Origin of the sequence: Rhizobium laguerreae (assembly GCF_002008165.1) — a bacterium.
Lineage (GTDB): Bacteria > Pseudomonadota > Alphaproteobacteria > Rhizobiales > Rhizobiaceae > Rhizobium > Rhizobium laguerreae.
On record NZ_MRDM01000014.1, the window covers coordinates 281,387 to 505,939 of the forward strand.

At 61.6% G+C, this 224,553-nt stretch carries 220 protein-coding genes, 11 pseudogenes and 2 riboswitches (2 of these 233 only partly in view); of the genes and pseudogenes, 115 read left to right on the top strand and 116 right to left on the bottom strand.

Going from position 1 to position 224,553, the window contains the following annotated elements; translation table 11 throughout:
* The 4 genes from BS630_RS17100 to BS630_RS17115 form a co-directional block, all read right to left on the bottom strand.
* Positions 1 to 378 carry the 5' end (the start) of a sugar-binding transcriptional regulator gene (locus BS630_RS17100; protein ID WP_077978344.1) on the bottom strand. It extends 573 nt beyond the left edge of the window, so the window shows 378 of its 951 coding nt (coding positions 1–378); it begins with the start codon at positions 376 to 378; the stop codon falls past the left edge of the window.
* A 21-nt stretch (positions 379 to 399) separates the two neighbouring features.
* On the bottom strand, positions 400 to 1,866 hold the full coding sequence (locus tag BS630_RS17105) for an FGGY family carbohydrate kinase (protein ID WP_077978345.1): 1,467 nt from the start codon (positions 1,864 to 1,866) through the stop codon (positions 400 to 402).
* Positions 1,867 to 1,934: 68 nt separating this feature from the next.
* The gene (locus BS630_RS17110) at positions 1,935 to 2,891 is read right to left on the bottom strand and encodes a transketolase family protein (RefSeq protein ID WP_077978346.1); all 957 of its coding nucleotides are present in this window, start codon (positions 2,889 to 2,891) and stop codon (positions 1,935 to 1,937) included.
* On the bottom strand, positions 2,891 to 3,700 hold the full coding sequence (locus BS630_RS17115) for a transketolase (RefSeq protein WP_077978347.1): 810 nt from the start codon (positions 3,698 to 3,700) through the stop codon (positions 2,891 to 2,893). The genes BS630_RS17110 and BS630_RS17115 overlap by 1 nt, the downstream gene beginning before the upstream one ends.
* A 205-nt stretch (positions 3,701 to 3,905) precedes the next feature.
* Here BS630_RS17115 and BS630_RS17120 point away from each other — a divergent pair, with 205 nt between their 5' ends.
* From BS630_RS17120 to ribB, 7 genes are all read left to right on the top strand, one after another.
* On the top strand, positions 3,906 to 4,886 hold the full coding sequence (locus BS630_RS17120) for an ABC transporter permease (RefSeq protein ID WP_077978348.1): 981 nt from the start codon (positions 3,906 to 3,908) through the stop codon (positions 4,884 to 4,886).
* Between the two features lie 117 nt (positions 4,887 to 5,003).
* A complete protein-coding gene (locus tag BS630_RS17125) occupies positions 5,004 to 5,933 on the top strand; it encodes a sugar ABC transporter substrate-binding protein (RefSeq protein WP_077978349.1) in 930 nt (309 codons plus the stop codon).
* Between the two features lie 27 nt (positions 5,934 to 5,960).
* Positions 5,961 to 7,439 carry a sugar ABC transporter ATP-binding protein gene (locus BS630_RS17130; RefSeq protein ID WP_077978350.1) on the top strand — a complete coding sequence of 493 codons (1,479 nt, stop codon included), beginning with the start codon at positions 5,961 to 5,963 and terminating at the stop codon, positions 7,437 to 7,439.
* A gap of 22 nt (positions 7,440 to 7,461) precedes the next feature.
* Positions 7,462 to 8,250, top strand: a complete 789-nt coding sequence (locus BS630_RS17135) for an SDR family oxidoreductase (protein ID WP_003540277.1) — start codon at positions 7,462 to 7,464, stop codon at positions 8,248 to 8,250.
* 28 nt (positions 8,251 to 8,278) lie between these two features.
* Positions 8,279 to 8,419 carry a hypothetical protein gene (locus BS630_RS37380; RefSeq protein ID WP_165940254.1) on the top strand — a complete coding sequence of 47 codons (141 nt, stop codon included), beginning with the start codon at positions 8,279 to 8,281 and terminating at the stop codon, positions 8,417 to 8,419.
* 98 nt (positions 8,420 to 8,517) lie between these two features.
* On the top strand, positions 8,518 to 9,300 hold the full coding sequence (locus tag BS630_RS17140) for a glucose 1-dehydrogenase (RefSeq protein WP_077978351.1): 783 nt from the start codon (positions 8,518 to 8,520) through the stop codon (positions 9,298 to 9,300).
* Between the two features lie 177 nt (positions 9,301 to 9,477).
* Positions 9,478 to 9,627, top strand: a riboswitch (FMN riboswitch).
* A 126-nt stretch (positions 9,628 to 9,753) separates the two neighbouring features.
* Positions 9,754 to 10,389, top strand: a complete 636-nt coding sequence (gene ribB, locus BS630_RS17145) for a 3,4-dihydroxy-2-butanone-4-phosphate synthase (protein ID WP_077978352.1) — start codon at positions 9,754 to 9,756, stop codon at positions 10,387 to 10,389.
* Between the two features lie 86 nt (positions 10,390 to 10,475).
* Here the strand turns inward: ribB and BS630_RS17150 are convergent, their stop codons facing one another.
* On the bottom strand, positions 10,476 to 11,243 hold the full coding sequence (locus BS630_RS17150) for an SDR family oxidoreductase (RefSeq protein ID WP_025394827.1): 768 nt from the start codon (positions 11,241 to 11,243) through the stop codon (positions 10,476 to 10,478).
* A 338-nt stretch (positions 11,244 to 11,581) separates the two neighbouring features.
* Between BS630_RS17150 and BS630_RS17155 the strand changes: the two genes are divergently transcribed.
* From BS630_RS17155 to mobB, 3 genes are read left to right on the top strand one after another with little or no spacing between them, the layout of a single operon-like run.
* A complete protein-coding gene (locus BS630_RS17155; protein ID WP_077978353.1) occupies positions 11,582 to 12,490 on the top strand; it encodes a DMT family transporter in 909 nt (302 codons plus the stop codon).
* A gap of 26 nt (positions 12,491 to 12,516) precedes the next feature.
* The gene (gene mobA, locus BS630_RS17160; RefSeq protein ID WP_077978354.1) at positions 12,517 to 13,146 is read left to right on the top strand and encodes a molybdenum cofactor guanylyltransferase MobA; all 630 of its coding nucleotides are present in this window, start codon (positions 12,517 to 12,519) and stop codon (positions 13,144 to 13,146) included.
* Positions 13,143 to 13,664, top strand: coding sequence for a molybdopterin-guanine dinucleotide biosynthesis protein B (gene mobB, locus BS630_RS17165; RefSeq protein WP_077978355.1), 522 nt, complete (start codon positions 13,143 to 13,145; stop codon positions 13,662 to 13,664). The genes mobA and mobB overlap by 4 nt, the downstream gene beginning before the upstream one ends.
* Here the strand turns inward: mobB and BS630_RS17170 are convergent.
* The 3 genes from BS630_RS17170 to BS630_RS17180 form a co-directional block, all read right to left on the bottom strand.
* Entirely contained in the window at positions 13,596 to 15,761 is a 2,166-nt protein-coding gene (locus tag BS630_RS17170) for a hybrid sensor histidine kinase/response regulator (RefSeq protein ID WP_077978356.1), read from the bottom strand. The two genes, mobB and BS630_RS17170, sit on opposite strands and share 69 nt — an antisense overlap.
* Positions 15,736 to 17,247 carry an ATPase domain-containing protein gene (locus BS630_RS17175; RefSeq protein ID WP_077978357.1) on the bottom strand — a complete coding sequence of 504 codons (1,512 nt, stop codon included), beginning with the start codon at positions 17,245 to 17,247 and terminating at the stop codon, positions 15,736 to 15,738. The genes BS630_RS17170 and BS630_RS17175 overlap by 26 nt, the downstream gene beginning before the upstream one ends.
* Before the next feature lie 103 nt (positions 17,248 to 17,350).
* Positions 17,351 to 18,244 carry a LysR family transcriptional regulator gene (locus tag BS630_RS17180; RefSeq protein WP_077978358.1) on the bottom strand — a complete coding sequence of 298 codons (894 nt, stop codon included), beginning with the start codon at positions 18,242 to 18,244 and terminating at the stop codon, positions 17,351 to 17,353.
* 177 nt (positions 18,245 to 18,421) lie between these two features.
* On the opposite strand from BS630_RS17180, the gene BS630_RS17185 reads away from it, so the two are divergent.
* Positions 18,422 to 18,817: a (R)-mandelonitrile lyase gene (locus tag BS630_RS17185; RefSeq protein WP_077978359.1), complete on the top strand. Its 396-nt coding sequence runs from the start codon at positions 18,422 to 18,424 to the stop codon at positions 18,815 to 18,817.
* 14 nt (positions 18,818 to 18,831) lie between these two features.
* Positions 18,832 to 19,822 (top strand): annotated as a pseudogene (locus BS630_RS17190) (aldo/keto reductase).
* Positions 19,823 to 19,910: 88 nt separating this feature from the next.
* Here the strand turns inward: BS630_RS17190 and maiA are convergent.
* From maiA to BS630_RS17220, 6 genes are all read right to left on the bottom strand, one after another.
* Complete coding sequence (gene maiA, locus BS630_RS17195) at positions 19,911 to 20,546, bottom strand: maleylacetoacetate isomerase (RefSeq protein WP_077978360.1); 636 nt, start codon at positions 20,544 to 20,546, stop codon at positions 19,911 to 19,913.
* Between the two features lie 19 nt (positions 20,547 to 20,565).
* Positions 20,566 to 20,727: a hypothetical protein gene (locus BS630_RS37385; protein WP_020050250.1), complete on the bottom strand. Its 162-nt coding sequence runs from the start codon at positions 20,725 to 20,727 to the stop codon at positions 20,566 to 20,568.
* 66 nt (positions 20,728 to 20,793) lie between these two features.
* A complete protein-coding gene (locus BS630_RS17205) occupies positions 20,794 to 21,210 on the bottom strand; it encodes an organic hydroperoxide resistance protein (protein WP_077978361.1) in 417 nt (138 codons plus the stop codon).
* A gap of 209 nt (positions 21,211 to 21,419) precedes the next feature.
* The gene (locus tag BS630_RS17210; protein WP_077978362.1) at positions 21,420 to 22,742 is read right to left on the bottom strand and encodes a sensor histidine kinase; all 1,323 of its coding nucleotides are present in this window, start codon (positions 22,740 to 22,742) and stop codon (positions 21,420 to 21,422) included.
* The gene (locus tag BS630_RS17215; RefSeq protein ID WP_077978363.1) at positions 22,739 to 23,479 is read right to left on the bottom strand and encodes a response regulator; all 741 of its coding nucleotides are present in this window, start codon (positions 23,477 to 23,479) and stop codon (positions 22,739 to 22,741) included. The genes BS630_RS17210 and BS630_RS17215 overlap by 4 nt, the downstream gene beginning before the upstream one ends.
* Before the next feature lie 126 nt (positions 23,480 to 23,605).
* Positions 23,606 to 24,655 (bottom strand): alpha/beta fold hydrolase, encoded by a 1,050-nt coding sequence (locus BS630_RS17220; protein ID WP_025394839.1) that lies wholly within the window; start codon positions 24,653 to 24,655, stop codon positions 23,606 to 23,608.
* A gap of 359 nt (positions 24,656 to 25,014) precedes the next feature.
* Between BS630_RS17220 and BS630_RS17225 the strand changes: the two genes are divergently transcribed.
* The 11 genes from BS630_RS17225 to BS630_RS17275 all read left to right on the top strand — a co-directional run bounded on the left by BS630_RS17225 (position 25,015) and on the right by BS630_RS17275 (position 38,561).
* Entirely contained in the window at positions 25,015 to 26,790 is a 1,776-nt protein-coding gene (locus BS630_RS17225) for a cytochrome c biogenesis protein DipZ (RefSeq protein WP_077978364.1), read from the top strand.
* Positions 26,791 to 26,844: 54 nt separating this feature from the next.
* Entirely contained in the window at positions 26,845 to 27,603 is a 759-nt protein-coding gene (locus BS630_RS17230; RefSeq protein WP_077978365.1) for an alpha/beta fold hydrolase, read from the top strand.
* Positions 27,604 to 27,979: 376 nt separating this feature from the next.
* Positions 27,980 to 28,702: a DeoR family transcriptional regulator gene (locus tag BS630_RS17235; protein WP_025394842.1), complete on the top strand. Its 723-nt coding sequence runs from the start codon at positions 27,980 to 27,982 to the stop codon at positions 28,700 to 28,702.
* A 174-nt stretch (positions 28,703 to 28,876) separates the two neighbouring features.
* Positions 28,877 to 29,905, top strand: a complete 1,029-nt coding sequence (gene deoC, locus BS630_RS17240; RefSeq protein ID WP_077978366.1) for a deoxyribose-phosphate aldolase — start codon at positions 28,877 to 28,879, stop codon at positions 29,903 to 29,905.
* Between the two features lie 5 nt (positions 29,906 to 29,910).
* Positions 29,911 to 32,298 carry an aldehyde dehydrogenase family protein gene (locus BS630_RS17245; RefSeq protein ID WP_077978367.1) on the top strand — a complete coding sequence of 796 codons (2,388 nt, stop codon included), beginning with the start codon at positions 29,911 to 29,913 and terminating at the stop codon, positions 32,296 to 32,298.
* Between the two features lie 158 nt (positions 32,299 to 32,456).
* Positions 32,457 to 32,912, top strand: coding sequence for an RbsD/FucU family protein (locus tag BS630_RS17250; RefSeq protein ID WP_025394845.1), 456 nt, complete (start codon positions 32,457 to 32,459; stop codon positions 32,910 to 32,912).
* Positions 32,913 to 32,924: 12 nt separating this feature from the next.
* Positions 32,925 to 33,857, top strand: coding sequence for a ribokinase (gene rbsK / locus BS630_RS17255; RefSeq protein ID WP_077978368.1), 933 nt, complete (start codon positions 32,925 to 32,927; stop codon positions 33,855 to 33,857).
* Complete coding sequence (locus tag BS630_RS17260) at positions 33,854 to 34,729, top strand: carbohydrate ABC transporter permease (RefSeq protein WP_077978369.1); 876 nt, start codon at positions 33,854 to 33,856, stop codon at positions 34,727 to 34,729. The genes rbsK and BS630_RS17260 overlap by 4 nt, the downstream gene beginning before the upstream one ends.
* On the top strand, positions 34,726 to 35,754 hold the full coding sequence (locus BS630_RS17265) for a carbohydrate ABC transporter permease (protein WP_077978370.1): 1,029 nt from the start codon (positions 34,726 to 34,728) through the stop codon (positions 35,752 to 35,754). Before BS630_RS17260 ends, BS630_RS17265 begins: the two co-directional genes overlap by 4 nt.
* 44 nt (positions 35,755 to 35,798) lie before the next feature.
* A complete protein-coding gene (locus BS630_RS17270) occupies positions 35,799 to 37,253 on the top strand; it encodes an ABC transporter substrate-binding protein (protein WP_077978371.1) in 1,455 nt (484 codons plus the stop codon).
* Between the two features lie 219 nt (positions 37,254 to 37,472).
* Positions 37,473 to 38,561 (top strand): ABC transporter ATP-binding protein, encoded by a 1,089-nt coding sequence (locus tag BS630_RS17275; protein WP_077978372.1) that lies wholly within the window; start codon positions 37,473 to 37,475, stop codon positions 38,559 to 38,561.
* Positions 38,562 to 38,832: 271 nt separating this feature from the next.
* On the opposite strand, the gene BS630_RS17280 is transcribed toward BS630_RS17275, so the two are convergent.
* Entirely contained in the window at positions 38,833 to 40,995 is a 2,163-nt protein-coding gene (locus tag BS630_RS17280) for an OmpA family protein (protein ID WP_077978373.1), read from the bottom strand.
* Between the two features lie 331 nt (positions 40,996 to 41,326).
* Between BS630_RS17280 and BS630_RS17285 the strand changes: the two genes are divergently transcribed.
* The 4 genes from BS630_RS17285 to BS630_RS17300 all read left to right on the top strand — a co-directional run bounded on the left by BS630_RS17285 (position 41,327) and on the right by BS630_RS17300 (position 44,335).
* The gene (locus BS630_RS17285) at positions 41,327 to 42,100 is read left to right on the top strand and encodes a transporter substrate-binding domain-containing protein (RefSeq protein ID WP_077978374.1); all 774 of its coding nucleotides are present in this window, start codon (positions 41,327 to 41,329) and stop codon (positions 42,098 to 42,100) included.
* 113 nt (positions 42,101 to 42,213) lie between these two features.
* Positions 42,214 to 43,020 carry an ABC transporter permease gene (locus BS630_RS17290; protein WP_025394853.1) on the top strand — a complete coding sequence of 269 codons (807 nt, stop codon included), beginning with the start codon at positions 42,214 to 42,216 and terminating at the stop codon, positions 43,018 to 43,020.
* Complete coding sequence (locus BS630_RS17295) at positions 43,017 to 43,847, top strand: ABC transporter permease (protein ID WP_025394854.1); 831 nt, start codon at positions 43,017 to 43,019, stop codon at positions 43,845 to 43,847. The genes BS630_RS17290 and BS630_RS17295 overlap by 4 nt, the downstream gene beginning before the upstream one ends.
* Positions 43,848 to 44,068: 221 nt before the next feature.
* Positions 44,069 to 44,335: an usg protein gene (locus BS630_RS17300; RefSeq protein ID WP_003540344.1), complete on the top strand. Its 267-nt coding sequence runs from the start codon at positions 44,069 to 44,071 to the stop codon at positions 44,333 to 44,335.
* Positions 44,336 to 44,395: 60 nt separating this feature from the next.
* On the opposite strand, the gene BS630_RS17305 is transcribed toward BS630_RS17300, so the two are convergent.
* Positions 44,396 to 45,121 (bottom strand): DUF2270 domain-containing protein, encoded by a 726-nt coding sequence (locus BS630_RS17305; protein WP_077978375.1) that lies wholly within the window; start codon positions 45,119 to 45,121, stop codon positions 44,396 to 44,398.
* Between the two features lie 132 nt (positions 45,122 to 45,253).
* Between BS630_RS17305 and BS630_RS17310 the strand changes: the two genes are divergently transcribed.
* From BS630_RS17310 to BS630_RS17325, 4 genes are all read left to right on the top strand, one after another.
* Complete coding sequence (locus tag BS630_RS17310; protein ID WP_077978376.1) at positions 45,254 to 46,072, top strand: class I SAM-dependent DNA methyltransferase; 819 nt, start codon at positions 45,254 to 45,256, stop codon at positions 46,070 to 46,072.
* A gap of 128 nt (positions 46,073 to 46,200) precedes the next feature.
* Positions 46,201 to 46,887, top strand: a complete 687-nt coding sequence (locus BS630_RS17315) for a glutathione S-transferase family protein (RefSeq protein WP_077978377.1) — start codon at positions 46,201 to 46,203, stop codon at positions 46,885 to 46,887.
* Positions 46,884 to 47,225 (top strand): ArsR/SmtB family transcription factor, encoded by a 342-nt coding sequence (locus BS630_RS17320; protein ID WP_017960774.1) that lies wholly within the window; start codon positions 46,884 to 46,886, stop codon positions 47,223 to 47,225. Before BS630_RS17315 ends, BS630_RS17320 begins: the two co-directional genes overlap by 4 nt.
* Positions 47,222 to 47,698 (top strand): SRPBCC family protein, encoded by a 477-nt coding sequence (locus BS630_RS17325; RefSeq protein ID WP_077978378.1) that lies wholly within the window; start codon positions 47,222 to 47,224, stop codon positions 47,696 to 47,698. Before BS630_RS17320 ends, BS630_RS17325 begins: the two co-directional genes overlap by 4 nt.
* Positions 47,699 to 47,776: 78 nt before the next feature.
* Here BS630_RS17325 and BS630_RS17330 read toward each other — a convergent pair whose 3' ends face one another.
* The 10 genes and pseudogenes from BS630_RS17330 to BS630_RS17375 form a co-directional block, all read right to left on the bottom strand.
* Positions 47,777 to 48,244: a DUF1801 domain-containing protein gene (locus tag BS630_RS17330; RefSeq protein WP_077978379.1), complete on the bottom strand. Its 468-nt coding sequence runs from the start codon at positions 48,242 to 48,244 to the stop codon at positions 47,777 to 47,779.
* Between the two features lie 100 nt (positions 48,245 to 48,344).
* A complete protein-coding gene (locus tag BS630_RS17335; protein WP_077978380.1) occupies positions 48,345 to 48,815 on the bottom strand; it encodes a DUF1801 domain-containing protein in 471 nt (156 codons plus the stop codon).
* A gap of 11 nt (positions 48,816 to 48,826) precedes the next feature.
* On the bottom strand, positions 48,827 to 49,048 hold the full coding sequence (locus tag BS630_RS17340) for a hypothetical protein (protein WP_003560044.1): 222 nt from the start codon (positions 49,046 to 49,048) through the stop codon (positions 48,827 to 48,829).
* A 57-nt stretch (positions 49,049 to 49,105) separates the two neighbouring features.
* The gene (locus BS630_RS17345) at positions 49,106 to 49,516 is read right to left on the bottom strand and encodes an SRPBCC family protein (RefSeq protein ID WP_077979210.1); all 411 of its coding nucleotides are present in this window, start codon (positions 49,514 to 49,516) and stop codon (positions 49,106 to 49,108) included.
* Positions 49,516 to 49,836, bottom strand: a pseudogene (locus BS630_RS17350) (ArsR/SmtB family transcription factor); the annotation flags it as partial. The pseudogene BS630_RS17350 and the gene BS630_RS17345, both read right to left, overlap by 1 nt.
* A gap of 232 nt (positions 49,837 to 50,068) precedes the next feature.
* Positions 50,069 to 50,896 (bottom strand): ABC transporter ATP-binding protein, encoded by an 828-nt coding sequence (locus BS630_RS17355; protein WP_077978381.1) that lies wholly within the window; start codon positions 50,894 to 50,896, stop codon positions 50,069 to 50,071.
* A gap of 10 nt (positions 50,897 to 50,906) precedes the next feature.
* The gene (locus BS630_RS17360; RefSeq protein ID WP_077978382.1) at positions 50,907 to 51,743 is read right to left on the bottom strand and encodes an ABC transporter permease subunit; all 837 of its coding nucleotides are present in this window, start codon (positions 51,741 to 51,743) and stop codon (positions 50,907 to 50,909) included.
* Between the two features lie 77 nt (positions 51,744 to 51,820).
* Complete coding sequence (gene ssuD, locus BS630_RS17365; RefSeq protein WP_077978383.1) at positions 51,821 to 53,011, bottom strand: FMNH2-dependent alkanesulfonate monooxygenase; 1,191 nt, start codon at positions 53,009 to 53,011, stop codon at positions 51,821 to 51,823.
* Between the two features lie 356 nt (positions 53,012 to 53,367).
* Positions 53,368 to 54,333, bottom strand: a complete 966-nt coding sequence (locus BS630_RS17370; RefSeq protein WP_077978384.1) for an aliphatic sulfonate ABC transporter substrate-binding protein — start codon at positions 54,331 to 54,333, stop codon at positions 53,368 to 53,370.
* A 179-nt stretch (positions 54,334 to 54,512) separates the two neighbouring features.
* A complete protein-coding gene (locus BS630_RS17375; RefSeq protein WP_026265288.1) occupies positions 54,513 to 54,881 on the bottom strand; it encodes a hypothetical protein in 369 nt (122 codons plus the stop codon).
* Between the two features lie 163 nt (positions 54,882 to 55,044).
* Here BS630_RS17375 and BS630_RS17380 point away from each other — a divergent pair, with 163 nt between their 5' ends.
* Both BS630_RS17380 and BS630_RS17385 read left to right on the top strand, forming a co-directional pair.
* Positions 55,045 to 55,914 (top strand): NAD(P)-dependent oxidoreductase, encoded by an 870-nt coding sequence (locus BS630_RS17380; protein ID WP_077978385.1) that lies wholly within the window; start codon positions 55,045 to 55,047, stop codon positions 55,912 to 55,914.
* Positions 55,911 to 56,594, top strand: coding sequence for a DNA alkylation repair protein (locus BS630_RS17385; RefSeq protein WP_077978386.1), 684 nt, complete (start codon positions 55,911 to 55,913; stop codon positions 56,592 to 56,594). The genes BS630_RS17380 and BS630_RS17385 overlap by 4 nt, the downstream gene beginning before the upstream one ends.
* A 39-nt stretch (positions 56,595 to 56,633) precedes the next feature.
* On the opposite strand, the gene BS630_RS17390 is transcribed toward BS630_RS17385, so the two are convergent.
* The 5 genes from BS630_RS17390 to BS630_RS17415 all read right to left on the bottom strand — a co-directional run bounded on the left by BS630_RS17390 (position 56,634) and on the right by BS630_RS17415 (position 61,481).
* Positions 56,634 to 57,530 carry a LysR substrate-binding domain-containing protein gene (locus BS630_RS17390; RefSeq protein ID WP_077978387.1) on the bottom strand — a complete coding sequence of 299 codons (897 nt, stop codon included), beginning with the start codon at positions 57,528 to 57,530 and terminating at the stop codon, positions 56,634 to 56,636.
* Between the two features lie 449 nt (positions 57,531 to 57,979).
* Positions 57,980 to 59,008, bottom strand: a complete 1,029-nt coding sequence (locus BS630_RS17395) for a porin (protein WP_077978388.1) — start codon at positions 59,006 to 59,008, stop codon at positions 57,980 to 57,982.
* A 720-nt stretch (positions 59,009 to 59,728) separates the two neighbouring features.
* Positions 59,729 to 60,217: an Lrp/AsnC family transcriptional regulator gene (locus BS630_RS17405; protein WP_003540387.1), complete on the bottom strand. Its 489-nt coding sequence runs from the start codon at positions 60,215 to 60,217 to the stop codon at positions 59,729 to 59,731.
* A gap of 69 nt (positions 60,218 to 60,286) precedes the next feature.
* Entirely contained in the window at positions 60,287 to 60,919 is a 633-nt protein-coding gene (locus BS630_RS17410; RefSeq protein WP_025394873.1) for a uracil-DNA glycosylase family protein, read from the bottom strand.
* 4 nt (positions 60,920 to 60,923) lie between these two features.
* Entirely contained in the window at positions 60,924 to 61,481 is a 558-nt protein-coding gene (locus BS630_RS17415) for a thermonuclease family protein (protein WP_077978390.1), read from the bottom strand.
* A gap of 107 nt (positions 61,482 to 61,588) precedes the next feature.
* On the opposite strand from BS630_RS17415, the gene BS630_RS17420 reads away from it, so the two are divergent.
* Complete coding sequence (locus tag BS630_RS17420) at positions 61,589 to 63,124, top strand: sensor histidine kinase (protein ID WP_077978391.1); 1,536 nt, start codon at positions 61,589 to 61,591, stop codon at positions 63,122 to 63,124.
* Positions 63,125 to 63,229: 105 nt separating this feature from the next.
* Here BS630_RS17420 and BS630_RS17425 read toward each other — a convergent pair whose 3' ends face one another.
* Both BS630_RS17425 and cobT read right to left on the bottom strand, forming a co-directional pair.
* On the bottom strand, positions 63,230 to 63,619 hold the full coding sequence (locus BS630_RS17425; RefSeq protein WP_077978392.1) for a diacylglycerol kinase: 390 nt from the start codon (positions 63,617 to 63,619) through the stop codon (positions 63,230 to 63,232).
* Positions 63,620 to 63,758: 139 nt separating this feature from the next.
* The gene (cobT, locus tag BS630_RS17430; protein ID WP_077978393.1) at positions 63,759 to 64,775 is read right to left on the bottom strand and encodes a nicotinate-nucleotide--dimethylbenzimidazole phosphoribosyltransferase; all 1,017 of its coding nucleotides are present in this window, start codon (positions 64,773 to 64,775) and stop codon (positions 63,759 to 63,761) included.
* Positions 64,776 to 64,931: 156 nt separating this feature from the next.
* On the opposite strand from cobT, the gene BS630_RS17435 reads away from it, so the two are divergent.
* The 5 genes from BS630_RS17435 to BS630_RS17460 all read left to right on the top strand — a co-directional run bounded on the left by BS630_RS17435 (position 64,932) and on the right by BS630_RS17460 (position 68,311).
* Positions 64,932 to 65,714: an adenosylcobinamide-GDP ribazoletransferase gene (locus tag BS630_RS17435; RefSeq protein ID WP_077978394.1), complete on the top strand. Its 783-nt coding sequence runs from the start codon at positions 64,932 to 64,934 to the stop codon at positions 65,712 to 65,714.
* Between the two features lie 18 nt (positions 65,715 to 65,732).
* Positions 65,733 to 65,951, top strand: a complete 219-nt coding sequence (locus BS630_RS17440) for a DUF1289 domain-containing protein (RefSeq protein WP_077978395.1) — start codon at positions 65,733 to 65,735, stop codon at positions 65,949 to 65,951.
* A complete protein-coding gene (locus BS630_RS17445) occupies positions 65,948 to 66,649 on the top strand; it encodes a TIGR02281 family clan AA aspartic protease (protein WP_077978396.1) in 702 nt (233 codons plus the stop codon). Before BS630_RS17440 ends, BS630_RS17445 begins: the two co-directional genes overlap by 4 nt.
* A gap of 178 nt (positions 66,650 to 66,827) precedes the next feature.
* Positions 66,828 to 67,265 carry an EamA family transporter gene (locus BS630_RS17455; protein WP_025394880.1) on the top strand — a complete coding sequence of 146 codons (438 nt, stop codon included), beginning with the start codon at positions 66,828 to 66,830 and terminating at the stop codon, positions 67,263 to 67,265.
* 122 nt (positions 67,266 to 67,387) lie between these two features.
* Positions 67,388 to 68,311 (top strand): LysR family transcriptional regulator, encoded by a 924-nt coding sequence (locus BS630_RS17460; protein ID WP_077979211.1) that lies wholly within the window; start codon positions 67,388 to 67,390, stop codon positions 68,309 to 68,311.
* On the opposite strand, the gene BS630_RS17465 is transcribed toward BS630_RS17460, so the two are convergent.
* The 3 genes from BS630_RS17465 to BS630_RS17475 all read right to left on the bottom strand — a co-directional run bounded on the left by BS630_RS17465 (position 68,274) and on the right by BS630_RS17475 (position 70,809).
* Positions 68,274 to 69,011 (bottom strand): SDR family oxidoreductase, encoded by a 738-nt coding sequence (locus BS630_RS17465; RefSeq protein WP_077978398.1) that lies wholly within the window; start codon positions 69,009 to 69,011, stop codon positions 68,274 to 68,276. The genes BS630_RS17460 and BS630_RS17465 overlap by 38 nt on opposite strands.
* A gap of 113 nt (positions 69,012 to 69,124) precedes the next feature.
* Positions 69,125 to 69,886 (bottom strand): ABC transporter permease, encoded by a 762-nt coding sequence (locus BS630_RS17470; RefSeq protein WP_020050299.1) that lies wholly within the window; start codon positions 69,884 to 69,886, stop codon positions 69,125 to 69,127.
* Positions 69,883 to 70,809, bottom strand: coding sequence for an ABC transporter ATP-binding protein (locus BS630_RS17475; RefSeq protein WP_077978399.1), 927 nt, complete (start codon positions 70,807 to 70,809; stop codon positions 69,883 to 69,885). Before BS630_RS17475 ends, BS630_RS17470 begins: the two co-directional genes overlap by 4 nt.
* A gap of 553 nt (positions 70,810 to 71,362) precedes the next feature.
* Here BS630_RS17475 and BS630_RS17480 point away from each other — a divergent pair.
* Positions 71,363 to 72,552 (top strand): IS3-like element ISRle4 family transposase gene (locus tag BS630_RS17480; RefSeq protein WP_143529453.1). Its coding sequence is split into 2 segments (ribosomal slippage): positions 71,363 to 71,612 and positions 71,612 to 72,552, totalling 1,191 coding nucleotides; the frame shifts between segments, so codons are not numbered across the junction.
* Between the two features lie 35 nt (positions 72,553 to 72,587).
* Here BS630_RS17480 and BS630_RS17485 read toward each other — a convergent pair.
* From BS630_RS17485 to BS630_RS17530, 9 genes are all read right to left on the bottom strand, one after another.
* A complete protein-coding gene (locus BS630_RS17485; protein WP_077978400.1) occupies positions 72,588 to 74,201 on the bottom strand; it encodes a glycoside hydrolase family 43 protein in 1,614 nt (537 codons plus the stop codon).
* A gap of 94 nt (positions 74,202 to 74,295) precedes the next feature.
* Positions 74,296 to 75,327 carry an L-glyceraldehyde 3-phosphate reductase gene (gene mgrA / locus BS630_RS17490; RefSeq protein ID WP_025394883.1) on the bottom strand — a complete coding sequence of 344 codons (1,032 nt, stop codon included), beginning with the start codon at positions 75,325 to 75,327 and terminating at the stop codon, positions 74,296 to 74,298.
* Positions 75,328 to 75,644: 317 nt separating this feature from the next.
* Positions 75,645 to 76,778 (bottom strand): Gfo/Idh/MocA family protein, encoded by a 1,134-nt coding sequence (locus tag BS630_RS17500; RefSeq protein ID WP_077978401.1) that lies wholly within the window; start codon positions 76,776 to 76,778, stop codon positions 75,645 to 75,647.
* 9 nt (positions 76,779 to 76,787) lie between these two features.
* Positions 76,788 to 77,549, bottom strand: coding sequence for a sugar phosphate isomerase/epimerase family protein (locus BS630_RS17505; protein ID WP_077978402.1), 762 nt, complete (start codon positions 77,547 to 77,549; stop codon positions 76,788 to 76,790).
* A 37-nt stretch (positions 77,550 to 77,586) separates the two neighbouring features.
* Positions 77,587 to 80,046, bottom strand: a complete 2,460-nt coding sequence (locus tag BS630_RS17510; RefSeq protein ID WP_077978403.1) for a beta-mannosidase — start codon at positions 80,044 to 80,046, stop codon at positions 77,587 to 77,589.
* Positions 80,047 to 80,398: 352 nt separating this feature from the next.
* Positions 80,399 to 81,490: an ABC transporter ATP-binding protein gene (locus BS630_RS17515; RefSeq protein ID WP_183594399.1), complete on the bottom strand. Its 1,092-nt coding sequence runs from the start codon at positions 81,488 to 81,490 to the stop codon at positions 80,399 to 80,401.
* Between the two features lie 4 nt (positions 81,491 to 81,494).
* Positions 81,495 to 82,439, bottom strand: coding sequence for a carbohydrate ABC transporter permease (locus tag BS630_RS17520; RefSeq protein WP_017960808.1), 945 nt, complete (start codon positions 82,437 to 82,439; stop codon positions 81,495 to 81,497).
* On the bottom strand, positions 82,432 to 83,337 hold the full coding sequence (locus BS630_RS17525; RefSeq protein WP_012757807.1) for a carbohydrate ABC transporter permease: 906 nt from the start codon (positions 83,335 to 83,337) through the stop codon (positions 82,432 to 82,434). The genes BS630_RS17520 and BS630_RS17525 overlap by 8 nt, the downstream gene beginning before the upstream one ends.
* 179 nt (positions 83,338 to 83,516) lie before the next feature.
* Positions 83,517 to 84,752 (bottom strand): ABC transporter substrate-binding protein, encoded by a 1,236-nt coding sequence (locus BS630_RS17530; RefSeq protein WP_025394888.1) that lies wholly within the window; start codon positions 84,750 to 84,752, stop codon positions 83,517 to 83,519.
* A gap of 456 nt (positions 84,753 to 85,208) precedes the next feature.
* On the opposite strand from BS630_RS17530, the gene BS630_RS17535 reads away from it, so the two are divergent.
* The 6 genes from BS630_RS17535 (at position 85,209) to BS630_RS17560 (ending at position 91,779) form a co-directional block, all read left to right on the top strand.
* A complete protein-coding gene (locus tag BS630_RS17535) occupies positions 85,209 to 86,252 on the top strand; it encodes a LacI family transcriptional regulator (RefSeq protein ID WP_077978404.1) in 1,044 nt (347 codons plus the stop codon).
* Between the two features lie 86 nt (positions 86,253 to 86,338).
* The gene (gene mctS / locus BS630_RS17540) at positions 86,339 to 87,727 is read left to right on the top strand and encodes a two-component system sensor histidine kinase MctS (protein WP_077978405.1); all 1,389 of its coding nucleotides are present in this window, start codon (positions 86,339 to 86,341) and stop codon (positions 87,725 to 87,727) included.
* Complete coding sequence (mctR, locus tag BS630_RS17545) at positions 87,724 to 88,386, top strand: two-component system response regulator MctR (protein ID WP_020050312.1); 663 nt, start codon at positions 87,724 to 87,726, stop codon at positions 88,384 to 88,386. Before mctS ends, mctR begins: the two co-directional genes overlap by 4 nt.
* Before the next feature lie 101 nt (positions 88,387 to 88,487).
* Complete coding sequence (locus BS630_RS17550) at positions 88,488 to 89,036, top strand: TRAP transporter small permease subunit (protein ID WP_077978406.1); 549 nt, start codon at positions 88,488 to 88,490, stop codon at positions 89,034 to 89,036.
* A 16-nt stretch (positions 89,037 to 89,052) separates the two neighbouring features.
* Positions 89,053 to 90,633, top strand: a complete 1,581-nt coding sequence (locus tag BS630_RS17555) for a TRAP transporter large permease (RefSeq protein WP_077978407.1) — start codon at positions 89,053 to 89,055, stop codon at positions 90,631 to 90,633.
* A 30-nt stretch (positions 90,634 to 90,663) separates the two neighbouring features.
* Positions 90,664 to 91,779: a TRAP transporter substrate-binding protein gene (locus tag BS630_RS17560; RefSeq protein ID WP_077978408.1), complete on the top strand. Its 1,116-nt coding sequence runs from the start codon at positions 90,664 to 90,666 to the stop codon at positions 91,777 to 91,779.
* 154 nt (positions 91,780 to 91,933) lie between these two features.
* Here BS630_RS17560 and leuS read toward each other — a convergent pair whose 3' ends face one another.
* Both leuS and BS630_RS17570 read right to left on the bottom strand, forming a co-directional pair.
* Complete coding sequence (gene leuS, locus BS630_RS17565; protein ID WP_077978409.1) at positions 91,934 to 94,450, bottom strand: leucine--tRNA ligase; 2,517 nt, start codon at positions 94,448 to 94,450, stop codon at positions 91,934 to 91,936.
* A 395-nt stretch (positions 94,451 to 94,845) separates the two neighbouring features.
* Positions 94,846 to 95,754 carry a LysR family transcriptional regulator gene (locus tag BS630_RS17570; RefSeq protein ID WP_077978410.1) on the bottom strand — a complete coding sequence of 303 codons (909 nt, stop codon included), beginning with the start codon at positions 95,752 to 95,754 and terminating at the stop codon, positions 94,846 to 94,848.
* 175 nt (positions 95,755 to 95,929) lie between these two features.
* On the opposite strand from BS630_RS17570, the gene BS630_RS17575 reads away from it, so the two are divergent.
* From BS630_RS17575 to BS630_RS17585, 3 genes are read left to right on the top strand one after another with little or no spacing between them, the layout of a single operon-like run.
* A complete protein-coding gene (locus tag BS630_RS17575; protein WP_077978411.1) occupies positions 95,930 to 96,544 on the top strand; it encodes a C39 family peptidase in 615 nt (204 codons plus the stop codon).
* Positions 96,545 to 96,577: 33 nt separating this feature from the next.
* The gene (locus tag BS630_RS17580; RefSeq protein WP_025394897.1) at positions 96,578 to 97,654 is read left to right on the top strand and encodes a D-alanine--D-alanine ligase family protein; all 1,077 of its coding nucleotides are present in this window, start codon (positions 96,578 to 96,580) and stop codon (positions 97,652 to 97,654) included.
* Between the two features lie 15 nt (positions 97,655 to 97,669).
* A complete protein-coding gene (locus BS630_RS17585; protein ID WP_077979214.1) occupies positions 97,670 to 98,215 on the top strand; it encodes an AAA family ATPase in 546 nt (181 codons plus the stop codon).
* Between the two features lie 9 nt (positions 98,216 to 98,224).
* On the opposite strand, the gene BS630_RS17590 is transcribed toward BS630_RS17585, so the two are convergent.
* The 5 genes from BS630_RS17590 to gndA all read right to left on the bottom strand — a co-directional run bounded on the left by BS630_RS17590 (position 98,225) and on the right by gndA (position 102,312).
* A complete protein-coding gene (locus BS630_RS17590) occupies positions 98,225 to 98,842 on the bottom strand; it encodes a class I SAM-dependent methyltransferase (protein WP_077978412.1) in 618 nt (205 codons plus the stop codon).
* Between the two features lie 104 nt (positions 98,843 to 98,946).
* A complete protein-coding gene (locus BS630_RS17595; RefSeq protein ID WP_077978413.1) occupies positions 98,947 to 99,456 on the bottom strand; it encodes a GNAT family N-acetyltransferase in 510 nt (169 codons plus the stop codon).
* A gap of 53 nt (positions 99,457 to 99,509) precedes the next feature.
* Positions 99,510 to 100,004: a GNAT family N-acetyltransferase gene (locus BS630_RS17600; protein WP_077978414.1), complete on the bottom strand. Its 495-nt coding sequence runs from the start codon at positions 100,002 to 100,004 to the stop codon at positions 99,510 to 99,512.
* A 13-nt stretch (positions 100,005 to 100,017) separates the two neighbouring features.
* Positions 100,018 to 100,776: a carbon-nitrogen hydrolase family protein gene (locus BS630_RS17605; protein ID WP_077978415.1), complete on the bottom strand. Its 759-nt coding sequence runs from the start codon at positions 100,774 to 100,776 to the stop codon at positions 100,018 to 100,020.
* An 84-nt stretch (positions 100,777 to 100,860) separates the two neighbouring features.
* Positions 100,861 to 102,312 carry an NADP-dependent phosphogluconate dehydrogenase gene (gene gndA / locus BS630_RS17610; RefSeq protein WP_018493030.1) on the bottom strand — a complete coding sequence of 484 codons (1,452 nt, stop codon included), beginning with the start codon at positions 102,310 to 102,312 and terminating at the stop codon, positions 100,861 to 100,863.
* 209 nt (positions 102,313 to 102,521) lie between these two features.
* Between gndA and BS630_RS17615 the strand changes: the two genes are divergently transcribed.
* The 3 genes from BS630_RS17615 (at position 102,522) to BS630_RS17625 (ending at position 104,145) form a co-directional block, all read left to right on the top strand.
* Complete coding sequence (locus BS630_RS17615; protein WP_077978416.1) at positions 102,522 to 103,313, top strand: helix-turn-helix domain-containing protein; 792 nt, start codon at positions 102,522 to 102,524, stop codon at positions 103,311 to 103,313.
* 70 nt (positions 103,314 to 103,383) lie between these two features.
* Positions 103,384 to 103,782: a polyketide cyclase gene (locus BS630_RS17620; protein WP_077978417.1), complete on the top strand. Its 399-nt coding sequence runs from the start codon at positions 103,384 to 103,386 to the stop codon at positions 103,780 to 103,782.
* Positions 103,783 to 104,145, top strand: a complete 363-nt coding sequence (locus tag BS630_RS17625) for a VOC family protein (protein ID WP_025394906.1) — start codon at positions 103,783 to 103,785, stop codon at positions 104,143 to 104,145.
* A 22-nt stretch (positions 104,146 to 104,167) separates the two neighbouring features.
* Here the strand turns inward: BS630_RS17625 and BS630_RS17630 are convergent, their stop codons facing one another.
* The 7 genes from BS630_RS17630 to BS630_RS17660 form a co-directional block, all read right to left on the bottom strand.
* Positions 104,168 to 104,884: a PAS domain-containing protein gene (locus tag BS630_RS17630; RefSeq protein WP_017960823.1), complete on the bottom strand. Its 717-nt coding sequence runs from the start codon at positions 104,882 to 104,884 to the stop codon at positions 104,168 to 104,170.
* A gap of 262 nt (positions 104,885 to 105,146) precedes the next feature.
* Positions 105,147 to 106,082 (bottom strand): lipid A biosynthesis lauroyl acyltransferase, encoded by a 936-nt coding sequence (locus tag BS630_RS17635; protein ID WP_017988604.1) that lies wholly within the window; start codon positions 106,080 to 106,082, stop codon positions 105,147 to 105,149.
* A gap of 4 nt (positions 106,083 to 106,086) precedes the next feature.
* Entirely contained in the window at positions 106,087 to 107,115 is a 1,029-nt protein-coding gene (locus BS630_RS17640; protein WP_077979215.1) for a zinc-binding dehydrogenase, read from the bottom strand.
* Between the two features lie 56 nt (positions 107,116 to 107,171).
* Complete coding sequence (locus BS630_RS17645; RefSeq protein WP_003540471.1) at positions 107,172 to 108,458, bottom strand: beta-ketoacyl-ACP synthase; 1,287 nt, start codon at positions 108,456 to 108,458, stop codon at positions 107,172 to 107,174.
* Positions 108,459 to 108,470: 12 nt separating this feature from the next.
* On the bottom strand, positions 108,471 to 109,676 hold the full coding sequence (locus BS630_RS17650; protein WP_077978418.1) for a beta-ketoacyl-ACP synthase: 1,206 nt from the start codon (positions 109,674 to 109,676) through the stop codon (positions 108,471 to 108,473).
* Positions 109,673 to 110,155 carry an ApeI family dehydratase gene (locus BS630_RS17655; RefSeq protein WP_077978419.1) on the bottom strand — a complete coding sequence of 161 codons (483 nt, stop codon included), beginning with the start codon at positions 110,153 to 110,155 and terminating at the stop codon, positions 109,673 to 109,675. Before BS630_RS17655 ends, BS630_RS17650 begins: the two co-directional genes overlap by 4 nt.
* 204 nt (positions 110,156 to 110,359) lie before the next feature.
* Positions 110,360 to 110,638 (bottom strand): acyl carrier protein, encoded by a 279-nt coding sequence (locus BS630_RS17660; protein WP_003540486.1) that lies wholly within the window; start codon positions 110,636 to 110,638, stop codon positions 110,360 to 110,362.
* Positions 110,639 to 111,079: 441 nt separating this feature from the next.
* Between BS630_RS17660 and BS630_RS17670 the strand changes: the two genes are divergently transcribed.
* Positions 111,080 to 111,802 (top strand): Crp/Fnr family transcriptional regulator, encoded by a 723-nt coding sequence (locus tag BS630_RS17670; RefSeq protein WP_077978421.1) that lies wholly within the window; start codon positions 111,080 to 111,082, stop codon positions 111,800 to 111,802.
* Between the two features lie 32 nt (positions 111,803 to 111,834).
* Here the strand turns inward: BS630_RS17670 and BS630_RS17675 are convergent, their stop codons facing one another.
* The 8 genes from BS630_RS17675 to BS630_RS17710 form a co-directional block, all read right to left on the bottom strand.
* On the bottom strand, positions 111,835 to 112,266 hold the full coding sequence (locus BS630_RS17675; RefSeq protein WP_027668416.1) for a L,D-transpeptidase: 432 nt from the start codon (positions 112,264 to 112,266) through the stop codon (positions 111,835 to 111,837).
* Positions 112,267 to 112,402: 136 nt separating this feature from the next.
* Positions 112,403 to 112,603, bottom strand: a complete 201-nt coding sequence (locus tag BS630_RS17680; RefSeq protein ID WP_027668415.1) for an ECs_2282 family putative zinc-binding protein — start codon at positions 112,601 to 112,603, stop codon at positions 112,403 to 112,405.
* A 93-nt stretch (positions 112,604 to 112,696) separates the two neighbouring features.
* Positions 112,697 to 113,677, bottom strand: a complete 981-nt coding sequence (gene cbiB / locus BS630_RS17685; protein ID WP_077978422.1) for an adenosylcobinamide-phosphate synthase CbiB — start codon at positions 113,675 to 113,677, stop codon at positions 112,697 to 112,699.
* Positions 113,674 to 114,738 carry a threonine-phosphate decarboxylase gene (locus BS630_RS17690; RefSeq protein ID WP_077978423.1) on the bottom strand — a complete coding sequence of 355 codons (1,065 nt, stop codon included), beginning with the start codon at positions 114,736 to 114,738 and terminating at the stop codon, positions 113,674 to 113,676. The genes cbiB and BS630_RS17690 overlap by 4 nt, the downstream gene beginning before the upstream one ends.
* The gene (locus BS630_RS17695) at positions 114,735 to 116,045 is read right to left on the bottom strand and encodes a cobyrinic acid a,c-diamide synthase CobB (RefSeq protein ID WP_077978424.1); all 1,311 of its coding nucleotides are present in this window, start codon (positions 116,043 to 116,045) and stop codon (positions 114,735 to 114,737) included. The genes BS630_RS17690 and BS630_RS17695 overlap by 4 nt, the downstream gene beginning before the upstream one ends.
* Complete coding sequence (gene cobA, locus BS630_RS17700) at positions 116,042 to 116,881, bottom strand: uroporphyrinogen-III C-methyltransferase (protein ID WP_077978425.1); 840 nt, start codon at positions 116,879 to 116,881, stop codon at positions 116,042 to 116,044. The genes BS630_RS17695 and cobA overlap by 4 nt, the downstream gene beginning before the upstream one ends.
* 190 nt (positions 116,882 to 117,071) lie before the next feature.
* On the bottom strand, positions 117,072 to 118,025 hold the full coding sequence (locus BS630_RS17705; protein ID WP_077978426.1) for a nucleoside hydrolase: 954 nt from the start codon (positions 118,023 to 118,025) through the stop codon (positions 117,072 to 117,074).
* A 70-nt stretch (positions 118,026 to 118,095) separates the two neighbouring features.
* Positions 118,096 to 118,515 (bottom strand): cobalamin biosynthesis protein, encoded by a 420-nt coding sequence (locus tag BS630_RS17710; protein ID WP_077978427.1) that lies wholly within the window; start codon positions 118,513 to 118,515, stop codon positions 118,096 to 118,098.
* Between the two features lie 100 nt (positions 118,516 to 118,615).
* On the opposite strand from BS630_RS17710, the gene BS630_RS17715 reads away from it, so the two are divergent.
* The 3 genes from BS630_RS17715 (at position 118,616) to BS630_RS17725 (ending at position 120,672) form a co-directional block, all read left to right on the top strand.
* Positions 118,616 to 119,401 carry a TSUP family transporter gene (locus BS630_RS17715; protein WP_077979216.1) on the top strand — a complete coding sequence of 262 codons (786 nt, stop codon included), beginning with the start codon at positions 118,616 to 118,618 and terminating at the stop codon, positions 119,399 to 119,401.
* Positions 119,402 to 119,464: 63 nt separating this feature from the next.
* A complete protein-coding gene (locus BS630_RS17720) occupies positions 119,465 to 119,878 on the top strand; it encodes a nuclear transport factor 2 family protein (protein ID WP_170268574.1) in 414 nt (137 codons plus the stop codon).
* Positions 119,878 to 120,672, top strand: a complete 795-nt coding sequence (locus BS630_RS17725) for a helix-turn-helix domain-containing protein (RefSeq protein ID WP_077978429.1) — start codon at positions 119,878 to 119,880, stop codon at positions 120,670 to 120,672. Before BS630_RS17720 ends, BS630_RS17725 begins: the two co-directional genes overlap by 1 nt.
* A gap of 5 nt (positions 120,673 to 120,677) precedes the next feature.
* Here the strand turns inward: BS630_RS17725 and cobO are convergent, their stop codons facing one another.
* From cobO to cobU, 4 genes are read right to left on the bottom strand one after another with little or no spacing between them, the layout of a single operon-like run.
* A complete protein-coding gene (cobO, locus tag BS630_RS17730; RefSeq protein ID WP_077978430.1) occupies positions 120,678 to 121,313 on the bottom strand; it encodes a cob(I)yrinic acid a,c-diamide adenosyltransferase in 636 nt (211 codons plus the stop codon).
* A 3-nt stretch (positions 121,314 to 121,316) separates the two neighbouring features.
* The gene (cobN, locus tag BS630_RS17735; protein ID WP_077978432.1) at positions 121,317 to 125,492 is read right to left on the bottom strand and encodes a cobaltochelatase subunit CobN; all 4,176 of its coding nucleotides are present in this window, start codon (positions 125,490 to 125,492) and stop codon (positions 121,317 to 121,319) included.
* 4 nt (positions 125,493 to 125,496) lie between these two features.
* Positions 125,497 to 126,546, bottom strand: coding sequence for a cobalamin biosynthesis protein CobW (cobW, locus tag BS630_RS17740; RefSeq protein WP_077978434.1), 1,050 nt, complete (start codon positions 126,544 to 126,546; stop codon positions 125,497 to 125,499).
* A 4-nt stretch (positions 126,547 to 126,550) separates the two neighbouring features.
* Positions 126,551 to 127,075: a bifunctional adenosylcobinamide kinase/adenosylcobinamide-phosphate guanylyltransferase gene (gene cobU / locus BS630_RS17745; RefSeq protein WP_077978435.1), complete on the bottom strand. Its 525-nt coding sequence runs from the start codon at positions 127,073 to 127,075 to the stop codon at positions 126,551 to 126,553.
* Between the two features lie 332 nt (positions 127,076 to 127,407).
* A riboswitch (cobalamin riboswitch) is annotated at positions 127,408 to 127,804 on the bottom strand.
* A gap of 254 nt (positions 127,805 to 128,058) precedes the next feature.
* On the opposite strand from cobU, the gene BS630_RS17755 reads away from it, so the two are divergent.
* Positions 128,059 to 129,849: a chloride channel protein gene (locus BS630_RS17755; RefSeq protein WP_077978436.1), complete on the top strand. Its 1,791-nt coding sequence runs from the start codon at positions 128,059 to 128,061 to the stop codon at positions 129,847 to 129,849.
* A gap of 28 nt (positions 129,850 to 129,877) precedes the next feature.
* On the opposite strand, the gene BS630_RS17760 is transcribed toward BS630_RS17755, so the two are convergent.
* The 3 genes and pseudogenes from BS630_RS17760 to BS630_RS17770 all read right to left on the bottom strand — a co-directional run bounded on the left by BS630_RS17760 (position 129,878) and on the right by BS630_RS17770 (position 133,633).
* Positions 129,878 to 131,137 carry an adenylate/guanylate cyclase domain-containing protein gene (locus BS630_RS17760; protein ID WP_077978439.1) on the bottom strand — a complete coding sequence of 420 codons (1,260 nt, stop codon included), beginning with the start codon at positions 131,135 to 131,137 and terminating at the stop codon, positions 129,878 to 129,880.
* Between the two features lie 171 nt (positions 131,138 to 131,308).
* Positions 131,309 to 132,076: pseudogene (locus BS630_RS17765) on the bottom strand (SDR family oxidoreductase).
* Between the two features lie 102 nt (positions 132,077 to 132,178).
* Positions 132,179 to 133,633: a cobyric acid synthase gene (locus BS630_RS17770; protein ID WP_077979217.1), complete on the bottom strand. Its 1,455-nt coding sequence runs from the start codon at positions 133,631 to 133,633 to the stop codon at positions 132,179 to 132,181.
* A gap of 620 nt (positions 133,634 to 134,253) precedes the next feature.
* Here BS630_RS17770 and BS630_RS17775 point away from each other — a divergent pair.
* Positions 134,254 to 135,255, top strand: a complete 1,002-nt coding sequence (locus BS630_RS17775; protein ID WP_183594401.1) for a glycine betaine ABC transporter substrate-binding protein — start codon at positions 134,254 to 134,256, stop codon at positions 135,253 to 135,255.
* A 20-nt stretch (positions 135,256 to 135,275) separates the two neighbouring features.
* Positions 135,276 to 135,638: a hypothetical protein gene (locus tag BS630_RS17780; protein WP_183594403.1), complete on the top strand. Its 363-nt coding sequence runs from the start codon at positions 135,276 to 135,278 to the stop codon at positions 135,636 to 135,638.
* Positions 135,639 to 135,675: 37 nt separating this feature from the next.
* Here BS630_RS17780 and BS630_RS17785 read toward each other — a convergent pair whose 3' ends face one another.
* Positions 135,676 to 135,831, bottom strand: coding sequence for an entericidin domain-containing protein (locus BS630_RS17785; RefSeq protein ID WP_003540537.1), 156 nt, complete (start codon positions 135,829 to 135,831; stop codon positions 135,676 to 135,678).
* Between the two features lie 185 nt (positions 135,832 to 136,016).
* Complete coding sequence (locus BS630_RS17790) at positions 136,017 to 136,958, bottom strand: LysR family transcriptional regulator (protein WP_017960848.1); 942 nt, start codon at positions 136,956 to 136,958, stop codon at positions 136,017 to 136,019.
* Positions 136,959 to 137,031: 73 nt separating this feature from the next.
* Here BS630_RS17790 and BS630_RS38540 point away from each other — a divergent pair, with 73 nt between their 5' ends.
* Positions 137,032 to 137,220: a hypothetical protein gene (locus BS630_RS38540; RefSeq protein WP_017960849.1), complete on the top strand. Its 189-nt coding sequence runs from the start codon at positions 137,032 to 137,034 to the stop codon at positions 137,218 to 137,220.
* 110 nt (positions 137,221 to 137,330) lie between these two features.
* On the opposite strand, the gene BS630_RS17800 is transcribed toward BS630_RS38540, so the two are convergent.
* Positions 137,331 to 137,939, bottom strand: a complete 609-nt coding sequence (locus tag BS630_RS17800) for a LysE/ArgO family amino acid transporter (RefSeq protein ID WP_020050356.1) — start codon at positions 137,937 to 137,939, stop codon at positions 137,331 to 137,333.
* Positions 137,940 to 138,039: 100 nt separating this feature from the next.
* Between BS630_RS17800 and BS630_RS17805 the strand changes: the two genes are divergently transcribed.
* Positions 138,040 to 138,933: a LysR family transcriptional regulator ArgP gene (locus BS630_RS17805; protein ID WP_077978440.1), complete on the top strand. Its 894-nt coding sequence runs from the start codon at positions 138,040 to 138,042 to the stop codon at positions 138,931 to 138,933.
* Positions 138,934 to 138,981: 48 nt separating this feature from the next.
* Here BS630_RS17805 and BS630_RS17810 read toward each other — a convergent pair.
* Positions 138,982 to 139,213: pseudogene (locus tag BS630_RS17810) on the bottom strand (hypothetical protein); the annotation flags it as partial.
* A gap of 7 nt (positions 139,214 to 139,220) precedes the next feature.
* Entirely contained in the window at positions 139,221 to 139,703 is a 483-nt protein-coding gene (gene greA, locus BS630_RS17815) for a transcription elongation factor GreA (RefSeq protein WP_025394936.1), read from the bottom strand.
* Between the two features lie 238 nt (positions 139,704 to 139,941).
* Between greA and BS630_RS17820 the strand changes: the two genes are divergently transcribed.
* A complete protein-coding gene (locus BS630_RS17820; protein WP_077978442.1) occupies positions 139,942 to 140,661 on the top strand; it encodes an MgtC/SapB family protein in 720 nt (239 codons plus the stop codon).
* Positions 140,662 to 140,686: 25 nt separating this feature from the next.
* Here BS630_RS17820 and BS630_RS17825 read toward each other — a convergent pair.
* From BS630_RS17825 to BS630_RS17860, 8 genes and pseudogenes are all read right to left on the bottom strand, one after another.
* Positions 140,687 to 140,871 (bottom strand): annotated as a pseudogene (locus BS630_RS17825) (DUF3008 family protein).
* Positions 140,872 to 140,910: 39 nt separating this feature from the next.
* Positions 140,911 to 141,120, bottom strand: a complete 210-nt coding sequence (locus BS630_RS17830; RefSeq protein WP_077979220.1) for a hypervirulence associated TUDOR domain-containing protein — start codon at positions 141,118 to 141,120, stop codon at positions 140,911 to 140,913.
* Positions 141,121 to 141,236: 116 nt separating this feature from the next.
* Entirely contained in the window at positions 141,237 to 141,470 is a 234-nt protein-coding gene (locus BS630_RS17835; RefSeq protein ID WP_017960856.1) for a DUF2171 domain-containing protein, read from the bottom strand.
* Between the two features lie 81 nt (positions 141,471 to 141,551).
* Positions 141,552 to 142,508 (bottom strand): DUF2950 domain-containing protein, encoded by a 957-nt coding sequence (locus BS630_RS17840; protein ID WP_077978443.1) that lies wholly within the window; start codon positions 142,506 to 142,508, stop codon positions 141,552 to 141,554.
* A gap of 20 nt (positions 142,509 to 142,528) precedes the next feature.
* Positions 142,529 to 143,896, bottom strand: coding sequence for a DUF3300 domain-containing protein (locus tag BS630_RS17845; protein WP_077978445.1), 1,368 nt, complete (start codon positions 143,894 to 143,896; stop codon positions 142,529 to 142,531).
* Positions 143,897 to 143,988: 92 nt separating this feature from the next.
* Positions 143,989 to 145,017 (bottom strand): DUF2955 domain-containing protein, encoded by a 1,029-nt coding sequence (locus BS630_RS17850; RefSeq protein ID WP_077978446.1) that lies wholly within the window; start codon positions 145,015 to 145,017, stop codon positions 143,989 to 143,991.
* Positions 145,007 to 146,113, bottom strand: coding sequence for an HlyD family secretion protein (locus BS630_RS17855; protein WP_077978447.1), 1,107 nt, complete (start codon positions 146,111 to 146,113; stop codon positions 145,007 to 145,009). The genes BS630_RS17850 and BS630_RS17855 overlap by 11 nt, the downstream gene beginning before the upstream one ends.
* Positions 146,114 to 146,268: 155 nt before the next feature.
* A complete protein-coding gene (locus BS630_RS17860) occupies positions 146,269 to 146,529 on the bottom strand; it encodes a hypothetical protein (protein WP_077978449.1) in 261 nt (86 codons plus the stop codon).
* Positions 146,530 to 146,675: 146 nt separating this feature from the next.
* On the opposite strand from BS630_RS17860, the gene BS630_RS37670 reads away from it, so the two are divergent.
* The 5 genes from BS630_RS37670 (at position 146,676) to BS630_RS17885 (ending at position 153,381) form a co-directional block, all read left to right on the top strand.
* Positions 146,676 to 148,496, top strand: a complete 1,821-nt coding sequence (locus tag BS630_RS37670) for an adenylate cyclase (RefSeq protein WP_077978450.1) — start codon at positions 146,676 to 146,678, stop codon at positions 148,494 to 148,496.
* 143 nt (positions 148,497 to 148,639) lie between these two features.
* Positions 148,640 to 149,953: an alpha/beta hydrolase gene (locus BS630_RS17870; RefSeq protein ID WP_077978452.1), complete on the top strand. Its 1,314-nt coding sequence runs from the start codon at positions 148,640 to 148,642 to the stop codon at positions 149,951 to 149,953.
* 50 nt (positions 149,954 to 150,003) lie between these two features.
* Positions 150,004 to 152,160: a mechanosensitive ion channel family protein gene (locus tag BS630_RS17875; RefSeq protein WP_077978453.1), complete on the top strand. Its 2,157-nt coding sequence runs from the start codon at positions 150,004 to 150,006 to the stop codon at positions 152,158 to 152,160.
* A 52-nt stretch (positions 152,161 to 152,212) separates the two neighbouring features.
* A complete protein-coding gene (locus BS630_RS17880; protein ID WP_077978454.1) occupies positions 152,213 to 152,626 on the top strand; it encodes a hypothetical protein in 414 nt (137 codons plus the stop codon).
* A 107-nt stretch (positions 152,627 to 152,733) separates the two neighbouring features.
* Positions 152,734 to 153,381 (top strand): MarC family protein, encoded by a 648-nt coding sequence (locus tag BS630_RS17885; RefSeq protein ID WP_077978455.1) that lies wholly within the window; start codon positions 152,734 to 152,736, stop codon positions 153,379 to 153,381.
* Positions 153,382 to 153,866: 485 nt separating this feature from the next.
* Here BS630_RS17885 and BS630_RS17890 read toward each other — a convergent pair whose 3' ends face one another.
* The 3 genes from BS630_RS17890 to BS630_RS17900 all read right to left on the bottom strand — a co-directional run bounded on the left by BS630_RS17890 (position 153,867) and on the right by BS630_RS17900 (position 156,713).
* On the bottom strand, positions 153,867 to 155,384 hold the full coding sequence (locus BS630_RS17890; RefSeq protein ID WP_077978456.1) for a DUF1254 domain-containing protein: 1,518 nt from the start codon (positions 155,382 to 155,384) through the stop codon (positions 153,867 to 153,869).
* Between the two features lie 134 nt (positions 155,385 to 155,518).
* Complete coding sequence (locus tag BS630_RS17895; RefSeq protein ID WP_077978457.1) at positions 155,519 to 156,295, bottom strand: hypothetical protein; 777 nt, start codon at positions 156,293 to 156,295, stop codon at positions 155,519 to 155,521.
* Positions 156,296 to 156,410: 115 nt separating this feature from the next.
* Positions 156,411 to 156,713: a DUF2147 domain-containing protein gene (locus BS630_RS17900; RefSeq protein WP_051077434.1), complete on the bottom strand. Its 303-nt coding sequence runs from the start codon at positions 156,711 to 156,713 to the stop codon at positions 156,411 to 156,413.
* A 73-nt stretch (positions 156,714 to 156,786) separates the two neighbouring features.
* Between BS630_RS17900 and BS630_RS38675 the strand changes: the two genes are divergently transcribed.
* The 6 genes from BS630_RS38675 (at position 156,787) to BS630_RS38005 (ending at position 163,113) form a co-directional block, all read left to right on the top strand.
* A complete protein-coding gene (locus BS630_RS38675; RefSeq protein ID WP_376766872.1) occupies positions 156,787 to 157,206 on the top strand; it encodes a hypothetical protein in 420 nt (139 codons plus the stop codon).
* A 53-nt stretch (positions 157,207 to 157,259) separates the two neighbouring features.
* Positions 157,260 to 158,270, top strand: coding sequence for an Lnb N-terminal periplasmic domain-containing protein (locus tag BS630_RS17910; RefSeq protein WP_077978458.1), 1,011 nt, complete (start codon positions 157,260 to 157,262; stop codon positions 158,268 to 158,270).
* A gap of 106 nt (positions 158,271 to 158,376) precedes the next feature.
* The gene (locus BS630_RS17915) at positions 158,377 to 158,751 is read left to right on the top strand and encodes a hypothetical protein (protein WP_077979222.1); all 375 of its coding nucleotides are present in this window, start codon (positions 158,377 to 158,379) and stop codon (positions 158,749 to 158,751) included.
* Positions 158,752 to 158,825: 74 nt separating this feature from the next.
* Positions 158,826 to 160,130, top strand: a complete 1,305-nt coding sequence (locus BS630_RS17920; RefSeq protein ID WP_167383831.1) for an alpha/beta hydrolase — start codon at positions 158,826 to 158,828, stop codon at positions 160,128 to 160,130.
* 234 nt (positions 160,131 to 160,364) lie between these two features.
* Positions 160,365 to 162,167 carry an adenylate cyclase gene (locus BS630_RS17925; protein ID WP_077978459.1) on the top strand — a complete coding sequence of 601 codons (1,803 nt, stop codon included), beginning with the start codon at positions 160,365 to 160,367 and terminating at the stop codon, positions 162,165 to 162,167.
* A gap of 115 nt (positions 162,168 to 162,282) precedes the next feature.
* A complete protein-coding gene (locus tag BS630_RS38005) occupies positions 162,283 to 163,113 on the top strand; it encodes a hypothetical protein (RefSeq protein WP_077978460.1) in 831 nt (276 codons plus the stop codon).
* 25 nt (positions 163,114 to 163,138) lie between these two features.
* Here BS630_RS38005 and BS630_RS38680 read toward each other — a convergent pair.
* A pseudogene (locus tag BS630_RS38680) lies at positions 163,139 to 163,198 on the bottom strand (hypothetical protein); the annotation flags it as partial.
* Positions 163,199 to 163,242: 44 nt separating this feature from the next.
* On the opposite strand from BS630_RS38680, the gene BS630_RS17935 reads away from it, so the two are divergent.
* From BS630_RS17935 to BS630_RS17950, 4 genes are all read left to right on the top strand, one after another.
* The gene (locus BS630_RS17935) at positions 163,243 to 164,685 is read left to right on the top strand and encodes a DUF1254 domain-containing protein (protein ID WP_077978461.1); all 1,443 of its coding nucleotides are present in this window, start codon (positions 163,243 to 163,245) and stop codon (positions 164,683 to 164,685) included.
* A 117-nt stretch (positions 164,686 to 164,802) separates the two neighbouring features.
* Complete coding sequence (locus BS630_RS17940) at positions 164,803 to 165,384, top strand: hypothetical protein (RefSeq protein WP_244735365.1); 582 nt, start codon at positions 164,803 to 164,805, stop codon at positions 165,382 to 165,384.
* Between the two features lie 244 nt (positions 165,385 to 165,628).
* A complete protein-coding gene (locus BS630_RS17945; protein ID WP_026157393.1) occupies positions 165,629 to 165,829 on the top strand; it encodes a hypothetical protein in 201 nt (66 codons plus the stop codon).
* 294 nt (positions 165,830 to 166,123) lie between these two features.
* A complete protein-coding gene (locus BS630_RS17950) occupies positions 166,124 to 167,143 on the top strand; it encodes a GlxA family transcriptional regulator (protein ID WP_003540607.1) in 1,020 nt (339 codons plus the stop codon).
* A gap of 661 nt (positions 167,144 to 167,804) precedes the next feature.
* On the opposite strand, the pseudogene BS630_RS38685 reads toward BS630_RS17950, so the two are convergent.
* The 3 genes and pseudogenes from BS630_RS38685 to BS630_RS17965 all read right to left on the bottom strand — a co-directional run.
* Positions 167,805 to 167,925 (bottom strand): annotated as a pseudogene (locus BS630_RS38685) (glutaredoxin); the annotation flags it as partial.
* 31 nt (positions 167,926 to 167,956) lie between these two features.
* Entirely contained in the window at positions 167,957 to 169,288 is a 1,332-nt protein-coding gene (locus BS630_RS17960) for a diguanylate cyclase (RefSeq protein WP_017960878.1), read from the bottom strand.
* A 186-nt stretch (positions 169,289 to 169,474) separates the two neighbouring features.
* Positions 169,475 to 170,305, bottom strand: a complete 831-nt coding sequence (locus tag BS630_RS17965) for a response regulator (RefSeq protein ID WP_025394961.1) — start codon at positions 170,303 to 170,305, stop codon at positions 169,475 to 169,477.
* Positions 170,306 to 170,713: 408 nt separating this feature from the next.
* On the opposite strand from BS630_RS17965, the gene BS630_RS17975 reads away from it, so the two are divergent.
* From BS630_RS17975 to BS630_RS38010, 6 genes and pseudogenes are all read left to right on the top strand, one after another.
* Positions 170,714 to 171,718, top strand: a complete 1,005-nt coding sequence (locus tag BS630_RS17975; protein ID WP_077978464.1) for a squalene cyclase — start codon at positions 170,714 to 170,716, stop codon at positions 171,716 to 171,718.
* 42 nt (positions 171,719 to 171,760) lie between these two features.
* Positions 171,761 to 172,144: a hypothetical protein gene (locus tag BS630_RS17980; protein WP_077978465.1), complete on the top strand. Its 384-nt coding sequence runs from the start codon at positions 171,761 to 171,763 to the stop codon at positions 172,142 to 172,144.
* Positions 172,145 to 172,257: 113 nt separating this feature from the next.
* The gene (locus BS630_RS17985) at positions 172,258 to 172,677 is read left to right on the top strand and encodes a FixH family protein (RefSeq protein ID WP_183594405.1); all 420 of its coding nucleotides are present in this window, start codon (positions 172,258 to 172,260) and stop codon (positions 172,675 to 172,677) included.
* A complete protein-coding gene (locus BS630_RS17990; RefSeq protein WP_245310411.1) occupies positions 172,674 to 174,119 on the top strand; it encodes an efflux RND transporter periplasmic adaptor subunit in 1,446 nt (481 codons plus the stop codon). Before BS630_RS17985 ends, BS630_RS17990 begins: the two co-directional genes overlap by 4 nt.
* A complete protein-coding gene (locus BS630_RS17995) occupies positions 174,116 to 177,286 on the top strand; it encodes an efflux RND transporter permease subunit (RefSeq protein WP_077978466.1) in 3,171 nt (1,056 codons plus the stop codon). The genes BS630_RS17990 and BS630_RS17995 overlap by 4 nt, the downstream gene beginning before the upstream one ends.
* Before the next feature lie 16 nt (positions 177,287 to 177,302).
* Positions 177,303 to 177,440, top strand: a pseudogene (locus BS630_RS38010) (squalene cyclase); the annotation flags it as partial.
* Positions 177,441 to 177,577: 137 nt separating this feature from the next.
* On the opposite strand, the gene BS630_RS18005 reads toward BS630_RS38010, so the two are convergent.
* Positions 177,578 to 178,102 carry a DUF6428 family protein gene (locus BS630_RS18005; protein ID WP_077978467.1) on the bottom strand — a complete coding sequence of 175 codons (525 nt, stop codon included), beginning with the start codon at positions 178,100 to 178,102 and terminating at the stop codon, positions 177,578 to 177,580.
* A 42-nt stretch (positions 178,103 to 178,144) separates the two neighbouring features.
* Here BS630_RS18005 and BS630_RS18010 point away from each other — a divergent pair, with 42 nt between their 5' ends.
* From BS630_RS18010 to arsK, 7 genes are read left to right on the top strand one after another with little or no spacing between them, the layout of a single operon-like run.
* A complete protein-coding gene (locus BS630_RS18010; protein ID WP_077978468.1) occupies positions 178,145 to 178,501 on the top strand; it encodes an ArsR/SmtB family transcription factor in 357 nt (118 codons plus the stop codon).
* Entirely contained in the window at positions 178,498 to 179,028 is a 531-nt protein-coding gene (locus BS630_RS18015; RefSeq protein ID WP_077978469.1) for an arsenate reductase ArsC, read from the top strand. The genes BS630_RS18010 and BS630_RS18015 overlap by 4 nt, the downstream gene beginning before the upstream one ends.
* Positions 179,028 to 179,471 carry an arsenic resistance N-acetyltransferase ArsN2 gene (arsN2, locus tag BS630_RS18020; protein WP_077978470.1) on the top strand — a complete coding sequence of 148 codons (444 nt, stop codon included), beginning with the start codon at positions 179,028 to 179,030 and terminating at the stop codon, positions 179,469 to 179,471. The genes BS630_RS18015 and arsN2 overlap by 1 nt, the downstream gene beginning before the upstream one ends.
* The gene (locus BS630_RS18025; protein ID WP_077978471.1) at positions 179,468 to 180,175 is read left to right on the top strand and encodes an aquaporin; all 708 of its coding nucleotides are present in this window, start codon (positions 179,468 to 179,470) and stop codon (positions 180,173 to 180,175) included. The genes arsN2 and BS630_RS18025 overlap by 4 nt, the downstream gene beginning before the upstream one ends.
* Entirely contained in the window at positions 180,172 to 180,600 is a 429-nt protein-coding gene (arsC, locus tag BS630_RS18030; protein WP_025394969.1) for an arsenate reductase (glutaredoxin), read from the top strand. Before BS630_RS18025 ends, arsC begins: the two co-directional genes overlap by 4 nt.
* Positions 180,575 to 181,300 carry an arsenical resistance protein ArsH gene (arsH, locus tag BS630_RS18035; protein WP_077978472.1) on the top strand — a complete coding sequence of 242 codons (726 nt, stop codon included), beginning with the start codon at positions 180,575 to 180,577 and terminating at the stop codon, positions 181,298 to 181,300. Before arsC ends, arsH begins: the two co-directional genes overlap by 26 nt.
* On the top strand, positions 181,297 to 182,532 hold the full coding sequence (arsK, locus tag BS630_RS18040) for an arsenite efflux MFS transporter ArsK (protein WP_025394971.1): 1,236 nt from the start codon (positions 181,297 to 181,299) through the stop codon (positions 182,530 to 182,532). Before arsH ends, arsK begins: the two co-directional genes overlap by 4 nt.
* Positions 182,533 to 182,553: 21 nt before the next feature.
* Here the strand turns inward: arsK and BS630_RS18045 are convergent, their stop codons facing one another.
* The 3 genes from BS630_RS18045 to BS630_RS18055 all read right to left on the bottom strand — a co-directional run bounded on the left by BS630_RS18045 (position 182,554) and on the right by BS630_RS18055 (position 186,111).
* The gene (locus BS630_RS18045; RefSeq protein ID WP_025394972.1) at positions 182,554 to 182,820 is read right to left on the bottom strand and encodes a hypothetical protein; all 267 of its coding nucleotides are present in this window, start codon (positions 182,818 to 182,820) and stop codon (positions 182,554 to 182,556) included.
* A 112-nt stretch (positions 182,821 to 182,932) separates the two neighbouring features.
* Positions 182,933 to 185,467 carry a mechanosensitive ion channel family protein gene (locus tag BS630_RS18050; RefSeq protein WP_077978473.1) on the bottom strand — a complete coding sequence of 845 codons (2,535 nt, stop codon included), beginning with the start codon at positions 185,465 to 185,467 and terminating at the stop codon, positions 182,933 to 182,935.
* 92 nt (positions 185,468 to 185,559) lie between these two features.
* A complete protein-coding gene (locus BS630_RS18055) occupies positions 185,560 to 186,111 on the bottom strand; it encodes a DUF924 family protein (RefSeq protein WP_077978474.1) in 552 nt (183 codons plus the stop codon).
* Between the two features lie 71 nt (positions 186,112 to 186,182).
* Here BS630_RS18055 and BS630_RS38690 point away from each other — a divergent pair.
* Positions 186,183 to 186,315 (top strand): annotated as a pseudogene (locus BS630_RS38690) (endonuclease domain-containing protein); the annotation flags it as partial.
* Positions 186,316 to 186,334: 19 nt separating this feature from the next.
* On the opposite strand, the gene BS630_RS18060 reads toward BS630_RS38690, so the two are convergent.
* A complete protein-coding gene (locus BS630_RS18060; RefSeq protein WP_077978475.1) occupies positions 186,335 to 187,399 on the bottom strand; it encodes a sensor histidine kinase in 1,065 nt (354 codons plus the stop codon).
* Positions 187,400 to 187,678: 279 nt separating this feature from the next.
* Positions 187,679 to 189,124, bottom strand: coding sequence for an MFS transporter (locus tag BS630_RS18065; RefSeq protein ID WP_077978476.1), 1,446 nt, complete (start codon positions 189,122 to 189,124; stop codon positions 187,679 to 187,681).
* An 85-nt stretch (positions 189,125 to 189,209) separates the two neighbouring features.
* On the opposite strand from BS630_RS18065, the gene BS630_RS37055 reads away from it, so the two are divergent.
* The 14 genes from BS630_RS37055 (at position 189,210) to BS630_RS18135 (ending at position 201,541) form a co-directional block, all read left to right on the top strand.
* Positions 189,210 to 189,608 carry a hypothetical protein gene (locus BS630_RS37055; protein ID WP_158081417.1) on the top strand — a complete coding sequence of 133 codons (399 nt, stop codon included), beginning with the start codon at positions 189,210 to 189,212 and terminating at the stop codon, positions 189,606 to 189,608.
* An 80-nt stretch (positions 189,609 to 189,688) separates the two neighbouring features.
* Positions 189,689 to 191,014, top strand: a complete 1,326-nt coding sequence (locus tag BS630_RS18075) for an ABC transporter substrate-binding protein (RefSeq protein ID WP_077978477.1) — start codon at positions 189,689 to 189,691, stop codon at positions 191,012 to 191,014.
* Positions 191,015 to 191,137: 123 nt separating this feature from the next.
* Positions 191,138 to 192,106, top strand: coding sequence for a carbohydrate ABC transporter permease (locus BS630_RS18080; RefSeq protein ID WP_077978478.1), 969 nt, complete (start codon positions 191,138 to 191,140; stop codon positions 192,104 to 192,106).
* Positions 192,103 to 193,056 carry a carbohydrate ABC transporter permease gene (locus tag BS630_RS18085; protein WP_017960896.1) on the top strand — a complete coding sequence of 318 codons (954 nt, stop codon included), beginning with the start codon at positions 192,103 to 192,105 and terminating at the stop codon, positions 193,054 to 193,056. The genes BS630_RS18080 and BS630_RS18085 overlap by 4 nt, the downstream gene beginning before the upstream one ends.
* On the top strand, positions 193,053 to 193,265 hold the full coding sequence (locus BS630_RS18090; protein ID WP_077978479.1) for a hypothetical protein: 213 nt from the start codon (positions 193,053 to 193,055) through the stop codon (positions 193,263 to 193,265). The genes BS630_RS18085 and BS630_RS18090 overlap by 4 nt, the downstream gene beginning before the upstream one ends.
* A 3-nt stretch (positions 193,266 to 193,268) precedes the next feature.
* A complete protein-coding gene (locus tag BS630_RS18095; RefSeq protein ID WP_077978480.1) occupies positions 193,269 to 194,366 on the top strand; it encodes an ABC transporter ATP-binding protein in 1,098 nt (365 codons plus the stop codon).
* Positions 194,359 to 195,387, top strand: a complete 1,029-nt coding sequence (locus BS630_RS18100; protein ID WP_077978481.1) for an ABC transporter ATP-binding protein — start codon at positions 194,359 to 194,361, stop codon at positions 195,385 to 195,387. Before BS630_RS18095 ends, BS630_RS18100 begins: the two co-directional genes overlap by 8 nt.
* A 53-nt stretch (positions 195,388 to 195,440) precedes the next feature.
* A complete protein-coding gene (locus BS630_RS18105; protein WP_077978482.1) occupies positions 195,441 to 197,081 on the top strand; it encodes a dihydroxyacetone kinase subunit DhaK in 1,641 nt (546 codons plus the stop codon).
* A 52-nt stretch (positions 197,082 to 197,133) separates the two neighbouring features.
* Entirely contained in the window at positions 197,134 to 197,748 is a 615-nt protein-coding gene (gene dhaL, locus BS630_RS18110) for a dihydroxyacetone kinase subunit DhaL (protein ID WP_077978483.1), read from the top strand.
* Entirely contained in the window at positions 197,745 to 198,143 is a 399-nt protein-coding gene (gene dhaM, locus BS630_RS18115) for a dihydroxyacetone kinase phosphoryl donor subunit DhaM (protein ID WP_077978484.1), read from the top strand. Before dhaL ends, dhaM begins: the two co-directional genes overlap by 4 nt.
* Positions 198,143 to 198,499: an HPr family phosphocarrier protein gene (locus tag BS630_RS18120; protein ID WP_077978485.1), complete on the top strand. Its 357-nt coding sequence runs from the start codon at positions 198,143 to 198,145 to the stop codon at positions 198,497 to 198,499. The genes dhaM and BS630_RS18120 overlap by 1 nt, the downstream gene beginning before the upstream one ends.
* The gene (locus BS630_RS18125; protein ID WP_077978486.1) at positions 198,483 to 200,087 is read left to right on the top strand and encodes a putative PEP-binding protein; all 1,605 of its coding nucleotides are present in this window, start codon (positions 198,483 to 198,485) and stop codon (positions 200,085 to 200,087) included. The genes BS630_RS18120 and BS630_RS18125 overlap by 17 nt, the downstream gene beginning before the upstream one ends.
* A gap of 1 nt (position 200,088) precedes the next feature.
* On the top strand, positions 200,089 to 200,496 hold the full coding sequence (locus tag BS630_RS18130) for a hypothetical protein (RefSeq protein ID WP_020050423.1): 408 nt from the start codon (positions 200,089 to 200,091) through the stop codon (positions 200,494 to 200,496).
* Between the two features lie 52 nt (positions 200,497 to 200,548).
* Entirely contained in the window at positions 200,549 to 201,541 is a 993-nt protein-coding gene (locus BS630_RS18135) for a dihydroxyacetone kinase subunit DhaK (protein WP_077978487.1), read from the top strand.
* 19 nt (positions 201,542 to 201,560) lie between these two features.
* On the opposite strand, the pseudogene BS630_RS18140 reads toward BS630_RS18135, so the two are convergent.
* The 3 genes and pseudogenes from BS630_RS18140 to BS630_RS18150 all read right to left on the bottom strand — a co-directional run bounded on the left by BS630_RS18140 (position 201,561) and on the right by BS630_RS18150 (position 203,948).
* Positions 201,561 to 202,288 (bottom strand): annotated as a pseudogene (locus BS630_RS18140) (esterase family protein).
* Entirely contained in the window at positions 202,285 to 203,244 is a 960-nt protein-coding gene (locus BS630_RS18145) for an acetylxylan esterase (protein WP_077978488.1), read from the bottom strand. The pseudogene BS630_RS18140 and the gene BS630_RS18145 overlap by 4 nt, the downstream one beginning before the upstream one ends.
* An 83-nt stretch (positions 203,245 to 203,327) precedes the next feature.
* The gene (locus BS630_RS18150; protein ID WP_077978489.1) at positions 203,328 to 203,948 is read right to left on the bottom strand and encodes an NAD(P)H-dependent oxidoreductase; all 621 of its coding nucleotides are present in this window, start codon (positions 203,946 to 203,948) and stop codon (positions 203,328 to 203,330) included.
* A 93-nt stretch (positions 203,949 to 204,041) separates the two neighbouring features.
* Here BS630_RS18150 and BS630_RS18155 point away from each other — a divergent pair, with 93 nt between their 5' ends.
* Together BS630_RS18155 and BS630_RS18160 are read left to right on the top strand one after the other, a co-directional pair.
* Positions 204,042 to 204,713: a TetR/AcrR family transcriptional regulator gene (locus BS630_RS18155; protein WP_077978490.1), complete on the top strand. Its 672-nt coding sequence runs from the start codon at positions 204,042 to 204,044 to the stop codon at positions 204,711 to 204,713.
* A 42-nt stretch (positions 204,714 to 204,755) separates the two neighbouring features.
* A complete protein-coding gene (locus tag BS630_RS18160; protein ID WP_183594407.1) occupies positions 204,756 to 206,273 on the top strand; it encodes an epoxide hydrolase family protein in 1,518 nt (505 codons plus the stop codon).
* 92 nt (positions 206,274 to 206,365) lie between these two features.
* Here the strand turns inward: BS630_RS18160 and BS630_RS18165 are convergent, their stop codons facing one another.
* Entirely contained in the window at positions 206,366 to 206,758 is a 393-nt protein-coding gene (locus BS630_RS18165) for a VOC family protein (protein WP_077978491.1), read from the bottom strand.
* A gap of 219 nt (positions 206,759 to 206,977) precedes the next feature.
* Between BS630_RS18165 and BS630_RS18170 the strand changes: the two genes are divergently transcribed.
* Entirely contained in the window at positions 206,978 to 207,460 is a 483-nt protein-coding gene (locus BS630_RS18170; protein WP_077978492.1) for a methyltransferase family protein, read from the top strand.
* A 129-nt stretch (positions 207,461 to 207,589) separates the two neighbouring features.
* Here BS630_RS18170 and BS630_RS18175 read toward each other — a convergent pair whose 3' ends face one another.
* Complete coding sequence (locus tag BS630_RS18175) at positions 207,590 to 208,372, bottom strand: alpha/beta fold hydrolase (protein ID WP_077978493.1); 783 nt, start codon at positions 208,370 to 208,372, stop codon at positions 207,590 to 207,592.
* Positions 208,373 to 208,742: 370 nt separating this feature from the next.
* Between BS630_RS18175 and BS630_RS18180 the strand changes: the two genes are divergently transcribed.
* The gene (locus tag BS630_RS18180) at positions 208,743 to 209,435 is read left to right on the top strand and encodes a GntR family transcriptional regulator (RefSeq protein ID WP_077978494.1); all 693 of its coding nucleotides are present in this window, start codon (positions 208,743 to 208,745) and stop codon (positions 209,433 to 209,435) included.
* A gap of 5 nt (positions 209,436 to 209,440) precedes the next feature.
* Here the strand turns inward: BS630_RS18180 and BS630_RS18185 are convergent, their stop codons facing one another.
* The gene (locus tag BS630_RS18185; protein WP_077978495.1) at positions 209,441 to 209,836 is read right to left on the bottom strand and encodes a hypothetical protein; all 396 of its coding nucleotides are present in this window, start codon (positions 209,834 to 209,836) and stop codon (positions 209,441 to 209,443) included.
* A 121-nt stretch (positions 209,837 to 209,957) separates the two neighbouring features.
* Positions 209,958 to 210,188 (bottom strand): annotated as a pseudogene (locus tag BS630_RS38015) (O-methyltransferase); the annotation flags it as partial.
* 312 nt (positions 210,189 to 210,500) lie between these two features.
* On the opposite strand from BS630_RS38015, the gene BS630_RS18195 reads away from it, so the two are divergent.
* The 3 genes from BS630_RS18195 (at position 210,501) to BS630_RS18205 (ending at position 212,390) form a co-directional block, all read left to right on the top strand.
* Positions 210,501 to 211,271 carry a siderophore-interacting protein gene (locus BS630_RS18195; RefSeq protein WP_077978496.1) on the top strand — a complete coding sequence of 257 codons (771 nt, stop codon included), beginning with the start codon at positions 210,501 to 210,503 and terminating at the stop codon, positions 211,269 to 211,271.
* Positions 211,272 to 211,421: 150 nt separating this feature from the next.
* Positions 211,422 to 211,928, top strand: coding sequence for a MarR family winged helix-turn-helix transcriptional regulator (locus BS630_RS18200; protein WP_077978497.1), 507 nt, complete (start codon positions 211,422 to 211,424; stop codon positions 211,926 to 211,928).
* Between the two features lie 45 nt (positions 211,929 to 211,973).
* The gene (locus tag BS630_RS18205; RefSeq protein ID WP_077978498.1) at positions 211,974 to 212,390 is read left to right on the top strand and encodes an NUDIX hydrolase; all 417 of its coding nucleotides are present in this window, start codon (positions 211,974 to 211,976) and stop codon (positions 212,388 to 212,390) included.
* Here BS630_RS18205 and BS630_RS18210 read toward each other — a convergent pair.
* Together BS630_RS18210 and BS630_RS18215 are read right to left on the bottom strand one after the other, a co-directional pair.
* Positions 212,387 to 213,478 (bottom strand): DUF3095 family protein, encoded by a 1,092-nt coding sequence (locus BS630_RS18210; RefSeq protein WP_077978499.1) that lies wholly within the window; start codon positions 213,476 to 213,478, stop codon positions 212,387 to 212,389. The genes BS630_RS18205 and BS630_RS18210 overlap by 4 nt on opposite strands.
* Positions 213,479 to 213,596: 118 nt before the next feature.
* Positions 213,597 to 213,992 (bottom strand): Ohr family peroxiredoxin, encoded by a 396-nt coding sequence (locus BS630_RS18215; RefSeq protein ID WP_025394996.1) that lies wholly within the window; start codon positions 213,990 to 213,992, stop codon positions 213,597 to 213,599.
* 216 nt (positions 213,993 to 214,208) lie between these two features.
* On the opposite strand from BS630_RS18215, the gene BS630_RS18220 reads away from it, so the two are divergent.
* Positions 214,209 to 215,603: a M20 family metallopeptidase gene (locus BS630_RS18220; RefSeq protein ID WP_244735362.1), complete on the top strand. Its 1,395-nt coding sequence runs from the start codon at positions 214,209 to 214,211 to the stop codon at positions 215,601 to 215,603.
* A gap of 14 nt (positions 215,604 to 215,617) precedes the next feature.
* Here BS630_RS18220 and BS630_RS18225 read toward each other — a convergent pair whose 3' ends face one another.
* The 4 genes from BS630_RS18225 to BS630_RS18240 all read right to left on the bottom strand — a co-directional run bounded on the left by BS630_RS18225 (position 215,618) and on the right by BS630_RS18240 (position 219,892).
* Positions 215,618 to 215,983 carry an FAD-dependent oxidoreductase gene (locus tag BS630_RS18225; RefSeq protein WP_245310412.1) on the bottom strand — a complete coding sequence of 122 codons (366 nt, stop codon included), beginning with the start codon at positions 215,981 to 215,983 and terminating at the stop codon, positions 215,618 to 215,620.
* A gap of 143 nt (positions 215,984 to 216,126) precedes the next feature.
* A complete protein-coding gene (locus tag BS630_RS18230) occupies positions 216,127 to 216,474 on the bottom strand; it encodes a CAP-Gly domain-containing protein (RefSeq protein ID WP_077978501.1) in 348 nt (115 codons plus the stop codon).
* Between the two features lie 135 nt (positions 216,475 to 216,609).
* On the bottom strand, positions 216,610 to 217,920 hold the full coding sequence (locus BS630_RS18235) for an extensin-like domain-containing protein (protein WP_077978502.1): 1,311 nt from the start codon (positions 217,918 to 217,920) through the stop codon (positions 216,610 to 216,612).
* Positions 217,921 to 218,071: 151 nt separating this feature from the next.
* Positions 218,072 to 219,892 carry a methyl-accepting chemotaxis protein gene (locus BS630_RS18240; protein WP_077978503.1) on the bottom strand — a complete coding sequence of 607 codons (1,821 nt, stop codon included), beginning with the start codon at positions 219,890 to 219,892 and terminating at the stop codon, positions 218,072 to 218,074.
* 290 nt (positions 219,893 to 220,182) lie between these two features.
* Between BS630_RS18240 and BS630_RS18245 the strand changes: the two genes are divergently transcribed.
* Both BS630_RS18245 and BS630_RS18250 read left to right on the top strand, forming a co-directional pair.
* Complete coding sequence (locus BS630_RS18245; RefSeq protein ID WP_077978504.1) at positions 220,183 to 220,569, top strand: acyl-CoA thioesterase; 387 nt, start codon at positions 220,183 to 220,185, stop codon at positions 220,567 to 220,569.
* A gap of 19 nt (positions 220,570 to 220,588) precedes the next feature.
* The gene (locus BS630_RS18250; RefSeq protein ID WP_077978505.1) at positions 220,589 to 221,176 is read left to right on the top strand and encodes a hypothetical protein; all 588 of its coding nucleotides are present in this window, start codon (positions 220,589 to 220,591) and stop codon (positions 221,174 to 221,176) included.
* A gap of 164 nt (positions 221,177 to 221,340) precedes the next feature.
* Here BS630_RS18250 and BS630_RS18255 read toward each other — a convergent pair whose 3' ends face one another.
* From BS630_RS18255 to BS630_RS18265, 3 genes are all read right to left on the bottom strand, one after another.
* Positions 221,341 to 222,513: a DUF1501 domain-containing protein gene (locus BS630_RS18255; protein WP_077978506.1), complete on the bottom strand. Its 1,173-nt coding sequence runs from the start codon at positions 222,511 to 222,513 to the stop codon at positions 221,341 to 221,343.
* Positions 222,514 to 222,524: 11 nt separating this feature from the next.
* Positions 222,525 to 224,036: a DUF1800 domain-containing protein gene (locus BS630_RS18260; RefSeq protein ID WP_077978507.1), complete on the bottom strand. Its 1,512-nt coding sequence runs from the start codon at positions 224,034 to 224,036 to the stop codon at positions 222,525 to 222,527.
* A gap of 219 nt (positions 224,037 to 224,255) precedes the next feature.
* Positions 224,256 to 224,553 carry the 3' portion of a DMT family protein gene (locus BS630_RS18265; protein WP_017960930.1) on the bottom strand. Its footprint extends 50 nt past the window's final position, so only the last 298 of its 348 coding nucleotides appear in the window; the start codon falls outside the window, past its right edge — the gene reads right to left on this strand; the stop codon is at positions 224,256 to 224,258.

Sequence of the window (224,553 nt, forward strand, 5' to 3'; positions counted from 1 at the left end):
GACCATCTTGGAGATGGTCTGGCTCCAACTCGAAACGCCGATGATCTCCCCTGGCGCAAGCGTCACCTCCAAGAGATGAGCCGCTGCCTCTCCGATACGGGCCATGATGGCGCCGTCCCGATCTTCCGTACACTCAACGACGATCGCCTCCGGTAGATCGTATCTTTCGCGAAGCGTGCTCTCAAGCTCGCTGTAGGTGCCAACGGGAGGGGTCACGCTGGTTCGCACAATATCTTCGGCCTCGGCACGCTTGAGCATGCGCGACACTGTCGCCTGCGACAGGCGAAGGTGCTGTGCGATCTCCGCCTGTCGCCGCCCCTCCAAGTGGTACATCTGGGCGACCCTTGAGATGAGGCGGAGTTCATTGAGGCGAGTCATCGCTAATCCTAGGGTGAATTTTTATTCATCATTAGCCGTTGTTTCGCGTGCCGTCGAGCGGGCAAGTGCATCATTCCAGGTATTCAGAAGCACCGCTCGATCCACGGGTTCCGGGTCAATGATATGTGAGCTCCGGGGCAGCTCCGCGATAACCTGAAGATCTCTCCACAAGCCAAGTGAGAGACCCGCGAGATATGCGGCTCCCAAAGCCGACGCCTCGGGTGCTTCGCATTGGATGACGGGATGCTCGATGAGGTTCGAGACACACTGCATCAGGAAGCGGTTTTGGCTCGGTCCGCCGTCCACATAGAGCGCCCCGAGCTCGCCGCCGCTTTGTGCTCGCATGGCGGCGATCACGTCGTGCACCTGGAAAGCGATCGAGTCGGTTACCGAGCGCGCCATTTGCGCACGTGTCGTATTGAAGTTGATCTGGGAGAACAGGGCACGGGCGTCGGAGTTCCAATAAGGTGCGCTCAGTCCCACGAATGCCGGCACGAAGCCCGGTCCGCCCGGTTCGGCGCTCGCCGCAAGTTCGACAAGGGCCGCCACGTCCGAAAGGCCGAGAATGCCTGCCATCCAGGGGAGACTGGCGGCGCAGACGAGAATATTGCCTTCGAAAGCGAAAGTCGGCTTTCCATGGAGACGCCATGCGACGGTCGTTGTGACGCCGTTGCGTGGGGGAATAAATCGCGGAAGCGTCGTCATCACCGAAGAGCCGGTTCCGAAGGTTACCTTGCCATCACCCGGCTTGAATGCTCCATGACCGAACAGCGCAGCATGACTGTCTCCGATCACGGCCATTATCGGAGTTCCATCCGGCACGCCTGGCAACCCTTGCGTCCTGCCGAAGTCGGCAGAGCTGTCGAGTACCTCGGGGAGGAGCGCGATATCCACGTCGAAAATCTCGCCAAGTTCCTCGCTCCATCTCTGCTCCCGGAGATCGAACAACTGGCTCCTGGCGGCATTGGAAGCGTCGCAAACATGCCGGCGCCCGCCCGTCAGGCAGTGGACGAGCCAACTGTCGACCGTTCCCAGCCGCACCGATCGCCCGGCCGGAATACGGTCGAGCAGCCATCGGAATTTCGAACCCGGGAACATCGGATCCAGTGGCAGGCCTGTGAGCGCCTGCACACGGTGAAGGTGGCCTTCGACAGTAAGACGTTCGCAATCCTGTGCCGTGCGACGGCACTGCCAGCTTACCACCGGCCCAAGTGCTTCTCCCGTTTCGGCGTCCCAAGCAGTGACTGACTCGCGCTGATTGGAAATCGCCACGGCCTCGACAGCTACGTCGGGGGCGGCGTTCAGGCAGGCGTCGATCGCCTCGCAGACGGATGCGTAGAGCCGGCGTGGGTCTTGTTCGACCCAGCCTGGTTTCGGATAGGTGATGCCGACTGGAGCCGAACCTCTGCCAACAATTTCTCCCTTTTCGGAAACCAGAACTGCCTTTGAATTGGTGGTTCCCTGGTCAATTGCCAGAATTGCCCGCATTCTATCCTCCCCAGATCAGACGGCAGCCGGGACGACAAAAAGCGTCCGGGCTGGTCACGTGATCCCAGTTACTTGCGCCTGATCAGCGACTGCGCCGCGTCGGCGATTGCGGTCGGCGCCATCCCGAATTCGTCGAGCAGGAACTCTGCCGAACCGGTCGGAGCGTAGACGCCGGGAACTCCGAGACGTTTCATCGGGACTGGAGCATTGTCGACCACCACTTCGGCTACCGCGGAACCGAGCCCGCCAAAGATCGAATGCTCTTCGGCTGTGACGATAGCTCCGGTTTCCTTCGCCGCGGCGATGATGGCGTCCTCGTCGATCGGACGAACCGTTGCAAGGTTGAGCACTCTGGCGTTGATACCGCGTTCTGCGAGGATCTCGGCAGCCTTTAAGATTCGATGAGTCAAAGTGCCGTTTGCGATAAGGGTGACGTCGGAACCCTGGCGAAGGAGGTTTGCCTTGCCAAGTTCGAATTTGTGACCCTCCGGAAGCAGATCAGGCACACCTACGCGAGACAGACGCAGGAAACAGGGGCCGTTGTAGGCCGCGGCCCACTCAACCGCAGCAGCTGTTTCGATGCGGTCACAAGGCGCAATGACCGGAAGATTAGGCAGAACCCGCGTCCAGGCAAAATCCTCGATCGAGTGATGGGTCGGGCCGAGTTCGCCATACGCCATTCCAGAAGAAATGCCGACCAGCTTGACGTTGGCATTCGAATACGAAATATCGGCCTTGATCTGCTCCAGCGACCGTCCCGTTAGAAACGGAGCGGCGGCGCACACGAACGGAAGGCGTCCGCCATTGGCGAGGCCTGCTGCAACCCCCACCATGTTCTGCTCAGCGATACCGACATTGACGAGGCGCTCTCCAAACTTCGCCTTGAAGCCGCCGAGCTTGGAGGAGCCCACGGAGTCGTTGCAGACGGCAACGATCGTTTCGTTTTCGGCTGCCAGCCGCTCAAGCGTAGTGGCGAATGCGTCGCGGCAATCGTAGAGCTTGGGTGCGTTTATTGGCGCGTTCATTACAGTGCCTCCGACAATTCTGCCAATGCGATTTCGTATTGTTCCTTGCTCGGTACCTTGTGATGCCAGTCGACTCGGTCTTGCATGAACGAGATTCCATGCCCCTTGTTGGTGTGGGCCACGATGCAATGCGGTCTCGATACCCGGTGTTCGAGGGCTGACACGACTTCGCTCATATTGTTCCCGTTGATCTCGGTGACGTCCCAATCGAAAGCTTCAAGTTTCGGACGAAGCGGGGCGAGGTCGTTGGTTTCCGCCAGGGCGGCGCCCTGCTGGAACCTGTTGTGGTCGATGACCAGCGTCAAGTTATCGAGCTTGAACTGCGCGGCCGCCATGATCGCTTCCCAGTTGGAGCCCTCCTGCATCTCACCGTCGCCGGTGACGACATAGGTGTGATATTTCGCGCCTGAAAGCTTGGCGGCTTTTGCCATTCCTATTGCGACTGGAAGGCCGTGGCCGAGCGGCCCGGTATTCGTTTCGACGCCAGGAACCTTGTTGCAATTTGGATGCCCGTTCAGCCTCGAATGCGGCTGCAAAAAGGTGGAAATCTCTTCCTCCGGGATGAAGCCGCGTTTTGCGAGCGTCACATACAGAGCGCATGCAGTATGTCCCTTCGAAAGAACGAACCTGTCGCGGTCGGGGTGCTTCGGCTGATCGGGCCAAACATTCAGCACACGAAAATAGAGGGCAGTCAAAATGTCGATGACCGACATCTCTCCGCCAATATGGCCGGCGCCCGCTTCAAAGACCGCCTGGAGATCGCGCAATCGGATCTCGCGAGCGACCCGCTCGAGTTCTGTCGTATTCATGGATTCCTCTCATGCATAAATATTCAGTCGTCAATATTTTTGCACAAGTCACCGATTAGTCAAGCCCTTTAAGTGGAACACCGACAGTTGCAAGTCTAGAAATCCTGTTGACAGCCGGAAAGCAACTTGTTAATGCATTTTCCAGCATCAGTGAATATTTATTCGTAGAGTGAATTAGCTATTAGCCTAGGCATAGGGAGGAACAATGGTGGCGCTCGATATCAATGAACACGGGCTTTCGTCCGGGGCCTGGTTGAGCAAACTCAAGGGCGCCACCGGCCCGCTCGTGGGGCTGCTCGCGCTTTGCGTCTTTCTGAGCCTCAGCACCGACACGTTTCTTTCGGTTCGGAACGGTCTCAACATCCTCGATCAGATCACTGTCCTCGGCATCATGGCCGTCGGAATGACCTTTGTCATTCTGATCGGCGGCATCGATCTTTCCGTCGGGTCGGCGCTCGCTCTTGCGATGATGGTGATGGGCTGGACTGCGAATGTCGCCGGCCTACCGCTGCCGGTCGGGGTCGTTTTTGCTCTGGTCGCATCGGGCATTTCGGGCCTGATCGTCGGACTTCTGGTGACGCAGTTCAGGGTTCCAGCGTTTATTGCCACTCTTGCGATGATGTCTGCGGCTCGCGGCGTCGCAAATATGATCACGGACGGCCAGCAGATCGTCGGATTCCCCGACTGGTTCATGATGCTGGCAATCGATCGCCATTTCGGCGTGTTGACAGCCACTGTGTTTCTCATGCTTGCGGTTGTTCTTGCCGCGTGGCTTTTCCTGCACTTCCGGTCCGAAGGTCGCATGCTCTACGCGGTGGGAGGAAATCCGGAAGTCGCACGCCTGGCCGGTATCAACGTCCCGCTCGTGACGATAGCCGTCTATATCGTGAGTGCCGTCCTTGCGGGGCTCGCCGGCATCGTGCTCGCCGCCAGGCTCGATTCCGTCCAGCCGTCCAGTGGTCTGGGCTATGAATTGGACACCATTGCCGCGGTCGTCATCGGCGGGACTTCGCTCTCCGGCGGCGCGGGCGGCATCGGTGGAACGCTGATCGGTGTTCTTATCATCGGCGTCCTTCGCAACGGGCTCAATCTTCTCAACGTCTCACCGTTCCTGCAGCAAGTGATCATCGGCATCGTCATCGTGCTCGCGGTCGGCGCGGAGACTATTCGTCGGCGTCGCGCCTAACGAACGAGGTCCGCCGCGTTGGCGGACCAGGAATTCCGCTCCACGGGTTTGGGGCGGATCAATACCCCGAGGGGGAGGACATACCCGAGGGTTCCATCAAACAACGGAGGAAATACAATGAAAATTGCGCGCACCATGCTCGCGTCTGCTGCCCTGCTCGGTCTCATGCTTGGCCCCGTACATGCGGCGGAATTGAAGAAGCTCGGCCTGGCCGTTGCCAACCTTCAGGCAAACTTCTTCAACCAGATCAAACAATCCGTCGAAGCCGAAGCCAAAAAGCGCGGCATCGAAGTCATCACGGTCGACGCAAAGGGCGACGGGCCGACACAGGTCAACCAGATCCAGGATCTTCTAACCCAGAAAATCGACGCGCTGATCTACATTCCGGCCGGCGCGGCGGCTGCGACCGTTCCGGTCAAGCTCGCGAAGAGCGCTGGTATCCCGGTCGTGAACGTTGACCGCAACGCCGAGGGAGCACCCGGCGATACCTTCCTTGCAACGGATTCCGTCGCGTCTGCCAAGGCCGTATGCGACTACATCCTGAAGGAAGCCGGCGGCAAGGGGAAGATGGTCATCATCCACGGCCAGAAAGGCACAACGCCGGAAGTCGATCGTTCGAAGGGCTGCGCTGAATCTCTCAAGGCATATCCGGACATCAAGGTTGTCGCCGAGCAATTCTCAAACATCTGGAGCCAGGACGAAGGCTTCCAGATCATGCAGAATATGCTGCAGGCAAATCCGGACGTTTCGATCGTGTTCGCCCAGGCCGACGGCCTCGCCCTCGGCGCCGCGCAGGCGATCAAGGTCGCCAATCCGTCGCAGAAGATCGTGGTTGGCGGCTTCGATGGCGACACCGCAGCTCTCGAAGCGCTGAGCAAGGGCGTCTTCAACGTAACGGCGACACAGCAGACGCAGAAGATGGGCCGCGACGCGGTTGAAAACGCCGCCAAGCTTGTTGCCGGGGAGAAAGTGCCGCCGGTCCAACTCCTGGATGCCACGCTGACAACCAAGGAAAACGTCGCAGGCTTCATCGCCAACCATCCGTAATGAAGTCGATTCTAGAGGAGGTGTGCCGTGACTGATCCAGTTCTTTCCCTGAGGGGCATATCCAAATGGTATGGGCCGCTCCAGGTTCTGAAGAATGTCAGCTTGGACGTCTATCCGGGCGAGGTAGTTGCACTTCTCGGTGAAAACGGAGCAGGCAAGTCAACGCTATCGGGCATCATCGCCGGGTCCCGCACACCATCCGAAGGATCAATGACGTGGCTGGGGCAGCCTTATGCCCCGGCCACACCAAGGGAAGCGATCGATAAGGGCGTTGTCCTGATCCACCAAGAGCTGCAGCTTCTGCCGCAGCTGTCGATCGCGGAAAACGTGTTCATCGGACGTTGGCCGATGAAGAACGGCGTCGTCGACCGCGCTCAGATGGTTCGCCGGGCCCAGGACCAGCTCGCTCGCTTGAACCTTCACATACCCGCAACGCGGACGGTCGCCGGCCTTTCCACGGCAAATCAGCAACTTATCGAGATCGCCAAGGCGCTGGCTCTCAACGCAAAGCTCCTGATTCTCGATGAGCCGACAGCCGCCCTTGGCGGCGCGGAGACGGAAGCTCTCTTCGAACAGGTTCGGAAGCTTCGCTCACAAGGTGTCGGCATCGTTTACATTTCCCACCGCATGGAAGAGATCAAGCGAATAACCGACCGGATCGTCGTTCTTCGCGATGGCGAGCGCGTGCAGGAATTCTCAGACAGCGCGACCCCGGTGCGAACGATTGTCGAGAGCATGGTCGGGCGCCCGCTTGACCGCTTGTTCCCTACCCTGCCGGTTCCGACAGATCGTCCCGTACTCCAGGTGTCCGGGCTGAGCTCGCCGGACAACTCGTTCCGTGACGTTACCTTCGAGGTCCGGGCCGGGGAAATTCTGGGGATCGCCGGATTGGTCGGCGCCGGCCGCACCGAACTGGTGCGTGCGATTTCGGGAGCAGACCCAATCAGTGCTGGTTCGATCAAGCTGGAAGGCGAGGAACTCAGGCTGCGCGATCCGGCGGACGCAATCGCCAAGGGTATCGTGATGGTTCCGGAAGACCGCAAGGAGCAAGGCCTGATCGTCGGGCACCGGATCAGCGAGAACATTATCTATGCCAATCTTGACAAACTCGGCGGCGGTTGGATCACGCCGCGCGTCAAGCGCTCCTTTGCAGAAAAAGCAGTTGCCAAGTTCGGGGTAAAGGGCCGTGCTGAACAGCACGCCTCGGACCTATCCGGCGGCAACCAGCAGAAGGTCGTGATCGCGAAGTGGCTCATGCGCGATCCCAAGGTCGTCGTGCTCGACGAGCCTACGAGAGGCATCGACGTCGGCGCCAGAGCGGGCATCTACGACATCATCGTCAATCTTGCCAAACAGGGCGTCGCGGTCATCGTCGTAAGCTCGGACCTCGAAGAAGTTCTCGGAGTCTCCAATCGCATTCTCGTGCTTGCGCAAGGCAAGCAGGCGGGGATTCTCAATCGTGACCAGGCAAATGACGTTGCGGTCATGGAGCTAGCTACCATCTAAACAGACAGAGAAAGGAAGAGCGGTGTCCGACATCACTCTGAACGCCCCGAAGCTTTTCGATCTCAGCGGCCAGGTTGCCATCGTTACCGGAGCCGGCAGCGGTATTGGTCAGCGCATTGCCATCGGCCTTGCGCAATGCGGCGCCGACGTGGCGCTGCTCGACCGCCGAACCGACGACGGACTGGCCAAGACGGCTGAACATATTCGCGCCGCCGGCCGCCGCTCGATCCAGATCGCGGCGGATGTCACGAGCAAGTCTTCCCTTGGAGAGGCAATAGCACGTACTGAGGCAGACCTCGGCCCATTGACACTTGCAGTCAACGCGGCGGGCATCGCGAACGCGAACGCAGCGGAAGAAATGGAGGAGGACCAATATCAGACGTTGATGGATATCAACCTCAAAGGCGTCTTTCTTTCCTGCCAGGCAGAGGCTCGCGCCATGCTGAAAAATGGGCGCGGCTCCATCGTCAATATCGCCTCCATGTCCGGCGTGATCGTGAACCGGGGGCTGAGCCAAGCGCACTATAACGCCTCCAAGGCGGGCGTGATCCATATGTCGAAGTCTATGGCCATGGAATGGGTCGACCGCGGCATTCGCGTCAACACCATCTCCCCCGGATACACGGCAACGCCCATGAACACCCGTCCGGAGATGGTCCACCAGACCAAACTCTTCGAAGAGCAGACGCCGATGCAGCGCATGGCAGCGGTGGACGAGATGGTAGGTCCGGCGGTGTTCCTGCTGTCGAATGCAGCGAGTTTCGTGACCGGCGTCGATCTTCTCGTTGACGGCGGTTTCTGCTGCTGGTGATGGGAAAGCTCATTGCCGCCGCGGGAAAGTGACCGATCTCGCTTCCTCCCTAGCTGAGATCGAGGCGCTGAAGGGAATAACGGGCACGACGGCGTGCGATATCGTCGTCTGCCCGCCCTTCGCGCTGATTGAACGGACGGAGAGCTCAGGCGTCGTCATCAGCGCTTAGGACTGCCTGAATTCACGACAACCAGTTGAGCTTCCCAATGATGATCGCATGGTAGTTCGCATCCAGATTTGCTGTTTATCGATGGACAAGGAAAGAGCATGAAACGCTTTGAGCAGAAGACCGTCGTCATTACCGGGGGTAGCCGCGGCATCGGAGCGGCGATCGCCAAACGCTTTGCGAAAGAAGGCGCCAATCTCGTCGTCTCGGCCAACGAGGAGCTGGTTCACGGCGTTGCCGAACAGATCCGGGCCGAAGGCGGCAAGGCGATCTCCTTCATCGGCGACGTCACCGACAAGGCGAGCGTCACCGCCCTCTATGATGCCGCCGAGAAGGAATTCGGCTCGGTCGACGTCTCGATCCAGAACGCCGGCGTCATCACCATTGCCCGCGTCGAGGACCTGACCGAAAACGAGTGGGACAAGGTCATGGCCGTCAACACCAAGGGCGTCTTCCTCTGCGCCCAGGAGGCGATATCGAGAATGCGCAAGCACAAGCGCGGCGGCCGCATCATCAACACCGCTTCCGGCCAGGCCCGTGACGGCTTTATCTACACGCCGCATTATGCCGCCTCGAAAATGGGCGTCGTCGGCATCACCCAGAGCCTGGCCAAGGAAGTCGCGACTGAGAAGATCACCGTCAACGCCTTCTGCCCCGGCATCATCGAGACCGACATGTGGGCCTATAACGACCAGGCCTGGGGCAAGCTGCTCGGCAACTACGCCCCCGGCGAGTTGATGAAGGAATGGGTCGAGGGCATCCCGATGAAACGGGCCGGCTCCGGCGAAGACGTCGCCGGCCTGGTGACCTTCCTCGCCAGCGAGGATGCCGCCTATATCACCGGCCAGACGATCAATGTCGACGGCGGCCTGATCATGTCCTGATACATTTCGCCCAAAAGTGTGCAGCGGTTTTGGGACAAAGATCAAACCACCAACGATGCACTGGGGCGACACGGTCGTCGCCTCCTGTGAACAGTGTGTCCATCGGCGTTAGGGCAGCTTTGCATTTTTGCCCGGTCGTGTGACCTTGCCATCCGCCTGTTTTTGATCCTATCTTTGAAATGTTCTCAGGGCGGGGTGTAATTCCCCACCGGCGGTATCAGGAGCAATCCTGGAGCCCGCGAGCGCTTCCGGCACCTCCTGTCGGAAGGTCAGCAGATCCGGTGAATGCCGGAGCCGACGGTATAGTCCGGATGGAAGAGGACAACACGGGCAGTCGCACTCCATCCCGGAGTCGGCCGACGTTTGTTCGCCCAAGGGCAGAAGGCTCGCTCACGGATTGAGCCGAGCAGACCATGTCAGTCCGCTGACATAACCCTTGAAAGGCCAGACAGCATGACTATCGCAACAATTGAAGATGCCATATCAGCCATTGCCAGCGGCAAGATGGTCGTCGTCGTCGATGACCAGAACCGGGAAAACGAAGGCGATATCGTGGTCGCGGCCGATGCCGTCACCCCGGAAACAATCGCCTTCATGATGACCCACGCCCGTGGCCTCGTCTGCATCGCCATGGAAGGCGAGCGCCTCGATGCGCTCGATATTCCGCTGATGGTGCCCAACAATACGGAATCGCACAAAACCGCCTTCACGGTCTCGGTCGATTATCTCAAGGGCACGACGACGGGCATCTCTGCGGCGGACCGCGCCGCGACCATCAGCGCCCTCGTCGACGATCGCACAAAGCCTGACGAATTCGCCCGCCCCGGCCACATCTTTCCGCTGCGCGCCAACCCCCGCGGCGTGCTCGGTCGCCCCGGCCACACCGAAGCCGCCGTCGATCTCGCCCGCCTCGCCGGAAGGACCCCGGCCGGCGTCATCTGCGAAGTCGCCAATGACGACGGAACCATGTCGCGCCTGCCCGAACTCACCCTTTTTGCCAAACGCCACAACCTCCTCCTCGTCACCATCGAGGATCTGGTCGCCTATCTCGAACGCCAGGCGGCAAAAGACGTACGCGAGGTCGCCTGATCGATGCCTTTGTTGCGGCGGCATAGCCCGCCGCAACAAAGAACATGCCGCAGTGATGACCCTGACGGCACCTTCGCTTGTCCGCCTTAAGTCCGGCTGATCGAAACGCCCCCGTCAGCCAGCATCGCCGTGCCGGTCACGAAGCTCGACATGTCGGAGGCGAGGAAAAGCGCCGCATTGGCGATCTCTTCGGGTTGGGCCATGCGTTTCAGCGCATGCAGTCCCTCGACGAAGGCAAGGACTTCTGGCGTGGCGTCCGGCGCGTTGGTGATGCTGGCGGGTGTGTCGGTGCCGCCGGGAAGTAGGGCGTTGACGCGGATGTTCTGCCTCCCGAGTTCAGCGGCGAGCACCTGCACGAAACCGATCAGCCCCGCCTTGCTCGCCGCATAAGCGGCCATACCAGGCATGCCGGCGGTGTGGCCGACGAAAGTCGAGGTGAAGATCAGCGATCCGCCGCGGTTTCCGATCGCCGCCGACTGGTGCTTAGCGCCGAGAAAGGCGGCGGTAAGATTGGTCTCGATCGTCTCGCGCCAACCTTCCAGCGCCAGTCCAGCCACAGGCGCCATGTCGCCGATGATGCCGGCATTGTTGAAGGCGATATCGAGCCCGCCGAAGCGCGAAACAGCGGTTTCCACGAGGCTTGCCTGCAACGCCTCGTCCCTGACATCGCCTGATATGGCGATGGCCTGACCGCCCTCCGCCTCGATTTCGGCTACGACGACCTCCAGCGCGTCCTGCCGCCGGCCGTTGACCACGAGCTTGGCGCCTTCCCGCGCAAAAAGTTTCGCCGCCGCGCGGCCGATGCCGGAGCTTGCGCCGGTGATGATGGCGATCTTGTCGTTCAGAAGAGTCATATCGGTTTCTCCTGCGTTGTTGCGGCATCTGAGATCTCAAACATCAGGCGATGCAGCCACCCGTTTCCCGCGCGGGAAAGGAAAAACCCGCCTATGGCCGCTGATTTCGGTCACAGCGACGCGCCACCGGGTCAGGTTCGAACCTTGATCGCCGCGTCGGAAGGATCGGTATTAAACCATGTAAATGGCGGTTTGCGGCGACCTCCACGCACACGCCTGCGTTGACGTAGACGCCATTGTGCACCGCATCATCGATTTATGCTTTGTGTGACATTCATCCGATTCCCTTCATGCATCTTCGCGACTAAAAGGAGCGCACAGGTAACGGGAATCTCTTCATGCCGCGGTCACGCAATACTGAGGGCGCAATCTATATGAGCTTGGCGATGGCCGGCTTTTCCGCAAGCGACGCTCTGTCCAAATCGGTGATCGCCTATATGAACGCCGGCGAGATCATGTTCCTCCGCGGCCTCTTCACCAGCCTGCTCGTCTATCTGATCGCCTGGAGAATGGGCGCGCTGCGTTCCTGGCGCATCGTGCTGGAGCCGATGATCATCTTCAGGATCATCTGCGAGGCGCTCGCCGCCGTCACCTATATCACCGCGCTCGGCATGATGCCGATCGCCAATGCCTCGGCGATCCTGCAGTCGCTGCCGTTGGTCGTCACCTTCGGTGCGGCGCTCTTCTTTGGCGAGCCGGTTGGTTGGCGGCGCTGGTCGGCGATCCTCGTCGGCCTCGTCGGCGTGATGATCATCATCCGCCCCGGCCCTGAGGGATTCACCGCCGCCGCCCTCCTCTGCGTTGCCGCGGTGCTGACGACGGCTGGCCGCGATCTCGCCACCCGGAGCATCAGTCCCGAGATTCCCTCGCTGATGATAACCGTCATCACCGCCATATCAGCCTCCTTCTTCGGCGCGCTCCTCATCCCGGTGCTCGGCGGCTGGCAGCCGGTCAGCGCTAACGCGCTTGGGCATCTCGTGTTCGCATCGGTGCTGGTGCTCGTCGGCTACCAGTCGGTCATCCTCGCCATGCGCACCGGCGAAATTTCTTTCGTCGCGCCGTTCCGCTATACCAGCCTGATCTTCTCCTCTCTGCTCGGCTTCCTCTTCTTCGCCGAAGTGCCTGACAGCTGGACGCTCGTCGGGGCTGCGATCGTCATCGCCTCCGGCCTCTATACGTTCTATCGTGAGGCCAAGCGCCGTGTGTCGCCGATCGCGCAGAAATCTGCTCCGCGCGCGCCCGTCTGAAGCAAGATGATGGCTGAGGAAGGATGATGGCTGAATTCTCGTTGGATAAATCTCATATAGCGGGCGTCGTGCTGGCCGGCGGACGTTCGCAGCGCATGGGCCGCGACAAGGCGGGCGTAATGCTCGGGGCCGAGAACCTGCTCCACCATGTGCTGACCCGCCTCTCGCAACAGGCCTTGCTCGTTGCCGTCAATGCCGAAACCGCCCCCGAGGACGTGCCTGTCGTTCCCGACCGTTTTCCCGGCAAGGCCGGACCAATGGCCGGCATCCATGCGGCTATGGTTTATGCTGCCGGCCTTCCCTCAATCACCCACGTCGTCACGGTCTCGGTGGATTGCCCGTTCTTCCCGGCCGATCTCGTCGCCCGGCTGGCGGCGGCGATCGAGCACTCGTCGCAGATCGCCATTGCCGCCTCCGAGGGCCGCAGCCATCCCGTCTTCGGGCTCTGGCCAGTGACGCTGGCCGCCGATCTCGAAGCCTGGATCGCCGCCGACGAGAAGCGCCGCGTACGCGACTTCCTGTTAAGGCATGACGTTACGGAAGTGGCGTTCCCGCTGCATCCGACCCGCGCCAGCCTGCTCGATCCCTTCTTCAACATCAACACGCCTGATGATCTCGTCGAGGCGGAACGCTGGCTGGAGGCCCTCCGCGCATGACCGCACCGAAAATCTTCGGCATCGCCGGCTGGAAGAACTCAGGCAAGACGGGGCTCGCCGTCCGACTGGTGACGGAGTTCACCCGCCGCGGCTATAGGATCTCGACGATCAAGCATGCCCATCATGATTTCGACATCGACAAGGTCGGGGCCGACAGCTACCGCCACCGCCAGGCCGGCGCCCACGAGGTCACCATCGTCTCTGGCACCCGCTACGCCATCATGCACGAGCTGCGCGGTGCGCCGGAACCTGAGTTCGAGGAGATCCTCGCCCGCCTCGCCCCCTGCGACCTCGTGCTGATCGAAGGTTACAAGCGCGAGCCGATCCCGAAGATCGAGGCCCGCCGCCTGGAAGCTGCAAATCGTGAACCATTGGCGCCGAGCGATCCCCATATCTGCGCTATCGCCGCCGATCATGCCGTCACGGATACGGCCCTGCCGGTCTTCGATCTAGACGACACAGGCGCCATCGCCGATTTCATCGCTGACATCGTCGGCCTTGAACAGCCGAGGCTTTGAACCACCTGCGTCGCCGCCGGATCTAAGAAGCGGAGCCGTTTCGCTTGCCATTGCTTTGGCGATTTCCTTGGCGAGCTGAGCCTGATCATAGGGCTTTGCCAATCTCGGAAGATCGATATCGGTCCCGGCAGGAAGATCGGCGTAACCTGTCGCCAGCACGATCGGCAATGCCGGATAAATATCCCGCGCGGCCTGGGCAAGCTGTGCTCCAGTCATACCGGGCATTGAATAGTCGGTGATGACAAGGTCGAAATGCTGACCGCTACTGATCAGTTCCAGCGCCTGCGAGCCGGAGTTTGCTTCGACGACCTCGTGGCCGAGATCTTCAAGCATGTCGACCGAACTCATGGCGATCAAGGCGTCGTCATCGACCAGGAGGATCTTCAGTTTGGATGCGGCTTGCTCAACAACCACCTCCGACTCGGCCGGCACCTCGGTTCGCCAGGCCGTCGCCGGAAGCCACAATTCCGCGGTCGTCCCCACCCCAAGCTCGCTTGTCAGACGAAGTGCGCCATTGAGCTGAACGGCAAGTCCATGGATCATCGACAAGCCTAGGCCCGTGCCCTTTCCGAGTTCCTTGGTCGAGAAAAACGGATCGACTGCCTTCTTCAGGGTCTCCGCGTCCATGCCGGTGCCGCAGTCGGCCACCGCCAAGACAAGATAAGGCCCTTCGCCGAGACCACCCTTATCGCCGGCAACATTTTCCTCGCGTAGCGAGATGGACAGCGCGCCTCCGTCCGGCATAGCATCGCGGGCATTGACTGCAAGGTTGAGCAGCGCCAATTCGAGCTGGTTCGCATCAACCAGGGCCGGCGGCAGGCTTGTCGGCAGATTGGTTTCGATGCCGATCGAGGATCCGACCGAGCGCCGCAGCAGATCTTTCATGCCGGAGACCAGCTCGGTCAGATCGACGGGCTTGACCTGCAGATCCTGCTGTCTGGCGAAAGCCAGCAGCCGCTGCGTCAAGGCCGCCCCTCGCTGCGCACCCTGAATCGCCCCGTCGACCAGACGCGTCGCCTTGGCATCTCCGGCAACGTGCTTGCCGAGCAATTCAAGATTTCCAAGAACGACCATCAGCAAATTGTTGAAATCGTGGGCGACGCCGCCGGTCAACTGGCCGATTGCCTCCATCTTCTGCGATTGGCGTAGCTGCTCCTCGGCTTTTTCACGCTGGGCGACTTCTTCCAGCAGCGTCTGGTGAGCGGCGTTGACCTCCCTCGTCCGTTCCCGCACACGCTCTTCGAGGTTTTCATTGAGGCGTCTCAGATTTTCCTCGATGGTCTTGCGGGCGGTGGTATCGGAACAGACCCCGACGAGTTTCCTGGCGGAACCATATCTGTCGGAATAAAGCTGCGCATGGACCTCCGTCCAATGGAGTGAACCATCCGGCCAGATTGTCCTGTGCTCGATCGAATAGTCGCGTCCGGTATCGATCGTCTCGCGCAGGCGTGCCAGCACAAGATCCCGGTCGTCGGGATGGATGCTTGCGATCAGATCGTCGCGTGTGACATCATCGTCCGGCTTTCGGCCGAAGACTGCCTTGCAGGTGGCCGAGGCAGACAGGGCCATCGAGGATAGCTCCAGCTCCCACGCCCCAAGACGACCGGCTGCAAGCGCCGTCTGCAACCGTCGCTCGCCCTCGCCCAAAGCCTCGAGCTGAGCTTGAGCCTCATATTGGCGCAGGCGCCCTTTTAACGCGGTCCGCGCAATACTGATGAAGGAGGTCGCATGGAACGGCCTTTCCAGGAAAGTGACGTTGCCCAGAACCTCGGAAAGCCTGGCAGCGGCCGGATTTCGTTCAGGCCCGCCGCCGCGCGTGGTGAGCACGATGAACGGTAGATCGGACCAGCTTGGCTGGGCGGAGACCCAGGCAGCAATCGGCTTCAAATCGCTCCAGCGAACGGCCTCTTCGGTCAGCACGCCAAGCGCGATCTCATCGTTCAGTAAAGAGGCAAAGACATTCAGGTCGGCAGCCGTAATCGATGATAGGCCGGCTTCGTCGATTAGCGATACCGCCACCTGGGCATCGCGTCCGGCGGGAGTATAGATCAATGCTTTCGGTTTGCCGGAATTAGGAATTGCCGCGATCCCCGCCATCAGTCGACAGGAGCGGCTCTGCGCCGGTGACAAATTCGGGAACGCCGCGAAGCACACCTTGGAACCCGACTAGAGGATCCCCGAACGTCAGCCCGGAACTGTCGATACGATACTCTCGGATTGTATCCTCATGCAGCCCAGTTCTTTTCTTGATCACGGAGACCGCTCGCCGCACCCTTCCCGCAGCCTCGAAGTAGCGCAGCAGTATGACTGTGTCCGCGAGGTAGGTCACGTCGACAGGCGCCTTCATGTCGCCGACAAGCCCATGCTGTGCAACGGTAAGGAAGGTATTGGCGCCTTGCCTGTTCAAATATTGAAGCAACTCATGCATGTGAAGGATCAGCGAATTTTCATCGGGCATAGACGCTTGATAGCCGTTGATGCTATCGATGATGACAGTCTTGGCGTGCGACTTGTCCACGCATTCGCGCACGCGATGCGCGAATTCACCTGGTGACAGTTCAGCCGCGTCGAGCTGTTCGATGTGAATTAGACCGCTGCTCCTGAGCGTCTCGAGATCGATTCCGAGCGCCTTGAGCCGCGTAAAAAGCAGGCCAAGCTCTTCGTCGAAGATGAAGGCCGCCGCTCTCTCGCCACGCGCAACCGCCGCGACCAGGAATTGAAACGAGAATGTACTCTTGCCGGTACCGGATGGACCGAGGATAAGCGTACTGGAACCTCTCTCCACCCCCCCGCCCAATAGGAGGTCCAGTTCCGGAATATTTGAGGATAACTCGTCGCGGACGTAACTCGACCGATGTTCGGCGGCGACGAGACGTGGAAAAACAATGACGCCGCCGGTTTGAATGGTGAAATCGTGGAAACCGCCCCGGAAGGCTTGCCCACGGTACTTTGTGATCCTGAGCCGCCGGCGCTCAGCGCCGTAGCTCGGCGCCATCTCCTCGAGATGGATGACCCCGTGCACGACGCTATGCACCGTTTTATCAAGCACGTCGGACGTCAGATCATCGAGCAAAAGGACTGTCGCCCCCTGCCGGGCAAAATAGTGTTTGAGCGCAAGGATCTGGCGGCGGTAGCGCAGCGAGCTTTGAGCTAGAAGCCTTATCTCCGACAGGCTGTCGAGAACCACGCGACTTGGCTTAATCCGCTCGAAAGCGGCAAAGATCTCCTTTGTCGTCTCTCCGAGTTCCAGATCTGATGAATAGAGCAGGCTCTGCTGCTGGTCGGCATCCAGCAGGCTTTCCGGAGGCACGACCTCGAAGACCTCGATATTGCCGTCGATCACCATGCCGTGCGATGCGGCACCGGCACGGAGTTCACTCTCGGTTTCCGAAAGGGTGATGTAGAGCCCCTGCTCGCCGAGCCGCGCACCTTCGATCAGGAACTGCAGGGCAATCGTTGTCTTGCCCGCCCCCGGATTTCCCTCCAGGAGAAACACGTGCCCTGGCGAAAGGCCCCCTGCCAGAATTGTGTCCAAACCGGACACTCCGGTCCGCGCTTTCATGGCAGGCACAGCAGTATTCATTCATTGTTTCCTTCAGTTTATACTGTGAATTAGTGGCGGTCGAAGGAATGTCAAATGGTCAAGCGCGTATGGTCCCAATGTGCTGATCCGAGGGGTCGGCGATTTAACTCCGATGGCGAAGCGCATCGACGACGAGGGCGAATGCCGGCGACGTATGCCGGCGGCTCGGGTAGTAGAGATGGTAGCCGGAAAATGGTGGGCACCAATCTTCGAGGACTCGCACCAGCCGCCCGTTGGCAAGATGTGCCTCGACCAAGTCCTCCGGCATGTAGGCGAGACCCATGCCCGCCAACACTGCGTTCAGCCGGAGCGCGATATTGTTGAAGACCAACTGTCCTTCGACGCGAACCCTGAGCTCGTGCCCGTTCTTTTCGAACTCCCATGCATAAACGCTGCCATAAGTCGGCAGGCGCAGATTGATGCAACTGTGGTCGGTTAGATCCTGCGGCGTTAGCGGCGTCGGCTTGCTGTCGAAATAGGTGGGAGCGCCGACCACGGCCATGCGCATGTCGGGGCCGATGCGCACCGCGATCATGTCTTTCGCCACCTGTTCTCCAAGCCGCACCCCCGCATCGTAACGCTCGGCGACGATGTCAGTCAGACCGTAGTCGACGATGATCTCGACATTGACATCAGGATAATGGGGCAAGAGCTGTTCCAAGGCGGGCCAGAGGACGGCATCGGCCGCATGCTCGCCGGCATTGATGCGGACAGTGCCTGCCGGCTTCTCCCGGAATGCGCTTAAGGCAGCCAGTTCGCTCTCGATCTCGTCGAGCCGCGGCCCGATGGAGACGAGCAGACGTTCGCCGGCCTCCGTCGGCGAGACGCTGCGCGTCGTGCGTGTCAGCAATCGCAGTCCAAGCCGCTCCTCGAGCCCTCGGATGGTGTGGCTCAGCGCCGATTGTGAGACACCGAGCTTGCCCGCCGCTTTGGTGAAGCTTTGAGCGCGCGCGACGGCGAGGAAGGCGATGAGGTCATTGACGACGGGGCGCGGCATTTATGAAACTTTCTCATGGGTTCTTGCCGTTTATACCAACTAATCGCGGCCAAGCGCACGCGCTAAATATCCTGTCATCTCAGGCGGACCTGTCCTGCCCAGGCGGACCTGTCCCGCCCAGGCGGACGCGCCCGGCTGGACTGACCGGGCCACCCCGACATTGGAAGGAAGATAAAAATGGAGATCAAGCGAAGTGGTTCGCAGCCTTCGGCCAAAGGACCGGCCGATTGGTTTACCGGCAGCGTGCGTGTCGACCCGCTGTTTGCCGCTACCAACCCCGCACGAGCGGCTGGCGCCAGCGTTACCTTCGAGCCCGGAGCCCGCACCGCCTGGCACACCCATCCGCTCGGCCAGACGCTGATCGTCACATCGGGTTGCGGTCGCGTGCAGCGCGAAGGCGGTCCCGTCGAGAAAATCCGCGCCGGCGACGTCGTCTCGTTCGCTCCGGCTGAACGCCATTGGCACGGCGCATCGCCGACGACGGCAATGACCCATATCGCCATCCAGGAACAGCTCGATGGCAAGGTCGTCGACTGGATGGAGCATGTCACCGATACGCAATACCAAGGTTAGAAAAGGAAACGTCTATGCGGAAGCGTGAACTTGGAAAGAGCGGACTTCAAGTCTCAGCCATCGGTCTCGGCTGCATGGGGCTGAGCTATGGCTATGGACCGGCGACGGACATTTCGGAGGCCATCGCGCTGATCCGGCGGGCATTTGAACGCGGCGTGACCTTCTTCGACACGGCCGAGGCCTACGGCCCCTATAAGAACGAAGAGCTTCTGGGAGAGGCCCTCGCCCCCTTCCGCGAAGAGGTGGTGATCGCCACGAAAATCGGTTTCAACTTCGATGCCAATGGCGGCCAGAGCGGCATGAACAGCCGGCCGGAACAGATCCGCGCGGTGGCCGACCAGGCGCTGAAGCGTTTGAAGACCGATGTCATCGATCTCTTCTACCAGCACCGCGTCGACACCGATGTTCCGATCGAGGATGTCGCCGGAACGGTCAAGGCACTGATCGCGGAAGGCAAAGTCAGGCATTTAGGCCTCTCGGAAGCGGGCGCCCAGACGATCCGCCGCGCCCATACCGTCCAGCCGGTGGCGGCACTCCAGAGCGAATATTCGCTGTGGTGGCGCGAACCCGAGCAGGAAATCCTGCCGACGCTCGAAGAACTCGGCATCGGTTTCGTGCCCTTCAGCCCGCTTGGCAAGGGCTTCCTCACCGGCGCGATCAGCGAGACGACCACCTTCGACAGCAAAGACTTTCGCAACATCGTGCCGCGCTTTTCTCAGGAGGCGCGAAAGGCCAACCAGGTACTCGTCGATCTCCTCGCGGAGATTGCCACGCGCAAGAAGGCAACCTCTGCCCAGGTGGCTCTCGCATGGCTGCTGGCGCAGAAGCGCTGGATCGTGCCGATCCCCGGCACCACCAAGCTGCATCGCCTCGAGGAGAACATCCAGGCCGCTGAGGTGGAACTGACGGCCGAGGATCTCGCCAGTATCGAAAGCGCGCTCGCCACGATCAAGGTAGAGGGTGATCGTTACCGCCGCCCATCTGCAGGCAAGGGTCAATCGCTGAGAAGCGGCCAAACGGGTAGCGACGTCTCATTCGAACACCAGAAGAAATGCAGCCGCAGTCGCTTGCGGTCGCTTCTTCATCAATCGCATCATTTCCTTGGCGTCGGCGCGTTCTCGCGAAAAGCCGGTATCGCCTCGAGCTTTGCGACGATCTCCGCGATATTAGGCCATTGCGTGAAATCGAACCCCAAGCGCCTCGCGCTGATCGCCTGCGGGAAGAGGAAGATATCGGCAATACTCGGGCGGCCTCCGACAACGAAAGCTCCTTGCCTGCGGCCGGCGATCATCGTCTCGACCGCACCCATGCCCTCACCGATCCAGTGACGGCTCCAGGCGGCGATGGCATCGGCGTCGGCTTGGAAGGCTGTTTTGAGATGCAGGCCGATCCGCGGCGGCAACAGCGCATGGATCTCGGCTGTGATCGCAAGCGCGATCGACCGTGCCTGCGCCCGGCCCTCCGCCGTGTCGGGCAGCAGCGGCGGTTCAGGCTGCAGCTCATCGAGATACTCGACGATCGCCAGCGACTGGGTGAGGAGAACGCCGCTATCCGTCAACAAGGCGGGCACAAGTCCCTGCGGATTGACGCTGCGATATCCAGCCTGTCGGCTCTCGGAATCTTCGCCGAGGATGGTGACCGGCAGCGCTTCGGCCGTCAGGCCTTTCAGGGCGAGTGCAATGCGGACTCGAGATGTCGCCGAGGAAATTTCGTTCTGATAGAGTTTCACTGTCTTTCTCCCTGGTGATCTAAAAGAGCAGCTGGAGCGGCGGCCGCTCCCCTGAGGATGAAGCTGCGGATGCCGCCGTCACGAGGCCGGCAAGCGGCGACGGCTCCTGTGAACTTACATCGTAGATGCAGGGCGCTGCGAAAATCGCCGCTCCCAGAAAGCAGATGATCATCAGTCTCATTGGTTCCTCCATCGACGAGGCCCGATCGGCCTCGTCATGTTTCCTTTTGGCGATCGATCCCATCTGTCAGGCAATGCTCAATTCGACATTGATATTGCCGCGGGTTGCTTTCGAATAGGGGCAGGTGCGGTGCGCTTCATCCACAAGCGCCCTTGCCAGATCCGCTTCGATACCTGGCAGGCTGACCTTGAGGCGAGCCTGCAGGAAATAGTCGCCGTCGGTCGCCCCGAGATCGACCTCGGTGTCGACGGCAAGATTTGCGGGAAGCCGGATCTTCTGTTTAGCCGCAGCAATGCCGATCGCGCCGATGAAGCAGGCAGACCAGCCGGCGGCGAAAAGCTGTTCGGGATTGGTGCCGGCACGGTTGCTGCCTGGAGGCGAAAGCTTGATGTCCAATTCGCCGCCGTCGCTTTGCGAAGCGCCGTCGCGCCCGCCTGTCGTGTGGGTCTTGCCGGTATAGAGAACCTTGTCGATCTTTATCATGGAACACTCCTTTGTTGCGTCGCTAAAGGCGACTGGGTCGCTCAGCGCGACTGGTCGCGTTGCGCGACCGGGGTTGACGGAGTGTGGTTTGGCCGATGGATATATCCGCCATGTTTCCAAAAATGCCCGAAATGTCACAAAGCGTAGCAGCAGATATCGAGGACATGTTCGCATACAAAACGTCTCGAAATTTTGCAGCGCCCCTGATGTCAACGGATAGTGATTTCCGCGGCAAGCCCACCGCCGGCGCGATTGTAGAGCCGGAGCGACCCACCGATCTTGGCCGTCAGCTGCTGGGCGATCGCAAGACCGAGACCGGTGCCGCCGGTTTCCCGGTTGCGGGATTGCTCCAGCCGGAAGAAAGGCTGCATGGCAGCCTCGAGCATATCGTCGGGAATTCCAGGCCCGCGGTCCATGACAGTGATGATGATATCGTTTTCTGGGCTGCGCTCGACGCTGATCTCGGCGGAGCCGGCAAACTTCAGCGCATTGTCGATGAAGTTCGACAGGATGCGGCGAAGGGCATGCGGCTTGGTGAAAGCGGCACCCTGAACCAGGCCGATGACGGTGACCGCCTTTCCGATGTCCTGGTAGTCGTAGGCTATGCTGTCGATGAACGAGGCAAGGTCAATGCGGGCATTTTTCTCCCCACTGCCGTGCGCACTGCGCGCATAGGCTATGCCGTCCTGGACGAGGCGCTGGATTTCGCTGAGATCGTGCACCAACTTGTCCTTCTCCGGTGACTCCTCCGCCATGTCGGCGCGCAGCCGCATGCGGGTGATCGGCGTCTGCAGGTCATGCGAGATTGCCGCCAATATCTGGACGCGCTCTTCGAGATAATGGGCAATCCTCTCCCGCATCGCGTTGAACGCCCTTGCCGCATGCGCGACCTCGCTCGGCCCGACCTCGCTCAAAGCCGGACCGTCCTTGTTCGGATCGAGAGCATCGGCGGCGGCGGCAAGCTCGCCAAGCGGCCGGATCGCCTGGCGAACCGCAAACCAGGTACAGAGGATGAGCAGCACCATCTGGACGACGAAGACATAAGGCAGCCAAGCGGCGATCGGCATGACGCCCTTCGGTGTGACGTCGATTGTCAAAGGGCTTCCGTCGCTCAGGGTCAAATGCGCCTGCAATCGGTTCACATCGCCAGGAATCCGTTCGATCCGGATCGGAAAGCGATGCCCGATAGCCTCCTCGATCTTTCCTGAGATTTCTGAGCCTTTGCTTGACGTGTCAGGCACGCCGGGAAGGCCGGGCCCGAGCACGAAACGATAGTTGCCGCGGCTCAGCCGGTCGAGCAGATCGCCACGCTCACCGGGCGGAAGCCGATCGAGAACGGCAATCGAGGTTGCGACGTCATTTTCCAGCGTGCCGAGCATCACCGCCTTGGCCGACATGTACCGCTCCATATAGAGCACACTGAAGGACAGACCGTAGGCTAAGGCCAGTCCGATCAGCAGGATCAGGAAGATCCGCGACCGCAACGTACTCGGCCACGTCAGGCCCGAATGTAAGGGGATTGCCGCCTTCATTGGCGCGGCTCCGATATTTCGACTGGAACCGAAAACACATAACCTTCGCTGCGCACCGTCTTGATATAGGTCGGTTCGCGCGCATCGTCGCCCAGCCGCTGACGCAGGCGACTGACCAGAAGATCGATCGAGCGATCGAAGAGATCGGCGTCGCGGCCCTGCGTCAGGCTCAGAAGCTGGTCGCGATTGAGCACCCGCTGCGGATGGTCGATGAAGACGCGGAGCAGACGGTATTCGGCGCCGCTCAGCGCAATCGCGGTCCCTTCCCTGTCGAGAAGATGCCGGGCGACCGTATCGAGCCGCCAGTCGCCGAAGGTCAACAATTGCCCGGCTTCGCTGATCTGAAGGTTGGGCGGCAACATCCGCGTGCGCCGCAGCACCGCCTTGATGCGGGCAAGAAGCTCACGCGCAGCAAAGGGCTTGGGAAGATAGTCGTCGGCGCCCATTTCCAGCCCGAGGATCCTGTCCATCTCGTCGGTGCGGGCCGTCAGCATCAGGATCGGGATCGTCTTGTGCCGGCCGGCGCGCAGTTCGCGGCAGAGCACCAGCCCGTCGTCTCCGGGCATCATCACGTCGAGCACGATCAGGTCGACCGCATTGGCTTCGACAAAACTGCGCATCTGCCGTCCGTCGGCGGCAACGCTCGTGCGCAGGCCGTTCTTCTGCAGATAGCCCGAGACCAGCTCGCGGATTTCGCGATCGTCATCGACGATCAGGATGTGATCGACATGATCCATATTTCCCTGTTCCTTATCGATAGAAGCGGCCGCGCCGGTCGCTTCGTTCCTGACCGAAGCGACAGACGCGACCTACGCATATTCCGCTGGCCAGAGCAACGAGGCGCTGCAACCGGCATCGTCGACCTAGAAACGATCGACGTCTATGACCGCCTGCGCAAAAGCCTGCGGCGCTTCCTGAGGCAGGTTGTGGCCAATGCCGCCGCCGATCGTGCGATGCTCGTATTTGCCGGAGAATTTTCCGGCATAAGCGGAAGGCTGCGGATGCGGCGCACCGTTTGCATCGCCCTCCATGGTGATGGTCGGCACCGAAATGATGGGCGTTGTGGCAAGCGTCGTCTCGTAGGCATCATACTTGGCCTCGCCTTCGGCAAGCCCCAGGCGCCAGCGGTAATTGTGAATGACGATCGCGGCGTGGTCAGGATTGGCGAAAGCGGCGGCCGATCTGTCGAATGTCGCATCGTCGAAGTTCCACTTTGGCGAAGCCGTCTGCCAGATGAGCTTTGCGAAATCATGGGTGTTGGTCTCGTATCCCAGACGGCCGCGTTCGGTGGCAAAATAGAACTGGTACCACCAGGCAAGTTCGGCTTTGGGCGGAAGCGGTTTCTTGTTGGCCTCCTGGCTGCCGATCAGGTAGCCGCTCACCGATACCATCGCCTTGCAGCGCTCGGGCCAGAGCGCCGCCATGATATTGGCGGTCCGCCCGCCCCAGTCGTAGCCGGCAATGACGGCCTTCTCGATATCGAGCGCATCGAGCAGCGCGATCATATCAGCGGCGAGCGCTGACGGCTGGCCATTGCGCGGCGTCTGATCGTCCAGGAAGCGGGTCGTCCCGTAACCGCGCAGATAAGGCACGATCACCCTGTAACCTGCCGAAGCAAGCAGCGGCGCGACATCGACGAAACTATAGATGTCATAGGGCCAGCCATGCAGCAGCAATACGACCGGGGCATCCGCCTTTCCCGCCTCGGCATAACCGATATCGAGCACGCCTGCCTTTACCTGTTTCAGCGCTTCAAAGGACGTGTTGGTCCCAGGCTTTATAGCTGGCACCGATGCGGCCGTCGTGGGCGACTGGGCGGCGGCCATGCCGGCCACGCCGAACTCGACGGCCGCAAGGGCGACTGCCGTCATGCCGAAGAAACGGCGGCGGTGATGGTTGATTTGCTCTGACATTGGTCTCTCCTGTCGAATGGATCACAGTGCGGATATGACGCGGCGCTTGTATCGACCATATGTCGCAAGTCTCCGGTTTTTGAATACGGATGTAGCTTCCGGCCGTGAGGATACATTCTGATACAATCGCGGCGACCGAGCAAAGCATCGCACCGGCAGCAGACATTTCGCCGCGGCCCACGCCGGGACGGTAGTTTGTATCGCTTTGTATCGTCAGCGCCTCATCGCAATAGTTCGGTACATTTCCCCGCCAAACCCGACACATCGGGGATACGTCCGCCCGGCCATATCCCCGCCGTTGCTGGTTCAGGCTCCATCGCCGTCCAGAGCCCGATCAATCGGTTTCAAAGGAAACGATGATGACACTTCTGATCATTGCCTATCTCGGAGGCGCGCTGACGATCCTCAGCCCGTGTATCCTGCCCATCCTCCCCTTTGTCTTCGCCCGCGCCGGACAGCCCTTCGTCAGAAGCACGCTGCCCATGCTGGCGGGCATGGCCGCCACCTTTGCACTGGTCGCCACACTGGCCGCAGTCGGCGGTAGCTGGGCCATTCGCGCCAACGAATATGGCCGTCTTGCCGCCATTGTCCTGCTTGCGCTCTTTGGTGCCAGTCTGCTTTCGCCGCGTTTCGCAAGCACGCTTGCCCGGCCAGTCGTCGACCTTGGCAACAATCTTGTGAACGCCACCGGCGGCGGGCGCGGCACCACGACAGTCAAGAGCGCGCTTCTTCTCGGCGTTGCCACCGGACTGCTCTGGGCGCCTTGCGCCGGTCCGATTCTCGGCCTTGTGCTGACCGGAGCCGCACTACAGGGCGCCAATCTGCAGACGACCTTCCTGCTGATCGCTTATGCCGCTGGTGCTGCAAGTTCGCTTGCCGTCGCGCTGCTTGTCGGCGGCCGGATATTCACCGCCATGAAGCGTTCGCTCGGCGTTGGCGACAGGATTCGTCAGGGGCTCGGCGCTGCCGTGCTGGCGGGCGTCGCAATCATCGCGCTCGGCCTCGACACCAGCCTGCTCGCCCGGCTGTCCTACGCCAGCACCGCATCGCTGGAACAGGCCGTGCTCGACAGGCTGCATGCAAAGCGGCTCAGCGGCGCATCTTCCGAGCTGGCGAGCAACGAGGTGATGATCGCCGCAGCCGGCGTGAAGAAGCCCTTTCGTAGCGACTTGCCCGTCGAAGGCCCCGCCCCTTCGCTCGCCGGCGCGGTCGAATGGCTGAACTCTGAGCCTCTCACCACGGAACAGCTGCGAGGCAAGGTCGTGCTCGTCGACTTCTGGACCTATTCCTGCATCAACTGCATTCGTACCATCCCCTATGTCAGGGCCTGGGCCGAAAAATATGCGGATCAGGGTCTCGTGGTGATCGGCGTCCACGCCCCGGAATTTGCCTTCGAGAAGAAGATCGACAACGTCAAGAAGGCGATCGGCGACTTCCAGATCGGCTATCCCGTTGCGATCGACAATGATTACGGCATCTGGCGCGCCTTCGAAAACAGCTACTGGCCTGCCGCCTATCTGATCGATGCCAAGGGCCAGATCCGCTACCACCATTTCGGCGAAGGCAATTACAACAGGACCGAAAAGGCCATTCAGGACCTGCTGCGCGAAGCCGGCAGCCAAACGACGGCAAGTGCGCCGGTCGTGCCGGATGCCAAGGGCGTGGAAGCAGGTCCTGATCTCGGCAATATCCGCTCCGGCGAAACCTATCTCGGCTACCAACAGGCGGCGAACTTCGCCTCTCCGGAAGGGCTGCAGGCCGACACGGCGAAAAACTATTCGATCGCCGAACCCGGCCTCAATGGCTGGGGCCTGTCTGGAACCTGGACCGTCGGCCGGGATCAGGCGACGCTTGATCAGCCGGGCGGCGGCATCACTTATCGCTTCAGCGCCCGCGATCTGCATCTCGTTCTTGGTCCCGGCGCCGGCGACAAGCCGATCCGCTTCCAGGTGAAGATCGACGGCAAGGCGCCAGGACCCGACCACGGCTCCGACATCGATGCCGACGGCAATGGCACCGTGACCGCGACGAGGCTTTATCAACTCGTCCGCCAGTCCGGCACGGTCGCCGCCCGCAACTTCGAGATCCGCTTCCTCGATCCCGGCGTGCAGGCTTACGCCTTCACATTCGGCTGAACCTGAAACGCATCGATATCCCGATCATCAACAATGACCAAAGGAGTGACAGTCATGTACAGACGTCTTCTTTTCACTGCAGCGCTTGCATTTGCCACCACCGCCATCGCGTTCGCAGCAGAGGCTGCCGCGGTCAAGAACATCGTGATCGTCCACGGCGCGCTGGCCGACGGCTCGGGATGGCGCAAGGCGACGGACATTCTCGAGAAACGCGGCTTCAACGTCACCATCGTCCAGCAGCCCATTTCCTCGCTCGACGACGACGTGGCGGCGACCAAGCGGGTTCTCGACCTTCAGGACGGACCGGTCCTGCTCGTCGGACACAGCTACGGCGGCATGGTCATCACCGAAGCCGGCAACGATCCCGCGGTCGCGGGCCTGGTCTATGTCGCGGCATTCCAGCCCGACAAGGGCGAAAGCCTGCTAAGCCTCGCCAGCTCGAAGCCCGCCGGCAGCATGGATATAAAGGAAACGAAGGACGGCAAATATCTCTATCTCGATCCGGGCGCCTTCGCCGCGGATTTCGCAGCCGACCTTCCGCAAGCCGAAGCCAATTTCATGGCAAAGTCACAGGTCTTCGCCGCAAAGCAGGCATTCTCCGCGAAGATCACTCAGCCTGCATGGCGGTCGAAGAAAAGCTGGTCGATCGTCGCCACCGAGGATCGCTCCATCAACCCCGAGCTGGAACGCGACATGGCAAAACGTGCGGGAAGCGACGTGACTGAAATAAAGGCAAGCCACGCCGTCTTCGCATCCCAACCGGAAAAGGTCGCTGATGTGATCGAAACGGCAGCGAGGAAAGCCGGCGACTAGCAGACGCAGTCAGAAATATTCTAAGCCATCGCAAGGATAGCCTCTGGTCGGAAGGTCGCCCGACCAGGGGCTGACGAAGTCGCCTCCGCCGACCTAGACTGTCGATCTCCTTGTTACCGTCCTGCCCCGCCGATGCGATTTTGTGACTATTCCTACACAAAATGGAATATCAGTCACAGATTCTCATTTCAAATTCCGGGGCTTCGCTATAAAATTGAGATGATGTGGTTTGTTCGCGCAACCGGCTGGTGCAGAAGCTGTATCATAGCTCAGATGCTGAATCGGGGATCGAGTGGCAAACGAGATGGGAATGGCAGTCCCTTGTTAAATTTTGATCAGAACACTATCCGGTGTAAACATAAGGGAGACATCCAATATGGATAGTCGCAGGGGCCGGCGTATAGCAGTCTTATCCGAGGCCCTTTCACAACATCGCATTCTACACATCAAGAATGCTGCCGAGATCCTGGGCGTCTCGGAGATGACGGTTCGGCGTGATGTCAGCGCCAATGCAGACCGATTCGCATTTCTCGGCGGCCATATCGTTCCGGCTATCGAAGCGGAAACCGATCCCTACGAAATCTCCGCGGCAGCCGACAGTCATGCAGCTGCAAAACGGCAAGTTTGCACACAAGCCGTTGATTACATTCACCATGACGATACGGTGTTTTTCGACTGCGGCACCACGTTACCTTATCTGGTCGATCTCCTCCCAGACCAGATTCACATAACGGCGATCTGTTACGCCATGAATGTCGCCGATCGCCTGACGCGAAAACCTAACGTTCGCCTTGTTATGCTCGGTGGTCTTTACCATCCCGCATCGGCGAGCTTTTCCGGGGCGTCGGGGCTGGAAATGCTCGATCAGCTTGTGATCAACGTGGCATTTCTTTCTGCAGCCGGTGTCGATTCCCGACGTGGTGCGACCTGCGCGCATTTTCACGAAGCGGAGATCAAGAAAAAGGCGATGTCCCGGGCACAAAAGAATATTCTTCTCGCCGACAGCAGCAAAATCGGCAAGCTCAAGCCGGCCTTTTTCAGCGACATGAAGTCGTTCGACGTGGTCATCACTGAAAACGGCATGAACAATTTCGACTGAGAAGTCCCCATTTTTCCCCGCCTACTGAAATCTAAACTTGACGCAGCAGCGCGGTGATGCAAACCTCACAAACAGTGAAAAAAAAATCACATGTGATCCAATCGTGAAACTTCCGCTTCGTGCGTCTGCACTGATGGCAACAAGACTTTCACGCTCTGGTCGGGAGGATTCGATTTGGAAACCGTTGCTGTTCACAATGCGGCAAACGCGGCGCATCACGCAGCCCCTTCGCGATTGCCGGACGGCACCCATAACCGGCCGCGCAATGCCGGTATGGAACTCGATCTGTCGTGGGTGCTTGATACCCGGGTCAACCTGTCTGCTACAGAGCGCCGCGTAGCCTCGCTTCCCGGACGCCGGACCGTCAAAAAGGACGCACAGGCGGCTTGGCTCCTGAAGGCGGTGACCTGCATCGACCTGACGACGTTGAACGGCGACGATACCCCCGAACGCGTCAAGCGGTTGTGCGCGAAGGCGATGAATCCGATACGCGCCGACATTCTGGATTCCCTTGGCATGAGCGGGCGTTCGATCACCACCGGCGCCATCTGCGTCTACCATCGTTTTGTTGCAACGGCGGTCGAGGCGCTCGGAGATTCCGGCATTCCGGTCGCCGCGGTTTCGACCGGTTTCCCTGCCGGCCTCAGCCCGCACCACCTCAAGCTCAAGGAAATAGAGGCGTCAGTTGCCGATGGCGCAAAGGAAATCGACATCGTCATCACCCGCGAGCATGTGCTGACCGGCAACTGGACAGCACTCTACGAGGAAATGAAAGAATATCGCGCCGCCTGCGGTGATGCGCATGTTAAAGCCATTCTGGCGACCGGCGACCTGAAGACGCTCCGCAATGTCACCAGGGCCTCGCTGGTCTGCATGATGGCCGGAGCCGATTTCATCAAGACCTCGACCGGCAAGGAAGGCGTCAATGCGACGCTGGCCGTGACATTGACCATGCTGCGGGCGATCCGCGCCTATCAGGAGCGCACTGGTATCAAGATCGGCTACAAGCCGGCCGGAGGCATTTCCGCGGCGAAGGACGTGTTGAACTACCAGTTCCTGATGAAGGACGAACTGGGGCGCGAGTGGCTGGAGGCCGATCTCTTCCGCATCGGTGCATCAAGCTTGCTTGCAGATATCGAGCGGCAGTTGGAGCATCACGTGACCGGTGCCTATTCGGCCCTCAACAGACACCCGATTGGATGATCCAGATGACTGTTGCAAAGTATTTCGACGAAATGTCCTACGGCCCTGCCCCTGAATCCGATATCGAAGCTCGCGACTGGCTAGCGCGCCACGCTTCCGGTTTCGGTCACTTCATCAATGGCGCCTTCGTGCCCTCCGCGTCGGGTAAGAACTTCGACACGTTCGAGCCAGCCACCGGCAAGGTCCTTGCGAAGCTCGCGAACGGCGGCGCGGCGGATGTGGACAACGCGGTTGCTGCTGCCCGCAAGGCACAGGCATCATGGGCGCGATTGCCGGGCCATGCGCGGGCGCGCCATCTCTATGCGCTTGCCCGGATGATCCAGCGCCACGCGCGTTTGATTGCTGTGGTCGAGGCGATCGACAACGGCAAGCCGATCCGCGAAACCCGCGATCTCGACGTGCCCCTGGCGGCCCGTCATTTCTATCATCACGCTGGATGGGCGCAGATCCAGGACACGGAATTTGCCGATCATGTGCCGGTCGGCGTCGTCGGCCAGATCATCCCGTGGAATTTTCCATTCCTGATGCTGGCCTGGAAAGTGGCGCCGGCTTTGGCGCTCGGCAACACCGTGATCCTGAAGCCTGCCGAATTCACGTCGCTGACGGCACTTCTCTTTGCCGAACTGGCATCCGCGGCGGGCCTTCCGACGGGCGTACTCAATATCGTGACGGGAGAAGGCGAAACAGGCGCGCTGCTCGTCGGGCACCAGGATATCGACAAAATTGCCTTTACCGGATCCACCGAAGTCGGGCGCGTTATTCGCGAGCGCACCGCGGGTAGCGGTAAATCGCTGACGCTGGAACTCGGCGGCAAGTCCCCTTTCGTCGTCTTTGACGACGCCGATATCGACGGCGCCGTGGAAGGCGTAGTCGACGCGATCTGGTTCAACCAGGGACAGGTCTGCTGCGCCGGTTCGCGGCTTCTGGTCCAGGAAGGCATTGCCGATCTTTTCCATGAACGGCTGAAGCGCCGGATGGAGACATTGCGGGTCGGTCAGCCTTTGGACAAGTGCATCGATATGGGTGCGATCATAGCGCCAGTCCAATTGACGCGTATCGAAGCGCTGGTGAAAAAGGGAGTTTCAGAAGGCGCGACACTGCATCAGGCCAAGATCGACCTGCCGAAGGGTGGCAGCTTCTACCCGCCGACGCTTCTGAGCGGCGTGCAGCCGACATCGATCGTCGCGACCGAGGAAATCTTCGGGCCGGTTGCGGTCTCCATGACTTTCCGCACACCGGAAGAGGCCATCCAGCTTGCCAACCACACCCGTTACGGCCTCGCCGCCAGCGTCTGGAGCGAGACGATCGGCTTGGCGCTGAACGTGGCGGCAAAGCTCGCAGCCGGCGTGGTCTGGGTGAATGCCACCAATCTTTTCGATGCCGCTGTCGGTTTTGGCGGCAAGCGCGAATCCGGATTCGGCCGCGAAGGCGGCCGCGAAGGTTGCTATGAATATCTGAAGCCGAAGGCTTGGGTCGGTCGCAAGGCCCGTGCAGCAATGCCCGCACTTTTGCAAGTAAAGCCGGTTGCCGGCGATTTTGCCCTGCCAACCATCGACCGGACGGCAAAGCTCTTCATCGGCGGCAAGCAGGCACGCCCGGACGGCAATTATTCCCGTGTCATCGCCTCGCCCAAGGGCAAGGCGATCGGGGAGGTCGGCGAAGGCAACCGCAAGGACATCCGCAATGCGGTGGTTGCCGCACAGGCCGCCTCCGCCTGGTCGAATGCGACCACTCATAACCGCGCCCAGATTCTCTATTACATCGCCGAAAACCTCAGTGGCCGCGCCGACGAGTTCGCCGCGCGGATAACAGCGATGACCGGAGCTTCCGCAGCCAATGCAAACGCCGAGGTCGACGCCGCGATTTCGCGTCTCTTCACCTACGCAGCCTGGGCGGACAAATATGAAGGCGGCATTCACCAGCCGCCGCTTCGCGGCGTTGCCCTGGCCATGCCGGAAGCCATCGGCGTCGTTGGCGTCATTTGCCCGCCGGAAGCGCCGCTGCTCGGCTTTATCAGTTTGGTTGCGCCGTTGATTGCCGCCGGCAATCGTGTCGTCGCGGTGCCGAGTGAGCCCTTCCCGCTTTCGGCTACGGATTTCTATTCCGTCCTGGAAACGTCGGATGTGCCTGCCGGTGTCGTCAATATCGTCACCGGGTCGGCGATCGAACTGGCAAAGATCCTTGCCGCGCACAATGACGTTGATGCGTTGTGGGCCTTCGGCTCGGCAGAACTTTCGACGACGGTGGAGAAGCTGTCGTCGGGCAATCTCAAGCGAACCTTCGTGGACAATGGCAAGGCGACGGACTGGATGGACAGAGCCGCTGCCGAAGGCGCGCTATACCTTCGCCGCGCTGTGGATGTGAAGAATATCTGGATCCCCTACGGAGAATAAGGGCTCCAACTCTGGTCATCCGGGCGGGAGGAGAACCGCACCGGCAGGCGAGAACGACGGAATTTGAGGGAATCGCAGAGCTGTAAAGGAGCTGCGGTTATGGGCTCTGTTTTGCGGCACGGGGTGCTGCGAAATGGTGCAACTAAGGGAGGATTTTCATGCTGAAGAATATCGATCCGGCTCTGAATGCGGATGTGCTGCATGCGCTCCGGTCCATGGGGCATGGCGACACGGTCGTCGTTTCCGACACCAATTTTCCTTCGGATTCCATTGCCCGGCAAACGATGCTCGGCAAGCTGTTGCGGATAGACAATGTGTCTGCTGCCCGCGCCATCAACGCTATTCTTTCGGTAATGCCGCTGGATACGCCGCTGCAGCCGTCTGCCGGGCGAATGGAAATCATGGGCGCGCCGGACGAGATCCCTCCCGTGCAGCAGGAAGTCCAGGCAGTTATCGACGGCGCCGAGGGCAAGCCGGCGCCGATGTATGGCATCGAGCGTTTCGCCTTCTATGAGGAAGCCAAAAGGGCCTATTGCGTCATCACCACGGGAGAAAACCGCTTCTACGGCTGCTTCCTTTTCACCAAAGGCGTGATTCCGCCGGAAGCCGTTTGAGGGGAAACGATAATGAAGGTGGGTGTTTCGATCCTCGGGATTTTCGTCGCCGACACCGCCTATCTGGCCAAGCGCATGCCAAACGTTGGCGAGACCATCACCGGGACCGGTTTTGCAGTGGGGCCGGGCGGCAAGGGATCCAACCAGGCTGTCGCTGCTGCCCGCGCCGGTGGAACAGTCTCCTTCATCTCGAAGATCGGCCGCGACACGTTTGGCGACATGGCGCTGAAGACCTATGCGGAAGCAGGCGTGACGCCGAAGGTTGTGCAGATGGACGATATGCCGACCGGCGCTGCCTTCATCTACGTCAATGATGGTAACGGCGACAATGCGATTATCGTCTATCCAGGTGCCGCAGGCACCATCGGCGTTGGCGATGTCGAGGCGGCACGCCAAACCATCGAGCAATCGGCTGTCTTCGTGACCCAGCTGGAACAACCGGCCGAAGCGGCGCAGCGCGCCCTCGAAATCGCCCATGCGGCCGGCGTTACCACTGTTTTCAATCCAGCGCCGGCCGAGCCGTTTCCAGACACGATCTATCCGCTCTGTGATTATATCGTGCCAAACGAAACCGAAGCAGCCGCCATCGTCGGTTTTCCGCTCGACACGCTCGACGACGCCAGACGGGCTGGCGACGCCTTTCTTGCCAAGGGCGTGAAAGCCGCGCTGATCACCCTGGGTGGTCGCGGTGTGCTCTATCATACGGCCGGGCAATCGGTTCATGTTCCGGCGATCTCGTCGGGAGCCGTCATCGATACCACCGGCGCCGGCGACGCATTTGTCGGTGGCTTCTCGGCAGCGCTCTCGCGGGGCGCTAGTCCGGTCGAGGCCGTGCGTTTCGGCTGCGCGACCGCTGGTATTGCGGTGACGCGGCGGGGTACCGCGCCTGCCATGCCGAAGATCGAAGAAATCGAGGCGCTTCTCCAAAAAGGAGGCGCAGCATGACCCGCAACGACCCGATCAAACACTTCTTCATCTGGCCAGCGTTGCTGATCGTGCTGGTGATCTCGATCTTCCCGCTGATCTATTCGCTGACCACCAGCTTCATGAGCCTGCGGCTCGTGCCGCCGATTCCCTCGCGTTTCGTCGGCTTCGGCAACTATACGGAACTGCTTCAGAATCCGCGCTTCTGGAATGTCGCCTGGACGACGACGATCATCGCTTTTGTGGCGGTGACGCTGCAGTATGTCATCGGTTTTTCCGTGGCGCTGGCGCTTAACCGTCGGGTGCCCGGCGAAGGTTTGTTTCGGGTCAGCTTCCTGGTGCCAATGCTTGTAGCACCCGTTGCCGTCGCACTCATTGCCCGCCAGATCCTCAATCCTACGATGGGCCCGCTCAATGAGCTGATGACCGTCTTCGGTTTTCCCAACCTGCCGTTTCTGACGCAGACCAGATGGGCTATCGGCGCCATCATTTCCGTCGAAGTGTGGCAGTGGACACCCTTCGTCATCCTTATGCTTCTTGCCGGGTTGCAAACCCTGCCCGAGGACGTCTACGAGGCTGCCGCGCTTGAAAATGCCAGCCCCTGGCAACAGTTCTGGGGGATCACATTCCCGATGATGCTGCCGATTTCGGTGGCCGTGGTCTTCATCCGCCTCATCGAGAGCTACAAGATCATCGACACGGTGTTCGTCATGACAGGCGGAGGGCCCGGCATTTCGACCGAAACGCTGACCTTGTTCGCGTATCAGGAGGGCTTCAAGAAGTTCAACCTCGGCTACACCTCCGCCCTCTCCTTCCTCTTCCTGATCGTCATTACCGTGATCGGGCTCGTCTATCTCGCCATCCTGAAGCCCTATCTGGAGAAGCACAAATGAGCGTGCGTGACCTCAAAGGATCCGGCCGCTGGTGGGCGCTCGCAGGCTGCCTGCTCTGGCTGGCCTTCACCTTCTTTCCGCTTTACTGGGTGGCGATCACCTCGTTCAAGTCGCCGCTCGGCGTCGTCGGCGGGCCGACCTATATTCCATTTGTCGACTTCGACCCGACGCTGACGGCCTGGAGCGAGCTCCTGTCGGGCGCCCGCGGCCAGTTCTACAACACCTTCATCGCCTCGACGATCGTCGGGCTCTCCGCATCGTTGCTGGCCACCTTCATCGGATCGATGGCAGCCTATGCGCTGGTGCGCTTCACCTTTGAGGTCAAGCTGCTGTCCGGCGTGATTTTCGTCGTTGTTGCCTTCGGCGGATATCTGCTTGGCCGTCATGTACTGGGCTACGGGCAGGCCATTTCGCTGATCTTTGCCTTTGTTGCAGCGCTTGCGCTCGCCATCGGCTCCAGCCGAATGAAGCTTCCAGGGCCGCTCCTCGGCAATGATGATATCGTCTTCTGGTTTGTCAGCCAGCGCATGTTTCCGCCGATCGTCGCCGCCTTTGCCTTGTTCCTGATGTATACGGAAATGGGCAAGTTGGGGTTCAAGCTGGTGGACACCTATACAGGCCTCACCTTCGCTTATGTCGCCTTCTCGCTGCCGATCGTGATCTGGCTGATGCGCGATTTCTTTGCGGCACTGCCGGTGGAAGTCGAAGAGGCGGCGATGGTCGACAATGTGCCGTCGTGGAGAATTTTTTTCGGTATCGTCCTGCCCATGTCCAAGCCGGGCCTGATCGCGACATTCATGATCACGCTCGCCTTCGTCTGGAACGAGTTCCTGTTCGCACTCTTCCTGACCAGTTCCAAATGGCAGACCCTTCCCATTCTCGTCGCCGGGCAAAACAGCCAGCGCGGTGACGAGTGGTGGTCGATATCGGCAGCCGCCCTGGTTGCGATCATACCCATGGTCGTCATGGCGGGCATTTTGAGCAGGCTGATGCGGTCTGGCCTGCTTTTAGGAGCAATAAAATGACCGTTCGAGAAGCCTAGTCATTGTTCAATTCCAGGGAGGAAAACATGAGAAGATTGCTACTGAGTTCAACGGCCGGAGGACTACTTGCTGTGGCGGGCGTCCCATCCGCGCTCGCATGCGAACCGGACTACACCGGTGTCACGCTCACCGCCACGACGCAGACGGGGCCTTACATCGCATCTGCGCTGCAACTGGCGGCCAAGGGCTGGGAGGAAAAGACCTGCGGCAAGGTGAATGTGGTGGAATTTCCGTGGTCGGAACTCTATCCCAAAATCGTAACCTCGCTGACCTCGGGCGAAGACACGTTCGACGTGGTTGCCTTTGCGCCGGCCTGGGCACCGGACTTCACCGACTTTCTCTCGGAAATGCCGAAGAATATGCAATCAGGTGCCGACTGGGAGGACATCGCGCCGGTTTACCGCGAGCAACTGATGGTCTGGAACGGCAAGGTCCTGTCGCAGACCATGGACGGTGATGCCCATACCTATACCTACCGCATTGATCTGTTTGAAAACGCGGAAAACCAGAGCGCCTTCAAGGCGAAGTATGGCTACGATCTGGCCCCGCCGAAGACATGGAAGCAGTATCTTGACATCGCCGAATTCTTCCAGCAGCCGGACAATGGCCTTTGGGGCACGGCGGAAGCCTTCCGCCGTGGTGGCCAGCAATTCTGGTTCCTGTTCAGTCACGTGGCGGGATACACCAGCCATCCCGACAATCCCGGCGGCATGTTCTTCGATCCGGATACGATGGATGCGCAGGTCAACAATCCGGGCTGGGTGCGCGGCCTGGAGGAATATATCCGCGCTTCGAAACTGGCGCCGCCGAACGCGCTCAACTTCTCCTTTGGCGAAGTCAATGCCGCCTTTGCCGGTGGCCAGGTCGCGGAATCGATCGGCTGGGGCGATACCGGCGTCATCGCCGCCGACCCGAAGCAGTCGAAGGTTGCTGGTAGCGTCGGCTCGGCATCCCTGCCGGGATCCGACGAGATCTGGAACTACAAGACCAAAAAGTGGGACAAGCAGCCCGAGGTCGTCCAGACTTCCTTCATGGCCTTCGGCGGTTGGCAGGCAGCCGTACCGTCGTCCTCCAAGAACCAAGAGGCCGCTTGGAACTATATCCAGTTCCTGACGAGCCCGGCGGTTTCCGGTCAGGCGGCCATCACCGGCGGCACAGGCGTCAATCCTTACCGTCTTTCGCACACGACAAATACGGCATTGTGGTCGAAGATCTTTTCCGAGCGTGAGGCCAAGGAATATCTTGGAAGCCAGAAGGACGCGGTGACCGCCAAGAACACGGCGCTCGACATGCGCCTGCCGGGCTACTTCTCCTATACGGAAATTCTTGAGATCGAGCTTTCCAAGGCATTGGCTGGAGAAGTGACGCCGCAGCAGGCGCTGGATACCGTGGCTGCCGGATGGAACAAGCTGACGGACGAGTTTGGCCGCGACAAGCAACTGGAAGCCTATCGTTCGTCGATGGGCCTGCCTGCGAAGTAAACCCATCCTCAACAACCCATCCCGGCAATGTCGGGATGGGATTAGACATCGTTGGAAGAAGAAGCAAACCATCGCCGCTTAGAGCGCCGTGCGTCCTTTCGGACGCACAATGGACGTTCTAACTCTTTCAATCCACCATGGCTCCTTCCGAAAATCGACTCCGATTTTCGGGCCGATGCGCTGGGCCAGGCGATGGAATTCTCATGAAAAGGTTACAGCATGTCCCAGGTGCGTTTGGATCAGGTCACCAAGTCCTTTGGCAGCGTTGAGGTCATCCCTCCGCTCGATTTGGCAATTGCCGACAAGGAATTCGTGGTTCTTGTCGGACCTTCCGGCTGCGGGAAGACAACCACCCTGCGAATGATCGCGGGGCTGGAACAGACGACATCAGGGGAAATCCGTATCGGCGAGCGGGACGTTACCACGCTGCGCCCGGGTCTGCGCAATTGCTCGATGGTGTTTCAGAATTACGCGCTCTATCCGCATATGACAGTTGCCGAAAACATCGGCTACGGCATGAAGGTGCGCGGAACGCCGAAGCAGGACATCGATGCCGCCGTTGCAAATGCGGCGCGCATTCTCAATCTCGGTGCCTATTTGAAACGCAAGCCGAACGCGCTCTCAGGTGGCCAACGCCAACGCGTGGCGATTGGCCGGGCGATTGTTCGCCAGCCGGATGTGTTCCTGTTCGACGAACCGTTGTCCAACCTCGACGCTAAATTGCGCATTGAAATGCGAACAGAAATCAAGCTCTTACATCGCAGGCTCAAAACCACGATCGTGTACGTTACACATGATCAGGTAGAGGCGATGACGATGGCAGATCGGGTGGTGGTTATGAATCAAGGGCGGATCGAACAGGCCGCTGATCCGATTACCCTTTACGAATCTCCGAAGAATCTCTTTGTTGCTGCCTTTATCGGCTCGCCAAGCATGAACTTCATCGAGGGGCAACTTGTGCAAAACGCCGGTGGAATTGCCTTCCAGGCCGAGGGTGGGGTCGACATTTCGGTTCCGACACAAAGAGCCGAGCGCCTTTCGGTGGCAGTGGGACAGTCAGTGGTTCTGGGAATCCGACCGGAACATACTATGGTTGGGGATTCCAACGTTTCAACTGTGAGCCTTCATGTCGCCGATATCGAGCCCCTCGGTCCATACACACTGGCGATCGGCAAGGTCGGGGCAGCGGCCTTTACTGCCCAGATTCACGCGTCATCGCGCGTTGGCCCGGATGACAGGATTAGCGTTCCAATTGATACCCAAAAAATGCACTTTTTCCTTAAAAGTACCGGAGACACGGTGGGCTAAAATCACCGTAAACTTATACGGCAATCCACCAAGAGGACATTCGGACATCGCAATCTGCGCCCTATGAATTCAAAGACACGTGGCGTCGGCAGCGCCACGTGGGGCTAAAAGGCGTCGCAATGCCTCCGGTGATCGACGACAATCCGCTCTCCTGCCGGCACCTCCCAGAAGAGCGAGCGAACCGCACTTCTCAATCATCCTTCAAGCCAGTTGGAAAGAAGAAGCAAGAACGGAATGCCCCTCCCGAGAATGGAGAGGGGCACCCACATCATCACTTGTTGGCAGCGACCGGGCGGACCAGTGCCGTAACGCGGCGGATGGTGACGCGGCGGTTTTCCTGTTCTGGCTCTGATGTACTAACCTTCAGGTAGCGCTCGCCATAACCCTGCGTCGCCAGGTTTTCCGGCGCGATGCCGTAGACATCGGAGAGCACGTTGGCGACCGACTCCGCCCGCTGGTCGGAGAGGATCAGGTTGCTCTGGTCTGAGCCGACAGCATCCGTATGACCCTCGATCAGGAAGGTTTCGCTCGGATCCTTCTCGAGCACCTGGCCGATCGCGTCGGCGACCTTGCGCAAGGTGCGCGCCTGGGTCATCGGGATCTCGGCGCTGCCGGTCGCGAAGGTGATCGTGTCGAGGTCGATGCGGCGTACCTTGTCGCGAATACGGGCGGAATACTTCACCTCGTCAAGCGAATAGACACGCTCTACCTGCTCGACGGGCGGCTCTCTGAGGAACTCGTAATAATCCCGGTCCGGATCGCTGCTGGTGTCGATGATATAGTCGTTGAGCGGCACGCGCAGCCGCATCGGCGGCAGATCGGCGCCCGGATCTTCGAAGTAGTCGCGATCAGGGTCCTCGTAGAGATCGGGCGAGTAGTAGAGTACGTATTCGCGCCCGCGGGCATCGACGCGCGACCGCTGGATGATATCGCCGTAGCGGTTGCGGATCGTGACGATGCGATAGCCCTCCGGCCGCGCGATCGTCTCGCGATAACGATCGCCCGACAGTTGCTCATAGCTTGGCCGTTCGCCGTCGCGCAGAAACCGCCTGTCGTCGTCGCTGCGCACGATCACTTGATTGTTGTACTGAATGATCACGCGGCTGTCGTCGGTGCGGTCGTCGATGCGCGCGCCCTCAGGTCGGACGAATTGCGGCCGGGTATCGAGCCTCGTGCCTTTCTCGCTGGTCACTGCCTCGAGCTTGATCGCCGGTGCCGCAGCGGTGGCAGCGGCCTGCGCATCGGCGTCCGAGGTGGGCACCTTCACTTCCTGGCTCTCGGCGCGCAGCTTGTCACGGTCACGGCGACCTTCCCGCCCCTTGCTGCGGTCGGCATCCTTGTCGCTGTCGAGCACGGCTGCACCGTTTTCGACCGGCAGCACGACGGTCTCGTTGCTCTTGGCCGGATCTGCGGCGATCTTCTTGCGGCGCTCCAGCTCCTCGGGCGAAACCTTTTCCGGCGCCGGAATGGCCTGCTCCACCTGCTGACCACTGCTGGCATCCGGTAGCGGCTGGGCGGTGTCGGTGGCGGGCGCAGCCGGCTGTCCGCCGGCGGGCTGCTCGCCGGTGGGCTGTTTGGCGGCAGGCTTTGCAGCCGTGCCATCCTTGGGCGTTTCGGCGGGCGCGGCTTCGGGAGCGGCCGCCTTGTCTTCGGTTGGCTTCTCTGTGGGTGCTGCAGCCTCGCCCTTTGTCGGCTTCTTGGCAGGCGCTTCGGCAGCGGGTTTTGCCTCCGGCTTCACTTCGGGCTTTGCCTGTTCCTCAGCTGGCGACACTGCCTCGGGAGCGGCAGTTTCGGTCTTAGTCTTGCCCTTGTCTCGGCCCTGGGCCTTATCCTGCCCTTTTTCCCGCTTACCGCCTTCAGGCTTGGCCTCGGGTTGGGCCTGTTTCGTCTCCGGCTGAGTTTCCTTGGCGGCAGGCTGCTGCTCGGGCGCCGGCTGCGCCTCAGGCTCGGCTTGCTGCGTCTCCTGCTTCTTCGGCTTTCTCGGCTTTTCCTGCGTTACGGGTTGCTCTTCCTGCTGCGGCTCGGCTTCCGGCTGAGCTGCCTGCTTGGCTTTCCGCTGCGGTTTGCTTTCGGGCGCAGGCTCCTCCCTCGGCGCTTCGGCCTTCGGCGGTTCCGGCTCTGCCTTGGGTTCGGGCGCAGGCGCCTCCTTCCGCTCGGCCTTCGGCTTCTCGGCGGGCGCCTCCTTCGGCTGCTCGGCGGCCGGCGCCTGTTCAGCCGGTGCTTCCTCCTTCTGCTTGCGCTTCTTCTTTAAGAGCTCCTCCTCGGAGGGCGCGTCCTGCGCCACTTCGAAGCTGCCCTGTTCAATCTGCCGCACGGCTGCAGTCTCGGTTGCGGCGCCGCGCGCGGCGGCCATTGCCGATGCCGGCTGCAGCGCCAGCGAGAGGGATAGCAGCGGGAAGGCTGCGCTCGCAAACAAACTTGATTTCTTGCCCATCGGGTTTCCTCGATCCTGTTTGAGCTTCTTGAGGCCGCCAGGCCCTGGTTCCGCCCCTAGCGTCGCAATGAGGCGAAACGGCGAAATGGCAAAGCGCCAACCCACCGATTTGTTCCGGTTCTAGAAAGCTCCGGATTAACCTCCCGTGAATATTGCAGTCTGCTTTCGTTCATCTCGCCTGTTATTTGCACCGCACAATTGCGCGGGAATTTCTGTTGCAATTCCATGAAAAAAAGTCTGATTATCGCCACAAGGCGGTGTCGACACCGTTGAACTGCAGCCGTCAGCCCAACAGAAAAACGAGCGACGGCTACCAACAGAGAGGATCCTCATGCTTAACCCTACCCGTATCTTCGCGGCAGCCTCGATCGCGGCAATGTCTCTCTTTGCCGGCTCGGCCATGGCCGAGGGCGAGAAATACGTGATCGGCACCGATTCGACCTATCCGCCCTTCGAATTCGTCGATGCCAGCGGCACGATCCAGGGCTTCGACATCGACATCACCAAGGCGCTCTGCGCTGAAATGAAGGCCGAATGCACCTTCGTCAGCACCGACTGGGACGGCATCATCCCGGCCCTGAATGCCAAGAAATTCGACATGATCGTTTCCTCCATGTCGATCACGCCGGAGCGTCTGAAGCTCGTCGACTTCTCGAATAAATACTACAACACCCCGCCGGCCATTGCCGTGCCGAAGGATTCGACGATATCAGACGTCGCCGGCCTCAAGGGCAAGGTGATCGGCGCGCAGACCTCCACCACGCACGCCAACTATGCCGAGAAGCATCTCGCCGACACCGAGCTGAAGCTCTATCCGACCGCTGACGAATACAAGCTCGACGTTGCCAGCGGCCGCGTCGACGCCGTCATCGACGACGTCGTCGTTCTCTCCGAATGGGTCAAGTCCGACGCCGGCGCCTGCTGCAAGATTCTGACGACCCTGCCGGTCGACAAGGAAATCAACGGCAACGGCGCGGGCATTGCCATCCGCAAGGGCGACCCGTTGAAGGAAAAGCTGAACACGGCGATCGCTGCGATCCGCGCCAGCGGTGAATACAAGAAGATCCAGGACAAGTACTTCGACTTCGACGTTTACGGCGAATAAGAAATTCGTTATCTCGCCGATGAAGGTAATGGCGGAAGGCTTGCTCTTCCGCCATTTTTGTTTGACAAAGATAGCAAGATTAAAACGGCAAAAGCCGTGAGGGGAATTCTCGCATGGGCGGATTATTTTCCGCGCTGGGCTCCTTCTGGAGCTGGATTGTGCACATTTTCGATCCGCTGTGCGGGCCCGTTGGCATCTTCACTTGGTTCGGTCAGTCGACGATCCTTGCCTGTGGCGATACCGGCTGGGGCGACGAGATCGCGCTTGGCCTGCAGGTCACCGTTTCGGTGGCGATCGTCACCCTGCCGATCGGCCTCGCCATCGGCTTCCTGGTGGCGCTCGGCCAGCAGTCGGAGGAAAAGTCGCTGCGGCTGGCGGCCGGCATCTACACGACGATCTTCCGCGGCCTGCCGGAGCTTTTGACGCTCTTCATCATTTACTACGGCATGCAGATGCTGATCCAGTCTCTGCTTGCCTTCGTCGGTTATGACGGGCCGCCGATCGAGATCAACGCCTTTCTCGCCGGCGTCATCGCGCTTTCGGTCGTCTTCTCCGCCTACTGTTCGGAAGTGTTGCTCTCGGCCTTCCACGCCATTCCCAGGGGTCAATATGAAGCGGGCGACGCGCTTGGGCTGCATCGCGGCCGCACGCTGCGCCTGATCATCCTGCCGCAGCTCGTGCGCATCGCGTTGCCGGGCCTGACGAACCTCTGGATGGTGCTCCTGAAGGACACCTCCTACGTCTCGATCATCAGCCTCGCCGATATCCTGCGCCAGACGAGTGTCGCCGTGCGCGTGACAAAGGAGCCCTTCTTCTTTTATGGTGTGGCCTGCTGTCTTTATCTGGTGCTTGCCATCCTCTCCTCCTTTCTGCTCGTCTATGTCGAGCGTTGGGCCAAACGTTCGGAGGTCCGTCGATGAGCTACGCCGAAACGCTGATCCCGCCGCAGCCAGCGCCCCGCGAGTTGATGAAGCCGATGACGCCGGCGCGCGTGGCCGGCTATATTCTCGTCGCCATCTGGGCCGTGCTCGCGGCTCTTCTTGTCATTTCCGTCATCAATGGCTGGGATCCGGAAAAATTCATCCGCTACGGACCGCGTTACCTCCATGGTCTCTGGATAACGCTGAGCCTCGTTTTCATTTCCGTTATCTGCGGCGCCATCCTGTCGTTGCCGCTTGCCGTGGCGCGAATGTCAAACAATCGCGTGCTGAACGCGCTGGCCTACGGCTACATCTATTTCTTCCGCGGCACGCCGCTGCTTGCCCAGCTGTTCCTGGTCTATTACGGCCTCGGCGTATTCCGGCCGCAGCTTGAGGCCGTCGGTATCTGGTGGTTTTTCCGCGAAGCCTGGTATTGCGGCCTTTTTGCCATGACCATCAATACCGCGGCCTACCAGGCGGAAATCCTGCGCGGCGCGATCGAAAGCGTGCCGCACGGCCAGCGCGAAGCCGCCGCGGCACTTGGCATCCATAACAGCATCGCCTTCCGCAAGATCATCCTGCCGCAGGCCTTCATCGTCGCACTTCGCCCTTACGGCAACGAGATCATCCTTTTGATCAAGGGCTCGGCGGTCGTCGCCATCATCACCGTGCTAGACCTGATGGGCGAAACCCGCTACGCCTTCTCCCGCACTTTCGACTACCAGACCTATCTCTGGGCGGCGATCTTCTACCTCACCATCGTAGAGGCCTTACGCCATCTCTGGGCCTGGTTCGAGCGCCGCCTGACCCGGCACCTCAAGCGCTGATGCATGACGCCCAAAACTGTGTCGCGGCTTTGGGATAACTGCATTCATCAAACAAAAGCCCGTTTGGCAGCACTCTTGGGACGATGCTGCCAAGACATTGATACTAAAAATAAATTGTCCTTTTACGAAGTATCTGTAAAGCTTCCGTTAACCACTCGCATGTTTCCATATCATGTAGCGCTAATAAGCGCGCGAGTGGGAACAAGAAGAAGCGGAATACGATGCACAAGGACATGGAAAAACAATTGAAGGGCTATGGTCTGACGACCGCCCAGATCCTCTACCGTCTGCCGGACCACCCGGTGATCTTACAGACCTATGTCTGGCAGGATTACGACCTCGCTCCTGATTTTCCCGAAATGCGCGGTTTCCTAAAATTCTGGGAAGAGAAGCTGGACGGGCCGCTGCATTCGGTGCGCTACATCCACCGCAAACTGATCTCGGCAACCGAGTGGCGGGCACTGAAGGGCGAGTTCATCCTGCACTGATCGGCTCTGCAACATGATGCCGAAAAGTGTGAACGGTTCGGGCGATATGTTCTGACCGCGTCAGACATGCGCCTCGCCATGGCCGAATTCGCCTTCGTCGCGGTCCCGGCGAAGCGCGAAACCGAGCATGCCGAGATAGAAGGCGACGACGATGGCAATGACCGCAAGGCCGGGAATCGGCCCGAGCACCGCATTGTCGATGACATAGTCCCATGACTGCGCCTGCAGCGCCGGCATGCCCTCCGTCTGCAGCTTCGGCGTCGAGATCTTCAGGCACCAGGCGAGCAACAGGATGAAATACATCCAGCCGTAATTGCGTTTGAGCCGGCGGTGCATCGCCTCTTGATAGCTGAGCAGGAAGCGCGGCTTGCGCAGGCTGCTGGCGACCACAACCGCCCATTCGCTGCCGGCATTGGCATCAGGCGCCAGGATTTGCGCGAAATAGCAGCGCTCGATCTGGCGAATGCGGGCGCGATAGATATCGAAGAAGCGGTAGCGCCGCGCCTCGATCATCAGAAGCAGTGTCACCAGCATCACCCCGAACAGCAGCACCCCGTGATGCGAATTCGGCGTCGACAGCGACACCGAGAGGAGTGCTGCGACCACGGTGATCGCCCAGTTGGACGTCCGGTCGATGCGGTCGCGCCAGCTCGTCATCCGCCCGAGTTCACCACGGTAATAATGGCTGAGCGTGTTGGTGACCTCGTTTGGTGTCGCAGGTAGCAGTAATGCCCGGCCGGCCTCTCCTTCCCTCGCCGATGATGTCCTCTCTGGCTCCGTTTTCATGGCCTCTCCTCCCTTGGTCTTGTTTTCGGCCATTCTGCGCCCGCAATCGCGCCATTGCAAAACATCGAAAGCCGTCTTAGACGCATGCCTGGAACAAAAGGACGGCCTGAAACAAAAGGACGATGGACTGCGATGGCAAAGAAGATCGACGAAGAAGCTCTTGGCGAGGCCTATAACCGGGCGCTCGCGCTGGAAAAGGCCGGCGATGTCGACGCCGCCGTTGCAGCCTATGAAGAAGTCCTGGCGATCGATCCCGACGATCACGGCGGTGCGGCCGTGCGCATTGCCGCGATGGGTCGCGGCGAAACGCCGGTCAAGGCGCCCGACGCCTATGTCGAGACCTTGTTCGACCAGCATGCCGAGGTTTTCGAGGATGTGCTCGTCGAGCAGCTCGGCTATCACGTGCCGATGCTGGTGCGCCAGCGCCTGCAGGCGCTGAAGCTCGGACCGTTCAAGCGGCTGCTCGATCTCGGCTGCGGCACGGGCCTCACCGGCGGCGCGCTGCGCGACCTCTGCGCTGATATGACCGGCATCGACATATCGGAGAAGATGGTCGAGATCGCCCATGAGAAGGATCTCTACGAGACGCTCTTTGTCGCCGAGGTCGAGGATTTCCTCGACGACAACGACGAGGAAGCCTTCGACATCATCGCCGCCACCGACGTGCTGCCCTATCTCGGCGCGCTCGAACCGCTGTTCTTCGGCACCGCCGACAACCTGACGCCGGGAGGCCTGTTCATCTTCTCCTCAGAAACCCTGCCCGAGGAAATACTCGCCGGCCGCGCCTATATGGTCGGCCCACACCAGCGCTTCGCCCATGCCGACGCCTATGTCGGAGAACGCCTGACGGCCACCGGTTTCGAACTCGTCGAGATATCGGATATCAACGTGCGCATGGAAGACGGCCAGCCGACACCAGGCCATTTGGTGATCGCCCGGTATAATGGCTGACGCCAACACCTGATATATCGGCTGACGGAAGACTTGCCCGGTTGGCGAAGTATCTGTTGCAAAATGCGCCACGACCTGATAGTTAGTCAATCGGTAAAGTTTACCACAACGATAGGAAAGGTCGCCGCATGTCGCTCGTGCTCTATGGGCATCCGCTCGCCTCCTTCTGCCATAAAGTGCTGATCGCGCTTTATGAAAACGGTACCCCCTTCGAAAATCGTATAGTCGATCTTTCCAACGAAAGCTCGCGCGCCGATCTGTTCCGCTTCTGGCCGATCGGCAAGATGCCGCTGCTGCGGGACGAGGCGCGCGACAGCAGCATTCCAGAGACGTCGATCATCATCGAATATCTCGAGCAATATTATCCCGGCCCCCTTCGCCTGCTGCCGCCGGAGGTCGACCGGGCGCTACAGGTTCGCCTCTGGGACCGCTTTTTCGACCACTATGTCCAAGCGCCGATGCAGACCATCGTCAGCAATTGCCGGCGCCCCGACGGCGCAGCGGACGAGATCGAGGTGGCCGCCGCCAAGGCGACACTTACGACCGCTTATGCGATGGTCGAAAAGCAGCTCGCTGACAAGCAATGGATATCCGGCGACGGCTTCACCATGGCCGATTGCGCCGCCGCCCCCGCCCTGTTCTATGCCGAGACTCTGGTTCCGTTTTCTTCGAAGCAGCCGAACCTTCGCGGCTATTACGATCGGCTGCTGGCGCGCCCGTCCTTTGCACGGGCGCTGGAAGAGGCGCGCCCCTACTTTAAGTTCTATCCCTACAAAGACAGGCTGCCGGCCCGCTTCCGGGATGCGGCGGAATGATGGACGGCCAGGCGGATCTCGACCGCATGTTCCATGCACTTTCCGATCGCAGCCGCCGCGGCATGATCGATCGTCTCGGCCGCGGCCCGGCCTCCGTCACCGAGCTAGCCGCGCCGCTCGCGGTTGCCCTGCCGACGGTGATGAAACATCTGCAGGTGCTGGAGGAAAGCGGCCTCGTGTTCTCCGAAAAATCCGGCCGGGTGCGAACCTACCGCTTGCAGCAGGACGCGCTTGCCGCCGTCGAGCGCTGGGTGGAACAGCGGAAGATCCAGTGGACGACCACTTTCGACAGGCTGGACCACTTTCTCGCCAATGAAACGGAGACCCTCCCCGAATGACGACACGATCCGCCGAACACGCCACTCTCGTCATCGAACGCCATCTCAAGGCGCCGATTTCCCGCGCCTTCCGCGCCTGGTCAACACCGGAATCCAAACGGCAATGGTTCGCCTGCCATGGCGAGTGGGTGCCGCTGGACTACGGGCTCGATTTCCGCCCCGGCGGCGCGGAAAGGAACTACGTCGCCGATACTGACGGCCTCCTGCATGCCTATGACGCCCATTACATCGATATCGTGCCCGATGCCCGCATCATCTATGCCTATGAGATGAAGCTTGGGGAAAGCCGCATCTCCGCGTCGCTCACAACCGTTGCCTTCGAAGCCGCACCCGGCGGCACCAGGATGGTCTTCACCGAACAGGTGGTCTTCCTCGACGGCTACGCCGACAACGGCGCCCGCCTCCAGGGCACCGAGATCGGCCTCGACAATCTGCAACTCTTCCTCGAGCGCGAGGAAAGCCCGATCCACTGATCGCATGTCACGCAAAACCAAATCGCCTCGCATGAATCAAGTTTGACGCGACGCGTTTCAGGCGAAATAAGCCAAGCCTCAAGCGCTGCTTGGTTTCTTGCCCGAGCCGGCAGGACGAGCGGCGGTCCGCTTTGAGGTGTTGAGTGCGACAGCACCGCGAATGAGCGCCTTCAACGCCTCCTCGTCAATCTCGTCGCCCTCACGAAAATCGATGGCGCGCCTGGTATTGCCGTCAAGGCTGGAGTTGAAGAGGCCTGAAGGGTCCTCCAGCGAGGCGCCTTTGGCGAAGGTCAGTTTCACCACGCTTTTGTAGGTCTCGCCAGTGCAGATGATCCCGGCGTGCTCCCACACCGGAACGCCTCTCCACTTCCATTCCTCGACCACGTCGGGCTCGGCCTGTCTGATGAGAGTTCGGACGCGGGCGAGCATCTCGCCGCGCCAATCGCTCAACTCCTCGATTCTCGCATCGATTAAACGAGAAGGAGAGTCTCCCACCTTCTCTTCGCTGGAGTCGCTCTTCTTCAGGGTTGCCGTGACTTTCTTCATCGATATCTCCCCTCCATCCCTTAGGTGCTGATGGCCTAGAGCGCTGTGTGTCCTTTCGGACGCACAAAGGATGCTCTACTCTTTCAATCTTCGTCTCCGCTCACATTCGTTCGCCGGGCAATTGGCTGGCCTGCTCGACCCAGGCGGCGAACTGAGCCTCGTCGAGTTGGTCGTCTTCATGGATGTGGAAGTAACGCACTTCCTTTTGTTTGGACTCGCCGGGCGGGATGGGGCTGAGCGACGTGCCGCGGAAGAAAGCAACCTTGATATATTTCGCGAAGCAATGGACACCGAGGAACCAGCCCTGCCCTTCGATGCCGTAGAGGGGCGAGTTCCATTTCACGGCCTTATACACCCCGGGCACCGTGCGCGTGATGAGCGCATCGAGGCGATGCCCGACATCGCTTTTCCAGCCGGGCATGGCGGCGATGTAGGCTTGCACGGGAGCGTCGCCGTAACCCTTGGCGATCTGAGGATTGCCGCCCGAGAGAAGGACCGGCTCCGCGGTATCAGGCTTGGCGACTGTCTTCTTCGTGACCTTTGCCGCGGTCTTGGATGTCTTCCCGGACATTGCCTTCACTCCTACCCTCCGCTGCGTCCTGCGCCGCGCCACCTGGTGGCATATGGCAGCGCGAACAAGTAGAGACCGGTGAGCAGCAGCAAGGTCAGCGGCAGCAGCGCCATGAGGCCCACCCAGACGGACGATTTCTCTTGCACCATCGCGATGATATTAATTATGACGGCCAGCGTAAAGGCAATGGACAGCCAACGGTGGATCTGCCGAAGCCAGTTATTCCAGTTCAAGGGAACCTCCTGCGAAAACAAGCGAAGCGGATGGCGTGATCCGTTTTGGCAACGGTCTCACTCTATCCGCGTCAGCACCTGCTCCAGCTTTGCGAAGAACTGCTGCCAACCGCGTTTGGCGCCCCCGTAAGCCTGCCGCTGATCCGGCCGGAAGCCCGACTGCTCCATGCGCAGCTGCGTGCCCGCGCCCGTGGGCGTGAGAGTCCAGGTGACGACACTTTCGAGATCATAGGCAGCCCAGGTGTAAGACAGGGTCTTGTTCGGCTCGACTTCCAGGACCTGGCAATCGACGGAGCCCCAATCCGCGCTCAGCTTGAAACGGTGATTCGCGACCGGCACGAAGTCGTTCTTCATCAGCCAGTCAGCGATCAGATGCGGCTGCGTGAGCGCGCGCCAGATCTTTTCCGGCGGAAAAGGGATCTCTCGTTCGACGATGACGGAACGGGTTTCGTTTGAAATTTCGGTAATTGGTCCATCCTTTTCAATAGATCTTCCAGCTGGTCGAACCGATTTTGCCAAAAGCCCGCCATCTCACTTGTCCAGTCGACCAGCGGTGCCAGCGCACCGAGCTGGGCACTATAGTGGGTCTGGCGACCTTCGTGACGATCACGCACCAATCCGGCCTGCTTCAGGATTCCGAGATGTTTCGAGACGACCGGTTGCGAGACCCCGGCCCGAGCCGTCAGAGCCCCGACCGTCTTCTCCCCTTCGCGGCACAGCCGTTCGAAAAGAGCCCTCCGGGTCGGGTCGGCGAGCGTTCTGAAGAGCACATCCTGGGTGTCCGACATCTACAATCCATACCCCGTTAGCTATGGATTAACGTATAGCCATGGAGATATGAGTAAGTCAAGCTGGACGTAAAACAACTCGAGAAAATATTGCTGCATCTAGTGCGCGTGGCAGAGGTGAGTGAATTTCACATACCCAAGCGGCTATACATTTTCGCCATTAGACATGCATGCTCGCGCGAACACGCCTCGCCTATGCCGAGGTCATGTAGCGTCGCGAATAGACTTGGGATCAATGGCCGCCGTCGGTGCCGAGAATCGCGGCAAGCAGCCGGCCTTCCAGCTCGGCGAGGCCAGGATGGCCGTGCCGACGCGGACGCGGATACGGAATGGGAAGATCGAGTGCGATCCGCCCCTCATCGAGCACGATGACCCGATCGGCGAGATGCACCGCCTCGCTGACATCATGAGTGACGAGCACTGCGGTGAAGCCGAGTTCGCGCCAGACACGGTTGATGAGCTCCTGCATGCTGATCCGCGTTAGCGCATCGAGGGCACCGAGCGGTTCGTCGAGCGCCAGCACGCCTGGCCGGCTGACCAGCGCCCGCGCCAGCGCCACGCGCTGCCGTTGCCCGCCGGAAAGCCGCGCCGGCCATTCCCCGGTCTTTTCGCCAAGCTGGACTTCGGCAAGCACGGCATCGGCCGCCTTTACCGCCGCCCGGCTGTCGATGCCGTCGCCGAGCCCGACCACGACATTGTCTGCGACACTGAGCCAGGGCAGCAGCCGCGGCTCCTGAAAGACGATACGCGCGTTCGGGCTCGCCGGCGCGCCGTCGGCATCTTCGAAATGCAGCTCGCCGGCAGTCGGCTCGTCGAGGCCCATCAGGATGCGAAGCAGCGTGCTCTTGCCGCAGCCGCTCTTGCCGATCACGGCGACGAACTGGCCGGCCGGAATATGCAGGTTGATGCCGCGCAGCACGCGGTTGGCCCCAAAACTCTTTTCAAGCCCCGTCAGGCTGATCGCCGCGGGCGCACTACGGCCCACTGCCGGCGCGTTTTCGCGCGCATAAGCTGGCTCTTCGGCGACGGCGTGAAAACGCTCATGTGCGATCGATGTCATGGCGTCTCTCCTATTTCTGATAGACCGGGTTCCAGGCAAGCAGCCGCCTCTCCAGCACCCGGGCGATGACATCGGCAAGCTTGCCGAGCACGGCATAGATCACGAGGGCGAGAACGACGACGTCGGTCATCATGAATTCGCGGGCATTGTTGGCCATGTGGCCGATGCCTGACGATGCGGCGATCGATTCCGATACGATCAGCGTCAGCCACATGATGCCGAGCGCATATCTGAGGCCGACGAAGATCGACGGCAGCGCACCTGGAAAGATCACCTTGCGGAAAAGCGTCCAGTTGCCCATGCCATAGACCTTGCCCATCTCGATCAGATCGCGATCGACATTGCGCACCCCGTGATAGGTGTTGAGATAAACCGGGAAGAGCACGCCGAGCGAGGTCAGAAACAGCTTCGATTCCTCACCGATCCCGAACCACAGGATGACAAGAGGGATCATCGCCAGATGCGGGATGGTGCGCAGCATCTGCAGCGTCGTATCCGTCAGCTGTTCGGAGATGCGCGATACGCCATTGGCAATACCGAGCAGGAAGCCGATCGAGCCGCCGACGAGAAGACCGGCAAAGGCGCGGCCGGCGCTCACCAGCACGTCATTCGGCAACTGGCCGGAAACCATCGTCGACCAAAAGGCAAGGCCGACATCGGCCGGCGACGGCATGATCCGCGATGAGATCCAGCCGGCCGAGGAGGCAAGCTGCCAGAACGCCACGATCGCCACCGGCACCAGATAGGGCGTCAGCTTCTCCAGGCCGGGTAGCGGCAGGCGCAAACCCGCCTTCCCGGCCTTTTCGGAAACGACAGACCGTACGAACGGAGTATCGAAAGTCGACATGCATTATCCTCGCGCTTATCGAAAGCAGGATGCCGCAAGCCTTGAACGGCTTGCGACATGTCACGCTCTGTTCGAGATCAGGAGCCGGAGACGACTTTCAGATTGCCGCCATGGCTTCCGCCTGCGAAGACCTGCTTGCGGCCGAACTCGTTGTTGAAGCCCAGGCGCTGCTGCTCGCGGCTAATGCCGAGTTCGGGGAAAATCAGCTCGGCGACGCGATAGGCCTCTTCGAGATGCGGATAGCCGGAGCCGATCACCGTATCGATGCCGATCTCCTGATACTCGCGAAGGCGCGCGGCCACCGTCTTCGGCGAGCCGACCAGCGCCGTGCCCGCACCGGCGCGCACCAGGCCAACGCCGGCCCAGAGGTTCGGCGAGACTTCGAGCTTGTCGCGCCGGCCACCGTGAAGGGCGGCCATGCGCTTCTGGCCGACCGAGTCGGACTCGTGGACAAAGCGCTCCTGCGCCTCGCGGATCGTCTCGTCGTCGAGATGGCGGATCAGCCGCTCGGCCGCCTCCCACGCCTCCTCGTCGGTTTCGCGCACGATGAAGTGCAGACGGATGCCGAAGCTCACCTCGCGGCCGCGCTCGCCGGCGGCCTTGCGCACCTTGGTGATCTTCTCGGCAACCTGTGCCGGCGGCTCGCCCCAGGTCAGGTATTTGTCGACGCGTCCGACGGAGAAGTCGATGCCGGCATCCGACGAGCCGCCGAAATAGAGCGGCGGACGCGGGTTCTGCACCGAGGGAAAGCCGAGGCGCGCGTTGGTTGCCTTGATGTATTTGCCGTCGAAGCTTGCCGTTCCCTTTTCCAGCAGTTCCTCGAACACGGTGAAGAACTCTTCGGCATGGGCGTAGCGCTCGTCATGCTCGAGATGGATGCCATCTCCGGCAAGCTCCGCCGGGCTACCGCCGACGACGATGTTGAGCAGCAGGCGGCCGTTGGAGATGCGGTCGAGCGTCGTAGCCAGACGCGCATAATAGGCAGGAGACGCCGTGCCCGGGCGGATCGCCACCAGGAACTGCAGCTTCTCGGTCTTGGCGGCAAGGGCAGCCGCTGTCACGAAGGATTCTTCGCAGGCAACCCCGGTCGGCAGCAGCACGCCGGAATAGCCGAGCCGGTCGACGGCCTGGGCGATCTGCGTGAGATAGCCGATCTCGGGCGCGCGGTTGAGATCGGCGGAGCCGAGATAGGTGCCGTCCCCCGATGTCGGGATGAACCAGAGGAAATTGATGGGCTCGGATTGGCCAGTATGGGAGATGGTGGTCATTGGAAGACGGTCCTTTAGCTGCGGAATTCGAAAATCAACTCGCTGGTCGAGATGGCTCTCTGTCTGCCTTGCATAGCGCCGCCGGACAGATGCTTGGGAGGATCGTAGTGGCGGCGGAGGCGGCAAGAAGGCCGGCTGTCTTTCTATGTGCGAGCATCTGAAATATTCTGTCGATCGGATGGCAGCAGGTAGATACCTTTCGGTGTCTGCTCGATCATGAGGATAGTGACATAGACCACCAATTAGATCGACAATATCAATTTGCTATTCTAATCCGTTTTGGGGAATATTTTTCCGGTTCGGCGGCATGGGCCCTCTCCATGCCGCCTCGCGGAAATCTTGGCCCGGCCGGAAAATCAGCTTGCCTTGGGACGCCAGACGATATCGCCGGTCGTAAGCTTCTTCGGCAGGATGCCGAGCCCGTGGAACTCGTCGGCGAGCGCCTGCTGATAGGCGGCGGCGGCATCGGTGATGGTCGAGACGCTGCCGAGATCGGCACCCTTTCGCGTCAATGTCACGCGCGTCACGTCAATCGGCACGCCGGTGATCTCGGAAAGCTCCTTCACCGTCTCGTCGATATCGCTCTGAGCCGACGTGCCGACCTTGGCAAGCTCATCGATCACATCGACGACCACCTGCCCGTTGGCATCGGTGAAATCGCGATTGGCGAGGAAGAAACTGTAGGAGTCGACGATGCCTTCGGCGGTCGTCAGGATACGCGTCTCCGGATCGGCTTCGGCAATCGCCAGATAGGGATCCCAGATCGACCAGGCGTCGATGCTGCCATTCTTAAAGGCGGCCGCGGCATCCGGCGGCGAAAGGTCGAGCTGCTCGACATCTTCGGGCTTCAACCCCGCCTGGCGCAGAATCTTGACGGTTACGTTATGCGCGCTGGAGCCGCGCTTGAAGGCAACCTTTTTGCCCTTGAGATCTTCAAGCGTCTTGATGGGCGAATCCTTGCGCACGAGGATGGCCGACGCTGCCGGGCTGCCCTTGTAGAGACCGACATAATAGAGCTGCCCGCCGGCCGCCTGGGCAAAGAGCGGCGGCACATCGCCGGTCGCACCGAAATCCAGAGCCCCGGCACCCAGCGCTTCGAGAAGCGGCGGACCGGAGGTGAATTCCGACCAGCTGACGGTAATGCCGCGATCGGCAAGCCGCTTCTCAAGTGCGCCACGCCGCTTGGCGAGCGCCAAGACGCCGTTCTTCTGCCAGCCGATACGGAACTCGCTGGCGGCAGCCCGTGCCGCTCTGACTGCCGGCAGGATTGCCGTGGCCGCAGCAGCTCCAAAAAGCCCGAGCGTTTGTCGACGTGAAATCATGACTATCCCCTTCTTGAACGGTGTCGGGCCTGCCCTCGTGGCTGGACGACCTGTCAGTTACGAGCTTCATGATGATGAAATCTATAATTTATATCGACAAATTTATTTGCAACATATGGCCTTTGCTGAAATTTTGCAGCCGGGAAATCGGCCTCAAGCGGATTTTTTTCGCGCGTCCCTCACTCCCGACCTTCGGCGGCCAGGCGCTCACGGATGAAGGTGGGGCCGCCGGCAAGACGCTTCGCAAGCAAGCTTGCGGGATCGACCATGCGCCAATAGGGCGTAACTGTCGAAACCGGCTCGCCCTTCTCCAGCGCGCCGAATGACAACTCGGCGATCGCACGCAAATGCCGCTGCACGGTCACCGGACAACAGGCGTCCGCCCCGTATTGAGCCGCGAGACGGCGACGGAGAGTGCCTACTTCGGTGATGACACCTTCCGGTGCCGATCGAATCTGCTCTGCGACCATCTGCTGCGATGGAATGAGCATCGCCTGCATTCCGCTGCGGCCTTTGCGCCGCGGCTCGATCGTCGGAATTTCCGTCATGTCACCTCCCGGAAACATTTTGCCTTCTCCCGATCTAGGGCTCGGCTGAACGGCGGCCAGCCTCATCTGGGTCAATCGGAACGAAGTCCGCCTTCACGGGCTTTTCTGCTCCCGCCGTTTCGGTTAATCCTCGGGCCTGCACTTGAGGAAAAGGATAGGACATATGGCAAAAGTCGCGTTCATCGGTCTCGGCGTCATGGGTTTCCCTATGGCGGGGCATTTGAAGACGAAAGGCGGCCACGATGTCACCGTCTATAACCGCACGCCGGCAAAAGCCGCCGCCTGGGCCGAGAAATTTTCAGGCCACGCCGCCCCCACTCCGGCCGAGGCCGCCGCCGGTGCCGATTTCGTCTTCGTCTGTGTCGGCAATGACGAAGATCTCCGCTCGGTGACATTGAGCGAGAACGGCGCTTTACACGGCATGAAGCCCGGTTCGGTTCTGATCGACAACACCACCGCCAGCGCTGAGGTCGCCCGCGAACTTTATGCCGCGGCCAAGGAAAAAGGCGTCGACTTCATCGACGCTCCCGTCTCCGGCGGCCAGGCCGGCGCCGAAAACGGTATCCTGACCGTCATGTGCGGCGGCGACGAGGCCGTCTTCGAACGCGCCAGGCCTGTCATCGACGCCTATGCCCGCATGGTTGGCCTGATGGGGCCGGCAGGCTCGGGCCAGCTGACCAAGATGGTCAACCAGATCTGCATCGCCGGTCTCGTCCAGGGACTTGCCGAAGCGCTGCATTTCGGCAAGCGCGCCGGCCTCGATATTGAAAAAGTCGTCGAGGTGATTTCCAAGGGTGCGGCCGGTTCCTGGCAGATGGAAAACCGCCACAAAACCATGAACGCTGGCAAATACGACTTCGGCTTCGCGGTCGACTGGATGCGCAAGGATCTCGGCATCGTGCTCACCGAAGCCCGCCGCAACGGCGCCAAACTGCCGGTCACCGCCATCGTCGATCAGTTCTACGGCGACGTGCAGTCAATGGGCGGCAATCGCTGGGACACATCCTCGCTGCTCGCCCGCCTCGAGAAATGATCGGCCCCTCCTCCGATGCGGCAGAATTGATCACGCATCTCGAAACGCTGCGTTCGGAGGAGAATGTCGCCAGCATGGCGCGCTTCGGCATCGCTACCGGCGGCGCCCTCGGCATCTCCAATCCCGATATCCGGGCGGTCGCCAGACTGGCGAAGAAGGATCACCTCAGGGCAATGCAGCTCTGGCGAAGCGATATCCGCGAAGCCCGCCTGCTCGCCCTCTACACAGCCGAACCGAAGCGGTTGACGACGGAAGAAGCCCGACATTGGGCCGATGATTTCAACTCCTGGGAGATCGTCGATTGCGCCGCCGATCTCTTCGTCGAGGCGGGGCTGGACGAGCTCATCTCAAACTTCGCCGCCGACGAGCGTGAATTTATCAGGCGCACAGCCTTCGCCATGATTGCCGGTGCTGCGGTTCACTTGAAGAAGGAACCTGATGCGACCTTCCTCGCTTGGTTGCCGCTGATCGAGGCCTATGCCGGCGACCCGCGAAACGTCGTGTGCAAAGCGGTGAATTGGGCGCTGCGCAGCATCGGCAAGCGCAATCTCGCCTGCCATGCACCGGCGCTGGCACTTGCAAAGATACTGGCAGAAAGCCCTGATAAAACCGCCCGCTGGATCGGCAAGGATGCCGCCAGGGAACTGGCCGGCGAAAAGCTTTTGGCGCGGTTGAGATAAGGCGGGATGCCGGCTTGAAAAGATGCCTGGCGCTGTAAGTCAATGCTGTTTGGATTTTTCGACCAGGAAATCGATCAGGACCCGCACCGCCGGCGGCATGCCCTTGGCCGTCGTGAAGACGATGTAGAACTGGCTCTCCTCCGACTGCCAGTCCGGCAGCACCCGCACCAGCTTGCCAGCCTGGAGATCCGCCTCGCACGCACTTTCGAGCAGAAGCCCGAAGCCGAGGCCGGCACGGGCTGCGTTGAGGATGGCGGTCATACTGCGGCAGGTGAGCCGCGGCTGATGTCGAATCACCTGCTTGGCGTCATTCGGACCGACCAGCTCCCAGGTGTGGAACGACACCAATGACGTCATTGCCAGCGTCGGCAGGTCGGCGAGTTCGTCCACGCAATTCAGGTTGCCGGTACGCTCGACGAGCGACGGACTTGCGACCAGAATACGCCTGATACGGTCGGGCTTGCGCATCGTCAGGCTCGTCTGCGTCTCCGGCTCGTTGGTTGCCCTCACCTCGAGGTCGATCCGTTCGTTGATGAGATCGGCGCGCCGGTCGGAGCCGATGATCTGCAGCTTGATCTTCGGATAACGTTCCAGGAATTCGGGCAGGATCCCCCCGACCGAGATGTCGACGAGACCGAGCGGGCAGCCCATCCGCACCACACCTTGCGGGTCGGACTGAGCCTCGCTGACAATCGATTTGGCGCGATCGGCTTCCTGCAGGATGGTCTGGCATCTTTCGTAGAAAGCTTGGCCGATTTCAATCACCCGGAAGTGGCGGGTCGAGCGTTCTATGAGCCTCGCGCCAAGCCCTTCCTCAAGCCGGCTGACCCGCCTGCTGAGTTTCGAACGTGGTATTTTGAGATCGCGACTTGCCGAAGCGAAACCGCCGCTGGCGACGACGGCGGCGAAATAATAGTAGTCGTTGAGATCGTCCATAAGAACAAGCTATCCGCGAGTAGCAATGAATGCCGGCCCCAAGCAAGGGTTGTATCCTCTCTCCCAAAAAGCTGTGATCACATTGTCGGCATTGGATTTTCTTTTCGCGACCTGTTGCGGCAAAACAAGCCGATTCCGAATAAGAGAACGGACAAACAGCCGTCCGCACGACAATTCTATCGGTGGATCCAGCTCGTTGGAAAAATGGAAAAACGGGGTGCCTCTAGAACAAGGCTGACAGGATGCCGACGTGCAATACGCACGGCACCGGTTCGGCTCACCTGAAGGCATCGTGATCGACAGCCTTGAAGACGGTACGCCAGAAACACTGCAAGGACGGTCCGGCAGGGAAGACCGGACCCGTCCCCGTAGCTGATCGGAGGTCACTCGGATCAGAAACTGATTGTAGTGCTCCCGATCCGAAGACCGGGAGCCTCCACCAAGTGGGATTAGAACGAACGCTGCAGGCGGAAGTAGCCCGAAGTGGAGTCTTCACCATCATCCGGATCGAGGTACTGAACCGAAGCCTTGGCGTAGAAGTTGTCGACGATCTGGTAATCAACCGTCAGACCGACCTTCCATGCATCGCCGAGACCGTCGAAGTCGTCAGGAACGACAGTGCCGCCGCCGAAGTAGTTGCCGTAGTACTGAACGGCCGGGGTGATCTTGAGCTTGTCGGTTGCCTTGATAGCGTATTCGGCAGCAACAGCCCATTCAGCCGAGGAGTAGTACGAGTTCGGGCCAGTGGAGTATACGCCGGCGAGGCCGAGCGTACCGGGACCGATTTCAACGGTACCCATTGCACGGATAGCGCCGTCTTCGTTGTCGACGTCATAGCCACCGGTGATCTGGTAGCTGAACACACCGGCAGTGCCGCCAACGCCGAAGGCAACGCCAACGTTGTTAGCTTCTTCACCGAGCTTGTAGACGCCGTCTTCCAGTTCATCGACGCTGAGGCCAGCGTAGAAGGTGCCGCTTTCATACTGATAGCGGATCGAGTTGTGCAGCGTTACGACCGAACCGATGTCGTCGGTTTCGCCAGAGAGACCATCGTCCCACCAGCTGTAGAACAGACCGGCGCGGAAGCCCGCGACGTCGAGGTAAGCGGAGTCGAGGATGGCGTCCTGATCGGTGGCATTGTCAGCATTGAACTGCATGACGATGACGCCGGTCAGCGGACCATACTCGGTGTCGCTCTTGGCCGTGAACTGAACCTGACCGCGAGTTACTGCATCCCAATCAGAATCGTTGTCACCACCTGGCTGGTCGCCAACGTTGACCTGGAAACGGATGTAGCCTTCGATCTTGAGGCAGGTTTCGGTGCCCGGGATGTAGAAGTAGCCGGTGCCGTAAGCGTCGCAGACGCGAACATATTCAACCGGTTCCGGCTCGGCAGCAACGATAGCGTCAGCTGCAAGAACCGGCGTCGATGCAGCAAATGCTGCTGCTGATGCAAGCAAAACCATTCTGATGTTCATTTACCAATCCATTCCTTTGTCGATCGGGGCTGGCTTCAGATCGGGTAGTCGATTTGAAGCCGGCCCAGTTTGAACAGCCATCTCGGCGTGCGGATCGATCGAACCGCCAAACCGTCATCACATACAAGGCCCTATCAAGCAATTCTCGATATACGCCAGATGGGTTCTCACGGGCTACTTTCCCCGACAACGTGATTTTTATACAACAATTTCAAATATTTACAGAAAAAATACGCCAAACGGCTCCGCGACGGAAATCCTCCATCGCAAAGCCGCAAACGCTAAACCCCATTTGTCAAATTCTCCACCGTCCGACCCCCGTCGAACATGTTGGTGAAGCGCATAAACTCTACCGCCGGCTAACAAGCACAAACAGGGTGGCGGTTTAGAACATAGTGTCCTGAATTCGATACCAATGAGACAAAATTATGACACATCGCCCATTGGTTACATCGACCATAACCCCGGAATCCTTACCAGGCTATTCATTTTTTCAGGAATTAGGGGCGATTTGAGCGTTTTTTCGCTATTTTTGAGGCTTTTTTTCAATCGGGGGACCACACATCACCAAACTCGGCCTTGCTAACTGGCATTCCCAGGTGCGGCCAGGATGTCACAAGTCGCCTCCAACGGGCATATCCGAGGTCGCAGACTCACGCCTGGTATGAGGCCCCGCTGGACTTTGCAGTGTCGCGTGCGGTCACGGCCGCACGCTTGATCTCAATCCTCGTTGGACTTGGCATTGTCGAGAATCATGTAGTCGAGCGGCAGTTGCGTCGAATACTTGATCTGCTCCATCGCAAAGGCGGAGGAAACGTCGCGAATCTCGATCTTGGCGATCATCCGCTTATAAAAGGCGTCATAGGCGGCGATATCGGGCACGACGACTCGCAGGAGATAGTCGACATCGCCACTCATCCGGTAGAATTCGACCACTTCGGGGAATTCGGCGACCACCTCGGAAAAGCGGCGCAGCCATTCGATCGAATGGGTGGCAGTGCGAATCGACACGAAGACGGTGACCTTGGTGTTGACCTTCTCCGGATCGAGGATGGCGACTCGGCGCTTGATGACACCGTCTTCTTCCATCTTCTGGATGCGCCGCCAGCATGGCGTCGTCGAGAGACCCACTTTCTTGGCGAGATCGGCAACGGCAAGCGTCGAATCTTCTTGCAGAAGACGCAGTATTTTTCGGTCGAGGCGATCCATGCGCACAACAGTCCTTTCGAATTATTTTCTTTGTATAACTCGATTCCGCGCAACGAAAAGAATTTTGTTTCAGGAAAGCAGCATTTTCGTCCGTTCCTGCAGGATCGGGAGCAATTCTTTCTCGAACCAGGGATTGCGCTTCAGCCAGCCGCTATTGCGCCAGCTCGGATGCGGAAGCGGCAGCACCGCCGGCGATCGGTCGGACCGAAGACTGTCGCGCCACGCTCGCACCGTCTCGGTCATATTGTCCTGTCTTTCACCGGCCATATGCCAGGCCTGCGCATATTGGCCGATGACCAGCACCAGTTCGATCTGCGGCATGGCCGAGATCACTCTTTGCCGCCAGAACGGCGCGCATTCGCGCCGCGGCGGCAGATCCGCGCCCTTGTCATCATAGCCGGGAAAGCAGAAGCCCATCGGCACGATGGCGAATCGGCCGCGGTCATAGAAGCTTGCCCTGTCAACGCCGAGCCATGATCGCAGCCGGTCGCCCGATGCATCGTCGAATGGCAGGCCGCTCTCATGCACCCGAAGCCCGGGCGCCTGCCCTGCGATCAGGATGCGCGCGCTCGATGAGATCACCGCCACTGGCCGCGGCTCGTGCGGCAGCCGGTATTCGAGGCCTTTCGCCGGTGCGTCGCGACAGATGCGACAGCAGGCGATCTCCCGTCGCAGCGTCTCCAGCATGGCTTCGTCGCTCATGGCTTTACTCCCACCCGACGATCTGCCCGATGAAGCGCAGGGCGCCATCGAAACCGGAACTCTGGCGCGCATGATCGCGCACATCGCGCGGCCGCTCGAAAGTCCCGGCCCAGAGACCGGCCTTCTGAGCCTTCGCCTCGGCCTCCTCCTTGCCATAATCGCCATAGGAGATGGCCATGCCCCGGCGCACCATGGCGGCATTGATGTCGCCGCCCGCCCCGCTCTGGCAGACGACGAGCAGCCTTTCGTAGCGGTCGCGCCGGCTGCCCTGACAAAGCGTTCCCGATGCCAGCACCATGTCCTGCAGCGCCTCGCGCGCCGCGCGCCCGCAGGCCCAGGCTTTCCCCGCCCGCTCGCAGCTCTGGTTGAGTTCCGGCGCATCGATGCCTTCGAGGCGCAAACGTTCGTCTCCCAATACCAGGCTGTCGCCGTCGGCAGCATGGAAGGCGCCCGCATGCTCGATTTTTGCTGCATCGTTGAGCTTGGCAGCGATCAGCGCCACGAGCGCCAGCAGGGCAAAAGCGGTGACGCCGTCGCGAATCAGGCGCAGGCCCCGTGTCACGCTTTTGCCTCCTTAAAAAAACAAATCCTTGGCAAAGATGGCAAACATCTTCTTAAGAATTGCCGGTTAAGCTCTTATCCACCCTGGGATGAAGTTTCAACGTGCACATGAGTACCGGCGTAAGCACATCGACCGACAAGATCATCGTCGACAGGTCGCGCAGCCACCGCAACAAGGCCGTTTCCAAGGCCGTGCGGCAGACGCGCGAACGTCTTCAGTCCGGTCATGCGTCCAATTCCTCCTTCGATCGTGACGTGCTCGACATGTATGTGGCGTCGGTGCTGCAGGGCGCGACGATCATGCCGCTCTTCGTCGTCATCATCACCGCTCTTGGCGTCTATTTCACTGAAGATACGCAATTGCTCTTCTGGTCGCTGCTGACAGTCACCTGTCACGCCGGCAATATCCTGCTTGCAAGGCGCGCGCGCCGGCAGGAGATCACCGCCGAGAGCGCCCGCAAATGGCGCCGCCTGCTGCTCTCCGGCCAGTTCCTGCTCGGCTGCTGCTGGGCCGTCTTCGCGCTGCAGGGCTGCGACACCTGCGAGCCATCGAGCTTCATTCTATACAAGGGCGCCACGCTGCTGATCGCGCTCTCCATCACGGCGATGTCGAACTTCATGCTGACGCCCGCCGTGCTCGCCGCCTTCTCGCCGGCGGTCCTGGCGCTTGCCGCCAAGAGCGGCCTGTCGCGCGATCTCCTCGAAATCAGCCTGACGGGGCTCTTCACCACCACCCTCGTCTTCTTCAATTATATCAGCGACCGGCTCTTCAAGTCGAACCTCAGGATCCTTTCCTACCAATCGGAGAAGGACGACCTGATCGCCGAGCTGGAAGTGGCGAAGTCGATGTCGGATGAGGCTCGCCGCCGCGCCGAAGAGGCAAACCTCGCCAAGTCGCGCTTCCTTGCCTCAATGTCGCACGAACTCAGAACCCCGCTCAACGCCATCCTCGGCTTTTCCGAAGTGATGTCTGCCGAAGTCATGGGGCCGCTCGCCAATCCGACCTATAAGGAATATGCGGGCGACATTCACCGTTCAGGCCAGCATCTGCTCGATCTCATTAATGAGATCCTTGACCTGTCGCGCATCGAGGCCGGCAAATACGAGTTGAGCGAGGAGGCGATTTCGCTTCTTGATATCACCGAAGATTGCATCGGCATGGTCCAGCTGCGCGCCCGCGCCAAGAACATTGCCATTTCGGACCAGTTCGAGCGGCAACTGCCGGCCATCTGGGCCGACGAGAAGTCGATGCGCCAGGTGGTGCTCAATCTTCTTTCCAATGCCGTCAAGTTCACGCCGCAGGGCGGTGAGATCCACGTCAAGGTCGGCTGGACGGCAGGCGGCGGACAGTACATCTCGATCAAGGACAACGGCCCCGGCATTCCGGAAGAGGAGATTCCCGTCGTCCTGTCGGCCTTCGGCCAAGGCTCGATCGCCATCAAGAGCGCCGAACAGGGCACCGGCCTCGGCCTGCCGATCGTCCAGGCGATCCTTGCCAAGCATGACGGACAGTTCCTGCTGAAATCGAAGCTGCGCGAGGGCACCGAGGTTATCGCCATCCTGCCCGCCAGGCGCGTGCTCCAGAGCCTGCCGGCCGTCGAGGAGGCCCAGGCCGTCGCGCGCAAGCGCAAAAGTTTTGCCTGATTCAGCGAAAGCATGATGCCGAAAAGTGTGAGCGGTTTTCGGGCAACATCATGCTTCAATTCTTAGACTTGGATCCGGATGACATTCGGCCGATCCAGCGTGAAATCATCCGGATCCAAAGAACAGATGCTTGCCGAGAACGAAGCCGAGATAGAGGCAGCAGGCGGCGATCATGCAGGTCACCGCGAAGGAGCCGAGATCCTTGGCATGTTTGCCGACGATTGAAATCTCCGGCGAAATCCGGTCGATCACCTCTTCAACGGCGGTATTCATCGCCTCCATCGAAAAGAGCCCGAGAAACAGAAGCACCGCGACGACGATCTCGCCAGCACTAGCTCCCACCAGCGCCAGCGCCGCGATCGAAACGACGAAGAAGCCGAGTTCCTGGCGGAAGGCTGCCTCTTTCAGCACCCTCAGGAAGCCCGCCCAGGAATAGCTGGCGGCGGCGATGAAATGCCGAAGTCCGGTCTCTTTCGTCACCGCAGGCTTCGTCAAGATGCCCTCTCCTCTTTCCGTTGCATCACAGACCGGGAGAGGCTTTGCCGTCTCCTTTTTGATGAGCGAATACGCAAATACCGAATCCGCTTAGGCCGCGCAAGCGAACGCGTGCGGATCGACGGCGCCTACCGCGGCCTTAATGCTTATTCGACACGCCTGCCTGGGCGAAGGTCGCCATGCCGGAATGGCAGGCGGCGGCCGCCTTGACGATGCCGGCGGCTAGCGCCGCACCGGTGCCTTCGCCGAGCCGCATGCCGAGCGCCAGAAGCGGCGTCTTGCCGAGCATCTCGATCGAGCGCAGATGTCCGGGCTCGCCGGAGACATGGCCGATCAGGCAATGATCGAGTGCCGACGGATTGGCCGCTTTGAGGATCGCCGCCGCTGCGGTCGCGACATAACCGTCGATCAGCACCGGAATGCGCTCCATGCGCGCAGCAAGGATCGCGCCGGCCATCGCCGCGATCTCGCGGCCGCCAAGCCGGCGCAGGATCTCGAGCGGATCGTCGAGATGGTCGCTATGCAGCGCCACCGCCTTTTCCACCGCCGCGATCTTGCGCTCCAGCATCTCGCCTTCCGAGCCGGTGCCCGGCCCCACCCAGTCACGCGCCGAACCGCCGTAGAGTGCATAGTTGATCGCCGCCGCAATCGTCGTATTGCCGATGCCCATCTCGCCGATGCAAAGCAGGTCGGTACCGCCGGCGATCGCCTCCATGCCGAAGGCCATGGTCGCGGCGCAATCGCGCTCGGAAAGCGCTGCCTCCTCGGTGATGTCGCCGGTGGGATAATCGAGGGCCAGATCGAAGACTTTCAGCCCGAGATCATAGGCGACACAGATCTGGTTGATTGCAGCACCGCCGGCTGCAAAATTCTCGACCATCTGTTGCGTCACCGTTGGCGGAAAGGGCGTGATGCCCTGCCTGGTGACGCCGTGATTGCCGGCAAAGATCGCCACCAGCGGCCGGTTGACGGCAGGTGTGCGGCCCGTCCAGGCAGCAAGCCAGAAGGCGATTTCCTCGAGCCGTCCGAGCGCGCCCGGCGGCTTGGTCAGCTGCGCGTCACGCTCGCGCGCCGCCACCAGCGCGCGGGCATCCGGCCCCGGCAGGTCACGGAGCAGGGTACGGAAATCGTCGAACGGCAGGCCTGAAACGCTCATCTGTGCGGTTTTCCTATGAATCCGGGTATTCTTGTTTTTTTCCCGCAAATCAGCTTCTTTGCGGGTGGCCACTCTCTTAAAGCGGGCGGACGAGGCGAACAACTCCAAAAGCGCCGCCGCGACCATAAGCCGAAACCTCCGGCAGAACGAAGCAGAATGAAGATCAAGGACTATGCGGTCGATACCGCCCGCGCCGTCGCCTTCCTCAGCCGCATTCCCATGCCGCAATCGCTCTTCAAAGGCTATGACGGCAGGCTCGGCCGGCTGGTGCGCGCCTTTCCCTCCGCCGGCATCGTCATCGGTTTCGTCCCCGCACTCGCCATCCTCCTCCTTTTGGGGCTGCGTGCGGACCCGCTGATGGCGGCCCTGATCGCGCTCTCCCTCCAGGCCCTCGTCACCGGCGCGCTGCACGAGGACGGCCTGGCCGATACGGCCGACGGTATCGGCGGCGGCAAGAGCCGCGAACAGAGCCTCATCATCATGAAGGACAGCCGGATCGGCACGTATGGCGCGATAGCGCTGATCCTCTCCTTCGCCATCCGCGCAGCCGCGCTTGCCGCCATCGCCCGCCATTCCTCGCCGCTCGCGGCAGCCCTCGCCATTCCCGCTGTCGCGGCGCTGAGCCGCGGTGCCATCGCCTGGCACTGGCAGCGGTTGGCGCCGGCAAAGGCCGACGGCGTGGCCGCCTCGACCGGCCAACCGGACGAGGCGGCGATGCAGTTTTCGCTCGCCTCAGCCGGCCTCGTCGCAGCGCTTCTGATCTGGCCGGCCTTCGGCCTGCGGCCGCTGGTCGCAAGCCTGCTCGCCACCGGCATCGCAGGGTTTGCCTTCACCGCCTTCATCCGCCGCAAGCTTGCCGGCCACACCGGCGATACGCTGGGCGCAACGCAGCAAATTTGCGAGATCGCCACCCTTTGCGCCCTTGCCACGGCTCTTTGAAACTCCGATATATCCTCCATGCAAACACCCTGCGTTCACGTCTGCTCCCTGGTCTCAGCCACCGGATTTTGTTCCGGATGCGGCAGGACTCTTCAGGAAATCGGCAGCTGGATGAGCTACTCCGACACCGAGCGAAGACAGATCATGACGCTATTGCCGGCAAGGCTTGCAGGCGCCGCCGCCGTGTCGAACCATATGAAATCAATCCTCGCCGCCGGGCCGGAGCGGCCTTTATGATCCGTTTGACCGTCTTCCTCGTCGTGATCGGCATCGGTCTTGCCGTGCTGATCGTCAACAATGACAACAGCCGCATCCTCGGCCTGCAGAGCGATGACTTCGGCCGCGTCGTCTATCTGCTGCCGATCGCACTGATGCTGTGTGCCGGCATCTGGGCGAGCCGGCGCAGTGTCGGTGAAACGATGCGTCAGATGATGATCTGGCTGGTCATCGTCCTGGCGCTCGTAACCGTCTATCTCTATCGTCAGGAAGCGCTCGGCGTCGGCAACAGGCTGCTCGCCGGCCTCGTTCCCGGCCGCGCCGTCGTCGTCACCACAAGCGAGGGCGGCCAGGAGATCATTCTGCACAAGCTGTTGAACGGCCATTTCGAAGCCGATGTCGCGGTCAACGGCCAAACGATCGAGATGCTCGTCGATACCGGCGCCAGCATGGTGGCGCTGTCGCACGAAGATGCCGAACGGATCGGCATCGACCTCTCCCGCCTCACCTATTCCATGACCGTCATGACCGCCAACGGCCGCGGCCGCGCAGCACCCGTCACCCTCGACCAGGTGGCGATCGGCCCGATCGTCCGCAACAATGTCGCAGCCAGCGTCGCCGAGGACGGCCGGCTCGACCAGAGCCTGCTCGGCATGAGCTTCCTGGAAACGCTGGGCTCGCTGCAGATGCAGACCGACGAACTCCGCATGCGCGATTAGCGCTCATGATCCGCTGCCGCTGCAGGCGCCTTTACGGCAACGGTCGGATCTGTCACTTTCAAGGGCAACAACAAGACCACAAAGAGCAAAAAGAAACTCCTAGTCTGGTGGCACCACAGTTCGGCCGGCCTTCGCCCGCAGCGAGGCCGTGACCCATGGGTGCGACAGGAGCTTCGCAATGAATTCACTCTGGCCGATCGTTATCGGCGGCGTTCTGCCCGCCCTGTTCTGGGGCATTACCGCCATCTTCCAGAAGCAGAGCGCCACGGCTGCCACCGGCTCGGCCGTCTACCTGATCGCCTTCGGCGCTACCTGCGCGCTCGCCGGCCTGATCGCCGCCTTGATCTGGCGCCCCGCCCCCTGGACCGCCGAAGGTCTCGGCTTTGCCGCCACATCAGGCGCCTGCTTTGCCGTCGGCACCGGCCTCATCAGCTTTGCGCTTTTCACTTATGGTGTCCCGGTCTCGAAACTCGCCCCAATCTGGAGCTGCAACGTGCTGGTGACACTGGCGATCGGCGCCGTCTTTCTCGGCGAAGCCTCCGAGCTCGACATCGTAAAGCTCGTCGCCGGTACCCTCCTCATCATCTCCGGCGCCCTTCTCGTCAGCAGCGCCTGAGGGGAACTGGCGCAATGCGCAGCAGGTGAGCAGGTCGCCGCCACATGCTCCTGCGTTGCAGCGCCTTCGGCTTTGTTGATATCCTGCGTCAAGGCGCTTCTGCGCCCATACCGGAGCTCGACATGAATCCACGACAGTTGAAGACATTCCTTGCCGTGATCCGGCACGAAAATCTCACGCGCGCCGCTGCCGAGGTCAATCTCGCTCAGTCAAGTCTCAGCGACCAGATACAGGCGTTGGAAGAGGAATTGGGCGCAGAGCTCTTCCTCCGCTCCCGGCAGGGCGTCATCCCAACACCCGCAGGTGCAGTCCTCAAGGCCTATGCCGAAGAGATATTGGCGCTGAACGACGAGGCGAAGGCAGCCGTCAGTGCTGCAGCCGGCAGCGCCGGACAGTCCATCACCTTGGGTACGCTCGAAACCATCGCCTCCGGGCGGCTGGCGCCCTGGCTGTCACTGTTTCGCAAGGAGAACCCAGACGTCGGCCTCAAGCTCAAGGTCACCAGCAGCGGCGAATTGCTCGCGCAAATGCAGCATGGCTCGATCGACATCGCCTTCACCTTCGATCGCGGACAGCAGGATGAGCGCTTCTTGACGCGCCGCATCTGCAGCGAACCGCTGGTGCTGATTGCCGGTCGCGATTTTCAAGCCCGGCCACCGGAGAGCCTCGCGGCGCTGAGCACCGCCCCCTTCGTCGCCACCGAAACCGGCTGCGTCTACCGTCACCTGTTCGACGCTGCCTTTGCCGAAGCACATGTTGCAGCACCACCAATCGTGACTGAAGCCGACAGCATCGCGACAATCGTCCGGCTCGTTGCATCCGGCGCCGGCTTTAGCCTTGTCCCGCGCCTTGCCGTCGGCCCGGCGGCAATGCGGGACAACATCGTCGAACTGCCATGGCCGGGCAAACCACCCGCAGCCTCGCTGGTGATGATGTGGCGGCGCAGGCGCGTGCAGCCGCCGGCGCTTACCCTCCTGCTGCAATCGGCAAGCGAAGAACTCTCGCCGCTCAGACCAGGCGATGCCCGCCTTCGACATGCAGGATAGTGCCTGTCGTGAATCCGTTGCCGATCAGGAAGCGGATCGCATCGGCAATATCATCGGGCCGTCCAACGCGTCCGGCCGGCAGGCGCTGCGCCATCGCATCAAGTGTCGCCTGCTTGGCGTCGCCGGCGACAAAGCTCCAGATTGGCGTATCCACCCATCCGGGCGACACTGCGTTGATCCGGATCGGCGCCAGCTCGACCGCCAGCGCCCTGACCAGGCCTTCGAGCGCCGCATTGACTGCTGCGACCACCGATCCACGCGCCGCCGGCCTGTAGGCCGCGACACCTGACGTATAGGTAATCGATCCTGAGGGCGGCAGATGGACGGCACCATATTTCGCCAGCAGCAGCGGCCCGTAGAACTTGCTTTCGACCACCCTTTGCGCCGCCGCAAGTTCGATCGACGGCAGCAGCTGATAGGCGCCTTCGATATCGGCCGCCGTGCTGACGATGTGATCGACCGGCCCGCTATTGCAAAACAGCGCCGCGACTTCTTCGTCGCGCGATATATCGACAGCAACCGTCGCCAATCCAGGATGCTCGCCGAGATCGCGACGGGCCGCCGTAAGCTTATCTTCGCTGCGTCCGGCGATCGTCACCGCCGCCCCTTCCCCGAGCAAACGCCTCGCCAGCGCCAGCCCCATTCCGGAACTGCCGCCAACAATAATGATCTTCGCGCCTTCGATCCTGATATCTGTCATCTGCCATCTCCTTCTCGGCTGATGCAGCAGATGCCTCGGATCAGAGTCGAAGAAAAACGGAAGAAACCGATGGTGTCATCGGGTTTTCCGATGGCGCGTGTTCGCGTGATTGATCAGTTCCGCAGCCGGTAGCCGGTCTTGAAGATCCAGCCGAGGGTTCCCAGGCAGATCACCAGGAACACCGTGATCATTGCCAGGCTGATCGCCGGGTTGACGTCGGCGATGCCGTAAAAACTCCAACGGAAGCCGCTGACGAGATAAAGCACCGGGTTGAGGTGGCTGACCGCCTGCCAGAAGGGCGGCAGCATGCTGACCGAATAGAAGCTGCCGCCGAGGAAGGTCAGCGGAGGCACGACCAGCATGGGTATGAGGTTCAACTGCTCGAAATTGCCGGCCCAGATGCCGATCATAAAGCCGAACAGGCTGAAGGTGATCGCCGTCAGCAGGAAGAACAGGATCATCATGAAGGGATGCTCGATCCTGACGTCAACGAAGAGAGTGGCGGTCAGGAGGATGATGAAGCCAATGATCATCCCCTTGGTCGCCGCCGCACCGACATAACCGAGCAGGATCTCCGTCATCGCCACCGGCGCCGAAAGCACCTCGTAGATCGTGCCGGTGAATTTCGGGAAATAGATGCCGAAAGAGCCGTTGCTGATGCACTGCCCGAGCAGCGTCAGCATGATCAGGCCGGGCGTGATGAAGGCGCCGTAGGACACGCCCTCCACCTCCTGAATGCGTGATCCCACAGCGGCACCGAAGACGATGAAATAGAGCGAGGTCGAGATGACGGGCGAGATGACGCTCTGCAGCAGCGTGCGGCGCGTGCGCGCCATCTCGAAGAAATAGATCGATTTGACGGCCTCGACGTTCATTTTTCCGCTCCCACCAGCGCCACGAAGATGTCCTCGAGCGAGCTTTGCCGCGTCGACAGATCCTTGAAATGGATATTGTTCTCGCCAAGCCTGGTCAGCAGAGCTGCAACGCTTTCCTGCTCGTCGTCAGTGTCGAAATCATAAGTCAGCCGGTTGCCGTCTGCCTCCAGCGTCAGCCCGTTGCCGGCAAAACAATCCGGCAGCCGGTTGAGCGGTTCGGTGAGATCGAGGATGAGCTGCTTGCGGCCGAGCTTGGCCATCAGCGCCGCCTTGTCCTCGACGAGCAGCAACTCGCCGCCGTTGATGACGCCGACACGGTCGGCGATTTCCTCGGCCTCTTCGATATAATGGGTGGTCAGGATGATGGTGACGCCGGAGGCCCGAAGCTCTTCGACGACATGCCACATGTCCTTGCGCAGCGTCACATCGACGCCGGCGGTCGGCTCGTCGAGGAAAAGAATATCCGGTTCATGGGATAGCGCCTTGGCGATCAGCACCCGCCGCTTCATCCCGCCGGAGAGCTGGCGCAGCATATTGTCCTTTTTGTCCCACAGCGAGAGCGCGCGCAGCACCTTCTCGATATGGGCAGGATCGGCTTTCTTGCCGTGCAGCCCGCGCGAAAAGCTGACTGTATTGAACACCGTCTCGAACTGATCGGTGGTCAGCTCCTGCGGCACCAGCCCGATCATCCCGCGGGTGGCGCGGAAATCCTTCACGACGTCGTGGCCGGCGACCAGCACCCGGCCGCCGCTCGGATTGGCGATGCCGCAGATGATCGAGATCAGTGTCGTCTTGCCCGCGCCGTTCGGCCCGAGCAGCGCAAGAATCTCACCCTTTTCGACGTCGAGATTGATGCCCTTCAGGGCCTCGAACCCATTGGAGTAGGTCTTGGTGAGGTTCTGAACGGAAATGATGGGGGCCATGCGGGACTCTTGCGGATTCTCGGAAGTTACTTCGGCCCGCTATATAGTCCCTTTGTAACGCTTTAACATCCTTAAGCGCATGAACACTGCATTCGCGCGCCGTTAACACAGTTGGCCCGGAGGGCTTAGGCGACCCACTGGTGAGATAGCGGGTTTTCCCAGGAAGCCGACCTCACCGGCGAAAAGAAAAGCGGCAGCTGGTTTCAGATGTCATCATCCGGTGATCTTCGTGCCCGATAAGAGAACCGAGGCCAGCACCGGTATCCGCCCCGCCGCCCACCCCTTTGCGGAGCCGTCTTGGGTGTTCTCGTTGCGCCCCTTTTTTGCTGCCTCGGCTTGTAGTGAAAGTTATTGTTCAGTCACGAAGTGCTTGGAACCGGCCAGTATCCCCTGTTCAGCCGCGTTCGTCTTAGCCGGCCCTGTGCCGGCTTTCTTTTTAGCGTTCCTTCCGCTCCTCGCTCTTTCCGTGACTCGCTGCGGATGAAAGGTGACCTTGCCCCGTTGAAATAATCCATTTTGAAGTAAGCTCTGGCCCATTTGAGAGGACCAGAGGATGAAGCGCAATCGTTTCACAGACGAACAGATCATCGGCATATTGAAGGAGCACGAGGCAGGCACGCCGGTCTCGGAGCTTTGCCGCAAGCATGGCGTTAGCGATGCCAGCATCTATAAATGGAAGGCCAAGTTCGGCGGCATGGAGGTGTCCGAGGCCAAGCGGCTGAAGACGCTTGAGGACGAGAACACGAAGCTGAAGCGGCTTCTGGCGGATGCGATGCTCGACAATGCTGCCTTGAAAGACCTTTTGGGAAAGAAGTGGTGACGCCCGCGGCCAAGCGGAAAGCTGTTGCGCATCTGATGAGCCATCATGGGATGAGCGAACGGCGGGCGTGTAAAGCCATTGGTTTTTGCCGAATGACGGTCCGTTATGAGACCAGGCGCGACGATGATCATGAGCTTCGCGAGCGAATGAAGGCGCTGGCGCATGAACGCCGCCGCTTTGGATATCGACGCATTCATGTGCTGCTCCGGCGAGAGGGTCACCTCGTGAACCACAAGAGGCTCTTCCGGCTCTATCGGGAGGAGAAACTGACGGTGCGCAAGCGCGGCGGTCGCAAGCGAGCGATAGGCACGCGAGCGCCGATGCTGGTGCCGATGGTGGCCAATGATCGTTGGTCGCTAGACTTCGTGTCGGATCAGTTCACCGATGGGCGCAGGTTGCGGATTCTGACCGTCGTCGATGATTGCACGAGGGAGTGCCTGGCGCTCGTCGCCGATACATCGCTTTCCGGTCTTCGCGTCGCACGGGAGCTTGACCGGATTATCGAGGAGCGCGGCAAGCCGAGGATGATCGTCAGCGACAACGGCAGCGAGTTCACCAGCAACGCGATCCTGCAATGGGCGGACCGGACCAAGGTTGACTGGCATTACATCGCGCCTGGAAAACCGATCCAGAACGCTTTTATCGAAAGCTTCAACGGGCGGCTGCGAGACGAGTTCTTGAATGAAACTCTGTTCTCGTCGCTTGCTCATGCCCGGTCTGCGCTTTCAAACTGGCGTAGCGATTACAACGATCAACGCCCGCATTCAGGCCTTGGCTGGCTGACACCGGCCGAATTCGCTCAGACACTCAACCCGCGACGTGATGCGGTGCTGCGCAGCCGAAATGGCTCCGCATCGCAACCCGCCGCTACCGAACCAACAACAGCAACCAAAAACCGCTGGAGCGAACTCAAAACTGGATAAAACTGGGGGCAAGGTCAAAGGGACTAAGGTATCCCTCACAGCTCGTCGTAATTGAACCAGTCGAAATCCGCGGCCTTCGCCCGGCCTGAGGTATCGAAGGCAAACACGCCGGCGAAAGCGCCGGTGAAGGAGCCGTGTTCGCCGCGTCCGCCCTCGTCTGAGATCATGCCGGCATCGAGGACAGGGCCGATCGGTTGCCAGGCGCCTTTGCCTTCGGTCTGCCAGAAGAATTGCAGGTCGTTCTCCCGGATTTCCATGGCGAGCTGGACACGACCCTCGGCGGCAATCGCCACGCCGCTTTCGGCGGGAAAACTCAGGCGTCCGTTCGGGTAGTCGCCGTTGCAGGAGAGGATTGTCACGCAGCGGCCGAGTGTTTCGTGCAGCGTCACGGCAACAGCGTGAAATTTGTGACGGTTGTAGTAATGCGTCAGCCCCGCCACCTGCTGATAGGTGTCGGGTGAGAATTCGACCACAGTCTCGGCGCGGAAACTGTGATGTTCCTGGCGGCGGGCAACCAGCGACTGTTCGAACCAGGAGCCGATGCTTTCGCGCGCAAACAGGCGTAGATGGCCCGCACGATCCGTCAGGTTGAAGATGCGCGCCGGCTCTGGCGTGCGCAGCCATTGGAAATCGGCAGGCAGCGCCCCGCCGTCGAAGCTGTATTCGCTGCGCATCGGCTTTTCCACCGGCACCGCGCCGGAGAGACCGGGCACATCGACGTCGGGCACGGTGGTGCCGTTTTCGAGGTAGAGCCAGTCGTCGTCGCGCCAGACGCACTTTTGCAGGGCGGTCTCGCGGCCCAGCGTGCAGCGCCGCTTCGGCGGCAGCGGCCGGCCGCAGAGATGCGTGTGGTAGGCCTCGCCCCCGGGCGTTTCGACATATTGGCCGTGCCCTGCCCGCTGAAGTACCGCGCCCGGGTGATCCTTAGAGGTGATGAGATGCATGTTCGGATGCATCTCATAGGGTCCGTCGATATTACGCGACCGCGCCATGGTCACGGCATGGTCGTAGCCGGTGCCGCCCTCGGCGGTGGTGAGGTAATACCAACCGTTGCGCTTGAAGAGATGCGGGCCTTCGACGAGGCCGAGCGGGCTGCCGGCGAAAATGTTCTTGATCGGCCCCTTCAGCGCCTTTGCCACCGGATCCCATTCCTGCAGCAGGATGCCGTCGAAGGCCGGCGATTTCGGCGAGCCGCCATAGCTTTCGGTGCGGTGGTTCCACTGCATGTTGACGAACCATTTCCGGCCGTCATCGTCGTGGAACAGCGAGGGATCGAAGCCGGAGGAATTGACATAGACCGGCTCGGACCATTCGGCCTCGATCGTGGGTGCCGTGACGATGTAGTTCGGCGCATCCTTGAAATTGCCGTCGTAGCGCTTGACGTCGGTATAGACCAGCCAGAACTGCCCGTCGGCATAGGACAGGCACGGCGCCCAGATGCCGCAGCTATCGGGATTGCCGCGCATGTCGAGCTGCGATCTCCGCTCCAGCGGCCGGCGCACCAGCGTCCAGTTCGCCAGGTCACGCGAATGGTGGATCTGCACGCCGGGGTACCATTCGAAGGTCGAGGTGGCGATGTAATAATCCGCGCCAACGCGGCAGATCGACGGATCGGGATTGAACCCGGGCAGGATGGGATTGCGGATCATGACAGGGTCTCCTCCGACCGGCGGTGCTTTGCTGTACGTACATCAGATCATAGCAGAAAAAGGCCCAGAAGACTTGCCTCCGGGCCTGACGCGACTATTCGCGTTCGGCGGACTTGGCCCAGAGGTTGATGTCGGCCTCGCGGGCATAGACATCGATCTCTGCAAGCTCCTCGACGCTGAATTCGAGATTGTCGAGCGCCTTGACACAATCGACGATCTGCGACGAGCGGCTTGCACCGATCAGCGCCGAGGTCACGCGGCCGCCGCGCAGTACCCAGGCGATCGCCATCTGCGCCAGCGTCTGGCCGCGCCTTTCGGCGATCTCGTTGAGCTTGCGGATATTGTCGATGATCGAGGGACGGATGTAGTCGCGCTTGAGAAAGTGGTTCTGCGCCGCGCGGCTGTCTTCCGGAATGCCACCGAGATATTTCGTCGTCAGCATGCCCTGGGCAAGCGGCGAGAACACGATCGAGCCCATGCCGACCTCATCCAGCGTATCGAGCAGCCTGTCGTCCTCGACCCACCGGTTGAGCATCGAATAGCTCGGCTGGTGGATCAGGCACGGTGTGCCGAGATCCTTCAGGATCTTTGCTGCTTCACGCGAGCGCTGCGAATTATAGGAGGAAATGCCGACATAGAGTGCCCGGCCGGAACGGACGATATGATCGAGCGCGCCGCAGGTCTCTTCCAGTGGTGTTTCCGGGTCGAAGCGATGTGAATAGAAGATGTCGACATAGTCGAGCCCCATGCGCTTCAGGCTTTGGTCGCAGGAGGCGATCAGATATTTCCGGCTGCCCCATTCACCGTAAGGGCCGGGCCACATGTCGTAGCCGGCCTTGGAGGAGATGATCAGCTCGTCGCGAAGCCCGACGAATTCGGTGCGCATGATTTCGCCGAAGGCGGTCTCGGCGCTGCCGGGAGGCGGGCCGTAATTGTTGGCGAGATCGAAATGGGTGATGCCGAGGTCGAAGGCCGTGCGGCACATATCGATCTTGCGGTCATGCGGCGTGTCGCCGCCGAAATTGTGCCAAAGGCCGAGCGAGACAGCCGGAAGCTTCAGGCCGGAACGGCCCGCGCGGTTATATTTCATTTTCGAATAACGGTCTGCGGCTGGTTGCCAGCTCATCTGAATGTCTCCTTTATAAAATAGCTATATGTCGTCATGAGACATTATCGGCCCAAGAGATTGCCGGCACCTGCCCCTCATCCGGCTGGCGCCACCTTCTCCCCGTAAACGGGGCGAAGGGATATGCCGCGCCGTCTTCCTCAACCTCAACCTCGACGCTGCGTTTGGCACTGTCCCCTCTCCCCGTTTTTACGGGGGAGAGGGTTAGGGTGAGGGGCAGCCATCGGCACGAACCGGACAGCCGCGGGACAGGCCCGAGGTTGACGAAACTATTGTAACAAGCGCGCCGATAGGGCAATCCCAAGGCGCGCGTTCCTCTACTTCAAAAGCGCCTGCGCTTCTTCGATGCCGAGGGCTGCCGGTTGCGTGCAGGTCGTGGTCAGGTCGATGAAACGGCCCTCTTCGCCCGACTTCAGGATCGAGGTCATGACGTCGACGCCGTGCAGCGTGCGGTCGAGCGAGCAGCGCGCATCGCGGCCCTCGATCAGCGACATCGCCATGTCGGCCAAGCCGGCGGTGCGGTAGTTGGCGCGTGATCCGCTCGGGCTTTCCTGGTTGATCTTGCCGAATGGATGCTCCCAGTCATCGAGCGGCTTGATGTCCTTGTCACGGCCGCTTGCCTCGACCACGCCGCCGAAGAAATTCGGATCCGGCACGTAGAGCGAGCCGTCGGTGCCGTAGAGTTCCATATTGGCATGGCGGTGCGACCACACGTCCCAGCTCGCCGTCAGCGTCACCGTGGCGCCGTTGACGAATTCGAGCAGCGCCTGGATCGTCGTCGGCGTCTTGACCGGGATGATTTCACCGTTGCGCGGCTGGCTGGTGATGGTGCGGGTCGGCGACGCCATCGAGGTCATGCCGCCGACACGTTTGACCGGGCCGATCAGGTTGATCAGGTTGGCGATGTAATAAGGGCCGAGATCGAGGATCGGGCCGCCGCCCGGCAGGAAGAAGAAATCCGGGTTCGGATGCCACATTTCCATGCCGGGGCTCATCACGTAGCAGGCGCCCGAGGTCACCCGGCCGATGCCGCCGTCGTCGATGAACTTGCGGGCGAGCTGATGGGCGCCGCCGAGGAACGTGTCGGGGGCGCAGCCGACGGCGAGGTTCTTTTCCTTGGCGATGCGACGAAGCTCCTCGCCCTCTTCGAGCGAAAGCACCAGCGGCTTTTCGGAATAGACGTGTTTTCCGGCCTCGAGGATCGCCCTCGATACCCGGAAATGCGCATCCGGGATCGTCAGGTTGACAACAACGTCGATCTCGTCATTGACGAGAAGCTCGTCGATCGTCTGCGCTTTGACGCCATATTCCTTGGCGCGCGCCTCGGCCGCCTGCACGTTGATATCGGCGCAAGCCAGCACCTTCAGCCCCTTGAAGAGCGGTGCCAGCGAAAAGTAAGTGGTGGAGATGTTGCCGCATCCGATGATGCCGACGCCAAGTTCCCTGGTCATGATGAAGCCTCAATAGGTCTGGAAGGATGCGATCGAGCGGCTGATGTTGCGGTCGATGTCATTCGGGTTATCGTGTTCGACGACGTAGTGCTTGGCCCTGGTGGCGCGCAATGCCGTCATCAGCCTGGCCCACTCAACCTTGCCGTGACCGACATCGGCCCAGCCGTCCTCGTCCTTCGCTTCGCCGGCCGGCGCGATGTCCTTGACGTGCACGGCGGTGATGCGGGACCCAAGCTTCTCGACCCAGGCGAAGGGATCGGCGCCGCCGCGGATAACCCAGGCGATATCGGCTTCCCAGGAAATATCGGGCGCGCCTTCGAAGATACGCTCGATCGGCCGCGAGCCGTCCTGCAGCTTGAAGAATTCGAAGTCATGATTGTGCCAGCCGAATTCGTAGCCAGCAGCCTTGTAGGGCTTGGCTATCTCCTGCAGACGCTTGCCGAAGGCGATCCAGCCGGCGGCGTCGGAGGGCCGCTGGTCAGCGGCCAAATGCGGCGCATAGATCGAATCCATGCCGAGAATCTTGGCAATATCAAGCGACTTCTCGACTTCCTTCTCCAGAAAATCAGGGCTGAAATGGCCGGTCGCCATGACCAGGCCATTCTTGTCGAGGTCGGCGCGAAGGCTCTTCAGCCCGGCATCATCGAGATCGGCATAGATGCCGCCGAAGCCCTCGACTTCGGCATAGCCAGCCTTGCCGAGCTTTTCGAAGATCGCCGAATAGGGCTGGAAGTTGCGGGCGCTATAGAGCTGGTAGCTGAGTTTCGTCATCATGTTCTCCTTGGGCCTCGTGCCCATTCTTGCAAGATCAATCCGCCGACTGGCAGGAATACAGGTCGTAGAACCGGAACTCCGGAAGCGCGCCACGATCAAGCGGCCGTGCCGGGGTAAAGGTGATGCGGCGGCTCTCGCCGGCCGCAAGATCGAAGGCGTTGTCGGAATATTTGCCATCGGTCTCGGTTTCGATCATCACGAAAAGCGCAAGTCCCTTTGCGGTGACGTTGATGTCGACGGCACCATTCTCCTCGACATATTCATGGGTGACTGTCAGCCCTGCAGGTTCCAGCTCCAGCGCCTTGTAGGTACCTTTGACATGGTGCCCCTCGCCGCCGGTGCCGTTCGATGCGGTGAAACGCCAGGCAAGCAACGTTCCCTCGGGAATATCGGAAACGTCGATGCTCGTCGCTGTGACGGCCGCATCCGGCGAACATATGGCCTGTACGTCTCTCAGGTGCCGGCGCTCGCCCTGCGTCGTCAGCAGCGATATCGAAAGGTCGACGCTGACATCGGCAAGCGTATCGTTGACCAGCGAGAAGCGGATCGTCTTCTCGTCGTCGGAAGGAATGGCAGCGACCGCGACCGGCTGGAAGAAGCGCTTGACGAGATAGTGCATCGCCTTCCAGCGGCCGCCATAATCGAGGCTCGACCAGGAGGCGACCGGCCAAGTGTCGTTGAGCTGCCAGTAGATCGTGCCCATACAATGGGGTTTGAGCGACCGCCAGTATTCCACCGCCGTCTTGATCGCCAGCCCCTGCTGGATCTGGGAGAGATAGACGAAATTCGGAAAATCCTTGGGGAATCGGAAATAACGGAACATCGTGCCGGCGATGCGCTCGTTGCCGCCGGCATTCTTCTGGTGCAGCTCCATGACCGGGGAAGCGACGTTCATGTCTTTCGCCTCGGCATAGGTCTTGATCACAGGCAGCGACGTATAGGACTGGAAACCGAATTCCGAGCAAAAGCGTGGACGCACCGAGCGGTAATTGTCGAACGACTTGTTCTCGTGCCAAACCGACCAGTAATGCATGTCGCCGGACCCGTCCGCATGCCAGGCATCGCCGAAATCGAGATAACCGGAAGCCGGGCTCGACGGCCACCACAGCGCGCCGGGCAGCGCCTTTTTCACTGCCTGCTCGATCGTGCGGTTGAGGCGATCATAGGAAACGAGATAGCGGTCGCGGTCCTTCCTCGATTCCTCGAACCAGGTGAGCGCCCCGACCAGTTCGTTGTCGCCGCACCAGAGCACGATCGAGGGATGCGAGGAGAGCCGGCGCACCTGGTAGTCGACCTCGATCGTCACATTGTCGAGAAAGTCCTCGGTCGAGGGATAGAGGTTGCAGGCAAACATGAAGTCCTGCCAGACCATCAGGCCCAGCCGGTCGCAGAGATCGTAGAAATGATCCTGCTCATAGAAGCCGCCGCCCCAGACGCGGATCAGGTTCATGTTGGCGGCTTTGGCCGATTGCAGCAGGTCTTCGGTCTTCTCAGGCGAAGAGAGCGAAAACAGCGCGTCGGCCGGGATCCAGTTGGCGCCGCGGCAGAAGATCTCGCGGCCGTTGACCTTGAACGCGAAGCGGCTGCCGGCCGCATCCGGCGTCGTGACCAGTTCGACGGTGCGAAGACCGATCTGCTTGATCACCTCATCCGTCGGCAATTCGACGGAAAGCCTGTAGAGCGCCTGCTCGCCGCTGCCGGAGGGCCACCAGAGGCGCGGATTGTCGATATGGAAGAGGTGGTTGACATGGGTCTCGCCGTTGACGCCGACATCCAGGCGCACACGCTCGCCATCAAGGTCGAAATAGACCTGGGCAATATCTGGCCCCTTGGAAAACAGCGTCGCCGTCACTTTGAGATCGACCGAACCGTCATTATTGTGGGTCTGGCGGGTGACGACGTGTTCGATGCGCGCCGTTTCGAGCTTTTTCAGCGCGATCGTCCCGTAAAGGCCGAGCGGGGCAATGGCAATGTTCCAGTCCCAGCCGAAATGGCATTGCGGCTTGCGCAGCATGTTGCCGTCGGGGATCGGCGAGTTGCCCGTGCTGTAAGGAATGTAGAAGGGCTGCTGCTTCTGTCGCGCAGCGCCGACGGCGATGTTGGAGGCAAAGACGATGCGGATGCTGTTATCGCCTGATTTCAGCATGCTGGAGACATCGGGCCGATAGCGGCGGAAGCTGTTGTCGGCTTCGAGCGCCAGAAAGCCGTTGACGTGGACGCTGGCAACCGTGTCGAGATAGTCGATATCGAGATACCAGTCGCCCTCGACCTCCTGCAGCGTGAAGCTGCGCTCGACCGCCCATTCGCGCTCGGCGACCCACTGCACCTTTTCCTCGTTGCGTCCAAAATAAGGATCGGGAATCAGTCCTGCCCGGTGAAGCGCCGTGTGCACGTCGCCCGGCAGCATGATCGCTGTGCGGATCTCGCCGTCGACAGAGGCGAGCTGCCACGAACCGGAAAGGTCGATGTTGGGAGTAGTTGATCGATGCGTCACGATATCGTTTCCGATTTACGTTTTTGAAAGAGACGGCGCATGGTCGTCGTCCGGTAGCTGTCGTTCGTCAGGGTCCGGTGGATGACTGAGGTTCCGGCTTGGCTTGGCTCCCCTCTTCTCCCCAGCGGGGAGAAGGTGGCCCGAAGGGTCGGATGAGGGGGCCACACGGCACACCCTTCATTGCCCCTCGCTTACGCTCAGTGCATTCGCTCCTGTTGTCGCTCACCCCCTCAACCGCCTGCCGGCACCTTCTCCCCGCTGGGGAGAAGAGATGTGTAGCAGCGCCTTGGTCCCCTTCTTCTCCGCTGGAGCCAGGGGAGCGGACAGGAGCGGTAGGAGGCCCGACGGCCAATCAAATCCTGTCCTCCGTTTCGGCATCGAAGACCGAGGCGACCGACATGTCGAAGCTGAGCTTCACCTTGGCGCCGACATTGAAGCGGCGTGCGCCGTTGACGCGTACCGACATCGTGTGACCGGCATGTTTCAGCCACAGAAGATTGTCCGCGCCCATCGGCTCCTCGATATCGACGGTGGCATCATGTTCTTCGCCGCCGGTATTCTCGTTGACCTTGATGTGTTCTGGACGAACGCCGAGCACCACCTTGCGGCCGGGCTGCAGCGTCTCGCTAGCGTCGTAGGCAGCGAGCGAGAAAATGACGCCGTTGGCCGAAAATGCAATGCCGTCGCCTGATTTGACCAGCTCGCCGCGCAGGAAATTCATCGACGGCGAGCCGATGAAGCCGGCAACGAACAGATTGCGCGGCCTGTTGTAGATCGTCGTCGGATCGTCGAGCTGCTGAATGATGCCGCTCTTCATGATGGCGATGCGGTCGGCAAGCGTCAGCGCCTCGATCTGGTCGTGGGTGACGTAGATCATTGTATTCTTCAGCGACTGGTGCAGACGCTTGATCTCGACGCGCAGCTCCGAGCGAAGTTTGGCGTCGAGGTTGGACAGCGGCTCATCGAACAGGAAGACGTCGACGTCGCGCACCAGTGCCCGGCCGATCGCCACGCGCTGGCGCTGACCGCCGGAAAGCTCGGCCGGCTTGCGCTTCAGGAGGGGCTGAATCTGCAGGATTTCGGAGGCACGCGCCACCCGCTTGTCGATCTCTGCCTGCGGCACCTTGGCGACGCGAAGACCGAAGGACAGGTTCTTCTCGACGGTCATCTGCGGATAGAGCGCATAGGATTGGAACACCATTCCGATGCCCCGGTCCTTCGGCTCTTCCCAGGTAACGTTCTTGCCCTTGATGAAGATCTGCCCTTCCGAGGCGTCGAGCAGGCCGGCGATGCAATTAAGCAAGGTCGACTTGCCGCAGCCGGACGAGCCGAGCAGCACCAGGAATTCGCCGTCGTTGATGTCGAGATTGAGATCCTTCAGCACGCTGACCGAGCCGAAGTTTAGGGACAGATCCTTGATGGAGACGCTTGCATTCATATTCATGAGATCAACCCTTCACTGCGCCGGCGGCGATGCCGCGGACGAAAAGCCGTCCCGACACGAAGTAGACGATGAGCGGCACCAGACCGGTGAGGATCGTTGCCGCCATGTTGACGTTGTATTCTTTCACGCCCTGGACGGAATTGACGATGTTGTTGAGCTGCACTGTCATCGGATAGGTATCCGGCCGGGTGAAAACCACGCCGAACAGGAAGTCGTTCCAGATGCCGGTCACCTGCAGGATCATCGCGACGACGAAAATCGGCAGCGACATCGGCAGCATGATCCGCAGGAATATCTGCCAGAAGCCCGCCCCGTCGACACGCGCCGCCTTGAACAACTCCTCCGGCAGCGACACGAAATAGTTGCGGAAGAGCAGCGTCAGGATCGGCATGCCGAAGATCGAATGGACGATGACGAGGCCGGTCAGCGTGCCGTAGATGCCGATTTCGCGCAGGATGATGACGATCGGATAGATCATCACCTGATAGGGAATGAATGCCCCGATGATCAGGATCGAGAAGAAAAGCTCGGATCCCCTGAAGCGCCAGTTGGCCAGCGCATAGCCGTTCACCGAGGCGATTGCGATCGAGATGATGACCGACGGCACCGTTATGCGAACCGAGTTCCAGAACCCACGCGACAGACCATCACAGTTCAGGCCGGTGCAAGCCTGCGCCCAGGCCTTCACCCAGGGTTCGAAAGTGATCTCTACCGGCGGCGAGAAGATGTTGCCGAGACGAATTTCCGGCATGCCCTTCAGCGAAGTCACGACCATCACATAGAGCGGCAGCAGATAGTAAAGCGCTGCGACGATCAGCGTACCGTAGAGCATAATGTTGCGCGCCGACAGCGCCGGGCGTGGCTTCGGGCCACTGGGGCCGTCGCCAAGCTTCGGCGCAACGGCGTCGATGCCGGCAGCAACGGTGTTGAGAGCTTCTATATTAGCCACGCTTGCGCCCTCCACCGAATTCCAGATAGGCCCACGGAACGATGATGATCGCGACCGTGACCAGCATCATCGTCGAGGCGGCAAAGCCCTGCCCCAGGTTCTGTGCCTGAAACATGTAGTCGTAGACATATTTCGCCGGCACTTCAGAGGAAATGCCCGGTCCGCCCGATGTCTGCGCGACCACGAGGTCGTAGACCTTGACGATGCCGGAGGCGATGATCACGATCGTGGTGATGAAGACCGGCCGCATCATCGGGATGACGATGAAGAGATAGGTCCTCCACATCGGAATACCGTCCACGCGCGCCGCTTTCCAGATGTCCTCGTCAATGCCGCGGAGGCCGGCAAGCATCAGGCACATGACGAGACCCGTTCCCTGCCACAGCGCCGCGATCAGAATGCCGTAGATGACGATTTCAGGCGTATAGAGCGGATTGAAGGTGAAGCTCGTCCACCCGATAGAGCGCACCACCGCTTGAATGCCGAAGTCAGGGTTCAGAACCCATTGCCAGACGAGGCCCGTCACGATGAAGGACAGCGCGAAGGGATAAAGAAAGATGGTGCGGAAGGTGTTTTCGAAACGGATCTTCTGGTCCATCAGCGCGGCGAGCATGAAACCGATCACGAGGCTGAAGATCAGCGAGAGGATGCCGTAGACCGCCAGGTTCTCGATCGCCGTCACCCAGCGGGGTGCCGCCCAGAGGCGCTGGTACTGATCGAATCCGACAAAGCTCAACCGCGGAAGCAGTTTGGAATTGGTGAAAGAATAAAAGATCGTCCAGAACGTGCCGCCGACAAAGATCACCAACGCTGTCAGGATCATCGGGATAGACGCAATCTTGGCATTCAGATTGCGCAGTAACTTGTTTGGCCGGCCTGCTCGCGCTTGACCCGTCATAAACACTTCTCCTCAATCGCAACTGCGACAGTAACAAAACGGCAAGACGCCGTCTGTCGTCCCCATCTCCGAACCTGTTGAAGATACCGGAGAGACGCCGCCACCCTCCGGACGATCACCGGCCGTCTGGACCGATCCGGCCCCATGGGAGCCGGACCGCAAGGCAGCAAGTCTGCTGATCAGTCAGCAGAAGCGATGATCCCGGCGAAACGCTTCTGAGCGTCTTCCGGCGTCATCGACGGATTGGCGAAGAATTCGGAGAAAAGGTCTTCCTTCTGCTTCTGGCTGTCGGCCGAAAGCAGCTGGTCGGTACCTTGGATCACGTTGCCCTTCTGAAGGATTTCGAGACCCTTCTTCATGCAATCGTTGGCGGCAGCGAGATCGACGTCGCTGCGAACCGGCAGCGAACCCTTCTTCAGGTTGAAGGCAACCTGGGTCTTGGGATCGAGCAGAGTCTTGGCAAGCACGCCCTGCGCCTTGGACTTTTCTTCGTCCTTCAGCAGCGGGAAGTAGAAGGCGTCGCCACCCGTCGAGATGATCTCGTTCACGCCGAGGCCCGGCAGGCAGGTGTAGTCGGTACCGGCCTTCTGACCGGCCAGCGCAAATTCACCCTGCGCCCAGTCGCCCATGATCTGGCCGCCGGCTTTGCCCGTGATGACAAGGTTGGTGGCCTGGTTCCAATCCTGGACGTTGCTGCCTTTGGCCATGCGCCGAGCATCGTCGGCGGCCTTGAACACCTTGGCGATTTCAGGACCGGCAGCAACTTCCGCATCCTTGTCCTTGAAGACCTTGTTGAAGGTATCCTTGCCGGCAACCGCGACCATCAACACGTCGAAGGCGCCTGTCGCCTGCCACGGCTGACCGCCGACGGCGAGCGGAATGATGCCGGCCTTTTCGAGAGCCGGAGCCGCCGCGACGAACTCGTCCCAATTCTTCGGAACCTCGACGCCGGCCTTCTTGAAGGCGGCGTTCGAAAGCCACAACCACTGCCAGGAGTGGATATTGACGGGAGCGCAGTAGATCTTGCCGTCGATGGTGCAGGAATCGAGCAGACTCGACGGACGAATGATATCCTTCCACTTCTCGGCGGTCGCCACGTCGGTCAGATCGCGCATCAGACCGGCCTGGACGAGTTCCTCGGCCTGGCGCCCATGGTTGAACTGGGTCGCGCCCATCGGGTCGCCGCCGGTGATGCGGCTGATCATGATCGGGCGAGCAGTGCCGCCGGAGCCGGCGATCGCGCCGTCGACCCAGTGGTTGCCGGTGGCGTCGAATGCCTTGGCCAGCTCGGCGACCGCTGCAGCTTCGCCGCCAGACGTCCACCAGTGGGTGACTTCAAGATCGGTGGCATTGGCGGCTCCCAGCGGAAGCGCGACCGAAGTGGCAAGCAGGGCTGCCATTAGACGGATTTTCATGAGTTTTCCTCCCTCACTGAAACGTTGCCGGAAAAACTTAGATCAATCGATTTCCTCACGCAACTGCCCGCCTGCAAATTTTTCCGTGAGCACCACAGTTGCTACTTCTGCCTGTTGAAAGGCTGGCGCTCGCGTGCCTTGAATCGATTCTCGACCAAGCGCCATCGCACTTGCGTTGCCTGGTATAAATTATTGGATTTAAACGATATATTCCGAACAATGTTTGCGTGCCGCCGATTGTCCTTTTCGCAACTGCAGAAAAACGGGTCGTAAATCGCCGATTCAACCTATGCGTGGCATCCCGCAATGCACACAAGAAAAAGTCCTCGACATTTCTACTGTATCGTTACAGATTGCGTTCCTTAGGGAGGCGCGATTTTGGCAGGTGGGCGGGCTTAGCGCGCTTGAGAAAGCCTCTATAAGCGACACCAATTCGCGCGAGGCAGGCTTACAGGGATGGAAAACAAGGGAAATTTCGGGCAGGCGGCATCGGCACCGACGGCGCGCGAGCGCCCGACATTGAAGACGATCGCCTTCATGACCGGCCTTGGCGTGACGACGGTGTCACGCGCGCTGAAGGATGCGCCGGATATCGGGGCCGAGACCAAGGAGCGCGTGCGCATGGTCGCCCGCCAGCTTGGCTACCAGCCGAACAGGGCGGGCGTGCGCCTGCGCACCGGCAAGACCAACGTCATCGCCCTCGTTCTCAGCATCGACGAGGAGATCATGGGGTTCTCGAGCCAGATGGTCTTCGGCATCTCCGAGGTGCTGTCCGGCACGCCCTATCATATCGTCATCACGCCGCATTCCCACAGCAAGGATCCGATGCAGCCGGTGCGCTATATCCTCGATACCGGCTCGGCGGACGGCGTCATCATCTCCCGCATCGAGCCGGATGATCCGCGTGTGCGGCTGCTGACGGAGCGCGGCATGCCCTTTGCCACGCATGGGCGCACCGATGCGGGTCTCACCCACCCCTTCCACGATTTCGACAACGAGGCCTTCGCTCATCAGGCGGTGGAAAAGCTCGTCAAGCGCGGCCGGCGCCGCATCGCCCTGCTGCAGCCGCCGAGTAAGCTCACCTACTACGCCCATATCCGCATCGGCTTCCAGACCGGCCTGCATGATTACGGCGCCGAGGAAGTGCCGCTGCGCGTCAACACCGACGCACCGCTCGCCGACATCCGCGACATCGTCGAGGTTATGATGCGCTCGGCCAATGCGCCGGACGGCATCGTCTGTTCGGCCGGCAGCGCGGCGATCGCCGTCAATGCCGGCATCGAGGCCGCCGGCAAGGCGCTCGGCCGCGATCTCGACATGGTCTCCAAGCAATCGGTACCGATCCTGAACTGGATCCGCCCCGAGATCATCACCGCCCAGGAAGACGTTCGCCAAGCCGGCCGCGAAATGGCCAAAGCCGTCATCGCCCGCATCGACGGCGTCGAGCCGGAGCTGCTGCAGAGCATCAGCCAGCCGACCTGGCCGAACAGCGGCAGATAAGGCTCACCGCCGCCGAATGCCAAAACGCTTGAGGTTCCAGGTCAATCTGCTGCATATAGCGGCAGGACGGGCGCGGAGGAGACGTCATGAACCTCAGACATCAGATCATCGCACTGACGGTCATCCCGCTCGTGATCGCGATTTTGACCGTCACCGCTTTCATCACCTGGCAGTCGGCCACCCTTGTCGGCAGCAGTATCGGCACGTTCGAGCGCAACATGCTGAAAGCCAAGGAAACCGAGCTGCTCAATCTGACGAACCTCGCATTGTCGGCGATCCAGAGCACCTATGATGCGGCCGGGCCTGAAGACGAGGCGGCCAAGGAGAAGGTGCGGGAGATACTGACGTCGCTCGATTACGGCAAGGACGGCTATTTCTTCGTCTACGACTATGAAGGCAAGAACATCGTCCACCCCCGGCAGGCGTTCCGCCCGGGCCGCAACTGGCTCGACCTCGTCGATCCGGACGGCGATCCCGTCATCGCCAACCTGATCGAGAAAGCCAAGGAAGGTGGCGGCCTCCATCAGTACAAATGGCAGAAACCCTCCTCCGGCGAGATGGCGGACAAGCTCTCTTTCGCCGTCGGGCTCGACAAGTGGCAGTGGATGCTCGGAACCGGCGTCTATCTCGACGACGTCTTCGCCCAGACCGCCGCCGCCAAGGCGGATCTTCGCGCCAATATCCGCAAGACCTTCATGGTCGTGGCGCTGATCGCGGTTCCCTCCGTGCTTCTGGTCTTTGCGGCCTGCATGCTGGTGACGCTAAGGGAGCGCCGAATGGCGGACGGCAAGCTCAAAGAACTGACGAAGCGGATCATCGATACGCAGGAGCAGGAGCGCGCCCGCCTTGCCCGGGAGCTGCATGACGGCATCTCCCAGAATCTCGTCGGCGTCAGATATGCGATCGACCTGGCAAGCAGGAAGGTCCGCAGCAAAAGCGACGACGCCTCCGGCGCGATCGATCGGGGCGCCGAGGCCCTGAATGGAGCGATCAAGGAGGTCCGCCGGCTGTCCCACGATCTTCGTCCGCGCGCGCTCGACGACCTCGGTCTTGCCGCCGCACTCCAGGCGCTGCTTGCGGCCTTCACCGAAAGAACCGGCATCGACATGTCCCTTGATGCCACGCCCTTCCGCGGCAATCTCAAGCCGGAGGCGGCGACAGCGCTTTACCGTGTCGCCCAGGAAGCGCTTCACAATATCGAAAAGCACTCGGGCGCCACTGCCGGCTCGGTCAGGGTCTGGACCGTTCGCGGCCGCGTTCGGATGATCATTGCCGATAACGGCCTCGGCTTCGATCATGGCGCGGTAAGCCAGGCTTCACCAACGGGCGGGCTCGGGCTGCGCAACATGCAGGAGCGCATGGCGCATTTTGGCGGCGTCCTGCTGATCAACTCCACATCGGAGGGAACGACGCTGACTGCGATGCTTCCGAAATCCGCCGGGGCAAATCCCGACGGGGCTAAGGAGGCTGCATGAACGCGCCGGGAACCATCAGGGTGCTGCTGGTGGACAACCACCCGCTCGTCCTGGAGGGGCTGGAAGCGCTGTTGAAGACCTATGATCACATCGAGGTCGTCGGCACAGCCGGCATGGCGCGTACCGGACTGGAGCTCGCATTGCGCACCAGGCCCGATGTCGTCCTGATGGACATAAACATGCCGCAGCTGAGCGGAATAGACGCCATCGAGCTCTTCAGGGAGAGCCTGCCGCGAACGCGTATCCTGATGCTTTCGATGCACGACAGCCGGGAATATATCTCGACCTCGGTGCTTCATGGCGCCGCCGGCTACATCCTCAAGGACGTCTCCACCGATGAGATCGTCTCCGCCATCGAGGCGGTCGCTTCGGGGAAGACCTATTTCTCGTCAGGCGTTTCCGAGGTCTTGCTCGAAAAGCGGTCGAATGCATCGCCGGTGCCTCTGACAACCCGCGAACATGACGTCCTGCTGCTGATCGCAGCCGGCCGGAGCAACCGCGACATCGCCCAATCGCTCGGCATTTCCGAAGCCACGGCGGAGACGCACCGCAAGAAGATCAAGAAAAAACTCGGCATCGCCACGACGGCCGGCCTCGTTCGTTTCGCGATCGACAACGGCCTCACCTCCCCGGAGGCAGACATACCCACTACTGGGTAGGCTATCGGTTTTTGCCCGGAACGGCTCCTTGTTCGGATCTCCGCACGCCGATAGCACTTGGCGGACGGCGCGCTTCGTGCTGCCGTCGGGAGGATTATTCGATGTCTGGCTTACTGACGCTATCGCGTGCGATCGACGCGTTGAACACCTTTTTGGGCAAGGCTGTCTCCTGGCTGCTGCTCGCCGCCGTGCTGATCAGCGCCGTCAACGCGACGACCCGCAAGCTCTTCAATCTCAGCTCGAACGCCTGGCTCGAGGCGCAATGGTATCTGTTCTCGGCGGCTTTCCTCATCGCCGCCGCCTGGACGCTGCTCGGCAGCGAACACGTCAAGGTCGATCTGGTCTACGGTCATTTGCCGCGCCGCGCGCAGCTCTGGGTCGAGGTTTTCGGCACGATCTTCTTCCTGCTGCCCTTCTGCCTGGTGACGATCTATCTGTCCTGGCCGATCGTGGTCGCCAAATTCCAGAGCGGCGAGGTGTCGAACAACACCGGCGGCCTGATCCTCTGGCCGGTATGGGCCCTGATCCCGGCAGGGTTCGGGCTGCTTGCCCTGCAGGGTCTGTCCGAACTCATCAAGCGCATCGCCATCCTCACCGGGGCAATGCCTGACGCCGTCGCCTTGGCCGACGCCGAAGCACAAGCGCTCTAAATCCAGGAACATCCCTATGTTTGCCTTCTTCGCGGAAAACCTCGCGCCGATCATGTTCCTGTCGCTGATCGTCGTGCTGCTGCTCGGCTATCCCGTCGCCTTCGCGCTCGCCTTCGTCGGCTTCGTGTTCGGCTTCATCGGCATCGAGATGGGCCTGCTGCCGATCAACCTCTTCGGCGCGATCCCGGATCGCATCTTCGGCCAGATGTCGAACGAGACACTGCTCGCCATCCCCTTCTTCACCTTCATGGGCCTAATCCTCGAGCGAAGCGGCATGGCCGAAGACCTGCTCGACACGATCGGCCAGCTTTTCGGCCCGATCCGCGGTGGCCTCGCCTTTGCCGTGATCTTCGTCGGCGCGATATTGGCGGCGACGACAGGTGTGGTTGCTGCCTCCGTCATCTCGATGGGCCTGATCTCGCTGCCGATCATGCTGCGCTACGGTTATGACCGGCGTGTCGCCGCCGGCACGATCGCGGCCTCCGGAACATTGGCGCAGATCATCCCGCCGAGCCTGGTGCTGATCATTCTCGCCGACCAGCTCGGCAGGTCCGTCGGCGACATGTACAAGGGCGCGCTTGTTCCCGGCCTCCTGCTCGTCGCCGCCTATGCCGGCTACATCATCGTCATGTCGTTCATTCGCCCGGCAAGCGTTCCCGCACTGCCGCCGGAAGCCCGATCCCTGCGCGGATGGAAGCTGCTCGGCAAGGTCGTCACCTCCCTCGTCCCGCCGCTCGTCCTGATATTCCTGGTTCTCGGCACGATCTTCATCGGCCTGGCGACGCCGACGGAAGGCGGCGCCATGGGCGCGGTTGGAGCACTGCTGCTTGCGGCATTCAACCGTCGTCTCGATCTCACGATGATCAAGTCGGCGCTCTACGCGACCGCCAAGCTCTCGTCCTTCGTGATCTTCATCCTGCTTGGCGCCCGCGTCTTTTCGCTGACCTTCTACGGCGTCAACGGCCATGTCTGGGTCGAGCACCTGATGACGTCGATCCCCGGCGGCGAGGTCGGCTTCCTGATCGTCGCCAACCTGCTGGTGTTCTTTCTCGCCTTTTTCCTCGATTATTTCGAGCTGGCCTTCATCATCATCCCGCTGCTGGCGCCCGTCGCCGACGCGCTCGGGATCGATCTGATCTGGTTCGGCGTGATGCTGGCGATCAACATGCAGACCTCGTTCATGCATCCGCCCTTCGGCTTCTCGCTCTTCTATCTGAGATCGGTCGCCCCGAGCCGCGCATACAAGGACCGAATCACCGGCGCGACGATACAGCCGGTCACATCTGGCCAGATTTACATGGGTTCCCTGCCCTTCCTGGCGATCCAGCTGGTCATGGTCACCATCGTCATCGCCTTCCCCGGCCTCGTCACCCACTACAAGGCGGGACAGGTGACCGTCGATCCCTCGACGATTCAGCTCAACGTGCCGATGCCAGGCCAAGGCGGAGAAAACCCATTCGGCACCCCTACCCAGCCGTTCGGCGCGCCCGAGCCTTCCACCGGCGAGCCGGCAGCTCCATCATTCGGCGCCCCGGCCCCGGATTTCGGATCGCCGACGCCAAGCTTCGGCGAGCCGCCTGCAGAACCTGCAAAATGAATGCCCCATTAATCACCCGAGGAGGACGAAATGACCAACCCGATCAATCGCCGTAACTTTCTGACGAAAGGCGCGATCGGCGGCGCAGCCACGGTGGCCGGCGCAGCCCTTGCAGCACCTGCCGTTGCGCAGGAACTGCCGACGATCAAATGGCGCCTGACATCAGGCTTCCCGAACAATCTCGACACCATCTATGGCGGCGCGGTCGTCATGGCCGATGCTCTGTCGAAGATCACCGAGGGCAAGTTCCAGATCCAGGTCTTCCAGGCCGGCGAACTGGTTCCCGGTCCGCAGGCGATCGACGCGGTCAAGGCCAATACGGTCGAAATCGCGCACACCTGCGGCTATTATTTCACCGGCAAGGATCCGACATTCGCGATCGGCTCGACCATTCCCTTCGGCCTCAACGGCCGCCAGCAGAATGCCTGGCTCTATCACGGCGGCGGCAACGAGGCCTATAACGAGTTCCTCGCAGACTATGGCGTGGTCGGCATTCCGGGTGGCGCCACCGGCGCCCAGATGGGTGGCTGGTTCCGCAAGGAAATTAAGAGCGTCGCCGATCTCAAGGGCGTCAAGATGCGCATCGCGGGCGTTGCCGGCGAGGTCATGTCAAGGCTCGGCGTTATCCCGCAGCAGCTGCCGGGCGGCGACATCTACCCCGCCCTCGAGCGCGGCACGATCGATGCGGCAGAGTGGATCGGCCCCTATGACGACGAACGTCTCGGCTTCTATCAGATCGCTCCGAACTACTACTACCCGGCTTACTGGGAAGGCGGCCTGACTATCCACTTCTTCATCAACAAGGCCCAGTACGAAGCCCTGCCGGATGCCTACAAGGCCGCACTCGACGCCGCCTGCAAATCGGCCAACGTCAACATGCAGTCGCTCTACGACGTCAAGAACACCACCGCGATCCGCTCGCTCGTCGGCAAGGGCGTCAAGCTCCGCCCGCTACCGCGCGACGTCATGGACGCCGCCTACAAGGCCTCCTTCGAACTCTATGCGGAATACGGAGAGAAGCACCCCGCCTGGGCGAAGATCTATCCCGGCTGGAAAAAATTCCGCGACGAATCCTTCGAATGGTTCCGCGTCGCCGAATACAGCTACGACAGCTATATGTATGCCGCGCAGGCCGCCGGGAAATGACGTGGAGGCCGGGCGCAATGCCCGGCCTCGGACTGCTGCCAGACCCCCGGAGAAATCCGGGGGTTGTGATTCGTGGGGGGTGTTTAAGAAGTCCGGCCGCCGCGGCTGGCGAGAACCGACCGTCGAGGCTCAATCCGACGATTGGCTGGCGGCATCACGCGTCTTCGACGACGAAATTCACCAGTCGCCCCGGGACCACGATTTCCTTGACCACCATTCTGCCGTCGAGCAAGGCTATGACGGCAGGGTCGGATCGCACGGCTGCGAGCAGCGCCTCGCCAAGATCGGCGGCGGCTTCGAAGCGGTGGCGAACCTTGCCGTTGATCTGCACCACGTATTCTCGGGTCTCCATCTCGATCATTGCAGGGTCGAAGGCCGGCCAGGAAACCCATGTCAGCGTTCCCCGATGACCGAGCTTGCCCCATAATTCCTCCGCGATGTGAGGCGCAAAAGGTGACAGCAACAGCACGAACGTCTCGACGACCTCCTGCGGTCGCACGATCTCCGCCGTCAGCGCGTTGGCCAGCTCCATCAGCCGGGCAATGGCGGTGTTGAACCGCATTGCTTCGATATCCGAGGTCACGGCCTTCACCGTCTGGTGGCGCAAGCGCAGAAGCTGCGGGCTCGCAGTTTCCTCCCCCGCTGCCAGCGAGAGTTCGTCACGCTCGTCGCAGACGATGCGCCAGGCGCGCTCCAGAAACCGGCGCACGCCGATCACGCCGGCGGTCTGCCAGGGCTTTGCCGCATCCAGCGGCCCCATGAACATCTCGTACAGCCGCAACGCGTCGGCCCCGAACTGTTCGACGACATCGTCGGGATTGACGACGTTCAACTGCGACTTCGACATCTTCTCGACGGCGCGCTGCACCTCGACCGGCCCGGCGAACCATCTGCCCTTCCCTTCGACGACGGAAGACGGCGCGTAATACCGGCCTGCCGCATCGCGGTAGGAATGGGCAAGGATCATGCCCTGGTTGAACAGCCGCTCGAACGGCTCTTCCGTCGAAACGACGCCAATATCGTAGAGCACCTTGTGCCAGAAGCGGGCATAGAGCAGATGCAGAACCGCATGCTCGGCACCGCCGACATAGAGATCGACCGGCATCCAATAGCGCTCGGCCTCGCGCCCGACGGGTTCGGCGGTGTTCTCCGGATCAAGGAACCTGAGATAATACCAGCAGGAGCCCGCCCATTGCGGCATCGTATTAGTCTCCCGCCGTGCCGGAACGTCGGTACCCGGCACGATCGTTTCGACCCAGGCCTGCGCACGGGCAAGCGGCGGTTCGCCATCCGGCGTCGGAGCGTAGTCGTTGAGTTCAGGCGGCAGCAGCGGCAGGCATTCCTCGGGCAGCGGCATCACCGAGCCGTCCGCCAGATGCAGCACCGGTATCGGCTCGCCCCAATAGCGCTGGCGAGAAAACAGCCAATCACGCAGGCGATAGGTGACCTTAGGCCAGCCCGCGGCGTTCGCCTGCAGCCAGGCGATGATGGCTTTCCTAGCCTCCGGCGAGGCCAGACCATTCAGGAAGCCGGAATTGACCATCCTCCCCTCGCCCTCAAACGCCGCCTTTTCGATATCGTCCGCACTGTCGATCACGCGAATGATCGGCAGGCCCTGCGCGCAGGCAAAGGCGTGGTCCCGCGCATCATTGGCCGGCACCGCCATCAAGGCGCCGGTGCCGTAGCCCGCCAGGACGTAATCGGCCACCCAGATCGGCAGCCGGGCGGCGGTGGCGGGATTGACGGCATAGGCGCCGGTGAAGACGCCGGTCTTCTCGCGCCCAGCATCGGTACGCGTCGCTTCCTCCAATCCTTCGGCCTCGGCGATATAGGCGGCAACCGCCTCTCGGGCTTCCGGCGTAACGGTGGTGGCGACAGCGGGATGCTCCGGCGCGAGCACGATATAGCTTGCTCCGAACAGGGTCTCGGGGCGCGTCGTGAAGACGGTGATGACCACTTTGCCGTGCTCGAGCGGAAACCGGATTTCGGCGCCCTCGAAGCGTCCGATCCAGTTGCGCTGCATGATTTTCAGGTTTTCGGGCCAGTCGAGGCCATCCAATCCCTGCAGCAGCCGATCGGCATAGGCCGTGATGCGCAGCATCCACTGGCGCATCCTGCGGCGAATGACGGGATCGCCGGTCTCGACATAACGCCCGTCCTTGACCTCCTCGTCGGCAAGCACCGCGTTCTGGGCCGGGCACCAGTTGACCGCGACCTCCGCCTGATAGGCGAGGCCCTTCTCGAACAGCTTCAGGAAGATCCACTGCGTCCAGCGCACATAGGCGGGATCGGTGGTGGCAAACTCGCGGCTCCAGTCATAGGAGAAGCCCAGCCTCTGCACCTGCCCGCGAAACGTCTCGATATTGCGCTTCGTCGTGATATCGGGATGCACACCAGTCCGCATCGCGTGGCGCTCCGCCGGCAGGCCGAAACTGTCCCATCCCATCGGATGCAGGACGTTGAAGCCGCACATGCGTTTGTAACGGCACATGATGTCGGTGGCCGTGTAGCCAAGGGGATGGCCGACATGCAGGCCTGCGCCTGAAGGATACGGAAACATGTCGAGCGCGTAGAATTTCGGTCTGGCTGGATCGATTTCCGCTCGAAAAATACGGTGCTCGGCCCAATAGGCCTGCCACTTCGGTTCGATCGTCCTGGGATCATAAGGCATGCATCGCTCCTGGCGCCGGCCGGCTCTGGCGGCGGCGTGTCCTGAAAATGGGAGGTGTTCTGTGGTTCAGGAGCAGCTACGGCTGCCGGTGCTCCGGTGACGTCCGGCAGCCGCGGCTAAGTCGAAACGCGCGCGGAGTTGCGGCGTAGGACGTCTGCGCGACGCTCCGGACAAAAAAAGCGCGATGTGGCTTTGGAAACGATCTGGTGTCCATGGACGGTGGCTCAAGGCAAATAAGGAGAAAGCAAACGACAGTGTTAACCCGGCTCCGATCAGGAGGCCGTGGTGGTAAGTCGTGCGTCGCGTGCGCGAGCGTCTGCTGCTTGAGTTGCCATAATCATGAGCCAAGAGTGCCCGATATGATCGCTCCTGCCAAGAGTGCATTCGCGTGAAAATCAGGATCTGTTCAAATCCCGCGGCGCACTCCTCACCAGCTGATCGAGCACCGCCGCGACCTTCGGGTTGCGCACCTCGCCGCGCCGGGTAATCGCATGGATGCCACGGCAAACGGATGGCACCAAGGGCTTGACGACCAGCGTTCCGCCGAAATCTCTGAGCGCCAGGCCGGGCATCACCGAAATCGAGCACCCGGCTTCCACCAGTGCGAACACCACTTCGAAGCTGTCGCTAAAGCCGTTGATGACGGGCTCGAAACCGATGTCGCGGCAGGCCTTGCGGATGGCCATGGAATAGGCGCTGGAGGCGACGTCGAGCGCCCAATGTTCATCCCTCAGCTGTGCGAGTTCGATGACGGGCTCGCTCTCCAGCCTGTGGCCAGCGGGCAGAAGCACGAAGAGCTGGTCGCGGCACAGGAACAGCGTGTCGGCCGTGCCCTCCAGCGTATGCGGATCGAAGGATATGTCGTCGGCAATGACGATATCGGCCTGCCAGCCCCGGAGCGCTGCCACGCCTTCGGCAGGTCCCATCGTCGTCATGACGATGTCGAGATGCGGATGGTCGATGGCGAGTTGGCGCATCGCGGCGGGAATGAAGGAGGAAGCAGCGGAGGGTTGGGCGGCGATCCTCAGGTCGCCCGCGACGATATTCTGCAACTCGGCAATATCGGTCTTGGCTTCCTCGACAATGCCGAATATCCGGTCGGCATGCACAACGAGCCGCTGTCCGGCCGGTGTCAGCGTCACCCCTCGCCCGCGCCGCTCGACGAGCGGGATTCCAACTTCGTCCTCCAGTTGGGCGATCTGCTGGGAAACGGCCGATGAGGAAATGCCGAGCGCGTCGGCGACCGCAGCCATCGTCTCGCGGCGCGAGAGCTCGCGAAGTGTGCGCAATCGGAAGAAATCCAAGCCCGTTTCTCCGGTTGATCAATCAGCCATAATTTCTAATCTATATGCTTATTTTAATTAAGTGGACCTGAAGAAAACTGCACCTTAGCCTTGGATTCGCAAGCGGGGCATCGGTTTGAAAAAAGCCAAGATTACCCGCCATCTCATGAGACGAGTCACGGGGGATATCGACAGGATGCAGCAGAGCGGCGTGCCCTATTTCAGCCAATGGGAAACACCCGGCATGACACTGCCGGTGCTTGCCGAGGGATGGCAGGCTCTGCTGCGCGATCCGCTCTGGCGCCATTCTGGGGCCGCGACGATCGAGGAATATGCGCGCTGGGCGGTCAATGTCTGCGGCATGGCCTGCCTGAAAATGATTCTTGCTGCCCGCGGCGAGATCCATCCGACACTCGAGCTTGCCCGCGCCTGCACCGTCTATGGCGGTTATGTCGTCAACGAGATCGATGCCTCGATCAAAGGCCTTATCTACGCGCCCTTCGTCCGCTTCGCCGCCGAGCGTTTCGGCCTTAGCGCGGAGATGATGACCGGCGTCGAGACGTCAGCCATTCCCGAGCATCTCGCGAAGCGCCGGTTCTTCATCGCCTCGGTGTACTCGGGCATCCGCTGGCCGGAGCGAGAACCGCCCTCGAAGAGCGGACACCTGGTTCTGGTGACGGCAGCCAGCGACGAGATAATCCGCTTTCACAACCCGTCCGGCCATGACGAGGCGAGCCAGGCTGACGTGACGCTGCCGCTTGCCGTATTCGACCGCTTCTTCGCCAATCGCGGCATATCGGTCGACGCCTGACCCTTTTCACACCAAATCGTTTCGGAGGCTTTCATGACCCCATCCCCAAACAGGCTGCGCATTGCCGTGCTCTTCGGTGGCCGCTCGGCCGAGCATGAAGTTTCCGTGCTCTCGGCAACCAATGTCATGGGCGCGCTCATGCCCGAGAAATACGACGCAGTCCCCGTCTTCATCACGCGCGACGGACAGTGGCTGCTGAGCAGTTTTGAGGATGGCGTGCTGGCGACACCTTCATCAGGCACGGAAATCTGCCTGGTGCCGGGTGGGCGCGGCCGGGTGCTGGCGATCCCAACTCATGGCGCGCCGCATGACCTAGCAAAGGTCGACATCCTGTTTCCTGTCCTTCACGGCCAGCATGGCGAAGACGGATCGGTACAGGGCACGGCGGAGGTGGCCCGCGTTCCACTCGCCGGTTGCGGCATCCTCGGTTCGGCCACGGCGCTCGACAAGGACATCGCCAAACGCCTGCTGAGGGCGGCGGGCCTGCCGGTGGCGCGCGCGGTGACGATCCATGAGGGCGCCGCCCCTTCACTGGCAGCCTTGGAAGGCGAGCTCGGCCTGCCGCTCTTCATCAAGCCTGCGCGCCAGGGATCGTCGGTCGGTGTCGCCAAGGTCCATGCCAGCCAGGAATTCGCACCCGCCCTTACTGAGGCCTTCCGCCACGATCGCACGCTGCTCGCCGAGGAATTCGTGCGCGGCCGCGAGATCGAATTCAGTGTGCTCGAGGATGCGGCAGGAGAACTCTTCGTCTCCCGGCCGGGCGAGATCGTGCCGGCGGAAAGCCACGACTTCTATAGCTACGATGCCAAATATATCGACGAGAAAGGTGCGGCGTTGAAAGTGCCGGCCGAACTGCCGCAGGAGGTCGAGACCGCCATGCGCGACGTGGCCGCAAGAGCCTTCCGGGCGGTCGGCTGCGACGGCATGGCCCGCATAGATTTCTTCCTGACGGATGACATGCAGTTCCTCGTCAATGAAATCAACACCATCCCCGGCTTCACCGATATCAGCATGTATTCCAAGGCGATGGCGGCAAGCGGCGTCACCTACGCCGAAATCATCGACCGACTGGTGGACCACGGCCTGGCGCGCGCCCGACGAGCCGCCTGAGACGGGAGCTTGAAGATGAACGGGTCGGTCTTGATTTCGGGATGTTCCGGCGGCGGAAAATCGACGATGCTTGCTGAGCTTGCTGCACGCGGTCATGCCGTCGTCGAAGAGCCCGGCCGACGGATCGTCAAGCAGGAGATCGAGAGCGGCGGCACCGCCCTGCCCTGGGCCGACATGGCGGCGTTTGCCCGCAGCGCGATCGAGATGGCGATCGCCGATCACAAGGCTGCGCGTGAGCAAGCCGGCTGGACGTTTTTTGATCGCGGGCTGATCGATGCCGCGGCAGCGCTGCAGCACCTGACCGGAGAACCGGTCCTGGAAAAATTGAGCGCCGCTCATCGCTATCAACCGAGGGTTTTTCTCACGCCGCCATGGCCCGAAATCTACACGACCGACCCCGAGCGGCGCCATGGCTTCGACGAGGCGGTCGCGGAATATGATCGACTTGTCGCCGTCTATCCGACGCTCGGCTACGACGTCGTCATGCTGCCGAAAATCGCGGTCGCCGACCGGGCGGATTTCATCCTCGACTGCCTCCCTCGGGAAACGAGGCAGCAGTAGACGAGATCGTCAGCGCCTGCGAAAAACGCACCACTGGAACGACTGCCGGCCGCCGCCGGGTGTCGTGTGTTCCTCCCGCCAGTCACGCTGAAGCGCGAAGGTGGACGAGAATTCGATCGCAAGCGCCACCGCGTCGTAACGCTGGACCGGCAAGCCGCTGCACCGTTCCGGCCCGTCCGGCGCGAAGGTCGCGACGATCACGCCGCTGCCAGGCGCCGTGCCGGTTTCGAGCGCGCGGCGATAGGCCAGCCGCTGCTCGGGCTCGGTGAGAAAGTGAAAGACGGCGCGGTCGTGCCACACATCGTAATGGCGGTCGGGCTGCCATGAAGTGACGTCGGCAACCACCCAGGCGATGCGGGCGGCTTCATCCCGCAGCCGCGCCTTGGCGACTTCGAGCGCCGGCGCGGCGATGTCGAGGACGGTGAGGTCGGACCACCCGCGCTCGACAAGACGGTCGACAAGGCTCGATGCGCCGCCGCCCACATCGATCAGTGAGGCCGTGACCGGCAGTTGCAGCTCGTCAATCGCCCGCAAGGAAGGCCCGGGCGTCGGCTGATACCAGCTGACGCTGTCGGCAGATTTCGTGCAGTAGACCTCGTCCCAGTGTTCCCGCTTCTCGCCAGTCATCCGATGTCCCACCTCTCGCAGAGCCCAATATTCTAACCGATCAACATGTAAGGACTGAGACGTCTCTAACCAATCACAGTGCGCCCAAGACCATGTTCCGCGTTTCAGGCAGCGACGTGACGATAAACGAGATCGGCAGGATCAGTTCGGGATGCTATGGAATCGAGACGCGCGCCCAGCCGCTCCGCAACGGCAATGGATGCCGCATTGCCGGGAGCGATATAGCTGACGAGCGACGGCAGCTTGAGCGTTGCGAAGGCCCAGTTGCGCAGCGCGAGCGCCGCTTCGGTCGCATAGCCTCTGCCCTCGTATCCCTCGTAGACGAACCAGCCCAATTCCTTTTCGGGAAAGAGCGGTCCGTGATTGATCCCCACCTGACCGACGCATTCGCCGGTTTCGCCAAGCTCGATCATCAGCGCTCCGTGCCCGAAAAGCTGCCAGAGAGCCACGTCGTGACAGAACATCCCCCACGCCGCGCGCAGATCGAACGGGCCTCCCATTCCGACGGATCGCGGCGACGCCATGATCTCAGCATAGGCGGCGAAATCGTCGATATAGGGCATGCGGAGCTTGAGACGCTCGGTTCGAATGGTCATCGCGCCCGCTTCGGACATGTCGTCACTTCTCTGTCAGGTTGTGTTTGGATTTTCGGCCGCTGAAGGAAATTCTAGCTTTCAAATGCCGGGGCGAATTGCAACGTCCCGCTTGGCGGAGATCCGCGAAAGACAATCCTCTGCACGAGCCGCGTATCGAGGTCGAGATACTTCAGCAGTCCATCGCAGCTGAAACCGACACGGCTGTAGATCTCGGGATTGCCGATCAGGGCGCATCCGCTGGCGCCCATCTCGTTCAGCAGTTCGAGACCCCTGGCAATCAGCGCCTTGCCGATACCCTGCCGCTGTCTCTCCGGCTTGACCGATATCGGCCCCAACCCGAACCAGCCGTCATGCGCACCGTCGATCGTCACCGGCGAAAACGCCACATGCCCGAGCATCTCGCCATCCTGTTCGGCGACCAGCGATATCTTGAGATCGCCCGCCGCGCGAAGTCTTCGCACAATCTCCGCTTCCGTACCGTCGCTGTAGGGCATCGGCTTGAAGGCGGTCGAGGTCAGATCATGGATCGCATCGATATCATCAGGCGTTTCGTCTCGGATGAACATCTCTGTCAACTCCTCAAACGTGATAGCTCGCAGATGCTATGCAGGGAAAGTCGAAGACCAGCAAGCCGGGCTCCTCCAGCGGGAGCTGCGCCACGACATGCCCTTGCCGGTTCAGCACGGCCGTCGGTCCCCAGGCGATGCGCCCGTCGCGCTCACCCGTTACGTCGGACGATATCAGCCACAGGCCTGTCTCACGGCATCTTTCACCGCGAACGGCATTATGCAGCGGCTTGAATATTTCCGCCTTCTCCCGTGGCATCATGTTGTTGGACAGGCATAGGATCAGCGACGCGCCAGACGCGGCGACCTTTGCGGCCGCTTCCGGAAAATTGGTGTCGTAGCAGATGTTGATCCCGAAGCGCAGGGCACCGATCGCAAAGAGCGGGCTGTCCTTTCCTGCCTCGAAAGCCTGTTCGCCGGGCAGCAGGTGGGTTTTCCGGTAGCGACCGAGGAGAACGCCGCGCTCGACGACGACGGCGGTGTTGAACAATCGCCCATCATCGATCTCGATCAGCCCCATGACCAGCACCGGTCCGGACTTCGGCAACCGATCCAGGACCGCCGCGAACTCGGCCGATGCGAGATCGAGGGCAACCCGTCGCGCCGATGCTTCATCGGTCAGGTAGCCCTGCAGAAAACCTTCTGGAAAGACCAGCAGGGCCATGCCATCAGCCTCGGCGCGCGCCGCAACCCTAACCGCATAATCCAAGGCCGCCCCGACATTCTCCCGAAATTCCGACGTCTGCGCGGCGGCTATCCGAATGCTCGTCACTTAGACCTCCGGGTTTTCGGTCGCGGCATCTCAGCAAAAGGCCCGGCGCAGTGGCCGGGCCTCTCCTTGAAAAATCTGTAAACCTCAGAAGGTCGAGGCACCGCTGCCCCAGGGGCCGTGGTGGAAATCCTTACCATCAAGGCGGTCGAAGCCGTGGGCGCCGAAGAAGTCGCGCTGTGCCTGGATGAGGTTTGCCGTTCCCCTGCCCTGGCGATAGGCGTCGAAATAGGTCAGTGCCGAGGTCAGCGCCGGCACCGGCAGGCCGGCGGCAATCGCGGCACCGACGACACGGCGCAGCGCCGGGACCGATTCCTTGACCATGTCGGAGAAGGCTGGCGTGACGATGAGGTTTGCAGCGTCCGGCGCCTTGGTAAAGGCCGAGGTGATCTCGTCGAGGAACTGCGAGCGGATGATGCAGCCGGCGCGCCAGATCCTGGCGATCGTCGGCATCGGCAGTGACCAGTTGAACTCGCGCGACGCTTCCGCCATCACCGCGAAGCCCTGCGCATAGGCGCCGATCTTGGCGGCAAACAGCGCCAGCTCCAGGTCCTTGTTGAGCTCGGGGCCGTAAGCGATCGGGAAGGACACGGCCTGGGTCCCGAAGATCTTCTCGGCGGCTTCGCGCTGCGATTTCATCGAGGAGAGGCTGCGGGCGGCGACCGCGGCTTCGATCGCCGTTGCTGGAATGCCCATGTTCTGCGCCTCGATCGCCGACCACTTGCCGGTACCCTTCTGGCCGGCCTTGTCGAGGATCATATCGACCATCGGTCCGCCGGAGACCGGATCGGTAGCCGCGAGCACCTTCTCGGAGATTTCGATCAGGTAGGAATTCAGCCGGCCCTTGTTCCATTCGCCGAAGATGCCGGAGATTTCGGAGGCGCTCTTGCCGAGACCGTCGCGCAGGATCCCGTAGATTTCGGCGATCATCTGCATGTCGGCATATTCGATGCCGTTGTGGATGGTCTTGACGAAATGGCCGGCGCCGTCGTTGCCGAGCCAGGCGACGCAAGGCTCGTCATTGTAGCGGGCGGCAATCGAGGTTAGCACCTTCTCGACGCGCTTCCAGGACTCTTCGGTGCCGCCGACCATGATCGACGGGCCGTGGCGCGCACCTTCTTCGCCGCCGGAAACACCCATACCGATGAAGGTCAGATCGGTATTCTTCAGCCGATCGAAGCGGGCGACGGTGTCGCGGAAATTGGCGTTGCCGGCATCGATCATGATGTCGCCCTTGGACAGATGCGGGCGCAGCAGCTCCATTTGCTGGTCGACGGGCTCGCCCGCCTTGATCATGATGATGATCGGACGCGGCGGCCGGATCGCATCGACGAATTCCTCGATGGTCTTGCAGGGAATGATCTGCTTCTTCAGATCGCCGGCGCTTTCGTAGAATTCGTCGGTTTTCTCCGGCGTGCGGTTGAAGACCGCGATTTTATTGCCTTTCTCCGCGATGTTGAGCGCCAGGTTGGAGCCCATGACCGCAAGGCCGATCAGTCCGATTTCTGCCTTTTCCACGACAAACCTCCGATGTGTCATTTGGACCGGTGTTGTGGCACTGTCTCGGTCAAACGGCAAGTCTCACAAGGGTCTAATCGGTTCGCAAAGCCAATGAAATGAGGCTTGCAATATCCCCGCTTGTCCGACAACCCGCCAGCTGCCGCATATTCCGAAGCCGCAAGTTTTTCGCGCGTCCTGCCCGCAATGCCCTATCTCATGTTATCATCAGTGCCTCGGGAGATATCGCATTGGCATCGGGAAAACGAAAAGAGATGGTTCTCCTGGCCGCCCGCGCCGGCCGCTACCGCGAATATGCACCGCCGCCCACGCTGCGGCGCCATTTCAGCCGCCTCTGGTCTCATGCGCTCCATAACGGACCGCCGGCAATGGTGGCGATCGTGCCGGATGGCTATTGCGATGTCCTCTGGATCGACGGCCGGCTGGTCGTCGCCGGCCCCGACAGGACGGCGGCCTTTCCCGTCATCCAGCCGGGCGCGACCGTCACAGGCGCACGTTTTGCGCCCGGCGCTGCAGCACCCTGGCTGAAGACGCCGCTCTCCGAGCTGGTCGGCTGCTCGGTGCCTCTTGCCGACATCGGCCGGAAGGACACTGCCGAATTCGAAGCGCGGCTTGCGAATTGTCCCGACCCATCAGCCGCGATGGCGCTGTTTGGCCGCCTGCTCGAAGGGACCGCGTGCGATGCGGAGGAGCCCGCCCGCGACGCCGCCACGATCTTCGCCGCTGCCGACAGCGGGCGCCCGGCATCCGGCCTGCTCGACCGGCTCGGCATGAGCGAAAGGCAGCTGCGTCGTCGCTGCCACCATCATTTCGGCTACGGCGCAAAGACGCTGGAACGGATCCGTAGATTCCAGCGTTTCCTCGACCTCTGCCGCAAGTCGGGCACGATGCCGCTTGCCCGCCTTGCGCTGGAAGCGGGCTTTGCCGACCAGCCCCACATGACGCGGGAGGTCGGCGAGCTGTCGACGCTGACACCCGCCGTCATTCTCGACCAGCTCGGCGTGCGGAAAAGAGGCGACTGACCGTTTTGTTCAAGACGCTGTCGGCCGGTTTGTTATTCTGACGAAACCAAATGACAGGGACCTGCAAGCCATGACGACAATGCCCGCGAAAATCATCCACCTGTCGATCGAGCGCGACTGGCGCGACGTCTATGAATTCGCGGGCAAGCCGGAGAACATGCCGCTCTGGGCCTCCGGCCTTGCGACCGGCTTAGAGCCGCACGGCGCCGACTGGATCGCCCACGGCGCTCTCGGCCGCGTCAAGGTGAGCTTCGTGCCGGCCAATGAATTCGGCGTGATCGACCATACGGTGACGATCGAGTCCGGCCTAAGGGTCTATAATGCCCTGCGCATCGTGCCGAACGGCGATGGCTGTGAGGTCATGTTCACGCTGCTGCGCCTGCCCGGCATGACCGACGCGCAGTTTTCCGCCGATGCCGCCCATGTCGAGAAAGATCTCGCCATGCTGAAAGCCCTGATGGAGAGATAGATGGCCGAGAAAACAGAAAACAACGACCGCCGCATCGACTATGTCGAATTCAACGTCGCCGACATCGCTGCAGCCAAAGCCTTTTACGGCTCGGCTTTCGGCTGGCGCTTCACCGATTACGGCCCGAATTATTGCGAATTCGACGACGGCCGGCTGAAGGGCGGCTTTACCGATTTCGGACCGGTGCGGACAGGCGGCGGCCCGCTGGTCGTCGTCTATGCCAATGATCTGGAAGAAGTGCTGACCTCAGTCGAAAGAGCTGGCGGCACGATCTGCCGGCCGATCACCGATTTCCCCGGCGGCCGTCGCTTCCACTTCCTCGACCGTGATGGTTACGAGCTCGCCGTCTGGGCGGCCGCTTAGCCAGGCTACCCAAGCCTATTGATCAGGCAGCCTGCGACAGCCGATCGAGATCTTCCATGACGAGCAGGGCGCCGATCACCGTGCCGCCCGCATCGCGCAGCGGCGACATGCGACAGCGCACCTGCCGCGACCCGCCGCTGCCGTCCGAGCGCTCATAGGTATAGTCGATCTGGTCGCCGGCAAAACAGGCGTCGAGCTTGTGCTTGGCGCATTCGGCAAACCGCTCCTCGCCGATAAATTCGGAAAGGTGGCGGCCGATGAGTTCCATCGGCTTCCTGTTGAGATGGGCGCTGTTGGCTGGATTGGAATAGAGGTAGCGATAGTCCCTTGTCAGCACCGCCACGCGATCCGGCAGGCTTTCGAGGATCACCGCGTTGAGGAACTGGCCATTGTCAGTATCAGGCACATAGGCCGGCGGCGGTTCGATGCGCACATCCTGCGGCGACGGCACGCGCCAGTCCGGCCCATGCGCCCCGAAATAGCGGTCGAGCAGATAGGAAAGCACTGACGTGTGCTCCGTGACGCTGGCGCTGTCGTCGGCATCCTGGCTGATCAGGTGGCTCACAAACTGCAGCTGCATGTAGACTTCGAGCAGATTGGCTGCCCGGCAGGCGAGGATTGCCTCGACCAGCGGCTCGACATGACGGTCGAGCGCCGTGACGCGCTGGTCGTCGCCCAGGCGTATGGCTTCCTCGATTTGCACGCAACGCAAAGAAAAAGCTCGAAAAAGCTCCAGCAAGACGCCTCCCAATCCCATTGTGCCAAGAGACGAGTCCGAAACCTCACATGGCTGCATTTCCCAAAAATGCGCCTTCCGGTAGACACTATTCGCGTCTTGGTGGTGACGGGTAACATGAAGTGCCCTCAGTTTCAATCCGAGAGCACCTGCCGCTTTTCACCGCTGATAAATGAGGGTGGACGTTTTTGGAGCATGACGCCGAAAGTGTGAGCAGTTTTAGGACGACGCCACGCTCCAGCTATTTATTTTAGAACATCCCGATCTAAGGCGCGAGCGTCTGCTTGATCTGCCAGCGGTCGTGATACCAGAGCCACTGTTCCGGATATTCCCGCACCCAACTTTCCACCTTGTCGTTGAGCAACTGGGCTGCGGCCGGCAGGTCGAGATTGCCCTTGGCGTCGCGCGGCATGTCCAGGCGCGGCTCGATTTCCAGCCGGTAGCGATTTCCCGGCAGTCGGATGCAGCGCGCCGGATAGACCTCGCAGTCGAACTGGCGCACCAGCTTCGGCAGCAGCGGATTGGTCTTGACGTCGCGCCCGAAGAAGGTGCCCTTCAGCCCCTTTCGGAATTTCTGGTCGACCAGCACGCCCACCCCCTGGCCTGCTTCCAGCTGACGGGCGAGCGCGAAGGACGAACCGGCATGCGAGGGCACCAGCTTGCCCATGCGGGCACTCCGGAAGTCGAACACCTTCTTGGCGACATAAGGATTATTCGGTGGCCGAAAGAGCACGGTGACGGTGAGCCCGAAGGCGGCACCCGCCACCGGCAGCAGCTCAAAATTGGCGGTATGGCCGGTAAAGACGATGAAGGGGCGCGGATTGTCGCGCAGGTCGAGGAAAATCGGGACGCCCGACACCTCCACCCTCCCCGGCTCCGACTTTTCAGGATCATAGTCGAACAGCTGATCGAGGAAGACGTATTCGGCCGCAAGCCGGCCCATATTGCCCCAGCTGGCGAGCGCGATCTCCTCGATCTCGGCCTCGCTTTTCTCGGGAAAGGCGTTGCGCAGATTGGTCAGCATCAGTCTGTGGCGGCTGGTCAGCCGGCCGAGGCGTCGCATCATCCTGTCGGCAAAGCGGATCGCGCCATCGGCCGGAAACAGCTTCAGGAAATTCATGAAGCCGAACATCAGCTGAGCCACCAGCCATTGCTGGAAATTCCTCAGCGCCAGAACGATCCGGGTGATGAACAGCTTCACGCGGTCAATCCATCTTCAGGATGATCTTGCCGAAGATCTGGCGCGATTCGATCCGCTCCAGCGCCCGGTCGATATCACTGAAGCTGACCTCGGTATCGATGACGGGATGGACGAGCCCGCGGCCCATCTTCTGCATCGCATTCGCCATGTTCTCCATGCGGCAGCCGAAGGAACCGAAGAGCTTGAGTTGTTGCTGGAACAGCATCATCAGGTTCATCTCAGTGGAAACACCCGAGGTCGAGCCGCAGGTGACGAGGCGCCCGCCGCGCTTCATGCAGAGCATCGAGCCTGCCCAGGTGTCCTTGCCGACATGTTCGAAAACGACGTCGACGCCCTTCTTCTTGGTGAGCTTGCGCACCACGCCTTCGAAACGGTCGGTGCGGTAGTTGATAACGTGATCGGCGCCGAGCGCCTTGGCCTTTTCGATCTTATCGTCCGAACCGACCGTGGTGATGACGGTGCAGCCGATCTTCTTGGCGAGCTGGATCGCCGCCGTGCCGATGCCGGAGCCGCCGGCATGGACGAGGATCGTCTCGCCCGGCTCAAGCTTGGCATTGTCGAACAACATGTGCTCGACCGTGCCGAAGGTGACCGGAGCAAGCGCCGCGCCGATCGCGTCGACACCGGGAGGGGCCGGTACCAGCAGGCGCGCCGGCAGGTTGACCTTCTCCTGCGCGAAGCCGTCGAGATGGAAGCCGTGCACGCCGGAGACATGTTCGCAGAGATTGTCGCGACCTTCGCGGCAGGGGCGGCAGAGGCCGCAGGTGCGCGCACCGTAGATGGAGACGAGCTGGCCCGGCAGCACGTTGGCGACGCCCGGCCCGATCGCCTCGACGACGCCGGAGGCTTCGGCACCGATGACCAGCGGCATCTTCCGCTTGGCAAACGCCATGCCGCGCCAGCCCCAGACGTCGATATGGTTGAGCGCCACCGCCTTGACGCGCAGCGTCACCTCGCCGGCACCAGGAGCGTCCGGTTCAGGCAGCTCGGTGATCTCAAGCTTGCGGTCATCGATCAGTTGCAAAGCGCGCATGGCAAAATCCCTCGCCTTCAAGACGGTCTTCTTGTTTTGAAATTGTCGCGAACCGCTTAAGCCGGTTCGAGCGCCATGACAAGGCTGGCATTCTGCCCGCCGAAGCCGAAGGAGTTGGAAAGCACCGCTGAAACCTGGGCTTCCCGCTTCTTGTTCGGCACGACATCGAGAACGATCGACGGATCGGGGTTGTTGTAATTGATGGTCGGCGGCAGCGTTCCGGTCAGCATCGTTTGCAGCGAGAACACCGCCTCGACGGCGCCCGCCGCCGTCAGCGTATGGCCGATCATCGACTTGTTCGACGACACGGGAATGCCGACGAGCCGGTCGCCGAACACGGCCGACATCGCGCCATACTCCATCTTGTCGTTCTCCGGCGTCGAGGTGCCGTGCGCATTGATGTAGCCGATGCCACTCTCGTCGATACCGGCATCGGCAAGGGCCGCGCGGATCGTCGCGATTGCCGGGCCGCCATCGGGCGACGACCGGGTGCGGTGGAAGCTGTCGGCCTTGTCGCCGGCGCCCTTCATGATGCCGAGCACCTTGGCGCCGCGGGCAACCGCTGACTCCAGCGATTCCAGTACCAGGGTCGCAGCACCCTCGGCGATAACGAAGCCGTCGCGATCCTTGCTGAACGGCTTGGAAGCCTTGGTCGGCGGATCGTTCTGTGTCGAAAGAGCTGACAGCAACGAGAAGCGGATCAGCGCTTCGGCACTCAGCGATCCGTCGGTCGCGACCGTCAATGCGCGATCCGTGCGGCCTTGGCGGATCGCCTCGATGCCGAGCTGGATCGCCGTGACCCCGGAGGCGCAGGCGGTCGACAGCGTGACGGGAAGGCCGCGGGTGCCGAACCGGTCGGCAAGGCGCTCGGAAATCGCACCGAACAGTGCCGCCTCATGGAAGGCCGGATCCGGACGCTGGCGCAACGCCGTCAGGAAGCGCTCATAGGCATCCCCCGGATGGTCGGAGGCCGGCGAACGGTCGGCAAGCTCGAAACGCGCGCTCCACTCGGGCTCGATCGGCGGGGCGGCGAGGAATAGCGGGCCGTTGAAATCGCCGGAAAGGCCGGCATCGGCAAGCGCCTCGATCGTCGTTTCGCGGGCGAAGGCATAGGAGCGCTCGACGGCGTTCGGCACCGGGATGCCGATAAAATCGACGGTGCCGGCGATCCGCGTCGACAGGCCCTCGGTCGGAAAGCGGTTGATCTCATGGATGCCCGACGTGCCTGACGAAAGCGCTGCCCAGTTATCGCTGAGGCCCTGACCGAGCGAGGTGATGATGCCCATGCCGGTAACAGCTACGATCGGACGGCCGAGGTGATCTCTATAAGCGGAAGCTGTCATATTTCTCACTCCTCACGCATCTGCGGAAAGAACGGCAACGCCCTCGCCGCGCTGGTGTCCGACCGTGGTCACGACGGCGGCCGTGGCCCCTGCCCGCATCGGCGCCTCATGAGCGGCATCGAACGGCGGAACCTTGGCCTTGCCGTCGACGGCAAGGGCTGCAAGCGCTAGACCCAGCGTGAACTGCGTCTCGATCGTATGGCCGGTGACGCCGCCGAAGCCGCGGATCGCAACGTTGGGCAATTGATGTTCGAGCACCGCCCGCTCGCGGGCGGCAAGATCGTGCATGCCGGTCGATCCGGAAAAGATCGCCGTGCTCTCAGTGGCAAGCCCGGCAGCCGGTGCCAAAAGCCGCTCCAGCCGAACTTCGAGATTGCCGGAATTGCGGTTGCCGCGGTCGCCCTCGACCGCGTCGATGACAGCATAGATATGGGCGCCGCGGGCTTCAGCATGTTTGCGCGATTCGAGCACCAGGAAGGCGCCTGCCGAACCAGTGATCATGCCGCCGCCATCGCTCGGCTTGCGCGACCAAAGCGGCACCCAGTCGCCACGCGCATGGGCGCCGATCGCCTCGGTGAGCAGGATCATATCAGGCCGCTCAGCCGCGAAGGCGCCTCCAACAAGTGCATGCGAGGATTCGCCTGATTTGATGCGGTAGAAGGCGGTCTCGACGGCGGATATGCCGGCCGCTTCCTCGCCCATGAAGGTGCGCGACGAACCGGTGACCTTGTGCACGATCGAGATATTGCCGGCGAGCAGGTTGGAAAGCTGGGCGAGGAACAGTGTCGGCCTCAGCTCGGTCGTCAGCTTCTCGTTGAGCAGCAACTCGCGGTCATTGCGCTTCAGCGCTTCGTCGACGATCAGTGTGTCGACATTGATGTCGCGCTCGCCGCCTCCGGCCGCCACGATCATGTCCATCGTGCCGCAGGCCTCGATATCATCCTTGAAACCAGCATCATCGAGCGCAAGGCCGGCGGCGAAGACGCCGATGCGCTGCCAGTTCTCCATCTGGCGCTGATCGCCGCGCTTGGCGATCTGCTGCGACCAGTCGATCTCAGGCAGCGGGTGCACCGGATAGGGCTTGAACTTCTCGGTCTCGATGATCGCCTTCGGGGTGCTCGCGGCCGAAAGCAGCGCGATATGCGCGTCCTTGCCAACGCCCTGACAGGTGACGATGCCGATGCCCGAGATGACGACGTCGTTTGCAGCCTTGCTCATCCAATCACTCCCTGCGCCGCGATCGCTTCGAGAAGCCCGATTTCGCCGGCACGTTTCTTCACGATATCGCCGAGCGGTACCTCGGAAAACGGCATGGTGCGCAGTTTCAGCTGCGCATCGCAGACCTTCTTGCCAGCGCTGGTGATTTTAGCCTTGGTAACTGCGAAACCCGAACCGTCATGCTCCAGCACCGCCTCGATGTCGAGCACAGCTTCCGGTTCGACGAAGGTGCGCATCTTGGCGCCGTCGACCATCATCAGGAAGGGCATAGCGGCAAAATTGGTGACGGCAAGCACCAGCATGCCGGAGGCCTGGGCCATGGTCTCGATCAGGAGCACGCCGGGAACGAGCGGCATGCCGGGAAAATGACCCTCGAAGACGGGGCTCTTGGCCGGCACGACGGATCGCGCCTTAAGCGTACCCTTCTTCAGGTCGACCGCTTCGACGCGGTCAATCATCTGGAAATATTCCAGCAGCATTCGGATCCTCCGGCCCGACAGGCCAGATCTGCCCGCCGGTGACGCCTAAAGCGCGTCTGGTTCGCACTTTAGGTCTTTGTTTTTATGCATGCCGTTATCCCAAAACCGCTGCGCACTTTTGGGCGGCATGCACTAGTTAGGAACGAAACCGCCCGGCCGCCATATTCAGGGCGGCAGGGCGTTCAAAAAAGACTGTTATATCGCTCAGGCCTTGGCTGCTTTGAGCTCGTCGATCTTGGCGCAGAGGTTCTTCAGCACGAAGTATTCTTCGGTGGAAACCTTGCCTTCGTTGACTTCCTGCGTCCACTTTTCGAGCGGGATCTTGATGCCGAATTCCTTGTCGATCGCAAAGACGATGTCGAGGAAATCGAGGCTGTCGATACCGAGGTCGTCGATCGTATGGCTCTCCGGCGTGATCGTCGCGCGGTCGATCTCGCTGGTTTCTGCAATAATGTCGGCAACTTTATCGAATGTAGCGGTCACGCGCTGTACCTCATGAAATGACAATTTAAACCCCTCATAGGCAAATCCTTTTCAAAAGCCAATGCTTTCGTCCCGGCGTTGCGGCAATTTGCCAGCTGGGTGTTGCCTAAACAGCAATGGAATGCCGGCCTTTGCCGTCACCCGGGGCGCAAGGCGATGCCGTAGCTGAAAGTTCGCCCGGCCGGCGGGGCGAAGAAGCCGTCCGAATCAAACCCGCGGACGGCCTCGTGTCGACGCTGGCGCTTTCCAACAACAGCCATGGCACGGAAACTTTGATCTGGATCAAATCGCAATCCCGGCGAAATTGATAATCATCAAGCCGCGCTGGAAGAAATCGGGATAGCCGAACCCGCAATCGCGGCGTAATCGTCTAGGGTATGCCGAGCATGCCCGGCATGCGCAGCGACACCCGGCACACGCGGATTTCGAAGGGATCAGGACATGGACATCGCAAGCAGTGAGGTTTCCGACGCCGGCACTCTCGTCGCCTGCCGTTCCTGCCAGGCGCGGCACGGTGTCGTCTGCGGCGCGCTGTCGAGCAGCCAGCTCCGCGAACTCGGCCGCCACTCGCTGCGCCGCAAGGTCGATGCCGGCAGCGAGATCATCGCTCAAGGCGCGGAAAGTTCTTTCTATTCGAACATCATGCGCGGGGTGGTGAAACTCTGCAAGGTAATGCCGGACGGGCGCCAGCAGATCGTCGGCCTGCAATTCGCCCCCGATTTCGTCGGCAGGCCCTTCGTGCGCGAAAGCACGCTGTCGGCAGAGGCTGCGACCGATTCCGAAATCTGCGTCTTCCCGCGCAACCTGCTCGATCGCATGATATCGGGGACGCCGGAACTGCAGCGCAGCCTGCACGATCAGGCGCTGAAGGAGCTGGATGCCGCGCGCGAATGGATGCTGACGCTCGGCCGGCGCACCGCCGAGGAGAAGGTCGCAAGCCTGCTCCACCTCATCGCCACCCACGCCGAACCGCAAACGGCCACAAGCACCGCCTTCGACCTGCCGCTAACCCGCGCCGAGATCGCCGATTTCCTCGGGCTGACGATCGAAACCGTCAGCCGCCAGATGACCAGGCTGCGCAAGAGCGGCGTCATTCGCATCGAGAATTTCCGACATATCATCGTCCCCGACATGGATGAACTGGAGCGGATGATCAGCGCATAAAACGGGCTCAGCGCGGCGCATAACCCGTTGGGTTAGCGCGTAATGACCACGCGGGTATTGGCAAGGCCGGCCTGCCGCGTCAGCGAGAAGAATTGGGCGGCATTGTCGGGGTGCAGGCGAACGCAGCCATGCGAAGCCGGCCGGCCCAAGCGCTTCAGGTCGAAAGTCGCGTGAACGGCGTAACCGCCGTTGAAGAATACGGCGAAGGGCATCGGTGCATTGTCGTATTTCCTGGAGCGGTGATCGCGTGACAGCCACTTGGCGCGCCACGAACCGGTTGGCGTGACATAGCCATTGCGCGCGGTCGAAACCTTCCAGCGATATTTGACGAAGCCGTTCTCGGAAACGGTCATCGTCTGCTTGCCGATGCTGATATTGGCGACCAGCGTTGCTGCCTGAGCAGCAACAGGAGAAAACTGCAGCAATAAACTTGCGGCCGCAGCCGCCAAAATCGTCTTCATCATGACCCCTCTTCGAACTCGCGCAGCTTAGTTGCGCCCTCACGAAAGAGAGACTACGGCAATACTTATTAGATTGCTTTAATCCGAATGGTAATCACAATTTTAACGGCGCATGGCAACAAGCGGATGCGCCGCAGGCTTACTGAAGCTTGCGCTTCGCCCCAGCCCGATTGAGCTGCTGGTACGCCTTGTTCATCTTCTCGCGGATCGAGGCCATGGTGCCGAGATTATGGCCGCAGGCGGCACAGGTGATGATGTCGGTCTCCCGGATCTCGGGACGCTCGAACTTCATCTTGGTGCTCTTGCACTTCGGGCACGGTAATTCAACCTGAACTGTCATCGCTCTGCTTCCGGTCTGGTGGAGGTGGGAGGCGTTTCGCATAAACGTTTGAGTGGGAGCTGTCTACCGAGGCGTGGTCGTACCATCCCGCCTCTACAGAAAACACAAGAAAAGCCCGAACGTCACACCGGCGAGCACCATGCAGCTGGCGTAGAACACCGATACGCCGTCCTCGATGTCGCCTGAGGTCGCCACGTCGCGGCCGGTGTCGTTGATCATCGGCTCGGCCACGATGACGCCGCCATAGATGCGCGGCCCGGCGAGCTGGACGTTCAGCGCACCCGCCATTGCCGCCTCCGGCCGGCCGGAATTCGGCGAGCGGTGCAAGGCCCCGTCGCGCATTGCCACGCGGATCGCCTCACGACCGGCGCTTGTTCCCCGCCGGATCCAGGCGCCGGCGGCAATCAGCAGGATGGAGAGCCGGGCTGCTGGCCAATTGGCGATATCGTCGAGCCGGGCGGCCGCCCAGCCGAAGTCGATGTATTTTTCCGACTTGTGGCCGATCATCGAATCCGCCGTGTTCAGCATCTTGTAGGCGAAGAGCCCTGGCAGGCCGAAGGCGGCATACCAGAGCGCCGGCGCCACGACGCCGTCGGAGAAATTCTCGGCAAGGCTTTCGATCGCCGCGCGGCAGACGGCTGGCTCATCCAGCGTCTGGGGATCGCGTCCGACGATGCGGGAAACGGCGGTCCGCCCGCCGGCAAGCCCCTCGTCGCGTAAGGCGACGGCGACAGCCGCGACATGATCGGCAAGGCTTTTCTGCGCCAAGAAGATCGCCACCAGCCCGGTCTCCAGCAAGATGCCGACAAGGCCGAACAGCGCGAAGAACCGGTTGAACACGAAGCCTGCGGCCACCGCCAAAAGAAGCAGCGCCATGATGGCGGCGGTACCGTTCATTCGGCGTTGCGAGCCCGTGAGGCTTGCTGGGTTGAGCTGCCGGTCGGCATAGGAGATCGCCGCGCCGAACATGACGACGGGATGCGGCATCCGCGACCACAGCCATTGCGGATCGCCGGCGATCCGGTCGAGCAGCAGGGCCAGAAGCAGTACGAGAAGGTTTTCGTCGATCGTCATCGCTCAAATCTCTGAAGGGCTTCGCCAAGCCGCCTGTCTGCCGCCGGATCGGGCGTCAGCCCGAAACGCAGCCAATCCGGCGCATAGTCGAACTTGCGGACGAGAATATGATGGCGGCAGAGATGCGTGTAAATGTCGCCGGCCCTCGGATCGGCGACAAGGGTGAAGAGCGCCGTCCCTCCCGAGATTTGCAACCCGGAGCCCTTCAGCACCGCATGCAGGCCGGCGTTGCGCTCATCGATGCGGCCGCGGATCGGAGAGACATCCGAGCGCAGCAGCGAACCTGCAATCGAAAGAGCCGGGCCGGAGACTGCCCAGGGACCGAGCCAGTCCTCGAAACGCTCGAGAATATCATCCCGCGCAATGGCAAAACCGAGCCGCAGGCCGGCAAGTCCGAAGAACTTGCCGAAAGAGCGGAAGATGATGAGGTTCGGAAGCCGCGGCGCCCGGAATGCGAGGCTGAGCGCCGGATCGGTATCACCGAAGGCCTCGTCGACGACAAGAAACCCGTTTGCCGATTTCATTTTATCGTGCAGGGCAATCAGCGTTTCGGTCGGCCATATCAACCCATCGGGGTTGTTCGGATTGACGACGACAGCCAGCCGATGTCCGGCTCCGATCGCGGCAATATCGTCGATCGCATCAACGGCAAAACCGGCCGAGGCGAAGGCGCGCGCATACTCGCCATAGGTCGGCGATACCACGGCAACCTTGTTGTCCGTCACGGCAACCTTGTTGTCCGTCACAGCGACCCTGTTGTCCGTGACGCCAACCAGCCTACCCGCCTCGACGAGGTGCGGCAGAAGCTGGATCACCGATTGCGTGCCGGGCACGGGGAGCGGTAGGATCTCGCCGCTGCCATAGTGATCGCGCGCCGCACGCCTCGCCTCGTCGACGAGGTGCCTATCCGGCAGGCGGTGCCAGGCTCGCGCCGGAATGTCAGGCAGGGCGACAGGGCACGGATTGATGCCCGTGGAAAGATCGAGCCAGTCGTCCGGCCTGCCGCCGAAGGTAGCGGCAGCCGCGGTGATGCCGCCACCATGGACGATCGGTGCGCTCATGCAGCCGTTGCTCCGGCTAGATCGATCAGATGCATGTACGACCCCGCCACCTGCCCGCACCGGAGCCCGGCTGCACCCAGATCGGTCCCGAGCGCATCCTGCACCTGGAAAAGCCGTTTGCCCTCGCCCTCGGAGACGACGCTGGAATAGTGGAATTCATGGGCCGTCATGATCCGCGCGAAGAAGGCGCCGTCGAGCGGCACGACACGGCGATAGCCGAGATGGCGCTTGCGCTCGGCATAGCTGGTGACAACGGGCAGCAGGCCGAGCATCTGATGGCGCTTGCCCTCCGTATCGATCAGCCCGTCGCCGAGCACCATATAGCCGCCGCACTCGCCGTAAATCCTGGCGCCGCGCGCCGTCGCGTCGAGCATGCCGGCGCGGAAATTCTGCGCCTCTGCGAGCCGTCCGGCGTGCAGCTCAGGATAACCACCAGGCAGATAGATCGCATCGGCATCGGTAGCTGGTGCCTCGTCGCTAAGCGGAGAGAAGAAGGAGATCGCAGCACCCCGGCGGCGCCAGCCGAGCAGCATATGCTCGTAGGAAAAGGCAAAGGCGATATCGCGCGCCACGGCGATGCGTGCGCCCAGCGGCGGCAACCGGTCGATATTGGCGGCCGACGGCCGGTTGAGCCCTTGCTTTGCAATGCGTAGCAGAAATTCGAAATTGCATTCCTCGGAGACCGCGTCCGCCGCATGGTCGATGAAATTATCGAGGGTTGCATGTTCGCCGGCCTGGACGAGGCCGAGATGGCGCTCCGGCAGGGAAAGCCCTTTGTCGCTGCCGATCACGGCGATGACAGGCATGCGGATAGCCTCCAGCGCCTGTCGCAGCATCGCTTCGTGCCGGTCACTGCCGACCTTGTTGAGAATGACGCCGGCAACGCGGACATCGGCGCGGAAGCCGGCAAACCCGGTAACCAGCGGCGCCACCGACTGCGACATGCGCGAGGCGTCGACGACGAGCACCACGGAAAGCCCCAGCTGGGCGGCGAGATCGGCCGCCGTTCCCTTTCCGTCGGTCGCGCCGTCGAAAAGCCCCATCATCGCCTCGATGACGAGGATGCGGTCGCCGGAACGGTGAAGGGCGGCATTGGCCGAGATCAGCTCTGGGCGCATCGCCCAGGGATCGAAATTCAGGCAAAGCGTGCCGCTTGCCGCCGCATGGAAGGCGGGATCGATATAGTCAGGGCCGGCCTTGCCGGGCGCGACCGCAATGCCGCGCCGGCGGAGCGCTCGGAGCAGCCCGAGCGTCACCGTCGTCTTGCCGGCGCCGGAGGAAGGTGCTGCGATCAGGAGGCCGCTCATGCCCGCACCTTGCCGGACGGGCGGAACGGATCGGGCTGCAATCGCCGTCCTGCGAGTGCACCGAGCCAATCGAGCGAGGCCCTGAGCCGCACCACCTCGCCGACGACGACCACCGCTGGCGGCTCCAGCCCGGAGGCGGCAACAGCCTCGGTCGCCTCTCCGAGCGTCGTTTCCAACACCAGCTGCCGGCCGGTGGCGGCATTGCAGACGAAGGCGACGGGCTCGGAAGACAGCCGGCCTGCGGCGATCAGGCGGGCGCTGATCTCGGCGATATGCTTCATCGCCATGTACATGACGATGACGGGCGAGCCTCGGCCGATCGCCTCCCAGTTGATTCTGTCGGGCACGATGCCCGAGGAATCATGGCCGGTGAGGAAGGTCACGGCATGGTTGATGTCGCGATGCGTCACCGGAATGCCGGCATAGGCGAGCCCACCAATACCGGCGGTGATGCCGGGCACGATGCGGAAGGGGATATTGTGTTCGACCAGCGTCAACGCCTCCTCACCGCCGCGCCCGAACACGAAGGGATCACCGCCCTTCAGCCGCAGCACCCGCTTGCCGGCGCGCGCAAGCTCCACCAGCCGCAACGAAATGTCGCGCTGTTTCGCCGAAGGCTTGCCGCCGCGCTTGCCGGCATATTCCACCAGCGTTTCCGGCCGCGCGAGCGCCAGGCATTCCTCATTGACCAGCGCATCGTGCACGATAACGTCGGCCTCGAAAAGCCCCTTGGCGGCGAGTAGCGTCAAAAGCCCGGGATCGCCGGGACCGGCGCCGACGAGCCAGACGTTGCCCGGCTCAAGCACCGGAAGATGGGAGAATGCGGCATCGATCATGTTGCTGATCTAGGCCCCGCAAAGGGCAAGGTCAACGCCGCGCCCATCACCTCACTTGAAGTTGCTGAGATGATCGTGACTCACTTTATGAAGCGTCGGATTCAAATCCTCGGACAACCCGCACAACGCAATGAATATATTGGAATATATCCCGAAGGCCGGCAGCATCGCGGCCGGCCCTTCAAGCTTGTCAGGCTGCAAGCAGTGTATTGCGAATGAGGTCGAGGACCCTCTCCGACTCGATGCCGGTGCAGACTACCTGGCTCGGCAAGCCATCCCAGGCGCCATTAGGTGGAAAATGCCGCCCGTCTCGCCTGACGATCGTCTGGCCATCGGCGATGCCGCCGCAGACGACACGCACCGCACCCGATATCGATGAGAACAGCTCCGGCGCCACGGCATAGACGCAGGCGCAGCTGTCATGCACCATCATGCCGTCTTCGACCGCATGCTTGTAGAAATCGATGTAGGACTGCGAGAGTGCGTCGAGCTGCTTGACCGCCTTGTCACCCCTAGCTGCCATTTCGCCGAGATAGCTGCGGCTCATCGTGGTGATTGCGGTGACGTCGAGGCCGATGACGGCCACCTTCCACGGCGCGGTCATGACGATGTCGGCGGCCTCGGGATCACCGTGGATATTGGCCTCGGCGACCGGCGAGACATTGCCCGGCACATAGAAATTGCCGCCCATGATGACGACGTCCTTCGCCAGCGTCGCAATCTCGGGGTCTTCCTTCAGCGCCAGCGCCAGATTGGTCATCCGCCCGACGGCAACGAGGCGTACCTCGCCCGGATGGGCGCGCACCGTGTCGATGATAAAGCGATGCGCCGGGCGCGGATCGAGCGGCAGGTCGATCGTCTCCGGTACGTCGATATCGCCGAGGCCGTTATCGCCATGCACCATGGCCGGCCATGGCCGCTCCGCGCGCGAGGAATCGATGGTGACGCTGGCGCCTTTGGAAACGGGTGCCGGAATATTCCATTCGCGCTTGAGGAAAAGCGCATTGCGCGTCGTCGTCTCGACCGAGGCATTACCGAAAACCGTGGTGATGCCGAGAAGCTCGATCTCGGGATGACGATGCAGGAAGAGAAGCGCCATGGCGTCGTCGACGCCAGGGTCGGTGTCATAAATGACCTTGTGCATGAGATATCCTCTAGATGTGAACCGTGAGGCTGCCGGACGGCGCCGCGAATTGGCGCCAACATAACGCCGATCAGGCTTTCTGCAACCCGCTGCGGGCGACTGCCGCCGTCGCATGTGCAGATTTGATCTTGGCGACAGCAAGCTCGGCATCCGGCCCCGCCGCAGCCAGCGCCGCACCCTCGGCGACGCCATGGCAGCCGACGCGGGCAAAGACGATTTCCGACGGATTCGCCAGCCGCGGCGTCTCCTCCTCCAGCCGCAGCGCGCCGAAGAACACGGCAGGCACGGAAAAATGCGCGGCAACGGCAAGGATCGCCGGCTCCAGTCTTCGGCTGTCGATCGAGGCAATGGCTGTGAGTTCCGCCGCGCCGATAGCGGCCGCGTCGAGCGCCTCGATCGCAAGCGCCAGCATCTCGGCAGGCGGCGTGCCGCGCTCGCAGCCGAGGCCGAGCACGTGGCGCCTCGCCGTATCGAAAGAGATATCACTCATGGAAACCGTCAAATACGCCCTGCCCATGTCTTTGCAGCCATTGCAGCTTGGGGCGGCAAATGCAACAAGGCCGTCCGAAATCCCTGCCCGGAATACCATCTTGCCCGATATCACCTTCCATCTGCTTCTGCTGCTCTGCGCGGCGGCTTTCTTTGCCGGGTTCGTCGATTCCATTGCCGGCGGCGGCGGCCTCATCACCGTCCCCGTCATGCTGATCGCAGGTTTTCCGCCGCTCCAGACCCTCGGCACCAACAAGGTGCAGTCCCTCTTCGGCGCGGCCTCGGCCACGATCGCTTATGCCCGCAAGGGCCATGTGCAGCTTGCGGAACAATTGCCGATGGCGCTGATGGCTGTCATGGGCGGTTCGCTCGGCGCGGCACTCGCCACGATCGTTCCAGGCCAGGTGCTGCAGGCCATCATGCCGGTGCTCCTGGTGGCGATCGCCATCTTCTTCGCCGTCAAGCCGAACCTCAACGACCTCGACACCCACCGCCGCATGACCCCCTTTACCTTCGGCCTGACCCTGGTGCCCGTCATCGGCTTCTATGATGGCGTCTTCGGCCCTGGCACGGGCTCCTTCTTCATGCTGACCTTCGTCACGCTCGCCGGCCTCGGCATGCTGAAGGCGACGGCCCACACCAAGCTTCTCAATCTCGGCTCGAATTTCGGCGCGCTGATCGTCTTCGCGAGCTTCGGCGCGATACTCTGGAAGATCGGCCTGTTGATGGGTGCTTGCCAGTTCCTCGGCGCGCAGCTTGGCTCGCGGCTGGCCATGCGCATCGGCGCAAAGCTCATCAAGCCGCTGCTCGTGATCGTCTGCGTCGCCCTTGCAGTAAAGCTGCTCGCCGATCCGGCAAATCCGCTGCGTGTCTGGCTCGGCGTCTGACTCGACCCCTCGACCATCTTCCATTACCTCCGGCGTAATTGATAAGGTGCATCGCCTTCCCGCATGATCGGCCTGCCTGGAACTGACGGGCGATCAAAAGGAGATGACCCGATGAACGACGCAAACACCAACGCAGAGCGCTATCTCGCCATCTGGAACGAGACGGATGCCGCTCGCCGCCGCGCTCTCATTGCCGAGAGCTGGAGCAAAGCCGCGACCTATATCGACCCACTGATGCGCGGCGAAGGCCATGAGCAGATCAATTCGCTGGTCGAGGCGGTGCAAAACCGCTTCCCCGGTTTCCGCTTCGCCCTGATCGGGGTGGCCGACGGCTACGGCGACAACCTGCGCTTCTCCTGGGGCCTCGGCCCGGAAAACGGCGATGCGCTGATCAAGGGCACGGATTTCGCCGAGCTTGAAGGCGGCAAGCTGAAATCCGTCCGCGGTTTCATAGATTTGCTGCCGGAAGCCGCCTGATGACGCCGACCGCCCGCTCCCTTGGAGACCATCTGCGCGAATGGCGCCAGCGCCGCCGCATGAGCCAGCTCGACCTCGCGCTGGAGGCGGAGATCTCGCAGCGGCATCTGAGCTTCATCGAGAGCGGGCGCTCGACACCGAGCCGCGACATGCTGCTGCATCTTGCCGAACGGCTCGACGTACCTCTTCGCGATCGGAACCCGCTGCTGCTCGCGGCGGGTTTCGCTCCTGTTTTTGCAGAACGCCCGCTCGACGATCCCGCGCTGGAACCGGCCCGTCGCGCCATCGACATGGTGCTGAAAGGGCACGAGCCCTTCCCAGCAATCGCCGTCGACCGCCATTGGACACTCATCGCGGCCAATGCGGCCATCGCTCCGCTTCTCTCAGCCGTTGCCGACCAGTCTCTGCTCACGCCACCCGTCAACGTACTGCGCCTCAGCCTGCATCCTCAAGGATTGGCGCCCCATATCAAAAACCTTTCCGAGTGGCGCGCCCACCTTATCGGCAGGCTGCGCCAACAGTTCTCGGCTTCGGGCGATCCAATGTTGGACAAGCTTTTGAAGGAGTTGCTGTCCTATCCAGCGCCTGAAACTGCTGGCGAGGTCCATACCGACTATGCCGGCATCGCCGTTCCCCTTCAGCTTTCGACCAAGGCCGGCTTGCTTTCCCTGATCTCGACAACGACTGTGTTCGGCACGCCCGTCGAAATCACTTTGTCGGAACTCGCGGTCGAATCCTTCTTCCCGGCGGACGAGGAAACGGCTGCCATCCTGCGCAGCCTCGCGCTCAACTGACCGCCTCAGAACTCCACGCCCGGCTGGCCCTTGATGCCGGAGCGAAAGGGGTGTTTGACGAGCTCCATCTCGGTCACCAGATCGGCGATTTCGATCAATTCTTCCTTGGCGTTGCGCCCCGTCAGCACGACATGCGTCATATGGGGCTTCTCGCTCTTCAGAAAGGCGACGACTTCGTTGATGTCGAGATAGTCGTAGCGAAGCGCGATATTGATCTCGTCGAGCAGCACCATGGAATTGCGCTCGTCGCGGATCAGCTCCTTGGCCTTTTCCCAGGCGGCGGAGGCTGCGGCGACATCGCGGGCGCGATCCTGCGTTTCCCAGGTAAAACCCTCGCCCATCGTGTGGAACTGGCAGAGATCGGAGAAATGCTTCTCGATCAGGTCGCGCTCGCCGGTCCACATCGCGCCCTTGATGAACTGCACGACGGCAGACGGCTTGCCATGGGCGATGTGGCGGAAGATCATCCCAAAGGCAGACGAGGACTTGCCCTTGCCCTTGCCCGTATGGACGATGATCAGCCCCTTGCCATCCGTCTTGGTGGCCATGATTTTGTCGCGCGCGGCCTTCTTCTTCGCCATTTTCTCGGCGTGGCGTGCATCATCCTTGCCGGTTTCGTTTTCCGGGATCTCGTCACTCATAGCTCACCTCATTCTGTTGTTTGCAGCCAGGTGGAACCGGGCCGAATTGCTGCGCGGCGTCCAGAGGCTGCGTTCGATCGCCTCGCACAGCCGCTCTCTCATTTCGTCGAATGCCGCAGGGTTCTTCTCGATCATGAAGTCGCGCACGCCGGCATCGGCGACAAAGGCTTGGTAGACGGCCTCGAAATGATGTTCGCCGACTGCGCCCGTCGTCGCCGAAAAGGCGAAGAGATAATCGACCGTAGCAGCGATCTCGGCAGCGCCCTTGTAGCCGTGGCGCATGACACCCGATATCCATTTCGGATTGACGACGCGCCCGCGCACGACCCGGCCGATCTCCTCTTCCAGCGAACGGATCACTGGCTTTTCCGGCCTGGAATGGTCGTTGTGATAGATCGAGGGACGCGCGCCGGCGAGCTGTTCGGCCGCCGCCGCCATGCCGCCCTCGAACTGGTAATAATCATCGCTGTCGAGCAGGTCGTGCTCGCGATTGTCCTGGTTCTGAATCACAGCCTGCACCGAGCGCAGCCGCTCCTCGAACAGACCGCGTTCGGCCTTGCCCTCCTCTCCGGCGCCATAGGCATAGCTGCCCCAGACGAGATAGGCCTCGGCAAGATCGGCGCGCCGCTCCCAGCCTTTTTCGTCGATCAGCGGCTGCAGCCCGGCGCCATAGGCGCCGGGTTTCGAGCCGAACACACGATAGCCTGCCCGGCGTTTTGCCGACACCTCGTCGAGGCCGGCGGCCGCAAGCCTAGCCGCCTCGCCGCGCATCCGCTCAGCGATGGGATTGTCGCCGACATCCTCCTCCAGCGCGCCGACGGCGCGGATCGCCTTGTCGAACAGCGCGATCTGCTCGGGAAACGCATCGCGGAAGAAGCCGGAGATCCTGAGCGTCACATCGACGCGCGGCCGCCGCAGCATCGCCGGCGGAATGATCTCATAGCCGGTGACCCGGCGCGAACTCGCGTCCCAGAGCGGCTTGACGCCGATCAACGCCAGGGCCTGGGCGATATCGTCGCCACCAGTGCGCATGTTCGACGTACCCCAGGCCGTCAGCCCGAAGGAGACAGGCCATTCGCCGTGATCCTGCACATAACGGCGGACAAGCAGTTCCGCCGATTTTTTGCCGAGTTCGTAGGCGGCCGGCGTCGGGACGGCGCGGCTGTCGACGGAGTAGAAATTCCGTCCGGTCGGCAGTACGTCAGGACGCCCGCGCGTCGGCGCACCGGAGGGTCCGGGTGCGACGAAGCGGCCGTCGAGTCCCTTAAGCAAACCTTCGACCTCGGCCGGGCCACAAGCGAGGATGGAAGGCTTGAGCCAGGTTTCGATCTCGGACAACACCGCACGCGTCGCTTTCCAGTCCGCTGGGCAGTCCATTTCGCCGGAAACGAACTTTGCGGCCAGCAGTTCGATACGTTCGACGGTGTCGCCGTTGGTTCGCCATGGGGTATCGAGAATATCTGCAAGGATATCAGGACGCGGGCTCGTCCAAACGACGGCCATGTCGCAATCGAGAGGGTCGAAGATGGAGGCACCCCCCTCTGTCCTGTCGGACATCTCCCCCACAAGGGGGGAGATCAGGGATGAGAGGCCTCGCTCAATCTCATGCGTCGAAGGAGCGGCATCTTCAAACGGTTCTTTTTCGGGAAGCCCAAGCGACTTGCCGATCTCCCCCCTTGTGGGGGAGATGTCCGGCAGGACAGAGGGGGGTATCCCCCGCACGCCGCCACCCAATCCAGCATCCGCCGCAATCGCCCGCTGCAAACTCGCATCGCCCCCCTCACCCAGCCCCCGCGGCACCCGCGCCAAAGCCACGGTCAGGTCCGTCAGCAACCGCCCCTCTGGCGACACACCGAACACATGCAGTCCATCGCGGATCTGCATTTCCTTGAGGTCGCAGAGATAGGCGTCGAGCTTCTTCAGCGCCTCGCCCTCGCTTTCGTCCTTGGCGATGCCGGCATCACGGTCGAGGCCGATATCGGTGACGAGATCGAGGATCTGACGGCTGAGCAGACGGATGCGGCGGGGATCGCCGCCGGAGGCCTCGTAATATTCGTCAACCAGCGCCTCCAGATCCTTCAGCGGCCCGTAACTCTCGGCCCGCGTCAAAGGCGGCGTCAGGTGGTCGATGATGACGGCAGCACTGCGGCGCTTGGCCTGCGTGCCCTCGCCTGGATCGTTGACGATGAAGGGATAGAGGTGCGGCAGCGGACCGAGGATCGCCTCGGGATAACAGCTTTCAGACAGCGCCAGCGCCTTACCCGGCAGCCATTCGAGATTGCCGTGTTTGCCCATATGGATGACGGCATGGGCACCGAACTCGCGGCGCAGGAAAGCATAGAAGGCGAGATAGCCGTGCGGCGGCACGAGATCCGGCGAATGATAACTTTCCTTCGGATCGATATTATAGCCACGCGCCGGCTGGATGCCGACGAGTAAGTCGCCGAAACGGGCGAAAGGCAGGGCGAAGACGCCCTCGCGAAAATACGGATCGTCTTGCGGGCTGCCCCAGCGGGCTCTCACCTCATCCTGAATCTTATTGGGAAGAGATTCCAGGAAGCCGTTGTAGCGACTCAGAGAAAGCGTCTCGCGGATGATCTTTCCGTCGGAACCGGAATTGGTCGGCCCTTCCATCAGGTGGCGGATCAGCGCGTCCCCGTCGGCCGGAATCTCGGCGACCGGATAACCCGCCGCCCGCATGGCGCGAAGCACCTCTATGGTGCCGGCCGGCGTATCCAAGCCGACGCCGTTGCCAAGTCGACCGTCGCGGTTCGGATAATTCGCCATGACGAGCGCGATGCGCCGGTCGCCGGCGGAAGTCTTCCGCAGCCGTGCCCAATTGGCGGCAAGCTCCGCCGTATAATGTACCCGGCCGGCCTCGGCCTGGCTGGCGACGATATTGGTCTCGACGGCAGCATCGTAGCGCGCCGCCGTCTTGAAAGAGATCGCCCGCGCCAGCACCCGGCCGTCGACCTCGGGAAGCGCCACGTTCATGCCGAGATCGCGCGCCGACAGGCCTTGTGAGGAAGAGAGCCATGCCTCCCTCGACGAGGCCGACAGGATCGCCTGAAGCACGATCGCTTCATTCGCCTCCAGCACCGTCGCCTGCCGGTCCGCACCCGGTGCGGAGACCGCAAAGCCCGTCGTGTTGATGACGACATCGGGTTTCAGCGTCGAAAACACGCTTTCGAGAATGCCTGTGGAGATGGGATCCTTGAGGCTGTAGGCAAAGATCGGCAGCGGACGGAGGCCGAGTGCGGCCAGTGCCTCGACGAGCGCTTCGATCGGCCCGGTCTCGCCGCTTTGGACGAGGGCGCGGTAGAAGCTGATGGCGACGATGGGAGGTGCCTGTTGCGTCGAGTTCGTAGTACCCCCCTCTGTCCTGCCGGACATCTCCCCCACAAGGGGGGAGATCAGGGATGAGAGGTCTCGCTCCATCTCTTCGGACGAAAGTGCGGCAGCCTCCAACGTTTCTTTTTTGGGAAGCCTTAGCGACTTGCCAATCTCCCCCCTTGTGGGGGAGATGTCCGGCAGGACAGAGGGGGGTATCTCGAGCTCGGCGGATAAGGCGGGCACCACGCGCGAAGACACCTCCGCAACAACCCGCCGCCACTCCTCAACCCCGATCAACCCGCGCCCCGGCCACCAGATGCCCGCCTTCATCAAAGGCACGGCCGGAGCCGGCTTCTCCACGCCAGACAGCATCGCCTCGGCATAGTCGAGAAACGCCCGCGCGTTGGCATCGCCACCCTCGATCAGATAGGCCCAGAGCGCGTTGAGATCGTCGAGGTGAATGTTGGAGAAAGGCACCAGCCCCGCATCCGGCCTGGCGTCACCCGGCAGCACCGCGATCAGCGCACCGGCGCGCGCTGCTGCCGCATGCAGCGCCTCCAGCGCATAATGAAAGTAGCTGGCACCGCCGAGCGCACGCACGATGATCAGCTTGGCATGCCGCGCCGTGCGCTCGACATAGGTGTCGACCGACATCGGGTGCTTGAGGCTCATCAGGCTGGCGAGCCGGAGCGAAGGCCCCGCCCCGCGCTCGCGATGGGCGGTTGCGATGGCGGCAAGCTCGCTGTCGGCCGCCGACAGGAACAGGATGTCGCCCGGCGTCTGCCCAAGGTCGATTGCCTCCTCGCCGTCGCTGATCGTTCCCTGTTGAGCCAGAAGCAGATGCATCGCGTTAGGCCAGCGCTTCGATCGCCGCTCTCACCGCGTCCTGATCCATTTCGTGCAGGCCGATGACGACGAGGCGCGTGGCGCGCCTTTCGCCAGACGTCCAGGCGCGGTCGAAATAATGGTCGATCCGGCTGCCGACGGCCTGGAGCTGCAGGCGCATCGGCTTGCCCGAGACATCGACGAAACCCTTGAGGCGCAGCACGTCATGGGCGGCAATGATGCCTTTCAGCGCTTCGATGAAGCCGGCCGGATCGGCAATGGGTCCGAGCTCAACGACGAAGCTGTCGAATTCGTCATGGTCGTGCGGCGCACCATCCTCATGCTCCAGCTCGTGATGCGACTTGCGATTGGCAACATCGTCCTCGGTGCCGATGCCAAGGCCGAGCAGGATGCCGGCCGACACCTCGCCGTTCCGCGCCTCAATCATCACAGGCTTGCGCACAGTGCGGGAGGCGACCTCGTCGCGTACCCTGACAAGGCCGGCGGCATCGATCAGGTCGGTCTTGTTGAGCACGATGAGATCGGCGCAGGTCAGCTGATCCTCGAACAGCTCCTCGATCGGGCTTTCATGATCGAGCGATTCATCCTCGGCGCGGCGCGCATCGACGGCATCATGGTCGTCAGCGAAACGGCCGGCGGCAACGGCAGCGCTGTCGACCACCGTGATGACGCCGTCGACGGTCACCTGGGTGCGAATGTCGGGCCAGTTGAAGGCGGCGACCAGCGGCTGCGGCAAAGCAAGACCAGAAGTCTCGATGACGATATGGTCGGGCCGCTGTTCGCGTTCGAGCAGCTTCGTCATCGTCGGAATGAAGTCGTCCGCAACGGTGCAGCAGATGCAGCCATTGGTCAGCTCGATAATGTCCTCCTCGGTGCAATTCTCCGCACCGCAGCCCTTCAGCACGTCGCCGTCGACGCCGAGATCGCCGAATTCGTTGATGATCAGCGCGATCTTCTTGCCGCCGGCATTGGTGAGCAGGTTGCGGATCATCGTCGTCTTGCCGGCGCCAAGAAAGCCGGTGATGACGGTTGCTGGAATTTTTTGCTGGTTCATGGACTTAACCCTTCATTTTCAGCGGCAGGCCTGCCGCGATGAAATAAACTTCGGCGGCCTTCGCCGCGATCGATTGGTGCAAACGGCCGGCATGATCGCGAAAATCCCGCGCCATGCGATTGTCGGGCACGATGCCGAGACCGACCTCGTTGGAAACGAAAACGAGCCGCGCTTTCGCGGCGGGAAGGAAATCGGCAAGGGCGGCAAATTCCGTCGCCATGTTCCGCTCCTCCATCATCAGATTGGTGACCCAGAGCGTCAGGCAATCGATCAACACGATGCGCACTTCGCCGTCGATGGCGGCGAGCTTGCCGACCAGATCGAGCGGCTCTTCATGCGTTGTCCAGGACGGACCCCGGTCGGCCTTGTGTTGGGCGATGCGCGCCTGCATCTCCTCGTCCCAAGCGCGGCCGGTCGCGAGATAGTGGCGATCGAGGCCGGTTGCCGTGACGAGGTCTTCGGCGAAACGGGATTTGCCCGAGCGTGCGCCGCCGAGGATGAAGACGGTGTTGGATGGGGCGTCCGTCATGCGCAAGCGGCCTCCAGAAGAAACGCGGCGTCGCCCCACTCTCTTCCCTCATTCCTGTGCTTGTCACAGGAATCCAGCCGCGGCGCGTCCGCGCCGTGAATGACTCTATGCCCCCGTGAAATGATTCTTCTGTGCCCAAGGACTTGGGCACGCTGGATTCCTGTGACAAGCACAGGAATGAGGGAGGAGAGGAAAGTGCGTCCCAAACACACCGGGCCAAGAGGTGCCGAAAAGGCACCTCCCCGTCGCGCCGCACCAGGCCACGCCGAATTCAATCGTTCAGCCAAGACAACCTCCGTGCTGGCAACGGGCATAGTGCCCAGGGTTAGGCTTCTCGCCCGGCACGCATGGCAGGTCTCCTGGCTCGCGGTTATCGGCCGCGATCGGGGCAGACCGGAAACCGGTCGCCCTGATCGTGCCAGCGGATCATCCTCGCCTTCCCGGCCGCATCAGTGAAAAGGTGGACGATTCGTAGACTTGAGAGGCGTCCGACCCCGGTTGATCACCATGCATATCCAGTGGCTTTTCCGGCACACCACCTGTCCCGCCCGCTTGCATTATTGCAAGCTGTCAGCCGGAAGGGCTTAGTGCCGGATGGAAGACCCTGACCGCTCTACAGTCGCGGGGTCGGCTGTGATGAAGGCGCCCGGCTTGGGTCCGCCCCGTCACATTCCCTTTTCATCCGGAAGGGCGTAACACCGATCCGGAACCATCCGTTATGTCAGGATGGTCAGTCGACCATCCGTTATCGGGATGGTTAGGCAAGCGCAGGGGTGAAGTCAACCGGGCTCGGCGGTCGACCAGTTGACGGCCACCCGGTATGGCCTGCTCCAACACGACTTACTCTACCTAAAACATCGTCATTTATCAGAGACTTACGTCACAAATATTTATCCCGCCCGCCGGGTTTTCGCCGCAATTGCGTCGCAAGCGGACTGCGCCTTCGCCCTTGACCGGGCCTCTCCCTGCCTAGTTGTCTTGCCATGCTTATGAAATTGGATCGGCGCCGTTTCCGCGCGCTGCGTGTTTTCTTCGATCCGGGACGCTTGCGGGCGCTGACCCGGCGCAGCGAGGTCGGCCTGTCGCTGGCGGGCGCCGTCGTCGGCATCATCTCGGGTCTCGCCGTCACCGGCATGAGCTACGTCTCCAACGAGTTGCATCAGCTGGTCTTCGGCATCGCCGACAGCGAAAGATTGAGCTCCTCCGAGATCGAGAACAAGATGCTGCTGCTCACCGCCCCCGTCATCGGCGGCGCCTTGCTCGGCCTGTTGCTTCTGGTTCTGGCGAAACGGCGCAAGAAGCCGATGGTCGACCCTATCGAGGCCAATGCGCTGCATGGCGGCCGCCTGTCCCTGACCGACAGCATCATCGTTGCCGTGCAGAACCTGATCTCCAACGGTTTCGGGGCCTCCGTCGGCCTGGAGGCCGGCTATACCCAGCTTGCCGCCGGCCTCGCCTCGAAATTCGGGCTGAAGCTGCAGCTTCGCCGCTCGGACCTGCGCACCCTCGTTGGCTGCGGCGCGGCGGGCGCCATCGCCGCCGCCTTCAACGCGCCGTTGACCGGGGCCTTCTATGCTTTCGAGCTGATCATCGGCACCTATACGATCGTCTCGCTGACGCCTGTCGTCGTTTCCGCCCTTGTCTCCACCTTGGTCGCAAGGCTGCTCGCCGGTAGCGACTTCACCATCGATATCGGCAGCTTCGGCTCGGTCGTGCCGGCCGATTATGTCCCGGCGCTGCTGCTCGGTGCGTTCTGCGCCGGTGTCGGCATCCTGATCATGCAGGGCGTCGCCTTTGTCGAGGAGTTGGCGCGCAAGAGCTCGATTGCCCCACCCTTCCGCCCGGCACTCGGCGGCATCATCGTCGGGCTGTTGGCGATGATCTCGCCGCAGGTGCTCTCGGCCGGCCACGGCGCGCTGCATCTCAACCTTTCCCATGAGGTGGCGATCCCGACGCTGATCGGCCTCTTCCTCTTGAAATCCTTCGCCTCGGCGATCTCGATCGGCTCCGGCTTCAGGGGCGGGCTGTTCTTCGCCTCGCTGTTCATGGGCGCCCTGCTCGGCAAACTCTTTGCTTACTGCGGCCCCTATTTCGCCGATGCGACGCTGACGCCCGTGATCTATGCCGTGGTCGGCATGAGTTCGCTTGCCGTCGCCGTCATCGGCGGGCCGCTGACCATGACGTTCCTGGCGCTCGAAATGACCGGCGATTTTCCGATCACGGCGCTGGTACTCGCTGCCGTCATCACCTCCTCGCTCGTCGTGCGTTCGACCTTCGGCTACTCCTTCGCCACATGGCGGTTCCATCTGCGCGGAGAAAGCATCCGCAGCGCCCATGATGTCGGCTGGATCCGCAATCTGACGGTCGACAAGCTGATGCGCGCTGACGTCAAGACGGCAAGGGCGGGCATTTCTCTGGAGGAATTCAAGCAGGCCTTCCCGATCGGCTCGACCCAGCGCGTCGTCCTCGTCGAGGAGAGCGACAAATATGCGGGCCTGGTGCTGGTGCCGGAGATCTACGCCAATCCGACCGATGCGCAGGACGAGGGCAAGACGCTTGCCGACTTCATCCACTACCGCAACGATTTCCTGCAGCCGCAGATGAATGCCAGGCAGGCGGCGGCGATCTTCGACAAGAGCGAAAGCGAAGCGCTCGCCGTCGTCAACAACCTGATCGAACGCAAGGTGATCGGCCAGCTCAGCGAAAGCTATACGCTACGCCGCTACAGCGAAGAACTCGACCGCCGCCGCCGCGAGGTCTCAGGCGAGATCTGAGCGTCGCCGCGCCGACCGGATCGACGCTTCAGAATACGGCGTCGGCGAGTTTGAACACGTCGGCCCGCTTCGAAACGCCACGCAATTCAAACGAACCCAGATACTCGCAGGCCACGGCGCAGGTGGTCGCGAAGCTCTCCGACATCAGCAGCTCTTGCTCAAGCGTGCCGCAGAGCTTTTCAAGCCGCGAGGCCTCGTTGACGGCGCTGCCGATCACCGTGAAATCAAGCCTGCCGCGCGCGCCGATATTTCCATAGAAGACCTCGCCGAGATGCAGCACGACATCGACGCCGATGTCAGGACCTCCATCATTCCTCCGCTGACCGTTCAGCACCTTGTTGGCTTCCAGAATATTCCTTGCCGAAGCCAGTGCGGCCATGCACGCCTTTTGCTGATCTTCGGCATCGGTCGGAAAGATCGCCAGCACGCTGTCGCCCATGAACTTGAGGATCTCGCCGGAATTCTCCTCGACATGCCGGCCGATCAGCTCGAAATGCTCGTCTAGAAACCCGGCGATTTCGCCTGGCTGATAGACTTCGGTCAACGCCGTGAAATTCCTGAGATCCGCAAGCAGGATCGCAGCATTGATGGAGCCACCTTTTCCCCTCTGGATCTCGCCTGCAAGGATGCGTGCGCTTGTTTTGGCACCCGTGTAGACGGCAAGGATATCCGCAGCGGTTTTCGATGCCGCGATGCGGTAGCAAGCCAGCCCCAGCGCCGGGAAAAGCTTCGCGACGATCGCCAATTGGTCGTCAGAAAATCCGCCCGGCCTGTCGCTTGTGAGAGACAGACTGACCCCGCGCAGCGCAGCCTCCTTTGGAAACTCCAGCAGGCTGACCAGATGATCCGTACCGCCGCCATGTGCGAATTCCGCAAGCTGCGGGTAGTCATCGACTCCCTCACCCTTGGCGATATTCCATCGACCTGACGTTTCGCCACGGCCCAAAAGAAAATAGATCGGGGTCTTCTCGAAATTCAGTACTGCCGCACTGCCATACTCGGCATTCTCGATCGTGGTCGCACCGCCGCGCACGAAATTGGCCGAGACGCCGCCATACATGGGATGAATAGACGGCATCGCAATACTTCCCCGCCAGATCGGAAAGCCATCCGCGATCAGCCGATCGCACAATCCGGCTATCAGCTCGCCAATATGCTCAGCTGTGATTCCATGTTCTATAAGCCACTGAATATGATTGTTAATTTCCGAACCTCCAAATGACCGACGCAGTTTATGGTCGGAAATCGGGCAAATGGACGGCGATGACCAACCCGGGCGTTGCCACATCAACCAATAGTCGAGTCACGCAGATATTTCTAGCCATGGACTCCGGCAAACGACGACCACAAGGTAGGCCGAGAGCAAGTGATACCTGCCGTTACCGTCGTTCGGCTCCGGCGAGAAGCAGTGGAGAGTGCCGCAGAAATGAAAGACGATGCCGCAGCGTCTGCGGATATCTCACATCCGGACCGTCATGCCGCCGTCGACCGTCAGCACATGGCCGTTGACGAAGGAAGCGGCGTCGCTTGCGAGAAAGAGAGCCGCCCCGGCGATCTCGTCCGGGCGTCCCCAGCGCTGGACCGGGATGCGCTGGCGCACGAACGGCATCAAATCCTCGTTCGCGGCCATCGCCGCGTTCGTCTCGGTGGCAAACCAGCCGGGCGCAATCCCGTTGCTGGTGATGCCGTGCGGGCCGAATTCGACCGCCATGCCGCGCATCAGTCCGGTCAGTCCCTGCTTTGCCGCCGGATAGACGCAGTCGCCGGGCATGACGACATGGCCGCTGATCGAGGTCACCGCGATCAGGCGGCCGTAATTGCGTCGCTTCATCAACACGGCAGCGTCACGCGAAAGCGTCACCGCCGCTGCTAGGTCGGTGCGCAGCAGCTCGATGATCGCATCATCGTCGAATTCGGCCAGCGGCCGTCTGTCGCGGGCGCCGACATTGTTGATCAGAATATCGAGACGGCCATGGATCTTGTCGATATCGGCCATCGCAGCGCGCTGTGCCTCGCGGTCGGCGATATCGAATGAAGCCGCTCGCCGTGCCGCCCGCGGCGCGGATAGCCTTTACAGCGTCTTCCAGCGTCGCCGCCGTGCGTCCGTTGACGATAACATGCGCGCCGCCTCGGCAAGGGCGCACGCCATCTCGAAGCCGAGCCCACGACCGCCACCGGTCACCAGCGCCACCTGACCTGCCAGTGAGAATCTATCCAATATGCTCATGGTTTTCGTCACTCTCAACCGGGTCCGCTGCGACAATTAATGGACTCAGTCAACTAATTTGGCAATAGCCGAGCAACGGCCGATGATGGTACGAGGTGCGGCCTAACCGAGCAGCCCGGCCAGCCAGTGCGGATCGAGATGACGTTCCAATTCCTCGGCGACGTCGTCGAGCGCCTGCTCGACGCTCTCGCGGTAATTCCTCCGCACGCCTGATAGGCCGAAGCTTTGAAGCAGTCGAGCGCGGTAAGTGTCACTGCCGAAGAGCCCATGCAGATAGGTTCCCATGATCCTGCCGTCGGTCGAAAGCGCACCGTCGGGCAAGCCGTCGATGATCGCTGAAGGCCGATCGCAATCCGGGCCGCGGGTCACGCCGAGATGGATCTGGTAGCCGGCAAGCGGCGCGTCATATTCGGCCGAGTGGGCCTGGCTGTTGCGCACGGTCTTTTCCGGCGCCATCTCGGTCTCGACATCGAGCAGCCCAAGCCCCGGCGTCTCGAGCGCCCCGCCCTCGATGCCGAGCGGATCGTGCACCATGCGGCCGAGCATCTGGTAACCGCCACAGATGCCGATAACCCGGCCGCCGCGCCTGACATGCGACTGCAGATCGCGGTCCCATCCCTCAGCCCTGAAGTCGGCGAGATCCGATATCGTCGATTTCGAGCCGGGAAGCACAACGAGGCTCGCATCGCCAGGGATCCGCTCGCCTGACCGCACGAAGACCAGCTCGACATCCGGCTCGGCCCGCAGCGGGTCGAGATCATCGAAATTGGCGATACGTGGCAGCACCGGCACGGCAATCTTCAGCGCGCTCGCGCCGCCCCTCGCCAACCGCTCGAGCACGACCGAATCTTCAGCCGGCAGCCGCGCGGCACCAGATAGCCACGGCACGACGCCGAAGCACGGCCAGCCGGTGAAGCCTTCAATGGCGCGGATGCCGTCTTCAAACAGCGAGACGTCGCCGCGGAACTTGTTGATGATATAGCCCGCAATCATCGCCCGGTCGCCATCTTCGAGGATCGCATGCGTGCCGACCAGCGAGGCGATGACGCCGCCGCGGTCGATATCGCCGACGAGCACGACCGGCACGCCGGCACGCGTCGCAAAGCCCATATTGGCGATATCGCCGGCCCTGAGATTGATCTCGGCCGGCGATCCGGCGCCCTCGACGATAACGAGGTCGGCACCCGCAGCCACTTTTTCGAAACTTTCGAGCACGGCGCCGAGCAGCTCGGGCTTCAGCCGCTGGTAGTCCCGCCCCTTCGCCTGTCCGAACACCCTGCCCTGGACGATGATCTGGCTGCCATTTTCCGATTGCGGCTTAAGCAGCACCGGGTTCATGTGCACCGAGGATGGCGTGCGCGCAGCCAGCGACTGCAGCCACTGCGCCCGGCCAATCTCGCCGCCGTCATCGGCGACCGCCGCATTGTTCGACATGTTCTGCGGCTTGAATGGTCGGACCGTCAGGCCGCGATTGGCCGCCAGCCGGCAGAGCCCTGCGACCAGCACCGTCTTGCCGACATCGGAGCCGGTTCCCTGCAGCATGATCGCTCTTGCCATGGTGGCCCGCATTCGCCTCTCGTTCAGGCGAGGCCTACAATGGGCCGCGATCCCGGGTCAAGACTCGGCCTAAAGTTCCGTCCTGCAAACGCGAAAACCGCGCATGGCCTTGGCTCTGCGCGGTTTGCCGAAAAACTCAGGCGTCTTCGCCCTTACACGGCGAAGCTCGCTTTCTCCGGTACGCACTACCTGAACCGGAGAAGCGGCGGTCATTGCTGCCACGACCCAACTGATAACGGTACATTCTTACCGGAGAGTTATTGAAGGCTTACGCAAATGTTAATTTTGATCTTTTTTGACATTCTGGCCGAAATTTCTGCCGAAGATCCGCTGCCGATCGCCAAGAGCGTGCTTTTCGCCCGAGAGCGCCAATTTCGGAATGCTGACATAAATTCTTCGAATTCAATAATTTAGTCACGCAACCATGAGCAGAAGATGGTTGATTTCTGCGAGCGAACGCGTAGGCTCCGTCATAACGCGCCATTGTTGAACATGGCCTGCCCATGAACCGGAAAGCCTGTCGCGGTATCGCCCGGCAGGCATTTTCCCTTCGGGTGCCGGAGAGATTTGTCGGTGAATTTCAGAGCCTGCTGCACGTCCGCCTAAGAAGAATTCGGGGAATGACGATGAAGACGTTTCTGATTCCGGCCGTCTTTGCCGCGGCTCTTTCTACCGTCGTGCCGGCCGAAGCCGCCGAATGTGGCAGCGTTTCGATCGCCGAAATGAAATGGGCCTCGGCAGGCATTGCGGCGAGCTTCGACAAGATCATCCTGGAAAAGGGCTACGGCTGCTCCGTTACCATCGTCGATGGCGACACCCTGCCGACCTTCGCCTCGATGAATGAGAAGGGCATCCCCGACATCGCCTCGGAATACTGGATCAATTCCGTCAGGTCCCTGCTCGATCAGGCTGTCAACACCGGCCGGCTGGTACAGGGGGCCGAAATCCTGGCCGACGGCGCCGTCGAGGGTTGGTGGATCCCGAAATTTGTCGCCGACGCCCACCCCGATATCCGCTCGGTCGAGGACGCGCTGAAACATCCCGAACTCTTCCCCGCCGAGGACGACCCGTCGAAAGGCGCAGTTTACAACTGCCCCGCCGACTGGAGCTGCCAGATATCGACCACCAACCTGTTCAAGGCGCTTGCCGCCGACAAGAAGGGCTTCGAGCTCATCGAGACCGGCAGCCCCGAACAGCTTGATGCCTCGATTGCCCGCGCCTTCGAAAACAAGGTCGGCTGGCTCGGTTATTACTGGGCGCCGACCGCCATCCTCGGCAAATATGACATGACGCGCCTGAGCTTCGGCGTCGGCCACAACAAGAATGAATGGGATCGCTGTACCGCGGTTGCCGGCTGCGTCAGGCCCGAGCTCAACTCCTACCCGGTCTCGCGCGCTTTCACCCTGATGACCAGGCCCTTCGCCAGCCGCGCCGCACCTGTCACGACCTATCTCAAGACCCGCAAATGGGACAATGCGACGATCAACCAGGTGCTCGCCTGGCAGGACGAAAACCGCGAAAGCAACGAGGATGCCGCGATCTATTTCCTTCGCAATTACGAGAGTCTGTGGACGAAATGGGTGCCGGTCGATGTAGCCGAGAAGGTCAAGGCGAGCTTATAACGGCCAAAACACGATCAAGCATGGACGATTCGATGACAGGCAATGTTCCGTTTCCAGACCGCGATATCGTTGCGGAAAAGCTCGCCGCCCTTTCGGAGACCGACAAGTCCTACCTGGCGCTGCTCATGGAAAACGCCGCCCAGGACGACAACCTGCTCGACGGCCTGCGCCGCCATCTCGATCTTGCCGCCGGATCGCGTTTCCTGAACTCGCTGAAGCTCGACAATCTAGGATTCTGGCTCGGAAGCCAGGCTCCGGACCGGTTGCAGATCCGGCTGATGGAAACGGCCCGTTCCGGCCAGCATCCCGCCTACCAGGCCTTCCGCACCGGTCTCGACCGATCCGGCGGGTTGGAAAAGGTTTACCCCCCGGTCATCCGATAGGATGATCCGGCAATCCCGGCAGGAATCTGAACCGTCGCTACTTCTTCGCGGCGCGGTCGACTGAGCGGCCAGCGTCCTGCGTCGCGTTCACGGTATTTGCCGTATCCTTTCCTATGCCGCGGATCGTGTTGCCGCAGGAGGAAAGGGCAAGAAGAACCATTAAGGCTGCGGCAATTTTGGCCGTTGTCGTCATCTCGGATATCCTTGTTTGAGATCTACCCCGAACGGCGACAAATGCCGTCCGCGCCAATAACGCGCGACAAACCAAAAGGTTCACGGGTTGGAAGGATACCAGCTAGCGCTAAGGACGCCCTATCACAACGCAATCGGCGCGTAATCCTTTCCCAAAAATCGAATCGGATCTTCGGGGACTATGCGCTAGGCGGCGACCGCCTTCGCTCTCTCGGCAAAGGCGCCGCGAATGCTGTCGGCCACCGTCTCGATCGGCCCCGATACCTGCGAGGCGGTCAGCAGGCGGATATCGAAGGCGCCGAGCTCCGGCAGCCCTTCCTGAGGCCCGAGGATCGCCATGTCCTCGTTGACATAGGACAGCGGCAACGGCGCTATGGCGAGATCGGAAAGCACGGCGGCGCGCTGCGCCATCGTGTGACCGCTGAGATAGGCGACGCGATAATGCCGCTTGTTGCGCTCGAGCTGGGAGAGTGCCTCCTGGCGCCAGATGCAGCCGTCTTCCCAGATCGAGATCGGCAGCGGATCGCGCCGATGCGCCGAACCGCACTTGGCGCCGGCCCAGACCAGCCGCTCGCGGAACACCACCTCACCGCCCGTCGGGAACGGCCGTGTCGCACAGTTGATCAAGGCCAGGTCGAGCCGCTGCTCCTCCATGCGCTTCTTCAGCCCGATGCTCATGTCGATGGTCACATCGACCATGATGCCGGGATAGCTCTCGGCGAAACTCTTCAAGATGCTCGGCAGCAGCCGTTCGCCGATATCCTCTGGCGCGCCGAGCCGCACGACGCCGCTGAGTTCCGGCATGATGAAGCGCGACACTGCCTCGTTCGACAGCGCCAGGATGTTGCGAGCATAGGACAGCAGCATCTCGCCGTGGCGCGTCAACGACACCGAGCGGGCGTCGCGCAGAAAAAGCGTCGCCCCAAGCTGTTCTTCAAGCTTCTTAATCTGCATCGATACCGCCGACGGCGTGCGGAAGACAGCCTCTGCGGCGGTCGAAAAATTGCCTGTTTCGGCGATCGCCACGAAGGTACGCAGCACTTCATTGTCAAGCAGCGGAATGGGACGGCGAAAGGGAATGCTCATCGTCGCATCTTTCAATTTTTCTGATTTATAACCCCATATCATTTTGTTTGATTGAATGTCAATTGACCCTCATATTTCGAGTGTCGGCAGCTAAATGCAGCAAAGGAGGCCCGACATGTCTCAAACAAGCATCTGGAATATCGTACAGGCCCTTTCCGCATTCAAGTCGCAGAGGCGCAGGGATGCCAACCATGAGCATGCGCTCCGGGAGCTAAGGCGCTTTCCGCCACATCTGCTGGCAGACTGTCAGCGCGAGATGGAGTTGACCGTCCCGGAGCGCCGCGCGTGCGATGGGACGCGGTAGAGACGCTTCATCGGTTTGAACCCGCACAGGATCTGGACAGATCGATGCCGGTCCACTTGCAACGTCCGCTCGACCTGCGCCGCAGCGGCCGACCGACAGCCGAACGGCGGTCACAACCCGCCCAGCAGCTTGAACGCTATGATCCACATCGTGAAAGCCACGAGCGTTTCCAGCATGCGCCAGGACGAGGGTTTCGAGAAGATCGGCCGCAACCGCTTCGCGCCATATCCGAGCGAAAAGAAGAACAGGAAGGACCCCGTCACCGCCCCTGCCGCAAAAGAAGCCTGCTCTCCCGGATATCGTGTCGATATCGTGCCGAGCAGCACCACGGTGTCGAGATAAACATGCGGATTGAGCCAGGTGAGTGCGAGGCAGGTTGCCAGCGTCTGCCGAAAGCTCGATGGCTTGGCTTCCGCGGCCGTGAGAGCGGCGGACGACCGCAAGGCGGAATAGAGGCTTCTTGCCCCGTACCAGACCAGAAACATAGCTCCCCCGTAGCGCATGACGGGATCGAGCCAGGGCATGAACCTGGCGATTTGATGGAGGCTGGTCACGCCAAGCACGATCAGCGCGGCATCTGATACCGCGCATGCGAGGCAGACGGCGAAGACATGTTCGTTGCGCAAGCCCTGGCGGAGAATGAAGGCATTCTGCGCGCCGATGGCGACGATCAGGCTGAGGCCCATCATCAGGCCGGTTCCATAGATCGAAAAATTCATCTCTTCGGCTAACGCCCCTCATTTCGGTGAGGTTGCGCTATCGCTATTTCGAGAATTAGGCTAATTAATCTAACTTACCCAGATTAAGTGAAATTAATCCATGCTCGACTATCCCGCTCTTCGCGCCGTCGCGACCATTGTCCAGACAGGCAGCTTCGAAAGAGCTGCGACCGCCTTGAACGTGACCCCTTCGGCCATTTCGCAGCGCGTGAAGCAACTCGAAGAGCGTCTCGGCGTCGTCCTCATCGTCAGAGGCACGCCGTGCACGGCGACGGAAAAGGGAGAATGGCTGTGCCGCCATATGGAGAATGTCGGCATGCTCGAAGCAGAACTCTTCGGGCAACTGCCGGCCCTCGTCGATCCCGACGAACCACGCCAAAGGGTCACGCTTCAAATCGCGACGAACGCCGACAGCCTCGGAACATGGTTCGTCGAGGCCATGTCGAATTTTTCCAAAAGCTCTTCCTATCTGCTGAATGTCGCCGTCGACGACCAGGACCATACCGCCGAATGGCTGCAGCGCGGTCGGGTGATCGCCGCCGTCACCAGCCTGGAAAAACCGGTCCGCGGATGCCGGCGTTTTGCCCTCGGCGTTCTGCGCTACCATGCAACGGCAACCCCCGACTTCGTCACAAGCCATTTTCCGCAGGGCGTGACATCAGAGGCGATCCGCAACGCTCCGGCGCTGACATTCAATCAAAAGGATAGGCTACAGAGCAGTTGGATCAGGCGAACATTCGAACGCGATCTCGATTATCCCACCCACTGGCTGCCGTCGCCGCAGAGCTTCGTCGAGGCGAGCCTTTCAGGCATGGGATGGGGAATGAACCCGACCCAGCTGACCCGCGAGCACCTCGCATCCGGACGGCTGATCGAGCTGGTGCCCGACACGCCACTCGATGTCCCGCTCTACTGGCAGATAAATCGCCTCGCCGCCGACCGTCTGGCGGATCTGACACGCGAAGTCGTCACCGTGGCCAAGCGCCGCCTTTGATGCATCACTCAAAAATGCAGCATCATCCCGGTGACCGGGTCGCTTTTATCAGACGTAAGCCGTGCGGCTGCCGAACTCGCTGGTCTCGTCAAAATTCGTCGTGCCGATACGCTCGCTTTCGCCGGAAAGTTCTTTCGGAGCGCCACCGGCAGGCTTCGATGCAGCAGACGCCTGAGCTGCTTTCGCTCGCTTCGATCTTGGCAATCTTCGCTTCCAGCGTCGCGATGGATTTTTCGATCGTGGCCTTCTCTTGCTCGTCCTGCGTTTCCGACCGGGCTGCCCCGCCCCTATGCTATGGCGATGATCTCCAGTTCCTGGCCGCCTGTCTCGACCATATCCCCGACAGCCTTGCCCATCAGGAGCCGCGCCACCGGGGAGACATAGGAAATGGACCCGGCCTTCGGATCGGCCTCGTCCTCTCCGACAATGCGATAGGTCTGCACACGGCCATCGTCACGACGGAAAGTCACCGTGCTGCCGAAGGCGACGGTATCGATTGACGTAGGGGCAGGCATGAGCTGAGCGGTGCGAAGTCTTGCGGCTAAGTAGCGAAGATCACGCAAGGGATTGGCCGTCTGCCGCCGCCGTTCGTTCACGTCTTCGATGGGGCTCGCAGCATCATAGGCCTCGCGAGCCTGCTGGAACTGCAATTCCAGAGCCTTCAATCCCGCTTCCGTGACCAAGTTCGGATGCGGCGAAATCGGACGATCGGGCAGCAGGGTTTCCGAAGCGGTTTCGAAACTCTCTTCCTTGGTGAAAGCGACGGCCAATCTCGAACTCCGTTTTAGACGCCACGCGCGGGTTGGTGGGGGATTATCCCGGGTTCGGAAGCATACACCGAGCGCCGACAAACCGCCAATCTTGCCATCTGGGCAAACCTCTACGATCCCGAGGCAAAGGGAACGTCCTGGCCGACATTGCGTTTATCTCATCCGGAGGCACTGTAGCGCAGGAGGAACGAATGCCCCGCCAGCAGCGAAGGAGCGGCAACACCGTCAGGATCAGACGATGCCTTCACTCTTGACCGACGCGATGCCGCTCACACCAAGCTGGTGGGACATCGCTGCACGGATCGTACTGACGGTGGTCGCCGGCGGCCTCATCGGTCTCGACCGCGAGCGCGGCGGTCACGCCGCAGGCTTCAGGACTACGATCCTGGTGGCGCTTGCCGCTTGCCTGGCGATGATCCAAGCCAATCTCCTTCTATCGACCTACGGAAAAACGTTCAACTTTTTCACGCAAATGGACGTGCTGCGCTTTCCCCTCGGCGTACTCACGGGCGTCGGCTTCATCGGCGGCGGAGTGATCCTGAGGCGCGGCGACACGATGACGGGCGTCACGACGGCCGCGACCATGTGGTTCATGACCGTCGTCGGCCTCTGCTTCGGCGGCGGCCAGATCGTGACGGGGACGGTGGCCACCCTGGTAGCCTTCATCGTGTTGTCGCCGATGAAGCAACTGGACACGTGGCTGCGATCCGAACGCAAGGCAACGCTCGTGATCTACTGTCCGAACTCCGGTATTCCCGATCTGTCGGATGTGCTTAGCCCTCTCGAATGCAGCGCGCTGTTCGGATCGGTGAAACGGACCGAGGACGGCCGCATCGGGGCGGCCTTCGAATTGCGCTGGCTCACGAAAGATCCAGACGCATCCGCCCGCGCAATCCTGGTCGCCGTCTCCGGGTCGCACGACGTCGCGGAATTTTCCATACAATCGACGACGACCTGAGCCGGGGGCGCCATGATTTCGCCGTCTATTTCGAGGCGTGTTCCGGTTTGCCCTTTCTCTTGGTCGAGGCAAACTCTTCGAGCTGCTTTTCGCTCATGGACTCGACCATCTGCTTCGAAGCGCCCTTAAGCTCCTTCTTCGGCGTCTCGCCGCGCTTTGCCGAGAGCGCGCACCCGCAGCCTTTTGCTGGGCTTTCGACTTGGCTGGCATATTCGATCTCCTTGTATTTGAATAAAGTGCCCGCGATCGTCAGAGCTTCCTGAGTTCGTCGGGCTTGTGCGCGGTTCGCTTTCCCGTTTTTTCGCTTTCGACGATATACTGCGGCTCTGCCACCGTGGCCTTCACTGTGTGACCCTTGATCTTCGTCTGGCTGGTCTGCTTCCTAATCAGTTTGCCCTTGGTCTTTCCCTGGCTGGTATTCCAGCTGACCTCATCGCCCCTCTTCAATTGCTTCGACACGGCGGGTTCCTTTAAAAGCATGATGCCGAAAAGTGTGAGCGGTGTTCGGACGACATCATTGCTCTAACCATCCTGTTCAAGGAGGCTGCGGCCCGCAGGCCGCAGCCGACAGGCTGTCAGTTGATGGTAGCCCATTGGCTTCGGACATCTCTGGCGTTCTTCGACAGATGGACGTGGGCATCCACGTGATCGACCCAATCGAGCGGGATCAAGTGGTGCTTGCCATCCCCCGAGTCGGTCTTCGTCAGTTTGATGCGGGTGGTGCCGTCGAGGTGATCGACCGTCCCGACATGGGTGCCGTCGGCAGCCCGAACTTCCATATGTTCACGAATCTGATCTGCGGAAATCATCGTTTCCTCCTTTGCATCATTGCCAGATACGAAGCGGCAACGAGGTGGAGCGGACTTGGTTCCAAACATCCGCGACCGTGTTCAATCAACAGTCACGTCCCAATCGTCACCTGGGTTGAAGGTCCTGACGCCGGCAGCTATTTTTTCAGTCTCCCGGCCGAGATCGGCCTGGTAGACCGTACCGTTCGCGTTGACTGCGAATGTGTGTACGCCGGTTTCGCCATATCGGATCGGCCACGCGATAAGGGCAAATCCTGCGATCATATTGCCGTTGATCACATAATCGAACTCTCCACCCGCGATATTCGGCCCCTGGCCGTCGATGATCCTGTAGCGATAACCGTAATAGCCCTCGCCGGCCTTGGCCTTATCAAGCGCCGCATTGTCCTCGAGAGCATTGCCCGCCGGGCTATCTCCCTCGCCCAGATCAGGCGACCAATAGAGACCGTCAGTCTTGCCGTCGCTGCTGATCAGTTTCTGGGCATATTCCAGGACGCCGTCATCATCGTGGTCGGCGGAAGAATATTCCTTTTGGGCATCGACATAGGCCTTCATCGTGTCGATGGTCTGCAATTCGTTCTCGCCGACGCGACGATTGATGATCTCCTCGAACCCGGCATAGGTATCGAAACCCCATTTGCCATCGTCGTCCTTCATGATCGGAAATGGCAGAGGCCATAATTTGTCGCCGATCTCGATGATCTTGCGGCCATCGACGTCGTTGACGACGACCTTCTTCTTCGTGCCGTCCCGGATCTGCGCGTAGGTGTCCATCACGCCTTCGCCTGCCTTCGCTTTCGCTGCATCAATACCCAGCAGCGCCGTAAACTTGTCGAAGTCGTCGGCCGCCAAGGCCGCCTTGAAAGCGTCGACGGCCTGTTCCGCCGTCTCGAATACGGGCGGATCGCTGTGCGAAGCGAAACCCGAGATGACGGTCGCATCGGATGGCTCTGCTGCAGATGCCGGAACCGGATTGGTGGCGAGAGCCGCAAAAGCGAACACCGAACCCAGAAGCATGTTTCTGACTGACTTGGTCATGACTTTCCTCCTTCTTCCGGTTATCGACGACGGCCGCCACCACCACCGCCGCGGCGGATTTCTCCACCACTGCCGCCGCGATTGCCGCCGGCCATGGCCTGTCTGCCGCGGTTGGACTGCATCTCAGCGCGCCTGCCGCTGTCGACCTGACCGAGGGCCGGCGGCTTTCTCGGCCGGTTGTCGACCCTGGCCGCGGGCTTCGGCTTTGCGACCGGGCGTTTGGCGTTGACCCCGGGCCTTGCGTTTTCGGCAGCCCTGTTCGGCGTCCTTGCCTCGGGCCTTCGGTTCTGCGCAGCCTGCGCGCCCTTCCCGCCCCCAGAAGCCACTCCCGTATTGCCTGCCTTGTTGCGCGCAGCATTGACCCTGTCCGCATCGATCTTGCTCTTGCGGACATCATTGACGCTGACTTTGCCTGGCTGGTCGCGGACCGTGTTCGCACGGTCATTGCCTCTTGCTCCGACCCTGTTGTTGCCGTTCGCCTCGATACTGGTCCGGAAGGAGCTGCGGTCGATCTTGTTGAACTGCGCGCTGTCGAAACCGATCTTGCTGCGGTCGACCTTCTTCCAGTCGACGTCGTTGATATTCACTTTTCCGTTGATGTTGTTGAAGCAGTTGTTGCAGTCGATATCAACATTGCCGTTCCAGCGCCCGCCCCATACACCCCAGCGGTTCCAGTCGACGGCAGCCGCCCACACTGCTCCCGTCACCACGCCGGCAAAAAAGGTGGCGGTCGGATAGTAGTAGTTCGGATACGGCTCTGAATAGTAGCCGATAGGCTCGGCCACATAGTTCGGTTCATACAGCATCTCCGGCGCATACTGCGGAACGTAGATCTTGTCGGGACTGGCGGAGACGATCACGACGTTGTCGTTCTCCTGGCTGACCTTGATTTTGTCGTCGGTCTTGATGATGCCGTCGGCGACCGCTTTGTCGCGCAGTTGCTGTATGGCGATCAGAACGTCCTTCTGCTGGTAGGAGAGCGCCTCTCCGAGAGACTGCGTCCAGTCCAGGTCGTCGCTCATCATCGTGACGATCTGGGGATAGTTCAGCAGCGATACGATGCTGCCGTCCCACGTCGTCTTCGGCTTGAGCTCGGGCTGCTTCTTCAAGGTTTCGAGAAACCGGGCTGCTTCCACGACCTGCAGCGGATAGAGCGACGCCGATGTGACGAGCGCGACCAGTTCGTCCGGATAAAGTGCAATCCGCGCCACCAGGATTTCGAGTTCGTCCTCGCTCAGCGGCGCCGGCGCGTCGTCTTCCGCCGCGACGGGGCTGGAAGCGGCAGGCTCCTGGGCGGCGGCGGTCGGCATCGGATGTGGCCAAAACGGGAACCCTACAAAAGGCAGGAACAGTCCCGTGGCGAGTAACAGTGCATGAGGTCTAGCCATCTCAAATCCTCCTTGCGGTCAGACATGGTGTGTAGGCTGCCGGCTTTAGTATATTCGCATATACTTACATTCATTCCAGTGGCGAGGAAATGTCATGCCGATATCCTCTTTGTTTCTCTCGTCCGCGGCCACAGGATGACGGCAAACAGCAGCGCGTAGATCAAGGCTGCTGCGACATAGACGATGCGGGTGGCGAAGGATTCTGCAGCACTCCCCGGCAGAGGCGAGACCCCGAGGCCGAACAGGATCAGGAATGTCGTCAGGGCGCCGGCAAAAACCGGTGCTTCCTTCGAGCGGACAGCCGCGCGCCCTCCGATGAAGAGGACGACGACGAGAACGATGAGGAAGATCGAGAAAAGATTGGGGCGCAGCGATAGCGCGGCATAGGCAATGGAGGCGAGCACGCCGCCGAAGAGATTGACGAGCACGAGCCCGATCGCCGCTCGTGCGCTCGCGGCAACGTCGAGCTGCCCCAGCAGCGACGCCACGGTGATCGGAATGACCACCGCAACGGTCAGGTTGTCGCTCGTCAGGCAGATCACGACGGAGCCCAGAAGGATGACCGTGTTTGCCAGCGCCCGACCCAAGGCCAGCGGCCGCTCGTCGGTCGGCGTTGCCTCGACATTCCGGGAGAACGGCTCGGGAAAGACAGCATGAGCGAGCCACATCAGAACCGTGCCCGACAACACCGCGACAACAAGGATGGATAGGATGGAATTGGCGAGCTCCCTGTTCAGGATGCCGAGCAGAGGCACGATGATCGAAACGACGAGCACGAGAAAGACCGCCGCTCCTCCCTTTCCCGTCGACTGTGCGGCGAAGCACACGAAATAGGTCAGCCCCAGGATCAGCAGAAATGGCGCCGGACGGTCGCCGAGCACGTTTGTCAGAACCATCATTGCCGTCCCCGCGATCAGGACGACCATGGCCGCGCCGATTGTCTTCGCAAGCGGCATGGGTCGTGAACTCCCAAGCAAAAACTGAGCGGCAAAGAGCGGGCCGAGGAAAGGCACGATGGCCCCGGCATAGACCGCGAACGTGAAGCCGATGGAGACTGCGAATGCGACCCGCAGTCCCTTGCGTTTCTGTTCCTCGACGAAGAGGTCCCTATCAGCTGACATAGGTCAGCACCGACATGATGCGGATCCAGAGCGAGCCCCAGGCATTGGTGACCGGGTTGTCGCCGGTGTAGATGACGACGGTCGCCTGCGAGCCATAGCGCACGCCGCCCTTCGGCCTCTGCGCCTCCTCGATGATGAGCCGGACCGGAAAGCGCTGTGCCTCCTGGACCCAGCCGCTGTCGTTTCGGATCGTCGGCAATCCGGTGCTCGGGTCCGTGCTGCCTTGCGATACGCCAAACCCGACGCTCTCGACCGTTGCCGGAAACAGCCGGCCGGGAAGCGCGTCGAAAAGAATCTCCGCTTTGTTGCCGACGGCCACCTTCTCCAGGCTGTTTTCCTTAAATGCCGCATTGATCCAGATGGTGCCGGCGTCGATGAAGGTCATCGCTGGCTGGCCGGCCGAGACCACCTTGCCGATGGTGAGCTGCAGGTTGGTGACCACACCGGCAGAGGGGGCGCGTACCGTCGTCCGCACCAGATCGAGTTGTGCCTTCTCTAGTCCGGCAAGGGCGGCACGCAGTTGCGGATTGTCGTTGCCGGCCGGGCCGAGCTGCTCTTTCGCCTTGGCAAGGTCGGCCTGCGCCCCGGAGACGGAGGCTTCCGCCTGGTCATAGGCCGACTTGGCCGCATCGAACCGGGCCCTGGAAAAGACGCCGCGTTTCACGAGCTCGGTTGCCCGGGCAAACTGGTCGCGCAGATTGTCTCTGTCGGCCTGCACCTGAACGAGCTTGGCCTGTGCGGCGTCGACGGTCGCAGTCGATGCCCCGATCGACTGGCCGACGCTCGCGAGCGCTGCTTCGGCTTCGTTGACGGCGAGCTCATAACGCTCGGGATCGATACGAAAAAGAACCTGATCGGCCTCGACCCGCGAATTGTCGGTGACGCCGACTTCGATGACCCGACCGGTGACTTCGGGGGCGATGCCGACGATATAGGCTTGGACCTGAGCCTGCGAGGTCGATGGCGTGCGCCGCTCCATGAAGATGGAGAGGACGAACAGGACGAGCGCCAGGAGGAGAACGATGAGTGCTATCCTGCGGAGTGGATTCCGAGGCGTTGGGGAAATGGCAGGCTCGTCCAAGTCTTCGGAAACCACGGCAATATCCTTCGGAGGCGTTTCGTTTCGTGGAAGCGCAAATTTCAGCGCCGGACATTTGTCGCGATGGTCGTTACCGAGCGATGGAACGCAAGTAGGTAACCGTAACATACGCTACGCCTGGCGATGGTTTGCCAGCGGCCTGGTCGCGCGTATCAGCGAGCGGGTGGCGGCACCGAGGCGTGGTCGAGCGCGCCTTCTATCTCCTTGGAAAGTTCTGCGATCAGTTCCCGGTATTCGACGACGCGCTCGTTCCGCTTCGGATCGGTCGAGACATTCCATTTCTCCAGTTCCGATTGGGCGTCGGCAAAGTCCCTGCAGATTTCCCGGAAGTCCTCGTTGCGGGCAGAGAGATCGTCGATCGCCCTGATCCTCGCTGGAAACTGCCGACGGACTGCGGTCACGCCTTCGTCCATGGTCCACTCCTTACCGGCATTCGAGACGTCGCCACTGCAACGTGTGCCTGATCCCGATCTTCATGGACGACGATCGGTTCGTGGAGTATGTTACCGTAACATACGGTCTGGCAGTGATGTGACTCCACGGGGGATTGGGGACAGACATGCAGACATCGATACCAGCAGAGGGGTCTGCTGCATCCATTTCTTCAAGGCCGGCGCCTCAAGCCGACGATATCAGCGAGCAACTGGAACGTGTCGTCTCCAGCCCTGAATTTCCAGGCGTCGGTCGCGCGGCAGCGTTTCTCCGCTATGTCGTCTCGGAAACTCTCGAGGGTCGGGGCAACCGGATCAAAGCCTATTCGATCGCGATCGAGGTGTTCGGCCGGGATCCCGGCTTCACCCAGGACGACCCGGTGGTCAGGATCGAGGCCGGACGGCTGCGGCGGTCGCTCGAGCGCTATTACCTCGTTGCCGGGCAGGATGACCCGGTCAGGATCGACATCCCCAAGGGCGGATATGTTCCAACCTTCGCCTGGTCCTGCCCGGCGTCAGTCGACATTGGAGACGAAGACGCTGGCGAAACATCACCCTTTGAGGTTCGCCCCGGACGCTGGTGGCGCGCAAGGCGGGTCTTGTTGCCGGGTGCTGCCGCGCTCGCTGCAGTGGCTATTTCGCTCTATTGGATCGGGGCGCGGTCTCCCGCTCCGTCGCTCGAACGCGTTGCAAGCCTGTCCCCCGATCGGCCGGCCCTCGTCGTGGCCCCGTTTGCCAATCTCGGCGAAGGGCCGGAGGCACAGCTCTACACAGCTGGCCTGACTGAGGAGCTGATGACCATCCTGCCACGGTTCAAGGAGATCAAGGTCTTCGGCCGCGAAACGTCCAAGTCCCTCCCAGCGGATGTGGGCGCATCGGAGATCCGGGCTGAATTCGGCGCACGTTATCTCCTTGCCGGCGGGGTACGCATGTCGGGCAAGCGCCTTCGTGTAACCGCGAGGCTGCTCGATACGTCGGACGGCGAAATCCTCTGGTCGGAGAACTATGACAATGATCTCGCATCGGGAGACCTGTTTGCGATCCAGACGGATGTCGCCAGAAAGGTCGCGACCGCCATCGCCCAGCCCTACGGGGTCATGGCACAGGTCGACGCCGCCAGTCCGCCCCCGGATGACCTCGGTGCGTATGAGTGCACTTTGCGCTTCTATGCCTATCGTTCCGAACTGAGCGCCGAAGCGCATGCGCGCGTCCGGGATTGCCTCGAGGCCGCGCTCGCGCGGTTTCCGAACTACGCGACCGCTTGGGCAATGCTGTCGATCGTCTATCTCGACGAGGACCGGTACAAGTTCAATCCGACACCAGACCAGCATACAGCCATACAGCGTGCACTCGATGCCGCCAGGCGCGCAACGCAGATCGATCCGAACAATACACGCGGACTTCAAGCACTGATGACGGCGCTGTTCTTTGACAGGCAGCTCGCTGAATCACTGCGTGTGGGCGAGCAGGCGCTCGCCACCAATCCCAATGACACCGAACTGATGGGCGAGTTCGGAACCCGGCTTGCGATCGCTGGCCAGTGGCAACGTGGAGCAACCCTGCTGGACCAGGCCATCGCGCTTAATCCAGGCAGCGGCGGCTTCTACCACGGAACACGAGCCCTGGCCGCCTACATGCTCCGCGACAACCAGACCGCCGTGCTGGAGATCAGACAGGCGAACATGCAGAAGTTCCCTCTCTTCCATGTTGTCGCCGCCGTCATCTACGCAGAGGCTGGCATGATGGACGACGCGCGCCGGGAAGGACAGGTGTTCGTCAGCATGCGACCTGACTTCCTGCCGAACATTGTAACGGAACTCGCAATGCGCAACATGCAGCCCGAAGATCGCGATCGTCTGATCGAAGGACTTCGCAAGGCGGGGATGACAGTGCCCGATCCCGATGCAATCGCGTCGACCGCCGCCACCTCGGACCTGCAACCCCGCTGATACTGTCTTCCCGACCGTAACATACCCGATCATACGGGCACGCCATCTCGTCTTCGCATAGTCTGGCCTCAGTGCTGACTTCGACCGCCGCGGCGTGCGGCGTCGAGGCCCGTACCAATTTGACAGGGCTATGAGGAACGCCAGTGAGCACAGCAAAATGTCGTGACGGCCGAATTCAACCAAGCCTTTCCCCCGGTTTGAAATGGATCTCGGCTCTGCTGCTGCTCTGCGCATTGGCCGGATGCGGAGGCCACCCGAAGAACGTCCTCATCCCGGTTGCCGATAGCGCGCCGAACGCCGCCAAGGTCGACATGCTCGTGACCACGACGCGCAGCCGCTCCACGATCCAAGGCGAAATGTTCACCGGCGAGCGCGCACTCGCCCCGGCCTTTGCCGACATCACCGTATCCATCCCGCCTGCAAACGTCCGCAAGATCGGCGAAGTCGCCTGGCCGAGAAGACTTCCATCCAATCCGGCCACCGACTTCGCAACCTTGAAAGCCGAGGAGATCACGCGCGACGACGCCAAGAAATGGCTGAGCGCCTCTGTCAGGAAGAGCCGCGACCGCAGCGTGCTGGTGTTCATCCACGGCTTTAACAACCGTTTCGAAGATTCCGTCTATCGCTTCGCTCAGATCGTCAAGGATTCCGGCGTGCACAGCGCGCCCGTGCTGGTGACATGGCCGTCGCGCGGCAGTCTGCTTGCCTATGGCTATGACAGGGAGAGCACCAACTACACGCGCAACGCATTGGAGACGCTCTTCCAGTATCTCGCGAGGGATCCAGAGGTGAAAGAAGTCTCCATCCTCGCCCATTCAATGGGCAACTGGCTGGCGCTGGAAGCGCTTCGCCAGATGGCGATCCGCAACGGCCGCCTCCCTGCCAAGTTCAAGAATGTCATGCTGGCCTCGCCCGACGTGGATGTCGATGTCTTCCGCCAGCAGATCGTCGACATGGGCAAGCAGCATCCGAATTTCACCTTGTTCGTTTCGCGAGACGATCGCGCGCTCGCGGTATCGCGCAGGGTATGGGGCGACGTCGCCAGACTCGGCGCCATCGATCCCGAGCAGGCCCCCTACAAGAAGGAACTGGCCGACAACCAGATCACGGTCATCGACCTCACCAAGGTCAAGGCCGGCGACAGGCTGAACCATGGGAAATTTGCGGAATCGCCCGAGGTCGTTCAGCTCATCGGCGCGCGCATTTCCGAGGGCCAGACGCTGACCGACAGCAAGGTCGGGCTCGGGGACAAGATCCTCGCCGCGACGACAAGCACGGCCGCCGCCGCGGGTAGTGCCGCCGGCCTGATCCTTGCCGCCCCGGTCGCCGTCGTCGATGCGGATACCAGAGATAATTACGCCGGCCAGGTCAGCGGCCTCACGGGTCCCGTGGGTACGCGACCGAAGGGGTCCGAGTGCACTGCCGCGGGCCGATCGAAGGAGGTATGCAGGCAATAGCGCTTTACCAACCGGCAGACGCAACAGCTTCATCGAAATTAGGATAGACGATGCCTTTACTTCCCAAGATCCGCATGGTCGGGCCGCTTCTCATTGGGGCCACCCTGGTATGCATTCTCCTTTGTGCCTCCATTGCCGTGGCGCAGAGCACGACGCCTGCGAGCCCGCAGCCTGAAAGTGTCCAGCGCTTTATCGGCATGTTCTCGGATCCGGATGTCCAGCGCTTCCTGCAGCAGCAATCGGAAGCAGCCAAGGCCGTGACGGAACCGCCTGTCGCAACGCCGAACGGCGACCCTTCATTTTCGGAATTTGCGATGCGGTTCCGTGTCCACGCTTCCGGCCTTCTCGGGGCTATCCGGTCCTTTCCTTCGGAGACGATGCGTGGTGCGGCCATACTCGACCAAGACGTCCAGGCGAACGGCGGGACGCGGCCGATCTTTCTGGTCGCTGCCTTCGTCGCCGTCGGGCTGGCTGCGCAATGGCTGTTCTGGTGGATCAGCGCCGGCTGGCGCTCATGGATGACACGCGCGCCCTTCGCGACGGTTCGCCAGAGGGTGATCGCACTGGCTGCGAGGCTTCTGTGGGCGGCATGTTTCGTTCTGTCGTTCGGCCTCGGCAGCATCGGCTTCTTCCTCTTGTTCCAATGGCCGCCGGTCGTTCGGGAAATCGTCGTCGGTTACCTCTTTGCGATCGTGGTCTTCCGTCTGGCAAGCGCGCTTTTCGACGTGCTTCTGGCGCCGCGAGCAGAGGAGGAAGCCCGGTTTCGTGTCGTACCGATTACGAGGGATGCCGCCGGCCACTGGGCGAAACGCCTCGGCTATCTCGTCGGCTGGTATGCCTTTGGCTGGGTGACCATCCGCCTGCTCGGTACACTCGGTTTTTCCGTCCCCGCCCGGCAACTCGTGGCCTATGCCCTCGGCCTCGTGCTGCTCGTCATCGGCATCGAAGCCGTCTGGAGACGTCCGTCCGGATTGACGGCCGGCCAGGCCAGCCGCATCGGCCTGCGGGCGCGAAACTGGCTCTGGACGGTCTACTTCGTTGCCGTCTGGCTGCTGTGGGTGGTGGGAGCGATGAGGCTGTTCTGGATCGCGGTGGTCTGTGCGGCACTGCCCGGCGCTATCGCCCTTACCAAGGCGTCGGTCGACAATATCCTGCGCTCTTCCGAGGACGAAGAGGACGGCCCCAAGAGAGGCACCGTCGTCTCGGTGATCGTCGAGCGCGGCATCAGGGCGGCACTGATCGTCGGCGCCATCATTCTGCTGGCGAACGCCCTGGATATCAGGCTGACGCAGATGACGATGCAGGATTCGCCGCTTCTGCGCCTCGTGCGCGGCCTCCTCAGCGCCGGCATCATTCTGCTCGTCGTCGACCTCGCCTGGAGCGTCGTGAAGGTGCTGATCGATCGCAAGCTTGGCGACACCGAAACCGTCCTCGAAGTCGGCAGCGAGCGGGAGCGGCGGCGCACACGTCTCAGAACCCTGCTGCCGATCCTTCGCAATTTCCTCATGATCCTCTTCGTCGCCGTCGCGATCATGATGGCACTGTCGTCGCTCGGCGTAGAGATCGGCCCATTGATCGCCGGCGCCGGCGTTGTCGGCGTTGCGATCGGTTTCGGCGCACAGACTGTGGTCAAGGACGTGATCAGCGGGATGTTCTACCTGCTCGACGACGCTTTCCGGGTGGGCGAATATATCCAGAGCGGCAGCTACAAGGGCACCGTCGAATCCTTCAGCCTGCGATCGATCAAGCTCAGGCACCACCGCGGCGCGGTCTATATTGTCCCCTTCAGCGAGCTCGGTGCCGTGCAGAACATGAGCCGCGACTGGGTCATCGAGAAGATGACGATCACCATCACCTACGATTCCGATATCGAGAAGGCTCGCAAGATCATCAAGAAGATCGGCCTGGAGCTGTTCGAGGATCCGGAGTTCAAGCCGACGACGATCGAGCCGCTGAAGATGCAGGGGATCGACAGCCTGGGCGACTCCGGCCTGCTCCTGCGGATGAAGGTCATGACCCTTCCCGGCCAGCAGTTCACGCTGAAGCGTCGGGCTCTGCGGATGATCCATCAGGCGTTCAACGAAAACGGCATCAAGCTCGCCGTGCCGACCGTTCAGGTCTCGGGCGGCAAGGACGACGCTGTTGCAGCCGCTGCCCAGCAGACGCTCGCAGCACAGAACGCAGCCGCCGCCGCAAACCCGGCCTGAGGGCCGAACCCTTCAGGCCATAAACAAGACACGAGCAATGGGAGCAAATGAAATGAAGATCCTGGTCATCCTATCGCACATGCTTTCGACACTTGCCGTGCTGATGATGGTCTGCGCACCCCTTCTCGTTCCGGCGACGGCCGAAGCCGCACGCCGCGGCGTGGCGGCCTGCGGCCCGAGAGGCTGCGGTGCTGCGGCCTGCGGGCCGCGCGGATGCGCTGCAGTCGGACGCGCCCGTCCGGCATATCGCCCTGCCGTTCGCCCGCCCGTCCGGCGCGGCGTCGTGGTCGTCGCCCCTCGCCGCTACTGGCGTCCGGGCACCGCCATCGCCGCGGGTGCTGCCATCGGCTTCGTCGCCGGAGCTGCTGCCGTTTCATTGGCAGGTACGCCGCCGCAGTCTGGTCAATGCTGGTACTACACCTCGCCCGCCAAGACGACGGGTTTCTGGGACGTATGCCCGCGCTGAGCGGCTCGCAGAAAGACTGGCGAGTCCGTTCGGTTCTCTTCTTCACCACCCTCCCCAAAGTGGGGAGGCCTCGATTTTCGCGTCACAAATTCTAGAGGGTACGTTCCATGGATTTCACAGTTATCGATGCCGCACTCGTCGGAAAACTTCTGTTGCTGCTTCTGATCGGCCTCGGGCCGAAGATCGCTCTGGTGCCGTTTCTGGAAAAGACCCACGCCTTCGATACCGAAACCAAAGTGCGCATCGGCCGCAAGATGGTTCTCATCGCCGTCGTCACGGCGCTGATCCTTTTCGCCACCGGCGCTCTGCTGATGCGGCTTCTCCACATCACGGGTGGCGCGGTCGCCGTCGCCGGCGGCATCATCCTCGCGCTGATCGCCATCAAGATGGCATCAGGACCGACAGAGAAGCCGCATGACGACATTGCGGCGCCCGTCGATCCAGACAAGCTGGCCGTATTTCCGCTTGCGGTCCCTTACCTGCTCAATCCTGTCGGCATTACGGTCATCATCATAGCCTCCGGTGAAGTCGTCTCGATCGCCAGCGCGATACTCGTCACCGCTCTGATTCTGATCGTCGGCGCGTTCGACTATCTGGTGTTCACCAACATCGACAAGCTCGCCAAGCGCATGAAGCCAGTCACCATGATCGTCTCGGAGGTCGTCTTCGGCATTCTGCTGACGGCAGTCGCGGTCCAGTTGATCGTCGCCGGGCTTGGAAATCTTGGCATCATCACCCCGACCGCTGTGCATTAGATTCGGCATCATGCCTGTCTACAGCTTTGTGATCCCTTGCGCGGAAAGCCTGGGGACTAAGGTCGTTTGCGGAGTGTAATATGCAATCAATTCGAACCAACTCAGCAAACCCGTTAAAAAACAGCAATTTCGAAAAATTTCGATTCAAGCGATCGTACGAAATCCCGACCTGGTCCGAGAGATCCAGCATCTGCCGTTCACCGAGGTCGGTGACCAAGCCACGAAAGATGGGGAACACGATCCAGAACAGGGTCAGGGCCGCGGTTGTCTGAGCTGCGAGGAGCCCGCGTAGATCCATGTTGCCGACGGCCCTGATCTTGACGTCAAGCTCGGCCTCCCCGCAGTCCTGCTATTCGTTGCCATAGCGCACGAGCCGGAAGGCTCAAGCCGGCGTGGCTGCGGCCGGCGGCGCACGCATGTTTTCCGGCCGATGCCGATCCGACATACCAATCGGATCGGCATTGGAGTTCATCGCATATCTAGCGTCACTCGACCGGTTCGAACTCGCCCGGCTTCCAGGTCTTGTCGAACCACGGCTCCAGGGGCCCATAGAGGCGAAGAAGGACGTTCCAACCCTTGCCGGGCACTGTCTGGACCCAGTTGGCCTCATGGCCTTTCGGCGCCGTCGGACCGAACCAGACATCGACGGACGAGTCCGCGTTGATCACGATGTCTTTCTTGTCGCTCCCGATGCTGGGGAATTGCCGGTCCGTCTGCAGCATCGAACGCGTCTGGTTGTCATACGCCACGAACGACCAGAATTCCTTTGCAGGAATGTTTGGCGGCAGGTGAATCTTATAGGTCTTGCCGCCGTCGAATGGCTTGCCGTCCTTGTCGGTCGTGGCGCCGGCATATTGCGAACCGATGCCGACGCGCTTTATCGCCATCGCCGGCGTGATGCCCGTCGCGTAGTAGTGAAACAGGACGCGCGCATCCAGATAGCGAACGCCGGGCTGCAGAAGAAACTCGTAACTGCCGCCGACAAAGCCGGTGAACCAGGCACTGTTCGGATAATAATAGGCGTCCTTCATGCGGGTCTTGAAGGTGATCGTGCGCGCCGTCGCATTGCCGACGGCCACGGCTTCGGTGAGTATCTTCTTCATTCGTTCGTCGGGCGCGAAGGGCTTTCCCTTTACGATGCCGATGGAGGCGAGTTGTCCCAGCACTTCCGGATGATAGGCTTCGTTCGGCTCGTACTGAACGATGGCGTTCACTTCCTCGTAGAAATGAAAATTATTGGCATGGATCGTGTTGAACTCCTTGCCTGAGACGTTGACAATCTTCATCGGCGGCGGATTGCCGGCCGCCGAAAGCGGATAGACCTTCGCGAATTTCCTGGTGTTTTCGACGGCCGCCGTCGTGCTGCCGCCTTCGAGGAAGCCGCGCCAGAAGAACAGGTTCCCGTAGGTCGACGACCGCAACACGTGATAGCCCTCGGGGACCACGCCCTCGTAGTCCGGCGGCAAGAGCAGGTATTTTCCACCCTTACCCTTGTCCGGGCCGGCATTGCCGACATCGCCGACATATTGGAACCAGTGGTTGTCGATCATGCCCAGGATGTTGGGCGGCGTCTCGATGACCAGCGGACCCGCCTTAGTGTCGAGCCACATGAGATTGTAAATGCTTTCGGTGTTGCCGGTCAGGAACAGCGAATGCGAGTCCATGAGATTTTCGAATATCAGGATCGTCTGGTTGTTGTCGGCGCCCTGGCTGACCAGTCCAACCCGCATAGCTTCGACGGATGCACCGGGCATCGCATTGAGAAAAGCATCCACGCCTCGCATGAAATCGAGATTGTCATAGATCTTCTCCGAAGTGGCGTCGTCCGGAAAGCCGTCAAAAAAATTCAGCTTGCCAATCCTGGTGTCGACGCTCTCCGGCGTGACGATCGAATCCGGTATCGGCGTCGCCATCTTCGTCTTCGGTGCTTCGGCGTACGCGGTTCCCCAGCCCATCAGCAGCACCGCGGCAGTAGCGTAAACCCGTCTCGTCGCGCGTTTCATTGCACTCTCCTTGTCGACCGCCCCGTCGGTCGTTTTTCATGAGGTCGCCAATCTGTGTGCATTCGGCGGCGCGCGGGGAAGTATGTTACGGTTACACGACCGTAGCTTACCGCGAGGCGCCCCCGCGGCTTCGGCTAGAACTTCACCGCCAGTCGCGTGAAGACGCCGTGCTGGGTGGCGTCGTACTGGAAGCCACCGTCCTCGTAGTCGGTGTAGAGGGCCTTGTAGCCGAGAGACGAAGCGAGCGTGTCCGTCCAGTTATAGCCGACCGTCGCGGTGCCCTGCAGAGTGATGTCGGAAGCGACGCCGAAGCCGCCGATGTCGGCCATGACGTCGACGAACCATTTGCAGTTGACGTCATAATGCATGGTGAGCCCGACGATCGGATCGGCCCAGCTTTGCGAACCGCTGCGGTCGATCGCCGGGAAGAATACGGGATCGATCCCGAGTTCCACCTTGTTGTGCTGGTAGCGAAGTCCGCCCGTCGCGTAGAGCTGCATGTTCGCCACGTTGACGGGCAGCTCGTAGCCGACAAGGGCCGTCGCCACGATCTGCGTCTGCTCGAAGTCGGCCGTTCCGCCGAAGGGGCCGACGTCGGCGTCGGTCGAAATCTTGGCCCACATGACATCCGTATAGAGAAGCCAGCTATCGCCTGCTGCTTGAAAGGATCCTGCGAACACGCCGTCCAAATCCTCGAGCACGTCCAGAGGCGAGACGTCGACTGCCGCCGCCGGCAGGCCGCGCACGCCGATGTCGCCATTCAAACCTGCCAGCCAGCCGTCGAACGTAACCTGGAACTTCCATCCGCTGTCGGCGACAACCAACCGAGGTTCCGACATGTCTGCGGCGGCCGCGGGTGCCGCCGCCAGTGCCAGAGCCAACCCGCAATAGACGCTTTTCATTTCGATCATGCAGCAATCCCGATCTTCCATGGCTCCGGCGGATGCCGGAAATGATTCCCGGTGCAAGGATAGCCAATCACGCCGGAAGCACCCGTATGTTACCTATTCCGTTTGTCCCTGCGGACTATTGGCGTGACCACTTCTGCGACTCGCAGACGACCTTCATCACACAGCCTTTGAGAGTAACCGTGTCGCCGGAGACGCTGATGGTGCCGTTGTAGGTCTTCTTCGCGTCGGGATCGGTGATCTTGCCGGAATAGCTGCCACCGCTACCTTCGAACGCGCCGATCTTCTCGCCGGTATGCTTGCCGCTCTTCAGCGTGATGCAGAAACCGCCGCCGCACGGCTCGATCGCGGCAGTGTCGCCGAGCGTCGTCTTCCAGTTTCCGACGATCGGCTCGGCTGCGCTCGCCAGTCCGGTCGACATCAGCAGCGCTGTGACGGAGATCAGGATGGGTTTCACGGTAAGGTCCTCGCATGGGTAGCCCGCCACCGGGCCGATGACCGAATGGATCACACATGCGCTGCCGACCGCAAGAAACTCGCGGTGTGTTACTGTAACCTACATGGTGCCGGCCGGGTTCTGTGTCATCTTCGTGACGACTACGCGGATGAGCGGGAGCCTTCGCGTCGACTGGCCGGGAGCCGATGCAATGGGATACGACACGGAGTTCGCCAAGCGCAAGTTTCCCGAGCAGGCGCTGGAGATCGAACAGCTTACCTCCCGCAATGAAAGCTTTCGGGAACTTTGCCACGACTTTTCCATCGCGGACCAGCTCGTGCAGGACTGGGAGTCGTCGATGGCTCCGGGGCGAGATGAACGTTACGCCGAGGCGCTCGAACTCAGGGATTGGCTCGGCAAGGAAATTCACACCATGCTGGATCTTGCCAAGGTCGTGCCATTCCCGGCCGCCAGATGAAACGCGCGATCTCCGCATCATCGGTACTTTGGCGGCTACGGAAAAGGAACAACATGCCTCGACTGATGGCGATCGCCTTGATCTTCCCGGTCGCCCTGATCGTGGCGGCTTCGACAGCCTGGGCTTCCCTCGCCCTATGGTATCGCCTGCCTGATGGCGGACGGGCAATTGGCGCTGGCGTCTTCTTCGTTTTCGGTCTCTTCACTGTAGCGGCGCTTGCCAGCCGGCTGCGCATCAAAGCACTCCTTTCGTTCGCTGTCGTCTTTGCGCTGGTTCTCTTCTGGTGGAACTCGATCAAGCCGGAAGCGAACGCCGTATGGGCGCCGGATGTCGCCCGCCAGGTCACCGGTCGCATCGACGGAGATTCCCTGACTTTGACCGATGTCCGGGACTTCGAGTGGCGAAGCAATTCCGACTTTACGGAGCGCTGGACGACAAGAAGCTACGATGTGAGCAAGGTGAAGACGGTCGACCTGTTCATGTCATACTGGGCGGGGCCGAAGATCGCGCATGTCATCTTCAGCTTCGGCTTCGAAGGCGGCGAACAGCTCGCCTGGTCTATCGAGGTTCGCCATAAGGTCGGCGGCGGGTTTTCTCCCCTTGCCGACCTCTTCAAGAACGACCCGCTGGTGGTTGTTGCCGCGGACGAACGTGACGTCGTCGGCGTCCGCTCCAACGTGCGTGGCGAGGACGTCCAGATCTACCGGCTGAGAGCCAGTCCCGAGCAGGCGCGGAACCTGCTGCTCGAGTACGTCGCGGAAGCCAACGCGCTCGCCCGGACGCCGCAGTTCTATAACTCGATCACGACGAACTGCACGACGACCGTCGCCAAGCTGATGCGGGTCGCAGGAGACAAGGTGCCGTTCGACTGGCGGCTGATCGTCAACGGTTATCTTCCCGACTACGCCTATGACCGGGGAGCCATCGACACGTCGATGCCGCTCATCCGCCTGCGGGAGATTGCCAAGATCGACGTGCGGGCGCGGGCGGACGGATTGTCGCCCGACTTCTCGAAGGCAATCCGTCTCGGCGTGCCCTTCCCGGTCGTCGTCGCTAAGCCGTAACGTACAGTAACATACGAAGGGAATCGCGATGATTGAGGCATGGTCCGCCTCTGTCACGAATTCGCTGGGCGAAATTTCGCCTATGCCTTTAACCAGGACCGAACTCATGAACCTCGTCAAGCACTTCCAGAACTTCGCGACGACTGCGGCAATCTTGATGATGGTGGTCGCGCCGATGTTCGCTCCGACCCCGGCCGAAGCCCGCCGTGCGGCGGTCGGCTGCGGAGCGAGAGGATGTGCGGCCGTCAGCAATCGCGGCGCTGTCGTGGTCCCTCGCGCGCCCGTCAGGCGCGGCGTCGTCGTCGTGAATCCACGTCGCTATTGGCCCGCCGGGGGCGCGATCGCGGCTGGAGCCGCCATCGGCTTCATCGCGGGCGCCGCGGCGACCTCGGTCGCCGGGACGCCGCCGAAGTCCGGCATGTGCTGGTACTATACGGATAGCACCAAGAAGACGGGTTTCTGGGACGTCTGCCCACGATAGCGCTCGACGATCTGCGTGAGCATCGAGCACGTCGATCGATTTCAACAGACTGCGGTGATGTAGCCGGAATGCAGATGGGGAACTTAAGCTTGTTTGGTTCGTTGGCTGCTGGTCATATCCGACGACTTCTTCCATGCCTCGCACTGGTCGTGCTCGCGGGCTGCGGCGGACATCCGAAGAACGTGCTGTCCCCCGTTGCGGACACCATGCCGGATACCAGTCGCGTCGATATGCTGGTCGCAACCACGCGCGCCCGATCGACTGTTTCCGGCGAGATGTTCACGGGCGAGCGAGCCCGGACGCCGTCCTTCGCGCAGATGAGAGTTTCACTGCCCAAGGTCCGCAACGAGGGCGACGTCGCCTGGCCAAGGAAGCTGCCTTCCAATCCGAAGACCGACTTCGCCACGCTGAAGGCCGACGAGCTCAATCTCGAGGGGGCGAAAGACTGGCTGAACGCCTCGGTCAAAAGGAACCGCGACCAAAGCGTGCTGGTCTTCATCCACGGCTTCAACAACCGCTTCGAGGATAGCGTCTACCGCTTCGCTCAGATCGTCCACGATTCCAATGTCCACAGCACGCCGGTCCTTGTGACCTGGCCATCGCGCGGCAGCCTACTCGCCTACGGTTATGACCGCGAGAGCACCAACTACACGCGCAACGCGCTCGAGACGCTGTTTCAGTATCTCGCCAAAGACGGCACCGTGAAGGAAGTCAACGTGCTGGCCCACTCGATGGGCAACTGGCTGGCGCTGGAAGCGCTCCGGCAGATGGCGATCCGCAACGGCGGTCTTCCGGCGAAGTTCAAGAACGTCATGCTCGCCGCTCCGGACGTCGACGTGGACGTCTTCCGGTCGCAGATCGAGGACATGGGCGACCCTCATCCACAGTTCACGCTCTTCGTCTCGCAAGACGACAAAGCGCTTGCCTTCTCACGGCGGGTCTGGGGCAACATCCCGCGGCTCGGTTCGATCGATCCGGAAACCGCGCCGTACAAGACCGAACTCGCCGACTACAAGGTCTCGGTGATCGATCTGACCAAGATCAAGGTCAGCGACGACCTCAATCACAGCAAGTTCGCGGAATCGCCGCAAGTTGTCCAGCTCATCGGCGCGCGGCTGTCCGAAGGGCAGACGCTGACCGACAGCCGGGTCGGCCTCGGCGACACGATCCTTGCAGGGACGACGCATGTGGCGGCGGCGGCCGGAAGCGCCGCGGGCCTCATCCTGACCGCCCCCGTCGCAGTGCTCGACGCCGATACTCGCAGCAACTACGCCAATCATGTCGGCGGTCTGACCGGACAAGACAGCGGGACGCAGAAGATTGCGGTCAAGAACTGCGCGGCGACGCCGGCCGACCCGGCGTGCCGGAAGCAGCGATAGCAGGAGGCGCCGGCTTGAGTCCTGACACGCCTGACAGGCTCGTCTTCATATGTACGTTCGGGTCCCCTTCGTCGGCATCATCATCACCCGCAAACCGGTTGCCCGGCCCATACGTGATCCGGCTTGAAACTTCTTTCAGGTAGACGAAACGCTCTTCGGGGGTTAGGTTGCATAAGGGGATTTCAATACAAGCTGTAACTGTCGCGCATATGTGTGACGGATGGGGAGCATGCAATGCAGACCTCGGTGCCCACGCCTGACGATCGGGCCGAGCGCCCGTGTCCGACCGATGAGGAGGTCAGGGCGCAGCTTGAACGGATTCTATCGAGCCGGGAGTTTCCCAGCGCCGGACGTGGGGCTGCCTTCCTGAAATATGTCACCGAGGAGACGCTTGCAGGCCGGGCACAGCGTCTCAAGGCGTATTCGATCGCCATCGAAGTGTTCAACCGAAGCGCTGGCTTCTCTCAGGAAGATCCCGTCGTTCGCATCGAGGCCGGACGTCTGCGCCGGGTCATCGAACGCTACTATCTCGTTGCAGGCCAACGCGATCCGATCCGCATCGACATCCCTAAGGGCGGCTACGTGCCGACCTTTACGTGGAATGACGCGCCGATAGAAGCGGCCGAGGATGCGCTGAACGAAGCGGTCGCCGAACGCCGGGTTGTCGAGTGGCGGCGTCTCGTCTGGCCGGTGCTGGCCGCGCTTGTGGCATTCGTCTGCGCGGCGCTTGGCTACTACGCGGGAGTTCTGACGGGGCCGGCCACCGGTCGTTCCGCCGGGCAGGTTCCGGGCGAGCCGACCCTTGTAATCGCGCCCTTCGCGGACCTGGGCGATGGCCCCCAGGCTGCACGTTATGCCGCCGGGCTGACCGAGGAGCTTCTAACCGCCCTTCCCCGCTTCAAGGAGATCACCGTCTTCGGCCGCGAGACATCGAAGGCACTGCCTCCAGGCGTCGAGGCGTCGCAGGTGCGCGAGGGACTTGGCGCGCACTACCTTCTCGCGGGCGGGGTCCGCGTCGCGGGCGACAAGATCCGCGTGACCGTGCGTCTCGTCGACACCTCCGAAGGATCCATCCTGTGGTCGCAGCACTACGACGAGAACCTGGACACGCACGAGCTCTTCGTTATTCAGACGGATGTCGCGAGCAAGGTGGCGACGGCGATCGCCCAGCCTTACGGCATTATCGCGAAATCGTTGGCGGCCAACCCGCCGCCGGACGATGTCGGCGTCCATGACTGCACGCTGCGCTTCTACGCCTACCGCGAGGAGTTGAACCCGGAAACGCACCTGATCGCGCGCGACTGTCTGCAGAAAGCCGTGGCGCGTTTCCCCGCCTACGCAACCGCTTGGTCGATGCTCTCGATCATCCATCTCGACGAGGGCCGCTTCGAGTTCAATCCGCGAAGTGACAAGGCCCCCGCGATGGAACGCGCGCTCGGTTCGGCGCGGCGGGCGGTCTCGCTCGAACCCGACAACACGCGCGCCCTGCAGGCGCTCATGACGGCTCTATTCTTCAACAACGAGACGAAAGAAGCCTTCGAGGTCGGCGAAGCGGCGCTCGCCGCTAACCCGAACGACACGGAGTTCCTCGGAGAGCTCGGAACGCGCGTCGCATTCTCGGGGCAATGGAAGCGTGGCGCGGAACTGCTGGATCGTGCGATCGAGCTCAATCCGGGCGGAGCCGGATATTACTTCGGGACGCGCGCGCTGATCGCCTGCATGCTCGACGATCATGAGATGGCGGTGCGGCTGATCCGTAAAGCCGACCTGCAGAAATTTCCACTCTTCCATGGCGTTGCTGCGGTCATCTACTCCGAGGCCGGGCTGCTGGCGGAAGCGAAGCGCGAGGGCGAGGTGTTCATGAACATGCGCCCCGACTATCTGCCCAACATCGTGGCCGAGAACCGGAAGAGAAACCTGTCGCCGAAGGACAGCATGCGCATGATCGTAGCGCTTCGGCGGGCCGGACTGCCAGTGCCGAGCGCGACGGATATCGAAGCCGAGTTCAGGGTCTCCGACGCCTCATACGGCCCGTGAAGGCCGTACGCTACAGTAACATACGTTTCCTCTTCCTGCTCGTTCCTTCATTCTTCCGGCGCATGACCCCAGGCTGGCTCACCGCCAGCCTCGGCATCGGATGGAGACAGAGCCAATGGTCAAGACCGCATCGACCCGCACCCTGCCGCTGAAGAGATCCCTGACGCTCGCCGTCGCCGCGACCCTCGGCTTGGGGGCGCCGGCCTACGGTCAGGATTCCAGCGCCGATCTCGCCAAGAAGCTTTCGAACCCGATCGCCTCGCTCATCAGCGTCCCCTTTCAGTTGAACTATGACCATGGCTATGGACCCCTTGATGGCGACAAGGCGACCCTGAATATCCAGCCCGTGATCCCCTTCTCGCTGAACGCCGACTGGAATCTGATCTCTCGCACGATCCTTCCCGTGACCTATCAGAACGACATCGCCGGGTCATCCGGATCGCAGTTCGGTCTCGGGGACGTCGTTCAGAGTTTCTTCCTATCGCCTGCCAAGCCGACCGATGGCGGCCTCGTCTGGGGCGCGGGACCTGTCTTCCTGATCCCGACCGCGACCGACGATCTGCTCGGCGGCGAGAAATGGGGAGCAGGGCCGACCATCGTCGCGCTGAAGCAGGACGGCCCCTGGACCTATGGCGTGCTGGCCAACCACATCTGGTCGTTCGCCGGCAACGACGACCGGAACGACATCAGCAGCACGTACATGCAGCCATTCCTCTCCTACACGACGCCGACTGCATGGACGTTCGCGCTGAACACGGAATCCACGTACGACTGGAAGGCGCACGATTGGTCGGTGCCGATAAATCTGACCGTCTCCAAGCTGGTCAAGGTGAACGAGCAGCCGATCAGCCTGACGGCCGGACTTCGATACTGGGCGGCGGCTCCTGACGATGGCCCCGAAGGGCTCGGCGTCCGTCTCGGGTTGACGTTCCTGTTTCCGAAGTAGTCGCATAACACCGTCTCATGGTCAGGACTCCGGTCTGCTCTGTTCGATCGATGTCCGCAGCCGCATGCCCCACTTCTCCTGCCACCTGCGCGTGCCTGATCGCACGCCGCGAACCGAAAGGACGTTCAAATGCTCACGAAACGCGATCTGCTCCGCTCTGCCGCAATGGCCGCACTCGTCGCCGCAACGGCCAAGTCCACCCCGGTACTTGCGCAGAACAAGGCCGAATGGCCCAGCCTGCTGGAAGCAAAGGACATCGCCGAAGAGGGCTTCATCTACGGCCTGCCGCTGGTGATGAATTATGCGGTCATGCAGGAGTTCGCTGTCGATAGGAACTCCGGACAGTTCAAGGCGCCGTTCAACGAGATCAACAACATGCATAAGGTCGCCAGCCCGGCGGACACGGCAGTCATCACGCCGAACAGCGACACGCCTTACTCGATCCTCTGGCTGGACTTGCGTGCTGAACCGATGGTCATCTCGGTGCCGACGGTCGAGAAGGAACGCTATTACTCGGTCCAGCTCATCGACGGCAACACCTACAATTTCGGCTATATCGGCTCGCGCACCACGGGAAGCGAGCCGGGCTCCTATCTCGTTGTCGGACCCGACTGGAAAGGCGAGAAGCCCGACGGCATCAAGCAGGTCTTCACCTCGAGCACCCCGTTCGTATTCGCCAACTTCCGGACGCAGCTTATCGACGCCGAAGATATGGCGAACGTGGAAAAGGTGCAGGCCGGCTACAAGGCGCAACCGCTTTCGGCCTTCCTCAAGCAACCCGCCCCGCCCGCCGCACCGACGATCGAGTTCCTTCCCGCCACCACCGCCGGCATCAAGAAAAACTTCTTCGAATATCTCGACGTGGCTCTGCAGTTCGTACCGGAGACGTCAAGGGACAAGGACATCCGTGCGAAGCTTGCAAGGATCGGCATCGGTCCCGGCAAGACCTTCGAGTTCAAGGATCTGCCGCTCGAACATAAGGCCGAAATGCTGGTCGGCATGAAGCAGGGCGACGACAAGATCGATAAGTGGCTGGCCACCGGAAACAAGCCCATCAACGGCTGGAACGTCAGCTCGCTTCTTGGCGACGAGGCCTTCTTCAACGGCGATTGGTTGATGCGCTCAGGCGCTGCCAAGGCAGGCCTCTATGGCAACGATGCGGCAGAGGCCATGTACCCCTTCACCCGAACAGATGCGAGCGGGAAACCGCTCGACGGCAGCAAGCACAAGTACACGATCACCTTCCCGCCGGGCCAGTTGCCGCCAGTGCATTCGTTCTGGTCCGTGACCATGTACGACGGCAAGAGCCAGTTCCTCGTCAAGAACCCAATCAATCGCTACCTCATCAACTCTCCGATGTTGCCGGGGATGAAGAAGAACGAGGACGGCTCGCTCACCCTATATGTCCAGAAAGACAGCCCCGGAGCGGACAAGGAAGCCAACTGGCTTCCGGCCCCGGACGGTACGATCTATCTCGTGATGCGCCTGTACTGGCCGAAGACGGAAGCGCCTTCGATCCTGCCCGCTGGGAAAGGAACGTGGCAGCCGCCCGGCGTGAAGCGGGTCTCGTAGAAGGCGCTGAACGCCGACAGCAGGGTCGACAAGGCGCTCCGCGAGCCGGAGCGCCGCAACTGGCCGGACGTCGACCTGAAGTCGGACTGGAGACCGGTCTTCGCAGGGGACAAGGGTATGAAATGGATCGCCGGGCTTTTTCTGGCTCTGACGATGTGGGCCGTTGCTCACGCTCAGGAGGCTCCACGATCCCAGAAGGTCGACGATCTCGTGCGGCTGCTGCAGGATCCGGAGGTTCGGTCATGGTTGAAGAAAGCGCCCGGCCCGCCGTCGATAGCCGTCCAGGAAGTGGACGCCGGTCTGGCGACATGGGAGGTTGCCACGAGGAGACGGATCGATGGCGTCGTTCAGGCAATCCCAAGGATTCCCGGCGAGTTCACGGCGGCAGCTTCTCGCACGAGGGCGGACGCCTTGTCCCAGGGAAAGCTGCCGGTGTTCGTCGTCTCCCCTAGGCTGACGGCGGTCGGACTTTTCGCCGAGCGGATGTTCGCGCGGTCGAGACGACGCGCTGAAGGGCTGCAGGAACGCCTGCTGGCGATCGGCGTCTTCCGGCGGCCATGGGCGCGGTCTTCTTCGCTTTCGACTCCCAAGAAGACCGCAGCTCCGCGTATCGCTTTTAAAAGCGACTGGCGCCTCGAAGCTCCTGGTGCGCTTCGATCTGGACGTGCTGCGGGTAAGGTCGTGATCGACGTTGCATGATTGTGATGCCAGGGTCTTCCGCTTGCCGGGGCCACGTTGTCCCGTCTCGCGGAAGCGTCCGCACCCAGTCGATCGCGGCGCTGCTAACAACCCCAGCGGAGGCCACGATCATTCAATATCTCTGATGTTATCCATAAGTTCTATTCGTTTGAATGATGAGTTTTCAAAGCCCATATTAGGATCATGGACATGGACGAACCTCCCATTGACGACCATGCCCCTGACCCAAGAAAGGAACCGGAAAATGACCACGCTCACCTATCGCGGTGGTGGTAAGTCCCTCACCTCCAGTGAAAGCCGCTTCGACCTGGCACATTATGCCCGTAAGCTTGTGCTCGCCTGGACGCGCTGGCAGACGGCCCGCGAAATCGAAGCCATGCCCTTCGACATTCGCAAAGACATCGGCTGGCCGAGCACGGACGACAACAAACACCGGACCATGTAATGAATGCGACATTCTTCCCAAGATAAGGGCGGCGCCTGCCTCGTGCAACGCCGCCTTTTTCGTGAACTGAGCGTCCATTCCTAAGCCATTTTCAACATTGAATTTCAGTCGCCTATCAGCCTGTCTTCTCCCTGCCCGCGGCCATTCCGGCGATTTGACCGGCCAAATCGCCGGCGATGTCGCATATTTGCTCTTCCCGGCCGCATTTTTCCATGCCAGTGTCGCTTTCAGGACATCGGCGCGACGCATTCCGCGCAACGAATGTGTCATCGCCCCTCGAGCATGGATTTCGCTATGAACAGGATGCAGATCAAGAAGCGTTCGGTAGTCTTTTTTATGGTACCGCAATTCACCATGCTGCCCTTTTCGGCCGCCGTGGACACCTTGCGCATCGCCAATCGCATGCTCGGCTATCAGGCCTATACCTGGCGGCTGACCTCCGTCGACGGGGAAAAAGTCTATTCCTCCTGCGGCATCGGCGTCGAGGCAAATTCCTCGCTTGCCGAGGAGCGGCGCCATCTCGGCGGTGAAAACCGGCCGGGCATGGTGCTCGTCTGTTCCGGCATCGATGTCGAGCAGTTCAACAACAAGTCGGTCAATGCCTGGCTGCGTGAATGCTACAATCGCGGTGTCGCCGTCGGCAGCCTCTGTACGGGTGCGCATGTGCTTGCCCAGGCCGGCCTCCTGAACGGCAAGCGCTGCGCCATCCACTGGGAAAACCTGCCCGGCTTTTCGGAAGCCTTCCCGCAGGCGGAGGTCTATGCCGATCTCTACGAGATCGACGGCAATCTCTATACCTGCGCCGGCGGCACCGCCTCGCTCGACATGATGCTGAACCTCGTCGGCGAGGACTTTGGCGAAAGCCTTGTCAACCGCATCTGCGAGCAGCACCTGACCGACCGCGTGCGCAACCCACACGACCGCCAGCGTCTGCCTTTGCGCGCCCGTCTCGGCGTGCAGAATGCCAAGGTGCTGTCGATCATCGAGCTGATGGAAGGTAATCTTGCCGAGCCGCTGTCGCTGATCGAGATCGCCGACGGCGCCGGCCTCTCGCGCCGCCAGATCGAACGGCTGTTCCGCCAGGAGATGGGCCGCTCGCCGGCTCGCTACTATCTGGAAATCCGGCTCGACCGCGCACGCCACCTGCTGGTACAGTCCTCCATGCCGGTCGTGGAAGTCGCCGTCGCCTGCGGCTTCGTCTCGGCCTCGCATTTCTCCAAGTGTTATCGCGAACTCTACCACCGCTCGCCGCAGCAGGAGCGCGCCGAGCGCAAGATGACCATGGCGACGGCAAGGCAGGCGGTCGCCGCGTGAGACATTGAGAAAGGCCGTCGCAGCCGCGGCCAGATGGGCCAAGTAACGGTCCCGCGGCAAAAATCGTCACTTCGGTTGTTGCTGCCCGGGTAGATTGTCAGGCCGAATGACCGGTGTCTTCCCTTCCTCAGGCGCGGGCTGGCTGAATTCGCTATCCCCGGTCGGGGGCGGCTTCAGGACACCGTGGCAATCGTCCATCTTTTGCGACAGCGAACCGTCCGTGGCCGCCTTCCCGGCGTCCCCGGTTGCCGACTGATTGTTCTGATCTGCAGGCGATGCAGTGCAGCGTTCCGAGTCGGTAGACGGTTGTTCATTTGCCTGTCCATTAGCGTTTGAACTCGAAAATGCGACCATCGCAAAGATCAATGCAGCTAGGATTCGCATTGACTTTTCCTTTCACAGTCTCGCCGCAAGCGCATCCAAACCCCACGAGAATGCGCGGAAGTTCCGCCTGTCGCTCGTTCATTTCTCGCCGTCTCGCGGCCAAGGGACACCGGCTTCATGGGATGGCGAAAATGCTGACGGCGCCGCGTTGGCTGGGCTCGACGAGCGTACAGCTACAGCCTCTCGCGCGCCTCCGTTTTTCGGTTGAATCTACTGAACCTGCGGTTCAGGCATTTGTTCCACGGCGACGCGCTGGAATCTGACTGCAACGTCTGGTTCACAACAGGGACCTGACCGATCCCCATACTGCCATCGCCATCGTCAACAGGTTTTTTGGAAACAAGGCCCAACGGAACGCCACCGGCACCGCCCACGCAGGCGCATTTCAGCTCGCGTTTTCGAGAGAAGCGAACTGAGATTAGGCGCCCGCTATTGCGCCGCCTCTTCCGTCATCCTGGCGTCGGAGTAGACCTGGTTGCGGCCCCTGTGTTTGGCCATGTAGAGAAACTGGTCGGCGGCGTTCAGGTAATTCTCGAAGGTCTCGTAACCGGCGATCTCGGCAATGCCGATCGAAATCGTGACGCCGAGTTCCTCGTCGTCGGCCGTGACCTTCAGTCGCGAAATGTCCGAGCGGATCTCGTCGCAGAGCTTGGTCGCGGCTGCCGAATCCATCTGCGGGAAGAGGATGGCGAATTCCTCGCCGCCGAGCCTCGAGAGAAGATTGTCGCTGCCCTCGAAGATCGTAAACAGCCTGTTTGCGACAGCCTTCAGCACCTTGTCGCCGATCTCGTGGCCATAGGTGTCGTTCAGCCGCTTGAAATGATCAATGTCGAGAATGGCGACGGAACTCGGCACCTTCAGCCGCAGGCACTCGTTCACCAGTTTCGGGCCGTTGTCGTAGAAATAGCGGCGGTTATAGAGGCCGGTCAGATAGTCGCAGGCCGCCGCTGCCCTCAGTTGCCGCATCTGCGCCAGCGTTTCGGCATTGTTGGCGATGCGGCATTGCAGTTCCTCGGCAACGAAGGGCCTGTAGACGAAATCGCTGGCGCCGGCCTTGAGGAAACTTGCCGAAAGCATCCGGTCGTTGGAGGAGGAAACGCCGATGACGCGCAGCCTGTCCGAACCGAAACGATGGCGGATGCGCCGCGTCAGCTCGTAGCCGCTCATATCGGGCATGTGGTGATCGGTGACGACGAGCTCGATATCGCTGTAGGCCTCGAGCGCTGCCAGCGCCTCGAGCCCCGAATTTGCCTCGACGACGAGATATTGTTGTGCCTTCAGGAGGTCAACGAGCACCTGGCGCGCCGAAACGACATCGTCAACGACGAGCACCCGCGTCTTGCGGTTGGAGATCGCCCGCCGCACGGTGGCGACCAGATTGTCGAGCGCGAATTCATTGTCCTTCAGCACGTAATCGATGACGTTGCGCTCCATGATCTTGTTGCGCGTGTTGAGATCGAATGTCGCGGTGAAGACGATCGCCGGGATATCGTGCTCGATCGTGCAGTCGAGCGCTTCGCCATAGGGCGAATCCGGTAGGTTGAGATCAACGACGGCCATGGTGTAGCCGTGAGCGTCGTCGGCAAGTTCCTTGCGAAGAGCCTTCAGCGACGGGCAGGATTTGACGGCAAGGCCGAGCTCTGTCTGGAACCGGTGGCAGAGCACCGCGGAAAACATCCGGGAATCTTCAACCAGAAGTATCTTGAGTCCGCCGGAACGTAACCCGATGCCATCCCGCTGAAAATCCGCTTGAAACGCCACAGCCGCTAATCCCCCATGCGTCTGACGGGCGCGACTCGGCCCTCTCCCCGGCGGGGACGATAACCGAGAGGCCTGCGCACGTGAAGGGGACAAATAACGGCGACATCACCTGCAATTGCAAAGATTCGACGACTGTCCCCGACTGTCATTTCCGCTCCCCTGGCGATACCGATGCTGGAAGGGCCGTCAGGCAACCGCCCGCTCCTTGCGCATCGATTGAATTTGCAGCAGCGTATCGAGGTTCTGGTTGACGCGGCAGTAGAACTCCTCGTCGATGAAGGGACGCAGCATGAAATCATTGCCGCCGGCCTTGAGGAATCGTGCCGAAAGCAGCCGGTTCGAGGAGGAGGAAACGCCGATGATGCGCAACTCGTGCGAGCCGATATTGGCGCGGATGCGCCGCGTCAGTTCGAAGCCATCGATGTCAGGCATGTTGTAGTCGGTAATGACAAGGCCGATATCGCGGTTGGCCTTCAGGATCTCCAGCGCCTTGCCGCCGCTCTCGGAGACGCTGACACGGAAATTGTAGCGCTTCAGCCGGCTCGACAGCAGAGCGCGCGCAGTCGCGCTATCGTCGACGATCAGCACGTGGTGGCGATGATTGGTGAGGAAGCGGCAGATCGATTCCGCCAGCAGGTCGACGGCGAAGATGTTGTCCTTGAGGATATAGTCGACGATATCCTTGGCCATCAGCTTGTCGCGCATGTTTTCATGGAAGGTGCCGGTGAAAACGATTGTGGGTATGGAGAGATCGACCAGATATTCGAGCGCTTCGCCGTTTTCGGCGCCGGGCAGGTTGATGTTCGAGATCGCCAGCGTGATCGGATCGGAAGACTTGTCGTAGGAAACCTGCAGATCTTCGAAGCTGCGGCAGATCTCGACATCGATATCGAACAGCTCTTTGAGACGTTTGCTGATCATCGAAGTGAATACGTTGGAATCTTCCGCGACAAGAATACGCGCACCCGCAAACATTTCCCCGGAATATTGCATCCCTGAAATACCTAGAAACGCCATAGCAAACCTTTGATGTAAAATCTGTCCCCGGATCAAACCGATACATCGATTGATTTGAATAATTATTAATCGGCGCGTTTCGATATATACGAAGACGCGGCCCGATGTGGCCGCCTCCGATTTCTTTGCAGATATGATTAAGAAATCGGGCGGGAAGCGCCGCATTCTCGGCGTCGCACGGGCTTTCGCCGACAACCGTCGCATTATAGGTCGAACCGACGTTTTGATCTTCGGTTTCATGCCTTCCCTGGCGCAATCCGGCCGCAGCATGGCAAGCGCCAGCGAGCGGTTGCTGCGGAAGCCGAAGGCGCTATTGGTGGCGCCGCCGACCAGCCCATCTGGCTGGCACCGCTCGGCCGAAGCGATTATAAACAAGCCATCGACCCCGACCCGCCGACAGGTTCGCCCATGATCCAATCCGACCCGGTGATCGAATGGCTTCTCGACTCCGACCCCTCGATCCGATGGCAGGTGATGCGCGACCTGCTCGACGGCCCCGAGCGGGAATGGATGGCTGAGCGGGCCAAAGTCGAGACCGAGGGCTGGGGCGCCAGGCTGCTCTCCTGTCAGGACGAGGACGGGCAATGGGCAGGCGGCGCCTTCCTGCCCGCCGGTTTCGACCCGCACGAGTGGAAGGAGCGTGGCCAGCCGTGGACGGCCACGACCTTCTCGCTGTCGCAATTGCGCGAGTTCGGTCTCGATCCCGCCTGCGGCGGCGCCAGGCGCACCGTCAAACTGGTCGGCGCCAACGCCCGTTGGGAAGAAGGCGGCCAGCCCTATTGGGAAGGCGAAGTCGAGGAGTGCATCAACGGCCGCACCGTTGCCGACGGCGCCTATTTCGGCGTCGACATCTCGCCCATCGTAGAAAGGCTCATCGGCGAGCGCCTCGACGACGGCGGCTGGAACTGCGAGCGGGCTCGCGGCTCTGTCCGCTCCTCCTTCGCCAGCACCATCAACGTGCTGGAAGGATTGTTGGAATACGAGAGATCGACCGGCGGCACGCATCGGTCTCGAGAGGCGCGCAGGACCGGCGAGGAATTCCTGCTGGCCCGCAACCTCTTCCGCCGCCTTGGCACCGGCGAGCCGGCCGACGAGCGCTTCCTGCGCCTCCTGCATCCGAACCGCTGGCGCTACGACATTTTGCGCGCGCTCGATTATTTCCGCGCCAGCGCGATCCTGACCGGCGCCGACCCCGATCGGCGCCTCGGCGAGGCGATCGACCACCTTCTTCCCCGGCGCTTGCAGGACGGCCGTTGGCCGCTCGACGACAGCCCTGCCGGTCGGGTGTGGTTCGAGGTCGATGACGGGCAAGGCAAGCCCTCGCGGTGGGTGACGCTCCGGGCGATGCGGGTGCTCCGATGGTGGGATGCCCAGCCCCCAGGCCGTCTCGACGCCTGCAACACATCTCCGTGAGCCTGCTTCCAATTCCGGAACCGGCATGCCAGTATTCCGCCCATGAATTTCCTGCGGGCCGTCCATCGTCTGTTGCTTGCCATCGCTATGCTCGCGATCGTTATCGGTCCGATGAGCATCGGGTTGGCGAGCAGTGCAATGGCCTCTTCTGATCCGGCGATGACCGATGGCATGAGCGCCACGATGGCCGGCATGCAGATGGCGGAGCAGATGCCGTGCTGCCCCGAACAGCAGTCCGTCAAGCCGGACTGCGCAAAGGGCTGCCCGCTGGCATTGGTCTGCACGACCTCGATCTTCGCCAACGCGCCCGACGTCCACGGCTGGTCATTTGCGATCTCCTGGCTGTCCCATCGCTATGACCTCGTTCTGGCGTCGCAACTGACGCCCGCCTATGTCGAGCCTCCGGCCCGACCTCCGAAAGCTTGATCTCAAGTCATTCCTGAAACACGTCTACGGTTCACGGCGGATGCTTCGCGCATCTTTCAGGGACCTGCGGCAATCAATTCATGACTGAGGATGCGGTCTGAGCGCCTATCCCAATGAGATCAAATATCATGAACAAGACCACCTTTTCCGCGGGAGCGATGCTCCTCGCCGGCGTGCTGATTGTCGGTTCCGCCACAGCCTCCTTCGCCGCGCCACAGGACTACGAATTCCAGCCGGTTTCGACCGACGTCAAGCAGGGCCAGGGATCGCCGGTCTCCGTCCGCCTCGTTGACAAGCGCACGGGCAAGCCCGTTCCCGACGCGGTCATCTTCACCACCCGCATGGACATGGCTCCCGCGGGCATGGAAATGATGACGACACCCGTCGAGGCCACCGCCTCCACGGAACCCGGTATCTATGCCTTCAAGGCGGACTTTACCATGGCGGGTGGCTGGCGCTTCAAGCTTGCCGCCAAAGTCCAGGGCGAGCCGGACACCATCGAGGGCGAACTCGTCCTCAAGGCAGCGCCGTGAACACGCCAGCGCGTGTGGCGGCCACGCTCTCCCTTGCCGTATTGGTCGGCGGGGGAGGCTATTGGGCTGGCACGAAAGATCTTGGCGCACAGCTCGGCCTTTCCTTCGCCGAAACGGCGCTCGCTACGCCGGCAGCTTCCTTGGCCGTGCCAACCGGCGCGATCATTTACTATCGCCATCCTGACGGCCTCCCGCAATTCTCTGCGACGCCGAAGAACACAGAGGATGGCCGGCCATTCGTCGCCGTGCATGCGAATGAGGATGTGAGCTTCGCCGACGCCGCAGCACCAAAACCGGTCGAAACGGAAACGACCACGACATCGTCAGCAACCGCGCCGGCGACAGGAAAACTTCTCTACTATCGAAACCCGATGGGCCTGCCCGACACGTCGAAGGTGCCGAAAAAGGACTCGATGGGCATGGACTATATCCCGGTCTACGAGGGTGATCAGGGCGACGCCTCGACCGTCAAGGTCTCGCTCGGCAAACTGCAGCGCACGGGCGTCAAGACCGCGACCGCCGAGATGGCCAGCATCGTCAGGAAGATCGAGGTGCCTGGCACCATTGTCCTCGACGAGCGGCTCGTCAGCGTCATCTCGATGCGGACGGATTCGTTCGTCGACGACGTCGCCAATGTCACCACCGGTGACCGCATAAGGAAAGGCCAGAACCTCTTCAGCTTCTATTCGAAGGACATCGCCACCGCCGCCTCCGAATACGCGGCCGGGAGAAATGACGGCCGCGGGAACGGAGATGTAGGCTCCGCTCTGCGCCTGAAAAACCTCGGCGTTCCCCAGGAGGCGATCGATACGATCGCGCGGAGCCGGCAGGTGCCGGCCAGCATCGGATATGTCGCGCCGCGCGATGGGGTCGTCCTCGAACGCATGGCGACGGCAGGCATGATGGCCAAACCCGGCGACGTGCTGTTCCGCATCGCCGATACCTCCAACGTCTGGGTGATATCAGGCGTGCCGGAATATGATCTGGCATCGGTCCGCAGCGGAGCCGAGGTGAACGTAACGGTCAGAAGTCTTCCCGGCCGGACGTTCAAGGGTGTCGTCGACCTGATCTATCCCGACGTCGACATACAGACGCGAACGACGAAGGTCCGCATCGAGCTTCCCAATCCGGACGGCGTACTGCTGGCCAACATGTATGCCAACGTCGAGATCCAGGCCGGAGCACCAAAACCTGTCATTGCCGTCCCCAACAGCGCCGTCATCGATACAGGCGATCGCCGGGTCGTGTTCATCGACAAAGGCGATGGTCAATTCGAGCCGAAGGACGTGACGCTCGGAGTCCGGGGCGAGAACCAGACAGAAATCACCAAGGGCGTGGCCGTCGGCGACAAGGTGGTCGTGGCCGGCAATTTCCTGCTCGACGCCGAAAGCAATCTCAGCTCGGCGCTCAGCGCCATGACGCAAGAGGAGGCCAAGCCGTGATCTCTCGCGTCATCTCGTGGTCCGCCCACAATCTCGTCCTGATCTTTGTCGGCGCAGCACTCGCCGTCGCAGGCGGCGTCTACGCCCTGCGGTCCCTGCCGCTCGACGCCATTCCCGATCTCTCCGATATCCAGGTCATCGTCTATACCGAATATCCCGGCCAGGCCCCGCAGGTTGTCGAGGACCAGGTGACCTATCCGCTGACGACGTCGATGCTGACAGTGCCGAAGTCGAAGGTCGTCAGGGGCTTCTCCTTCTTCGGCGTTTCCTTCGTCTACGTCATCTTCGACGACGGCACCGATCCTTATTGGGCACGCAGCCGCGTGCTGGAATATTTGAACGCCGCCCAGAGCCGTCTGCCGCAGGGCGTCGCCCCGACGCTCGGCCCAGACGCGACAGGAGTCGGCTGGGTCTACCAGTACGCAGTCGTCGCCAAGGAGCTGTCGCTCGCCGAACTGCGATCGCTGCAGGACTGGATGGTGCGCTTCGCGGTCTCGAAATCCGAAGGCGTCTCGGAGGTCGCGAGCGTCGGCGGCTTCGTGAAGCAGTATTCGATCGTCGTCGATCCGGCCAGGCTGAAGGCGCAGGGCGTTTCGCTCGACGACATCGCCAATGCGGTGCGCGCAAGCAACACGGACGTCGGCGGCCGTACCGTCGAACTCTCCGAGTTCGAGTTCATGGTGCGCGGGCGCGGCTATCTGAAGGGTATACCCGACATCGAGAGCATCGTGCTGAAGAGCCAGAACGGCGTGCCGCTGAAGCTCAGCGACGTCGCCAGGGTGGAACTCGTTCCGGACGAAAGGCGCGGCATCACCGAATTGAACGGCGAAGGCGAGGTCGCAAGCGGCATCGTCCTGCAGCGGTTCGGGGCCAACGCTTTGACGGTCATCGACAACGCCAAGAAGAGCCTGGATTCCGTCAAGGGCGGCCTTCCTGATGGCACCGAGATCGTTCCGGTCTACGACCGCTCGACCTTGATCGAGTCCGCCATCGAGACCCTGAAAGGGACGCTGATCGAGGAATCGATCGTCGTGGCGCTGGTGACAATCGCCTTTCTTCTCCACGTGCGCAGTGCGCTGGTTGCCATCATCATGTTGCTTGTCGGCATCCTGATCGCCTTCATCGCCATGCGGATGCTCGCACTCGGGGCGAACATCATGAGCCTTGGCGGCATCGCCATCGCCATCGGCGCGATGATCGATGCGGCGATCGTGATGATTGAGAACGCCCACAAGCATCTCGAACGCGCGCCGCCCGACAAGCCACGCGTAGAAATCCTCGTCGAGGCGGCGAGCGAAGTCGGTCCGGCGCTGTTCTTCAGCCTGCTGATCATCACCGTCTCGTTCCTGCCGATCTTCACACTAGAATCGCAGGAGGGACGCCTCTTCGGTCCGCTCGCCTTCACCAAAACCTTTGCGATGGCGGCGGCAGCACTGCTGTCGGTGACGCTGGTGCCGGCATTGATGGTTCTCTGCGTCCGTGGCCGTATCGTCCCCGAGCACAAGAACCCGTTGAACAGGTTCCTGATCTGGATCTACCGCCCCGTCATCTCGGGCGTACTGCGGGTGAAGACGCTGACCATCCTTGCGGCCCTTGCAATCCTTTCGGTCTCCGTCTGGCCCGTGCAACACATCGGCAGCGAGTTCATGCCCAATCTCGACGAGGGCACGCTGATGTACATGCCGACGACCCTGCCCGGCATCTCCGTCACCAAGGCGGCCGAGCTGATGCAGACGCAGGACCGGATCATCAAGTCCTTCCCCGAAGTCCAGAGCGTCTTCGGCAAAGCGGGTCGTGCACTGACCGCCACCGACCCGGCCCCCACGGAAATGTTCGAGACGATCATCACGCTAAAGCCGAAGTCGGAATGGCGGCCGGGGGTCACCACCGAAAGCCTGAAGCAGCAGATGGACGCTGCTCTGCAATTTCCCGGCGTCTCCAATGCCTGGACGATGCCGATCCGCGCCCGCATCGACATGCTGTCTACCGGGATCAGGACGCCGGTCGGCGTCAAGGTCTACGGCACCGATCTCGGTGAAATGGAGAAGGTCGCCCGGCAGATCGAGACCGTGCTGAAAACGATCCCCGGAACGTCGAGCGCATATGCGGAGCGCGTGATCGGCGGCTACTATCTCGACATCGTCCCGGACAGGACGGCGCTCGGCCGCTACGGGCTGACCATCAACGACATTCAGGACGTCGTCGGCATGGCGCTCGGATCCGAGGTTGTGACATCGACCGTCGAAGGCCGCGAGCGTTATGGCGTGGCCATACGATATCCACGGGCGTCCCGAAGCGATCCGCAGTCTATCGCCAGGGATGTGCTGATATCGCTACCGGGCGGAGGAACGGTGCCTCTCGGTGAAGTGGCCGACGTCAAGCTGACCCGCGGCGCGACGACCATTCGTACGGAGAACGGTCAGCTCGCCGTCTACATCTACGTCGACATCACCAACCGCGATCTCGGCGGCTATGTCGCGGAGGCTCAGCAGACCGTCGCCGAGAAGGTGACGATGCCGCTCGGCTACTCGGTCGCCTGGAGCGGTCAGTTTGAGTACCTTCAACGGGCCAAGGCGCGGCTCGCCGTTGTCGTCCCGCTGACGCTGGCGCTGATCTTCCTGCTGCTCTATCTCAACTTCAAGGCGCTGACGGAAACGATGATCGTCATGCTGTCCTTGCCATTCGCGCTCGTTGGCGGCATCTGGCTGATGTGGTGGCTGGGCTTCAACGCCTCGGTGGCGGTCGCCGTCGGCTTTATCGCGCTCGCGGGCGTTGCGGCGGAGACGGGCGTAATCATGCTGATCTATCTCGACCACGCCCTGAAGGAGCAGCGAGAGGCCTGCGAAAAGGAACGCCGCGCCTTCTCGAAGTTGGACCTTAACAGAGCGATCATGGTCGGCGCGGTCGAGCGCGTTCGACCGAAGATGATGACCGTCGTCGCCATCATGGCAGGTCTCGTTCCGATCCTCTGGCGAACTGGAACCGGATCGGAGATCATGCAGCGCATCGCCGTGCCGATGATCGGCGGCATGGTGTCTTCGACGCTGCTGACGCTGATCGTCATTCCGGCCGTCTACGGATTGGTCAAGGGGTGGCGACTGCCAGCCGCTTCGGAAAGCGCTGCTGCCGGCGACGGTCAATCGGGTGAACTGCAGGCTGCCGAATGAGATTGGAGGAAGCCCCTGGCAGCCCGACGAGAGCCCTGCCGGTCGGGTGTGGTTCGAGGTCGATGACGAGGAAGGCAAGCCCTCGCGATGGGTGACGCTTCGAGCGATGCGGGTGCTCAGATCGTGGGATGCCCAGCCCTCAATCAATGCCTGACGGCAAACCCAGCGCGCACAGGAAATGTGTCTCGATCGCCCGCAGCAATTCGGCGCGATCGGACGGTGTCTCACCGATACCGGGCTGATTGACCACGCCGTGCAGGCATTCTCGCCGGCACCCGATCTTATGTGTCCTTACGCGCAGCATCCACTCGTTGCCGCTTGCGGCGCACAGCAGGCCGCCGCCTTGCTGGTTTCCTCTGCCAGCCAGCGGTCGCGCGGCTTGCAGCTTGCCGGTCGCGGCGAAAGCGTAACATGGACGGCGCCCGCACTGAGAACCGGCATCGCCGCGCAATAGAGCTGCATCGGCCGCACGCCGTCGCTGACTTCGAAGGTGAGCTTCGCCGAGCGGTCTAGTTGCACATGCTCCGTCACTTTGCGGATGATGGAATGGAACTTGCCGGCCGGCATATGCGTGCGGTCGCCTTCCTCGATATCCCAGAGCTGGATGAAGATTTCCGCCCACGCTTCGGGATTGGCACCGCAATCCAGGCCTGAGAATTGGCCGGCCTTGACCTCGGTGACATGATAGCCGGGTTTCACCGCCTTGCCGTCATAATAGAAAATCAGCGGAGAAGCCTTGGCGCCGGCAAGCACACTGAGCAGCAGGCCGAGATCGATGTCGTTCTCTTGAATTTTGCTGTTGTCGATGACGTTCACTTACGCTAATCCTAATTTCAACGTTTCAAGGATTATTGAAATATGGATCAACGTCAAGCCCTCAATGCATTCGGCGCGCTCTCCCAGGAAACCCGTCTTCAGATCGTCCGCATGCTTGTAGTTTCCGGCCCTGATGGCATGGCGGCAGGCGCGATCGCTGAGAAGGCGGAGGTTTCGCCATCCAATATCTCCTTCCATCTGAAGGAGCTGGAACGGTCCGGGCTGATCGCACAGCAGCGTGAATCGCGGTCGATCATTTACACCGCGAACTACGAAGCGCTTGGCGGCTTGGTTCGCTTCCTGATGGAAGATTGCTGTTCCGGACACCCGGAAATCTGCGCACCTGCCGCGGAGGTTGCGGCCTGCTGCGCCCCTAAAATGGAGGAGAAACTGCAATGACCACTGACCGCGTTTACAATGTGCTCTTTCTCTGCACGGGCAATTCTGCCCGCTCGATCCTGGCTGAATCCATTCTGGAGACCGAAGGCAAGGGTCGATTCAAGGCTTATTCAGCCGGCAGTCAGCCGAAGGGCGGGGTTAATCCCTATGCGCTGAAGGAGCTTGCGGCGCAGGGCTATCCAACAAGCGGCTTCCGCTCGAAGAGCTGGGACGAGTTCGCCGAGCCGGGCGCTCCGGAGATGGACTTCATTTTTACTGTCTGCGACAGCGCTGCCGGCGAGGCCTGCCCGGTCTGGATCGGTCACCCGATGACCGCTCATTGGGGCGTCGAGGATCCCGCTGCCGTCGAGGGCAGCGAAGTCGACAAGGGCCGTGCTTTCGCACAGGCCGCCCGCTTCCTGAAAAACCGAATCAGTGCCTTTTTGAGCCTGCCTCTTTCCTCGATCGACAAGCTCGCCCTGGAATCGCACCTGCGCCAGATCGGCACGATGGAAGGCGCCAGCATCAAACAGCCAAAGGCGAGCTGATGAGTTTGGATTTGAACCAACAGGCCTTGGTGGGGCACGACGACAGCCTTCGCGTCGCGCTCGCAGGCGCCGGACTTCCGGTCGATGACCTCACAGACGCCGGCCGAAGCTTCTATCGGTTTTCGCGTGGCGGCCAAACTGTCGGCTTCGGCGGGCTGGAGCTTCATGGCGAGACCGCACTCCTGCGTTCCATTGTCGTGCTGTCCGATCAGCAAGGCTTTGGCTTCGGCCATGCGATCACCCTTGGCCTGCTCGATCAGGCGCAAAGGGAAGGCGCAACTGCAGCCTATCTGTTGACAGAAACAGCCGCCCCCTTCTTTCAATCGCTTGGCTTTCGTCCGATCCCCCGCGATGAAGCGCCAACCGAGATCCTGACGACGAGGCAGGCAGCGAGCCTGTGTCCGGCATCGGCCGCCCTGATGGTCCGGAGCCTGCCGGCATGAGCGCGCCGGTGTTCCCGCTGTCTCGACGAATGGTCGCCGAAGCGCTCGGCACGCTGTTGCTCGTGGCAACCGTCGTCGGCTCCGGCATCATGGCGGATAGCTTGACGGACGATACCGCGCTTGCGCTGCTCGGCAATACGCTGGCAACGGGGGCAATCCTCGTCGTCCTCATCACGATCTTAGGCCCGATTTCCGGGGCACATTTCAATCCGGTCGTGTCGCTGGTGTTTGCGCTCCGGCGCGAACTACCTGTCTCTTCCGTTCTCGCCTATATCGCCGCGCAGATCGCCGGCGGCATTGCCGGAACGATGCTCGCCCATACGATGTTCGACCTTCCTCTGCTGCAGGCATCGGAAACCGTGCGCACCGGCGGCGCGCAATGGCTCTCTGAAGTGACTGCAACCTTCGGCCTCGTCTTCGTCATCTTCGCCGGTGTGCGCTTTCGCGCCGATGCCGTGGCATGGCTGGTCGGCCTTTATATCACCGCCGCCTACTGGTTCACCGCCTCCACCTCCTTTGCCAATCCCGCCGTCGCGATTGCTCGATCGCTGACGCACACCTTTTCCGGCATCCGCCCAATCGATCTACCGGGTTTTATCGCCGCTGAGGTCATCGGCGCCTTGCTGGCGCTGATGCTTGCGGGATGGCTGCTGATGGAAGCCCGAAATCCTGAAAACCTCACCAAGACGGAATCCGCCTTATGACTATAGATGCTACGATCTATCACAACCCTGAATGCGGCACCTCGCGTAACACGCTGGCGATGATCCAGAACGCCGGCATTGAGCCCAACGTGATCGAATATCTGAAAAACCCGCCGTCGCGCGAGCAGCTGATCAAGGTGATTGCGGATGCAGGTTTGAGCGTTCGCGAAGCGATCCGCGAAAAGGGCACGCCCTATGCGGAGCTCGGCCTCGACAACCCGGATCTTACCGACGAGCAACTGCTCGATGCGATGCTGAAAGACCCGATCCTGATCAATCGCCCATTCGTCATCACCCCGATCGGCACGCGCCTTGCTCGGCCTTCCGAAGTCGTCCTCGAAATCCTACCGGAAACGCATCAGGGCGCCTTCACCAAGGAAGACGGCGAGAAAGTGCTCGATGCCGGAGGCAAGCGCATTGTCTGATCTGCCTGCCGTATCGCCGATGCATCTGCGTCAACCTGATATGGATGCGCTCAGACCGGCGTTCTCAACGCACAAGCCGCGCATCCTCATCCTTTATGGCTCGCTGCGAACAGTGTCCTACAGCCGCTTCCTCGCACAGGAGGCGGCACGGATGCTCGAATATTTCGGCTGCGAAGTGCGCATCTTCAATCCCGAAGGTCTGCCGCTGCCTGATGCGGCGCCGGCGAACGACCCAAAAGTTCAGGAGTTGCGCGAATGGTCGGCATGGTCTGAAGGCCAGGTGTGGGTCAGCCCAGAACGTCATGGCGCGATGACCGGCATCATGAAAGCGCAGATCGACTGGATTCCATTGTCGGTGGGATCCGTCCGGCCGACGCAAGGCAAGACGCTGGCGGTGATGCAGGTCTCCGGCGGCTCCCAGTCCTTTAATGCGGTAAGCCAGCTCCGCATCCTTGGACGGTGGATGCGGATGATCGCAATTCCCAATCAGTCCTCGGTTGCCAAAGCTTTCCAGGAATTCGACGCGGACGGCCGTATGAAACCCTCGTCCTATTACGACCGCGTCGTCGACGTCTGCGAGGAATTGGTGAAGTTCACGCTGCTGACCCGTGATGCCTCGAACTATCTGACCGACCGCTACAGCGAGCGGAAGGAAGAAGTCGAAAAGCTTGAACAGCGCGTGAGCCTCAGATCCCTATGACAATCGTCAGCACCGAACGACCGCCAGTAGCGGCCATTGCCGCGCTCGGACTGACGCAGATCATCGGATATGGATCGCTCTATTACAGCTTCAGCATCCTCGCCCCCGACATGGCTCGTGATCTAGGCTGGTCATCGGAATGGATCTTCGGCGCGCTCTCCGCGGCCCTTCTGATCGGCGGCCTGGCCGCACCTCTCATGGGCACGTGGATCGATCGCTTCGGCGCAGGCAGGATCATGACTTCGGGCTCGGCGATTGCCGCCGCCGCCCTCGTCGCCTGCGCCTTCGCGCCGGGAAAGATCGCTTTCGTCGCGGCATTGATCGGCATCGAGATCGCCTCGAACCTGGTGCAATATGGCGCAGCCTTCGCTCTGCTCGTGCAGATCAGGCCGCAGGTCGCTCAGCGCAGCATCACTTATCTGACCCTAATCGCCGGCTTCGCCTCGACCATTTTCTGGCCGATTACCACGGCGCTGCATGCGCATCTCTCATGGCAGGAAGTCTATCTGATCTTCGCCGCGCTCAATCTCGTGGTCTGCCTTCCCATTCATGCCTGGCTCTCCCGTGGCGTCAGCCAAACCAGGAGACGGACCGGAGAGGGGGTCGCAAAACGCGTCGAGCCGAGCCTACCTCCGTCGTTGCGCAGGCCGGCCTTTATCCTGATGGTGACGGGCTTTGCTCTGGAGAGCTTTGTGAACTCGGCGCTTCTGGTTCACATGGTGCCCGTAATGTCGGCACTCGGCCTCGGCGCCATGGCAGTGGTGGTCGGAACGCTCTTCGGTCCGTCACAGGTGCTGAGCCGCCTCATCAACATGGTCTTTGGCGAGAGCTTGTCGCAAGTGATGCTGGCGATCATCTGCGCCATCCTGCTGCCGACAGCCCTTGTCATCCTCATCGCCACGGCACCCTCGGTGCCCGGCGCGCTACTCTTTGCCGTCGTCTTCGGTCTCGGCTCGGGCCTTAACAGCATCGTCTACGGAACCTTGCCGCTCGCGCTCTTCGGAAGCGATGGCTACGGCCGGCGGCAAGGACAGATCATGTCGGTCCGTCTCGTCGTCTCCTCGATGGCGCCGTTCGCGCTCGCCTTCCTGATGGGCAATATGGGCGTATCGTGGTCGCTGTCGATCGCTGCTTTGCTCAGCACCGTCGCCGTTGCCGCATTCTTGGCCATCATGTGGCTGACGCGCCCGGTTGCCCGGCCGGAAACTGTTGCCAATCCCCGAGAGGCTTGAGCGCATTCATCGGGACAGGCGCTACTTGAAGACGGCCGAGCCCTTGACGATGTCGATCGTCTCGCCGCCGTCGAGCCCGATGCGGTCGCCGTCGGGCGTTGTCATGAAGCAGCCAGAAGCACAGAGGTTTTCCGAAGCGCCGGCATCGACCACGACCTCGACGCGCTGGCCGCTCTCGGTGATGACGAGCACGACGGCGGCTGGGTCGGTGTTGGTGATGGATGCCGCTTCAGCCGCGGGTGCGGCAAGCAGCGGGACAAGCAGAACGGCGGCAAATCTTGCCATCATGTGCGGCGGCGCTGGCGCGCCCTCCCCTCGAACGATCGGTGCTGCCCCCGGCAGCGATCCCGATAGTGGAGATCATGCACATATAGCTGTGAATGATGGCTGAATGACCCGTTCAGCCTTTCCGATTGACTTCTGCCGTCTTGCTGCGCAATTGCCGCACCGGCTGCTCTTCCTCCTCCATGGGCGTGTCCGCCGCGTTTTCCTGCTCGTTGGCTTGATCCCTGCCCGCATCCGCAAGCGCGGGACGAGCCTCTCGATGGATGGTAAGATCGGTCTGTGGCAGCGGGATCTCGATGCCCTCGGCCTTGAAGCGCTTAAGGATCTCGATCCTGAGATTGTTGCGCACCGCCATGCCGTCACCCATATCGGCGAGGAAGAAACGCAGCTCGAAATCCAGCGAATAGGGCCCGAAGCGCAGGAATTCGACATGCGGCTCCGGATTGCGCATGACGAGCGGTATCTTGGCCGTCAGTTCCAGCAGGATGTCCATCACCTGCTGCGGATCGGCGTTGTAGGCGACGGAAACCGGAATTTCCGAGCGGCCGATCTTGTTGCGGTGCGTCCAGTTGCCGACGAGGCCGTTGATCAACTCCGAATTCGGCACGATGATCGACTGCTTGCGGAAGGTCTCGATCTCGGTGGCGCGCACCGAAATGCGTTTGACGATGCCTTCGGCCGTGCCTGATACGACATGGTCGCCGACCTTGAACGGCCGTTCGACGAGCAGGATCAGGCCGGAGACGAAGTTGGAGACGATGTTCTGCAGGCCGAAACCGATACCAACCGAAAGTGCGGAGGCAACGAGCGCGAAGCTCGACAGATCGATGCCGGCCGCCGAAACACCGATGATCGCCGCGATGCCGACGCCGAGATAGCCGATGCCGGTCTTGACCGAATTGCGTACGCCAAGATCGACATGGCTTCTGGCCATCACATTGCCGTCGAGCCAGCGCTGCAGCCAGCGCGTCAGCAGGTAGACGCCGGCAAACAGCAGAATGCCGGTGCAGATGCCGAGCAGCGAGATGCTGATGCCGCCAAGCCTGACCTCGGTGAACAGCCGGTAGGCGAGAAGCTGCAGGTCCTGCACGTGGAAACCCCAGAGCAGCAGGATCAGCGGGATGCCGACGAGAAGCGCCACCGCATAGATGGCAAGGCCGACGACCAGCCCGGCCTGGTCGATCGCCACCGGCCCGAGCTTGAAGCGGCGTGTCAGGAAGCGCGCGAAGAAAGTATCGCCGAAGCTTTCCTGCCTGGATATCGCCTTGCCGGAGAGCAGGCCGACATACATGGTGACGACGACCGCACCGGTGATGATGAGCTGCGTGGCGACGAAGCGCGCGAGCCCGACATACCCCGTCAGCGCGGTGAGGATGAGACCGGCGCCGAGGACCCGCAAGGTGATCGCCATGCCGCGCGGCCAATGCCTTCCCGGTGCATCGGGATCGCCGTTCTTCGCCAGCATCGGCTTGCCGAAGGACGCCGCGATCAGGATCAGGCCGATGATCAGCGCCGCGATCAGGCTCCTGACCACGGTCAGCACCAGCGGCGAGCCCATCGCCTCGCCGATCGTACCGAACAGATAATCGAGCGCGTTGACGATCGCCATCGCCAGCAGGCAATAGCCGATCGAGCGCGCGCCGCGATTGGAAAGCCGAACGAGCCGCCAATGCGGTTCGTTCGGCGCGAAGATGGCGTTGACGAAGCGGCCGACGAAATAGACAAGCCCGATCGCCCCGAACAGGGCGCCGATGACAGGTGCGATGTCGGGCCGCAGCACATTGAACCCGTTGAGGAAAAAGAAGGAGGTGACGAGCAGCACCGAGAGCGCCAGCGTGCGGATCAACGTCGACCAGAAGGCGATCGACAGCCGCCCGATATAGGACGGGTTCTCCACTGCTTCGTCGCGGCGCAGATACGAGCCGAACAGCCGGTAACTGCCGGAGAGCAGGATCAGCGCCGAGGCGAGCGACAGGAAGATCGCGGCAAACATCGGGAAACGCTTGAATTTCCAGACGAAAGCAGCCCAGCTCGACAGGGCCTGCGAGAATTCGCGGGCCTCATGCACGAAGGCGCTGCCGGCATCGTCGAGCACCGAGACTGAAATCTCGGTGCGCCTGAGCAGCGTATCGGCAAACAGCCGCCGCCGCATCTCGGTGATCTCGTTGACGAGCTTCGTTACCGTGATCGACAGGTTTTCGGCGTCGCCCGTCAGCGCGTTGATCTGCGCGCGTTCGGCGGCGAGCGCGTTGCGCTCCTGGGTGACGATCTCGGCTTCAGGCGGCTGCCCGTCCTTCGGCGGATCGCCGAGCTCGGCAAGCCGGTTCTTGATCTGGTCGAAACGCGGCCTGAGATTGACCGATATGGTGATGACGGCGCGGCTGAGTTCGTCGGCCTTGGTCGCAAGCCCGACCAGGGCATCGTCATTGTCGGCATTCTGCTTGACGCCGTCCTGAAGCGCGGTCAGCTGGACCTTCGCCTTGTCAATCTCCTTCGTCGCCTGATCGAGCGAGCTATCGACAAGCGGCGCCTGCGCGGCCGCCGGTGCCTGCGGCTCCTGCGCGAAAGCCGCAGCACCCTTGAAATGCGCGCCGGCGACCGCCAGCGTCAGCAAAAGAATGGTGCGAAGCAGGATCGGTCTCAGCCGCAAAAGCGCCTCCGGGAAAGGTTGTCGTCGGAATAGAATGCCAGCTTGTCTTAGTAAAGAAAGGCGACAGAAAGGCAGAAGCTCCCTGGAAACCCTCAGAAACCGGCATCGGGCCGGGTGAGATAGTCGCATTCCTCAGCCGTCGACTCGCGTCCGAGCATGGCATTGCGGTGCGGAAAGCGGCCGTAGGCGGCGATCACGTCGCGGTGGCGGATCGCATAATCGCGATATTCTTCATCGCCAAGCGCGGTGAACAGTTCCACCGATCGCTCCTGTTCGCCAAGGTCCTCGGCATGTTCGAAGGGCATATAGAAAAAGGTGCGGCACGCGGCTTCGACCGCCTGATCGGCGCCGGATGCCAGCGCGAGCTTGGCTTCCCGAAGCGCCAGCCCATCGGTCGCGACGGCAAGCGCCGTGCCGCGATAGATGTTGCGGGGAAACTGGTCGAGCACGATCACAGCCGCCAGCCGGCTCTCCGCATCCGCCCGCCATTCGGCGCCAACATCCGCGGCAAGGGCCAGATGGGTATCGCGAAAGATCGTGCTGATCTCCGCGTCGAGGTCAGGCGTCGCGCGGAACCACACCTCCCGGCCGCATCTGACGAACCAGAAATCATAGACCTCTTTCGGTGTACGGATCGTCGTCATGTTTCCTCTCCCCCAGCGTTAGGCTTATTAATGCCGTTTCGGTAAATTATTGTAGAAAAAGGGATAACACCGTGCCGGTAGCCCCCTCATCCGGCTGCCGCCACCTTCTCCCCGCTGGGGAGAAGAGATTCGCGGCAACGTCTCGATTCCCCCTTCTCCCCTCGGGGAGAAGGTGCCCGTAGGGCGGATGAGGGGGCTACCGGAACACCCTGCGCTGCACTTCCTACTTCCCCTCATGCAACGAAAACACCAGCGTCGCCTTGGTTCCGTCGTGGCCGGGGTCATAGGCGAAATCCGATTTCAGGCTGGCGGCCATGGCCGTCAGAATGCGTGTGCCGAGGCCGGTTCCCCTGGCCGGGCTCGACGGATCGAAACCGGCGCCGTCATCCTCGACGATGACACGCAACGCGTCGTCCGTCTGGTCGACGATGACCCGGATCTCACCCGGCACGCTGTCCGGATAGGCATATTTGAAGGCATTGGTGACGAGTTCGCTGACGATCAGCCCGAGTGTGATCACCTTGTCGGTCGCCAGATTGACCGGCTGCGCGGTAAGCACGATGCGGTGCGGCCGCTTGTCGTCGCGCATCGAGGTCTCGAGTTCGGTGAGCAGGCTGTTCAGATATTCGTCGACCTGCACCGAGCCGACCTGCCGGTTAGTATAGAGCCGGCGGTGCACGCTGGCGATGGCGTTGATGCGCATCTGCGTTTCGTGCAGCGCGTCGATCGCCACTTGGTCGGTGGTCATCGAGGATTGCATGCGGATCAGCGCGCCGACGAGGCCAAGGCTGTTGGCGATACGGTGATTGACTTCGGCGAGCAGCATTTCGGCAAGGTCGCGCTGCTGGCGGATCACCTCCTGCGCCTGCGCCGTCTCGCGGCGAAAACGCGTTCGCTCCAACGCCTGTTCGAGGGCGGCGGCGAGCAAGTCGAAATAATCGGCTGAGATCCCCTTCAGCATGTAATCATCGGCGCCGGCCTTCAGCGCGGCGACCGCGATGCTGGTATCGTCCGAACCCGTCGCGTAGATGACCGGTGGGTGATCCGGCATCGCCGTGATGCTGGGCAAAATGTCGAGGCCGGTCTCGCCAGCCAGGACATGATCGAGCACGACGGCGTCGATACCGCCTTCGCCCAGTCTTGCAAGGCCGGCAGCGTCGCTCTCGGCCCACTCGACCGAAAAGCCACGACGGCGCAGGTTTTTCTGCATCAGTAGGGCAAGCCCCTCATCGTCGTCGATATAGAGGATGTGGATCAGGGCATCCGCATCGCCGCTAGAATTGCTCATTCCGTCTCCCGGCGTTCTCTCGCAGCGACGACCGCCCGCAAGCGTCCGAGTCGTCCGCATGGCAATGTCGTATTGCATTGGCCGCCTGGGGTAAACAGCGGTTATCCCTCGCTCTTGTCGCAGGCGGCGCGGAAGGAGGATGTCGGGAAGCCGGCATTTTTGGAACATGACCCTGGGCTGGGGAGGATCCCTATGGAAGCCGCTGAAGGAGACGGGGAAACGAAAAACCTGAAATGAGATGCATAAACGCCGAGCGGCCCTATTGGTTCCGCGGATAAGCTAAATTTTCTGGAATTTCCGATGACCGGATACTTCGGCCCCTGCCTCCGCCGGCAATTGCAGAAAGCGCAGCGACGAGACGATCCCGATCGCACCGACCACGACGAAAGCCCAGCGGAAATCGGCAAGGACGGGATTGTCGGCGCCCCTGAAAGCCGAGGCGATGTTGAGCACGGCCGCGGCCACTGCCACGCCGAGCAGCATCGATACCTGCTGCAGCATGCTCGACAGCGTCGAGGCCGAGCTTCGCTGCGCCGGGCCGATGTCGGCGAAGGCGAGTGTATTTAGCGCAGTGAATTCCATCGACCGCGACAGGCCGGCGAGGAAAAGCAGCGCATGGATGAAAAACGGCGGCGTCTCCGGAGAGAGGAAACCGCAGCCGACAATCGAAAGAGCGGCGATCAGCCCGTTGACCCCAAGCACAGTGCGAAAGCCGAAGAAGCGCAGCAGCGGCGTCGTCACCGCCTTCATGCTGAAATTGCCGAGGAAATAGACGAGCAGGTAGGTGCCGGCGGCAATCGAGCTCAGGCCGAAGCCGAGCTGGAACAGCAGAGGCAGCAGGAACGGCGTCGCATTGATCGCCATCCGGCAGGCCGTGCCCGCCGACAGCGTCGACATCGAGAAGGTCTGGATGCGGAAGGCCGAAAGATCGAGCAGCGGATTGTCGACGGCGAGGAAATGCCGCGTCGCCATGACTGACAGCACGATGCCGGCCGCCAGCATGGATATGATGGGCAAAAGCCCGCCGTCCCATTTGACCGAGAGTTCGAGGGCGGCGAGCAGGAAGGTCAGCCCGGCGGCGCTCAATACAAAGCCCACGAGATCCAGCCGGCCGGAATTGGTCTCGCGCTGCTCCGGCACGAAACGCAGCACCAGCGCGATGCCGATAATGCCGATCGGGATATTGATGAGGAAGTTCCAGTGCCAGCTGGCATAGGTGGTAATGAAGCCGCCGAGCACCGGGCCGATCACCGGCGCCGTCAGTGCCGGCCAGGTGATCAGCGCGATCGCCTGGACGAGTTCCGACTTGCGGGCATTCTTCAGCACGATGATGCGCCCGACCGGCGTCATCAGCGCGCTGCCCGCGCCCTGGACGGCGCGCCACAGCACGAATTCCGCAAGGCTGCCGGACAGCCCGCAAAACAGCGAGGCGCCGGTGAAGACCGCAATCGACATCAGGAAAATGCGGCGTGCGCCGAACCGATCGCCGAGCCAGCCCGACAGTGGAATGAAGGCGGCCATCGTCAGCATGTAGACGGTGATGCCGATGCTCATCGACACCGGCTGCACGCCGAAGCTTGCCGCCATCTGCGGCAGCGAGGTGGTGACGATCGTGCCGTCGAGGATCTGCATGAAGAAGGAAACGGCAACGACCAGCGCCACGATCTTTGCCTGGCGGCCGCCTGCGGCCTCTTGCCCATTCTCGCTCGTCTCTGCCGTGGTCATCGATCTGCCAATGAAAATTCCGGATGACGCGGCAGGAAAACGGGAGGAAGCCGATCAAAGATCTGCCGCGCGGGGGAGCGCAGACATGGAAAGCCGCGCACTGGCTGAATACGCCCGTTGCATCCGGCCGGAAAGGCTAAATCTCGCACTGCCTAGGAATATTCCCGATGCGGCCCGGTGCCCGGCGGCATCGACCCAAGAAAGGATTCAAGAAAAAGGCCCCACCGAAGCGAGGCCAAGCTTGAACCGCTCCGGGGAAAATGAGGAGCGGCGTGCAGTCCATATCGTGCGATCGATGTCACAGCGAGGCCAGATGTCGCTGCTTCGGTACGCTCGCCAAAAAAATTTCGCGATCTGCCGAAAAGATCGGCTCCAAAACTATCGCCCATGGGGCGCGACACCTGTCGCACTGCAGCAACGATTGGCGCTTGCAATGTTTATAAAAATGGATATCACTAAACATATTGCTAAACATGATGATTGAGGAGTTCATGTGAGCATTCTCTGAAGTGGGTGAACATGCGACGCCGGCGGGGAGCCGGCCCTTGGTTCTGGGAGGAACTTATGCAGAAAACATCGAAAGCCCTTTTCGGGCTGGCCACGGCATTCGTCATGTCGTCGGCATTGCCCAATCTCGCCAAAGCCGATGAACTGACGCTGTGCTGGGCCGCATGGGACCCCGCCAATGCGCTGGTCGAGCTGTCGAAGGATTTCACCGCCAAGACCGGCACGCAGATGAAGTTCGAATTCGTTCCCTGGACGAGTTATGCCGACCGCTTCCTCAACGAGCTGAATTCCCATGGCAAGCTCTGCGACCTCATCATCGGCGACAGCCAATGGATCGGCGGCTCGGCCGAGAACGGCCACTACGTTAAGCTCAACGACTTCTTCGACAAGGAAGGCATCAAGATGGATGACTTCGTGCCGGCGACGGTCGTCGGTTACTCGGAATGGCCGAAGAACACCCCGAACTACTGGGCGCTGCCCGCCATGGGCGACGTCGTCGGCTGGACCTACCGCAAGGACTGGTTCGAGAAGCCGGAACTGCAGAAGGAATTCAAGGAGAAATACGGCCACGACCTCGCGGCGCCGAAGACCTACGACGAGCTGAAGCAGATCGCCGAATTCTTCCAGAAGCGTGAGATCGACGGCAAGACCGTCTACGGCGCCTCGATCTATACCGAGCGCGGCTCCGAAGGCATCACCATGGGCGTGACCAACGTCCTCTATGACTGGGGCTTCCAGTACGAAAACCCGAAGAAGCCCTATGACATGGAAGGCTTCGTCAACTCCGACGACGCAGTCAAGGGCCTCGAATTCTACAAGTCCCTCTATGATTGCTGCACCCCGCCCGGCAGCTCCAACGTCTACATGGTCGAATCCGCCGACGCCTTCAAATCCGGCCAAGTCGCCATGCAGATGAACTTCGCCTTCACCTGGCCCGGCCTCTACAAGGACGAGAAGGTCGGCGGCGACAGGATCGGCTTCTTCCCCAATCCGGCTGAAAAGGTCCACTTCGCCCAGCTCGGCGGCCAGGGCATCTCGGTGGTTTCTTACTCCGACAAGCGCGATGCCGCCCTGCAATACATCAAGTGGTTCGCACAGCCCGACGTGCAGGCCAAGTGGTGGGAACTCGGCGGTTTTTCCTGCCTGAACTCCGTCGTCAACGCGCCGAGCTTTGCCAAGAGCCAGCCCTATGCCCAGGCCTTCCTGGACTCGATGGCGATCGTCAAGGACTTCTGGGCAGATCCGAGCTACGCTTCGCTGCTGCAGGCCATGCAAAAGCGCGTCCATAACTACGTGGTCGCCGGCAACGGCACCTCCAAGGAAGCGCTCGACGGCCTGGTGAAGGACTGGAGCGACGTCTTCAAGGACGACGGCAAGATCTGACGCGCGGCATCCCTGATGCGCGCCATCCTCGACAGGATGGCGGCCCGGATCGGCAGACGAGCCGGGCCGCCAGATCTCTCATACCCCAAAAGACCCCGTACCCCAAAAATACCAGGTGAAAACTTGACTATTTCCCAATCCTCCATCGTCGAGAAGGCAGCCGATGTGACTGCAAGGGCAACGCCCTCCTCGGTCGCCCGGCGCGTCCGCGGCCTCTCCGACAGGGCGATCGCCTGGCTGTTTATTGCGCCTGCCATCACCCTGCTCTTGGCGATCAATATCTTCCCACTGCTTTGGGCGGTCTATCTCTCCTTCACAAATTACCGCGCCAACCGGCCGAATGCGCCGGTCCTGGGCGTCGGCTTTGGAAACTACCAGCGCGTTCTGAACGACCCCGACATCTGGCAGGCAATGCAGACCACCGCGCATTTCGTCTTCTGGACAATCGTGCTGCAGACGGTGATCGGCTTCACGCTCGCCTATCTGATCGACCGCAAGTTTCGCGGCCACGCCTTCTGGACGACGATCATCCTGATCCCGATGATGCTGTCGCCGGCTGTCGTTGGCAATTTCTGGCGCTTTCTCTACGAGCCGCAGATCGGCCTCTTCGCCTATGCCGTGTCGCTGGTCACAGGCATTCCGACATCGGATATCCAGATGCTAGGCAATGTGACGCTGGCGCCCTGGGCGATCATCATCGTCGATACCTGGATGTGGACGCCCTATGTGATGCTGATCTGCCTTGCCGGCCTGCGCTCGATCCCCGACTATATCTATGAGGCGGCCGAGGTCGACCGCGCTTCCCCGTGGCGTCAGTTCTGGTCGATCACCGTGCCGATGGCCCTGCCCTTCATCATGCTCGCGGTGCTCTTCCGCGGCATCGAGAATTTCAAGATGTTCGACATGGTGACGCTGCTCACCGGCGGCGGGCCGGGCTCGGTCACCGAGGTCGCTTCGATCACGCTGAAACGCGCTGCCTTCGAAAGCTGGGCGACCGGCCGGGCCTCAGCCTTCGCCATCATCCTGTTCGTCGCGGTATTCGGCCTCGCCAACATCTACGTCAAGGCATTGAACAAGGTGAAACAACGATGAGCGCCGCCAACTCCGCCCATTCGGTCGTCGAACCGAGCTTGTCCAGCAAACGCATCGCCGGCACCATCGTCGTTCTCTATGCGCTGATCACCCTCATCCCGCTCGTCTGGATCTTCCTGACCAGCATCAAGTCGCCGCCGGATTCGATCAGCTACCCCCCGAAGATCGTCTTCACGCCGTCGCTCGAGGGCTATTGCAATCTGTTCACGACACGCACGCGGCAGACGCCTGATTATATCGCCTCGCTGCCGGCGCCGGTCGGCACCTGCGATGAGGTGACGCGCAAGCGCAACATGGTGATCGCCGGCCCGTCGAACTTCCTGCCGCGCTTCGTCAATTCACTGGTGATCGCCTTCGGCTCCACCTTCCTCGCGGTCTTCCTCGGCACGCTCGCCGCCTATGGCTTTTCGCGCTTCAAGATACCGCTCGCCGACGACCTGATGTTCTTCATCCTGTCGACGCGGATGATGCCGCCGATCGCCGTCGCCATTCCGATCTACCTGATGTACCGAGAGCTCGGCCTGTCGGACACGGCCTTGGGCATGATCCTGCTCTACACCGCCGTCAACGTCTCGCTCGCCGTCTGGCTGCTCAAGGGTTTCATCGACGAAATCCCGCGCGAATACGAGGAAGCGGCGATGATCGACGGCTATACGAGACTGCAGGCCTTCCGCAAGGTCGTGCTGCCGCAGGCAACGACGGGCATCGCCGCGACCGCGATCTTCTGCCTGATCTTTGCCTGGAACGAATATGCCTTCGCCGCGCTTCTGACCTCGGGCGAGGCCCAGACCGCGCCGCCCTTTATCCCGACGATCATCGGCGAAGGCGGACAGGATTGGCCGGCGGTCGCCGCCGGCACGACGATCTTCCTGATCCCGATCCTCGTCTTCACCATTCTCCTGCGCAAGCAGCTGCTGCGCGGCATCACCTTCGGAGCCGTCCGCAAATGAGCCATCTGATCGAAACGTCAGCCCCTGCCCGCCCGAAACGGCCGTTCTTCCTGCGCCGCGGCCCGATGGAGACCATCGCCACCGTGCTGATCGGGCTCGGCTTCCTGATGCTGTTCCAGCCCTTCCTGCTGGTGCTCTACACCTATTCGCTGGTGACCCTGCTCATAGGCACCGTCATGTTCATCATCGTCTCGAAATTCCCGGAGTGAACCATGGCGGGCATCCGGATTGAAAATCTCCGCAAGGAATTCGGCAGCTTCGTCGCCGTCGAGGATTCGAGCTTCACCGTCCATGACGGCGAGTTCCTGGCGCTTCTCGGTCCATCAGGATGCGGCAAGACCACGACGCTTCGCATGATCGCCGGCCTCGAGCTGCCGAGCAGTGGCAAGATCTATCTCGATGGCGAGGACGTCACCTTCAACCGCGCCAGCGCCCGAGACATCGCCTTCGTCTTCCAGCTCTTCGCGCTCTACCCGCATATGAACGTGCGCAAGAACATTGGCTTCCCGCTGCTGTCGCAGGGCATGCCCAAGGCCGAAATCCGTCAGCGCGTCGAGGAGACCGCGCGCCTGCTGCAGATCGACCACATTCTAAACCGCTCGGTCTCCGGCCTTGCCGGCGGCGACCGGCAACGCGTGGCGCTCGGCCGTGCTATCGTTCGCCGCCCGAAGTGCTTCCTGATGGACGAGCCGCTCGGCACGCTGGACGCCGAGTTCCGCGAGATCATGGTTCACGAGCTGCGCGAACTGCACAACCGCATCCACGCCACCACCGTCTACGTCACCCATGACCAGCATGAAGCGATGGCGATGGCCGACAAGATCGCCGTCATGAACCATGGGGTCATCGAGCAATTCGGTACGCCGCAGGAAATCTATGCCAAGCCCGCGACCATGTATGTCGCCGATTTCATCGGCTCGCCGCCGATGAACTTCATGCGCTTCACCTCCGGCCTGAAAAACGGCGACCGTTCCATCCTGCTCGACGGCGTCGATGTCGCCGTTCCCGAGATCCATAAGGACATGGCCGAAAGCGAGCTGGCGCTCGGCGTGCGGCCGGAGCATATCCGCTTCAGCGACGCCTCGGCGCTTCGCGGCGCCGTCTATGGCAGCGAATATCTCGGCACTAACCAGGTCGTGGCCGTGGAAACACAGAGTGGGCTGATCAAGGCCCGCGTTCCCGCCAATCGCAGCTTCCAGATCGGCGAAAGGGTCGGCCTCGAATTCAACCCGGCGAAACTCGCGCTCTTCGACTGCACATCCGGCCGCGCGGTGCCATCCTCGCTTTATCAGGAGACCCGGCATGGCTGATGTCGTCCTCAGGAACCTCGCCAAGCGCTTCGGCGACACCCAGGCTTTGGCTGACCTCGATCTTTCGATCCGCGACGGCGAGTTCGTCGTGCTGCTCGGTCCGACAGGCGCCGGCAAGACCACGACGCTGCGGCTGATCGCCGGCCTCGAAAAGCCCGATAGCGGCGGCATCGAGATCGGCGGCCGCAATGTCGCCGCCGAAGCCCCCGCCGAACGCGACGTCGCCTTCGTCTTCCAGCAATATTCGCTCTATCCGCATATGACGGTTTACGAGAACCTCGCCTTCCCGCTGAAGGCGCCGGTCCGCAAGCTGAGCCCCCAGGAGATCGACCGGCGCGTGCGCGAAGTCGCGCGCATGGTCCGGATCGACCACAAGCTGGAGAACCGCTCGACGCGCCTTTCCGGCGGCGAGATGCAGCGTGTCGCGATCGGCCGGGCTCTTGTGCGCAAGCCGGCGATCTACCTGATGGACGAGCCGCTGTCTTCGCTCGACGCCAAGCTGCGCGCCGAACTGCGCCTGGAGCTGAAGCGCATCCAGAAGGAACTCGGTTCGACGCTGCTCTATGTCACCCACGACCAGGTGGAAGCCATGACCATGGCCGACCGCATCGGCATCGTTGCCGAGGGACGGCTGATGCAGGTCGGAACGCCGCGCGAGATCTACGGCAATCCCGCCAACCTGCATGTCGCCGCCCGTCTCGGCCAGCCGCACATCAATCTTCTGCCGGCGGACCTCTTGCCGGGCGGCGCACCGCCGCCCGGCACGAAAACCGTCGGCGCGCGCACGGAGCATCTCGACATCATTGTCGGCAAGGACGCTAATGCCGAGATCGACTGGATCGAGCATCTGGGCGACCAGAACCATCTGCACATCAGGGTTGCCGATCCCAAGCAGCCCGCGCGGGATCACAAGCTCGTCACACTTGCAGATCCATATCTGGCGATCGCGCCGGGCGACCGGATCAGCCTGACGCTGCGCGATCCGCTTTATTTCGATGCGGCTGGACAGCGCCTGTCCTGACCGGCAAACAGACATGATGACGGCATGAAAAACAAACAGACGGGTCTCAATCGATGAAACACTTCTTCAACCGCAGGGAAAGCATCGTCACCGAAGCCTTGGACGGTCTGCTTCTGACGAGCAGCAAGGGTCGTCTTGCCCGCCTCGACAGCTTTCCCGACATCAAGGTGATCCTGCGCGCGGACTGGGACAAGTCGAAGGTGGCGATCATCTCCGGCGGCGGCGCCGGCCATGAGCCCTCGCATGCCGGCTTCGTCGGCAAGGGCATGCTGACCGCTGCCGTCTCCGGCGAAATCTTTGCCTCGCCAAGCGTCGATGCCGTGCTGACGGCGATCCGCGCCGTCGCCGGCGAAAAGGGTGCCCTGCTGATCGTCAAGAACTACACCGGCGACCGGTTGAATTTTGGCCTCGCCGCCGAAAAGGCGCGCGCCGAAGGCTTCGACGTCGAGATGGTCATCGTCGCCGACGATATCGCCATCCCTGGCATCAACCAGCCGCGCGGCGTCGCCGGCACGCTGTTCGTCCACAAGATCGCGGGCTATCACGCCGAAAGAGGCGAGGACCTGAAGACGGTAGCAAGCCATGCCGCGGCCGCGGCCGGCGACATCGTCTCGCTCGGCATGTCGCTCTCCACCTGCAGCGTGCCCGGCCAGGCCCATGAGGATCGTCTCGGTGAGGACGAAGGCGAACTCGGCCTCGGCATCCATGGCGAGCCCGGCGTCGAGCGCATCACGCTGCAGCCGGTCGCCGACATCGTCGCCACCATGGTGGCGCGCCTCACCCCGACTCTGCTCGAAGGCGGAAACCATGCCCTCCTGATCAACAATCTCGGCGCCGTGCCGCCGCTCGAAATGACCGTCATCGCCAATGCCGTGCTGTCCTCGCCGCTTGGCCGCCGCGTCCGGCTGATCATCGGCCCGGCGCCGATGATGACGGCGCTCAACATGAACGGCTTCTCGCTGTCGCTGATCCGGCTGGACGCCGTGCGTGAGGCAGCGCTGACGGCAGCGGTCGAACCGCATGCCTGGATGCCGGCCGTCGAACGCCACGAGATCGAGGTCATCGCCGCACCGAGAACATCAGCCGGACTGAACGGCGCGCCAGTGGCCGGGGATAATCTCCGCAACCGGCGTCTGATCACGGCGCTCTGTGAGCATCTGATCTCGCAGGAAACAGAACTCAACCGCCTGGACGGCCGCGTCGGCGATGGCGATACCGGCTCGACGGTGGCGACGGGCGCCCGCAGCGTGCTGGCCCGCCTCGACACGCTGCCGCTCGACCGGCCGGCGGCAACGCTTGCCTCGCTCGGCGATATCCTCGGCACCAGCATGGGCGGATCGAGTGGCGTGCTGCTGTCGATCTTCTTCACCGCCGCGGCAAAGGCGATGGCTGACAAGGCCGATATATCAGCCGCCCTTCTTGCCGGGCTCGACAGGATGACGTTCTATGGTGGAGCCGCAGTCGGCGACCGGACGATGGTCGATGCGCTGTCGCCGGCCCTGCAGGCGCTCGCATCCGGCGATGTCGCCGCCGCGGCAAGGGCCGCGGCAGCCGGCGCCGAATCGACGAAGACGATGATGAAGGCCAGAGCCGGACGCGCCTCCTATGTCGGCGAAAGGGCTCTGGCGGGCGTTGCCGATCCGGGTGCCGTCGCGGTTGCCGGCGCGTTCGGCGTGGTGGCAAGCCTCGCCTGACCGGAGTAGAGTTTGAAAGCCCGCGGGAGGCGCGGCGACAGGGAGGACGGCAGTGCAGGCGGAACCGGTGCTTTTGGCAGGATTAATCGAAGTGTGCCGCGCGACGATCGCTGAAAACAGCGATCATCTCTGCGCGCTCGATCGCGCCATCGGCGATGGTGACCACGGAACCAATATGCGGCGCGGCTGCGAGGCAGTGAGCGCCGAAGGCGAAAGCCTGTCCAGCCTGCCCTTCCCCGACGCCATGGAAAAGATCGGCCTGACGCTGGTGATGAATGTCGGCGGTGCGGCCGGGCCGCTCTACGGCACGCTCCTGATGGAGATCGGCCGCGAGCTTCGCAAGAGTGAGGAGACGGCCGATTTTTCGCTGGTGCTGAAACAGGCGATCGACGCTGTGGCAAGACGCGGGCGCGCGCATGCCGGCGACAAGACCCTGCTCGACGTACTCTATCCCGTGCATGCGGCACTCGCCAAACAGTCGCCGCTCGGTGACGTCGCCCGCAGGGCCGAACGCTCCGCCATCAGGACTGCGGCGATGAAAGCAATGCGCGGGCGCGCCGCCTATCTCGGCGACCGCTCGATCGGCCACGTCGATCCCGGCGCGTCGAGCTGCGCGCTGCTGACCACGGCGATCTGCCGCTATCTCGGGGAGCACCGTCCGCAATGAATGGGAAGACCGCAAATGTGGGTATCGTGATCGTCTCCCACTCGCCGCTGGTGGCACGGGGCATCGCCGACATGGTTAGGCAGATGGTGGGCGACAGCGTGCCGCTCGCCTGGTCGGGCGGCAACGTCCACGGTGAACTCGGCACCGATGCCGCCGGTATCCTGAGGGCGATGGAGGCGGCTTGGTCCGATGCCGGCGTCGCCGTCTTCGTCGATCTCGGCGGCGCCGAAACCAACAGCGAAATGGCGATCGAAATGCTGGGCCTTCCCCGCTCAGCCCTCGTCTCCATCTGCAACGCGCCGCTGGTCGAAGGCGCCGTCATCGCCGCCGCTGAAGCGTCGGGGGGCGCGTCGCTGGCCAAGGTCGTCGCCACAGCCGAGGAACTGTCCCCCTGATGACGAGCGGATTGCGTAGTGAAAAACAGGAGCCCGGTCCATTGCCCGAGCCATTTAAGGTGAATTGCCAGACGGAGGTAGAAGTCAAGCACGGCGTCGGGCTGCATGCCCGCCCCTCCGTTACCTTCACGCGGCTTGCCAAGTCCTTCCCCTGTTCGATCGAAATCGCCGTCAACGGCAGCGACGTCTGGCTGAACGGCAAGAGCATCATCAAGATCATGGGTGCGAAAATCCGAAAAGGGTCGATCCTCCGGATCCGCGCCGACGGCATCCTCGCCGAAGAGGCGATCCGCGCGCTGAAGGAACTCATCGAGCGCAACTTCGATGAGGAAAAGAAACATGGCCGAACCGCTTAGACTGAAAGCGAAGAGCGCATCCCCGGGCATCGCATCCGGCCCGGCCTTTCTCGCGGAGGAGCCGAAGGCTCCTTCCGCTGCCGAGCGGCCGGACGCCGCCCCTGCATCCCAAGCCGTCGGTGGATACGGCGCGCTGGAGAAGGCGATCGACATCTCAATCGGCGAACTCGAGCACCTTGCCGATGGAGCCGATGCCGAAAGCCGGGATATCATCGATTTCCAGATCGAGGTGCTGCGCGATCCCTCGATCGCGGAAGCGACAGGCGCGCGCATGGAAGCCGACGAGAACGTCGTCTTCGCCTGGGTCGCCACCCTCGACGCCTATATCGGTGAACTCGAGGCGGCCGACGAGGAGCAGATGCGGGCGCGCGCCGTCGATATTCTCGACATCAAGAACCGTGTGCTGGGCGCACTCGCCGGCACCCCGATCGCCGATTTCCCGCCCGGCTCGGTCTTTATCGGCAAGGACATGGAGCCGAGCCGCTTTCTCGCCCATGACTGGTCGAAAGGCGGCGGCATTGCGCTGTTCGCAGGCAGCACCGCCGGCCATGTCGCCCTGCTAGCCCGGGCGAAATCGGTGCCGATGGTGATCGGCACCGGCCGCTTTTCAGCCGCAGACGGAGATCCTGTCAGCGTGGATGGCAACGCCGGTGCGGTCATCCTGCAGGCGGGCAGCATGCTCATCCCGCCCCTGGTGCCTGCACAAGAACCCGCCGGCGACACGCAAACCACCGGCGGCGAACTGCGCACGGCCGACGGCGTGCCGATCCTGCTCTCGATCAACATCAACGATCCCGCCGAGATCGACGCGCTCGATCCGGCAACGGCAGGCGTCGGCCTGATGCGCTCGGAATTTTCAATCACCTCGGTCGCCGATGCCGCCAATGAGGAACGGCAGCTGGCGATCTATCGCCGCGTGCTGGAGCAGGCGGGCGACAGGCCGGTAACGATCCGCATGCTCGATATCGGCGGCGACAAGCCGCTCGCCGGCCTGGAAGACCTGCCGGCTCTCGCCTCCGGCCTGCGCGGCATCCGGCTGCTGCTTGCCCGGCCAGAAATCGCCCGCGTCCAGGCCCGCGCCCTGCTGCGCGCCGCCGTCTTCGGCAGGCTTTCGGTGATGCTGCCGATGGTGACCTTTCCCGATGAAATCGACAGGATGCGCGAGCTGTTCCGCGAGGAAGCCGAAAAGCTCGGCCGCCGCGCCCTGCTTCACCGGATGCCGCCGATCGGCATGATGGTCGAGGTGCCGGCCGCCGCCTTGATGCTCGACACCTTCGGGGCGGCGGCGTTCTTCTCGTTCGGAACCAACGACCTCACCCAATATCTTGCCGCCTCCGCCCGCGACGATACCGACGCCGATGCCGGCAAGGCGGCACCCGCCGTGCTCCGGCTGATTGCCCAGGCGGTGAAGCTGACCGCCGGCAAGCCGGTCAGCATCTGCGGCGACATGGCCGGTAATCCGAGCTATCTGCCTGGGCTGCTTGCCGCCGGTCTTCGGCATTTTTCCGTGGCGCCGGCCCGACGTCCCGCGATAAGATCGGCGATCATCGGCCTCAACGCCGATGGCACAAGGGCAGCCGGAGAGTAAAATGGCGCGCGAAGACACCGAAGACGCCATTATCGCCTACAAGTCCATTCTGGCGCAGATCATCGACAACAGGCCATCGGGCACGCGCCAGCGCCTGGCGACGGCGCTTGGAAAACATCGCAGCTTCGTCACCCAGATCACCAGCCCGACCTATGCAACGCCGCTGCCGGCGCGCCATCTCGCGACGATCGTCCGCGTCTGCCATTTTAGCGCCGCCGAACAGGAGCGCTTTCTCGAAGCCTATCAGGCCGCCCATCCCGGCAAGCTGCCGGACCTCGGCCATTCCGAGAGATTGCGTCACCTGTCGCTAATGGTGCCCGACTTCGGCGACGACAGGAAAAATCGCCTGCTGGAAGAGGCGATCTCCGATCTGGTGCAGAAGATCGTCGCGATATCGGGTGCGGAATGACAAGCAGGCCGCTTAACGTAACGTAACGCTTTTGGCCTTGGGGAGGGGCTTGATGAAGAAGTTCATGAACACTGCGGAAACCATGGTCGCCGAAAGCGTCGAAGGCTTCGTGCGCGCCCATGAGGCCTTGGTGGTGTTCGGGCCTGAGCGCAGATGCATCCGCCGCCGCCATCTCACCCCTGGCAAGGTGGCGCTTATATCAGGCGGCGGCGCCGGCCATGAGCCGATGCATATCGGCTTCGTCGGCCACGGCATGCTGGATGCCGCCTGCGTCGGCCATATCTTCACCTCGCCGACACCGAGCCAGATCATTGCCGCGATCGAAGAGGCCGATACCGGCGCCGGCTGCCTGCTTGTGGTCAAGAACTACGACGGCGACCTGATGAATTTCGAAATGGCGATCGAGATGGCCGGCGACCGCCACAGCCTCGACATGGTCGTCGTCAGCGACGATATCGAGACGTCATGGTCCGGCGAAGGCAATGGCCGGCGCGGTGTTGCCGGAACGCTGATCGTCGAAAAACTCCTGGGTGCTGCGGCCGAACGCGGCATGTCGCTTGCCGAATTGAAGCAGCTCGGCAAGGGATTGAACACCCGCATCCGCTCGATGGGTGTCGCGCTGAACGGCGTGACGGTGCCGCAGACCGAGCGCACGACGTTTGCGCTCGGACCTGGCGAGATGGAAATGGGCGTCGGCATCCATGGCGAACCCGGCCATGCCAGGCAGCCCTTCGCCGCCGCCGATGCGATCATCGGCCATCTCTGCGAGACCATCGCCGGCGACATCGCAGTGACGCCGGACGCAAAAGCACTGCTCTTCGTCAACGGCCTCGGCGGTACGCCGCCGGCCGAACTCTACCTCGCCTACAACGGCGCCCGCCGCTTCATCGAGGAAAGCGGCATTCCGATCGAGCGCTCGCTTGTGGGAACCTACGTCACCTCGCTCGACATGCAGGGACTGTCGGTCACCCTTGCTTTGCTGAGCGACGAGGAGATCGCCCTCTGGGACGCGCCAGTGGCGACCGCAGCACTGCATTGGCTGTGACCGCGTCCCAACAAGTCAGTCAGATGTAAAGCGCTGCCATCTTCCGCCAGGCGCCGGCGCGGTGGCCGCGTCCATCCCAGACATGCAACTGATGGCCGATATTCTTCTCGCCGAGCAGGCGGCTCAGATAGCGGTTGTTGTCGAGGAAAGGGTCGGCGTTGCCGATGGTGAGGACGATATCGCTCTCGCGCAGCCTGTCGAGCCGCCAGTCGCTGCCGAGCCCTGGAAGAAAATGCGCCGGCGTGTGGAAATAGACGCTGTCATCGCAATAGCCGTCGAACAGGTCGCCGAAGGATTCCACCTTCATCGTCAGGTCGTAGCGGCGGGAAAAAGCGACGAGCTTGCGGAAGAGATGCGGATGACGAAAGAACAGGCTCGCCGCCTGGAAGGCGCCGAGGCTGCAGCCGTGCACGATGGTGCAGTCATGCGAATTCTTCGCCGCCATCAGCGGCAGCACTTCGTTGAGGATATATTCCTCCAGGGCGCTATGGCGGCGGATGCGCTCTGCCGGATGGTGGTGGAAGGCATAGAAGTTTCGGTTGCCAGCCCCTCGATGCAATAGAGTTGAAGCTGGCCGGCCTCGATCTTGTCGGCGAGGCTGGCGACTAGGCCGAGTTGTTCATATTCGAAGAAACGCCCGTCCCGCGTCGGAAAAACCAGCACCTTGGCGCCGGCATGGCCGAACACCAGCATCTCCATGACTCGATGCAGGCGCTGACTGTACCAGCGCAGATATTCGCGGTTCATGGCACCCTGAAAAACTGTCCGATCTTTTCGCGGAGAACCGCTTCTTGCTCAACACTTCCAGGGTAATCGAAATGCCCGGCATCCAGGATGAAGATTTCATTAAATTTCGGTATCGCATTTGCGACAGCGAACTGGCCGGGTGGTGCGACCGAAGGATCGAACAGCGCAACCGCCGTCAGCATCGGCACCTTGATCCGGGAAGCAGCACTTGCCGCATCGTAAAGGCGAAGCGTCCCAAGCACATCCGGGTGTTTCTTATGATATTCCTGCACCGATTGTGCGCTGCCGACGCTCGGCAGCGTCAGTCGCAGCGGCTGATCCCCAAAGGTCGGCAGCGCCAGATGGCCGCGATCGATGCGCTGGTCGTAAGCGATCGCCATCGCCCCGATGCCGCCGCCAAAGCTGATGCCGCTATAGCCGATATGCCCCGAGAGCCAAGGATAGAGACCCGTGAGCGTCGAGACGGCAAGCCAGATATCATCGACGCAGCCGCCGATGATGTAGCTATCAGGCTTGTCGATATCGTGGAGCACATGAAAGGAGGGGTTCTCAGAAATCGGTGGACGGGCACTGAGCGACAAACCGCGGCAGCAGGGAAAGAGCACCGCCGTCTCCTCGACCGGCAGATCGAATTCAGGCCGATCCCGCCCGCCATAACCATGCCCGACGACGAGGCCGCGCCGCACCTCCCCCTGACGCGGCAGGATGAGCCAGCCGCCGATCCTGTATGAACCGGTCGAGATATAAACGAGATCGAGCACATGCCAATCGGGATGGGCGATCTTGCTTCGACGCAGTACTGGCTGCGGATCGACCGCCAACGCCTTGAGATACCGCGCCCTCCAGAAATCGTCGAAACCTTCAGGCGCCTCGGGCGGCTTGACCGCAAGAAGCTCATCGAGCTGCATGCCATAGGTCGGGTCGAAATCGAAGGGATGTGTCTTGGGAATGCTCATCCAAGGCTTGTCTCGTGAAAAAGCTGGCGGCGCAAGGCTTCGCCCGCGCCAGCCGATAAACCTTGCTTGAATGCCGGAAACCTTTACGCGGCGTCAGTCGCCTCGCATTGCCCGGATATGTCGAAGAGCCTGCGGCCGATGGCGCGCGCCGCATCGAGATGGGCGGTCGCATGGTCCGGTCCGGCTTCGAGCATGAACTCGGATGTCACGACGCGGGCGCCGCAATAGTCGAAGATCCCGTGATCGATCTGCGTCTTCATCGCGCCGAAATAGCCGTGCCGCATATAGGTCCCGGCATCGGCGCCGCCGATGCCGACCAGATGCACCGGCAGACGGCCAAGCAGCTTCACCAGCCCGGCATCCGCGCGATCGTCATAAGCCCAGCCATTGGTGAACACCCGGTCGATCCACCCCTTGAGCAGCCCCGGCATCGACCACCAGTAGACGGGATAGACAAGCACCAGCGCATCGGCGCGGTCGATCCTTGCCTGCTCGGCGGCAACGTCGGCGGGCAGCGCCCCTTCCCTCAGATGCAGGGCGATATCGGCCGCGGTGAACCGGGGATCGAAGCCCTCGGCCGCGAGATCGGCGATCTCGACGGAATGGCCGGCGTCGGAGAGCGTGATACCCTCGGCAAGATGCGCGGCGACGCCGTGGGTGAGCGACCGGGGATCGGGATGCGCGACGACGATGAGCGCGTGCATGGCAAAAACTCCTTTTGAATGATTGCGGACGGAAGTCGCGGGCTGTATACCTTTGGTAAGCTACTTTCAGTAAGTTACTTTTGGTATATAGTGATGTCAAGCGCCGAAACAACAGATCAGCCGACCGATCCGCAGCGGCGCCGCCGCCTGTCGCGGCAGGACCGGCATCGCCAGCTTCTCGACGTCGCCTGGCAGATTGCCCGCGACGAGGGAACGGAAGCGCTGACCCTTGGCCGGCTTTCCGAGCAGGCGGGCGTGACGAAACCCGTGGTCTACGATCATTTTGAAACCCGCCCCGGCCTGCTCGCAGCGCTCTACCGCGAATTCGACGCCCGCCAGACGACAGTGATGGACGCAGCCCTTGCGGCAAGCCAGCCATCTCTCGCCGACCGGGCCGCGGTCATCGCCGCCTCCTATGTCGACTGCGTGCTTCTCCAGGGCCGCGAAATCCCCGGCGTCATTGCCGCGCTCGCTGGCTCGCCGGAACTCGAAAGGATCAAGCGCGAATATGAGGCCGTCTTCATCGAGAAATGCCGCATTGCGCTTTCGCCCTTCGCCGGCGCCGGCACGATCGCCGCGCCCGGCCTCTGGGCCATGCTCGGTGCTGCCGAAGCCCTCTCCTATGCCGCCGCGTCGGGCGACATCACCGCCGTCGAGGCAAAGAACGAACTCTTCGAAACCATCGTCGCGATGGTGGAGAGAAGTATGGGCGGCGGTACGCATCCCGATCACCTGCGCAATACGGCCGGCCTCGCATCAAGATGATCCGGCGGGAATACCTGTATCGAATCCACCGCCGGCTTCGCCATGGAACTCGGTTATTTCCCGACCCTGGCGAGCGACGCGACGGCCGTCTTCTCGCACCTAATGATGCATGCTGCGCACAAGCTGAACGGCCCGACCTGCGCCCATGCTATTCTGACGACGGCCGAACTCATCGAAGTTGCCCAAGGCGTCTGCTTCAAAGGAGACAATGCCATGACCATGCTCTTCAAAATGCTCACAAGTGCCGGCTCGGAATCCCTGAACCGCGACCGGCGCAGGTTCCTGACCACCGCGGCGATCGGGATCGCCACCGCGGGCGCGACCAGCCTGTTTCCGTCCTATCCGGCATCGGCTGCCACGGGAGATGCGATCCGCCCGTTTCGCGTCGACACTCCCGAGGTGGACCTCCTCGACCTTCGCCGGCGCGTGCTGGCAACACGCTGGCCCGAACGCGAGACGGTCGACGACCAGTCGCAGGGCATACAGCTCGAAAAGATCAAGCCGCTCGTCGATTATTGGGGCACCGGCTACGACTGGCGAAAGGCGGAAGCGAAGCTGAACGCGCTGCCGCAATTCATCACCGAGATCGACGGCATAGACATCCACTTCATTCACGTCCAATCGAAACATCCGAATGCCCTGCCCGTTATCATCACCCATGGCTGGCCGGGATCGGTATTCGAAAACCTCAAGATCATCGGCCCGCTCACAGATCCGACCGCTCATGGCGGACGCGCCGAAGATGCGTTCGACGTGGTCATTCCGTCGATGCCGGGCTATGGCTTCTCCGGCAAGCCGACCGGCACCGGCTGGGGGCCGGACCGCATCGCGCGGGCCTGGGCGGAACTGATGAAGCGCCTCGCTTACAGCAGCTACGTCGCCCAGGGCGGCGACTGGGGCTCGCCGGTCTCCGGCGCGATGGCACGGCTCGCGCCACAAGGTCTGCTCGGCATCCACATCAACCTGCCGGCTGTCGTGCCGCCCGAAGTTGCCGCGGTGCTCGCCGCGGGCGGGCCGGCGCCGCAGCGACTCTCCACCGAGGAACGCGCGGCGTTCGATGCCCTCAGCGCCGCAGCCAAGATGGGGAACAGGTCCTATGCCACGATGATGGGCACGAGGCCGCAGACCATCGGCTACGCCATATCGGATTCCCCGGCCGGCCTTGCGGCATGGACGCTCGGTCATCCAGGCTTCACGCACTGGACCTACGACAGCAGCGATCCCGAAAAGTCTCCCGACGAGGTGCTCGACGACATCACGCTTTACTGGTTGACCAACAGCGCCGCTTCCTCGGCCCGGATCTACTGGGAATATGGCGGCGGGCGCAGTCCCGTCCTTGCTGCCGGGGAGAAGACCTCCAAGATCGCGCTTCCGGTCGCCATCACCGTCTTTCCTGGGGAGAGCTATCAGGCCCCGGAGACATGGGCCCGTCGCGCCTATCGCAACCTTATCTATTTCCACAAGGTCGACAAGGGCGGCCACTTCGCCGCCTGGGAGCAGCCGGAGCTCTTCTCCGCCGAGCTTCGAGCAGCGTTCAGGCCGCTGCGCAGACCGATATGAGAGGAGCGGCGGCCTCTCGCCGATCAGGGAATGCCGCCGCCTGGTATGATTGTCCGTGATCGGCACCGGGGTCGCCTCCTTTGGCGCCAAGCTCACGGATTCCAGCCGCCGCTGCCATAGGGACGCGTGATGATTTCGAGCAGATGGCCGTTCGGATCTTCGAAATAGACCCCGCGCCCACCGTCGTGGTCATTGGTCTCATCAGGCTTCCGCTGACCGGGGTCGGCCCAGTAGCTCAGGTTCCGCTCGCGAATTCGATTGAATATCGCCTCGAATTCAGCGTCACCGACCAAGAAGGCGTAGTGTTGGCGGACGATCTGACCTTCCGTTTCCATATAGTCGAGATTGGCGTCGTTGTCGGTCGTGACCATGTGGAACGGCCCCCAGCGCCTCGGCGCCGGCAGTCCTAACATATCGGCCAGGAAATCTGCCGAGGCCTTGCTGTTGTGAGCCGACAGGATGGTATGATTGAAGTGGATGGCCATAGTGGTTTCTCGCAAACGAAGGGGCCTGCAAACTCGATGCAGGCTCGCCGGGTTAACACCCGCGGCCGCCTCTTGTTCCGAACTTTGACCGCGCCTCTCCGCCTTCAAATCTCTCTCGAAACGAGGTAGACTCCACCGGTGGAGGGGCCACGACAAATGGTACGAAACACGCTCCCCATGCGCTGGAATTCCAGAGACCGGGAGACCGGAGGGGGTGGCATGAACGAGGCGAACGGCAATTTGCGCGACAGTTCAGGCGCGGCGGTGCGGCCGCCGATCGCCTGGGCGCTGACGGTCGCCGCCGGGCTTGCGCTCGATTGGCTCTATGCGCTGCCGCTCCTGCCGGCGGCCATGCCTGCCGGCGAGCTTGGCGGCATCGTGTTCCTCGCCGGCCTGGCGCTGCTGATCTGGGCGGCAGCAACCTTCCGCCGGGCGGGGACACAGGTCCAGCTCAGCCGGCCGACGACGACGATCGTCGACGAAGGCCCCTATCGCTTCACGCGCAACCCGATCTATATCGGCATGTTCCTCGGCCTCATCGGCCTCGCAATCGCTTTCGACAGCCTGTGGCTCATCATCCTGTTGGTGCCGTTCTACCTCGTCATCCGCTACGGCGTGGTCGCCCGCGAGGAGGCCTATCTCGAGCGGAAATTCGGTGACGTCTATCTCGCCTACAAGGCCCGCATCAGGCGGTGGCTGTAGCGAGACGAAGAAGCGTCGACCTGCTGAAACCCGAAATGACGGAACGGGTCGAGACACGACCCTCGCGGCATCATGGCCATCGCCAAAGCAAGCCGGCAAACGGCATCGCCGCTTCGCCGGCCGCTGGGATCAGTTCGTGTTCTGCCCCGCCGCCTCGATGATCAGCCGGGCGATCTCGTCAGGGTGGGAGATCAGCGACAGGTGGCTGGCCTTCACCTCTATCGTCTTCGCCCCCATGCGCTTGGCCATGAAGCGTTCGAGATCCGGGTTGATCGTCCTGTCCTCGGTGGAAACGGCATACCAGCTTGGCTTCGAGCGCCAGGCCGCCTGCGTCGTCTTGCCTGTCAGCAGCGCCTTCTGGAACGGTTCCTGCACGGCATAGAGCACCTTTGCCTTGGCTTCCGGTAGGTCGCCGGCAAAGTCGCGCAGGAAGGCGGCCTCGCTGAGGCGTCCCTCATCGCCGTCGAAGACGATGCCGGCGGAAGCCGGCGGCGTCGGGAAGGTTTTGGCGAGAGCGGTATAATCCTCGCCGGCATCCGGGGCGCGTGCAGCGACATAAACGAGCGCCGAAACATTCGGATGCACGCCGGCCTCAGTGACCATCATGCCGGAAAACGAATGCCCGACCAGAACCGTCGGGCCATCCTGCCGGTCGAGCACCCGCTTCACGGCAGCGACCGCCTCAGGCAGCGTCGTCAGCGGGTTCTGCACCGCCGTGGCATTGAGCCCGGCCGCCTGCAGGCGCGCGATCACCTCGGTCCAGCACGAGCCGTCGGCAAACAGCCCGTGCGCCAGCACGACGTTGCGCGCCTTAACGGAAGCGGATGTCGCGGCCATACCGCGGGTAGCAAGCAGAGAAGCGGCGGCGCCGGCAACAAGGGCAGCCGAGAAAGTCCGTCTGTTCATCATCATGATCTGGTTCCTTGTGCGTCCAGGAATTGAAGGATCAAAAGCATGTCGGCTCGGGACCGAAGACCCGAAGCCAAGTCAAAATCGGTTGGTCTGTGATGCCATGTCGGCACGGTTTGCTTTGCCCGGCGCGAGGCGTCGGCCTTCGCCGCGTTGCGGCTCCCGCCGTATTCAAATCGGTATTTGAAGGGGCTTCGTGTATGCAGAAGCCTGCTTGCTGGGGATTTATTATTCCCATCCGATATAAAGTCAATTATTGAATACGTAACACCTCCGTGATGCCATAAGTGTATACGCTAAGCGGGCGCATCAATCGCATTTGCATACACGATCGATCGAGCCGTCGATGTTGAAACAGATCGGAGATAACGGAATGGCGAATGGTTTTGAAACCGAGGATGACGGCGATGATCGCGGGTTGCTCTCCGACCGCATTCGCAACGCCCTGACCGACGAGATCGCCACCGGCACGCTGGCGGCGGGCGCAGCGTTGGATGAACAGCAGCTTGCCGATCGTTTCGGCGCCTCCCGCACGCCGGTTCGTGAAGCGCTGCGTCAGCTGGCGGCGGGCGGCCTCGTCGAGCTTCGCGCCCGGCGCGGCGGCGTCGTCGCCCGCATGACGCCGGAGCGCATCATGGAGATGTTCGAAACGGTGGCCGAAATCGAGGCCGTATGTGTCAGGCTCGCCACCTACCGCATGACACCGCTGGAGCGCAGCCACCTGATCGAACTGCACGATCTCTCAGAGCCGACCGTCGAAGCCGGAAATTTCGATGCCTATGACAGCTTCAACCGCCAATTCCATGAAGCCATCTATCACGCCACCCACAATAGCTTCCTTGCCGAACAGGCGATCGCTGTGCGCAACCGCCTGAATGCCTTCCGGCGCACGCAGCTGCGCCAGGGCGAACGGCTCCGCCGATCCCGAGACGAACACGAGGCGATCATGCGGGCGATCGCCGAAGGCGACGGTGAGATGGCATCCCGGCGCATGCGCGCCCACATGCTGAACGCCGCCACCTCGCTCAGCCGTTTCATCGAAACCAACAAGCCGGGGGGAGTTTGACGTTCTTACGGCACGGGGCAGCGATATTTATAGGCAATCAAGGTCGTCATCAGCTCGTCGCCGGTGGCCTCGCGAATGCCGGGATTCTCTTCGAGGAATGTACACAACGTATTGCCGATTGCTTCCGCGGTCGTTCCAACCGGCACACAGACGTTTACCCCAACGGAGTTGGCGAAATACGCCGAGTTCACCATTGCTTTCGGCGCAGGAACGACTTCGGTGAAAATACGGCGGGCCAAATATTCGTCCCGGTTCCACTTGTCCAACCAACCCGCGACATATCCGACGACAAACTGCCGGGAGCCGCCGCAGTCAGAATAGAGCAGGTCACCGCTGGAAAATCTGGCAGGAATCTTTGCTGAAACCGTTGCCAACAGGGTGGCGATCAGAATGCCCGACATCACATCTCCAAAGCTCGCGATGGCGGAGTTTTGATCGGGAAAGTGTCGGAAATTAGCTTCAAACGTGTCATCTTTTTTTCTGCAACCAAAAAACAAAATGACCGCTGATCTCACCTCAGCCTCAATCGAACCGACTAACCTCAAGCCCGCTGCCGACCGGCAGCAGCACGCTTGATATCCCCGGCTTGGCACGAACGGCTTGCCCGTAGCGTTTGAGATCATCGCCTCCCGGGCGCAGCATGTTGTCGGCGACAATGATCGCGCCCGGATTGAGCTTGGGGTAGAAGGCTTAGAGGCAGTGGAGGTAGAGATCCTTCCAGAGATCCAACAGCACGGAGTCGATGCCCTGGGAAGGCTCATCGCGTGATAGATGTTGAGCACGTCCTGGATTCTGCGGTCCATCGTCTTCTCCATAACCGCTGATCGGCCGATCATTGCCCAATCGGAACGGCGCCGAAAAGTTAAACTTTGGCAATCATCGACATTGCTGGCTCCCTTGCCGTTGCACATGCGGCCGCCGTCGTCTACATCATGCCATCAATGACCGGGTCACCCGGCCACGTAAGCGTTAACGTCACTCAACGCGTATGATCGAACGGCTTTGCGGCTTCGATCTGCGCGACTGTGTCCTGCGGATCGAGCTTCAGAAGCCCCGGAAGGACACATGGATAACAATCAACTCACAGATCAGATTTCACCGGCCCCCGGCATCGAACGGGTCCGTCACGACACGCGACGGCGCACCCTGGCGGTCGAAAGCATTGTCGACATCACCCCCGGCATGCGCCGCATCACATTGTCCGGCAGCGATCTTGGCGATTTCATCAGCCTTGCGCCCGACGACCACATCAAGATTTTCGTACCGGCCGCCGATGGCGGCGAAGAACGCCGTGACTACACGCCGCGCCGCTACGACAATGCCAAACGAAAACTGACCATCGACTTCGCCTTGCATGAGGCAGGCCCGGTAACCCAATGGGCGATCAATGCACAACCCGGCGACAGGCTCGAGGTCGGCGGTCCAAGGGGCTCCGCCGTGGTCTCGGAGACCGTAAAACGATGGCTGCTGATCGGCGACGAAACGGCACTGCCGGCGATCGGCCGCCGGATCGAGGAAAGCGGCGCCGGAACCGTCGTCACCACAATCGCAGCCGTCACCGGCCCGTTGGAAGAGCAGACCTTCGAGACATCAGCCGAGTTGCATCTCCACTGGGTGTACCGGCCTCTCTCTCAGGCAACCGATGCCACTGCCGTGCTGAAACTGTTGAGTACGGTCGATATCCAGCCGGAAACATTCATCTGGGTCGCGGCGGAAGCGTCGGTGACGCGCGATATCCGCGCCTACCTGCTGGAACGAGGTTGCCCACTTGGCTGGATCAAGGCATCCGGCTACTGGGTGTTCGGCAAGGCCGATACGACGGAGAAATTCGGCTAGGCGGCAAGGCGCCGGCGAGCCGGCGCTCCTGAAGCTGGGGGCGGCGGCCGGGAGAGGTTGTTTCGAAAATAGCCGCCCCGATGCGGTTGCGATTTAATCGGATACGATGTATATAAGTCCTAGTACCCAGAGCCTGGATAGGATGAAGTCATGCCCGCATCTAAAACCGCAAGACAGCTTGGCACGCCTGCACCCTCCTCCCCGCAGGCGGGTAAGGAAGGAAGGAAACTTTCCAATTTTCTGTGCTTCGCGGTCTATTCGGCAAATCTCGCCTTCGGCCGCGCCTACAAGCCGATCTTGGACAAACTTGGCCTGACCTATACCCAATATATCGCCATGGTGGCCCTTTCCGAAGAGGACGACCAGACCGTCGGGGTGTTGGGGGAAAAGATGTTTCTCGAATCCAACACGCTGACGCCCATCCTCAAGAAGCTGGAGTCGAATGGTTATATCACCCGTCACCGCGATCCCGCCGACGAGCGGCAGGTGCGGGTCAGCCTGACGCCGGCAGGGCGCCAACTCGTTGAAACTGATCCCGGCGATGCGCTGCTTGGCGCCACCGGCCTCGGCGACGACTTTCCCGTCGTGCAGAAATCGGTGACGACGCTGCGCGACAACCTCCTGCGGTCAACGCAGGGCGAACCGGGGATATCGTGATCGCGGCATCAGTCGGTAGTTTGCTGACATAACGGAGAAGACGAGATGCCCGAGATCGCGATGGGCGCCTTGATTCAGAATGGGACCGTTCTCCTGGCCAGACGCAGTTCCAGGCGCAAGGTGCACCGGGATCGCTGGAGCATGCCGGGCGGCCATATCGAAGACGGCGAAGACGCCGAGACGGCATTGCGCCGGGAATTGATGGAAGAAATAGGCGTGATGCCGCAGCGCTGGCAGTTTGCGGGAAAGTTCGCATCGGAGGGCCTGCCTGAGGCATCCGCCACCTTCCATGTCTATCGCATCGATCAGTGGCATGGCTATCCGCAGCTGGTCGATGACGAACACACCGAGCTTAGATGGTTTAGCCTCGCCGCGATAGAAGGTGAAGCCGAGCTGGCGCCGCCTCAGCTCGGCGAAATGCTCGCAAACCTTGTCAGCCGGGAAACGGGGAAGCCCGCTTAGATCTCTTGGCGGCGATGATCCCGCGCCGGCTGGGTCCTGAGCGACGGCGCATGATGCCGGACGACATCGCCAAGCGCGCCTTCCTCCATCTTCTCGGCGGCGCGGGCATAGCCGCCGCCCATTCCATCGAGGAAATGCAGGTGCGAATCCGGCCTGTCCGATGGCACAAGACAGGTCATCAGCGCATGCGACTGGCGGTGCAGTCCGAAGTTGATCTCACCGCGCGCCCTCGCCGGAACGAGGATCGCTTCGACCTTGTCGATCTGTTCGCGCGTACAGTCCAGCGTCAAACGCAAACCATCATCGAACTTGCGGAAATCCGAATTGGCGGCGACCTCCGACCAGCCTTTCGCATCGACCTGCTTCCCGCTGTCTCCATCGGTGGGAATGCCACCGGGAAGCGGATGAGATTGGCGCGGCGCGGCATCGAAAACCGCAAGAACGCGTTTTGCCATGGCGGCAAAGACCTCGGGACTGAGATGATCGCGAGGCTCGACCAGCAGCGACAGTATCTCGCCCCGCTGGCTTGGCAACGGGGTCCAGTCACAGCTGAGACCGGTCAGGTCGGGCTTCGTCGCGTAGCGGCCCGGCTTGACCAGATACCGGCCGTTCTTGATCTGCTGCTCCGCCCATTTGAGCCCGCCCCCTGTAAACATCGCATAGGTCGCGTTCTCGGAGGCGGCATAACGGGCAATTCTGACGTCGCGCCCACTGGTGCGGATTTCGCGTACGGTCAGCAGCCCGATACGAAGGGTTAGATCGAGATCGGCTCTTGCAAAGCCTGCGACCTGCCGCAATGCCGATGTCGCCGCCATGATGCCCTGCGGCGGCAAGGCGAATGCTGCCCCGTCTCCGCGAAACACGAAGGGGAAATCGAACGATCCCCAGGCATTGCCGAGGGCGGCGATAACAGATGCGCCGGCATAGTTGACGTCTTCATAGCGCCCCGACCGGATCGCCGTGGTCGAGTTGACGACATCAGTGATGCCGACCAGCCAGTCATCGGGCAACGGCTCATAGACATCAGGGTCGAGCACATGTGAAAACTTGTCAAAGGCCTGGTGCGACTGGCCGTGGCTATTGATCATCGCTTGCTCTCCAGATCGGCAAGGTTTCCCGTGCCTGCTACCTCAGAAAGAGGTCTGCCGGCCGACCGGCAGGCCCTCCGCATCAAATCCTCCGGCGATGAGGTCTGCCCTCGCCCGCTCAGACAAGCTTGGTCTCGACGTCGATATTGCCGTGTGTCGCCTTGGAATAAGGGCAGATGCCATGGGCTGCCTCGATCAGTTCCTGCGCGATGTCGCGATCAATGCCGGACAGGCTGACATTGAGCCGCGCCCTCAGGAAGAAGGAGCCGTTGTCGGCGTTGAGAGTAATTTCCGCATCGACCTCGGGACCATCAGGCAGCGTGATCTTTCTCTGGGCAGCGGCAAGTTCGATGGCGCCGATGTAGCAGGCCGACCAGGCGATGCCGAACAGGTTTTCGGCGGCCGGATGCGGCTGCGGCAGTTTGATGTCGATCGTGCCGTCGCTGCTGCGCGCAGAGCCGTCGCGGCCGCCGGAGATGTGGGTTTTGCCGGTAAAGAGAAGCTTCTCGGTCATAGTGATATCCTTTCGGTTTAAGTTCTATTCGCATCCGATTAAATCGGATGCGCTCTAATACGCTCGACCAAAACCGATGTCAACACCATTCCGATTTAATCGGATGCGATTTGTTTCTATAGACGGAAACACGCCATATCCGGGCACGCCTGAGCGGCAGCGGCGAAATTCGATTGGGCATTTCGATGCGCCTGTCCTGATGTTATGCTCCGGCTCATGACACGTGACGCGGCCATAGCAAGAGCAGAGGCCTATTTCGATTCCGGATCGTTCCGAACCGATCTTACGCGCCGTGTCGGCATGCCGACGGAGAGCCAGAACCCCGATCGCAGGCAGGTGTTGCTCGACTATATCGAAACCGAAATCAGGCCGACCTTCGAGGCTCTCGGTTTCACCTGCCGCACATTGACGGAGACCGGCTGGCCCTTTCTCTTTGCCGAGCGCATCGAGGATCGCGAACGGCCGACTGTCCTTGGTTATGGCCATGGCGACGTGATCCGCGGACTTGACGATGCCTGGGACGACGGCCTGTCGCCCTGGCGGATGACCGAACGTGACGGCAGATGGTACGGGCGCGGAGTCGCCGACAACAAGGGGCAGCATACCGTCAACATCGGCGCCATCCAGGCCGTGCTGGAAACGCGCGGCAAGCTCGGGTTCAACGCCAAATATCTGATTGAGATGGGTGAGGAGCGGATATCGCCCGGCCTGCGTGAACTCGCCGTCACGCACAGGGAATTGTTCCGCGCCGACGTGCTGATCGCCTCAGACGGCCCGCGGCTCACTGCCGAACGGCCGACTATCTTCTTGGGTTCCCGCGGCGCTGTCAGCTTCGATGTATTGATCGACGCGCGCAAGGGCGGGCACCACTCCGGGAACTGGGGCGGCCTACTCTCCGATCCCGCAATCCAACTCGCCCATGCGCTTGCCAGCATCACCGGCCCGTCGGGCGAAATTCGCATCCCGGAATGGTGTCCGAAAGAGATCCCCGACAATGTCCGGCATGTGCTTGCCGACTGCGTCCCAGAGGATGGCGACGGCGATGCGAAAATCGATCCGAACTGGGGCGAACCCGGGCTGACGCCAGCCGAAAAACTGTTTGCCTGGAGCTCCTTCGCGATCCTGGCTTTCGAAGCCGGCAACCCCAAGACACCCGTCGGCGCGATCCCGCCGCGCGCCTGGGCGCGTTGCCAGCTACGCTTCGTCGTCGGAGTCGATGTGAAGGATATACTGCCGGCGCTGCGACGGCACTTCGACAGTCATGGTTTTCCGCAGGTGCAAATTGCCCAGGCAGGCGACGAGATTTTCTACGCGACGCGTCTCGATCCCAAGCATCCCTGGGTCGGTTGGGCGGTCGACTCGATCAGCCGCACCACCGGCAAGACGCCGGCCATCCTGCCGAACCTCGGCGCATCGCTGCCGAACGACACCTTCTCCGAGACCCTGGACCTGCCGACGATCTGGGTCCCGCATTCTTATCCGGGATGCTCCCAGCATGCGCCGAACGAGCATCTTCCCCTCTCCATCGCCCGCGAGGGCCTGGCATTGATGGCAGGCCTCTATTGGGATCTCGGCGAGCCCGGCGTGCCAGTCGGCCGGCAGACAATCTAGACGCCACCATCCATTCATGCCTCCACGCCCGAACGCACGCTCTGGAAGAAGTCGACAAGCGGCCGCAACGCCTGGTCGTTGAAACGCATGTCGAGGCCCGCCCCCGTGTACGAGGCGGCACGTTCGCTGCGGGGAAGCATCGCTGCTTCGTAGGAGGCGAGTGCTGCCTCGATATCGTCCCCGTCAGCGACGATCGCCTGCGCCAGTTCCGCGCCGTCGAGCATCGCCAGATTGGCTCCTTCGCCGGCAAAGGGCGATATCAGATGCGTGGCATCGCCGATCAGCGTGAGGCCTGGCCGGCGCCCCCAGCGGTGGCCGACTGGCAAGGCATAAAGCGGCCTTGCGATCAACGGCGCCTCGCTTCTGGCGATGAGGTCCACGCGCGAGGGATGCCAATCGCTGAAACGCTCAGTACGTCCTCGCGCAGGCCAAGATGGATTGTGCCGAATCCGCCGTGCAGCCGCTGCTACGGATGTATCGGTCAGCAATGGCGGATCACCAGGAGATCCCGGCGCGCCAGCGCTCAGACCTTCTCTTTCTTCCTGATTTTTTCCTTCGGTTCTACCGGTGCATCGGGCGTCGGCGCCAACAGCTTGCGCAGTGACGAGATCTTGTCCGTCACCAGTGGCCGGAACCGCGTCGCACGATAGGGCATGTCGGCCGCACCGTAACCTTCCGGCCCGTCGTCATTGCCGCGGTTGATCTCCGCGAGCTTCACCCCGATGAAGGTGCCGTCGATATAATGGGTATATTCACCCACCCAGCGGATCGTATAGATCTCGCCCTTGCGGATCAGCTGGTCGATGCTGACATGCTTGAATTTATCGTCGATGCAGACGACCTTCTGGCCGACATGGAAATCATAGCTCATGGATCAAACTCTCGAAACGCAATCGGCTCGCCGACCTATAGCGCGCCCTGCGGCAGGGATGAACCGTTTTTTAGCAGCCGAGCCCGATGCTGCGACATCAGCCGCACCCGCGCCGCATGGCTTAGGCGATATGCATCAGTCGCAATAGGCCTTGCCGCTCTTGCGGGAGCGAAGATCGAAGTGGAAGTGGTTCCAGTGCTCCGGGTTGCTGCCGGGGCCGAGCACGGTGTTGAAATAGCTGCAGCTGTCGGTGCGCACCGCCTTCAAAAGCCGCCCTTCGCGCAGCGAGAACAGGCCCTTCTTGCGCACGTCGATCTCATGGCCGTTCTTCAGCACGAACTTGCCGACGTCGATGGCGTTGCCGCGGGCGTGTTCCGACATCGGATTGTATTTCTGCCGGCTGTTGTTCATGCGCCGGCAGGAATAGCCGCCGAGCGGCTGGATCGTCTTGATGCCGGACCAGTAACGATAGCGGGCGGACGGCGCCAGTTCGTTCTTCACCCATTTGGCGAAGGCAAGCGTCACCTGGCAGTTCAGCGTCACGGCGGGGCGGACGCCGATATTGCCGGAAAGTCCCTTCAGCGACACCGGATAGGGTACCTGGCAGGCCGGCCCGTTCGAGATCGGCGGCTTGTTGTCGAAGAGTACGCCCATGCGTTTCAGCTCACGCCGGCAGGCAAGCTCGGAGGACGGCATGACGCTGGGATCGACGGGTGCTGCCGGTTCGCTCATCATCGGATTGTTCGGCCGCAGCATCGCGACCTCTTCGCTCTCGTCCTCTTCGGGAACACGGGTCGGCGCCACCACAGGGCTGCCGTCGTTCCAGGCGGGCGCCCGGCTCATCTGTGCCTCGGCCGCCGGCTGCGGCATTGGCTGCTGCGGGGGCTGGCGCATGGGCTGGTTGAGCTGCGTCGGGTTATCGGTGCCGATGCCGTCGACAACCGGCTCGGTGGCGTTGCCCTCGGCGATCTGTTGCTGTTGTTCCTGCGCCAGTCCGACGACTGGCTCCGCCCCGAGATCGTCATCCATGTTGACGCCGCCCGACGGGATCGCAAGCACCTGCGTGCCGCCCCAGTTGCCGCTCGGTTGGCCTGCCGCCAGCGCCTCGTCGCTGTCGATCATCGGCAACCTACCCCCCTGCGCCGGTGCGGCCGGCGCCGCCTGACCGGTGCCGGCAAGATTTGGCGTATCGAGATAATCGACCGAGCCCTGGCTAGTGCCGACGGGCGCACTGGAAACCGGATAGGAGGCCTGGCTCTCCACCGGCGCCATGCGCACGGCAGGGGCCAAGCGCGCTGCCCCCCGCGACGGCGAGATCGAGCTGACCCTGGTGCCGTTGTCGACATTGGCTGGCGGCACCAGCCCGTCGCTGATCGAACAGGTCGTCAGCGCCGCCGAAAGCAGCAAGGGCAAAAGGGATCGCCGTGGAAAGGAAACAAACGCCATACTCTTATCGCTTCCGCAGGCTGGCTGGGCAGTGACCGAAAAAACTCACTCCAATTTTAATTAAAAACGGTGAATGAAAACTTACCGGCACAATCTGCACGCGACGGAAATGAAAAAGGCCGGTTTCCCGGCCTTTGTTCAGTGGCTTAACTCACGCTGCCCGTGTGTATCTGGCCCCGGCTCTTTGCTCCGCCCCGCGCAGGCGAAAATTCGAAAGCAGCGTCTTCAGCTGGGTGCTCTCGTCGGCGAGCGTGCGGCTTGCCGCCGTCGTCTCCTCCACCATCGCGGCATTCTGCTGCGTCATCTGGTCCATGTGATTGACGGAACCGTTGATCTCGTTCAACCCGGTCGACTGCTCGCGCGCCGCCGTCGCGATCGATGCGACGTGATCGTTGACCTGGTTGACCAGTGCCTCGATTTCCAGCAGCGCCTCGCCCGTCGAGCGCACCAGCGCCACCCCGCCCTGGACCTCAGTCGCTGACCGGCTGATCAGTTCCTTGATCTCCTTGGCCGCGTTGGCGGAGCGCTGGGCAAGTTCACGCACTTCCTGGGCGACGACGGCAAAGCCGCGGCCCGCCTCGCCCGCCCGCGCAGCCTCGACGCCGGCATTCAGCGCGAGCAGGTTCGTCTGGAAGGCGATTTCGTCGATGACCGAGATGATCTGACCGATGCGGTTGGACGAATCCTCAATCCGGCCCATCGCCGTCACCGCATTGCGGACGATCTCGCCGGATTTTCCGGCACTCGCCTTGGTCTCGGCCACCATCTCGCGTGCCTCGTTCGCCCGTTCGGATGCGGTCTTGACCGTCGCGGTGATCTCGTCGAGCGCTGCCGCCGTTTCTTCGAGTGCAGCTGCCTGCTGTTCCGTGCGCTTCGACAAATTACCCGTCGCTTCGCTGATATCGGACGCGCTGTCGTTGACGACGCGGCTCGATTCGGCGATCGCATGGATGACGCCGTTCAGCGCGTCGACGGCGGCGTTGAAATCGCCCCTCAGCTTTGCGTAATCCTCGCCGATATCGCCGATCGCAACCGTCAGGTCACCGCCCGCAAGCTTCTCCAGGCCGACGCCAAGCGCCTGCATCGCGCGGTTCTGCCGTTCGGAGGCGGAACGCAGGCTTGCCTCGTTGCCGCGGCGCTCTTCCTCGATCTGCTGCTGTCTTTCGTCTTCCCGCCCGCGCAGCGCGCTACGCTCGTCGACGGAATCGCGCAGCACCAGCAGCGCCTTGGCCATCTGGCCAATCTCGTCGCGACGGTCGCTGCCTGATATCTCCACCGATGCTTCTTCGGCCGCAATCGCGTTCATCGCCGCCTTCAGCCGCGCGATCGGCGCCGTCACGCTGCGCACGATGGCAAAGGCGATCGCGATCGTCGCCGCAGCGCCGATCAGGCAGGCCATCGTGGCCCAGAGCAAATTCTGGCGATAAAGCGCGGCAAGGTCGTCGGCATAGACGCCGGTGCCGACGATCCAGCCCCAGGGCTCGAAACCGGCGACATAGGAGTATTTCAGCACTGGCTCATCGGCGCCCGGCTTCGGCCAGAGATAGTCGACGAAACCCTTGCCGTCCTTCTTCACCTTGTTGACGAACTCGATGAACAGGAATTTGCCGGTCGGGTCCTTCATCTGCGAGATATCGGTACCATCAAGCGCCGGCTTGATCGGGTGCATCACCATTTTGGGATGCATGTCGTTGATCCAGAAATAGCCGTCGGCGCCGTAGCGCATCGCGCCGATCACGTCCTTGGCGGCCGCCTGCGCCTGCTCGCGGGTCATCGTGCCCGCCTGCTCCATCTTATAATATTTTTCGAAGATGCCGAGCGCCGTCGCATCCAACTGCGCCAGCCCTGCCTTCCGCTCGTCTTCCAGCTCGGAGTAAGAATAGTTCAGAAAGAAGACCATCGTCGCCGCGAGTACGGCAAGCGTGAAGCCAACGAGACAATAAAGACGGGTGGAAATCTTGACGTTGCGCATGAGGTTCCCAGCGATTCTTATAGGTGAAATCAATCGCATCCTGAATTGCCGGAATTACTGGAGCGTAAAGCTTAATTAGAAAATAATTAAATAACGTAAGGTAAGACAGCGGTTGCGAAACTCAACACATTGAAACCAATCGACATTTCAATCGGCAACGGCAGCAACATTTTTCCCGTCGGCCGCCTGCAGCGCTTTGACCTAGGCGTCTTTTACAGCCCACGGCCTTTGCACTAGGGTGCTTTGCAGTGAATCGCCGGCCCGACGCCGCACGAGATTGGAGAAGACTTATGACCGATGCCGCGAAGCCAAGAGGCGAACTGACGCTCAGGACGCTTGCCATGCCCGGCGACGCCAATCCGGCTGGCGATATCTTCGGCGGCTGGGTTATGGCGCAGATGGACCTTGCCTCCGGCATCCGTGCGGCCGAGCGCGCCAAGGGCCGCGTTGTTACTGCCGCGGTCAAGGAGATGGCCTTCCAGCTGCCGGTCAAGATCGGCGACACGTTGTCTGTCTATACCGATATCGACCGTGTCGGCCGTACCTCGATCACGCTCTGCGTCGAAGCCTGGGCGCACCGCGCACGTTACGCCAAGATGGAAAAGGTCACGGCTGGCACCTTCATCATGGTGGCGCTCGACGAAGAGGGCAAACCGAAGCAAGTCCCCGAGGAGTGACAGCCTGAGGATCGACAGCATGGAAACGGTCAGCTCGCCGGAGGTCTTCCTTCACATCAAGGTGGTGATGGGCATGGTCATCAGCCTTTCACTTGCGAGAGTGCTCACCGGCCTTGCCGGCATCGTCCAGCATCCCGCCAAGGCCAAGGTCTATCCCATCCATCTCGGCTGGGCGCTGTCGATGTTCCTGTTCATCATCCATATCTGGTGGTGGGAATATCGCCTGCAGGCCGTGCCTTCGATCGGCTTCGGCATCTATCTCTTCCTCGTCTGCTTCTGTAGCCTGTTCTTCCTGCTCTGCGCCCTGCTCTTTCCTGCCTCGCTCGACGAATATGGCGGCTACGAGGAATATTTCGTTTCCCGACGCAAATGGTTCTTCGGCATCCTCGGCCTCACCTACGCCGTCGATATTCTCGACACGACAATCAAGGGCCATGAGCGCATCCTCTCGCTCGGCTGGGAATACCCGGCCCGCAACATCGTCTACATCCTCCTCTGCGCCATCGCCGCCTGGACCCCCAACCGCCGCTTCCACACCGCCTTCATCATCGTCAACCTGGTCTATCAGATCAGTTTCATCTTCCGGCTTTATGATGTGTTGGGGTGAGACGCGGTTCCGCGAAGCGGGAGCAATCGATCCAGTGAATCGATTGCAACGTCGAACGCCCTGAGCCAGGCGAAGGGCCGGGTAGCGGCAAGCTCCCTGGCTAGCCAAGAGACGACCTTATTCTTGCCCTTCGCTTACGCTTCGTGCATTCGCGGCTCCGCCGCTCACCCCCTCAAAAACTGCGATCCCTTGTCGAACCCCAGCCCCGGGAAGATCTTCCCCGTCAAATCATCGGCAGACACATCGAACTGCCGGTAGAGCATAGCCGCGGCAAGCTCGCGCACGTCGGCGGTCGGCATCAGGTCGCGGTCGTCGAGCAGCTGACCGTCGCCGATGCCCGGCCAACGGCCGAGGATGCGACCGCCGTTGATGGCGCCGCCTGATAGCAGCGCGCAGCCGCCGGTGCCGTGGTCGGTGCCGGCTGAGCCATTCTGGCGCACGGTGCGGCCGAACTCGGTCATGGCAAGCACCACCGTCTTTGCCCAGATCTCGGGCCCGAGCGTGGTCTTCAACATATTGATCGCCTGCGAAAGGTCCTGCACCGGTCGTTTGAACTGGCCGGCCTGGCCAATATGCGTGTCCCAGCCTGATATCGAGAAGCTGGCGATGCGGTAATCGCCCTTCAGCATGTTGCCGGCGAGCGCTGCCACATCGGCGATCTTTGCGCCGCGCTGGCCCTCCGGCTCGACCATCATCGAGGCGCTATTGGCCCGTGTCGCCTCGGCCATCGCCTCTGCGAACGGCGGATCGCCGGCATAGAGCCGCGCCAGGAACTGCATCTCGTCGCGCGCCGGCGCCAGATTTGAATCCGACGCCCAGACGTCGACATTGTTCGGTCCGGAGAGGATCAGCTCCGTCGAGGTGTTGATGTCGATTGCCTTGCGCGCATCCGAGCGCGGAATGACGGCGAGCGCCCGGTTCAGCCATCCGGTCTTTTCCTCGGCGACATGTTCGCCGCCGGATTCCAGCATGTCCTGCCCGTCGAAATGGCTGCGCTGGTCGCGATAGGGCGTCGACACGGCATGCACGAAGGCGAGCTCGCGGCTCTTCCAGAGCGGCAGCAGCTCGGCGGCCACCGGATTGAGGCCGAAATGCCCGTCGAGATCGAGAAGCCCGGTATCGGGCGTCAGCGCCAGTGTCGGCCTGAGCGCCGCAAAGCCGGCATCGCCATAGGGCTGCACCAGATCCAGCCCGTCCATCGCGCCGCGCAGCACGATGGTGACGAAACGGTTGTCCCCCGGCATCGCCGCGAAAGTGACAGGCGTAAAGATGGGGGCGGCGGCGAGACAGCAGGCCGACGTCAGGAAGCCGCGGCGGGAAAGCGAGATCTGGTTCATGACAGAGGCTCCTATCGGCGATTGAATTCGGGCGATGCCAGCACCAGCGTCAGCCCGCTGACCTTGTTCGGCGCCTGCGACACCACGCGGATCGTCTCGTCGCGGGCGGCATCGGCAAGCGTCGATTTCAGGAATTCGCGCGGATCCTCGTCCCGGCCGAACTGGGCCGCGGCCCGCCTTGCCCAGGCCAGCCGCTCGGCAAGCTGGCTGCCGGTGATCCAGGCGGAAAAGCCTTCCTCGAAACCGGCCGGGCTCGGCGGCAGCCAGGTCGGTTGTCCCATACGCCTGAGCGCGCCCTGCCCCAGCGCCCTCGCCGTCCGGAACGCCTTGAGGCGCTTGCCCCTCGCCTCGCCGGCAGGATCCGTCGGCACCGGCGATCCTGCCATGCCGGGCGTGTTCGCCGCCATGTCACCCTCGTCCGTGCCCTGCTGGTTGGCCGCCAGGAAGCTGCCGACAACGCCGTTGACCGGCCCCGCATTCAGCGCCCTCAGGCCGGCGACGATATAATCGAAGGGCTGGCGCGCCTTGGCGCCCTCGTCGCGCCAGGCGGCGGGATGATCGAGCATGGCTGTGTAGACGGCAGTCAGATCGCCATCCGTCTTCTTCCAGGCCTCGGCCATATTGGACACCATGCCCTCGTCAGGCTGGTCGGCGATGAAATGCACCGCGAGCTTGCGGCTGATATGCGCCGCTGTCTTTGGGTGGACGGCGAGATCGTCGAGCATGTCGAGATAATCGTCGCGCGAACGCCGGCGCCCGCCATAGCTGACGCCGAGCACCTCATGTGCGCCGGGCTCCGAAATATTCGGCCGGAACGCGATGTCCATCTCCTTGCGGTCGATGGTGAGCCCCGTCAGCACCATGGCCGCCGCCGTGACATCCGCCTGGCTATAGCCGCTGCCGGCGCCAAGCGTGTGCAGCTCCAGTAGTTCGCGACCGAGATTTTCGTTCAGCCCTTTGTTGCGCTTCATGCCGCCGGCCGAATCCGGCCCAAGCGAATCCGCCTGGTCGAGATAGATCAGCATGGCCGGATGGGCGGTGGCGCTGCGCAGGAGATCGCCGAACTTGCCTGATATGAATGGCCGGATCGCCTCGGCCTCGTAGAGCGGCACGATGAGGCGCATCGGCAGGCTCTTGTTGGCGCTGGTGGAGAAATGGTCAGTCCAGAAGGTCGAAAGCCTCTCGTAGAAGCCGTACGGCGATAGCACCGCCTGCATCAGCCGTAGGTTCGCATCATGCTGGAACTGCTGCTGCACTTGCTGTTGCACGCCCTTGCGCATCTCGCGCTGCGTCGTATCGTCGGTCACCGTCTTGGCGTCCTGCCGGATCTGCTTCAACTGCGCCTGCAGGCTGAGAATTGCCTGGTGGCGCATGTCGGGCCCGCCGAGGGGAAAATCCGGCGTTGCAGCCACGCCCTCGGCGATTTGGCCGATCAGCTCATCCTTGCTCTGCGGCGGCGCCTCGCCCGGCCGCAAGCCATAACCGAAGCGGATCGCCGCCATCGTCGGGAAAGAGAGGCTCATGGCCGGTCACCTCCTGATCACTGCTAAGCAATCCCAGCAAAAGTGCGTCGCGGTTTTGCGTCCGGAATTGCGCAAACAAAAAGTCAGAGCATTTCAGTGACTCGAAAAAAACGGAAATGCTTGAGGTGACAGGCTGCCAGCCGATTGCGACGCCAATCTGTAGGAAATGTGACGATATCTAGACATGGACGATTTGTAATCTATTGAAAAGGCTAAAGTTTATGCACGGAAGATGAAAGATGCACCAATTGCAATCAGGGCGAAACCGATCGCATGGTTCCAGGTCAGGTTCTCGCCGAGCCAGAAGATCGAAAAGCCGGCAAAGACGATCAGCGTGATCACCTCCTGCATCGTCTTCAGCTGCGCCGTCGTATAGACCGCCGACCCGATGCGGTTCGCCGGCACCGCCAAGCAATATTCGAAGAAGGCGATTCCCCAGCTGACGATGATGGCGAGGAAAATCGCGCTGCTCTTGTGCTTGAGATGCCCATACCAGGCAAAGGTCATGAAGATGTTG

Excerpts from the sequence above, each read along its gene's own strand:
- BS630_RS17695 (WP_077978424.1), bottom strand. The coding sequence starts at position 116,045 with ATGAGCGGCCTCCTGATCGCAGCACCTTCCTCCGGCGCCGGCAAGACG.
- BS630_RS17800 (WP_020050356.1), bottom strand. The coding sequence starts at position 137,939 with ATGAATTTTTCGATCTATGGAACCGGCCTGATGATGGGCCTCAGCCTG.
- BS630_RS17755 (WP_077978436.1), top strand. The coding sequence starts at position 128,059 with ATGCTTATGAAATTGGATCGGCGCCGTTTCCGCGCGCTGCGTGTTTTC.
- BS630_RS17180 (WP_077978358.1), bottom strand. The coding sequence starts at position 18,244 with ATGCCGCGCCCCGTCGTCAATGACCTCATCGCCTTCCTCGCCGTCGCG.
- BS630_RS18245 (WP_077978504.1), top strand. The coding sequence starts at position 220,183 with ATGACCGATGCCGCGAAGCCAAGAGGCGAACTGACGCTCAGGACGCTT.
- BS630_RS17580 (WP_025394897.1), top strand. The coding sequence starts at position 96,578 with ATGACCCCATCCCCAAACAGGCTGCGCATTGCCGTGCTCTTCGGTGGC.
- BS630_RS17500 (WP_077978401.1), bottom strand. The coding sequence starts at position 76,778 with ATGACCAGGGAACTTGGCGTCGGCATCATCGGATGCGGCAACATCTCC.
- BS630_RS17370 (WP_077978384.1), bottom strand. The coding sequence starts at position 54,333 with ATGATTTCACGTCGACAAACGCTCGGGCTTTTTGGAGCTGCTGCGGCC.
- BS630_RS17305 (WP_077978375.1), bottom strand. The coding sequence starts at position 45,121 with ATGAAAACGGAGCCAGAGAGGACATCATCGGCGAGGGAAGGAGAGGCC.
- BS630_RS17175 (WP_077978357.1), bottom strand. The coding sequence starts at position 17,247 with ATGAATACTGCTGTGCCTGCCATGAAAGCGCGGACCGGAGTGTCCGGT.
- BS630_RS17600 (WP_077978414.1), bottom strand. The coding sequence starts at position 100,004 with ATGTTCATCCGAGACGAAACGCCTGATGATATCGATGCGATCCATGAT.
- BS630_RS17380 (WP_077978385.1), top strand. The coding sequence starts at position 55,045 with ATGGCAAAAGTCGCGTTCATCGGTCTCGGCGTCATGGGTTTCCCTATG.
- BS630_RS18045 (WP_025394972.1), bottom strand. The coding sequence starts at position 182,820 with ATGATGGCAAGATTTGCCGCCGTTCTGCTTGTCCCGCTGCTTGCCGCA.
- arsK (WP_025394971.1), top strand. The coding sequence starts at position 181,297 with ATGACAATCGTCAGCACCGAACGACCGCCAGTAGCGGCCATTGCCGCG.
- BS630_RS17440 (WP_077978395.1), top strand. The coding sequence starts at position 65,733 with ATGCAAACACCCTGCGTTCACGTCTGCTCCCTGGTCTCAGCCACCGGA.
- BS630_RS17845 (WP_077978445.1), bottom strand. The coding sequence starts at position 143,896 with ATGGCTAGACCTCATGCACTGTTACTCGCCACGGGACTGTTCCTGCCT.
- BS630_RS17760 (WP_077978439.1), bottom strand. The coding sequence starts at position 131,137 with ATGTGGCAACGCCCGGGTTGGTCATCGCCGTCCATTTGCCCGATTTCC.
- BS630_RS17860 (WP_077978449.1), bottom strand. The coding sequence starts at position 146,529 with ATGGACGAAGGCGTGACCGCAGTCCGTCGGCAGTTTCCAGCGAGGATC.
- BS630_RS18075 (WP_077978477.1), top strand. The coding sequence starts at position 189,689 with ATGCAGAAAACATCGAAAGCCCTTTTCGGGCTGGCCACGGCATTCGTC.
- BS630_RS17770 (WP_077979217.1), bottom strand. The coding sequence starts at position 133,633 with ATGGCAAGAGCGATCATGCTGCAGGGAACCGGCTCCGATGTCGGCAAG.
- BS630_RS17390 (WP_077978387.1), bottom strand. The coding sequence starts at position 57,530 with ATGGACGATCTCAACGACTACTATTATTTCGCCGCCGTCGTCGCCAGC.
- BS630_RS17875 (WP_077978453.1), top strand. The coding sequence starts at position 150,004 with ATGCCTTTACTTCCCAAGATCCGCATGGTCGGGCCGCTTCTCATTGGG.
- BS630_RS18085 (WP_017960896.1), top strand. The coding sequence starts at position 192,103 with ATGAGCGCCGCCAACTCCGCCCATTCGGTCGTCGAACCGAGCTTGTCC.
- BS630_RS17315 (WP_077978377.1), top strand. The coding sequence starts at position 46,201 with ATGTCGCTCGTGCTCTATGGGCATCCGCTCGCCTCCTTCTGCCATAAA.
- BS630_RS18220 (WP_244735362.1), top strand. The coding sequence starts at position 214,209 with ATGACACGTGACGCGGCCATAGCAAGAGCAGAGGCCTATTTCGATTCC.
- BS630_RS17705 (WP_077978426.1), bottom strand. The coding sequence starts at position 118,025 with ATGCACAAGGTCATTTATGACACCGACCCTGGCGTCGACGACGCCATG.
- mctR (WP_020050312.1), top strand. The coding sequence starts at position 87,724 with ATGAACGCGCCGGGAACCATCAGGGTGCTGCTGGTGGACAACCACCCG.
- BS630_RS17525 (WP_012757807.1), bottom strand. The coding sequence starts at position 83,337 with ATGACGGGTCAAGCGCGAGCAGGCCGGCCAAACAAGTTACTGCGCAAT.
- mctS (WP_077978405.1), top strand. The coding sequence starts at position 86,339 with ATGAACCTCAGACATCAGATCATCGCACTGACGGTCATCCCGCTCGTG.
- BS630_RS17470 (WP_020050299.1), bottom strand. The coding sequence starts at position 69,886 with ATGAACGTCGAGGCCGTCAAATCGATCTATTTCTTCGAGATGGCGCGC.
- BS630_RS18060 (WP_077978475.1), bottom strand. The coding sequence starts at position 187,399 with ATGAGCAATTCTAGCGGCGATGCGGATGCCCTGATCCACATCCTCTAT.
- ssuD (WP_077978383.1), bottom strand. The coding sequence starts at position 53,011 with ATGACCACCATCTCCCATACTGGCCAATCCGAGCCCATCAATTTCCTC.
- BS630_RS18200 (WP_077978497.1), top strand. The coding sequence starts at position 211,422 with ATGCCCGCATCTAAAACCGCAAGACAGCTTGGCACGCCTGCACCCTCC.
- BS630_RS18145 (WP_077978488.1), bottom strand. The coding sequence starts at position 203,244 with ATGAGCATTCCCAAGACACATCCCTTCGATTTCGACCCGACCTATGGC.
- BS630_RS18120 (WP_077978485.1), top strand. The coding sequence starts at position 198,143 with ATGACGAGCGGATTGCGTAGTGAAAAACAGGAGCCCGGTCCATTGCCC.
- BS630_RS17790 (WP_017960848.1), bottom strand. The coding sequence starts at position 136,958 with ATGATATGGGGTTATAAATCAGAAAAATTGAAAGATGCGACGATGAGC.
- BS630_RS18230 (WP_077978501.1), bottom strand. The coding sequence starts at position 216,474 with ATGAGCTATGATTTCCATGTCGGCCAGAAGGTCGTCTGCATCGACGAT.
- BS630_RS18025 (WP_077978471.1), top strand. The coding sequence starts at position 179,468 with ATGAGCGCGCCGGTGTTCCCGCTGTCTCGACGAATGGTCGCCGAAGCG.
- BS630_RS18165 (WP_077978491.1), bottom strand. The coding sequence starts at position 206,758 with ATGGCCATCCACTTCAATCATACCATCCTGTCGGCTCACAACAGCAAG.
- BS630_RS17275 (WP_077978372.1), top strand. The coding sequence starts at position 37,473 with ATGTCCCAGGTGCGTTTGGATCAGGTCACCAAGTCCTTTGGCAGCGTT.
- BS630_RS17385 (WP_077978386.1), top strand. The coding sequence starts at position 55,911 with ATGATCGGCCCCTCCTCCGATGCGGCAGAATTGATCACGCATCTCGAA.
- BS630_RS17410 (WP_025394873.1), bottom strand. The coding sequence starts at position 60,919 with ATGAGCGACGAAGCCATGCTGGAGACGCTGCGACGGGAGATCGCCTGC.
- BS630_RS17215 (WP_077978363.1), bottom strand. The coding sequence starts at position 23,479 with ATGGATCATGTCGATCACATCCTGATCGTCGATGACGATCGCGAAATC.
- BS630_RS17945 (WP_026157393.1), top strand. The coding sequence starts at position 165,629 with ATGACCACGCTCACCTATCGCGGTGGTGGTAAGTCCCTCACCTCCAGT.
- BS630_RS17205 (WP_077978361.1), bottom strand. The coding sequence starts at position 21,210 with ATGATAAAGATCGACAAGGTTCTCTATACCGGCAAGACCCACACGACA.
- BS630_RS18180 (WP_077978494.1), top strand. The coding sequence starts at position 208,743 with ATGGCGAATGGTTTTGAAACCGAGGATGACGGCGATGATCGCGGGTTG.
- BS630_RS18255 (WP_077978506.1), bottom strand. The coding sequence starts at position 222,513 with ATGAACCAGATCTCGCTTTCCCGCCGCGGCTTCCTGACGTCGGCCTGC.
- BS630_RS17105 (WP_077978345.1), bottom strand. The coding sequence starts at position 1,866 with ATGCGGGCAATTCTGGCAATTGACCAGGGAACCACCAATTCAAAGGCA.
- arsC (WP_025394969.1), top strand. The coding sequence starts at position 180,172 with ATGACTATAGATGCTACGATCTATCACAACCCTGAATGCGGCACCTCG.
- BS630_RS17250 (WP_025394845.1), top strand. The coding sequence starts at position 32,457 with ATGCTGAAGAATATCGATCCGGCTCTGAATGCGGATGTGCTGCATGCG.
- mobB (WP_077978355.1), top strand. The coding sequence starts at position 13,143 with ATGACCGCACCGAAAATCTTCGGCATCGCCGGCTGGAAGAACTCAGGC.
- BS630_RS17515 (WP_183594399.1), bottom strand. The coding sequence starts at position 81,490 with ATGAATATGAATGCAAGCGTCTCCATCAAGGATCTGTCCCTAAACTTC.
- BS630_RS18250 (WP_077978505.1), top strand. The coding sequence starts at position 220,589 with ATGGAAACGGTCAGCTCGCCGGAGGTCTTCCTTCACATCAAGGTGGTG.
- BS630_RS17820 (WP_077978442.1), top strand. The coding sequence starts at position 139,942 with ATGCCTTCACTCTTGACCGACGCGATGCCGCTCACACCAAGCTGGTGG.
- BS630_RS17535 (WP_077978404.1), top strand. The coding sequence starts at position 85,209 with ATGGAAAACAAGGGAAATTTCGGGCAGGCGGCATCGGCACCGACGGCG.
- BS630_RS38675 (WP_376766872.1), top strand. The coding sequence starts at position 156,787 with ATGACCGAATGGATCACACATGCGCTGCCGACCGCAAGAAACTCGCGG.
- BS630_RS17840 (WP_077978443.1), bottom strand. The coding sequence starts at position 142,508 with ATGACCAAGTCAGTCAGAAACATGCTTCTGGGTTCGGTGTTCGCTTTT.
- BS630_RS17120 (WP_077978348.1), top strand. The coding sequence starts at position 3,906 with ATGGTGGCGCTCGATATCAATGAACACGGGCTTTCGTCCGGGGCCTGG.
- gndA (WP_018493030.1), bottom strand. The coding sequence starts at position 102,312 with ATGACACATCGGAGGTTTGTCGTGGAAAAGGCAGAAATCGGACTGATC.
- BS630_RS17915 (WP_077979222.1), top strand. The coding sequence starts at position 158,377 with ATGAACCTCGTCAAGCACTTCCAGAACTTCGCGACGACTGCGGCAATC.
- rbsK (WP_077978368.1), top strand. The coding sequence starts at position 32,925 with ATGAAGGTGGGTGTTTCGATCCTCGGGATTTTCGTCGCCGACACCGCC.
- BS630_RS17625 (WP_025394906.1), top strand. The coding sequence starts at position 103,783 with ATGGCCGAGAAAACAGAAAACAACGACCGCCGCATCGACTATGTCGAA.
- BS630_RS17835 (WP_017960856.1), bottom strand. The coding sequence starts at position 141,470 with ATGATTTCCGCAGATCAGATTCGTGAACATATGGAAGTTCGGGCTGCC.
- cobN (WP_077978432.1), bottom strand. The coding sequence starts at position 125,492 with ATGCATCTGCTTCTGGCTCAACAGGGAACGATCAGCGACGGCGAGGAG.
- ribB (WP_077978352.1), top strand. The coding sequence starts at position 9,754 with ATGACTATCGCAACAATTGAAGATGCCATATCAGCCATTGCCAGCGGC.
- dhaM (WP_077978484.1), top strand. The coding sequence starts at position 197,745 with ATGAATGGGAAGACCGCAAATGTGGGTATCGTGATCGTCTCCCACTCG.
- BS630_RS17360 (WP_077978382.1), bottom strand. The coding sequence starts at position 51,743 with ATGTCGACTTTCGATACTCCGTTCGTACGGTCTGTCGTTTCCGAAAAG.
- BS630_RS18175 (WP_077978493.1), bottom strand. The coding sequence starts at position 208,372 with ATGATGATGAACAGACGGACTTTCTCGGCTGCCCTTGTTGCCGGCGCC.
- BS630_RS17235 (WP_025394842.1), top strand. The coding sequence starts at position 27,980 with ATGGATAGTCGCAGGGGCCGGCGTATAGCAGTCTTATCCGAGGCCCTT.
- BS630_RS17295 (WP_025394854.1), top strand. The coding sequence starts at position 43,017 with ATGAGCTACGCCGAAACGCTGATCCCGCCGCAGCCAGCGCCCCGCGAG.
- BS630_RS18100 (WP_077978481.1), top strand. The coding sequence starts at position 194,359 with ATGGCTGATGTCGTCCTCAGGAACCTCGCCAAGCGCTTCGGCGACACC.
- BS630_RS18015 (WP_077978469.1), top strand. The coding sequence starts at position 178,498 with ATGACCACTGACCGCGTTTACAATGTGCTCTTTCTCTGCACGGGCAAT.
- BS630_RS17805 (WP_077978440.1), top strand. The coding sequence starts at position 138,040 with ATGCTCGACTATCCCGCTCTTCGCGCCGTCGCGACCATTGTCCAGACA.
- BS630_RS17420 (WP_077978391.1), top strand. The coding sequence starts at position 61,589 with ATGAGTACCGGCGTAAGCACATCGACCGACAAGATCATCGTCGACAGG.
- BS630_RS18010 (WP_077978468.1), top strand. The coding sequence starts at position 178,145 with ATGGATCAACGTCAAGCCCTCAATGCATTCGGCGCGCTCTCCCAGGAA.
- BS630_RS17980 (WP_077978465.1), top strand. The coding sequence starts at position 171,761 with ATGAATTTCCTGCGGGCCGTCCATCGTCTGTTGCTTGCCATCGCTATG.
- BS630_RS17280 (WP_077978373.1), bottom strand. The coding sequence starts at position 40,995 with ATGGGCAAGAAATCAAGTTTGTTTGCGAGCGCAGCCTTCCCGCTGCTA.
- BS630_RS18125 (WP_077978486.1), top strand. The coding sequence starts at position 198,483 with ATGGCCGAACCGCTTAGACTGAAAGCGAAGAGCGCATCCCCGGGCATC.
- BS630_RS17950 (WP_003540607.1), top strand. The coding sequence starts at position 166,124 with ATGAACAGGATGCAGATCAAGAAGCGTTCGGTAGTCTTTTTTATGGTA.
- BS630_RS18170 (WP_077978492.1), top strand. The coding sequence starts at position 206,978 with ATGAACGAGGCGAACGGCAATTTGCGCGACAGTTCAGGCGCGGCGGTG.
- BS630_RS17645 (WP_003540471.1), bottom strand. The coding sequence starts at position 108,458 with ATGACAGCTTCCGCTTATAGAGATCACCTCGGCCGTCCGATCGTAGCT.
- BS630_RS17780 (WP_183594403.1), top strand. The coding sequence starts at position 135,276 with ATGGACGATTCGATGACAGGCAATGTTCCGTTTCCAGACCGCGATATC.
- BS630_RS37385 (WP_020050250.1), bottom strand. The coding sequence starts at position 20,727 with ATGAGACTGATGATCATCTGCTTTCTGGGAGCGGCGATTTTCGCAGCG.
- BS630_RS18135 (WP_077978487.1), top strand. The coding sequence starts at position 200,549 with ATGAAGAAGTTCATGAACACTGCGGAAACCATGGTCGCCGAAAGCGTC.
- BS630_RS17210 (WP_077978362.1), bottom strand. The coding sequence starts at position 22,742 with ATGAAGGCGGCAATCCCCTTACATTCGGGCCTGACGTGGCCGAGTACG.
- BS630_RS17330 (WP_077978379.1), bottom strand. The coding sequence starts at position 48,244 with ATGAAGAAAGTCACGGCAACCCTGAAGAAGAGCGACTCCAGCGAAGAG.
- BS630_RS17890 (WP_077978456.1), bottom strand. The coding sequence starts at position 155,384 with ATGAAACGCGCGACGAGACGGGTTTACGCTACTGCCGCGGTGCTGCTG.
- BS630_RS17310 (WP_077978376.1), top strand. The coding sequence starts at position 45,254 with ATGGCAAAGAAGATCGACGAAGAAGCTCTTGGCGAGGCCTATAACCGG.
- cbiB (WP_077978422.1), bottom strand. The coding sequence starts at position 113,677 with ATGACGATCGACGAAAACCTTCTCGTACTGCTTCTGGCCCTGCTGCTC.
- BS630_RS18235 (WP_077978502.1), bottom strand. The coding sequence starts at position 217,920 with ATGGCGTTTGTTTCCTTTCCACGGCGATCCCTTTTGCCCTTGCTGCTT.
- leuS (WP_077978409.1), bottom strand. The coding sequence starts at position 94,450 with ATGCCTTATGATCCCAGGACGATCGAACCGAAGTGGCAGGCCTATTGG.
- cobW (WP_077978434.1), bottom strand. The coding sequence starts at position 126,546 with ATGAACCAGCAAAAAATTCCAGCAACCGTCATCACCGGCTTTCTTGGC.
- BS630_RS38540 (WP_017960849.1), top strand. The coding sequence starts at position 137,032 with ATGTCTCAAACAAGCATCTGGAATATCGTACAGGCCCTTTCCGCATTC.
- BS630_RS17895 (WP_077978457.1), bottom strand. The coding sequence starts at position 156,295 with ATGATCGAAATGAAAAGCGTCTATTGCGGGTTGGCTCTGGCACTGGCG.
- cobU (WP_077978435.1), bottom strand. The coding sequence starts at position 127,075 with ATGACGGACGCCCCATCCAACACCGTCTTCATCCTCGGCGGCGCACGC.
- BS630_RS17260 (WP_077978369.1), top strand. The coding sequence starts at position 33,854 with ATGACCCGCAACGACCCGATCAAACACTTCTTCATCTGGCCAGCGTTG.
- arsN2 (WP_077978470.1), top strand. The coding sequence starts at position 179,028 with ATGAGTTTGGATTTGAACCAACAGGCCTTGGTGGGGCACGACGACAGC.
- BS630_RS17230 (WP_077978365.1), top strand. The coding sequence starts at position 26,845 with ATGTACAGACGTCTTCTTTTCACTGCAGCGCTTGCATTTGCCACCACC.
- BS630_RS18055 (WP_077978474.1), bottom strand. The coding sequence starts at position 186,111 with ATGACGACGATCCGTACACCGAAAGAGGTCTATGATTTCTGGTTCGTC.
- BS630_RS17355 (WP_077978381.1), bottom strand. The coding sequence starts at position 50,896 with ATGACATCGATCGCACATGAGCGTTTTCACGCCGTCGCCGAAGAGCCA.
- BS630_RS18105 (WP_077978482.1), top strand. The coding sequence starts at position 195,441 with ATGAAACACTTCTTCAACCGCAGGGAAAGCATCGTCACCGAAGCCTTG.
- BS630_RS17270 (WP_077978371.1), top strand. The coding sequence starts at position 35,799 with ATGAGAAGATTGCTACTGAGTTCAACGGCCGGAGGACTACTTGCTGTG.
- BS630_RS17555 (WP_077978407.1), top strand. The coding sequence starts at position 89,053 with ATGTTTGCCTTCTTCGCGGAAAACCTCGCGCCGATCATGTTCCTGTCG.
- BS630_RS17650 (WP_077978418.1), bottom strand. The coding sequence starts at position 109,676 with ATGAGCAAGGCTGCAAACGACGTCGTCATCTCGGGCATCGGCATCGTC.
- BS630_RS17110 (WP_077978346.1), bottom strand. The coding sequence starts at position 2,891 with ATGAACGCGCCAATAAACGCACCCAAGCTCTACGATTGCCGCGACGCA.
- BS630_RS17140 (WP_077978351.1), top strand. The coding sequence starts at position 8,518 with ATGAAACGCTTTGAGCAGAAGACCGTCGTCATTACCGGGGGTAGCCGC.
- BS630_RS17640 (WP_077979215.1), bottom strand. The coding sequence starts at position 107,115 with ATGCGCGCTTTGCAACTGATCGATGACCGCAAGCTTGAGATCACCGAG.
- BS630_RS17375 (WP_026265288.1), bottom strand. The coding sequence starts at position 54,881 with ATGACGGAAATTCCGACGATCGAGCCGCGGCGCAAAGGCCGCAGCGGA.
- BS630_RS18210 (WP_077978499.1), bottom strand. The coding sequence starts at position 213,478 with ATGATCAATAGCCACGGCCAGTCGCACCAGGCCTTTGACAAGTTTTCA.
- BS630_RS17245 (WP_077978367.1), top strand. The coding sequence starts at position 29,911 with ATGACTGTTGCAAAGTATTTCGACGAAATGTCCTACGGCCCTGCCCCT.
- BS630_RS17150 (WP_025394827.1), bottom strand. The coding sequence starts at position 11,243 with ATGACTCTTCTGAACGACAAGATCGCCATCATCACCGGCGCAAGCTCC.
- BS630_RS17465 (WP_077978398.1), bottom strand. The coding sequence starts at position 69,011 with ATGACAGATATCAGGATCGAAGGCGCGAAGATCATTATTGTTGGCGGC.
- BS630_RS17320 (WP_017960774.1), top strand. The coding sequence starts at position 46,884 with ATGATGGACGGCCAGGCGGATCTCGACCGCATGTTCCATGCACTTTCC.
- BS630_RS17690 (WP_077978423.1), bottom strand. The coding sequence starts at position 114,738 with ATGAGCGCACCGATCGTCCATGGTGGCGGCATCACCGCGGCTGCCGCT.
- BS630_RS18215 (WP_025394996.1), bottom strand. The coding sequence starts at position 213,992 with ATGACCGAGAAGCTTCTCTTTACCGGCAAAACCCACATCTCCGGCGGC.
- BS630_RS18195 (WP_077978496.1), top strand. The coding sequence starts at position 210,501 with ATGGATAACAATCAACTCACAGATCAGATTTCACCGGCCCCCGGCATC.
- BS630_RS38005 (WP_077978460.1), top strand. The coding sequence starts at position 162,283 with ATGGTCAAGACCGCATCGACCCGCACCCTGCCGCTGAAGAGATCCCTG.
- BS630_RS17560 (WP_077978408.1), top strand. The coding sequence starts at position 90,664 with ATGACCAACCCGATCAATCGCCGTAACTTTCTGACGAAAGGCGCGATC.
- BS630_RS17775 (WP_183594401.1), top strand. The coding sequence starts at position 134,254 with ATGACGATGAAGACGTTTCTGATTCCGGCCGTCTTTGCCGCGGCTCTT.
- BS630_RS17125 (WP_077978349.1), top strand. The coding sequence starts at position 5,004 with ATGAAAATTGCGCGCACCATGCTCGCGTCTGCTGCCCTGCTCGGTCTC.
- BS630_RS17155 (WP_077978353.1), top strand. The coding sequence starts at position 11,582 with ATGCCGCGGTCACGCAATACTGAGGGCGCAATCTATATGAGCTTGGCG.
- BS630_RS17595 (WP_077978413.1), bottom strand. The coding sequence starts at position 99,456 with ATGTCCGAAGCGGGCGCGATGACCATTCGAACCGAGCGTCTCAAGCTC.
- BS630_RS17475 (WP_077978399.1), bottom strand. The coding sequence starts at position 70,809 with ATGGCCCCCATCATTTCCGTTCAGAACCTCACCAAGACCTACTCCAAT.
- BS630_RS17965 (WP_025394961.1), bottom strand. The coding sequence starts at position 170,305 with ATGGCGTTTCTAGGTATTTCAGGGATGCAATATTCCGGGGAAATGTTT.
- BS630_RS18205 (WP_077978498.1), top strand. The coding sequence starts at position 211,974 with ATGCCCGAGATCGCGATGGGCGCCTTGATTCAGAATGGGACCGTTCTC.
- BS630_RS18130 (WP_020050423.1), top strand. The coding sequence starts at position 200,089 with ATGGCGCGCGAAGACACCGAAGACGCCATTATCGCCTACAAGTCCATT.
- BS630_RS17185 (WP_077978359.1), top strand. The coding sequence starts at position 18,422 with ATGGAGATCAAGCGAAGTGGTTCGCAGCCTTCGGCCAAAGGACCGGCC.
- BS630_RS17720 (WP_170268574.1), top strand. The coding sequence starts at position 119,465 with ATGATCGGCCTGCCTGGAACTGACGGGCGATCAAAAGGAGATGACCCG.
- BS630_RS18065 (WP_077978476.1), bottom strand. The coding sequence starts at position 189,124 with ATGACCACGGCAGAGACGAGCGAGAATGGGCAAGAGGCCGCAGGCGGC.
- BS630_RS17590 (WP_077978412.1), bottom strand. The coding sequence starts at position 98,842 with ATGACTGGCGAGAAGCGGGAACACTGGGACGAGGTCTACTGCACGAAA.
- BS630_RS37055 (WP_158081417.1), top strand. The coding sequence starts at position 189,210 with ATGGAAAGCCGCGCACTGGCTGAATACGCCCGTTGCATCCGGCCGGAA.
- BS630_RS17505 (WP_077978402.1), bottom strand. The coding sequence starts at position 77,549 with ATGACGAAACTCAGCTACCAGCTCTATAGCGCCCGCAACTTCCAGCCC.
- BS630_RS17935 (WP_077978461.1), top strand. The coding sequence starts at position 163,243 with ATGCTCACGAAACGCGATCTGCTCCGCTCTGCCGCAATGGCCGCACTC.
- BS630_RS17655 (WP_077978419.1), bottom strand. The coding sequence starts at position 110,155 with ATGCTGCTGGAATATTTCCAGATGATTGACCGCGTCGAAGCGGTCGAC.
- BS630_RS17335 (WP_077978380.1), bottom strand. The coding sequence starts at position 48,815 with ATGTCCGGGAAGACATCCAAGACCGCGGCAAAGGTCACGAAGAAGACA.
- BS630_RS18240 (WP_077978503.1), bottom strand. The coding sequence starts at position 219,892 with ATGCGCAACGTCAAGATTTCCACCCGTCTTTATTGTCTCGTTGGCTTC.
- BS630_RS17550 (WP_077978406.1), top strand. The coding sequence starts at position 88,488 with ATGTCTGGCTTACTGACGCTATCGCGTGCGATCGACGCGTTGAACACC.
- BS630_RS18150 (WP_077978489.1), bottom strand. The coding sequence starts at position 203,948 with ATGCACGCGCTCATCGTCGTCGCGCATCCCGATCCCCGGTCGCTCACC.
- BS630_RS17585 (WP_077979214.1), top strand. The coding sequence starts at position 97,670 with ATGAACGGGTCGGTCTTGATTTCGGGATGTTCCGGCGGCGGAAAATCG.
- BS630_RS17880 (WP_077978454.1), top strand. The coding sequence starts at position 152,213 with ATGAAGATCCTGGTCATCCTATCGCACATGCTTTCGACACTTGCCGTG.
- BS630_RS17675 (WP_027668416.1), bottom strand. The coding sequence starts at position 112,266 with ATGATGAAGACGATTTTGGCGGCTGCGGCCGCAAGTTTATTGCTGCAG.
- BS630_RS17530 (WP_025394888.1), bottom strand. The coding sequence starts at position 84,752 with ATGAAAATCCGTCTAATGGCAGCCCTGCTTGCCACTTCGGTCGCGCTT.
- BS630_RS17725 (WP_077978429.1), top strand. The coding sequence starts at position 119,878 with ATGACGCCGACCGCCCGCTCCCTTGGAGACCATCTGCGCGAATGGCGC.
- BS630_RS17575 (WP_077978411.1), top strand. The coding sequence starts at position 95,930 with ATGCAGCAGAGCGGCGTGCCCTATTTCAGCCAATGGGAAACACCCGGC.
- BS630_RS17460 (WP_077979211.1), top strand. The coding sequence starts at position 67,388 with ATGAATCCACGACAGTTGAAGACATTCCTTGCCGTGATCCGGCACGAA.
- BS630_RS17455 (WP_025394880.1), top strand. The coding sequence starts at position 66,828 with ATGAATTCACTCTGGCCGATCGTTATCGGCGGCGTTCTGCCCGCCCTG.
- BS630_RS17170 (WP_077978356.1), bottom strand. The coding sequence starts at position 15,761 with ATGGCGGGGATCGCGGCAATTCCTAATTCCGGCAAACCGAAAGCATTG.
- BS630_RS17785 (WP_003540537.1), bottom strand. The coding sequence starts at position 135,831 with ATGACGACAACGGCCAAAATTGCCGCAGCCTTAATGGTTCTTCTTGCC.
- BS630_RS17290 (WP_025394853.1), top strand. The coding sequence starts at position 42,214 with ATGGGCGGATTATTTTCCGCGCTGGGCTCCTTCTGGAGCTGGATTGTG.
- BS630_RS18095 (WP_077978480.1), top strand. The coding sequence starts at position 193,269 with ATGGCGGGCATCCGGATTGAAAATCTCCGCAAGGAATTCGGCAGCTTC.
- BS630_RS17925 (WP_077978459.1), top strand. The coding sequence starts at position 160,365 with ATGCAGACCTCGGTGCCCACGCCTGACGATCGGGCCGAGCGCCCGTGT.
- mobA (WP_077978354.1), top strand. The coding sequence starts at position 12,517 with ATGGCTGAATTCTCGTTGGATAAATCTCATATAGCGGGCGTCGTGCTG.
- BS630_RS17395 (WP_077978388.1), bottom strand. The coding sequence starts at position 59,008 with ATGAACATCAGAATGGTTTTGCTTGCATCAGCAGCAGCATTTGCTGCA.
- BS630_RS17265 (WP_077978370.1), top strand. The coding sequence starts at position 34,726 with ATGAGCGTGCGTGACCTCAAAGGATCCGGCCGCTGGTGGGCGCTCGCA.
- BS630_RS17220 (WP_025394839.1), bottom strand. The coding sequence starts at position 24,655 with ATGTCAGAGCAAATCAACCATCACCGCCGCCGTTTCTTCGGCATGACG.
- BS630_RS18185 (WP_077978495.1), bottom strand. The coding sequence starts at position 209,836 with ATGTCGGGCATTCTGATCGCCACCCTGTTGGCAACGGTTTCAGCAAAG.
- BS630_RS18160 (WP_183594407.1), top strand. The coding sequence starts at position 204,756 with ATGGAACTCGGTTATTTCCCGACCCTGGCGAGCGACGCGACGGCCGTC.
- BS630_RS17975 (WP_077978464.1), top strand. The coding sequence starts at position 170,714 with ATGATCCAATCCGACCCGGTGATCGAATGGCTTCTCGACTCCGACCCC.
- BS630_RS17710 (WP_077978427.1), bottom strand. The coding sequence starts at position 118,515 with ATGAGTGATATCTCTTTCGATACGGCGAGGCGCCACGTGCTCGGCCTC.
- BS630_RS18155 (WP_077978490.1), top strand. The coding sequence starts at position 204,042 with ATGTCAAGCGCCGAAACAACAGATCAGCCGACCGATCCGCAGCGGCGC.
- arsH (WP_077978472.1), top strand. The coding sequence starts at position 180,575 with ATGCCGGAGGCAAGCGCATTGTCTGATCTGCCTGCCGTATCGCCGATG.
- BS630_RS17620 (WP_077978417.1), top strand. The coding sequence starts at position 103,384 with ATGACGACAATGCCCGCGAAAATCATCCACCTGTCGATCGAGCGCGAC.
- BS630_RS17485 (WP_077978400.1), bottom strand. The coding sequence starts at position 74,201 with ATGATCCGCAATCCCATCCTGCCCGGGTTCAATCCCGATCCGTCGATC.
- BS630_RS17445 (WP_077978396.1), top strand. The coding sequence starts at position 65,948 with ATGATCCGTTTGACCGTCTTCCTCGTCGTGATCGGCATCGGTCTTGCC.
- BS630_RS17680 (WP_027668415.1), bottom strand. The coding sequence starts at position 112,603 with ATGACAGTTCAGGTTGAATTACCGTGCCCGAAGTGCAAGAGCACCAAG.
- BS630_RS18260 (WP_077978507.1), bottom strand. The coding sequence starts at position 224,036 with ATGAGCCTCTCTTTCCCGACGATGGCGGCGATCCGCTTCGGTTATGGC.
- BS630_RS17885 (WP_077978455.1), top strand. The coding sequence starts at position 152,734 with ATGGATTTCACAGTTATCGATGCCGCACTCGTCGGAAAACTTCTGTTG.
- BS630_RS17300 (WP_003540344.1), top strand. The coding sequence starts at position 44,069 with ATGCACAAGGACATGGAAAAACAATTGAAGGGCTATGGTCTGACGACC.
- BS630_RS17940 (WP_244735365.1), top strand. The coding sequence starts at position 164,803 with ATGAAATGGATCGCCGGGCTTTTTCTGGCTCTGACGATGTGGGCCGTT.
- BS630_RS17920 (WP_167383831.1), top strand. The coding sequence starts at position 158,826 with ATGGGGAACTTAAGCTTGTTTGGTTCGTTGGCTGCTGGTCATATCCGA.
- BS630_RS17985 (WP_183594405.1), top strand. The coding sequence starts at position 172,258 with ATGAGATCAAATATCATGAACAAGACCACCTTTTCCGCGGGAGCGATG.
- cobT (WP_077978393.1), bottom strand. The coding sequence starts at position 64,775 with ATGAGCGTTTCAGGCCTGCCGTTCGACGATTTCCGTACCCTGCTCCGT.
- BS630_RS17910 (WP_077978458.1), top strand. The coding sequence starts at position 157,260 with ATGCCTCGACTGATGGCGATCGCCTTGATCTTCCCGGTCGCCCTGATC.
- mgrA (WP_025394883.1), bottom strand. The coding sequence starts at position 75,327 with ATGAGCTGGCAACCAGCCGCAGACCGTTATTCGAAAATGAAATATAAC.
- cobA (WP_077978425.1), bottom strand. The coding sequence starts at position 116,881 with ATGATCGATGCCGCATTCTCCCATCTTCCGGTGCTTGAGCCGGGCAAC.
- BS630_RS17325 (WP_077978378.1), top strand. The coding sequence starts at position 47,222 with ATGACGACACGATCCGCCGAACACGCCACTCTCGTCATCGAACGCCAT.
- BS630_RS17115 (WP_077978347.1), bottom strand. The coding sequence starts at position 3,700 with ATGAATACGACAGAACTCGAGCGGGTCGCTCGCGAGATCCGATTGCGC.
- cobO (WP_077978430.1), bottom strand. The coding sequence starts at position 121,313 with ATGAGTGACGAGATCCCGGAAAACGAAACCGGCAAGGATGATGCACGC.
- BS630_RS17435 (WP_077978394.1), top strand. The coding sequence starts at position 64,932 with ATGAAGATCAAGGACTATGCGGTCGATACCGCCCGCGCCGTCGCCTTC.
- BS630_RS17850 (WP_077978446.1), bottom strand. The coding sequence starts at position 145,017 with ATGTCAGCTGATAGGGACCTCTTCGTCGAGGAACAGAAACGCAAGGGA.
- BS630_RS18090 (WP_077978479.1), top strand. The coding sequence starts at position 193,053 with ATGAGCCATCTGATCGAAACGTCAGCCCCTGCCCGCCCGAAACGGCCG.
- BS630_RS17225 (WP_077978364.1), top strand. The coding sequence starts at position 25,015 with ATGACACTTCTGATCATTGCCTATCTCGGAGGCGCGCTGACGATCCTC.
- BS630_RS17405 (WP_003540387.1), bottom strand. The coding sequence starts at position 60,217 with ATGGATCGCCTCGACCGAAAAATACTGCGTCTTCTGCAAGAAGATTCG.
- BS630_RS17285 (WP_077978374.1), top strand. The coding sequence starts at position 41,327 with ATGCTTAACCCTACCCGTATCTTCGCGGCAGCCTCGATCGCGGCAATG.
- BS630_RS37670 (WP_077978450.1), top strand. The coding sequence starts at position 146,676 with ATGCAGACATCGATACCAGCAGAGGGGTCTGCTGCATCCATTTCTTCA.
- BS630_RS17900 (WP_051077434.1), bottom strand. The coding sequence starts at position 156,713 with ATGTCGACCGGACTGGCGAGCGCAGCCGAGCCGATCGTCGGAAACTGG.
- BS630_RS17670 (WP_077978421.1), top strand. The coding sequence starts at position 111,080 with ATGGACATCGCAAGCAGTGAGGTTTCCGACGCCGGCACTCTCGTCGCC.